A 230,686-nucleotide genomic window follows, 5' to 3' on the forward strand; every position below is an offset into this window, starting at 1 on the left:
GTCGAGGGTGGCCCAGACGACCACGCAGTCGGCGCGTTCGCCCGCGGTGACGAAGATCTTCTCGCCGTTGAGCACGTAGTGGTCGCCGTCGAGGACCGCCGTGGTGCGGATGGCACCGGAGTCGGACCCCGTGTCCGGCTCGGTGATCGCCATCGCGGCCCACTTGCCCTGGTAGCGCGCCAGCTGCTCGTCGTTGGCCACCGAGGCGATGGCCGCGTTGCCCAGCCCCTGGCGCGGCATCGATAGCAGCAGACCGACATCGCCCCAACACATCTCGATGGTGCCGAGCAGCAGCCGCAGGTTCGCCCCGTTCTGGTTGCCCGCGGCGGCGGCCCCACCCCGGCGCACCCCGCCCGCGCCCGCACCCCCGCCGGAGGCCGACAGGCCGTCCAGCAGAGCTGCGAGCATGTCGAGCTCCCTGGGGTAGGTGTGTTCCGCTTGGTCGTACTTGCGCGAGTGCGGCCGGAAGAACTCCGCCGCCGCCTGGTGCGCCTGGTCGACGAGCTGGGCGAACTTCGCCGGGACCTCAAGGTTGATCATTGTGCTCCTCCCTCAGACGAGGACGATTCCCTCGACCAGGCCGACCGCGCGCAGGTCGCGGTACCAGCGCTCCACCGGGTGTTCCTTGACGAAACCGTGCCCGCCCAACAACTGCACGCCGTCGTTGCCGATCCGCATGCCCTTCTCGGCGCACAGCCGACGCGCCAACGCCGCCTCCCGCGCGTACGGCTTGCCCTGCTCGGCGCGCGCGGCGGCCCGGTAGGTCAACAGCCGCATGCCTTCCAGCTCGATCCCGATGTCGGCCACCGTGAACGCGACCCCTTGCCGGTGGCTGATCGGCTCACCGAACGCGACCCGGTCGTTGACGTACGGGATGACGTAGTCCAACACGGCCTGCGCGGTGCCCACAGCCAAGGCGCACCAACCGATCCGCGCCAACCGCACGCACTCGGCATAGGTGCCGCCCAGCAGTGCCTCCGCGGGGACCTTGACCTGGTCGAGGTGCACCTTTCCCAGTCCAGCCGCGCGAAGCCCCATCGCCGGTTCGGACTCCACGGTCAAGCCCGCCGACCCAGACTCCACAATGAACAGTGCGGGACCACGACCGTCCACATCGGCCGCGACAATGAACAGCTCGGCCTGCGCCGCCCGGGGCACTATCGCCTTCACGCCGTCGAGCACGAAGCCGGTGGCGGTTCGATACGCCTTGGTGCGCAAGGAGAACGGGTCGAAGAGCGGGTGCGGCTCCTGGATCGCCAGGGCGGCCGCCGGGACGTTGGAACCGACGAACGAAGGGAGGTAGGTGGCCTGCTGCTGCTCGTCACCCCACAACACCAGCGCGGTGCTGACCGCCGATGGTGCGAGGCACGCCACCGCCAACCCCATGTCACCGTGCGCCATCGCCTCCGCCACGAGCACATTCGTCACAGCCGAGCGCTCATCACCCACACCGCCGAGCGACTCGGGGATCCCCACCAGCCCGACCCCCATGTCGGCGACCGTCGCCAGGACATCCTCCGGAGCCGCGCACCGGGTATCCGCCTCGGCCGCCGCCGGACGCAACCGCTCAGCCGCGAACTCGGCCACGGTGTCGCGGATCATGGCCTGCTCGTCGGTGGGAGTCAGGTCGAACAGGCCGGGGTCGGACGCGGGCTTGGGCCGCTGCGGACTCGCGTTCCGAGCGACCGAGAAGCCCCGGCTCGCGGCGCCAGCAGCCGTGAATCCCGCCTTGGTCGCCTGGTAGACGGCCTGTTCGACGGGTTTGCGCAGCTTGAGCCGGTCGAGCGCGGCCGCGCTGGCCAGCCGGTTCAACACCCGCAACGCCACCCCCATGGCATTGCGCCGATGCCCGTTCCCGCCCGCCATGGCACTCCTCCCGAACCCGTCCGACGTCCCTATCTACTCTAGAGTAGGTAAGGCGGGGCGGTGCGTCCAGAGGTAGTTGCGCACGCCTCAGCGGCGGGACAGCCCCACCCAGCGACCAACGAACACCGAGAGGCCCGCCCCCTCAAGGCCAGGTTCGCCGAATGCTGTCCTCGCGAACCGCGTACGCCGCCGGCCCTCCGCGATCCACCGCACGGATCATGGCCGCACGCGAACGGTGGAAACGGTCAACCATGGCGGAAACAACCAGGCGTTGATTGTCCAGGTAGAACAGCACCGCGCCGAATCTTTCAATAGGTGCGCGTTCGACCTCACGCCCCCTGATGCGCCCGTCTTTGCACAGCGGTGACCAGCCGCGATCCAGACCATAGGCCAGCCAGTCCTCATCCGGCACGTCCTGGGCGTCATTGGGGAAGTGGTCGGTCGCACGGTGAACCACCCAGCCGAGTTCTTGGAGCCCTTCGGCTACGCGGCGCCCCAGGCCGCGATCGAGGAAGAACTCAGGCTGCGCCGTCATATACTCGGCAGATCGCTTCGACTTGTTCGGTGGTCAGGCCGTACTCGTAGGCGACATCGGTGAACGACTCGCCGGCGCGCCAGAGGTCGACGACGGTCTTCACCGGGACCTTCGCGGATCGGACGATCGGGGCTCCCCAGCCGAACCTCGGGTCCAGGACTACCGGGGCGACGTCGGGGTACTGGCGCAGGCGCAGGCTGCTGGCGAACCCGTCCTCGACGTCCCATTCGATGTAGCGCAGGTAGCCCTCGATGACGTCGCGGAACGGGCGTTGGTTGTCACCGGCCCTCGCCAGGTCGTCGTCCGCGTAGTGCACGAACACGTCGACGCCGTCGGTGGTGATCTTGTGGGTGGCCAGCGCGTACGGCGAGTCGATCACCCGCCGCACCTCGGCGGCGGCGTCCTTGATCTTGGGCATGCTCAGGCCCAGGCTCCGCAGGGAGCGCAGCACGTAGGCCTCGACCACGGCCACGAAGGGGACCGATGGCCGCCCGCGCTTCTCCGGGGCGACGTGGTGCACCAGCGGAGCGCCGTTGGCCTTCTCGCTGAGCCAGTGGTAGACGGTCGTGGGCGGGATGACCAGGTGACGGGCCACTTCCCTGGGGGTGAGCATCGGGTCGCGGAACTTGTCGACCATGGACCGCCGCACCCCCGTTCGCCTCTCGAAGCCGACCACGCGCCAGCATAGCCGCAGCCGGGGGTGGCTTCAGCCTTACCGACTGCGGCGCGCCGACGGCGGGGACTAGACGAGGCCCAGTTCGCGGGCGATGAGCATGCGTTGGACTTCGCTGGTGCCTTCGCCGATTTCGAGGATCTTGGCGTCGCGGTAGAAGCGGCCTACGGGGAAGTCGTTCATGAAGCCGTAGCCGCCGTGGATTTGGGTGGCTTCTCGGGAGTTGTCCATGGCGGCGTTGGAGGCGACGAGCTTCGCGATGGCGGCTTCGCGCTTGAAGGGCTGGCCGCGCAGCATTTTGGCGGCCGCGGCGTAGTAGGCGAGGCGGGCGGTGTGGACGCGGGTCTCCATGTCGGCGATCTTGAACTGGATGGCCTGGTACTCGCCGATCTTGCGGCCGAAGGCCTCGCGCTCGCGGACGTACTTGAGCGACTCGTCGACGCAGCCCTGGGCGAGACCGACCGACAGCGCGGCGATCGCGACCCGACCCTCGTCCAAAGTGGACAGGAACTGGGCGTACCCGCGGCCGCGCTCGCCGAGGGTGTTGACCGCGGGCACCCGCGCGTCCGAGAACGCCAGTTCGTGGGTGTCCGAGGCGTTCCAGCCGACCTTGGAGTACTTCTTGGCCACCGTGAAGCCCGGCGTGCCCGACGGCACGATGATCGCCGAGATCTCCTTGCGGCCGTTGTCGCGCACCCCGGTCACCGCGGTGACGGTGACGTGCGAGGTGATGTCGGTGCCGGAGTTGGTGATGAACGCCTTGGAGCCGTTGATCACCCACTCGTCGCCGTCGAGGCGGGCGGTGGTGCGGGTGGCGCCCGCGTCGGAGCCGCCGCCCGGCTCGGTCAGGCCGAACGCGCCCAAGCGCTCACCGGCGGCCAGCGCGGGCAGCCAGCGCTGCTTCTGCTCGTCGCTGCCGAAGCGGTACAGCGGCATGGCGCCGAGGGAGACCCCGGCTTCCAGGGTGATCGCGACCGACGAGTCGACCCTCGCCAGTTCTTCCAGCGCCAGGCACAGCGCGAAGTAGTCGCCGCCCATGCCGCCGTACTCCTCGCCGATGGGCAGGCCGAACAGGCCCATCGCGCCCATCTTGGCGACGATCTCGTACGGGAACTCCTCGCGCTCGTAGAAGTCGCCGATAACCGGGGCGACCTCCTCGCGGGCGAACTCCTGCACGGTCTTGCGCAGCGCCTCGTGCTCCTCGGGAAGGGTCAGGTCGATCACGTCAGTCCTCCGATGGGGTTACCACGGCAAGGGTCTGGTTCAGCGCGACCTGGTTGCCCGCCTGGACCAGCAGTTCGGAGACGACACCGTCGACCTTCGCGGTGATGGTGTGCTCCATCTTCATCGCCTCGACGACCAGCAGCGGCGCACCCGCCACCACCCGGTCCCCTGCCGAGACCTTCACGACCAGCACGGTGCCGGGCATCGGGCTGGTCACCGGACCGCCACCACCCGCCGCGGCAGCCGCACCCTCGAGCGCGGAGTGCTCGGCGACCGCCCAGGTCCGGCCGTCTGCGGCCAGCCACAGCGTGTCGCCGTCCAACGCCCTGGCGTACCGGGAGTTCCGGCCACCGAGGGACACCAGCAGCTCATCGTCCACAAGCGACACCGAAGCGTCCACAACGGACCCGTCGCCGACCTGGACCCGAGCCGAGGAGGGCGATCCGCTCACCAGCACGGTCACGTCGCGGTCGCCGCAGGTCAGCCGGAACGGGGTGGCCGCTGGCCTGCCGACCCGCCACCCGTTGGGCACCGACCACGGGTCCACCACACCCGGTTCTGGCTGCAGCGAAAGGAACTCGTCCAGCGCAGCCGCCGCGAACACCTCGTCCGGCACCGGTTCGGCCTTGGTCAGCTCGTCGAGCCTGCGCTCCACCAACTGCGTGTCCAGCCGCCCCGCGCGCACGTCCGCGTCGGCAAGCAGGGCCCGCAGGAACGCGATGTTCGTGCCGACCCCGAGCACCGCGGTCGACGCCAGCGCCGCGGACAGCCGGTCGATCGCCTGCGCGCGGTCGGCGCCCCAGGTGATCACCTTGGCCAGCATCGGGTCGTAGTCGGACCCGACGACCGACCCGACGAGCAGACCGGAGTCCAGTCGCGCCCAGTCCGCTGTGGACGATCGGACCCCGAGGACCCGGCCACCGGTGGGCAGGAAGCCGGTGGCCGGGTCTTCGGCGTACACGCGGGCCTCGATCGAGTGCCCGCGCAGGACCACGTCGTCCTGTTCCAGCGCCAGCCGCTGGCCCGCGGCAACGCGGATCTGCTGCTCGACCAGGTCTAGGCCGGTGACCTGCTCGGTGACCGGGTGCTCGACCTGCAGCCGGGTGTTCATCTCCATGAAGAAGAACTCGTCCGGCCGGTCGGCGGAGACGATGAACTCGACCGTACCGGCGCCGCTGTAGTCGACCGCCTTGGCCGCCTCCACCGCCGCCGCGCCCATCCGCGCCCGCGTGGCCGGGTCCAGAAGCGGCGACGGCGCCTCTTCGATGATCTTCTGGTGCCGCCGCTGCAGGCTGCACTCGCGCTCACCGAGGTGGATCGCGTGCCCGTGCGAGTCGGCCAGCACCTGGATCTCGATGTGCCGCGGCCGCAGCACGAACCGCTCGATCAGCAGCGTCTCGTCGCCGAAGGAGCCGCGGGCCTCGCGCCGCGCCGACTCGATCGCCGCGCGCAGCCCGTCGGCGGCCTCGACCAGCCGCATGCCCTTGCCACCGCCACCAGCGGACGGCTTGAGCAGCACCGGGAAGCCGATCTCCTCGGCCGCGGCCACCAGGTCGTCGTCCGACATCCCCGGTTCGGTGCGCCCGGGCACGACGGGGACCCCCGCGGCGCTGACGGTCAGCTTCGCCCGGATCTTGTCGCCCATGGCGTCGATCGCCGAAGCGGGCGGCCCGATGAACACCAGACCCGCCGCGGCGCAGGCCCGCGCGAACTCGACGTTCTCCGCGAGGAAGCCGTACCCGGGGTGCACAGCCTCGGCGCCGGTCTCCAGCGCGGCCGCGACGACCTTGTCGATGGCCAGGTAGCTCTCCCGCGCGGCGGCGGGCCCGATGCGCACGGCCACGTCGGCCTCGCGCACGTGCCTGGCGCCCGCGTCGGCGTCGCTGTAGACGGCCACCGAGCGGATGCCCAGGCGGCGCAGGGTGGTGATGACCCGGACGGCGATCTCGCCCCGGTTGGCGATCAGAACGCTGGAGAACATGCTCACATCCGGAAGACGCCGTAGCGGACAGGTTCCAGGGGCGCGTTGGCCGCGGCCGACAGCGCCAGACCGAGCACCTGCCGGGTGTCGGCGGGGTCGATGACCCCGTCGTCCCACAGCCGCGCGGTCGAGTAGTACGGGTTGCCCTGCTCCTCGTACTGGTCGCGGATCGGCGCCTTGAACGACTCCTCGTCCTCGGCCGACCACTCGCCGCCGCCACCCTCGACCTGGTCGCGGCGCACCGTGGACAGCACCGAGGCGGCCTGCTCGCCGCCCATCACGCTGATCCGCGCGTTCGGCCACATCCACAGGAACCGGGGCGAGTACGCGCGGCCGCACATCGAGTAGTTGCCCGCGCCGAACGATCCGCCGATGACCACGGTGAACTTGGGCACCCTGGCGCAGGCGGTCGCGGTGACCATCTTCGCACCGTGCTTGGCGATGCCGCCTGCCTCGTAGTCGCGGCCGACCATGAAACCGGTGATGTTCTGCAGGTACAGCAGCGGGATGGAGCGCTGGTCGCACAGCTCGATGAAGTGCGCGCCCTTCATCGCCGACTCGGCGAACAGCACCCCGTTGTTGGCGACGATCCCGACCGGGTGACCGTGGATCCTGGCGAACCCGGTGACCAGGGTCGAGCCGTACTCCTTCTTGAACTCGCGGAACCGGCTGCCGTCCACGACGCGGGCGATGACCTCGCGCACGTCGTAGGGGGTGCGCGAGTCGGTCGGCACGACGCCGTAGAGGGTCGACGGGTCGACGGCGGGTTCCTCGACCGGGGCGACGTCCCACGGGCGCGGGGCGCGCGGGCCCAGGGTGCTGACGATGGAGCGGACGATGCGCAGCGCGTGCGCGTCGTCGTCAGCGAGGTGGTCGGTGACCCCGGAGACCCGGGAGTGCACGTCGCCGCCGCCGAGATCCTCGGCGCTGACGACCTCCCCGGTCGCGGCCTTCACCAGCGGCGGGCCGCCGAGGAAGATCGTGCCCTGCTCGCGCACGATCACCGCCTCGTCGCTCATCGCCGGGACGTAGGCCCCACCCGCGGTGCACGACCCGAGCACGGCGGCGACCTGCGCGATGCCCTTGGCCGACATGGTGGCCTGGTTGAAGAAGATCCGGCCGAAGTGGTCGCGGTCGGGGAAGACGTCGTCCTGCTTGGGCAGGAAGGCACCGCCGGAGTCGACCAGGTAGACGCAGGGCAGGTTGTTCTGCAGCGCCACCTCCTGGGCCCGCAGGTGCTTCTTGACCGTCATCGGGTAGTACGTCCCACCCTTGACCGTCGCGTCGTTGACCACGACGACGACCTCGCGCCCGGACACCCGCCCGACCCCGGTGATGATCCCGGCGGCAGGCGCGTCGTCGCCGTAGAGCCCGGTCGCGGCCAGCGGCGAGAGCTCGAGGAACGGCGACCCGGGGTCCAGCAGCGAGTCCACCCGGTCCCTCGGCAGCAACTTCCCCCGGCTGACGTGCCGGGCACGGGCCTTCTCCGGCCCGCCGAGCGCCGCTCGGTCCAGCCGGTCCCGCAGGTCCTGCACCAGCTCACCGTGGGACTTGGCGTTGCGCGCGAACGCCTCGTCAGCCGGGTCCACGGCACTGCGCAACCTGGGCGCGTCCATCCCGCTCCTCGACCTAGTTAGTCACCGTTAACCACACCACCGATGTTAGCGCTCGCTAACACGCGCGGTCCAGCGGAGGGCCGCCACCACCGGTGGTCGACCCGTCCATCGTCGGACGGCGAACCCAGGACCACCCGGCGCGGACACGAACGGAGGAGCCCTCTTGACTTGTGCGAATTTCGCACGAAAATGGGCGCATGGGCTGGTCGGAGGTCGGGGAGCGGGTACGGCAATGCCGCCTCGCGGCGAACCTGTCGCAAGACGACCTGGGACGGGCGGTCGGCCTCGAACGCAGCAAGATCGCCAAGGTCGAAGCGGGAGACCGAAGAGTAGACGCCATGGAGTTGGCCCGCCTGGCTGACGCGTTGGGCGTGCCGATGAGCCACTTCCTCACCTCACAGCCGCACGTGCTGTCCCAGCGCACACCGCTGACCGAGGACAGCGGCACGGAGACCGCCCGGCACCGGTACCGCGTCGAAGCGCAGATCTCCTCCTGGCTGCGGGACGTACGCCAGTTGATCGACCTTGGCGTGCTCCAACGGAGCAGGCCACTGTTCTACGGCGCGGCCGCCGCGACGCCGACCGAGGCCAGAGCTGCCGCGCTGTGGACCCGCGACCAACTGGGCTTGGGCGAAGAGCCCATCGACACGGTCATGGCGGTCTGCGAACAAGCCGGACAACTCATGTTGGTCACCGACCTGCCCGGGGACGGCGCATCGCTGATCGATGACGACATCGCGGTCGCGGTGGTCGGCCGCGCCCCTGAGCCGGGCAGGCGTCGAGCGACGGCGGCACACGAACTGGGCCACCTCGTGCTCGGCGACGCCTATTCCGCAGAACTCGGCCTCGCGACCGACCGCGAGCAGATCATCGACGCCTTCGCCGCCGAACTGCTCCTGCCCCGCAGCGTCGTCCGACGCGTGGACGGAGAGCCCCGGCGTGCCACCCTGACGAGGCTGGCGGCCACCTACCGGACGTCGTGGTCGCTAGCGGTCCGCCAAGCGATCTCCGCGGGCATCGCGTCACCAGCGGAGTTCGCAAGACTCTCAGCGGTGGCACCCACCAGAGCGGAACTGCGTGACGCGGTGGGCTGGGCCCCGCAACCGGACCTGGAGCACGTGCTGGTCCCGCCGAGCTTCGCGCACGCGGTGATGACAGCGTGGCAACGGGACATGATCACCTCCGCCCGCGCGGTGGAGCTGATGCACGGTCAGATCACCGAGGACGACCTACCGGCCAGGCCGGTCAGCTGGTCGGATGAGTGAGGCCACGGCGGGTTCGCGGTTGGTGATCGACGCGATGTGCTTGATCCACTTCGCCAGGGCGGACCGGCTGGACGTGCTCCGGGACCTGTTGATCGAGGACGATTGCACGACGACCTACGTCGTGTTGGACGAGCTGAACGATCGCAAGGCAGCACACAGCGAGCTGACGGAAGCGGAACTCGGCTGGCTGGCACCGCACCGCTTGGACTCCATCGCGGAACTCGAGGCGTTCATCCGGTGGTGGAGCGGACCGGTGCGAGCCAGAGGAACCGGGGCGAGGCGAGCGTCTTCGCGGCGGCCGAGATCCACAACCGGATCGCGATCACCGACGACCGGAACGCGACCCGCGTCGCCAGGCACTACGGACTCACCGTCCACGGCACCGTGTGGCTGCTGGCGAGGGCGTGCCGAACGGGGAAGCTGACCGTCTTCGGAGCGAGCGGCGTGGTGGACATGCTGCGCGATACCGGCATGCGCCTCCCGTGCACCGGGCCGGAGTTCGAGGAGTGGTGCCAGGCGCGCGGGCTGCTGCCGCCGACGTGAAACGGGCCGTCCCCCCGGTGGGGGGACGGCCCGCTCGATGAGGTGGGTCAGCCGGTGACGGCGCGCAGCGCTGTGTAGTAGCCGCTGGCCTGGCCTGCGACGTTGGGGTGGTAGGACTCCTCGACCGGCCAGGTGATGCTGTTGAGCCAGCGGGCGCCGGAGGCGCAGATCTCGTGGCCGGAGAACGAGGTGCGGGCGTCGACGTAGCTGAAGCCGAAGGCGGCGGCTCGGCCCGCGGTGACGGTGGACAGCACGTCGGCGGACTGGTTGATCGCGGCGCGCTTGGTCTCGCTGAGCCCGACCACGCAGGAGCCACCGGTCTTGTAGATGCGGGGGTAGCCGAGCACGACGACCTTGGCCGAGGGGGCGCGGTCGCGGATGGCCCGGTAGACGTTGTCGAGGCGGGTGGGCAGGGTCGTGCGGGCGAAGTTCTGCGCGGTCTGGTTGCGGCTCACGCAGGCCGAGTCGGAGCTCAGGTTGCACTCGGTCATGACGTTGGCGAAGCCGGCGTCGTTGCCGCCGATGGACACCGTCACCAGGGCAGTGTCGGCGGTGATCGCGCCGACCTGGCTGTTGAGCACGTCCTGGGTCACCGCGCCGGAGCAGGCGACGAAGGCGAAGGCGGAGGGCCCGTGGGCGTTGGCCCACAGCTGCGGGTAGGCGTTGGCGCTGCGCTTGCAGGAGCCGCTGCTGCCGTAGCTCCCGGCGCCGAGGCCGGAGGAGTAGGAGTCACCGAGGGCGACGTACTTGCCGACCGCGGCCGAGGCGGGGGTCGCGAGACCGATTGCCGCCAGTGCGGCGAGCAGGACCAGGGAGAGGGGCTTGGGGACACGCATGGCACAGCCTCCGGGGCAGGAGGGATTCCCGACAGGACCATCACTACCAGCAACAACGCGAACACGGAACTGCTCGGTAACTTGTTCCCGCTTACCAGTTGGCCCGCCGCGCCCGGTTAGTGGCCGCTAACCCCCTACGCACCCCTGCCATACGATGTAACCGTGTCACCTGCAGCGGAGCCCGTCGCCGACAAGCCGAGCAGGCGGGAGCAGATCCTCGCCGCGGCGGCCGAGCTGTTCGCAAGACACGGGTTCCACGGGGTGGGGATCGACGACATCGGCTCGGCCGTCGGCATCTCCGGCCCGGCGCTCTACCGGCACTTCCGGTCCAAGGACGCCATGCTCGGCGAGATGCTCACCGCGATCAGCGAGGTGCTGCTCGACGGCGGCCAGGCCAGGATCGGCGCCGGGGGCTCGGCGGGGGCGGTGCTGGAGGACCTGGTGCGCTTCCACGTCGACTTCGCGCTGGACAACCCGGCGCTGATCACCGTGCAGGAGCGCAACCTGGGCAACCTGACCGACCCGGACCGGCGCAAGGTGCGCGGGCTGCAGCGCCGCTACGTCGAGCTGTGGGTCGAGGTCATCCGCGGCGCGGTCCCGGCGACCGAGGAGCCCTCCGCGCGGGCCGCGGCGCACGCGGTCTTCGGCTTGATCAACTCCACCCCGCACTCGCGGCACCTGGACAGGGCGCAGATGGCCGACCTGCTCGCTGGCATGGCGCTCGGCGCCCTCGGGCACGGCCCCCGATAAGTCCGGGGTCCCTCCCCGATAACTCGAATAGGTCCAGACCAGTTGCCCGCACGGGCACGGTCGGGTGCACGTGCGGACGCCGCCGCCACAGCCGAACGTCCCGGTCAGCGCACGACGTTCGGCTCCTGTCGCGCACTCTCGCGGGGTGAGTAACCTTCCGATCACCGAGCGAAAAGACCGACGTGGACTAGACCGATGGGACGGGGCGACGTGAGCGTGCCTGGCATGGGCCGGTCGGACGCGACCAGTTGGGTACCGGACGGGATCGACCTGGAACGACCGAGCGCCGCCCGGCTCTACGACTACCTGCTCGGCGGGGCGCACAACTTCGCCCACGACCGGGAGCTGGCGGAGCGGTTCATCAAGGCGCAGCCCAACGCCAGGGAGATCGCCAGGCACAACCGCTCGTTCCTGCGCCGCTCGGTGCTGTTCATGGTCGAGCGCGGCGTGCGCCAGTTCCTCGACCTCGGCTCGGGCATCCCGACCGTGGGCAACGTGCACGAGATCGCCCAGACCGCCGACCCCGGCGCCAAGGTGGTCTACGTGGACTACGAGGAGGTCGCCTACGCGCACAGCACGCTGATGCTGGTCGACAACCCGCTGGCCACCATCGTGCAGGCGGACCTGACCCGCCCCGACGACATCCTCGACGCGCCGCAGACCCGCGAACTGCTCGACTTCGACCAGCCGATCGGGTTGCTGATGGCGGGCGTGTTCCACTTCGTGCCCCCCGGCAAGGACCCGGGGCGGCTGGTCGCGCACTACCGCGACGCCATCCCGGTCGGGTCGTACCTGGCGTTCTCCCAGTTCACCAGGGACCTGATGCCCTCGGAGATGGACCGCATCGTCGAGGTGATGAAGTCGAGCCGGGACCCGATGTACCCGCGCTCGCACGCCGAGATCACCGCGCTGTTCGCCGGGTTCGACCTGGTGGAGCCGGGGATCGTGCCGACAGCGAAGTGGCGGCCGGACCCGGGCTTCGACGACGGCGGTGACCCGGACCGGGCGGGCATCTACGCGGGCGTCGGACGCAAGCACTGACGCCGTGAACCATGTCTGAACCGCCGCCCGACCCGGAAGGCGACCAAGCGGAGCTCGTCGCGCCCTGGTTGCGCGTGGTCGCCGCCACCGCTTACGTCCCGCGGTCGTCCACCGAGGTGCGCGGCCTGCTCACCGCGCTGCTCGACCGCCTCACCACCGCGCTCACCGCCGACCCGCCCGACGTCGCGGCCGGGCTGCGGGTCGGCGAGCTGATGGTCGAGGGCGCCCTGACCGGCGAGACCACGCTGGAGGGCTCGCTCGGGGTGCTCGCCGACGGGTTCGCGGTCGCCGGGTACGGGGCGCGGCCGGTGGCGGCCCTGCTCGGCTACGTCGCCGCCGGGTACGCCGCCGCGCTGCGCAAGCGGACGCTGGCGCAGCAGGAGAACATGAAGCTGGCGCTGCTGACCGCCAAGCAGCGCGCCGAACGCGACCGCAGGGCCACCGAGAACCGGTTCCGCGAGGTGTTCGACGCCTCCGCGGTGGGCATCGCGATCACCGAACTGGACGGGACCTTCGTCGAGACGAACCCGGCGCTGGCCACGATCCTGGGTCGACCGACCGAGGACCTGCGCGGGCGCACCCTGGCCGAGTTCATCGCCGACGACGACGAGCCGCCGCTGGTGGTCGGCGAGGCCGACCGGCGCCGGGTGGTCAGACCCGGCGGCGACACCGCGTGGGTCTACCTGACGACGTCGATGCTGCGCGACGACAGCGGGGTCGCGCGCTACCGGGTGACGATGGTGCAGGACCTGTCCGAGCTGCAGCTGCTGGGCAACCAGCTCAGCCACCAGAGCCTGCACGACGCGCTGACCGGCCTGCCGAACCGGCTGCACTTCGAGTCGCGGTTGGAGGCCATGCACGCGCAGACCCCGCCGCACCGCCCGTTCACCCTGCTCTGCCTGGACCTGGACGCGTTCTCGCTGGTGAACACCACCTACGGGCACGCGACCGGCGACCGGGTGCTGCGGACCACCGCCAACCGGCTCACCGCCGCGGTCGCGGGCAAGGAGGCGCTGGTCGCCAGGATCGGCGGCGACGAGTTCGCGGTGCTCATCGCCCACGACACGCAGGCGCCACCGGTGTCCACCCTGGTCGGCGCGCTGACCGCGGAACTGGCCGAACCGGACTACGACGCGGGCGTCGGCCTCGCGGTCAGCGCCACCGTCGGCGCCGTGCGCTGCACCCCGGCGGAGATGACGAGCGCGGAGATGTTCCGGGCCGCCGACGCCGCCCACCAGCACGCCCGCTCGCTGGGCCGCCACCAGTGGGCCGAGTTCGACGGGCACGCCGACCGGGCGACCCGCAAGGTCGGCACGCTGGCCACCGGGCTGCCCGCGGCCTGGGAGAACGGCGAGCTGCGGGTCGCCTACCAACCGGTGGTGCGGCTGGCCGACCTGGTCCAGGTGCGCGTGCGGGCCCTGGTGCACCTGCCGACCGACCGCGACACCGCCGAACTCGCCGAGTCGACCGGCCTGTCGGTGCCGCTGGGCCCGTGGCTGCTGACGCAGTCGGGCACGCACCTGGACCGGTGGCTGTCGCTGTTCGGCCCGGTCGCCGACGAGGGCGAGGCGGTGCACCGGGTGCTGCTGTCGGCGCTGCAGTCGGCCGACGCGGACCTGTCGGCGACGGTGAACGACGTGCTGAGCGCGACCGGCGCCCCGGCCGGGTCGCTGGAGATCGGCCTGGACACCCGCGCGGTATTGACCTGCCGGGGCGACGCGCAGGACAACCTGCGCACGCTCAGCGACATCGGCGTGGTCACCGCACTGCACGGGTTCACCGGTGGACCGCGCGAGGTCGCGATGGTGGAGCGCTTCAGCGTGCGCACCGTCGTGCTGTCGGACCCGTTCGAGGGCTGGCGACCGGACTGGCTGCCGCGCGAGGCGGTCCCGGTGCGGGCCACGCTGGAGCTGATCGCGGCCCTGCGCTCCGTCGGCGCGTCGGTGGGGGTGCTCGGCGTGCGCGACCACGCGGAGGCCACCTGGTGGGCCGAACAGGGCGTCCGAACGGCCGAGGGCCAGGCGTTCGGCCGTCCGGGTGGCGTCGCGGACGTCACCGGGCGATGACCGCTCGCCGCCAACTGAGCGAATCGAGCACGGGTGATCTCCCCGCGCGAGCGCCCGCTGTTGCAGGATGAGGGACGTGGACGAGTCCGACCCGGCGCGCACGCGGCGCCTCACCGAGGCCGCCGCGGGCGCGTTGGCCGCCATGCGCGCCGGTGAGGACGACGGCGCCCTCGACCGGGTCGCCGCCGCCGTCCGCTCCACCCCCAACAGCCACGTCGACGCCCGCGAGCTCATGCTGATGCTGTTCCACGAGTGCAGCGCCATGGTCTCCGCCCTGGGCTCCGGCGGCACCACCCCCGTCAAGATGCAGGTCTACGACGACGACGGCCACGAAGTCCCCATCGACGAAGCCGACCCTCCCGTCCGAACAGCCGTCCGCACCCTCCTGGCCCAAGTCCACGGCGACACCGACGGGGCGAAGGCGCAGATCGAGATCGCCCTGACCAACGCGGCCCCTGAGGAGATGGCGACGCTGATGGTGCAGGCGCTTCGCTGGACCCTGCGTCTGTCGGACGAGTGCTTGAGCCGAGGGCTACCGGTGCCAGCGTGGGTACGGGAGACCTGACGGGCTTATCGCACGGCGGTCGCGCTCATCCTGGTCGGCGGGTCTCGTGGAATCGGTACCTGTCGCCACGTTTCCCCGCGGAGTTGTCCACAACGGTCTCGCCCATCCACAGGTCAGTCGAGAACCCCTTGACAGGAAGGGGAAAGCAGTAGGCTGGAAGCGGGTGGCCCCCGGGTGGGTGGGAGTCTGCCGTCCGCCAGGGTGGATGTCGACGGGAGCTGTCGACGGGGTGATCGTCGGCGGGTGCTTGTCGCGGGCGCTTGTCGCGGGTGCGCAGGTCGTGGTGGAGTAGCGTCGCCGGGGTGAGAGATCAGCCGTCGCGATGGACGATCCACGAGGAGCGGCTCGTGGACGACACCCGCAGGCTGCACGTGGCGATCGCGCACGTGGAACTGCCGGACGGGGTGCGGTTCGAGCAGTACGTGCTGCGGATGCCCAGGGCGAGCATGACCGTGGTCCTCGACGATGACGGCGACCGGGTGTTGATGATCTACCGGCACCGGTTCATCCCCGACCGCTGGACCTGGGAACTTCCCGGCGGTTACGTCGACCCGGCCGAGGACCCCGCTCGTGCGGCCGCTCGGGAGGTCGAGGAGGAAACCGGCTGGCGACCCCGGTCCATCCGTCTGCTCACCAGCTTCCAACCCTTGGCGGGCACGGCCGACTTCGAAAACCTCGTGTACCTCGCCGAGGGAGCCGTGGACACCGGGAACGCGCCGGACATCAACGAAGCCGCCCGCGTCGAGTGGCTGCCGCTGGCCGAGGTCCGGGACATGATCAGTCGCGGCGAGATCATCGGGGCCGGGGCACAACTCGGGTTGATGTTCGCCTTAGCGAGCGGGTAGCGGGATCGCGGAGGCCCGCATCCGCTTGAACAGGTCGGACACCGTCGCGCTCCTCCGGTACCGGTTGAGCCTGCGACCGACATCGGCCAGGTAGGCGACAGTGCGGACCGATCGCACACTGCCCGCCAGGTCGACCGCAGCCGCCGCTGTCGCGCACGCCTCCTCGACCCGAGCTTGGTCGGCCAACGCCGAAGCCAACACCGACAGGTTGAACAGCCTGCCCCGGTCGTACCCGGCCGACATGCGCAGCGACTCCCGCGCGTACCTCTCGGACTCCACCGGCTGCCCAAGATCGCGGAAGCAGTGGGCGGACTTGGCCGCGAGGTACGCCGAATCGAAATAGGTCAACCAATCCGGCCGGTCCCGTGATTCCGCGGCGGCCAGGGCTCGTTCGGCATGCCCGAGGGCGCCGAGGCAGGCACTCCGATGCCCCTGCAGGGCGTATCCGTGGGCCGTCATGACCGCGGCCTCCGACTCCAGGGCAGCCAAACCGGAGCGTGCCGCGAGGGACTGGGCCGCCAACCCCAGGTCAACCGCGATGACACCTGACCGGAAGAACGCGGCTTGGTGACTCATACCGGCCAACATCTCGGCGGACAGCGCGTCATCGTCAACCTGCTGGCACAGTCGGAGTGCTTGTTTGAGGTGTTTACCGCCGGTGTCAGCATCGCCTGTGTCATAAGCCATCCAGCCGGCGAGTTGATTCAGCTCCGCGACGGCGGCGTGCAAGCTCACGCGAACCGAATCCGTTGCTCGCGCGGTCCGGAGCAGTGGTGCGACCTGGGAGGTCAGGTAGTCGGTCACCGCGGATCGCGCGTGCCCGCCACCAAATCGGTTGTCCAGGCTGCGGAACGTCCGAGTCATGTCGCGGATCATCGTGACCTCCGTCGGAACGACCGACTTCCTGGGGGTGGCTGCCGCGACGGGCGCTGAGAACCACCCGAACCCGGAAGCGGTCAACCCGATGACCTTGAACAACTCTCGTCGACGCACGTCGTCCTCTCTCTCGTAGCCCAAGGCCACGCTAGAGGCAGGCGCACTTGCCGAATATGCACCGAGTGGTTGTTCCGAGAAACGGAACCACAGGTGTTGCTCGGGGATCCGGAGCACCCGCGCCCAGAGTTCGAGCTTGTAGAGGTCGTAGACCGCCGACCTTGCCCTCTCAATCCTGCTCACCTGCCCCTGGGTCATCGACAGCCAGTTGCCGATGCGGCCCTGTGTGAGCACCGGGCGGTGTTCATAGCGGTAGGCGTACAGGACCTGGCCGAAATGCCGCCCGCGGAAGGCGTCCTGGATCGCAGGTCGTCGCCAGAACTCATCCGGCAACTCGGGCGGGGTCATCGCTGTAGCTATACGCCTGCCGCAAGGACTGCACATGGCGGTGCGGTTGTAGCTGGCCAGGCGTGCACCGCAACTGACGCACGACCTGCCCTCGATCTGAGTGCCCACTCAACCACTGTAGCCAGCAAGAGCGGCTACAAGCTGCGGATATGCGTCGCACGCATATCTCAACTCACCTGCTCGTGGAGCCCGGACCGCCGAGTTCCGATGGTGGAAACAGACGTCGAAGGAGCTGGCATGACTGAACACCCCGGACGAACAGGTTCACGGGTCGACGGAGTCCGTCCGATGATTCACGTTCCCTACATCACGAAGTGGAGTACCGAGGTACCGCTCCGCGCCAACCTGATCCGTCAGCACGGTGGCGGGCTGGCCTACACGGACGAGGGAGCCAACGACCGCGACTCACACGGTGCTTTGTGGGTTCGGATGTCCTCCTCACCGGGAGAGGGGCGTCCTGACTTCGGAATCGTCCACACACCCCGGCAGCGCCGTGCGATGCGAGAACTGCTGTGCCAGGTGTGCGGCGGAGGTGCGGACGTGGCAGACGATGGGGTGCTGTGGCTGCTCAAAGATCACCGCGGCGACTGGCCCGGCTGGCCCGACGGCATGGGGGTCACAGAACCACCGGTGTGCTCGACCTGCGTGGATCTGTCAACCCGAGCCTGCCCTGCGCTACGCAGGGGGTACGCGCTAATCCGCGCCAAGACCTGTCCGATCGCCGGTGTTCTCGGGATCAAGCCGAGGGGGCAGAGCGGCCCAGAACTCGTCCCCTTCGGCGACCCGCGCATATCCGGGGTCCTCGCGCTCGAACTGATCCGCGAACTGAGTCAGTGCACAATCCTCAACTAGTAGCCGCGTGACGACACTTGCTAGAGGAGTTCCTTGAGCAGGGCCGACAACTGGCTTGTCTCGGTGAGGAAGCCGTCGTGGCCGGAAGGGGATGTTATTACTCTCAGGCCGTCCGCGGTGGGGATGTGGGTGGCCAGGACTTCTTGCTGCGCCAAGGGGTAGAGGCGGTCGCTGTCCACTCCGGCCACTACGGTGCGGGCGGTTACGCGGGACAGGGCCGCTTCCACGCCGCCTCTGCCTTTGCCCACGTCGTGGCCGTTCATGGCTTCGGTGAGCAGGATGTAGCTGGCGGCGTCGAAGCGGTGGGCGAGTTTCGCGGCGTGGTGGTCCAAATAGGACTCGACAGAGAACCGCCCATCCGGCTGCACATCCCGGCCGAAGCGGGTGGCCAGTTCGGGTTCGCTGCGGTAGGTCACGTGGGCGATGCGGCGGGCAACGCCCAGGCCGTCCCAGGGGCCGGTGGGGGTGTCGTGGTAGTCGCCGCCTTGCCAGCCGGGGTCGGCGCGGATGGCGTGCAGTTGGGGGCTGGCCCAGGCGATCTGCTCGGCCGAGGCGGCGGCGGGGCAGGCGAGCAGCAGCAGCGCGGCGACCCGGTCGGGGGTCGCGACCGCCCACTCCAGGGCGCGCATGCCGCCCATCGACCCGCCGAGCACCGCGGCCCAGCGGGTGATCCCCAGCGCGTCCGCGAGGGCGACCTCGGCGGCCACCTGTTCCCGGATCCCCACCGACGGGAAGCGGCTACCCCAAGCCCGCCCGTCCGGTGCGGTGGACGCGGGCCCGGTCGTCCCCTGGCAGCCGCCCAAGACGTTGGGGCACACCACGAAGTACCGGTCGGTGTCGACCGCGCGGCCGGGGCCGATCAGCCCGTCCCACCACCCCGGCGTGGGGTGGCCGGGACCGGCGGGGCCGACAACGTGGCTGTCGCCGGTCAGCGCGTGCTCCACCAGGACGGCGTTGGACCCGCCCGGCGCGAGTGTTCCCCATGTCTCGTAAGCGATCCGCGCCCCGGGGACGGGCCCTTCCAGCTGGACCCACCGGCGGCCGCCGAGGGGGTCCCCCTCCCGCCACGCACCGGTGGCGGGAGGGGGAGCCGTGCTCACAGTTCGGCCTTGGCGGCCCGGAAGCCCGCCTCCAGGTCGGCCTTGAGGTCCTCGACGTTCTCGATGCCGATCGACAGCCGGACCAGGCCGGGGGTGACCCCGGAGGACAGCTGCTCCTCCTCGACCAGCTGGCTGTGCGTGGTGCTGGCCGGGTGCACGATCAGGCTGCGCACGTCGCCGATGTTGACCAGCTGGCTGAACAGCTCGGTGCCGTCGACGAACTTGCGGCCCGCCTCGACGCCGCCGCGCAGGTCGAACGAGACGATCGCGCCCGCGCCGCGCGGCAGGTACTTCTGCGCCGAGGCGTGGAACGGGCTCGACGGCAGACCGGCGTAGTAGACCTTCTCGACCTCGTCGCGCTGCTCGAGCCACTCGGCGATCGCCTGCGCGTTGGCCACGTGCCGCTCGATGCGCAGCGACAGGGTCTCGATGCCCTGCAGGATCAGGAAAGCGCTGAACGGCGAGATCGCCGCACCGGTGTCGCGCAGGCCCTGGATGCGGGCCTTGGCGGCGTAGGCGCCCGGGCCGAGGGCCTCCCAGTACTTGAGGCCGTGGTAGCTCGGGTCCGGCTCGTTGAAGCCGGGGAAGCGGGCCGGGTCCTTGCCGAAGTCGAAGGTGCCGCCGTCGACGAGCACGCCCGCGATGGTGGTGCCGTGGCCGCCCAGGTACTTGGTGGCGGAGTGGACCACGATGTCGGCGCCGTGCTCGATCGGGCGCAGCAGGTACGGGGTGGGCACGGTGTTGTCCACGACCAGCGGCACGCCGACCTCGTGCGCCACGTCGGCGACGGTGCGGATGTCGAGGACGTTGCTGCCCGGGTTGGCCAGCGTCTCGGCGAAGAACGCCTTGGTGTTGGGCCGCGCCGCCGCGCGCCACTGCTCGGGGTCGTCCTGGTTGTCCACGAAGCTGACCTCGATGCCGAGCTTGGGCAGCGTGTAGTGGAACAGGTTGTACGTGCCGCCGTAGAGCGACGGGCTGGACACGATGTGGTCGCCAGCCTCGGCCAGGTTGAGGATGGCCGCGGTGGTGGCCGCCGAGCCGGAGGCGAAGGCGAGACCGGCGACGCCGCCCTCCAGCGCCGCGACGCGCTGCTCGAGCACGTCCTGGGTCGGGTTCATGATCCGGGTGTAGATGTTGCCCGGCTCGGCGAGGGCGAACAGGTCGGCGCCGTGCTGGCTGTCGCGGAAGACGTAGGAGGTGGTCTGGTAGATCGGGGTCGCCCTGGCACCGGTGGCCGGGTCCGGCGCGGCGCCTGCGTGCACCTGCTTGGTCTCGAACGACCAGGCGGCGGCGGGGTCGGTCATGTGCGGTCTCCTCGGGGTGCTCGTCTGGCGGACAGCCGTACGGAGGAAGCTAGCTGCGCCGACCGGATCACCGGCAGACCGTCCACAGTCTGGAATATCCGAAACGGTTGCCGATTCCACCCGCTCGGGTGAGGATCGGGATCATGCGCGCCGCTGCCCTGGCTCTGACGCTCTTGTTGGTCGGTGCCGCCGCTACTCCTGCGACGGCAACTGCCTATAGGCCAAGCTTCCAGCACTACGTCGCACTCGGCGACTCTTACGCCGCAGGCCCCGGAATCCCGGACCAGAACGGAACTCCGCCCGGTTGTGGACGTTCCTCAGCGAACTACGCGGGCAAGCTGGCCCGGTGGCTGCGCGTCGCCCGCTTCACCGATGTCTCCTGCGGCGGCGCGACCACTGTGCACATGACCCGCCCACAAACGGTGCAAGATGGGCAGAACCCACCGCAGCTGGACGCGTTGAAGCCCGACACCGACCTGGTGACGATCACCATCGGCGGCAACGACATGGGGTTCGGCGAGATCCTGGGCACCTGTGCCCAACTCGGCGCGCAGGACCCGGCTGGCGCGCCGTGCCGCGAGCACTACACCGCGGGCGGTGGTGACGAACTGCTCGACCGGATCGCCCGCGCGGGCACGCTGGTGGACCGGGTGCTGGCGCAGATCCGCGAACGGTCCCCGCGCGCGACCGTCATCGTGGTCGGGTACCTGCGGATCCTGCCGCCGACCAAGGGCTGCTGGCCGCAGGTGCCGTTCGCCGCCGGGGACACCGCGTACTTCGACCGCACCGAGAAGGCGCTCAACCAGGCGCTCGGCGAGCGGGCCAGGGCGGCGGGCGCGCGGTTCGTGAACCCGTACCTGTTCTCGATCACCCACGACGCCTGCCAGCCGGAGCACCGCCGCTGGGTCGAGCCGCTGCGCCCGGCGGCGCCGTCGGTGCCGATGCACCCGAACGAGGCGGGCATGGCCGCCGTGGCCGGGCTGACCTGGCTCTCGGCGGCCACCGTCCGCTGAGGAGTCCACAGTCGACCGGCGCGGGCGGCTACCGTGGCGCCAGGAGGTGGCGCGATGATCACGGTGCTCGGTGTGGTCGACCGGATGGGCCCCACGCTGCTGCGCACCGCGCACGTCCTGGACCCGGCGCCGACGGTGACCGACGTGGTGATCGCCGAGACGGTCAAGCGGACCCAGGTGTCCTCGGGCGACCTGGTGCTCGGCGTCGCGGTCGCCTCGACGGCCGACGCGGTCGAACTGGTCGGCCACTGCGGGGCGCACGGGGCGGCCGCGGTCCTGCTCAAGCCGCCGCACGCCGCGCGCACCGCGGTGCGCGCCGCCGCGCAGAAAGCCGGGACCGCGCTGGTCGAGGTGCACGCGGCGACGGCGTGGGCGCAGTTGGTGTGGCTGCTGCGGTCGGTGCTCGACGCCGCGGCCGACGAGGCGACCGACGCGCTCAACCCCGGGCCGTTCGGCGACCTGTTCCGGCTCGCCGACGCCGCTGCCGCCGTGGTGGACGCGCCGGTGACCGTCGAGGACGCCAACTCGCGGGTGCTGGCCTACTCCGCGCGCCAGGACCGCACCGACTCGGCCAGGGTGTCGACGATCATGGGTCGCCGGGTGCCGGACGACGTGCTGGCCCGGTTCCGCTCCCGCGGCGTGTTCCGCGAGCTGAGCCGGGGCCGGACCGCGATCTTCGTGCCCGCGCAGAAGGACGGCACGCTGCCCCGGCTGATCGTGCCGGTGCGGATGGGCGGCGAGCTGCTGGGGTCGATGTGGGCGGTCGTGCCGGGGCCGGTGTCCGACGAGCGCGCCGCCGCGTTCGCCGACATCGCGCCGGTGGTGGCGCTGCACCTGCTGCGGCGCCGGGCCCGCGAGGACACCGACCGGGGGCGGTCGGCGGAGCTGGTCCGCTCGGTGCTCGACGGCACCGGCAGCGCGCGGCTGGTCGCCGCCGAACTCGACCTTTCCGACGAGCCGCACCGGGTGGTGGCGATCGATGCGCAGTCCGACGACCCCTTGTCCGAGGGCGTGCGGCTGGCGTTACTAGAGCGACTGACCGAGGGCGTAGGGCGGCGTCCGGCGGTCGCGGACCTGCACGGCGTGCTCTACGCGATCGTGCCGGACTGCAGTGGACGCGGCGGGTGGCCCGCGCTGCGGGAGGCCTTGGCGGAGCTCGCGGGCCCTCTTGCGGCCGCAGGCAGCGCGGTGCCGGTGAACGACCTAGCGCGGTCGCGAGCCGAGGCCGACGAGGCGCTGAGCTTGCTGCGCGCGGGCCTGGTCCCCGGGCCCGTGGCCGCGCACGACGAGGTGTGGACCGTGCTCGTGCTGCACCGCACCGCAGTCGTGTCCACCGGAGCGGGGGTCGCCCACGTGGGTCCCTTGGCCTACCTGCGCTCCCGCGAGGACGCCGACTGGTACCTCGACACGCTCTACGAATGGCTGCGCCACCCCGGCGACCCGCGCGCCGCGGCCGCCGCGTTGACCATCCACCCGAACACGCTGCGGTACCGGATGGCCCGCATCACCGCCGCGATCGACGCCGATCTGGGTGACCCGAACACCCGGCTGGCGCTGCTCATCCAGCTCGTCGCGCTCCGCTGGGGATGACCCGACCAGTCGGGGTAGCCCGTCGGTGACTGTGCTGCGGGCACAACGGAGCACGAATACTCTCGGTGTGGCAGAACGATGACAGTCGCTCTGCGCTGCACGACCGTGGTACACGACACCCCAGATGGCCTAGCCACGGACCCGAGAGGACAGCCCGGTGAAGATCGCCGTTCCCCGTGAGATCAAGAACCACGAGTACCGGGTGGCGCTGACCCCCGCCGGGGCGCACGAGCTGACCTCCCGCGGCCACGACGTGTTCGTCGAGGCGGGCGCGGGCCTTGGCTCCGCGATCACCGACGAGGAGTACCTCGCCGCGGGCGCGAAGGTCCTGGCCACCGCGGACGACGTGTGGTCCGAGGGCGAGCTGGTGCTCAAGGTCAAGGAGCCGATCGCGGTCGAGTACCCGCGCCTGCGCGCCGGTCAGACCCTGTTCACCTACCTGCACCTGGCCGCCGACGAGGCGCTGACCAAGGCGCTGCTGGCCGCGGGCACCACCGCGATCGCCTACGAGACCGTGCAGACCGCCAACGGCGCGCTGCCGCTGCTGGCCCCGATGTCCGAGGTGGCGGGTCGGCTGGCCCCGCAGGTCGGCGCGTTCGCGCTGATGAAGCCCTCCGGTGGCCGCGGCGTGCTGCCCGGTGGCGTGCCCGGTGTGCTCCCGGCCAAGGTCGCGGTCATCGGCGGCGGCGTCTCGGGCGTGAACGCGGCCACGATCGCGCTCGGCCTCGGCGCCGAGGTCACCGTGCTCGACACCAACGTCGACCGGCTGCGCCAGCTCGACGCCCAGTTCAACGGCCGGGTCCGCACCCTGACCTCGAACCGCTACGCCGTCGAGCAGGTGGCCAAGGAGTCCGACCTGGTCATCGGCGCGGTGCTGGTGCCGGGTGCCAAGGCCCCGACGCTGATCTCCAACGCGCTGGTCGCGCAGATGAAGCCGGGCTCCGTGCTCGTCGACATCGCAATCGACCAGGGCGGCTGCTTCGAGGACTCCCGCCCGACCACGCACGCCGAGCCCACCTACCCGGTGCACAACTCGATCTTCTACTGCGTGGCGAACATGCCGGGCGCCGTCCCGAACACCTCGACCTACGCGCTGACCAACGTGACGCTGCCCTACGCCGTCGCGCTGGCCAACCAGGGCTGGCACAAGGCCCTCACCGGTGACCGGGCCCTGGCCCTCGGCCTCAACACCCACCAGGGCCACCTGACCAACGCCCCGGTCGCCGAGGCCCACGGTCTCCCCAGCACCCCCCTGGAATCCGTTCTCGCCTAAGACCCCACTGCCGCCCGGCCCCGGTGCCTCGGTGCCGAGCAACACCCCACCGGTCGGCAAGCGAGGCGTACCGGCTCCCTGCAGCAGGCACCAGAGAGCCGGTACGCCGCCCCCAAACACCACCCACCGCAATAACCTGGCCAAAAACCGCCATCTCCTTGCACAAGTAAACATTCCCCACCCCCCAAGAATTTCACCCCCAAGGGTGACCAATTCCCACCAGCAAACCCCCAAATTCCCAGCAACCACCCCGAGCTCAACTCTCGTCGAACCTCAGGGATCCACGCTGGTACCGCCACCAACCGCACCGTCGGGGGTCCGGGGGGCTCGGCCCCCCGGGAGAAATGGCCGACAACCCCGCCCGCGCTCTCTGCGGGCAGGGTTCGCCTGTTGGAGGCGGCCCGCTCAACCAGCCTGGGGGTCACTGGGAGCGGGCCACCGGTTCCTAGTTTATGCGCATTCGGTCTTGGGCGCCGCATCGGGGGTGCGGTGTGTCGTGATTACTTGTCGGAGGGCATTGGGCCCCATCGGGTGAGAATGCTCGCGATGGGGTGAATCGGCCGGTGGCGGCTTGGGTGCCGCCCGGGTTCGGTCGATGTTTGTTCGGTGACTGAGCCTCGGTGGTGTGTCGGGTGCCACGACCCCTTCGGCAGGGACCGGGCGTTGACCGTGCTGGTGGAGGACGACCGGGTGGTGCTGGTGCCGCCGCCGGGGGCGTCCGCTGTGCTCTCCGCCCAGCAGACGCGGTCGCTGGGTCTGGTGCTGGACCAGGCGGCTGGTCGGGCGCTCGACGGCGCGGCGGGCTGATCCGGGCATGTGGCGTGCGGGTGGTGCCGACCGCGAGCGGGGCGGGGACGGCGAGCCCGATGACGGTGTCGACCCGCTGCGGGCCGCGGTGCTGCGCCGGTTGGCGCTGTTGGACGAGGCGGCCGATTCCGCCGACGCGACGACGTTGTTGCCGCTGGCGCGGGCGGAGATCAGCAGGTTGGCCGATGGGTGGCGGCTGCTGCTGACGGTGCACCAGCCCGACGAGGAGGGCCGCTGCGAGGCGTGCCCGGCGGGTCTGCGCGGCAAGCGGTGGCCCTGCCAGGTGTGGCGGATGGCCCACGAGCACCTGATCGGCGAGGGCGTCCCGCACCGGGAGCGCAAGCGGCCGCTGCGCAACCCCTTCGCGAGGCAGGCGCGGTTGGTGCCGCCGGAGTCGCCGTGCGAGGTGACCGCCCGGATACCCGTGGTGAGGGATGGCCACCAGGGCGAACGCCGAGCTGACGCGGGGTGACGATCGGGCCGGACCGGGGTGAACGGTTCGGTCGGGTTCGCCGGTTTTCTTGGCCAGGTCGTCACCGGCCGGGGTGGGCATGGGGCAAGATGTCCGCCACGACGGGGCCGGCGAGCTGGAGGAGCCTGTGCAGGACGGTAGTGGCCGCATCGTGGTGCGTGGCCTGACCAAGAACTTCGGTCAGGTGTCCGCGGTGCAGAACCTGAGCTTCCAGGTGGAGCCGGGGTCGGTGACCGGGTTCCTCGGGCCCAACGGTGCCGGTAAGACGACGACGCTGCGGATGCTGTTGGGGTTGGTGAACCCGACCGCGGGTGAGGCGACCATCAACGGGCAGCCGTTCCACCGGCTGGGAAACCCCGGTCGCGTGGTCGGCGCGGTGCTGGAGGCCCAGGGCTTCCACCCGAAGCGTTCGGCGATCGATCACCTGCGGGTGTACGCCGCGGCGATGGGGCTGCCCGACCAGCGGGCGATCGAGGTGTTGCAGCTGGTCGGCCTAGGCGGCGCCGCAACGCGTAAGGCCGGTGGATTCTCGCTGGGCATGAAGCAGCGCCTAGCGCTGGCGACCGCGCTGTTGGGCGACCCGCAGGTCTTGGTGCTCGACGAGCCCGCCAACGGGTTGGACCCGGAGGGCATCGCGTGGCTGCGGTCGTTCCTGAAGTCCTTCGCCGCGACCGGGCGCACGGTGCTGATCTCGAGCCACCTGCTGGCCGAGGTGGAGCAGACCATCGACCAGGTCGTCATCGTCAGCCGCGGTCAGACCGTCTACTACGGCAGCCTCGACGACCTGAAGCGCTCGCAGCAGAGCCGGGTCCTGGTGCAGCCCGCCGACCCGCAGGCGCTCGCCGCCGCGCTGCAGGAGGCCGGGATCACCGCGGTCACACCGCTGCCGGACGGTCGGCTCGCGGTCGTGGACGCCACCGTGCAGCAGGTCGGTGACATCGCCAGCAAGGCGGGCATCGCGCTGTACGGGGTGCAGGAGGAGCAGGCCGACCTCGAGCAGCTGTTCTTCCGGTTGACCAGCGGCCAGTGGACCGCGCAGCAGGGGTACGCGCCACCCGGGTTCGACAGCGGGCAGCAGGTGTCGGGCTTCGGTTCGCCGCTGCCGCAGGCGACCTACCAGGCCGGTCCGCAGGCGGTGCAGTTCCCGCAGCAGCAGCCGTACCAGCAGGGGTACCCGCAGCAGCCGGGCTACCAGCAGCAGGCGCCGCAGTACGGGGGCTACCAGGCACCGGTGGCGCCGCAAGCGCCGCAGTACCAGCAGCCGTACCAGCAGGCCCCGCAGGCGCCGTACCAGCAGACCTCGCCCTACCAGGCGCCGCAGCCCACGTCGCCCTACCAGGCACCGGTTCCGCCTGCCCCGCAGGCGCCTCCGGTGGCACCCGCGCCCGAGTCGCAGCCGCCGAGCGCGTTGAGCGAGGAGCAGCCGACGCAGGCGGTCGCCGACGCGCCGAAGCCGGTGGAGGTGGCGCCCGCGCCGCCGCCCCCGGACGTGCAGGCACCGACAACACCCGACACACCTGAAGCACCCGGTGGCGAGACTCCCGGCCAGGGCTCGACCGGCGAGGGGGGCAAGGCCTGATGGGCACCCTGATCACAGCGGAGTTCCGCAAGATCCTCACCACCAAGCTGTGGTGGGCACTGCTGATCCCGGCGCTGGCCGTGGCGTTCCTGGCCGCGTGGGGCTGGGCGGCGCTGGCCACCGAGATCGCCGACCAGGTCACCAACGACTCGACCTTCCGCAGCTTCGGCGTGTCCATCGACGAGATCTCCTGGTCGGTGATCGCGCTGACCAGGGCGATGAACCTGGCCTCGATCTTTCCGATGATCTTCGGCGCGATCGGCATCGCCTCGGAGCTGCGGCACCGCACCATCACCACGACCTTCCTGACCGGGCCGACCAGGGCGGCGGTGCTCGGCGCCAAGGCGGTCACCTACGTCATCTGGGGCCTGATCTACGGCGTCGCGGTGGCGCTGCTGGTCAGCGCGGGCACCGCGGTCGGCTCGGGCAGCAGCTACCTGCCCGAGGGCAAGCAGTGGTTCCTGGTGGTGCTCGCGGGGATCATCCAGATCGTGCTGTGGACCCTGATCGGTCTCGGGGTCGGCGCGCTGATGGGCTCGACGACCGGCGCCATCGTGATCCTGCTGGTCTACTCGCTGGTGGTCGGCCCGTTCGGTGAGCTGCTGCTGGCCGGTGGCACCGACACGCCGCACCTGGCAGGCGTGCTGCCCAACGGCTCGGCCAACGGGCTCACCGGGTCGACGGCCTCGGCGTTGCTGGTCGACCAGCTGCAGACCCTCGTGCTCGACCGGGGCGGGGAGATCAGCGCGTCCTCGCACGAGCGGATCGACACGGCGATGCGGGTCGTCGCCGGTGCGCCCGGCGCGTTCTCGCTGTGGGTCAGCGGGCTCATCTTCCTGGGCTGGACCGCGCTGTTCTTCGGTCTCGGCCTGCTGCGCAACGCCCGCCGCGACATCACCTGAGCCACCGCGGGCGCGTGGAGTTGTCCACAACCCGCGGAGTTGTCCACAGGCCGAGGCCGTCCTCCCCGCGGAGGGCGGCCTCGTGCCTACTCTGGCCGGGTGACGACCTCCCCCGGCTGGATCCGCCGACTCAGCGCCGCCTGCTGGCGGCACCGCGCCCTGGTGCTGCTCTCCCTGGCTGCCTCGGTGGTCGGCGTCGGCTTCCAGGCGGTGGGCCCGCTCCTGGTCAAGTACGTGGTCGACGGCGCGGTGGCCGGGCACACCGACGGCCTGGTCGGGTTGGTCGCCGGGCTGGTCGGGCTGGAGGTGCTGACCTTCGCGAGCGCGTTCGCACGGCGCTACCTCGGCGGCAGGCTCGCCCTGGACGTGCAGCACGACCTGCGGCAAGCGGTGTTCGGGGCGGTGCAGCGGCTCGACGGCGGCAAGCAGGACGCGCTGCGCACCGGGCAGGTGGTGTCCCGGTCGATCACCGACCTGCAGCTGGTGCAGGGCCTGCTGATGATGGTGCCGCTGTCGGTGGGCACGGTGGTGTTCGCGCTGCTGGCGCTCGCGGCGATGTTGTGGCTCTCGCCGCTGCTGACCGTGGTCGCGCTGGTGGTGACCCCGGTGGTGGCCGTGGTGGCCGTGCGCAGCAAGTCGCGGCTGTTCCCGGCGACCTGGTCGGCGCAGCAGAGCGCGGCGGACGTGGCGCAGCGGGTCGAGGAAACCGTCACCGGGGTGCGCGTGGTGAAGGGGTTCGGCCAGGAGGCCAAGGAGGTCAGCAGGCTGGAGAAGGCGGCCCGGCGGCTGTTCGCCGAGCGGATGCGCAGCGCCAAGATCACCTCAAGACCGGCGGCGACCCTGGTGGCGATGCCCGCGGCCGGGCAGGTGGCCGTGCTGGCCCTCGGCGGGTACATGGCGCTGCGCGGGCAGGTCACGCTGGGCACCTTCCTGGCGTTCGCCGGGTACGTGGCGAACCTGGTGGGGCCCACCCGGATGCTGGCCAGCCTGCTGGTGAACGCGCAGCTGGCCAGGGCCGGGGTGGAGCGGGTGTACGAGCTGGTCGACTCGCAGCCGGACGTCACCGAGAAGGCGGACGCGGTGGCCGTGCCGCCCGGTCCGGTCGCGGTGGAGCTGGACGACGTGCGGTTCGGGTACACGCGCAGTGAGCCGGTGCTCGACGGGGTGAGCCTGCGGATCTCCCCCGGGGAGACGCTGGCGCTGGTGGGCACGGCCGGGTCGGGCAAGTCGACGGTGTCGCTGCTGCTGCCCCGGTTCTACGACGTGCAGTCCGGGGCGATCCGGGTCGGCGGGGTCGACCTGCGGGACTTGCGGTTGGCGTCGCTGCGGCGCGCGGTCGGGGTGGTGTTCGAGGAGGCGTTCCTGTTCTCGGACACAGTGGGCGCCAACATCGCCTACGGCAGACCGGAGGCCACCACCGCCGACATCGAGGCAGCGGCGCGGGCGGCGCAGGCGCACGAGTTCATCGAGGCCCTGCCCGACGGGTACGACACCGTGGTCGGCGAGCGCGGGTTGACGTTGTCGGGTGGGCAGCGGCAGCGGGTGGCCCTGGCCAGGGCTCTGCTGTCGGACCCGAGGGTGCTGGTGCTCGACGACGCGACCTCGGCCGTGGACACGCTGACCGAGTCGGCCATCCACGAGACGCTGCGCGCGGTGACCGCGGAGCGGACGACGTTGCTGATCGCGCACCGGCGGTCGACCTTGGCGCTGGCAGACCGCATCGCGGTGCTCGACGGCGGCAAGCTGGTCGACGTCGGCACGCACGCGGAGCTGACGGCGCGGTGCGAGCTGTACCGGTCGCTGCTGGCCGGGCCGGGCGAGGCGATCGAGCAGCCCGCCGAGACGGCCGACCTGGTGCCGGGGCCGAACGGGATCACCCCCTCGCTGTGGCCCGAGACGGCTCCGGAGGCCCCTGCGGCGGTTCGGGCGGCGGAGCCCGTGATGCGCCCCGGGGCCGGGCATGGGGGCCGGATGGGCGGTGGGGCCGCCGCCGCGGCGGTGAGCGGCACGCCCGCGACGGAGGAGTTGCTGGCGCAGGTGCGTGCGCTGCCGCCCGCGGTGGAGGTGCCCGACCTGCGCGGTGAGGACCCGACGGCGCCGGACCCGGGTTTCCGGCTGCGCGGGTTGCTGCGGCCAGCGCGGTGGGCGTTGGCCGTGGTGCTGGGGTTGGTCGTGCTGGACTCGATCACGGCGGTGGCGATGCCCGCGCTGTTCCGGCACGGGATCGACGCGGGCGTGCTGACCGGGGCGACCGGGGTGCTGTTCGTGGTCACGGTACTGGCGGCGGGGCTGGTCGTGGTGATGTGGCTGAACACGGCGGTGACCACGGTGCTGACCGCGCGGGTCGGCGAGCGGCTGCTCTACCTCCTGCGGGTGCGCAGCTACGCGCACCTGCAGCGACTCGGGCTGGACTACTACGAGCGCGAGCTAGCCGGTCGGATCATGACCCGGATGACCACGGACGTGGACGCGCTGTCGACGTTCCTGCAGACCGGGCTGACGACGGCGGTAGCCAGCGTGGTGACCGTGGTCGCGGTGACGGTCGCGCTGCTGGTGACAGATCTGTCGCTGGCGCTGGTGGCGCTGGCCGTGCTGCCGGTGCTCGCGGTCGCGACAGCGATCTTCCAGCGGCTGTCCTCGGCGGCCTACACCGAGGCAAGGGAGCAGGTCAGCGCGGTCAACGCGGACATGCAGGAGAACGTGACCGGCTTGCGGGTGGCGCAGGCGTACACCCGCGAGGAGGTGTCGGCGCGCCGGTTCGCCGAGCGCAGCGACGCCTACCGGCGGACCAGGCTGCGGGCGCAGCGCTACATCGCGACGTACTTCCCGTTCGTGACCATGCTGTCCGGGCTGGGTCAGGCCGCTGTGCTGGTGGTGGGCGCGACCCGGGTGGCCGACGGCGACCTGAGCCCGGGGGTGCTGCTGGCGTTCCTGCTGTACCTGGGCCTGTTCTTCGCGCCGGTGCAGCAGCTGTCGTCGGTGTTCGACGGGTACCAGCAGGCCAGGGTCGGGCTGCACCGGATCGGCGACCTGCTGCGCACGCCCACCTCGGTGGTCCCGCCCGCCGACCCGGTGCCGGTGCCGGACCGGCTGGCCGGGGCGGTGGAGCTGCGGGACGTGACCTTCACCTACCCGGGGACCGACGTGCCTGCCGTGTCTGGGGTGTCGCTGCGCGTGCGTCCTGGTGAGACGGTCGCGCTGGTCGGGGCCACCGGGGCCGGGAAGTCCACTCTGGTCAAACTGGTGGCCCGCTTCTACGACCCCACCGACGGCGCCGTCCTGGTCGACGGCGTCGACCTCCGCGGCTACGACCCGTCGGCGTACCGGTCCAGGTTGGGCGTGGTCCCGCAGGAGGCGCACCTGTTCACCGGCGACATCGCCCGCAACGTCGCCTACGGCAGACCGGGCTCGCCGCCACCGATCATCGAATCCGCCACCAGGGACGTCGGTGCGCTCCCGATGGTCGCCACCCTCCCCAGCGGCTTCCGCCACCCCGTCGGCGAACGCGGCCAAGGACTCTCAGCGGGCCAGCGCCAACTCATCGCCCTGGCCCGCGCCGAACTCGTCGCCCCGGACATCCTGCTGCTGGACGAGGCCACCGCCGCCCTGGACCCGGCCACGGAGTCCGCGGTCCTGCGAGCGAGCGAACACATCACCACCCACCGAACCACCTTCGTCGTGGCCCACCGCCTCGCGACCGCCGCCAGAGCCGACCAGATCCTCGTCCTGGCCAACGGCCGCATCGTCGAACAGGGAACCCACGCCGACCTGCTAGCCGCAGGCGGCCACTACGCCCGCCTCTGGGAACTGGGCACCCTCGACCCCCACACCTCCCCCACAGCCGCCCCGATCACCGAACCCGCCCACGGCTCATAGCCACCGGCGGGGCCGCGCCCGACGGGCACGGCCCCGCCGGGAGTCGGGCAGTCCCCACCGATGAGCGGCTGCCCAGGACAACGGCCGAGGACGGCCACACCGCTGCCTTAACGCCAGTCACCCGCTTGCTCGCCAAGGCGCTTCTGCTGCCGCCCCCAAGCGGTCCCGGCACTGCGGCTGATCATGGCCGCACCCAGGTGCCGCTTCCCGCAGAGTCCGCGAACCCCAGCTGAGCCACAGAGCGGCCCAACCAGACCAACGCCCGCTGGCTCGTCAACGCGCCCCCACCGCACTGCCGGGACCGTTCAGCCAGAAGCTGACCACGGCGCCACCCGCCCACACCGAGTCGGCACCCCACGCCCACCCACACCACCAAGCGGCATCCCTCGAACCGACGTCCACAGACTCAGCAACGCACTCCCCTGCACCCGCCCAGGCGGATCACCCCAGAAGCTGACCACGCCGCCACCCACACCACCGAGCGGCACCCCAAGCCGACATCCACAGACTCGGCAACACGCTCCCCTGCACCTGCCCAGTCGGGATGCCCCCGCAGAGCCCGCAAGCCCCAACGGAAGCCCCGAGCGGCCAACCAGACCTGCGCCCGCAGGCACATCACCGCGCCCCCACCGCACGGCCCGGGGCAGTTCCTCCCCATCCGACGGTCACCCCCGTCGAGCCCAACGACGCCAGAGGGCTAGCCGAATGGCAGCACCAGGCGTGCGGTGCGATCGGCTGGTCACCTCGGCAGGGGGGTGCGGCCAATCGGCACCCACGGTGGTCGCGGTCGACCGCCGTTTCGAGGTGGCGAACTGATCGGTCACCGAGAGGTCTGCCGGTCGACTGTTCGCCGGGCACGACCACCGGCGCGTCGAGGTTTTCCCGTGCGGTGGCGGGGAAACCTCCCGGTGCCCGCGCGGGCGGCGGGCGGTGACCGTTCGGCTTCCGCTCCTGGATGTCTGGCGTGTGCCCGGGGACCACTCGGCGACCGTTCGGCGATCACTCAAGGGGGTGATCCGGCACCAAAGAGGGGTCCACACAGCGGGAAGAACTGCCTACCACGGGGGCGACTTACCGCACATGATCGGTTCCTCAAACGATTCAGTAGGCGGCGCCACACATGAGCTGCGCCACGGCCGGTTGGTTGAGTAACCACCGTCCTGACCGGGGGACTAGCCTGACGGGGAGTGTGTTCAGGTCGAGATCGAGATGGATAGAGGCGAGAGTTAGCCGTGTCCAGCAGCAGTCCCGCGTCACAGTTCGGTGCGAACGAGTGGCTCGTCGAGGAGATGTACGAGCAGTTCCTCGCCGACCCCTCGTCGGTAGACCCCGCGTGGCACGACTTCTTCGCGGACTACAAGCCAACACCCCGGGCGGCGACCCAGGGTGCCGCGCAGGCGAAGACCGCGGCCGACGCGGGCACCGCGAAGACCGCGGCGCGACCGGCGCCCAAGGCCGCAGCGCCGACACGGGCGCCTGAGTCGACGAGCACCTCCCCCGCCGCGCAGGCGCCCAAGCAGGCTCCCCCGTCCGGCAACGGCAAGGCACCGGCGGCCGCGACGCCGCCGCCCGCCGCCAAGGCGCCCGCGGCCAAGCCCGCCGCCAGCGGCGAGGAGGAGCGCAAGCCGCTGCGCGGGGCAGCTGCCGCGATCGCGAAGAACATGAACGCGTCGCTGGCGCTGCCGACCGCGACGAGCGTGCGCGCGGTCCCGGCGAAGCTGCTCGCGGACAACCGCATCGTGATCAACAACCACCTGAAGCGGACCAGGGGCGGGAAGGTCTCCTTCACCCACCTCATCGGCTACGCCATGATCCGGGCGCTCGAGGCGTACCCGAACATGAACCGGCACTACGCCGAGGCCGAGGGCAAGCCGCAGGCGGTCACCCCCGCGCACGTCAACCTGGGCCTGGCGATCGACCTGCCGGGCAAGGACGGCAGCCGCAACCTGGTCGTCGCCTCGATCAAGGGCTGCGAGGGGATGTCCTTCCAGCAGTTCTGGCAGGCCTACGAGGACCTGATCCGCAAGGCCCGCGGCGGCACGCTCACCGCGGACGACTTCGCGGGCACCACGATCTCGCTGACCAACCCGGGCGGCATCGGCACCAACCACTCGGTGCCCAGGCTCTCGGTCGGCCAGGGCGCGATCCTGGGCGTCGGCGCGATGGAGTACCCGGCGCCGTTCCAGGGCGCCAGCGACAAGACGCTGATCGAGATGGGCATCAGCAAGATCATCACGCTGACGTCCACCTACGACCACCGGATCATCCAGGGCGCCGAGTCCGGCGAGTTCCTGCGCGAGATCCACCGCCTGCTGCTGGGCGAGGACGGCTTCTACGACGACATCTTCACCTCGCTGCGCATCCCCTACGAGCCGATCCGCTGGACCGCGGACCTGGCCGAGGGCCCGGTCGACAAGACCGCGCGGGTGATCGGCCTGATCGACGCCTACCGCACCCGCGGTCACCTGATGGCCGACACCGACCCGCTGAACTACCGGCAGCGCAAGCACGAGGACCTCGACGTCCGCTCGCACGGGCTGACCCTGTGGGACCTCGACCGCGAGTTCCCGGTCGGCGGGTTCGCGGGCAAGGAGCGGATGAAGCTGCGCGACGTGCTCGGCGTGCTGCGCGACTCCTACTGCCGCACCGTCGGCGTCGAGTACACCTACATCCTCGACCCGGCCGAGCGGCGCTGGATCCAGGAGCGGGTCGAGGTGGCGCACGAGAAGCCCCCGGCCGCGGTGCAGAAGTACGTGCTGAGCAAGCTCAACGCCGCCGAGGCGTTCGAGACCTTCCTGCAGACCAAGTACGTGGGGCAGAAGCGGTTCTCGCTCGAGGGCGGCGAGTCGGTCATCCCGCTGCTGGACACGCTGCTGGACAAGGCCGCCGAGTACGAGCTCGACGAGGTCGTCATCGGCATGCCGCACCGGGGTCGGCTCAACGTGCTGGCCAACATCGTCGGCAAGCCGATCGCGCAGATCTTCCAGGAGTTCGAGGGCAACCTGGACCCGGGCCAGGCGCACGGTTCCGGCGACGTGAAGTACCACCTCGGCGCCGAGGGCAAGTACTTCCGGATGTTCGGCGACGGCGAGACCCGGGTGTCGCTGACCGCCAACCCCTCGCACCTGGAGACCGTCGACCCGGTGCTCGAGGGCATCGTGCGGGCCAAGCAGGACCTGCTGAACAAGGGCGACGCCAGCGGTGTCGGGTTCTCGGTGCTGCCAGTCGCGCTGCACGGTGACGCCGCGTTCGCCGGTCAGGGCGTGGTCGCCGAGACGCTGAACCTGGCGCTGCTGCGCGGGTACCGCACCGGCGGCACCGTGCACGTCGTGATCAACAACCAGGTCGGGTTCACCACCGCACCGGAGCACTCGCGGTCCTCGCAGTACGCGACGGACGTGGCGAAGATGATCCAGGCGCCGGTGTTCCACGTGAACGGCGACGACCCGGAGGCGTGCTACTGGGTGGCGCGGCTGGCGATGGACTACCGGCAGACGTTCAACAAGGATGTCGTGGTCGACCTGGTCTGCTACCGCCGCCGCGGCCACAACGAGGGCGACGACCCCTCGATGACTCAGCCGGGCATGTACGACATCATCGACACCAAGCGCAGCGTGCGTAAGGGCTACACCGAGTCGCTCATCGGCCGCGGGGACATCTCCGTTGAAGAGGCCGAGAAGGCGCTGCGGGACTTCTCCAGCCAGCTCGAGCACGTGTTCAACGAGGTGCGGGAGCTGGAGAAGCACCCGATCTCGCCGAGCCCGTCGGTCGAGCGCGACCAGCAGGTGCCCGCGAAGCTGTCGACCGGCGTGGACCGCTCGGTGCTCGAGCGCATCGCCGACGCGCACGTGAACCTGCCGGACGGCTTCACCGTGCACCCGAGGGTCAAGCCGGTGCTGGAGCGCCGGGAGAAGATGGCCCGCGAGGGCGGCATCGACTGGGCCTACGGCGAACTGCTGGCGTTCGGGTCGCTGACCCTGGAGGGCCGCATGGTGCGGCTGGCCGGTCAGGACTCGCGCCGAGGCACCTTCACCCAGCGGCACGCCGCGGTGATCGACCGCAAGACCGGCCGCGAGTACCTGCCGCTGCAGAACCTGTCCGACGACCAGGGCAAGTTCATGGTCTACGACTCGGCGCTCTCGGAGTACGCGGCGCTGGGCTTCGAGTACGGCTACTCGGTGGCCAACCCGGACGCGCTGGTGCTGTGGGAGGCGCAGTTCGGCGACTTCGTCAACGGCGCCCAGTCGGTGATCGACGAGTACATCTCCTCGTCGGAGGCCAAGTGGGGCCAGGTGTCGGATGTGGTGGTGCTGCTGCCGCACGGGCACGAGGGCCAGGGCCCCGACCACACGTCCGGGCGCATCGAGCGCTGGCTGCAGCTGTGCGCCGAGGGCTCGATGACCGTGTCGGTGCCCTCGACGCCTGCGAACTACTTCCACCTGCTGCGCCGCCACGCCCTCGACGGCGTGCAGCGCCCGCTGGTGGTGTTCACCCCGAAGTCCATGCTGCGCAACAAGGCCGCGGTCTCCCCGGTCGAGGACTTCACCGGCGACACCCGCTTCCAGTCCGTCATCGACGACCCCACGACCCCGGACCCGGCCGCGGTCAAGAAGATCCTGTTCGTCTCCGGCAAGCTCTACTACGAGCTCGCCGCCGAACAGGCCAAGCGCGCACTGACCGACGTCGCGGTCGTGCGGGTCGAGCAGCTGTACCCGGTGCCGCAGCGCAAGATCGGCGCCATCTTCGACCGGTACCCGAACGCGGCGGACATCCGCTGGGTCCAGGAGGAACCGGCCAACCAGGGCTCCTGGCCCTTCTACGGCCTGGCCCTGCCGGAACTGTTCCCCGACCGCGTCACCCGCATCACCCGAGTCTCCCGCCGCCCCATGTCGGCCCCCTCGGCCGGGTCGAGCAAGGTGCACGAGCTCGAACAGCGCTCACTGATCGAAAAGGCCTTCGACTAACCCCAGATCGTCAACGGGGCCGCCGGTTTCCCCCGGCGGCCCCTCTCATTTCCAGAGGACCCCCATGTACTTCACCGACCGCGGCATCGAAGAACTCGAGACCCGCAGGGGCGAAGAAGAAGTAACCCTCGCCTGGCTAGCCGACCGCATGCGCGCCTTCGTCGACAACAACCCGGAGTTCGAAACCGCCACCGAACGCCTAGCCACCTTCCTAGCCCGCGACGACGACGACATCGACGACTAACCGCGGATAATCTCAACCTCCGCCCGCACCCCTTCCAACCCGGATGCAACTATCGGGTCGCAAAGGATCACCTTCTTCAGTGTCGAGATACTCGCCACACACTCAAGATTGACGGTCTTGCTAGAAACTAGCAGGTACTGCAGCGGGAGCGCCTCAGCCCCAGAAAGGTTCGCGTCGCAATCACCTGCCAGTACCAACATAGCCACACGCGGAAATATTCGAAAGAGTTCGCCAAGGCCATCCAAACTTGACGCCGCCACCACCGTCAGACTCTCCACGCTAAGTATAGGCTCAACACCCCCTAGCCCGGAAATGCCGGGCGATGTCAACACTATTCCGAAACGTTTCAAGTCCCGCATAGGCGTGAGATGCGGGATTATTTCAGCACCAAGTACCATAACATTTTGGCGAGTATGCGGCGACTTCAACATAACTTGATTTACATAAGTTTCTGGATCAAAGAGTGAGCTTGCAAAGCACACACCGTAATAGACTTCTTTTCGGGCATCTTGCGCATAAGCAGCCAATATCGGTAGCGCAGCTTGCGAGTCAGTGAGAGCTGCCAGGCGGATTACAAGATCGGCACTCTTGCTAGGAACTTTATTGAGATCTTTCGGCAGAAACCTTAGAACTTTCTCGCCAAGGGCGCCAAGCACCTCCACCTCGTCAAAACTTCGGGGTGGGATCAGGTGGCGCTCGATCGCCGCATCGACCCGCTGCCGAGCTGGAGCGGCGATGTCAGCGACAGTCTCCAGGCAGGCCGCGCCGAGGAGGCGGAGGCGGCGGGCGCGCCTGTCGCCTTGGTCGGCTCGATCGAGTATGCCGTTGATCAACTCATCGGCCTGCTTCGCGGTGGCGTGGCCGCACGCCATCACGATGGTTTCGCGCCAGGTATCCAGGTGTGCCTGCCCGACCAGTGTTTCGATGTGGTGCTGTTGAATCGCTTCATCCGCAGCCAGGTACTCCTGGAACGTTCGGTGGATGAAGTCCACCTTGCCGGGAACTGGTGAGCGCAGCACGCCGCTGCGTTCAACGAGGTCGGTCAGCAGCGCTTCTGGGCTTCCATCGACCTTCGGCATCTCGGGCAGCTTCCGGGTCAGATGCGCGAGTGCCTGCTCATCGCGCATCTCGGCCCGGCTGCCCAGAGTCATCCGCCATGCCAGGTCACGCAGAAGAACCCGCTTCTGGGCGTCGGACAGCAGGCTCGGGATACCGCGTTCAGCGTCACGAAGGTGGAGCAGCATCGACAGCGCGGTCCGGTAGAGGTCCATGCGGTTGCGTGGAAGCTCCGACTTGCGGACCAAGTTGAGGGCGCAGAGCATCGCGCACAGGAGTGGAGTGGCGGCGAGCTCGCGTAGGTGCGGATGCTTCATCTGCCCCTGCAGTCTCCTCTCGGCGCTCCTATCCGACTGGCCTGCCGCCTTGTGCCAGCGTTCGATGAAGTCGTGGACGTTCGCGGGACTCATCGGTTCGAGACTGATCGCGGTGAAGCTGGTCAGCCATCGCCGCTGCGCTGCTGCGGTCCGCGAAGTCACAACGACCCGGGTCTCTGGATAGGTGTCGAGCAGACCCGTCAGCCAGGTCTTGACCCCCCTTCGCCGAGCCGGTGGGACTTCGTCGACTCCGTCGACCAGCAGTAGTGCGCGTCCCGAGGCCAACTGTCGGTGTGCCCATCCACTAGGCATGGCGCCCGCCACCTGCGGAGTGGTGTCGTGGGCGAAGCGCTCTGGTCCCGGCAGGTCTCCAGCGGCGTGCGAGCGGAGTCGGATCACGAAGGGCACTAGGCCGTTCCAGTCGACCAACGAACCCGTCAGCTCGTGTTGAGCAGCGCGGACAGCCAGCCAGTGCACAAGCGTGGTCTTGCCGGACCCCGCTTCGCCCCGCAATAGCACCCTGCGGTGCCCTCCGATGGCCAACTCGACCGGAAGCGCTTGGCTATGCTGGTGGCCGAGGTGCTCCACGAGCTCCTTCGGCACCAGCGGAGCACTCGCGCGACGCGAGTCGCTCAGCGCGCTCAAGCTGAGATAGGCGGCTGTCAGCTTGAGCGCCGGTTGCTTGTCGTCGGGAAGACCGACGAGTTCCAACCGATCGAGCGTGCGCACAAGAGCCGTCAGGTACTCGGCTTCGAACGCCTCATCGCTGCCGTCCGCAGTACGCAAACTGGTCAGCGGAACACGGCTGAGCAGCGCATCGATGGTATCGGCCAGCCCGGTCAGTCGGGCCAGAACTTCGGAGAGCGCCGCAGGTTGGAAGGACGGCAGCGAGTGGAGGACTTGCACCAGATAGCGGCAAGACTGATCCAGTACCAGGTTGTAGACAGGCCAGGCGGCTGGATCCAGGGCCGCGGTGCGCGGTCGATCGGGGAACTGCCGCCGGATGAGCTTGGCCAACTTCTCGGCGTCCGCATCGACCTCGAACAGCACCTCATCGGTGAGGTCGGCGTCATCGAGAACATCAGTCACCGCCAGAATCGCGGCTTCAACCTCGTTGTCGGGGAGATGGCCGAAGCGCGCTTGGACGACGGGCGCCAACTGTTCAGCAGCGTACTGGCCGATGCTGTCCACCAGCCGGGTGACCTTGGAGCGCTGCATCGGTCTCGTCAGCTCGGCATTGACGAGCTGGACCAGCGTCGCTGTCCGAACCTTCTCCTTCTTGCGCCCACTCAGCCAAGTCTTGGCCGCAAGAGTGGCGATGGTTGAACCGAGCTTCAGGGCGGCGGATTCGATGCCGGTGATGGTGGCCTCCGGTGATCAGCGGGGCAGCCACAATACCGGAGGGCCGCGCGGGCGCTGGGGCACCCGCGCGGCTGCGGTCAGGGCGACAGCCAGGTGAGGAGGCCGGGGGCTAGGCCTGCGATGAACAGCACTGCCATGGCTACTGCTACGGCGTAGTTCTCCAGGGGGGTTAGGTCGCGTTCTCCGCCTGCGGCTCGGCGGCGGGTGAAGAGGCCGAGGAAGCCGCGCATTACGGCGATTCCGGTGACCGACAACGCGATGACCACGGCGATCGCGATGGGGGTGGCGGTGGCGTGGGGTAGGTGGTGGGTCGCGGCGAAGCCTGCCAGTAGGGGGAAACCGGCCAGGGAGAGGCCGAAGGCGAGGTAGGCGACGGCCAGTTTGGGGGTGGTGGAGAAGTCGCCGCCTTCGGTGAGGGAGAGGGAGTCTCGGCGGGCGGCCAGGGCTGCGACGGTCATGGACAGGCCTGCGGTGGCCAGGGAAGCGACCAGCCAGGAGCCGCCCGCGATGACCAGGCCGTTGGTGGCGATGAGCAGGTACGCCAGGGTTCGGCGGCCGTCGGTGGCGGCGGCGGCGAAGAGGGCGGCGACCAAGGCGGTCACCGCACCCAGGGTCGTCAAGACCACTGTGGACGGTTCGAGGAGTACGACCGGGGCCGCTTGGTAGGCGACCACGACGCCCATGGGGGTGCGGTCGACGAAGCGGGGGAACCAAGCGTGCGCAGGGAAAGCGGCCATGCGGATGGCCACGCCTGCAGCCAGCGCGACGGTTCCGGCGGGACCCGGTAGCAGGGCGCCGACGATCAGCAGGGCCGCGGCGGGGAACTGGTAGCGCGCGAACAGGCGGTCGCCGGACCACACGAGCCAGGTGGCCAGGGCCAGCAGTAGTGCGTCGACGATGGTGTAGCGGAACGCTAGGAGTCCACATGCGACAGCGAGTAGCCGTGCGGCGAGAACCGGTGCGGCACCGTCGAGTGGGCTCATGGCGGCTACCAGCAGACCCGCGAGACTGATCACGAGGCAGCCCGCAGCTCCGGCTCCCGCGCTGACCTGCCCGGCCAGCGGAGCCTCCGGCAATGCCAAAGCAGCAGCCGACACCGCAACGGCGACCGATGCGACCCAGGTGGCGGTGCGACGAGCCTGGCGCGGATCAACGACCCGCCCGACAACAACCGACCCGACCAACCACACCAGCACAACGGCCAATGGCCCCAGCGCGATCATCGGGTCACCGCCTGGCGGTCGGCCCAGCGTTGTTCGGCTTGGGCGGCTCGGTTGACTGTGCGAACCAGGCCGCCGATCAGGCGGTCTACCAGCAGGGCGTCGACGTAGCCTCGTTCTAGGGCGAATCGGTAGAGCCAGCTTCGGAGCGCGGCTGGTAGGAGCCTGTCGAAGTGCCTGCCGGTTGTGGGGATCGGGCCGCCAAGAGACTGTTCTAGGTGGTGGTGGTCGTGCAGCAGGCTTGGGGAGCGCAGGATCTGGCCGCTGCGCAGGAGGGCGTGGGCGATGAGGTGGACGAGGGCCAGGACGTCCCAACCCAGGCCTACTTCTACCAGGACCACGGCGATCTGGGTCATTGAGGCGTAGGCGAGGCTGCTCTTGATGTCGGTCTGCGCCCGGCCGACCAGGGTCGCGTACAGGGCCGTCACCGCGCCGATGGCGATCACGGCTGGGCCGTCGATCCCGTTGCGCAGCAACAGGTATGGGCCGAGGCTGACAGAGATCGCTCCGTAGCAGATCGCGCTCGACGGGGTCGGGCCCTCCATCGCGCGGGGGAGCCAGCCGCCCAGTGGGAACTGCGCCGATTTGCCGACGACCGCCCACACCAGCAGTAGTGCGACCGCCGTTCGGCTGCCACCGTGGTGTTCGACGACCGCCGCGCCGATGAGGCCGATGTCGCTGACGCGGTAGGTGATGAACGCGCGGAGACTGCCCGCGACCGGGCCGGGGCGGTGGTGGAAGAAGGCGATCAGCAGCGCGGACGCCAGCCCGGCCAGTTCCCAGCCGACGACCAGCAAGTCCAGGGTCGCCGCCAGGACCACGATCTGCACGGCCGCCACGAACAGCGCCAGCAGCAGGTAGAACCGCCGGTACCCGGGGTCGCGGTGCAGGTAGCGCTGCGAGAACGCCCCGATCAGGCAGCCGAGCAGCCCCACCAGGACGACCATCGGCACCGACAGCCAGTCCGCCGTCAGCCGCAGCGGGAACCCGGCGAACCAGGCACCCAGCGCCACCGACCCCGGACCGTCCACAAGGCACACAACGGCGAGCCCGGCGCCCGCGAGCCCCGATACCACCGAGGCCCCGATCACGAGGCCGGACACGACGCCCTCAGTCCACACGCGACCGAACCACAGGGCGACGGCCAGCGCGAGGAACGCCGCCAGCGGAACTCCGACCGCGGCGACGAGGAGCGCGTTCACCTCACTTCCTGTACGGCGGCGAGCACCGGAACCGGCAGCTCGACCCCGGCCAGCACGTGCGCGCACCCCAGGTGATCCCGGCGACCGCTGTACACCTCGGCCGACCGCGACACCACGGGGAACTCCAGGGCCTCGGGCTCGTGCGGCTGGAAAGCGCCGTCCTGGAACAGGAACATCGCCTCGTCCTCGGGGACCCACGCCACGAGCTGGATCCAGCCGTTGCCGACCAACCGCGCCAGCCCCGCGTGCGCCGACAGGATCGCCGACAACCGCTCGGGAGTGGCCTCGACGACCAGCAGCAACCGGACCGGTTCGTGGATCTCGACCATCTGCCAGGGCAAACCGGTCCGCAGGTCGGACGCGTGCCCGTCCATCACGCCCAACAGTCCCGTGATGTTGTGCGGGAGTTTGGTGCCGCAGCCGTAGCGCGCCGGGTCGATGTAGCTGAAGTAGTACTCCAGGTTGATCCCCGCGCACACCGGTCCGACCGCGAGCAGCAGGGAAGTCAGCAAGGCGTCGTCGGTGTCGGAGGCCGGGTCGTAGGACACCAGGAACGCGCGGCGGTCCAGGTAGAGGCCACGGGTCAACGAGCGTCGACCAACCACGCAGACCGCGTTGGTGGCGTGCCCGTACTCCGGTCTCGGCTGGCCGAGGTCGACCGCGTGCGTCTGGGCGTGGGCGAGCGCGTCGTCGAGGGCCAGGTCGTGCGGGGCGGTCTCGAACCGGCGGCAGCGTTCGTGCGCGGCGAGCACACAAGCGCGAGCCAGGGCGTCCTTGGCCCGGTCGAGCGCGGCGATCGAGCGCGCGGGCACGAGGTCCTCGTCGAAGTAGGTCATCGTGTCGTCGCAGGTGTTGTGGTACGAGCCGACGAACCAGATGTCGTCCGGGAGGCCGAGGGCCGCGCGGACGAGCGGGTTGTTGGCCATCGCTGCGAACGCGCGGGCGTTGGGGCCACCGCGGCCGCCGCCGGTCGCGCCGCAGTCGTGCGCGGACTCGTGCGGGTTGTTCATGCTCGACGACCCGTGGCCGACCAGCAGGACGATAGGTGCGGGCGCGGCCAGCACGCCGGTGGTCCGCAGGACGGTCCCGACGATGCCGACCATCTCCTCGACGGTGTACCCGATGTCGAGGCGGGTCTTCGGGTAGCGCCCGTCCAGCCGGTGCGACCAGTTCTGCGCCTGGCGCGGGAACAGGCAGCGCCCGATCAGCGACGCCAGGCTCACAGCGCCGAGCCCGAGGCTGAACAGCCCGCCCCGCGCCAGCGTGCGGCTACCGACGCCCACGTGGTGGCTCCACCCGGCCCTGGCCTTGCGCAGCACGGCGCGGCCAGGGGTGATCGGCCGTTCCACCACGTCGTGGGTCGGCGTCACCACAACAGGACACAGTGGACGGGAGCGGACGTCGTGCACGCCCCGGTAGTTCATCGCGACACCGAAGAAGCCTGCGAATCCGAAGGTCTGCGCGGCGGGCGTGTTCTCCTCCAGGTGCCTGCGCAGCGACTCCTCGCGCTCGTCGATGCAGAATACCGCTTGGAAATCCACCGGCACGGAGTCCGAAGTGGACATCCTCTGATGGGCGGCCAGCCCGTCCAACACGCCGACCCGGTGACGCCGCTCGTAGGCGGCGTGCAGCAGCTTGCGCCGCTGGAGCCCGTCGCAATCCCCGACCAGGGCGATCCACGCGGCCGGGTCCGGGCTCGGGTCGACCCCCATGACCTGCGCGAGGACGAACGCCTCGTAGGCCAGTTCGACGTCTGGTCGAGCGGTGACCTCGACAACCACACCGTGCACCGGGCTCTGCGCGCGGGCGTGCCGCGCCGCGAACAGGTCCAGAGTGAGCTGCACGGCCAGGTAGTCGACCAGCCGGGCCGGTGGTGCCGACACCGGCGCGCGGTCCGGCCGCACCTCGAACTGCCGCATCATCCCAGCCCAGCCGGGCAACGAAAGCAGGGTCGCGAGGATCGCCTCACCCCACGCGGCCTCCGGCACGTCCATCTCGGTCAACGCCCACGCCACCGCGCGATCGGCGTCCCAGGTGGACTGACCACGCAACACCGCGCCCAAGCCCCGCAGGAACCTGTCCGGCGGTCCGCCCGCCTTCGAGTAGAGCTTCCGGAAAGCGGCGAGGAACCCGGAATCGCGGTCGGGCATCGGCCAGTAGGCCACGCCTTGGTCGAGGAATGCCCCGGCGAGTCGGATCAATACCGGGTGCACCAACGAGTCCGTGTCGATCCCGGTCTCCGCGAGCACCCGATCCCGCGGACGGGGAGTCGCCGCGACCGTCGGGACCACCTTCGGCGCGGCCGCCAGCAGTCCGGCCCAGGTCGGCCCGAGATCCCCGGCCTCGGACAACACCCATCGCAGCGCGGGTCCGCGCGGCACGTCGAGAAGGTGCCGCAACCGGTGGACGTGGAACTCGCGCCGGGTCGGCCCACCCACGACAACGGGAACCCCGTCGTCGGCGACTTCAGCGGCCACAACGGCCACCAGGTCCGCCTCGGTGATCCGCTCCCGCACGACGTGGTCGTGCAGCTCCTCCTCCGTCGGGAACGGCTGGGCGCCGAAGAGTTCGCCCGCGCGCACGACCGCGTCGTGGAAGGGGAGTTCCTCGAAGGCGTGCAACGTGTTGTGGTGCACGAACGTCTGGAGTGGACCTTGCTCGGGCAGCAGACCCGCGGCCCGGTCGACGAGGTCACCGATCGGGGTCATGACCGCCGCCTGCGGCGCAGCGACTGCGGGTGCGCGGACACCGGTTCCAGCCCGTCGAGCCCCTCGACCCGCAGCGTGGCGCCCGGCAGTTCCTTGGCCAGCTGGTCGAGCCTGCTCAGGAAGGTGTGGTCGACCACGGCCACCCCCCGCACGTCCACGACGATCTCGCTCGCGCCCTGGCCCTCGCGGACGATGGCGCGGCGCAACGGGAGCAGCGCCGGGAACACCGCGGCACCGGGAACCGCGACCCGCAGCACGTCGCCGTCGCGGGTGACCTGGGGCCTGGGCCGCAGGAACGCGGGCAGCGGGACGCCGCGCACCACGTGCAGCACGATCTTGAGGGCCAGCCCGGAGGCGACGCCGATGAGCAGGTCGGTGGCGAGGGTGACCACCAGGGTGGTCAGGAACAGCAGCAGCTGGTCCCACCCGATCTTGCCGACGTGCGCCACCTCGCGCGGGTTGGCCAGCCGGAACCCGGTGTAGACCAGCATGGCGGCCAGCGCGGCCAGCGGGATGGTCTGCACCAGGTTGGGGATCAGCGCGACGAACAGCAGCAGGATCGCCCCGTGGCAGACGTTGGACCAGCGGGTCTTGGCCCCCGCGTCCAGGTTCGCCCTGCTGCGCACGATCTCGGAGATCATCGGCAGGCCGCCGATGAGCGAGGCGGTGAGGTTGCCCGCGCCGATGGCGAACAGGTCCCGGTTGAGGTCCGACGGGCGCTTGGTCGGGTCCATCGAGTCGACCGCGAGCACGGTGAGGGTGGACTCGATGGTGCCGATGAGCGCGAACATCGCCACGTACTGCAGCGAGGTGCCGCTGAAGACCTGGGAAAAGTCCGGGAAGGTCACCGCGTCGAGCACCGAACCGGGCAGCCGCACCAGGAACTCGGGGCCGAGGTGGTGGGTGGCGTCGGCGAAGCGGTAGTCGTGCGGGCTCGACAGGTGCAGCCACAGGCCGATCGGGATGGCCACCGCGAGCACGACCAGCGGCGCGGGCACGACCTTGCTCCACGCGGCGCGGATGAGCGGCAGCCCGAACAGGATCAGCAGGGCGACCACGCCGATCAGCACGATGAGCGGGTTGGCGTTGGCGATGCTGTGCGGGATCTCGGCGAGCAGCCCGAGCGGGGTCTCGGCCGTGGGCTTCACGCCGAGCACCACGTGCGCCTGCTTGGCGATGATGATGACGCCGATGGCGGCGAGCATGCCGTGCACCACCGAGGGCGACATCGCGACGCCGATCCCGGCGGCGCGGACCGCGGCGAACAGGATCTGGATCAGCGCGGCGACCACCCCGACCGCCAGTGCCCTGCGGTAGCCCGCGACCGCGTCGCCCTGGCCCAGGTCGTGCACGGCGCCGACGGCGATGACGATGAGGCCCGCCGCGGGGCCCTTGATGGTCAGCGGGGCGCCGCCGAGCAGGCCGCCGAGTATCCCGCCGACGATCGCGGTGAGCACACCGGCGATGGGTGGGAAACCGCTGGCCAGGGCGATGCCCAAGCACAGCGGGAGCGCGATGAGCGAGACCAGGAAACCGGACTTGACATCACCTAGCGGAAAGCGGCGTCTGGCCTGGTCCGTGCTGCCGGAAACCGGCGCGGTGGATTGTTCGGACATCGTGAATTCCTCGATTTTCGGGCGCGAGAGGACCGCCTGCGTTGAATTCACAACGCGGCGTTGGGGTGTGTTGGTCAGCGCCCGCGCGGAGGTCCGCGCGCGAGGAGTCGAGCGGTGGCCGGTTCGCCGGAGGGCACCGGCAGGCCGGGGCCCCACGCCGCGGCGACGGCGGCAGGTGGGTGCGCTCCGGTGCCGGGGGTGGCGTCGTCGGCCAGGTCGTGGTGATGCTCGACGGCCGAGAAGACCAGGCCGCGCACCAGGGATTCCTGGTCGGCGCGGACGTGCTCGGCCGGGGTCGAGCGGTGCGGCAGCGCGCAGACCGGGCTGGCGCCGATGCCGACGACGGCACCGAGGAGGGCGGCCAGGACGAGCGGGAAGACGCGCACCGTGCACCCTCCCCCTCGTGGAAATCGAGCCCTTCCGTTACCGGATAAAGGGTTCGATGTTTCACAGAATGGCCTGTCCGTGGCGACAGGCCTTATCGATCATCCCGACCGCCGGGAAGCATCGTCAAGGGTGGAGTATTCGCGTTTAAACACGCTGTGACATACGAGTTGGGCATAGCGGGTGACTATGTCCCTTTTGCGGAAATGCGGTGGCCCCCGGCGCTGGTTGGCCGGGGGCCACCGGTCGCTACCAGGCGTAAGCCTCGGGGGCGGGCTTGTCGCCGTTGGGTCCAGGTGGTGGGAACAGCTCGTCGAGCGCGGCCAGGGTCTCGGCGCTCAACTCGATCTCCAACGCGCGCAGCGAGCCGTCGAGCTGGTCGGCGGTTCGAGGTCCGATGATCGGACCGGTCACCCCTTCGCGGGAGAGCAGCCAGGCCAACCCGAGGTGCGCCGGGTCTTCACCCAGGTCCGCGGCGAGCTTCTCGTACGCCTCGATGGTGTCCTGGTTCTGCTTGAGCGCGTCACCCGAGCGCCCGGACAGGCCGCGGGAGGCGCCGCCCTCGCGCTGCTTGCGCAGGATGCCGCCGAGCAGACCGCCGTGCAGCGGCGACCACGGGATCACGCCGAGGCCGTAGTGCTTGGCGGCGGGCAGCACCTCGAGCTCGATCCAGCGGGTGAGCAGGTTGTAGATCGACTGCTCGCTGACCAGCCCGAGGAAGTGCCGGTCCTTGGCCGCTTCCTGGGCCTGGGCCAGGTGCCACCCGGCGAAGTTCGAGGAGCCGAAGTAGAGCACCTTGCCCTGCTGGCGCAGGACGCTGAACGCCTCCCAGATCTCCTCCCACGGCGTGCGCCGGTCGACGTGGTGCATCTGGTAGAGGTCGATGTAGTCGGTGCCGAGCCGCTTGAGCGAGGCGTCCGCGGCGCGGCGGATGTTGAGCGCCGACAGGAACGTCTCGTTGGGCCAGTCACCCATGCTGCCGTACAACTTGGTGGCCAGCACAGTCTTCTCGCGGCGCCCGCCGCCGGTGGCGAACCACCGGCCGATGATCTGCTCGGTGATCCCCTCCCCCTTCTGCCACCCGTAGACGTTGGCGGTGTCGAAGAAGTTGATGCCGTGCTCGTGCGCCCTGTCCATGATCGAGTGGCTGTCGGCCTCGGTGGTCTCCGGGCCGAAGTTCATCGTGCCCAGCACCAGCCGGGACACCGACAGGCCGCTGCGGCCTAGCTGCGTGTACTCCATGTTTCCCAACCTAGTTCCGTTACCAGCTGTACGCCTCGGGCGCGGGCTTGTCCCCGTTGGGCCCGGGCGGGGGGAAGATCGTGTCCAACTCGGCGAGCAGGTCGCCGTCGAGGTCGACGTCGAACGCGCGCAGTGAGCCTGCCAACTGCTCGGCCGTGCGCGGCCCGATGATCGGCCCGGTGACCCCCTCGCGGGAGAGCAGCCACGCGAGCGCGAGGTCGGCCGGGTTGAGCCCGCGCCGCTCGCACAGCGCCTCGTACGCCTCGACCTGGGGACGGTGCCGCCGCAACAACTCCGGCCCCGCCCACGCGTCGTGCCTGGCCGACTCACCCCTGCTGATCTTGGCGAGCACCCCGCCCAGGATCCCGCTGCTCAGCGGCGACCACGGGATGACCCCGATGCCGTAGTGCTTCGCGGCGGGCAGGACGTCCAGCTCGATGAACCGGTTGGCGAGGTTGTAGAGGGACTGCTCGGCGACAAGCCCGAGGAAGTGGCGGCTCTTGGCCGCCTCCTGCGCCTGGGCCAGGTGCCACCCGGCGAAGTTGGACGAGCCGAAGTAGAGGACTTTCCCTTGCTGCCTCAAGACTTCGAACCCCTCCCAGATCTCCTCCCATGGCGTTTGCCGGTCGACGTGGTGCATCTGGTAGAGGTCGATGTGGTCGGTGCCGAGCCGCCTGAGCGAAGCCTCGGCAGCGTGGCGGACGTTGAGCGCGGACAACCGGCCCTCGTTCGGCCAGTCCCCCGTGCTGCCGTACAACTTGGTGGCCAACACGGTCTTCTCCCGCCGACCGCCCTTGGCCAACCACCGCCCGATGATCTCCTCGGTCAGCCCGTCGCCGCCGTAGGTGTTGGCCGTGTCGAAGAAGTTGATGCCGTGCCCGTGCGCGGCGTCCATGAGCGCGTGGCTGTCGGCCTCGGTGGTGTGCGGGCCGAAGTTCATCGTGCCCAGCACCAGCCGGGACACCGACAGACCGGTTCGCCCGAGGGTGGTGTACTCCATGCCACCCAACCTAACCCCGGACTTGCTCCAGGTCGGGGGTGATTTCCGGATGTGGGATCGTACGGGGTACCAGTCGGCTAGGGAGGCGGGGCGCGTGGAGTTAGGGGCGCTGATCATCGGCTTGGCCTCCGTGGTCGCCGCGGCCGCGTTGGTGTACTTCAGACCCTTCGACCGCCAGAAGATCCCCGAGTCGCCGATCGCCCCCGAGCCGGATCCCTTCGAGCTGTTCGAGCAGGCCTACCGCGACCACGTCCGCCGCGGGCTGCGCTACGTCGACCTCAAGGGGCTGCAGACCCTGGGCCACTCCAGCCTGGAGCTGGACCAGGTCTACGTGGACGTGGGCCTGGTGCACCGAGCCCCGCACCAGGTGGACACCGACGTGCTGGCGGGCATGTCCACCGACGGTGGGAACCGCTTCCGGCTCGACGACTTCCTCGGCGGGCCGGTCCCCCGGGTGGTGGCCGTACTGGGTGGCCCCGGCAGCGGCAAGACGACGCTGCTGCGCAAGACCGCCCGGGACACCCGCGACGACGGGACGCCGATCCTGCTGTTCCTGCGCGACCACCTCCCGGAGATCCTGGCCGAGTCGGGCCTGGTCGAGGTGCTCACCGCGAAGCTGGCCAAGCAGAACCTGGTCGACGAGCACGGGTGGGTCGCGCGCAAGCTGCGCACGGGGCGGTGCGTGGTGATGCTCGACGGGCTCGACGAGGTGGCCAGGGTCGAGGACCGGCGCTCGGTGTCCAAGTGGGTGGAGCTGCAGATCACGGCGTTCCCGAACAACGACTTCGTGCTCACCTCGCGGCCCCGCGGCTTCCTCGACGCGCCCGTCGAGGGGGCGACCGCGTTGCAGGTCCGTCCCTTCACCTCGACGCAGGTGCGCGACTTCATCCGCGGCTGGTACCGGGCCACCACCGGCAGCGCGACCCCCGAGGAGGCCGAGGACCTGCTCGTGCGGCTCGACGACGCGCCCGCGCTGTCCGAGCTGACGGTCAACCCGCTGCTGCTGACGATGATCGCCACCGTGCACCAGTTCCGCGGTGCGCTGCCGGGATCGCGGGCGGACCTCTACAAAGAGATCTGCGAAGTGATGCTGTGGCACCGTCAAGAGGCCAAGAAGCTCGACATCCCCGGCAACAGCAGGCACAAGATGGTGCTGCTGCGCCCGTTGGCGTACCTGATGATGACCAAGGGCGTTCGCCAGCTCGGCCACGACGTCCTGGTGGCCGAGTTCGAGCGGGTGCTGCGCCGGTTGAGCACGCCGGTGGACGCCGAGGAGCACCTGCGGCAGATCGTGTCCGACGGTCTGCTCGTCGAGTGGGAGCGCGAGCAGTTCGCCTTCGCCCACCTGACCTTCCAGGAGTTCCTCGCCGCGGCCCACATCAGGGAGAAGAAGACCCTGGTGGACGAGCTGTGCTACCGGGTGGACGAGGACTGGTGGCGGGAGACGACGCTGCTGTACGTGGCCGGTTCGGACGCCGACCTCGTGATCACCGCCTGCTTGGCCTCCGGCACCGCGACCGCGCTGGGACTCGCGCTGGACTGCGTGTCCGAGGGCACCGAACTCGACGAGGAGTTGCGCACCCAACTCGACGACATCCTGCGTTCGGCGGTGGTGGACGAGGGCCTGCGGGAGAAGGTCCTGCGGGCGATGCTCGTGCGCCACGACCGGTCGGCGGTGCGTGTCGCGAGCGGGGCCCAGGTGTGGCGCGCGCCGGTGCCCGCCAGCCTCTACCGCCTGTTCGACGACTCGAGCGGCATCGCGGGCTGGGGTGACGACCCGGCTCGCGGGATGTCGCGCACCGCCGCGGCGCGGTTCGCCCGCTGGCTCACCGAGACGGGGCTGTCCCACCGGTTCCGGCTGGCCGAGCGGCGGGAGTTGGAGGACCCGGGGGTGCTGCCCAGCGTGCGTCCGCTGGTGGTGTGGGCGGGGGTGCCGGAGCCGGGCGCGCCGCGGATCTGGACCACCGGTGAGCACCCGCACGTGGTGTCGCGCCCTGAGCTGATCCGGGCGACGCGCGACGACTTCACCCCGCAGCGGCTGGTCGCACTGCTCAGCCGGTTCGACTTCGCCGCGAGCGTGCTCTCCGAGCACCTGGCGCGCCTGAGCGAGGAAGCGGGCGGGGAAACGAGCACCGGGAACTGGTTCGTGGTGCTCGAGGGCTGGTTCCACCGGTGGACCGACGGGTGGTCGGCACGGCTGGGTAGCGCGTTCGGCGACACGCTCGAGGAGTCGATCTACCACCCGCCGCAGCAGTTCACCAAGTGGCTGCGCCAGGCGTTCACCGCCCAGGTCCCGCTCGCCGAGTGGCAGCCGGAGCCGATCGGCGACCTGGCCGACCTGCGGTCGCGGCTCAACGCGGTGGAGACGATGTACGGGACGTGGGCCTCGGTGGCGCACGACGACCTCAGCACCACCGTGGCCAAGTGGATCGCCACCGACGTGCTGGCGGGCAACGACCTCACCAGGGTCCGGCTGACGGCGCTCGCGCTGGTCAGGGAGGTGCCCCCGGCCGACAGGCAGGTGCTGTTCCAGCTGGCGGCCGCGGCGACGCTGTCGGACCTGTGGCGGGAGGGGCGGCGGGAACGGACGGAGACGATCATTCTGGCGGCAGACGCACCGGAGAGCCTGAGTGCCAGACCGCCCAGGTGAGGGGGACGCCGGGGCGGTAGGCGAGGTGGGTGGCGGAGGGGGCGTCCAGGAGGTGCAGGTCGGCTCGGGCGCCGGGGCGGAGGGTGCCGACGTCGGTGCGGCGGAGGGCTTGGGCGCCGCCGAGGGTGGCGGCGCGGATGGCTTCGGGGACCGACAGGTGCATCTGCAGCACCGCCGTGGCCACGCAGAACGCCATGGACGAGGTGTAGGACGAGCCGGGGTTGCAGTTGGTGGCCAGGGCGATCGTGGCGCCCGCGTCGAGGAGGCGGCGGGCGGGGGGTAGCGGCTGGCGGGTGGACAGGTCGCAGGCGGGCAGCAGGGTGGCGACGGTGTTCGAGCCCGCCAGTGCGTCCACATCGGACTCTGTCAGGTGGGTGCAGTGGTCAACGCTGGCGGCGTTGAGTTCCACGGCAATGCGGACACCGGGGCCAGGCCCGAGCTGGTTGCCGTGGACGCGCAGGCCCAAGCCGCGGGCGGCGGCGGCGCGGAGTACCTGCCGGGATTGGGCTTCGTCGAACGCGCCGGTCTCGCAGAAGACGTCCGCCCAGCGCACGTAAGGCGCGACCTCGTCGAGCATCTCACCGGAGGCGAGGGCGACGTACTCGTCGGCGTCGGCGCCCGGCGGGACCAGGTGCGCACCCAGGTAGGTCACCTCGTCGACGAGTTCGGCGGCGATGCGGGCGGAGCGGACCTCGTCCTCCACGGTCAGCCCGTACCCCGTCTTGGTCTCGATGCACGTCGTCCCCTGCGCCTGGGCTTCGGCGATGTGCGCGCGCAGCCCGGCCCGCAGCTGATCATCGTCCGCCGCGCGGGTCGCCTCAACCGTGACCGCGATACCGCCTGCGGTGTAAGGCTTCCCGGCCATCCGCGCGCCGAACTCGGCCGTGCGATCACCGGCGAACACCAGGTGCGTGTGGCTGTCGACCCACCCCGGCAACCCGGCCCGCCCACCGGCATCGACCCTCGTGTCCGTCGGGGGCACCTTGCGGGAGTGGCCAACCCACGCCACATGGTCGCCGTCGAGGATCAGGGCCGCGTCGGTCAGCGTGCCCAGTTCGGGGTCGTTGGTGGTCAGTTCACCAAGGTTGGTCACCAGAACGCTCACCGGAGCACCTCCGCCAGCAGTCGACCCACATCGCCCAACACGTGCTCACCCGAGCGGACCACCACTCGGCCACCCACCACCACAGTGTCCACATCGGACGCAGTAGCTGCCAGGACAGCCTGCTCTGGCAACGATCCCGCAGTCCGCACACTGTCCAGCCGCACAGCCACCAGATCGGCGGGCGCGCCCACCTCGATCCGACCGGCCTCCGGCCACCCCAGGCTCGCGTGCGCCGTCATCGCCCGGACCAGCTCCTCGGGGGTGAACCTGCCGCGCTGACCGGTCCGCAGGCGTTCACCGTGCTCCAGCGCGCGCGCTTCGAGGAGCATGTCCACCACCGCGTGCTGATCACTGCCCAGCGACAGCGGCGACCCGGCGTCGGCGAGTTCCCGCGCGGGGCCGATGCCGTCCGCGAGATCGGCTTCCGTTGTCGGGCAGAAGCACGCGCCAGTGCCGGATTCGCCGAGCAAGCGGATGTCTTCCGGGGTCAGGTGAGTCGCGTGCACGGCGGTCAACCGCGGGCCGAGGGCACCGGCTTCCGCCAGGAGCTGGGTGGGCGTCAACCCGTATGCGGCAAGGCAAGCGGTGTTCTCGGCGGGCTGCTCTGACAGGTGTACGTGGACCGGTCCGTCGAACCCCGCGACCACCGGCAACGCGTCTCTCGGCACGGCGCGGACCGAGTGGATCGCGGCACCGATCCTGGCGTGCGCGGAGGGCTTCAGGTCCGCCACCCGGGCCGCCCAGGCGAGCACGTCGCCGTCGGAGAAGCGTTGCTGCTGCGCGGAAACCGGCTCGCCGATGCCGCCTGCGAGGTAGCACGCGTCCAGCAGTGTGATCCGAACACCGGCGTCGCGCGCCGCCTGGATCAGCGCGTCCCCCATGGCGTTGGGGTCGTTGTAGCGGACGCCGCCCGGTGCGTGGTGCAGGTAGTGGAACTCGCCGACACAGGTGATGCCGGACAGCGCCATCTCGGCGTACGCGGCTCGGGCGAGCAAGTAGTAGGAGTCCGGGTCGAGGCGGTCGGCCAGGTCGTACATGCGGTCGCGCCAGGTCCAGAACGTGCCGCCACCGCCGTGGGTGCGACCGCGCAGGGCCCGGTGGAAGGCGTGGGAATGCGCGTTGGCGAACCCCGGGAAAACAACCCCGGGCAGCACTTCGACGTCGCCAGGCGAGTCCACAAGGGACACCGAGGTGAACACGCCGTCGGATACCTCGACCAGCACACCCGACGCCACCCCGTCCGGCAGCCAGGCCGAAGCGCACCAGTAGGCGGTCACCTGGCCAACTCCTCCAGCACCGCCGCCAACGCCACGACGCCCGCGGCGCAGTCGTCCGGCTCGGCGTGCTCCTCCGGCGCGTGGCTCACACCGGTGGGGTTGCGCACGAAGAGCATCGCGGTCGGCACGTGGCCCGCGAGGATCCCGGCGTCGTGCCCCGCTCCTGTCGGCAACGCGGGCACCCCGCCGAGGACGCCGGAAACCGAGTCCCGCAAGGCGGAATCGAACACGACTGTGTCCCCATAGGACTCTTCGGTCACTGTGACCGAGCAGCCCTCTTCAGCCGCAGCCGCGGAGGCCGCGGCGCTGATCTCCTCGACCACCGCCCGAGTGCGCGCGTCGTCCTCAGCCCTGGCGTCGAGCCACAGGTCCACGCTCGACGGGATCACGTTGGTACCACCCGGGTTCGGGACCAGCTTGCCCACTGTGGCACGCGCTCCAGCCGTCGCGGCCTGGCGCGCGGCGAGCACCACCCGAGCGGCGGCGATCATCGGGTCGCGCCGGTCGACCATCAGCGTCGCCCCCGCGTGGTTGCCCTCGCCGCGGACGCTGAACCGCCACCGCCCGTGCGCCAGGATCGAACTCGCCACGCCGACCGCGGCACCCAGGTCGATCAGCCCGCGCCCCTGCTCCACGTGCAGCTCGACGAACACCCCGATCCGGCGCAACGCAGCGGGATCCGGCCCGACCCGCGCCGGGTCGAGCCCGGCCGAGGTCATCGCCTCGGCCACGGTCACACCGTCCGAATCGGACAGTCGCAGTGCGGCTTCAGGGGCGATGGCTCCGGTCAGCAACCGGGACCCGAGGCAGGCAACCCCGAACCGGCCGCCTTCCTCTTCCGCGAACACGACGACCGCGAGCGGCTTCGCCGGGACGAAACCCTTGGCCCGCAGGACGTCCACGGCCTCAAGTGCCGACACCACGCCGAGCGGCCCGTCGAACGCGCCACCGCCGGGCACCGAGTCGAGGTGGCTGCCGGTCACCACGGCCCCGTCCCCCGGCGGACCCCACCACGCCCACAGGTTCCCGTTGCGGTCGCACTCGACGTCGAGCCCGCGCCGGGTCGCCTCCTCGGTGAACCAGGACCGCAACTCCAGCTCCACCCGGTCGAACCCGTGCCGGGAGTAGCCGCCGCGGCGGGGGTCGGCGCCGACCCCCGCGATGTCGGCGAGGCCGGTCACGACCGGGCCATCGGGACGGCGACCCCGCGCTCGGCGGCGACCTCGTCCGCCCGGTCGTACCCGGCGTCGACGTGCCGGATCACGCCCATCGCCGGGTCGTTGGTGAGCACCCGCTCGATCTTCTGGCCCGCCAGCGGCGTCCCGTCGGCCACCGTGACCTGGCCCGCGTGGATGGACCGGCCGATGCCGACCCCGCCGCCGTGGTGGATGGACACCCAACTGGCGCCGGACGCGGTGTTGACCAGCGCGTTGAGCAGCGGCCAGTCGGCGATCGCGTCGGACCCGTCGGCCATCGCCTCGGTCTCGCGGTACGGGGAGGCGACCGAGCCGCAGTCGAGGTGGTCGCGGCCGATCACGACCGGCGCGGACAGCTCACCGGAGGCGACCATCTCGTTGAACCGCACGCCCGCCAGGTGCCGCTCGCCGTAGCCGAGCCAGCAGATGCGCGCCGGAAGCCCTTGGAAGGCAACGCGTTCGCCCGCCAGCCGGATCCACCTGGCGAGGGATTCGTTCTCCGGGAACAGGTCCAGGATCGCCCGGTCGGTCGCGGCGATGTCGGCCGGGTCACCGGAGAGCGCCGCCCAGCGGAACGGGCCCTTGCCCTCGCAGAACAGCGGCCGGATGTAGGCGGGGACGAAACCGGGGAAGTCGAACGCCCGGTCGTACCCGCCCAGCTTCGCCTCGCCGCGGATGGAGTTGCCGTAGTCGAACACCTCGGCGCCCGCGTCGAGGAACCCGACCATGGCCTCCACGTGCTCAGCCATCGAGTCGCGGGAGCGGTCGGTGAACTCGTCTGGCTTCTTCGCCGCGTAGTCGCCCCAATCGGCGAGGTCGACCCCGCGCGGCAGGTACGCCAGCGGGTCGTGCGCGGAGGTCTGGTCGGTCACGATGTCGACCTCGACCCCGCGGCGCAGCAACTCCGGCAGCACCTCGGCCGCGTTGCCGATCACCCCGACCGACACGGCCTCGCCCTCGCGCTTGGCCCGCTCGACCCGCGCCACCGCGTCGTCGAGGTCCAGCGCGAGCTCGTCGAGGTACCGGGTCTCGACCCGGCGCCGCGCACGATCCGGGTCGACCTCGATGACCAGGGCAGCGCCGCCGTTCATCGTCACCGCAAGCGGTTGCGCGCCGCCCATGCCGCCGAGCCCCGCGGTCACGGTGAGCGTGCCGCGCAGGGTCCCGCCGAAGCGCTTGGCGGCGACGGCGGCGAAGGTCTCGTAGGTGCCCTGGAGGATGCCCTGGGTGCCGATGTAGATCCACGACCCCGCGGTCATCTGCCCGTACATCGTGAGCCCAGCGGCCTCCAGGCGGCGGAACTCCGGCCAGGTGGCCCAGTCACCGACCAGGTTGGAGTTCGCGATCAACACCCGCGGCGCCCACTCGTGGGTCCGCATCACCCCGACCGGCTTGCCCGACTGCACCAACAGCGTCTCGTCCTCGGCGAGGGTGGTCAGCTCCCGCGAGATCGCCTCGAAACTGGCCCAGTTGCGCGCCGCCTTGCCGGTACCGCCGTAGACCACCAGGTCATCCGGCCGCTCCGCCACCTCGGCGTCGAGGTTGTTGTGGAACATCCGCAACGCGGCCTCGGTCTGCCAGTTCCGCGCGGTCAGCGCGGTGCCGCGGGCAGCGCGCACGGGCCGGGGTCCGGGGGTGGTCACACGGTCCTCCTCTCAACGACGCCCACCAGGACGCCGGAACGGATTGAGCTAGTGGCGGGAAGGAGGGCGATCACACGCCCCTCCCCTCAACGGCGGCCAACAACGCACCTGAGCGGATCAGCTCCTCCGCGGCCGCGATCTCCGGCGCCAAGTGACGGTCCGGCCCAGGGCCGGGCACGTGCTCGCGCAGCACCGCTACCGCGGCAGCCGTGGCCGGGCCGGGCGTGAGGGGAGCGCGGAAGTCGAGGGCGCGAGCAGCCGTCAGGTATTCCACTGCCAGGACTGTGGTCAGGCCTTCGACGGCTTTGCGTAGTTTGCGGGCGGCTGACCAGCCCAGGGACACGTGGTCTTCCTGCATCGCCGACGACGGGATGGAGTCGACGGAGGCGGGGGAGGCGAGGCGCTTGAGGTCGGCCACGACGGCGGCCTGGGTGTACTGGGCGATCATGTGGCCGGAGTCGACGCCGGGGTCGTGGGCCAGGAAGGGCGGCAGGCCGTGGGAGCGGGCCACGTCGAGCATCCGGTCGGTGCGGCGCTCGGCCATGCTGGCCACGTCGGCGACCGGGATGGCCAGGAAGTCCAGCACGTAGGCGACCGGGGCGCCGTGGAAGTTGCCGTTCGACTCGACCCGGCCGTCGGGCAGCACGACCGGGTTGTCCACGGCGGCCGACAGCTCGCGGGCGGCGACGGTCTCGGCGTGGGTGACGGTGTCGCGGGCGGCGCCGTGCACCTGGGGTGCGCAGCGCAGCGAGTAGGCGTCCTGGACCCTGGTGCAGTCGGGGCCGCGGTGGCTGGCCACGATCGGCGAGTCGGCCAGGAAGGCGGCGATGCGGGCGGCCGACGCGGCCTGACCCGGGTGCGGGCGCAGCGCCTGCAGGTCCGCGGCGAACACCCGGTCGGTGCCCAGCAGCGCCTCCACGCTCATCGCCGCGGTGAGGTCGGCGACGTCGAGCAGGGCACGCAGGTCGGTGATCGCGAGCGCCAACTGGCCGAGCATGCCGTCGGTGCCGTTGATCAGCGCCAGGCCCTCCTTCTCGACCAGCTCCACCGGCTCGATGCCCGCGTCGGCCAGCGCGTCGATCGCCGCGACCAGCTCACCGCGGTAGTGGACCTGGCCCTCCCCCATCAGCGCCAGCGCGACCGCCGAGAGCGGGGCGAGGTCACCGGAGCAGCCGAGCGACCCGTGCTCGTGCACCACCGGGAGGATGCCCGCGTTGAGCACCGCCGCCAGGGTCTCCACAGTGGACTGCCGGACACCGGTACGGCCGGTCGCCAGGGTGCGCAGCCGCAGCAGCATCAGCGCCCGGACCACCTCCGGTTCCACCTCGGCACCGGCCCCCGCGGCGTGCGAGCGGATCAGCGACCGCTGCAGCGCGGCGCGGCGCTCGACCGGGATGTGCCGGACCGCGAGCGCGCCGAACCCGGTGGACACGCCGTAGGTCGGCTCCGTGGCGTCGGCGAGCTTCTCGATGTGCGCCCTGGTCGCGGCGACGCCGTCGAGGGCTCCAGGGGTGAGCACCACGGTGGCGCCGCCGCGGGCGACCGCGACCACGTTCTCGGTGGTCAGCGGACCGCCGTCGAGGGCAACAGGTTCCATGTGGCCATCACAGCGCGATCCCGGCCTCGGCACGACCCGGGATCGGGTGACAGTGTCTGGTACCCCAGACTCAGTACCTGCCGCCGAGCCAGTCGTTGCGCGGCAGCCCGATGGCCACCGTCTCGGCGACCTTGATCAGCCACTGCTCGTAGTCGACCTGCTTGTCGCGCTCGTCGAGGTATTGGACCTTCAGCCAGTGGTCGCCGAAGTCGACCCAGAGCTCCGCGCCCTTCACGTAGTCGCGCTCACCCTTCGCGAAGTACAGGGCGGGCCTACCGCGCACGGTCCTCGGCTTGCCGAACGAGGCGCTCTCGGGTCGGCGGGTGGTCCAGTCGACCTGCAGGTACTTGTCCCAGCCCGCCGCGGGCAGTGCGAGCAGCCGGGCCCCCACCCCGTCCACCTCCCGGCCCACACCGGTGATGGTCGGGCCCAAGACCGGGGGCAGTTCGTCGAACGTGCCCGCGACCACCAGCGGCGGCGTGGTCACCGGCTGGATCGACCGCCCGATCCGCAGCAGGGTGTCCACATCGTTGTTCGCCCCGGCCAGGAAGACGACCACGATGGTGCCCGGGTCGTAGGTGAACCGCAGGCACGTGGTCTGGTCGTCGACGGCGGGACGCCGGATCCTCCCGTACTTGCCACTGATGTCGACCGGCTCGGTCGCGGTGTCGCACCCGAACAGCCACAAGCCTGACGGCACGGTCTGGTCGTACACGCTGATGTTGACGTTGTGCCCGTTGACCTGCGGGTTGTCGGACCACCAACTGCGGGTCACGCCGCGGCCGTCGACCAAGGCGACGCGCTCCTGCTCGGTGATGCCGTCGGGCAGCCAGGTCGGGCCGATTCGCACCGGGATCTCCACGGCTTTCGGCGCGACCATCAGCCTGCCCGGGGGCACCAGCCCGGTGCCATCGGGATCGGCGTCACGCATCAAGAACGGCGCGGCGACCAGCAGGACCAGCACTACGACCGCGGCCGCCGCATAGGCGATGACCGGTCGGCGTTGGCGCGGGCTCAGCACCGCGGCGATGGTGTCGGCGGGTCCGGTGGCACGATCGGCGTGGTCACCGAGTGCCTCGCGGATCAGGGTCTCCAGCTCGTCGGTCTTCACAGCGCCTCCTTCGCGCGTGTCGGGAGGTCGCTGCGCAGCGCGGCGAGGGCCCGGGAGATGTGGCTGCGCGCGGTCGCCTCGGAGCAGCCAAGCTCACCGGCGATCTCGGCAAAGGACTTGTTGGCGTAGTACCGCAGCACCACCGCTGCGCGCTGCTTGCGCGGCAGCCGGGCGATGCCCTGGAACACCAGTTGACGCTGATCGACCGAGTCGGTCTCATCCTCCGATGGCGGGACCACCCCATCGATCACGCCGTGCGGAAGCGACACCGTCCGGACAGCGCGCCTACGCCACGACAGAAACTCATTAGTGACCATCCTGTGCACGTAGGCCGCAGGTGAGGTCAACTGCTCGATCCCGGCCCACCTCTGTCCGGCTCTTAGCAGCACGCTCTGCACGATGTCTTGCGCCGGATGCGGGTCGCACGTAAGAGCGGTCGCGTAGCGCAGTAGGTCACGAGCGTTGTCGCGTACGTAATGCTCGAAGCTGATCAACACCGGCCCACCCCCTTTCGCCCATACAACTCCCGGACAGGGGTGAATGTGGAGTTGGCCTACGGCGCCTTGCCGAGCCATGGCGTGGACGGGGTGGGTCCCACGGATACCGACTCGGCCAGGCGTGTGAGTTCCTCGAGGTGCTCACCGGCCGCCGTGTGGTCGTAAGGCTGGAACAGGACCACCAGCCACCGCCCGCCCAAGTCGAACGACAGCACCTCGCTCGGCTCGTTGTCTCTAGGCGACTCGTCCCGGTACCACCTGCCTTCGCCGCCGCGCAGAGGTACCGCGATGCTGGGGTAGTCGGGCTCGTCGCTTCGGACCTCTATTCGAACCGTGCCTTCGCCGCCGAGCACCGACTCGGCGTACATAGTCGGCTTGTCGGAGCTCTTACCGGTGATGCCGACCTTGCTTTCCGCGGTACTAGGCAGCTCCGGCGATGACAGTGACACCCTCAACGGCTGCTCTGGGATATACCTCAGCGACTCGGCCACCCGGAGCAAGACGGGCCTAGCGGGCGAGACGGCGTAAGAGGTCAAGGTGAGCCTGCTGGACCCGACCCACCACACGAGCATGTGGATGTTGTCGCCGTTGTCGTGCCACTGGCCGTCGTAGCCGGTCACCTGGATCCGCTCGCGGAACCCGTCCGGCCCGGTCGGCTCCCCCGGTGCGAGCCGGTTCACCATGAAGACGATCTTCTGGGAGGTGTTGACCGACGCGGTCGACCAGGTCGACGCCGCCCAACCGCCGTTGGTGGCCGCCGACCGCTCCCGCTCGACCATGTTCGACGGCATCCACGTCGGCTCCCAGGTCAGCCGCTGCGGCTCCGCGGTGACGCTGACCGCGACCGTCGCGGCGGGCTCGACCGTCGGCCGCACGTCCCCGGTCGGCAGCAGCGCGACCGCCACCAGCGCCGCCGCGACGGTGATCCCGACCGGCAGCCACCACCGCTTGCGGGGCCGCCTGGTCAGCACCCGGACCCCGTTGGGCGCCTGCGCTGCCTGGTGCTCCAAGGCCTCGCGCAGCAGGTTCTCGAACTCGTCGGTCCTCACAGCGTCTCCCGCACCCGCTCGACGGCCGCCAGGTCCACCCGCAGCGCCGCCACCGCGCGGGAGATGTGGCTGCGGACCGTCCCGGTCGAGCACCCCAACTCCTCGGCGATCTGCTCGTCGGTGCGGTTGAGGTAGTAGCGCAGCACCACCGCGGCCCGCTGCTTGCGCGGCAACCGGGCGATCCCGCCCAGCAGCACCGCCCGGTCGTCCACCCGGCTGGTGGGGTCCGCCTGCACCGCGCCGAGGGAGTCCATCGTGCTCGGCGGGAGCACCAATTCGCGACAACGCCGCCGCCAGGACAGGAACTCGTTGGTGACCATCCGCGTCACGTACGCCGCGGGCCGCTCGATCTTCCCGATCCGCGACCAGCGCTGCTGGGCCCGCAACACAACCTCCTGCACGATGTCCTGCGCCTGGTGCGGGTCGCAGGTGAGCGTGGTGGCGTAGCGCAACAACCCGTCGAGGCGCTGCGCCAGGAACTCGTCGAAGGTCACGGCAGTCCCCCTCTCGACCCATCAACGCGCGCGGACCGGGATCTGTTGAACCGCCCCCGTAAAGTGGGTGGCCATGGGCGCCAGCAGCGACGTTCCCGCCCTCCGCCGCGGGCTGGCGGTGCTGCGCCTGCTGGCGGGCAAGGCGGGACCGGTCGCCGCGGCGGCCATCGCCAGGGAGCTCGGCCTGCCCCGGTCAACGGTCTACCACCTGCTCGCCGAACTGGTCGACGCCGGTTTCGTCACCCACCTGCCGGAAGACCGCCGCTACGCCCTCGGCGTCGGCGCCTTCGAACTCGGCTCCGCCTACCTGCGCCACGACCCCCTCGAACGCCTCGCCCGCCCGGTCCTGGCCCGGTTGATCCACCGCACCGGCCACACCGCCCACCTGGGCGTCCTGCACGGTCGCGAGGCGCTCTACCTGCTGCGCGAACAACCGCCCCACCCCCACACCGTCGTCACCGATGTCGGCGTCCGCCTCCCGGCCCACCTGCCCGCCTCCGGCCGCGCGATGCTGGCCCACCTGCCACCGGCCCAGGTCAGGGCCCTGTTCCCCACCCGAACCAGCTTCGTCGACCGAACCGGCCGTGGCCCCACCCACCTGCCCGCCCTGCGCGGCCTCCTGACCGCCGAACGCCGCCGGGGCTGGGCCGTCGAAGACGGATACGTAACCCCCGGCTCAGCATCCGTGGCCGCCGCCGTCTTCGACCACGGCGGCCGCCCGATCGCCGCGATCAGCAGCACCTTCCGCCACGAGTGCGCGATCGAATGCGGCCAAACCTGGCCTGACCTGGCCGAAGAAACCCGAGCCGCAGCGGCCGACCTGACCAACCGGATCGGCGGCACCCCGCCCGCGGGCTAGTGGTTCGACCGACCGTCGGTACACCCACTCCGGCAGGAAGTAGCCCCTTTCATCCCGTTTTGCCCGATCTGCCGCCCCCGTCGTGCTATCCACGACAGTGCCGTCTTGGGGGAGTCGACATGACCGTGCAACTGCTCGGGCCGGTACGGGTCGTGGTGAACGGGGATGACGCCGTGCTCGGTGGGGCGAAGCCGAGGACCGTGCTGGCCGCGCTGGCCACCCGGCCGGGCCGGGCCGTGACGGCCGCTCGGCTGGTGGAGTTGGTGTGGGACGGGGACGCGCCGGACTCCGCGGTCGGGCTGGTGCACTCCTACGTCGCCGCCGTGCGCCGGGGGTTGCGGCCGTTGGGGCTGCGCGACGCCCTGGTCACCACCGCGAACGGGTACCTGCTCGCCCCCGACCGGATCGCCGTCGACCTCGACCTCTTCCTGGCCGACCTCAGCTCCGCCCGCGCCGCCGAGCGCGACGGAGCCACCGAGGCCGCGCGGGCGCGCTACGCCACCGCCCTGGGCCGGTGGCGGGGCGAGGCGTTCGACGGGGTGGACGCGGGTTTCGCTCGGGAACTGGCCGCGGGGCTCGCGGAGGACCGGTTCGCCGCCGAGCTCGGGCTCAGCCGCGGGGACCTCGCCACCGGGCGGCTCAGCGAAGCGGTGGCCCGGCTGACCAGGTGCACCGACGAACACCCGTTGCGCGAGGAGCCCCGCGCCCTGCTGATGACCGCGCTGCACCGCGACGGCCGCACGGCCGAGGCGTTGGCCGCCTACCAGCACGGACGGGCCCTGGTGCGCGGCACGCTCGGCGTGGACCCCGGCAGGCGGTTGCGGGAATCGCACCAGGCCATCCTCACCGGTCCCGCCCGGCCGCGGCAGCTCCCGCCCGACATCCCCGGGTTCCTCGGCCGGGACCGGGAAGTGCACACCGCGACCCGGGTCGCCGCGGGCGGCGCGCGGGCGACGATCGTGGTGACCGGACCACCCGGCGCGGGCAAATCCGCTCTCGCCGTGCACATCGCCCACCTGCTCAAGGGTTCCTACCCCGACGGTCACCTGTTCGCCGCGGTGGGCGACACACCCGTCGCCGAGGTACTCGGGCAACTGCTGCGCGCACTTGGCGCGGCCGATCCGCCAACAGATGTAGACGATCGACACGAGCTCTACCGGCGGTTGTGCGCCACCCGCGCCATGGTCGTGGTGCTCGACGACGTGCGGGACGAGCGGACCGCGGTCGACCTGCACCCCGGCGGCGGCCGCCACCTCGTGCTGATCACCAGCCGCGGCGCAACCCCGATGGATGTCCACAACGGACGACCGGCGGTGTTGCAGATCAGTTCCAGACCGGGTTCGTAGCGTGGGCGTCATCCGGCCGGACCCGACCGCGCCGGAACTGGGAGGAACACGATGACCAGCAAGTGCCGAAGAACCGCCGCGCTGCTGTCGATCACCGCGCTCGCGTTCACCGGGGTCGCGGCCACCGCATCGGCCGACACCGGCGCCACCGAGGCGCACCTGACCACGATCGCCAGGGACTACCTGCAGGGCAGGGCGACCACGCTGGTGGACGGCGGCGTGGCGAGACCGGCCGCGCTCACCGACCGCATGGCCGACCGGGCGACCTCGGTGGACGCCTGGGTGTCCGGCGCGCGGGACAACCTCGCCAAGCACGGGGTCCGCTACGGCTCGGCGAAGGTCGACCTGACCGTCGCCAAGTCGGACATCAAGGCGAACACCGCGACACTGCACCTGCACGAGGTCACCACCCTCGCGCCAGCGCGCGGCGCGCAGAACCCGGCGACCTCGTACGCGGTCGACCGCGTGGGGACCTTCCAGCGCACCGACCGCTGGCGGCTCGACGAGCAGAAGCTCGACGCGGCGGCGAACACGTTGGCACCCATCACCGAACGACCGGACGTCGCCCGCACCGGCACGGCCGTCGTCGAGCAGCACGACGCCGCGCCCGGCACGCGTCCGGTGCCTGCCGAGGTCAGCGAGCGCTCGAGCGCGGCACCCGCCGCCAAGCGCGACAGCGTCACCGCGGCGGCGAGCTACTGCTACTCCTGCATGGAGAACTACGCCCGCCAGTACTGGGACCACTACAACGACAACGACTACCGGGCGTTCCCCAACGACTGCACCAACTTCATCTCGCAGATCATGGCGGCGGGCGGCTGGACGCACGTGCCGGGGTGGTACCAGAGCAACGACGCCTGGTGGTACAACTGGCTCAACCAGAGCTACCCCTGGGCGGGCGCGGAGAACTGGTACTGGTTCGCCCGCAACAGCGGCCGGACGGCGCACGTCCAGTACATCAACGACCTGCTGGTCACCGACGTCCTGCAGATGGACTTCCAGGGCACCGGCGAGATCCTCGACCACACGATGCTGGTGACCGGCCGGACCTCGGACAACCTGTTCCTCACCTACCACACGTCCGACCACCTGGACCGCCCGTTCTGGGACATCTACTACCAGTACACCGGCGCCACCTACTACACCCACCGCACGTAACCACCGAGACGCCGGGGGCGCTCGACCACGGTGGAGCGCCCCCAGCGCGGGAAGGACCCCCGATGCGATTCGCCCTCGGCGCCGCTGTCCTGGCGCTGTTCCTGGCTGTCAGCGGGTGCCAGGCCGACGAGCCCGATCCGGTCGCCGCGCAGGACGAGGTGGTCACCGACTACCTCGCCGCACTCGGCTCGGGCGAGGTTGAGCGCGTCCGCGCACTGGCGGTGCGCGGCTCCGACGACCCGACCGAGGCCCAGCGGCGGGTCGAGGCGTTCGGCGGGCCGGTGTCCGACGTGCGGATCACCTGGCGGCGCGGCGAGTTCCCGGACGTCGCGGTCGCCACCATCACCGCGACGAGGGCGGGGCAACCGGTCACCGACCGGATCACGGTGTCCAGGGACGGCGACCGCTGGGGAATCGTGCTCGGCGCGGCGAACCCGGTGAAACCCCCGGCCAACACCGGCACACCACCGCGGTGATCACGCCGTCGCGGTGACCACGTAGTAGTCCAGCAGGCCATCGCGGTAGCAGGTCAACCAGCGCCGCGGCCAGGTGTCTTCGGGGTAGCCGAGTTGGGCTATCCAGTGGTCCAGTCCCGGCCACACGTGCTCGCCGATCGACACCGCGGTCACCTCGCTGAAGCCCGCAGCGGCCACATCATCGAGGAAGAACGGCAACGGGTGCTCGCGATCGACCCCCGAGGCGAACGTTTCGAGCCGCTCGGACACCTGCCCCACCGTCGAGGGATCCGGCACGAGGAACGTGGAGACGACGAAGCTGCCGCCGGGGCGCAGGACCCGGTGGGCGGAGTCGGCGAAGCCGCGCAGGTCGTCCATGTGTTGCGCGGCTTCCAGTGACAGCACGACGTCCGCGCTGGAGTCCGGGAGGGGGAGGTCGTTCGCGGCGCCGAGCACGAAGGTGAGCCGGTCGTCTTGGGGAGCCCGGGAACGGGCCCGCTGCACCTGCGCCGGGTTCAGGTCCACACCGGTGATCGACGCCGGTTCCAGCTCCAGGGCCCAGGTGGCGCCGACACCGAGTCCGGGGCCCACCTCGACGACCCGGTCACCGGGCCCGACGCCCGCGTAGACCTGCCGGTAGAGGTCGAGTTGGCTGCGCACCCGGTCCGCTTCGGTGAGCTCGCCGGTCAGCGGGATGTCCCGCCAGTACCCGAAGTTGATGAACCCGCCCCCGAACACGGGGATCGAGCTCAGGTCGTCCTCGCCGTACATCTTCGCGCGCAGCGCGACCGGGTCCGTCATCCCCCCATCATGGGGGCGGACCCGGCCGCGCCGCGAGCACCCGATCAGATGCCGACCGAGGCCAGCCACTCCTTGGCGACCTTGGCCGCGTCCGGCTTGTCCGGCGCGCTGAGCTTGGTGTTGAGCTCGATCAGGATCTCGGTGGTCAGCTTCGCCGAGATCGCGTTGAGCACCTGCTTGACCGTGTCGTCTGCCTTGCTCTTGTTGATCAGCGGCACCACGTTCTGCGCGGCGAAGTTGTTCTTCGGGTCGTCGAGCACCACGAAGTCGTTGGCCGTGATCGCCGGGTCGGTGGTGAACAGGTCGGCCGCCTGCACGACACCGGACTTGAGCGCCTCGACGGTCAGCGGGCCGCCCGCGTCGAGCGACTTGTACTCCTTGACCTCCAGCTTGTAGAGCTCCGCGAGCCCCGGCAGGCCGTCGACCCGCTTCTGGAACTCCGGCGGACCGCCGACGGTGACCGGGCCGGTCTTGGCCAGGTCCTCGATCGACTTGAGGTTGAGCTTGGTCGCGGTCTCCTTGGTGACCACCACCGCGTCCTTGTCCTCGGCGGCGGACTTCTCCAGCACGGTGAGCGTCTCCGGCAGCGCCTTCTGCAGCGCGGCGTAGACCTCGTCCGGCGCGGTCGCCTCGGCCTTCTTGTCGACGTGGGTGAGCAGGCTGCCGGTGTACTCGGGGATCAGGTCGATCGACCCGTCCTGCAGGCCCGGGTAGTAGGCCTCGCGGCTGCCAATGCCCAGCTTCTTGGTCACCTTGACGCCCTTGGCCTCCAGGGCGCTGGCGTAGATCTCGGCCAGCAGCGAGCTCTCCGGGAAGTTCGCCGAGCCGATGGTGATGGCGCCAGCGGGCGCGGGGGTGCCCGAGGCGGCGCCGCTGCTGGTCGGCTGGCTGGCCAGCGGGTCGGACGAACCCCCGCAGGCCGTCATCGTGAGCGTGGCGGCGACCGCGGTCGCCAGTACGGCGAGAACGCGCTTCATCGAGGGTGTCTCCTCTTTCGTCTTGCCTTCAGCGGACGCGGGCGCGTCCGCGGGAGTTCTTGCGCAGGCCGGGCGAGACCACCAGCCACTGCACGCCTGCCAGCAGCAGCTCCACCACGATCGCCAGCGCGGCGATGAGCAGCGCGCCCCCGGCCATCTGGGGGAACTCGCGCAGGGCGTTGCCGTCGATGACGTACCGGCCGAACCCGCCGAGGGACACCACGGCCGCGATGGTCGCGGTCGCGATGACCTGCAGGGTCGCCGAGCGCAGCGCACCGAAGATCAACGGCAGTGCGTTGGGCAGCTCGACCTTGACCAGCACGTCCCACTCGCTCATGCCCATCCCGCGCGCGGCGTCCACGACGGCCCGGTCGACGTTGCGCACGCCCGCGTACGTGCCCGCGAGCAGCACCGGAATCGCCAGCAGCACCAAGGCGATGGTCACCGCCTCGAAGGCCAGCGTCAGGCCCAGCACGAGCACCAGGAGGATCAGCACGCCGAGCTCGGGCAGCGCCCGGAAGGAGTTCACGATCCCGACGACGACCGTGCCGCCGCGGCCGGTGTGCCCGATGTAGGCGCCGAGCGGGATGGCGATCACGGCGGCGATCAGCACCGCGACGCCGGTCAGCTGCAGGTGTTCGAGCAGCCGCTGCGGGATTCCGGCGATGCCGAGGGTGGTCTTCCAGTTGTTCGGGTCGGTCAGCCACTCGATGACCTGGTCGAAGACGTTCACCCCGCCACCGCCTTCCGGTTCCAGGGGGCCAGCGCGCGCCCGGCCAGCGCCAGCAGCCCGTCGGCGACGAGGGCGAGCAGCACGATCAGCACGACGCCGCCGACGATCTCCTGGTAGTTCGGCGGTGTGGTCTGGAAGCCCTGCAGCAGGAAGAACCCGAGGCCACCGACGCCGATGATCTGGCCGACCGCGACCAGGCTGATGTTGGACACCGCCGCCACCCGCAGACCGGCGACCAGCACCGGTACCGCCAGCGGCAGCTCGACGGCGAAGAACCGGCCCGCGGTGCGGTAGCCCATCGCCGAGGCGGCCTGCAGCACCGAGTCCGGGACAGCGGCCAGCGCGTCGGCGATCGAGCGGACCAGCAGCGCCACCGTGTAGATGGTCAGCGCGGCCTGCACGTTGATCGGGTCGAGCACCTTGGTGCCCAGCAGCAGCGGCATCATCACGAACAGCGCCAGCGACGGGATCGTGTAGAGCAGCGCCGACACCGGGACCAGCACCGCCCTGGCCACCCGCCACCGGTTGGCGACCCAGCCCAGCGGCAGCGACAGCAGGAGCCCGACCACGACCGGGACCAGCGCCAGCTGCACGTGGTCGACGGCGACCGAGAGCATCTCCGGCAGGTGGTCGATGATCCAGTTCACGAGGGCACCCCACCCGAGCGCCGCGCGGCGTCGAGCACCTTGAGCACCGCCTCCGCGGTGACCCCGCCGACCAGCGCGCCCTCGGAGTCGACGGCGATCCCGGTGCCGGACGGGGAGCTGAGCGCGGAGTCGAGCGCGGCGCGCAGCGAGCCTGCCGACGCGGAGTCGGCGACGTAGAGGGAACCGCCCTCGACGAGGTCGGTCGAGCGGACCTCACCTTCCACAGTGGACTTCGCGGACAGCCAGCCGAGCGGCCTTCGCTTGTCGTCCACCACAACCGTCCACCCGGCCACCGCCCGCGCGGGCTCGCCCAGCGCGAGGGTGGGCAGCTCGGCGATCTCGACGCCGTGCGCGGAAAGGAAACCCAGCGCGCGGTAACCGCGGTCGCGGCCGACGAAACCGGCCACGAAGTCGTCCACCGGCTTGGCCAGCAGCGTCGCCGGGGTGTCGTACTGGGCGAGCGCACCGCCCACGCGCAGCACGGCCACCTTGTCGCCGAGCTTGATCGCCTCGTCGATGTCGTGGGTGACGAACACGATCGTCTTGCCGAGCTCGGACTGCAGGCGCAGCAACTCCTCCTGCAGGTCGTCGCGCACCACCGGGTCGACGGCGCTGAACGGCTCGTCCATCAGCAGCACCGGCGGGTCGGCGGCGAGCGCGCGGGCGACCCCCACCCGCTGCTGCTGGCCGCCGGAGAGCTGCGCGGGGTAGCGCCCGGCCAGCTCGCGCGGCAACCCGACGGTGTCGAGCAGCTCCTCGGCGCGGCGGCGGGCGGCGGACTTCTTGGTGCCCAGCAACATCGGGACGGTGGCGACGTTGTCCAGGACGGTGCGGTGCGGGAACAGGCCCGCGTTCTGGATGACGTAGCCGATGCCGCGGCGCAGGGTGGCCGGGCGCTGCGAGCGGATGTCGACGCCGTTGAGCAGGATCGTGCCGGAGGTGGCCTCGACCATCCGGTTGATCATGCGCAGCGAGGTGGTCTTGCCGCAGCCGGACGGGCCGACCAGGACGGTGATCCTGCCGTCGTCGATGGTGAGGTCGAGGTTGTCCACCGCCACCGTGCCGTCGTCGTAGCGCTTGGTCACGGATTGGAACTCGATCACACGGGACCCCTCGGTCGGCACGGCCCCTAGCCAGCCGTGGACCGGTCGACCTTAACTCGAACGGCTGACACGGGCAGGCTGTTTCACGATGTGGCTGCTGACCGGCGGCCGGGTCCCGGCGCTCTTGGCGGTTCTCCTACGCTCATCTGCTTGTGGCCGACTCCGCGTCCAGTTACCTCACCGCCCTGGGCGTGCACGCCCGTCCACTGCGCACCGTGCTCGACCTGCTCTGTTCGGGCTGGCACGGCCTCGACGAGCTGGTCAGGACCACCGCGGTGCCGAGGCGGACGGTGCAGGAGCTGATCTCCGCGCTCGGCGCGGACGCCGAAAACGAGGCGGGCTCATGGCGGGTGGCGCCGTCCAGGGTGGACGACTACCTGGCGTTGACCGCGCCCCGACCGGACCGCCCGGACGGGGAATTGACCGCCACGTACGAGGCGTATCTCACCGATGTGCCCACCCCCTCACGTGCCCTGGACCACGTCCAGGCCGACGCCGCGACCATGCTGCGGCGGGCCCGCTGGCTGGACCAGACCTACGACCTCGCGGGCGCCAGGCTGCTGTGCGTCGGCGACCACGACCTGACCGCGCTGGCGGTGTGCACGCTGCGCCCCGAGCTGTCGGCAACCGTGGTCGACGTCGACGAGCGGCTGCTGGAGTACGTCGACCGCACCGCGCGCGCCCGTGGTCTGGACATCCGCTGCCGCTACGCCGACTTCCGGCTCGCCCTGCCGCCGTCAGTGGTCGGCACAGCGGACCTGGTCTTCACCGATCCGCCGTACACCCCGGAAGGCATGCGGCTGTTCCTGGCCAGGGCCATCGAGTCCCTGCGCGACCCCGAGGGCCGCGCGATCGTGGCCTACGGGTACAGCTCGCGCACGCCCGCGCTGGGGTTGAAGGTCCAGCAGGAGATCCAGCGGCTGGGGCTGGTGTTCGAGGCCGTGCTGCCCGCGTTCAACCGCTACCACGGCGCCCAAGCCGTCGGCAGCGCGAGCGATTTGTACGTGCTGCAGCAGACTTCCCGCTCCTCGCGCCTGGCCGAAGCCGCCGTCCGCGACCTGCTGTCGGGCATCTACACCCACGGCCCGCAATCCATCGAAGCGGCCGCCACCCCCGCCGAAGCCATCGCCGAACTCGTCCGCCTCACCTCCGCCACCCCCACCGCCCCGGCGTGGACGGACCCGGTGCGCGCCAACGGCCCCGTCGCCTACGACCTGACCGCCGACCCCGGCTCCTGGCTGGCCCGAGTCCTCCTGGCCGGTCCCCCCACCGTCCTGGGCGCCCTGGTCCCCAACAACCACCCGGACATCGTCGACCAGCGCTCACAGCAGGCGTTGTCAGACCTGGTGCGCGACAAGTACACCCTGACCTACCACCGAAGCCTGGCCACCGGCCGCCACGCCGTGGTTCTAGCGTCCCCTGTGGACACATCGAGCGTCCGCACCACCCTCCTGTCGCGCGTCCACGGCAAACTGGCCAACATCTGGCGCGAAGCCCTGATCGCCGATTCCAAGGGCACCCTCACCAAACGCGAAGCCCGAGACCGCGTAACCACCCTCCTCCCCACCCCCGACGACGCCGACGAGCGCCTGATCGACCTACCCCTACACCGAATCCGAGCCATCCTCGCCGCAGCCGACTAAGCCGCCGCTACTCCAGACGACCGCACCCCTGTATAGGGGGTATAAACGAGCCTGTGAGCTGGCGAGATGAGCTGAACAGCATCCGAGTCGACCCCGATCCCCTGCGGCGGGCCCGGCGCGCTGGCGAACTCGGCGACGCCTACCGGCAGCGGCAGAACGAGTTGGCCAGGCTGCGCCGGGCCGCGATCGACGAAGCTCGGGCGCTGGGGATGAGCTACACCGAGATCGCCACCGCCTTCGGGGTGAGCAAGGGCCGGATCACCCAGATCCGCACCACCGCGCCGCCACCGGAGCGGGCGTTCTTCGGCGTGGGCCCGGTCGTCGTCGGGGTGCCCTTGCGCCACGGGGTGGACGACCGCGCGCGGAGCTACATCGACGCGGCCGACGCGAGTGCGCAACGTGGCGTGGAGCGGCTGTTGTCCGAGTTGGCGCTCTCGGCGAAGTTCGAGGTGATCAAGGCTGATCGCGCGGAACTGTTCGAGGGTGACGCGGTGGTCGTCTGCGGGCCCAAGTCAGCGCCGATCGGCGCGGCGTTGCTCGCGAGAGACCCCTGGCTGATCATGACCAAGGTCGATGACCGTTGGTGGATAACGGATCGGGAGTCCGGCACCAGGTACGGCTCCCAGCGCAACGACGCGACACCGACCGAGGCCGATCTCGGCTACCTGGCCCGCCACAACATCGACGGCCGAACCGTCGTCCACGTCGCGGGCATCAGCGCGTACGGATCACACGGCGTGGTCCACTACCTCACCCACAACCTCGCTGAACTCTGGGAATCCACGGGGGAAGCGGAGTTCAGCGCGATCATCCGCTGCGAGTACACAGAGGACTCCATCGTGAGCAGCGAGCTCATCGCAGACCCGACGACGTGGTGACGGACACCCACCACTCGTCGGCTCAGGTGCCGCGGGGGATGTGGACCGGGCCGAGTTTCAGGATCTCCCGGAACTCCTTGGCGGGCAACGGTTTTGACAGCAGCCAGCCCTGGTAGGCGTCCACGCCCACGCCGCGGAGCACGTGGAACTGGGTCGCGTTCTCCACGCCCTCGGCCACACAGCTGCGCCCCATCGCGCGGGCCATGTCCACCAACGCGCGCGCCACCGCGAAGTCCGAGGCGTCCGTGGCCACACCGGAGACGAAGCGGCGGTCGATCTTGATGATCTGGGCGGGGAGTTCCTTGAGCCGGGCCAGCGACGAGTAGCCGGTGCCGAAGTCGTCGACGGCGAAGCGGACGCCGCGGTCGACGAGTTCGGCCATCGCTTCCCGGCTGCGCGAGGGCAGGTCGATCAGGCTGGTCTCGACCAGTTCGAGCACCACCCGGTCCCACGCGATCCCGGTCGCCGCCACCGAGGCCGAGACCACGTCGACGAACTCGGGGTCGCCGGGGACCAGGCCCGACAGGTTGACCGCGATGCCGACGCCGCCGCCGAGGATGGCGCCGCAGAGCTGGGGCCATTCGGCGGCCTCGGTGAAGGCGGCGCGCAGGACCCAGCGGTCGAGTTCGCCGAGCAGGTCGCCCTGTTCGGCCACGGGCAGGAAGTCGCCGGGGTAGAGCAGGCCGCGCTCGGGGTGCGGCCAGCGCACCAGCGCCTCGGCCGAGAGCACCGCGCCGTCGGGGCCGACCACCGGCTGGTAGTGCAGCACCAGCTGGTCGTTCATGATCGCCTCGCGGAGCTGGCCCTCGAGCAGCATCTGGCTGTTGGCCGAGGCGATCAGCTTGTCCGAGGCGATGGACACCCGGCCGGTCCCGCGCGCCTTCGCGGCGAACATCGCGGCGTCGGCGTAGCGCAGCAGGTCAGCGCCGCTGGTCTCCGGGCCGCTGGGGACCGCGGCCCCGATGCTGGCCGACACGCGCAACAACTGGTCACGGACCGGGACGGCGGTGCGCAGCAGGCTGGCCACCTGGTTGGCCAGCGCCTCGACCCCGCCCGCCTCCTCCACGTCGGAGCAGATGATCACGTACTCGTCGCCGGACATCCTCGCCACCGTGCAGCTCGGCGGCAGCCCGCGCTCCAACCGCCTGGCCAGCGCGGTGATCAGCTCGTCGCCGACGTCGTGGCCGAGCGAGTCGTTGACCCGCTTGAAGTTGTCCACGTCGCAGAACAGCAGCGCGATCCGCTCGTAGTCCCGGCCGCCGAGCAGCTTGCCGAGCAGTTCCTTGACCGCCGCACGCCCCGGCAGGCCTGTCAGCTCATCGTGTGTCGCCTGGTAGCGCAGTCGCTCGGCCGCGCGGCGACGGTCCGTGACGTCGGCGAACACCACCAGCCAGAACCGCTGCCCGTCGTCGGCGACCGACACCGTGGCGTTGAGCTCGCAGTACACCGGCTTGCCGGTCGCGGTCACCAGCACCCGCTGGCCGCTGTGGAACGAGTGCGACTCCCGGCCCCGCCGCGCCTCCCGGTCGTCGGGGTGGGTCAGCTGCTCGGCGGTCATCCCGCGCAGCCGCTCCAGGTCCAGCCCCAGCAGCGAGCACAGCGCGTCGTTGGCGTCGACCAGCCGCTCGGCGTCGTCGAACAGCGCGATCCCGACCGGCGTGATCGCCACCAGGTCGGTGAACCGCTTGCTGGAGCGCTGCATCCTGGTCTCGGTGGAGCGCTGCTCGGTGACGTCCTGCGCGGTGCCGATCATGACGTTGCGGTCGTTGTCGGTGCCCGCCGCCTCGCCGCGCACCCGGAACACCCGGCGCTTGCCGTCCGGGCGGATCACCCGGTGCTCGCACTCCACCGGCCGCCGGGTGCCTGCCAGCTCCTGCCACCGCTGGTCGACCCAGCCGCGGTCGTCCGGGTGCACCAGCCGCAGGTAGTCCCGGTAGGTGATCTTGGTGCCCGCCTCGACGCCGAAGAGCTCGTAGAGCATCGACGACCACAGGCACTCGCCGCTGACGGTGTGCCACTCCCAGGTGCCCAGCCTGGCCACCCGCTGCGCCTCGCGGAACAGCCGCCCGTCCTGGCTCAGCTGCCGCTCCAGCGCGCGGAACCGGGTGAAGTCCTGCACGGTGCCGTGCACCCGGACCACGCGCCCGCCCGGCTCGAACTCCGGGCGGGCGCGGACCAGGTACGACCGCTTCCCCGTGTCGTCGCGGACCTCCAGCTCCAGCGGCTGCGACGAGCGCCTGGCCCGCAGCGCCGCCTGGAAGTCGTTGAGCACGGGCAGGTCTTCGGGGTGCACCAGCGCGAGCAGGTCGGTCAGCGTCGCGCGGGCGGGCAGCCCGCACAGCCCGCGCAGGCCGTCGGACAGGTAGGCCTCGCCGGTGCTCACGTCCAGCGTCCAACTGCCCATCCGGGCTATCCGCTGGGCCTCCAGCAGCAGGGCGCGTTCGGCCGCCGGGTCGTCGGCGAACCCCACGACGTCCGGTCGGGCCAGGTCGGGTGCGAGCACCCGACCCGCGTCGCTGTCGAACCCGCCGGGTGGCAGCGCGATCCCGGGGAGTCCGGCGCGCACGACATGCTCGGCCACGGCGCGTTCCCTCCACCCTCGAGTAGGCGGGTGGGGCACCTGCCGAGCATCCCGCCGGCTCTCAGGCTACCCCGTCCACCCGCGCCGCCCGTGCCACAGCCGCCGCGACCTCGGGGGCGACCCTCGGGTCCAGCGCGCTCGGCACGATCTTGTCCGGCGCGAGGTCGTCCGCGGCGACCGCGGCGATGGCGTCGGCCGCGGCCAGCTTCATCGCCTCGGTGATCCGCCTGGCACCCGCGTCCAGCGCGCCGCGGAAGATCCCGGGGAAGGCCAGCACGTTGTTGATCTGGTTAGGGAAGTCGCTGCGACCGGTCGCGACGATGGCGGCGTGCCGGGCGGCGACCTCAGGGTGGATCTCCGGGTCCGGGTTCGACAGCGCGAACACGATCGAGTCGTCGGCCATGGTCGCGACCAGTTCCTCGGGCAGGGTGCCCGCGGAGAGCCCGACGAACACATCCGCCCCGCGCAGCGCCTCGACGGGACCGCCGCGCAGCCCGGAGGCGTTGGTGACCTCGGCCAACTCGGCCTTGACCGGGTTCAGGTGCTCGCGGCCGGAGTGGATGATCCCGCGCGAGTCCAGCAGCGTGACTTCACCCGCCCCCGCGGCGATGAGGATCTTCGCGCAGGCCACGCCAGCCGCGCCCGCACCGGCGATGACCACGCGCTGGTCGGCGATGTCCTTGGCCAGCACGGTGTTGGCCCCGCGCAGCGCCGCGAGCAGCACGATCGCGGTGCCGTGCTGGTCGTCGTGCATGACCGGGCAGTCCAGCGCCTCGATCAACCGCTGCTCCAACTCGAAGCAGCGCGGCGCCGAGACGTCCTCCAGGTTGACCGCGCCGAAGGAGGGCCGCAGCCGCACCAGGGTCTCGACGATCTCGTCCACATCGGTCGTGTCCAGCACCAGCGGGATCGAGTCGAGCCCGCCGAAGGTCTTGAACAGCGCCGCCTTGCCCTCCATGACCGGCAGCGACGCGGCCGCGCCGATGTCGCCGAGGCCCAGCACCGCCGTGCCGTCGGAGACCACCACGACCAGGCGCGACGCCCAGGTGTAGCGGTCGGCCATGGCCCTGTCCTCGGCGATCGCGCGGCTCACCTTGGCCACCCCGGGGGTGTAGGCGATCGACAGCGAACGCGGGTCGGCCAGCGGCTTGGTCACCGCGACGCCGAGCTTGCCGCCCTCGTGCGCGGCGAAGATCTCCTCGTCGGTGACGGGGGTGCCGGTCCTCTCGTTCAACGCGGTCATGCGTCCTCCTGGATCTCGCTGCGAGTGCTCGACGCAGGGCTGGCGCGGAGCGGATGGGTGTCGCGGACGCGCGCCAACGGCACACCTGGTGCGCGTGGGGGGTCCGCGGGACGTGTGCGGAGTCGGTGGTTCGGCTGCCTGTGTGCGGCCCGGGGCCGGTACCCCGGGGTGTGGGGACGGCGGCCGCGAGGCGCTGCGGTGGCCACAGTCTGCCAGCACCCGGACACCGGTGTCTGCGGTGGGGATCACATCGTGGGCGGCATTTTCCGCAGGTCAGGGCCGGTTTCCCAAGACGTCCGTCCGGTTTTCTAGGTGCGTGCTAGCGCTGACTAACGTTTTCGCTGCGTGACCAGCGCCTGCTGCGGGGTGGGCGCGGCGGCCGCCTTAGGCTTCAGCCATGCAGGCACGAGAGCTGCGCGTCCCCGACGCCTTCGAGTTCACCCCGCGCACCTTCCCCGACGCGCGCGGCGTGTTCGTCTCCCCGTTCCAGGGCGAGTCGTTCGCCAAGGCCGTGGGCCACCCGTTCACCGTCGCGCAGACCAACCACAGCCGCTCCCGCAAGGGCTCCGTCCGCGGCCTGCACTTCGCCGACGTGCCCCCCGGCCAGGCGAAGTACGTCTACTGCCCGCAGGGCGCCCTGCTGGACTTCGTCGTCGACATCCGGGTCGGCTCGCCCACCTTCGGCGTCTGGGACGTGGTCCGGCTGGACCCGGTCGACTTCCGCGCCGTGTACGTGCCGGAGGGCGTCGGCCACGGCTTCGTCGCACTCGAGGACGACACCGTCATCTCGTACCTGTGCTCCACCGGCTACAACCCGTCCGCCGAGCGCGGGATCAACCCGCTCGACCCGGCGCTCGCGCTGCCCTGGGCCCCCGACCTGGAGCCCCTGATGTCCGACAAGGACGTCGCTGCGCCATCACTGGCCGAGGCCGAAGCCGCGGGACTGCTGCCGAACTACGCCGACTGCGTGGAGTGGTACAGCAAGCTGCGCGCGGGCTAGAGCCGTCCGGGGTTTGGCCACAGCCGGAACCTGACGACCGCGTGCACGTCCGCCGGTCCCAAAGTCCGGGAATCGGTCGACGCGAACGGGTTGTCCCCCTCCACGTGCCACCCCGCCCCATCCCGCCGCACAACCCGCTTCACCGACACCTGCCCCGGCCGCCGCTCCCAAGTCACCACCACGACGTCCCCCGTTCGGGGCACCCCCTTGACCGCCACCACCGTGTCCCCGTCCCGCAACGCGGGCGACATGGAAGGCCCCCGAACCCGCACCCGGCGCACCGGCATCCACCCCATGACCACCTGATCACCTCCACCTGCCCGCAGATGATGCCGGGAGTAGGGTCGACCCCGTCGGAGCATCCTGCCCATGGAGGAACAATGCGACTACTGTCGCGCCTGCTAGCCCCCCGTCTGGAGGCCACCGCCCACTGCGACCTCCCCTGCGGTGTCTACGACCCAGCGCAGGCCCGCATCGAGGCCGAGTCGGTCAAGGCGGTGCAGCAGAAGTACCAGGACAACGAGGACCCCGAGTTCCGCACCCGGGCCATCTTGATCGCCGAGCAGCGAAGCGACCTGGTCAAGCACCACCTGTGGGTCCTGTGGACCGACTACTTCAAGCCCCCGCACTTCGAGAAGTACCCGAACCTGCACGACCTGTTCAACCGCGCCACCAAGGCCGCGGGCGCGAGCGGGACCAAGGGCTCCATGGACCCGGCCACCGGCCAGGCCCTGCTCGACCTGATCGCCGAGATCGACAAGATCTTCTGGGAGACCAAGCAGGCGTGAGGCTCTAGCGCTCTAAACGGCGCCGTTCAACGGGGGGGACCCGTTGGGCGGCGCCGTTTGCCTTGCCAGGTCGACGAGGCGCCCGGGGTACGGTTGTTGTCGCGCATCCGCTGGGGTACTGAGCTGGTTAGATCCGGGGTATGACCGTCTATCTGCTCAGGCACGGGGCTACCGAGTGGTCGGACACCGGGAGGCACACCGGGCGGACGGATGTGCCGCTTACGGGGGTGGGTGAGGAGCGGGCCAGGCAGGTCGGGGGTTTGCCCAAGGACGTCCCCGTCTTGTGCAGCCCGAGGAGTCGGGCGGTCAGGACGGCTGAGTTGGCTGGGCTCACGGTCACTGAAGTCACCGAAGACCTCGCCGAGTGGGACTACGGGGATTACGAGGGGCTCACCACGGCGGAGATCCGGGAGAGTGTGCCGGGGTGGACTGTGTGGACGCATCCTTGCCCCAATGGGGAGACCGCCGAGGAGGTCACCGCGCGGGCACGTAGGGTGCTTGACCGGGTGCAGGATGCGGTGTTGGTGGGGCACGGGCACTTCAGCCGGGTACTGGCCGCGGTCTGGATCGGCCAGGTGGCGGGGTTCGGGGTTCACTTCAGGCATGATCCGGCTACGGTCACGGTGCTCGGCCACGAGCGGGAGTCGCCGCAGATCGTCAGAATTGGAGTCAGCAGTTGAGCATTCGGCGCGTTGCACCGTCCGATGTGGACGCCATTGTCGGACTCGTGTACGAGTTGGCCGAGTACGAGCGGGCCAGGCACGAGTGCCACCTCACCGCCGAGCAGCTCACCGCGGCGTTGTTCGGTGAGCGACCGGCCCTCTACGGTCATGTGGCCGAAGTGGACGGTCAGGTGGTCGGTTGTGCATTGTGGTTCTTGAACTTCTCCACCTGGCGCGGTGTGCACGGGATCTACCTGGAAGACCTCTACGTCACGCCGAGCATGCGGGGGCACGGCTTGGGCAGGGCGTTGCTGCAGACCCTCGCCAAGGAGTGCGTCGACAAGGGGTTCCAGCGGCTCGAGTGGTCGGTGCTGGACTGGAACGAGCCCGCCATCGGCTTCTACAAGTCGCTCGGCGCCATCCCGATGGACGAGTGGACCGTCTACCGGCTCACCGACCAGGCGCTCACAGATCTCGGTACATGATGTGGACCGGCACCCGCCCCAGCGCCGGGTGCCGGAACCCGCCGGGGATGGTCGCGACGATCTCGAAGCCCAGGGACTTCCACAGGGCCACGGCGCCGGTGTTGGTCGAGATCACGGCGTTGAACTGCATGCCCGTGTACCCCGCGGCGCGGGCGTGCGCGAGAACCTCGGTGGCCAAGCGGCGGCCGATACCTTCACCTGCGCGCGAGGGGTCGACCATGAAGCCCGCGTTGGCGATGTGGTCGCCGAGGCCGGGCTGGTTGGGCTTGAGCAGGGCCGTGCCGACAACGTCATCACCGTCGACGGCGACGAAGACCTCGCCTGCCATCCACAGCGCGCGGGCGGCGTCCGAGTCGGTCGCCGGGTCCCACATGTAGGTGGTGCCGGTGGCCACGACCCGGTGCCACAGCGGCCAGATGCGGTCCCACTCGTCCGCCGCGGCCAGCCGGATGATCACTCTTCCCCCTGGGCCCAGCGGTTGGTCGTCGCGTGGAAGAGCATCACCAGGGCCGCCAGGCACAGCACCCCGACCGGCACCCCGTACTCCGGGCGGCCGGACGGGCCCGCGGCGTACCAGGCCACCCCCAGCAGCAGGACCTGGATGACGATCGCCGGGCTGCGGGCCCACGTCTTACCTATGAGCAGGCCGATGCCGCAGGCCAGCACCGCCGCGGCCAGCACCGCGAAGTACGCCGCCTCGCCAAAAACGTTGCCGCCCATCTCCGATTCGCCGGACAGGCCCCTGACCAGCAGCAACACGGTGAACACGAGCGCGGCGACGCCCTGGAGGCCGACGATGGCGCCCGCGGCGCGGACGGTGCGGGGGGCGGCGGAGGACAGTGGCACGACGGCCTTCCCGAGTCGGTGGCTAGCGCACGATGACCCTGCGTGCACACCGCCGATCGTAGGCCACCCGGACGGCCGGTCGTGCCGGGCGAGCGGGACGGGCAAGATCAGCGGTGTCAGCTCCTCGCGGTACGACGGGACAGACGGTCGTCTGGGTGCACCTGCCGAACCCGAGGTCGAGGCAAGGGGAAGGAGCCGCGCCCTCGGCGAACGTGTGTCACCCCTCACCACCTGGCTCGGGCGGCGGGTAATCCCGCCTGCCTCGCTTACCCTCGGGTAATGCGCGCTGTCCTCGTGGTGAACCCGCAGGCGACCGCCACCACCCCGGCGGGTCGGGACGTGCTGGCGCACGCCCTGGCCAGCCAGGTGAAGCTGGAGGTCGTCGAAACCGACTACCGCGGTCACGCCCTCACCGCCGCCGCGCAGGCGGCGGTCGACGGCGCGGACCTCGTGGTCGCGCACGGCGGCGACGGCACCGTCAACGAGGTCGTCAACGGCCTCTTGGCGGCGGGACCCTCCGGAGCCACGCCGATGCTGGGCGTGGTCCCCGGCGGTTCGGCGAACGTGTTCGCCCGCGCGCTCGGCCTGCCGCGCAACCCCGTCGAGGCGACGCACGTGCTGTTGCGGGCGATCGAGGAGGGGCGCAGCCGCCGGGTCGGGCTCGGGTTGGTCGAGTCCGGGTCGTCGCGGCGGTGGTTCACCTTCAACGCGGGCCTGGGCTGGGACGCCGACGTCGTCGCGGACGTGGACCGCAGGCGGGGCAAGCGCGCCAGCCCGTCGCTCTACGCGCGGGTGTCCATCGCCCGCTACGCCCGCCCCAAGCACAACCGCCCGGACCTGACGGTGGAGCTGCCCGGGGAGGACCCGATCACCGGGCTCCGGCTGGCGTTCGTCTCCAACACCGACCCCTGGACCTACCTCGGCGCGCGGCCGATCCACCTCAACCCGGGCTGCGGCTTCGAGACCGGGCTCGGTTTCTTCTCGCTGCGCACCCTGAGCGCGCCCACCGTGCTGCGGCACTTCCGGCAGGCGCTGAGCGACAAGGGTGTGCGGCGTGGGAAGAACCTGGTGCGCCGGGACGACGTGGCGAGGATCGTGGTGAGCGCACCGGAGCCGGTCCGGCTGCAGTGCGACGGCGACCTGATCGGGGAGCGCACGCGAGTGGAGTTCGTGTCCGTCCCTTCCGCACTCGCGGTCGCTGTGGTCTAGACCACAATTCCAGCCGGTCACCGGGCCGCCCGGACGGGTGCGGACACCGCCCCGGACGTACGACCCGAGCGGACCGCGTCGTGATCAAATTGTTGCGCTCCGCACTCGCAGGTCGCTGACCAGCCACTTTCGGGTGAGTTCACTCACCGGGCGGAGAAGAAGTCTTGACATCTCCCCGGTTCGTGAAAGCATTCACAAGCACCCCGACGACCGGATGACGACTAGAGGCGCGCCCACACGCGCCCGAGCGAGGAGCAGTAGAAATGGACTGGCGCCACCGCGCGGCCTGCCGTGACGAGGACCCCGAGCTGTTCTTCCCAGTGGGAACCAGCGGTCCGGCGATCCTGCAGGTCTCCGAGGCGAAGGCCGTTTGCCACCGCTGCCCCGTCGCTTCCAACTGCCTGTCCTGGGCGCTCGAAAGCGGCCAGGATGCTGGCGTTTGGGGCGGTATGAGTGAGGACGAGCGTCGCGCGCTCAAGCGCCGCAACGCCCGTACTCGGGCCCGGAGCAACGTCTAATTGCCTAGAACGACCGAAACGGCCCCCACCGCACACCGCGGCTGGGGGCCGTTTCACGTCACGGGTCACCAATTCATTGGATTGGTGAAAGAGTGGCACATTTCGTCAAAGGGCTAACGGCGGTGGGAAAGCGGTACGCGCAGGACCGCTTCAGTACCGCTTTCCTCGCGGCGGCGCAGCGACAGCGAGCCGCGCAGTTCCGATTCGACCAGGGTGCGCACGATCTGCAGGCCGAGCCCGTTGGTCCGCTCCAGGGAGAAACCGGGTGGCAGGCCGCGGCCGTCGTCGGCGACCAGGACGTCGAGCCAGCGGGCGGAGCGGGTCGCCGTGACGACCACCTCGCCGGAGGAGCCGGGCGGGAAGGCGTGCTCGACGGCGTTCTGGATGAGCTCGGTCAGCACCATCACCAGCGGGGTCGCCGTCTCCGCGGCGACCACACCGAACTGTCCACTCTTGCGCACCTTCACGTGGCTCTCGGCCACCGCGACGTCCCCGACCACCGGGATCACCTTGTCCACCAAGGCGTCCAGGTCGACCCGTTCGTCTACTGACGTAGACAGCGTCTCGTGCACCATCGCGATCGCGGCCACCCGGCGCACCGACTCGGCCAGCGCCTCCTTGGCCTCGGGGCTGCTGGTGCGCCGCGACTGCAGGCGCAGCAACGCGGCCACGGTCTGCAGGTTGTTCTTCACCCGGTGGTGGATCTCGCGGATCGTCGCGTCCTTGGACAGCAGCGCCCGGTCCCTGCGCCGCACCTCGGTCACGTCCCGGCACAGCACCAGCGCGCCAGCCGCCTTGCCGCCCGGCCGCAGCGGCAGCGCCCGGAACAGCACCGCGGCGCCGCGGCGGGACTCGGCCTCGGTGCGCATCCCCGGCTGGCCGTCGAGTGCGGACACGATCCGCTGCGCCACCTCGGTCGCGTCGAACGGGTCGCCGATCAGCGACCGGGTCAGCGGGGCCAGCCGCACGCCGACCAGGTCGGAGGCGTGCCCCATCCGGTGGTACGCCGAGAGCGCGTTGGGGCTGGCGAACACCACCGCCCCCGCGGTGTCGAGCCGGATCAGGCCGTCGCCGACCCGGGGGCTGGTGTGCACGTCCGGTGACGGCTCGGTGGTCGGGAACGTCCCGTCGGCCACCATCTGGCACAGGTCACCGGCGATGCCGAGGTAGGCGATCTCCAGCGCGCTGGGCACCCTGGGCACCGCGAGGTTGGTCTCGCGCGAGAGCGCCGCGATGACCTCGCCGGCGAAGGTGACCGGGATGACCTCCCGGCGCACCGGCACCCCCAGGTACCAGCGGGGGTCCTCCTCGCGGCAGATGCGCCGCTCGGCGATGGCCCGCCGCAGCTGCGGGTGCTCCTGGGCGTTGGTGTGGCTGGCGACGACGTCCTCGGGGTGCGCGGTCGGCCCGGTGGTCGGCCTGGCCTGGGCGACGCAGATGTAGCGGCCCTGCGCCCCCGGCGGCAGCGGCGTGCCGTCCGCGGCGGTCTCGGGCACCCAGAGCAGGAAGTCCGCGAACGACAGGTCCGACAGCAGCTGCCACTCCGCGACCACCGTTTGCAGGTGGTCGACGGCGCCCCCGGACAGACCGGTGTGCTCGGCGAGCAGGTCCGACAGTGTCGACAACGGCTTCGTGCCCCCGGCTACTCGACGACGGCGATCAGGTCGTGCTCCTGGACCACGTCGCCCTCCTTGACCGCGAGCCGGGTGAGCGTCCCGTTCTCCTCGGTGAGCACCGGGATCTCCATCTTCATCGACTCCAGGATGACGACCGTGTCCCCCTCGACCAGTGCGTCACCCTCCCTGGCCACCACGTTGAGCACGTTGGCGACCATCTCGGCGTGGATCTCGTGGGCCATCTGCCCGACTCCCCTTCGGCTGGCGCTGGTGTGTTCCCCGGCGACAATCCAACCACGACCGGGCCCCGCCAGGACGACAACGCGGGCGTGGCAAAATTGTGCACTCAAGCCAAACGCTCGACCGAGGAGGCAGCATGTCGAAGCGCGCACGCAAGCGTCGCGACCGCAAGAGGGGCGGCGCGAACCACGGCAAGCGCCCCAACGCCTGAGCACCAGCTCCCAGCGCGTCGAAGGCCCCGGTACCCATTCGGTACCGGGGCCTGTTCGCGTGGTCGGCGGCCGCGACCGGGCTCAGTCGTCGCGCTGTCCTTCGACCGGGGCACTGGTGCTGACCACCTCGACGTGGCCGCCGCGGTGCTGGATGACGGTCTCCCGGATGGACGCGCGGACCCGCTCGCGGAACTCGTCCGGCGCCTGGTCGCCGCCGCACTTGCGCGCCAGCAGGACCTTGAGCTGCTCGTACAGGCCGTACTGGGCCAGGCACGGGCTGCACTCGTCGAGGTGCTGGCGCAGCGTCTCGCGCCGACCGGGGTCGCACTCGCTGTCGAGGAACAGCCACACCTCGGACAGCACGTCCGAGCAGGGCGTCTTCTCGGCGCTCACGCTCCGGTCACCTCCCGGACGAACCCGCGGTCGCGGGCGACATCGGCGAGCAGGTCGCGCAGCTGGCGCCTACCCCGGTGCAATCGCGACATCACGGTACCGATCGGCGTCCCCATGATCTCCGCGATCTCCTTGTAGGCGAACCCCTCGACGTCGGCGAGGTAGACCGCGAGCCGGAACTCCTCCGGCAGCTGCTGCAGCGCCTGCTTGACGTCGTCGTCGGGCAGCAGGTCCATCGCCTCGGCCTCGGCCGAGCGCAGCCCGCTGGAGGTGTGGCTCTCCGCCTTGGCCAGCTGCCAGTCGGTGATCTCGTCGGTCGGCGCCTGCACCGGCTGCCGCTGCCGCTTGCGGTAGCCGTTGATGTAGGTGTTGGTCAGGATGCGGTAGAGCCACGCCTTGAGGTTGGTCCCGGCGGAGAACGACTCGAACGCGGCGAAGGCCTTGAGGTAGGTCTCCTGAACCAGGTCCTCGGCGTCGGCCGGGTTGCGCGTCATCCGCAGCGCCGCGGCGTAGAGCTGGTCGAGCAGCGGCATGGCGTCGCGCTCGAACCGGTCGGCCCGCACTGCCGGGGTCTCCGGTTCGGTCTGGGCGTCGGTGCGGGGCACCGGGCTCCTTTCGGGGGCTCGCACACCCGTGTTCAGGTGCGCATACGGCACCTTCGAGCTTACGCGGCCGCGTGCCCGCGAGCCGCCTTCCGCGAGCCGCACCCCGGCAACCCGCCGGTCCACCACCGCACCTGTCTGCACACCCGTGTCAACACCGACCGGGCGCGGCCCATTCCCCTACGCTGCTGCCCGTGGCAGGACAGGGAACCCCGGCGACGGCGCTGCTGACCAAGCGCGGGGTCGAGCACAAGGTGCACTCGTACGAGCACGACCCCCGCGAGGCTTTCGGCCTGGAGGCCGCCGCGGCCCTTGGTGTCGAGCCGTCTCGGGTGTTCAAGACCCTGTTGGCCGAGGTCGACGGGGTGTTGACGGTCGGGGTGGTGCCGGTCGACGCGCAGCTGGACCTGAAGGCGCTGGCGGCGGCGGTCGGCGGCAAGAAGGCCAAGATGGCCGAGGTCGCTGTGGCCGAGCGCACAACGGGGTACGTGGCGGGCGGCATCTCCCCACTGGGGCAGCGCAAGCGCTTGCGGACCGTGGTGGACACCTCCGCGACCAGCTACCCGACCATGTTCTGCTCCGGCGGTCGCCGGGGGCTGGAGATCGAACTGACCGCCGCCGACCTGGTCGACCTCGCGGGCGCCGTGGTCGCCGACATCGCGGCCAGGTAGCGGGCGCCTAGACCGGCGGGCCCGTGAAGTGGCCGTCCGTGGCGCAATGCGGCACGGTCGGCCGCTGTCGAGGGGTCCGCGGAGCGCCACCGATCACGGCGTGCTTGGGGTCGGCGACCATCCCACCGCCGCTGACCTGGTCGAACTCGCGGGCGGCGTGGTCGCCGACATCGCGGCCATGTACCGCGCCTAGACCGGCGGGACGATGCCGGTGAAGTGCCAATCGGTGGCGCAATGCGGACAGGGCCGGCCGCTGTCGAGAGTCCGCGGAGCACCACCGATCACGGCGTACTTAGGGCCAGCGATCATCCCGCCGCCGACTTGGTCGACGCCGTGGTCGCCGACATCGCGGCCAGGTAGCGGGCGCCTAGACCGGTGGAACGATGCCCGTGAAGTGGCCGTCCGTGGCGCAATGCGGGCACGGTCGGCCATTGTCGAGGGTGCTAGGAGCGCCACCGATCACGGCGTACTTAGGGCCGGCGACCATCCCACCGCCAACTTGGTCGACGCCGTGGTCGCCGACATCGCGGTCAAATAGCGCCTAGACCGGTGGGACGATGCCGGTGAAGTGGCCGTCGGTGGCGCAATGCGGGCACGGTCGGCCGTTGTCGAGGGTCCGCGGGGCGCCACCGATCACGGCGTGCTTGGGGTCGGCGATCATCCCGCCGCCGCCGCAGTAGTGGCAGATGGTCTGCACCTGGGCGGGCAGGTCGTCGTCGTCCTCGTCGTCGGGGTGGTCGTCGTGGTCGTCGTCGTTCATGCGCACCGCTTCCGTGGGGGCTCTCGCGGGCATCATGCCGAAAGAGGCGCCCCCGCGGGTGCGGGGGCGCCTCTCAGCCTGGTGTGCCGGATCAGCCGGTCGGGAACTCGGCGACCTGGTCGGCCGGGGGCGCGGTGATGTCGACGGCCTTGCCCCAGTCGCTGTAGTCGGCCTGGATCTTGACCTTCTCCGACTTGACCGGGAACTCCATCACGTACCGCACCGGCAGGTCGTCGGCGTTGATCCACACGTCCGCCGGGATGGTCTTGACCCCGGCCTTCTCGATCTCGGCCACGCTCGACGGGTCCATGCCCATCTCGGCGGCCTTGCCCTGCAGCTTGGCCACGTCGACCGACAGCGAGTACCGGGTGGTCTTCTGGCCGTTGACCTCCTCGGCCTTGACCCCGGTGATCTCGCTGACGTCGGCGAGCTGCTCGAGGGTCTTGGTCGGGTCGGTCTGGCGGGCCGACTCCAGGGACTTGCCCAGCATCGCCGCCAGCGGGTTGTCCTTGTCGTTGAGGTCGAGCTTGATCCACGCCTTGCCCGGCTCGAGCTCCTGCGGCGTCTTGATGTAGACGATGGAATCGATCAGCCGCATCGACACCGCGCCGTCGGGGGTGTCGATGGTCATCTGCATACCCGGGGTGGCGCCGAAGGTGTAGTCGCCCTCGCCCTTGAGCTCCTCGCCTGCGGCGGACCCGGTGAAGGTGAAGTGCGCGGACTTGGCGGTGGTCGACTTGGCCTTGACCGCGTCGGTCAGCCCGCGCAGCGTGTCGAACGCGCTCTTGCCCTGCCCGGCCGCCGCGGCGCCCCCGCCATTTGCCTGCTGACCAGCGCTGTTGCACGCGGTGAGCGATAGCGCCGCGGCGACCGTGACGGCCACCAGCAGGCGCGACTTACCCAGAAAACCCATGTGTGGTGCGTTCCCCTCAGAATGTTCGGTGCGCTGCCCCAGTGACGTGGACCCCCTGCCAGGGGGCCACCGCACCGCTCAACCCAACTGGTCGAGCGGTCGCAGAATACGGTGCAGCCACTCCTCGACGACACGTGATATCGCCGATATGTCCTTTCGCAGCGAGTGGTCGCCGGGCATCCGCACGATCTCCCGCAGGTGCGCGGGCTCCGGCTGGCCGAACGGGTCGCTCTCGCCCTGCACCACCAGCGCGGGCACGGCCACCGCGTCCAACTCGGGCTGGCGGGTCTTCTCCGGCTTGCCCGGCGGGTGCACCGGGAACGCCAGGCAGATCACGCCGACCGCCTCCCCCGCCTCCGCCGTGCGACAGGCCACCCGCGCCCCCGAGGAACGCCCGCCGAACAACAGCGGCAACCCGTCGAACCACTGCGTCGACAGGCTCTCGGCGACCGCCAGCCACGCCGTGTCCAGCTGCGCAGCCGGAGCCGGGGCGCGTCGGCCCGCGACCCGGTAGGGCTGCTCGATCAACGCCACGTGCACACCCGCCGCAGTGGCCCCCCTGGTGGCGGCGACCAGGTCGGGCGCGCTGATCCCGCCACCCGCGCCGTGCCCGAGCAACAGCCCAGCCCGCCCCTCGGCGGCGCAGTGCAACTCGGCGACCGCGGGGCCATGCGGGGTGCTGATCTCGGCACGGGTCATGTGACTAGGCCCGTCCGCTGAACAAGTCGGACGCGTCCAGATCGAGAAGAAGCCCCGGCGCGCCCCTCAGCCGCGCAATTCAACTCGGCGACTGCCGGGCCGTAGGTCGTGCTGATCCCGACGCGAGTCATCCGACTAGGTCCCGGATCAGGCGCGACCAGATCAAGCAGGAGCTCCGCAACCACGGGGCCATGCGGGGTGCTGATCTCGGCGCGAGTCATCCGACTAGGCCCGTCCGCTGAACAAGTCGGGTGCGTCCAGGTCCAGGGCCTCGGCCTCCAGCGGGGCGAGCAGCTCCGGGCCGTTGTTGCGGACGCTGTTGACCGCCTGCGCCACCGGGCGGATCTCCAGCCCGTCGACCAGGTCGATCGACGGGGGCGCCAGTAGGCCTGCCACGTCGGTGCTGTCGGGGTCGAGCCAGTTCGCCCAGCTGTCGCGGCCCAGCAGGAGCGGCATCCGGTCGTGGACCTCGGCCAGCGGGCCGACGGCGTCGGTGGTCAGCACGGCGCAGGTGATCAGCACCGGCGCGTCGGGGTCGGCCTTGTCCCGCCAGGTCGTCCACAGTCCGGCCATCGCGAGGCTGCTGCCGTCGCGCGGGGTGGTGAAGAACGGCTGCTTGGACGTCTTGTCGCGGCGCCACTCGAACCAGCCGTCGGCGGGCAGGATGCAGCGCCGCTCGGCGAGGGACTTGCGGAAGGCGGGCTTCTCGGCCGCGGTCTCGGACCTGGCGTTGATCATCTTCGCGCCGCCGGAGGCGTCCTTGGCCCAGGTGGGCACCAGGCCCCACTTCATCACCCGCAGCGTGCGCTCGGTCCGGCTCCGGTCGACGGTGCCGTCGGCCTCGCGCGGGTGCCGCTGCACGACGGTGACCACGCTCTTGGTCGGCGCGACGTTGTAGTCGAGGTCGGGGGCCGCGTCCCCCATCGCGTCAGCGGCGTCGAACTCCGCTGCCAGCGTCGCCGGGTCCTTCGCGGACGCGTACCTGCCGCACACGGCCGACCACCTCCCCTCCCGCGCCCGCAGCGGGGCGCCACCGCCACCCACGGTGTGGGCGAATCGTGACATGCCGGGGCGGCAGTGGCGAGCCGGTCACCCGATGCGGCGGCCGGTGCGGGAGGATTGCGGCATGCCGCAGCCCTGGTCAGCCCCGGTCGCCCCGGGACCCATCAGCGCCACCATCAGCATCCCCGGATCCAAGTCCATCACCAACCGCGCCCTGGTCCTCGCCGCGCTCAGCGGCCGGGCCGCCACCCTGACCGGCGCGCTCACCGGTCGCGACGCCGACATGATGACCGGCGCGCTGCGCGCCCTCGGCGTCCCCGTCGAGGTCAGCGGTACCACGATCACCGTGGGCGCCCACGACGGCTTCCGCGGCCCTGCGGAGATCGATTGCGGCCTCGCGGGCACCGTCATGCGGTTCGTGCCGCCCGCCGCCGTGCTCACCGACGGGGCGATCCGCTTCGACGGCGACCCCCGCGCCAGGGAGCGGCCGATGGGCACCATCCTCGACGCGCTGCGCGGCCTCGGCGCCGTGGTCGAGGGCGACGCGCTGCCGTTCACCCTGGTCGGGACCGGTGGGGTCACCGGCGGCACGGTCACCATCGACGCCTCCGGCTCCTCGCAGTTCGTCTCCGGGCTGCTGCTGTCGGGCGCCCGCTACGACAAGGGGTTGACCGTGCACCACAGCGGCAAACCCGTCCCGTCGATGCCGCACATCGAGATGACCGTGGAGATGCTGCGCGCCGCGGGGGTCGCGGTCGACGACAGCGAGCCCAACACCTGGCGGATCGAGCCGGGCCCCATCGGCACCGTCGACTGGGCTGTGGAGCCGGACCTGTCCAACGCCACGCCGTTCCTGGCCGCCGCGGCCGTCACCGGCGGCGAGGTCACGATCACCGGGTGGCCCGCGGCCACGACCCAGCCGGGCGACGCCATCCGCGAGATCCTGGCGCGGATGGGCGCCGAGGTCACCCTCGCCGACGGCGCGCTCACCGTGCGCGGGCCCGCGAAGCTGTCCGGTGTGGACATCGACCTGCACGACGTCGGGGAGCTCACCCCGACCGTGGCGGCGCTGTGCGCGCTCGCCGAAGGCCCATCGACCCTGCGCGGCATCGCCCACCTGCGCGGCCACGAGACCGACCGGCTCGCCGCGCTCGCGGCCGAGATCACCACCGTCGGCGGCGACGCCAACGAGACCGAGGACGGGCTCGCTATCCGCCCGACCCCGCTGCACGGCGGCCCGTGGCGCGCTTACGCCGACCACCGGATGGCCACCGCCGGTGCGATCGTCGGCCTCATCGTGCCGGGGGTGGAGGTGGACGACATCGCGACCACCGCGAAGACGCTGCCGGACTTCCCCGCCATGTGGACCAGGATGCTGGACGAGGCGCGCTGACGTGGCGGCCCGGCGCGGCGACTGGAGCAGGCTGGACGAGGCCGACGTCCGCGTCCGCCCCGGCAAGGGCAGTCGCCCGCGCAGCAAGCTCCGCCCGGAGCACGCCGACGCGGTCACCGCGATGGTCGTCGGCAAGGACCGCGGCCGGTGGACCTGCGCGGTGGACCGCGACCCCGGCCACCTGGTGGTGGCCATGCGGGCGCGGGAACTGGGCCGCACCCCGATCGTCATCGGCGACCAGGTCGACCTCGTCGGCGACACCACCGGCGACCCGGACACCCTCGCGCGGATCGTCCGGGTCGCCGACCGCACCAGCGTCCTGCGCCGCACCTCCGACGACACCGACGCCTACGAGCGGGTCGTGGTCGCCAACGCCGAGCAGCTGCTGATCGTCTGCGCGCTCGCGGACCCGCCACCGCGCACCGGTTTCATCGACCGGTGCCTGGTTGCGGCGTTCGCGGGCGGGCTGGAACCGTTGCTGTGCCTGACCAAAGCCGACCTCGGCGACCCGGCCAGGCTGATGGCGGCCTACGAGGAGCTGGACCTGCCGGTCGTCGTCAGCCGGTTCGACGTCGACCCGGACGAGGTGCGGTCGCTGCTGGCGGACCGGGTGTCGGCGCTGGTGGGCCACTCGGGGGTGGGCAAGTCCACTTTGGTCAACCGGCTGGTGCCGGACGCGGCGCGGGCCATCGGCGCGGTCAGCGGCGTCGGCAAGGGCCGCCACACCTCGACGTCGGCGGTGGCCCTGCCCCTGCCCGGCGGCGGGTGGGTGGTCGACACGCCCGGTGTCCGCGCGTTCGGCCTGGCCCACATCGAGCCGAACGACATCGTCGCCGCCTTCCCCGAGTTCGTCGCGGCGGCGGAGGAGTGCCCGTCCGGGTGCGGTCACCTCGGGGCGCCCGAGGACCCGGACTGCTACCTCGACACCGTGGTCGAGGAGGGCACGGCTTCCACCGGTCGGCTGGAATCCCTTCGCAGACTGCTGAAGTCCAAGTCCGAGGACTAATCTGCCCCCGTGCAGATCCTCCGTTACGCCGCCTTCACCACCGACCCCGCGGGCGGCAACCCCGCCGGGGTCGTGCTGGACGCCACCGGCCTGACCGACAGCGAGATGCAAGCCGCAGCCGCGCGGGTCAACTACTCCGAGTCGGCCTTCCTGCTCCCCCGCCCCGACGGCGACCTCGACGTCCGCTACTTCAGCCCCCTGGCCGAAGTCCCCTTCTGCGGCCACGCCACCGTCGCCGCCTCCGTGGCCCACGCGGCCGCGAACGGAGCGGGCCCACTGCGGCTGCACACGCGGGCGGGCCTGGTGGAGGTGAGCACGACCGAGTCCGAGGTCGGGGAGATCACCGCGACCCTGGTGAGCGTGACCCCCCGGACGGAGGAGATCTCGGCAGAGGTGCGGACGGCGCTGTTGTCGGCCCTGCGCTGGGACCCCGCAGACCTCGACGTGGTCCTGCCGGTGCGGGCGGCCTACGCGGGGGCGTGGCACCCGGTGGTGGCAGCGGGGACGCGAGCCCGCCTAGCCGAACTGAACTACGACTTCCCCGCGCTGTCGGACCTCATGGCCGAACAGGGCTGGACAACCATCCAACTGATCCACCGCGAGTCGGAGTCAGTGGTGCACTCCCGAAACCCCTTCCCCCCAGGCGGCGTAGTAGAAGACCCCGCCACCGGCGCCGCAGCAGCAGCCCTAGGCGGCTACCTGCGAGAACTGGGCCTCGTTACCCTCCCCGCCGCCCTCACCATCTACCAAGGCGACGACCTAGGCCGCCCCGGCGTAATCACCGTCGGCATCCCCACCGACCCCACAGCCGGAATCCACATCACCGGCCACGCCGTGCCTATCGACTAACACCCAACCCTCTACACAGCCACCCGACTCCGACAGCAGTGCCGACCACTGGACACTCGGACCTTCCGGTGCCAACTGCTCGATGGGGCGGACTTGGTTTGTGTGGGGTGGCGGTGCCCGTAGCGTTGTGCGCTGCAGGGCCATGCTTTTCGGCCCCAGCTTTGCGGTCCTGCCACGGGTAGCGCAGGGGCCCCGCGCAAACCAAGTTCGCCCCATCGAGCACACCCACACCCCACAGACCGTGTCGCGATGCCGAAGGCGAGCCGATCGAGCCCACAACGCGAAAGCGGGGCCAACGCACTCGCGTCGGCCCCGCTCCCCGAACTCACATCACCCCATGTGCGGGTACCGGTGGTCCACCGGCGGCACGAACGTCTCCTTGATCGAACGCGGGCTCACCCACCGCTGCAGGTTGTAGATGCTGCCCGCCTTGTCATTGGTGCCCGACGCCCGTGAGCCGCCGAAGGGCTGCTGCCCGACCACCGCGCCCGTGGGCTTGTCGTTGACGTAGAAGTTGCCCGCCGAGAAGCGCAGGGCCTTGTGGGCCTGCTCCACGGCCGCGCGGTCGGTGGCGAAGACGGCACCGGTGAGGGCGTAGGGGGACGAGGTGTCCACCAGCTCGAGGACCTTGGCGTACTCGGCGTCCTCGTACACGTGCACCGCGAGGATCGGGCCGAAGTACTCGGTGGTGAACACGTCCTGGAGGGGGTCGCTGCCGACGAGGACGGTGGGCTGGACGAAGTAGCCGACCGAGTCGTCGGCGGTGCCGCCGGTGAGTACCTCGATCGAGGAGTTCGCGGCGGCGGCCGAGAGGGCGTCCTTGTGCTTGGCGAACGCGCGGGCGTCGATGACCGCGCCGCCGAAGTGGCTGAAGTCGGTGACGTCGCCGTAGGACAGGGTCTTGGTTACGTCGGCGAGCTGCTCGCGCAGGCCGCCCTCCCACAGGGAGCGGGCGATGTAGGCGCGGGAGGCCGCCGAGCACTTCTGGCCCTGGTACTCGAAGGCGCCGCGGACCAGGCCGATGACCACCGAGGCGATGTCGGCGGACGGGTGGGCCACGACGAAGTCCTTGCCGCCGGTCTCGCCGACGATGCGCGGGTAGGACCGGTAGGTGTCGAGGTTGTCGCCGATGAGCCGCCACAGGTGCTTGAACGTGCGGGTCGAGCCGGTGAAGTGCAGGCCTGCGAAGTCCGGGTCGGTCAGCGCGACCTCGGAGAGCGCCTGGCCGTCGCCGGTGACCAGGTTGATCACGCCGGGCGGCAGGCCAGCGGCCTCGAGCAGGCGCATCGTGTGGTGCGCGGCCAGCTGCTGGGTCGGCGAGGGCTTCCAGACGACCGTGTTGCCCATCAGCGCGGGCGCGGTGGGCAGGTTGCCCGCGATGGCGGTGAAGTTGAACGGGGTGATCGCGGTGACGAACCCGTCCAGCGGCCGGTGGTCGAACCGGTTCCACACCCCGGGGGACGACTGCGGCTGCTCGGTCAGCAGCCTGCTGGCGAAGGCGACGTTGAACCGCCAGAAGTCGATCAGCTCGCAGGCGCTGTCGATCTCGGCCTGCTGGGCCGACTTCGACTGGCCGAGCACGGTGGCGGCGTTGATGGTGTCGCGCCAGGGCCCCGCGAGCAGGTCGGCGGCGCGCAGCAGGACCGCGGCGCGCTCGTCGAAGGGCAGCTCGCGCCACGCGGGCGCGGCGGCCTTGGCGGCGGACACGGCGTCGGCGACGTCGGCGGTGGTGGCCTGCGCGGTGACGCCCAGCACGTGCTGGTGGTCGTGCGGCTGGACGACGTCGATGCGGTCACCGCCCGCCATCCGCTGCTTGCCACCGATGGTCATGGTCAGTTCGGCCTGCTCGGCCTCCAGCTCCGCGATCCTGGCCGCCAGCGCCGCGCGCTGGGGGGTGCCGGGCGCGTAGGAGCCGACCGGCTCGTTCAACGGGTCGGGAACGGACGAAACGGCGTCCATCGTGTGGCTCGCCTCCCTCTGGTGTCTGCTCGGTCGCGGGTGGGCACGCTCGTGGCCCGCGCACTCGCGTACATCCTGTCATGGGATGACCTGCCGGTTACAGCAACTCCAGCAGGAAGGGCAACTCCTGCGGGGCGTACCAGGCCAGCTCGTGGTCCTCGGCGTCGCCGAGCACGAACTCCGCGTCCGGGTCGCCCATGTCGGCGGCGTCCACCGCGGCCACAGCCGCGCGCACCGCCACCACCGCCTCCTCGGTGTCCAGGTGGACCGAGGCGACGACCTTCATCGGCACCGGACCGGCCAGCTTGACCACCGAGTGGTCCAGGTCCGGGCGCAGCTGCGCGCCGTCGACGTCGGCGGCGATGACCGCGCGGCGCATCGGGGTGTCCGGGTCGCTGGTCAGCTCGGCGCCCAGCAGCCGCAGCGAGGCCTTCGCCGCGTCGAGCATCGCCGCGTACTCCAGTTCCTCGTCGCCGCCGGTCGCGTAGGACTCGCGCAGGGCGGGGGTGAGCGCGAACGCGGTACCGGTGATCGCGACCAGTTCCCCGTCCGCGTTCAGCTCCCGCAGCATCGCCACCGTCGCCGGTATGTAGACCCTCAACTCATTCACGCTCTCACGGTCGTCAACAGTTCTTCGACGGACTCTTCCAGCATCCGCGCCAGCACGTCCACGTCGGACATGGCCTTGCGGTCGCCGGTCAGGCCGAAGTACACCCCGCCGTCGTAAGAGGTGACTCCGATTGCCAGGGCCTGGTTGCGGGTGAGCGGCATCGCCGGGACCATCCTGGTCATCCTGGCGGTGCCCAGGTAGAGCGGGACCTGCGGGCCGGGCACGTTGGTGACCACGACGCTGAAGATCCGCTGGGCGAACGAGGCGGCCGCCCGCGCTCCCAGCGAGTGCAGCGTCGGTGGCGCGAACCCGCCGACCCGCAGCAGCGCCGACGCCGCGACCGAGCGACCGGAGTCGTTGTGCGGGCGCAGCGCGTGGCTGATGTGGTGCAGCCGGACGAACGGGCTCGGCTCGCCGACGGGCAGGTCGACCAGCTGCGCGGTGACCTGGTTGCCGAGCATGCCCGGCACGGTTCCGTCCGAGTCGCGCACCGCCAGCGGGACCATCGCCCGGACCGTGCTGGACGCGGTGAGCTGCTGGCCGCGGGAGAGCAGCCAGGAGCGCAGCGCCCCGGAGACGGCGGTCAGCACCACGTCGTTGACGGTGCCGCCGTGGCGGGCGCGCACGTCGCGCAGGTCGTCCAGCCTGGCCTGCGCCACGGCGTAGCGGCGGGCCCTGCCGACCTGTGCGGTGAGCGGACCGGCCGGGGCAGGCCTGGCGGCGATGCCGATCGCCGAGACGACGGTGCCGAGCACGTCCGCGACTTTGTGCGTGGTGGCCAGCGCGTCGCCGACCGCGGCCCGGACGTTCTCGACCAGTTCGCGGGGCCGCTGGACGGTCTCGGCGACGGCGTCGAGGACCAACCGCGCCGGGCCGGGCAGCCTGCGCGGCTCCCACGGCTCGTCGGCGGTGTGGTCGTCGGTGAACGGCTCGGGTTCGAGGATGACCTGGCCGAAGTCGATCGTGCGGATCCCGTCGACCAGCGCCAGGTGCGTCTTGGTGATCAGGGCGGCGTGCCCCTCGGCGAGCCCCTCGACGAGGTAGGCCTCCCAGAGCGGCCGGGTGTGGTCCAGCGGCCGCGCCATGAGGCGGGCGACGAGGTCGTGCAGCTGGTCGTCGCTGCCCGGACGCGGCAGGGCCGACCGGCGCACGTGGTAGTTGACGTCGAAGGTCGGGTCATCGACCCACACGGGTCTGGCGAGGTGCCCCGGTACCGAGGCGACGCGCTGGCGGTACCTGGGTACCAGCGGCAAGCGCTGCTCGATGAGCTTGACCAGGCGCGCGTGGTCGAACCCGGCGCGCGGCTTGCGGAAGACGGCGACCCCACCGACGTGCATCGGCGTCGTCGCGTCCTCTAGGTAGAGGAACGACGCGTCGAGGGCGGACAGGCGGTCGGGCATGGCCCGATACTGGCACAACCCGGCCGGTGCGGGAGGCCGAGCGCGGCGCGTGCGATGCTGCACGCCATGTCCCGAGAGCCCGCCACGTCGTCCCCCAAGGACCGGTTCGTGACCGTCTACGGCCGCAAACCGGTGTTGGAGGCGCTGGCCGACACCCGGCTGACCGTCGACAAGGTGGTGCTGGCCGACAACGCGCACGGCATCGCGGCCCGGGAGATCATCGACGCCGCCCGCGAGCGGGGCGTCCAGGTGCACCGGGCGTCCGCGCAGCGGGTGAAGGTGTTGGCGGGCAACGGCAAGCAGGACCAAGGCGTGCTGGCCGACGTGGTCGCGCCCCGGATGCGCACGCTGACCGACGCGCTCGCGGCCAGGAAGCGCCCGGCGTCGGTGCTGCTGCTGGACGGGATCACCACGCCCGCGAACGTGGGCATGATCCTGCGGACCGCCACCGCGGCCGGGGTCGGCGGGATCGTCGTGCCCAGGCGGGGGGTGGCCGGGCTGGACCCGCTGGTGGTGAAGGCCTCGGCCGGGGTCGCGTTCACCGCCCCGGTCCTGCGCTGCGCGACCGCAGGCGAGGCTGCGGCCGAGCTGCGGGCCGCTGGCTACCCGCTCTACGGGCTGGACGCGGGCGCCAAGCGCACCGTGTTCGACGCCGAACTGCCCGCCCAGGCGGCGTTCGTGCTGGGCAGCGAGACCTCGGGGATCACCGACGAGGTGCGCCCCCGGGTCAACCGGTGGCTGTCGATCCCGATGGCGGGCGGGGTGGAGTCGCTGAACGTGGCGACGGCCGCCGCCGTGCTGTGCTTCGAGCTAGTCCGCCGGTCCCGCTAGGTCGAGCAGGATCGCCAGTTCCTCCACTGTGGACTGGAGGTCGCGGTGGTGCACGCCGACCATGCCGACGCGGACGGCCCCGCGCACGTACTCGGCGACGTCGTCGACGAACACGCACTGGTTCGGCGGGACCCGCAGCGCCGACGCGGCGTGGTGGTAGATCCCCGGGTCCGGCTTGGCGAAGCCGACGGCCCCTGACACGACCACCGCGTCGAACACCTCCGGCAGCCCCGCGGGGACGAAGTCCGCATTGGACAGCAGCGCTGTCTTGAGCCCGTGCGCCCGCACCCGAGCGACGACCTCGGGCATGCCGTCCTCGGTGAACACCCCCGCGTAGTCCACCAGCAGCGCTCTCATGGACCCGATTATCACCGGTTTCGGTGACCGCCGTGCGCGCAAGCCGCCCGAAATGGCTCTGTCCCGGCGAAACCCCCGGATCGAGGGAGCCACCCGGTGCAGCTGGACATCTTGCAGGACTTCGAACCGCCGCTGATCGAGGCCTTTGAGGAGCGGTGGTCCACCCCGCCCGCGTCCAGCGCCCGGGTACGCGCGATCCGTGGCGCACCACGTGAAGCCTCTTGGCGGCTGCTGACCCTCGTATTGGAGACCCTGGAGGGTAAGAGGCAGATTGGGCAGTTGCACGCGATGCTGCCGGGCGATGCCTACGAGGGAATCTTGACGCGAACGCGAGGCAGCGGCAAAGCCCAGTACCGACTGCTGCGGCTACACACGACGACCACCGCGCCGGGAGTGGTGGAGGTGATGTCGACGGTGCGGATCGTGCCTATAGGACGACCGGAGTCTTGGCACGTGAAGGCGTGCATCGGCCGGTGGGAGCAAGAGGCAGGACTGTGGCGCTGCAAGACCCTGCGCTTCATGGGGTTCTAAAAGACGAACCGGGTGGCGGACGGAGTTCCGTCCACCACCCGGCTATAGGACTTCGCGTCAGCGACGGGGGCCCTTGCGACCCTTCTTGGCCGAGTCGCGGGCGGCCTGCCTGCGCTCACGTCGCGTGCCACTCGCACCGTTGTCGGCGTTGCCGCCGTCGGAGTGGGACTCGACGCCACCGTCCTCGGCGGGACCGGTGTAGTTCAACCGCTGCGGGGCAGGTCCCTCGAAACCCTTGCCGCGCAAAGCGGGCGGGAGCTTGTCGCCGGCCGAGGCGGCGGCCGCCTGCTCGGCGCGGACCCGGTCCTGCACCGCCTGCGCCCTGGCCTGGCGGGCCTGCAGCTCCGCCTGGCGGGCCTGGGCGGCCGGGTCGGCGCTGACCGAGGGCAGCGCGGTCGGCTGCGGCGCCAACTGGACCTCGGGCTCGGCGGGCTCGACCGGGACGTTGAAGATGAACCCGACCGACTCCTCCTTCAGCGCGTCGAGCATCGCGCTGAACATCTCGAAGCCCTCCTTCTGGTACTCGATCAGCGGGTCGCGCTGGGCCATCGCCCGCAGACCGATGCCCTCCTTGAGGTAGTCCATCTCGTAGAGGTGCTCGCGCCACTTGCGGTCGAGCACCGAGAGCATCACCCGGCGCTCCACCTCGCGCATCGCGCCCTCGCCGACCTTGCCGTCGATCTCGGCCTCGCGCTCGCCGTAGGCGCGCACGGCGTCGTCGGTGATCGCGTTCAGCAGGAACTCGTGGTCCATGTCCTTGCCGTCGGCCTCGGCCCGGTCGATCAGGTCCTCCCAGTCGACGCCGATCGGGTACAGCTGCTTGAGGGCGGTCCACAGCTTGGCGTGGTCCCAGTCCTCGGAGTAGCCGTCCGCGGTCGCCCCGGTGACGTAGGCGTCGACGACGTCGCTGAGCATCCGCTCGATCTGCTCGCGCAGGTCCTCGCCCTGCAGCACCCGCAGCCGCTCGGCGTAGATCACCTTGCGCTGCTTGTTCATCACCTCGTCGTACTTGAGCACGTTCTTGCGGATCTCGAAGTTCTGCTGCTCGACCTGCGTCTGCGCGCTGCGGATCGCCCTGGTGACGATCTTGGCCTCGATCGGCTGGTCCTCGGGCACGTTCATCGCGGTCATCACGCGCTCGACCATGCCCGCGTTGAACCGGCGCATCAGCTCGTCGCCCAGCGACAGGTAGAACCGGGACTCGCCGGGGTCGCCCTGGCGGCCGGAGCGACCGCGCAGCTGGTTGTCGATGCGCCGCGACTCGTGCCGCTCGGTGCCCAGCACGTAGAGGCCACCGGCCTTCTGCACCTCGATCTTCTCGGCCTTGACCTCCTGCTGCGCCTTCTCCAGCGCGGCGGGCAGCGCGGCGCGCCACTCCTCGGGGGTCTCGATCGGGTCGAGGCCGCGGTCGCGCAGCGCCTCCTCGGCGATGTGCTCGGGGTTGCCGCCGAGCACGATGTCGGTACCGCGACCGGCCATGTTGGTCGCCACGGTGACCGCGCCCTTGTGGCCCGCGCCCGCGATGATCGCGGCTTCCTTCTCGTGGTGCTTGGCGTTGAGGACGCTGTGCGGCACCCCGGCCTTGAGCAGCAGCTTCGACAGGTACTCGGAGCGCTCGACGCTGGTGGTGCCGACCAGCACCGGCTGGCCCTTCTCGTGCCGCTCGGCGATGTCCTCGGCGACCGCGAGGAACTTCGCCTCCTCGGTCTTGTAGATCAGGTCGGCCTGGTCCTTGCGGATCATGTCCCGGTTGGTCGGGATCGGCACGACACCCAGCTTGTAGGTGGTGTGGAACTCGGCCGCCTCGGTCTCGGCGGTACCGGTCATGCCGGAGAGCTTGGTGTAGAGCCGGAAGTAGTTCTGCAGGGTGACGGTGGCCAAGGTCTGGTTCTCGGCCTTGATCTCCACCCCCTCCTTGGCCTCGATGGCCTGGTGCATGCCCTCGTTGTAGCGGCGACCGGCGAGCACGCGGCCGGTGAACTCGTCGACGATGAGGACCTCGCCGTCGCGGACGATGTAGTCCTTGTCGCGCTTGTAGAGCTCCTTGGCCTTCAGCGCGTTGTTGAGGTAGCCGACCAGCGGGGTGTTCGCGGCCTCGTAGAGGTTCTCGATGCCGAGCTGGTCCTCGACGAGCGCGACGCCCTTCTCGGTGACGCCGACGGTCCGCTTGCGCTCGTCGACCTCGTAGTGGGTGTCGCGGCGCAGCATCGGCGAGAGCCTGGCGAACTCCTGGTACCAGCGCGAGGACTGGTCGGCCGGGCCGGAGATGATCAGCGGGGTGCGCGCCTCGTCGATCAGGATCGAGTCGACCTCGTCGACGATGGCGAAGTGGTGCCCGCGCTGGACCATGTCGTCGAGCGACCAGGCCATGTTGTCGCGCAGGTAGTCGAAGCCGAACTCGTTGTTCGTGCCGTGCGTGATGTCGCAGTTGTAGGCCTCGCGGCGCTCGGCCGGGGTCATGTCGGACAGGATCACGCCGACGGTCAGGCCCAGGAAGCGGTGGATGCGGCCCATCCAGTCCGCGTCGCGCTTGGCCAGGTAGTCGTTGGTGGTGATGACGTGCACGCCGTCACCGGCGAGGGCGTTGAGGTAGGCGGCGAGCACGCCGGTGAGCGTCTTGCCCTCACCGGTGCGCATCTCGGCGACCTGCCCGAGGTGCAGCGCGGCACCGCCCATGAGCTGCACGTCGAAGTGCCGCTGGCCCAGCACCCGCTTGGCGCCCTCCCTGGCCACCGCGAACGCCTCCGGCAGCAGCTCGTCGAGCGACTCACCGCCGCGGTAGCGCTCCTGGAACTCCGCGGTCTTGTCGCGCAACTCGTCGTCGGAGAGCGCGACGACCTCGTCCTCCAGCGAGTTGATGTGCGCTGCGATGTTGCGCAGCCGCTTGAGCGTCTTGCCCTCGCCCGCGCGCAGGATCCGGGACAGCACCATCCGAGTCGACCTCGCTAGCTGATAGTCGTGCGCCCGCTACGGACGCTCCTGTTCGTCATCGTAGGCAACCCGCTCCGCGGCGTGCACCGACACCGCACGCGGGGTGCGGCGCAGGGTACCCGGGTGAGGCCCGCCACAGCTCCAACGGCCCACCGGCACCTGAGGTTCCGCGATCGGCGGCAGTGGTGAACTGGGAACGGACCGCGGTCGCGATGACCAGGCGATCTTCCGGCACGCGGACGTGGTGGTGCCCCGGGGGAGCTGGTCCCCCGGGGCACGCGGTGCGTGGGTGCGCGGGGGTCAGACGAGCTTGATCACGCCGTAGTCGAAGGCGTGGCGCCGGTAGACGACGCTGGGGGTACCGGTGTCGGCGTCGGCGAACAGGTAGAAGTCGTGGCCGACCAGTTCCATCTCGTAGAGGGCCTGGTCGACGGTCATCGGCTTGGCCGGGTGCTCCTTCTCGCGCACCACGCGGCCGGGCAGCGCGTCCTCGTCGTCGTCCCAGCGGCCCCTGGGCAGCGGGACACCGCCGTACTCGGCGTCGATGTCGGCGTGCACGTGGCCGTTGGTCGCGCCGTTGCCGTTGGTCGTGTGCTCGGGGGCTTGCAGGACGGCCGTGCCGCCCGCGAGGAGAGCCGCGCCGTTGGTCGCGATCGGCATCGAGGCCGAGACGGCTTGGCCGACCGAGGTGGGTGTGCGGCGCCCGTGGTGCACGCGCCTGCGGTCGTGTTGGCGGCGGAGGCGGTTCTCCAGTTTGCTGACGGCCAGGTCGAGCGCGGCGTAGAAGTCGCCTGCGCAGGCCTCCGCCCGCACAGCGGGACCCTTGCCCTTCCCGGTGATCTCAACCCGCTGGCAGTTCTTCGACTGCCTGCGGTTGGGCTCGTGGAACAGCTCGACGTCGAAGCGGATGACCTTGCGGTCGTAGCGCTCGAGCCTGCTCAGCTTGTCCTCGACGTGTGTCCGGTAGTGCTCCGGAACCTCGACGTTACGGCCCTTAACCACGATGTCCATACACGACCTCCCTCGCTGCTGGCGAGTACTGGTTGCGGTGATTCGGTGCTTGGCGCCGGGGTGATCTGGATTCCAAGTCCAGGACGGGATGTGACCTGGGGCGATGTCGGAACTCGCCCCGCGTGGTCAGCGCTCCACCGGCACCAGGGTCATGGGCTCCTCGCCTCCTCCCTGCCAACCGGGAACGGTGATAGCGCAGCACGTTAGCCCGGGTTTCGGTTGAGCAACAGCCCCCGAGGCGGGCGACATCCGTTCGCGACCGAGCGTGACGTCCAGCGACGACCGCGCGGTCCCGTGCGGCGCAACGCCCGAGCCGCCGCGACCACGCCGGGGACGGGGTTCCCCCGAGCGGCGCACAGCCGAGGACCGAGCAGCGGCGGACCGTGTTCCGTCGGCCGGGCGCACGGCGTGGGCCACCGGACCCAAGACCACTCGCCTGCTCGCCGCCATACCCGGCCAACGCCCCCGAACGGCGTACGGTTCCCGGCTCCCCTTCACTCGATCGGGGGTACCAGAGTGTGGGAGGCCGCTCCCGTCACACGGTCTCCGCGACGGCGAGCACGGCGAGTACCGACAGGCCCGCGCCCCGCAGCACCCGAGCACAGGCAGCGGCGGTCGAACCGGTGGTGACGACGTCGTCGAGCACCAGAACGGGTGCACCCGCCGGTGGTACCCCCGCCCCCGCGACCGACAGGTGCCGAGCCAGGTTCCCCGCCCGAGCCCCCGCGTCCAGCCCGACGGAATCCCGAGCCCCACCGCCCAACCGCAACACCGGAGCCACCCCGGCGGCCACCCCCACCTCCCCCAGCACCTCAGCGACAACCCCGGCCACCCGCCCCATGTGGTGCCCACCCCGCCGCCGCACCTCCCCCCTGCGCGAAGGCGCCGGAACAAGCCACAACGGACTCTCTGGCGGATCACGCGGCGAGGCCCTCGACCGGGCGTCCCCTGGCTTGGGGTGGTCGGGGCACGGGTGGGTGACCAGGGCGGCCCCCACACTCGGGGCGCGTTCGACCAGGGCCGGGAAGGCAGCGGCCAAGGCGAGGCCGAGCGGCACCGCCAGGGGGCGGCGGTTGCGCTCCTTGTAGGCGATGATCGCTCGGCGGGCCGGCCCTCCGTAGGCGGTGAGGGCGAAGACGGGGAGGCCGCGGGTGGCGGTGCGTTCGACGGTTCTGAGGCCGTGGAGGGTTGCCGCGCAGGTGGGACACCAGGGGGTGCCCTGGGTGCCGCATCCGGCGCACGGGTTCGGGATCAGGTAGTCCAGGAACATGCGGCAAGGGTGACCGATCCGCCGCAGCCGTGCGCGAAGTTGTCCACAGGCCAGCAGAAGGCCAGGTCAGCCTGGGAAGAACGGCAGCGAGCCCGGCCCGAGGTTGTACTGGTGGTACTGCCAGACCTTGCCCGCCTCGCCCGTGGTCCACATGCCGGAGCCGTCGGTGACGATGGTGGCCCGGCCGGGGGCTGCGGTGACCGCGGTGACCGGCAGGGTCAGGTTGGTCTTGTTGTAGGTCGTGTACGAGTAGCCGTCGACGGACATGCTGACCACCGGGCGGATGGCCAGGCCGGTCGCGGCGATCACGGTGAGCCGGTCGAGCCAGTCGAGGCCGACGACGTCCTTGACGATGCCCGCCTGCAGGGTGCGGCCGGAGCGCAGCATCACGGCGTCGTTGTTGCGCACGACGGAGGCGACGCGGACTTCGCCGTTGACCACCGCGGCGACCCGAGCGCCGTCGCGGGACAGGCGCAGTTCGGTGATGGTGCCGCCGTTGCGGGTGAACTCCGAGGCGTCGACCGGGTAGTCCTCCCACTTGCCCTCGGCGGTGCGCGCGACCCGGACGACCAGCGTCCCGTCGGCCACCGTCCACACCTCGTTGGGGGTGGCCTCCTCGGAACCCGCGTAGAGCCACGTCGGCCGCGTCAGCGTGCCCGCCGCGGGGAGGCTCACCTCAGGCAGTTCACCGTCAGCCTTACCGACGCGCAGCTTCATCCCGCCGTTGACGCGTTGCACCACCGCGAGCTGCGTCCCGTCCAGTGACTGGGCAGCGCGAACAACGTCGTATGTGCCGTTGCCCGTCGGACCTTCGAGCGGCTTCCCATCGCGCAGCGACACAAGACGGCCATTGACGACGGCAAGGCCGAGCAGGTCCGCCTTAAGAGCGGTCAACGCGTCATAGGCGCCTGGCTCGTTGGAGGTCCAATCCTCGTGCCCAGGTACCAATGGCAACCCCTGGGTGCGGATCCGCAGCGGGCTCGTCGTGACCTCACGCAACGATCTGACGAGTTGGGCCGCGATCCGCTGTCTGTCTTCTAGAGGTTTGTCGAGCTTGCCGAAGTTGATGAGGATGCCCCCGTCGGACTCCTGCAAGACGTTCGTATCGAGCACCAGCCCTTCGAGCTGGTTGCGCACGGCACCCTTAAGCGACTCCGAAGGCCCACCCAGCAACAGGTCGACCACCCGGCCGTAGAGGCTCTGCCGCGGCTCGACCTGCACATAGCGGGGGTCCGGGATCATGACCCGCTGGTCCGGGTCGAAGAACTCCAGGTTGACCCGCCTATAGCTCTTCATGAAGTCGGCCTCGCGGATGAGCACCGTGTTGGGCGGCTCGGCGATGCGCCACTGCCCGTCCTGCCGCTGGATGATGACCCGGTACTCCAAGGACTGGACCTGCGGCACAAACGACCAGTCGCCAAAAAGGCTGCCTATAGAGGTCGCGGTGAGGATCACGACCTGTTCCTTGTTCGGGTCGCGGCCCTCTTGCACAGCCTGCGGAACGGTCTTGAACTCGTCCTGGATGATCGTCGGTACCCCGGTGCCCTTCCAGCCGGGCTTGGCCTCTTCGGTCAGGTAGGTCCGCGCGGCGTCCGGTGTGCCCGCGTTCTTGACGAACTCCTGGACCAGGTTGAACGGGTCGAGCCCCGGGGCGGGCTTACCGATCTGGCGCGGCTGCTCCTCGGTGACGTCGACAACGACCTTGGGCAGCGTCCGGACGGGGATGTTGGCGCAACTGGTGAGCAGGAGCGCGCACAACACGGTGAGGACGAACCGGATCACGGGTAGGCCTCCTCCGGCACCGACAACGGCAGTGGGGCTGGCTGAGTCATCGGGCGGGCGTCGACGGGCGGTAGCGGTAAGGGGCTGTCCTCGTACTCCACGTCCTGCTCGATCGGCAGCGTCAACCGGAAGCAGGCGCCCTCGCCCGGCTCGCCCCACGCGTCAAGGCCGCCGCCGTGCAACCGGGCGTCTTCGAGGCTGATCGCCAGCCCGAGGCCGGTGCCGCCGGTGTGCCGGTTGCGCGACGGGTCGGCGCGCCAGAACCGGTTGAACACCAGGTCGGCCTCGCCGGTGCGCAGCCCGACACCGTGGTCCCGGACCGTCACCGCGACCGCGTTGCCCTCGATCACCATGGTCAGCTCGACCGGCTTGCCCTCGCCGTGGTCGATCGCGTTGGCCAGCAGGTTGCGCAGGATCCGTTCCACCCGGCGGGACTCGACCTCCGCGGTGGCCTCGTCCTCGGGCAGGTTGAGCACGATCTCCGACCCCGCGTTGCGAGCGATCACCCGAACCGACTCCACCGCGCGCCTGACGATGGCCCGCAGGTCGGTGTACTCGGCGACCAGCTCCTCCACGCCCGCGTCGAGGCGGGAGATCTCCAGCAGGTCGCCGAGCAGGGACTCGAACCGGTCGAGCTCGTCGACCAGGAGCTCGGTGGACCTGGCCAGACCCGCGGGGAACTGGGCGCGGGAGGCGTGCAGGACGTCCGCGGCCATCCGGACCGTGGTCAACGGGGTGCGCAGCTCGTGCGAGACGTCAGAGGTGAACCGGCGCTGGAGCTGGCCGAAGTCCTCTAGTTGCCGGATCTGGCGCTCAATGCTGGCGGCCATCTCGTTGTAAGACTCCGCCAACCGCGCCACGTCATCTTCACCGGCGACGACCATGCGCTCGCCCAACTCACCGTCGGCGAACCGTTCAGCGGCTCTAGCCGCGCGCCGCACAGGGAGCACTACCTGGCGCGTGACGAGGTTGGTGATGCCAGCCAGAAGAAGCAGAAGAACCAAGCCACCGACAACGAGCGTGCTTTGCACTACGTCGATGGTCCGCTGCTCGGCAGCGAGGGGATACAGCATGTATAGGCGTAATGCGGCACTCGTAGTGGCCACCGGAACGCCTACGATCAGATACGTGTTTCGCTCGCCATTGCGCTCGACGGTATAGATCTGCGAAACCGTGCGGTTGGGGCTGCTCAGCACGAAGTCGCGCAAGGACTGCGGGACGTTCTCGTACGGCCCGGCGAACTTGACGTCACTGGGCGCGATGTACGGGGCGTCGTTGACCAGCACCGGCTCGAACGCGCCTGCCGGACCCGCCGCCGACTGGTCGGGCGACGAGCTGGTCAGCTTGTTGATGGCGCTGTTGAGCCGGTCGCGGATGGGGTCGGAGTCGCGGGTGCCCGCCAGTTCCCGCTCGGCGATCTGGACCGCGTTCCTGGTCTGGGCGATCGCCGCTTCTTCCTTGGTGCCCAGCAGCCGCTCGGTGATCTGGTTCTGCAGCACCATGCCCAGCACGAAGATCACCGCGGAGCCCAGCGCCAGTGTGCTCACGACCACCCGCAGCTGCAGCGACCGCCGCCACAGGTCGCTGAACGCGCCGGAACGGCGCCTGCCCGCGGCGACCACACCGCGGACGGCGCCGAGCAGCCAGCGCCAGAGGCTGGTCACCGGAGGGGCTCGGTCACGGAGGGCCCGCCTTGTAGCCCACGCCGCGCACGGTCAGCACGACCTCGGGGTGCTCCGGGTCGCGCTCGACCTTGGACCGCAGCCGCTGGACGTGCACGTTCACCAGACGGGTGTCCGCGGCGTGCCGGTAGCCCCAGACCTGCTCGAGCAGCACCTCGCGGGTGAACACCTGGCGCGGCTTGCGGGCCAGCGCGACCAGCAGGTCGAACTCCAGCGGGGTCAGCTGGATGGCCTTGCCGTCGCGGGTCACCTCGTGCCCGGGGACGTCGATGGTCAGGTCGCCGATGCCGAGGGTCTCGGCGGGCTCGGACTCGGTGCGCCGCAGCCTGGCCCGCACCCTGGCCACGAGCTCCTTGGGCTTGAACGGCTTCACCACGTAGTCGTCGGCGCCGGACTCCAGGCCGAGCACGATGTCGACGGTGTCGCTCTTGGCGGTCAACATCACGATCGGCACCCCGGACTCGGCCCGGATCGCCTTGGCCACGTCGATGCCGTTCATGCCGGGGAGCATGAGGTCCAGCAGCACGAGGTCGGGTTTGAGCTCGCGCAGCGCGGGCAGCGCCCGGGAGCCGTCAGCCACCACGGCCGTGTCGAATCCCTCGCCGCGCAGCACGATCGTGAGCATCTCGGCGAGGGCCGGGTCGTCGTCAACCACCAGCACTCGTGCCTTCATGCGCACATCGTCGCACTGTTGCGCGCGCGTTCGCGCAGCACCCGCCATCGAGTATCGTTGAAACTTGAACTGGACCGGTCGACCAGGAGGACCCCTTGGGCATCAGAAGGCTCAACCACGCCGTCCTCTACGTCCGCGACGTCGACCGCAGCGTGGCCTTCTACGGCGAGGTCCTCGGTTTCCGCCCGGTCACCCGCTTCCCCGGAGCCGCGTTCCTGCGCGCCCCGGACTCCGACAACGACCACGACCTGGGCCTGTTCCAGGTAGGCCAAGACGCCCCCGGCCAACTCCCCGGCGGCGTAGGGCTCTACCACCTCGCGTGGTCGGTCCACACCCTCACCGAACTAGCCGGGTTCAAACGCCTACTCACCGAGGTTGGCGCTCTAGTGGGCGCCTCCGACCACGGCGTCTCGAAATCCCTCTACGCGAAGGACCCTGACGGCGTCGAGTTCGAGGTCTCCTGGTTCGTCCCCCGAGACCGGGTGACGGCGGAGATGGAGCAGTCCGGCCCACCCCGCCCGCTGGACATCGACGCCGAGATCGCCGTGTGGGGCACGGAGCTAGTCGGCGCCCTGTAGTTCGAGGTAGGCCCTCGCCTGCCGCAGGAACCGCTCGGGCGTGGTGCTGACGTCGAGGCCGAGGTGCGGGTGCGCCAGCGCGACAACGGCCCTGCACAGCGGCGCCGCACCCGTGGCCTCCAGCCAGAGGAGGAAGTCGCGGGCGAACTCGGCCGACCACGACGGCCCGCACATGACCAGCATGTGCTCGGCCAACACCGCCATGTCCCGGTGCAGCCTCGGCAACGCCTCGATGTCGAACGGGCCGGTTGATCGACTGAGGTAGTACACGAGCTTGCCCAGCACGTAGACCCGGATCTCCTCGTCGTCGGCCGACCCGTCGGCGACGTGCACGCCGTCGAGGAAGGCGACGCCAATGCGCATCCGGTGCGTGGCCGACCGGTCGAAGGTCAACTCGACGGCGAGGAGATCGGTCGACAGCCTGCCGTCCCGCTTGACGACGAGGTCCGTCCCGTCGCGCGCCAGCAAGCGGAGCACCGCGGCGAGCCCCTGCTTGTCGAGCCCAGCCGTCCACAGCCGGACCACGGCCGTCCAGCCGGTGCGGGTCCAGAGGCTCTCGATGTCGACGACGTCGGTCAGCAGGACCCGCAGTAGGACCAGGTTGGCCGAGTAGGCCGCGAGCCGGGCCACGTAGTCGGTGGAATCCGGGCAGTAGCCGGGGTAGCGGCTGGACCGCCGCTGGGCGCGGTGATCGCGGAGCAGGTGGTCGAGGGTCCGCTCGACCCGGCCGCGCTCACCGTCGTCGAGCCGGGCGAGGTGCTCGGCGATGAAGTCGATGACCGGGCGCTGGACGGCCAGCGGTTGGTGCGAGAGCAGGGTGAACAGCAGCTCGTCGTCCGGGTCGTGCACGGCTCGCCTGCCGAATGAGCTGTCGGTCATGTCGCGCAGCAGTTCCACCACGCGGTGCGCGACCAGGTACTCGCCGAAGGTCGCGTGCAGGAACTCGTAGCCGCGCACGCTGCCCCGGGCCGTGGTCGCCTCGGGCGAGTGCACGAAGAAGAACTGGGTCAGCACCTGGCCGCCGGTCGGCGAGCGGTCGTTGAGCGCGGCCAGGTCGGCCGCGAGGTCGGCTTCGGAGACGTACTGCGCGCCCCGGTTGAGCATCCCGATCGCGGCGACGGACAACCGCCACAGCAACTCGTCGACGGTCCCGGACCCGCTGCGCTCGATCTCGCGCTCGGCGAAGCCGGTGAACAGCTTCTCGTAGAGGTCGGCGAGGGACATGCCCGCGTCGAGGGCGGGTGCGTGCGGTTCGGCGTGGTAGATCGCCAGCATCAGCAGGAGCAGCGGCTGCCGGGCGAACTCGGGCAGCGCGAGCGCGGACGCCACCGGCAACGGCCTGGCGTTGAGGCTGTTCCAGACCGACAACCAGGCGGTGACCTGGCTGTCGTCGAACTCCTCGATCTTCACCACCGGGGTGCCGTGGCGGACGGTCACCCGATCGGCCACCAGGGTGCGCGAGGTGACCACGACCGCGACCGGCTGCCCCATCGCGGCCTCGGTGCGCTGGAACTGCTCGACGTCGCGCAGGTAGCCGGTGCGGTCGGCGGCGGTGGTCTGCAGCAGTTCGTCGAGGCCGTCGAGGAGCACGACGCGTACCGCGGCGTCGTCGAGATCGGCCCAGGCCACGCGGTTGTTGGTCGCCTCGTCCAGCGCCTGCGCGACCTGGGCGGCGACCAGCGCACCCGCGTCGATGTGCCGCAGGCGGACCCGGACGACCGTGTAGTCGGCGGCGGGCAGCATGGCGGCGAGCGCGGTCATCAGTACGGACTTGCCCGCGCCGGGGTGACCGAGCAGCAGCAGGGGCCGCGTGTGCGCGTCCGGGCTGGTGAAGTGCCTGGCCAGCATGACGGGGAGGTCGTCGTGCACGGGCAGTGACTTCCACCAGGCCTCGCTGCTGATGGTGGTGTTGGTGCCGTGCACGGTCAGCCGGTAGCGCGGGGTCTGGAAGATCTGCTCGATCGCCGGGAAGACGGCGATGGGGTCGGCCGCGTCGACGACGGGGCGGACCAGTCCGCTGCGGTTGGCCTGGTCGAGCAACGCGCGCGCGTCCTTGACCACCGCGAGCCGCCGCCCCAGCAGGTCGGTCAACCCGGCCAGTCCCCGCGCGAGGTTGGCGTGCGCGACCTGGTCGGCCCAGACCCCGAACTCGGGCACCCCGGCGGCCAAGTCGAGGAAGTGCGATCGGTAGCGGGCCGCGAAGTCGTCCCGGATGTGCCTGGCGACCCGCGTCCAGTCACCCCGGATGCCGTAGACGTCGAGGACCTTGGTGCTCAGCGACGCGGCCCACTCGTCGAGGTCGTCGACGTTGCGCTCGAACGAAGCGGCCGCCGACGGCGTCGGGATCGAGGACGAGTACAGCGCCTCGACCAGCCCCTGCCCCTCCGCGCGGCGGAGGTCGGTGATCTTCGCCTTCTCCTGCTCGGTCGGCGTGACCCCCACGGCGCTCGCCACGGCCTCGCAGAACGCGGCGAGCACGATCGTGGAGTGCGCGGCGACCACGAGGTCTTGGCGGTATAGGCCGCTGGTGCCGGTCACCCTGCCGGTGAACGCGCCCATGACCTCGTGGAGGCGCGTGACGGCTTCGGACTTCTGGTCGACCATGCCCCAGATGGCCTCGAAGGTCTCGCTGACGAAGGCGAGCGGGCCCGCGCCGAGGATCACGCCGCCCAGCAAGCGGTCTACCGCTTTGAGCCACCCGGGGTCGTCGCGGCCGAGGATCTTGAGGGCGCCGCGGAAGGTGATCGGGGGGTCTCGGCGCACGTGATCAACGGTAGCGGAGTCAGGCCAGGAGGGATCCGGCTAGCGCGAACACATCCAGCTCCGCGCTCCCGTCGACGACGTGCCAGGGGGAGAGCCAGTTCGAGGCGGCTAGTTGGTCGTAGACCTCGCCGACGCGGGTTTGCAGGGGGGTGTCGGATTCCCAGGTGTCGCGGGCGCGGGCGTCGACGGTTTCGCGGTGGGTGGCTCGGGAGGCTGCTAGTTGCGCTGAGACGCGTAGAAGCAGTTGGGCGTGCGGTACCGGGAGGCCTAGCCGGTCGATTTCGGTGGCCTTGACCCAAGAGACGAAGTCGCCGGTTGCGGGCTCGTGCAGGCGGGCGGCGCCATAGGCGGCGTTGGACGCTACATAGCGGTCCAGCAGCAGCACATCGAAGGACGCCAGGTCGGACAAGAGGTCTTCCAGGGCTCCGTGGCGGTCCAGCGCATAGAGCACAGCCATGCCGTAGACGGACTCGCCGAGGCCCCCTAGGCGGCCGTGCAGTCCCTCTTGCACCAGGTCCGCCGTCACCGAGAGCCCGTACCTGGGGAACGCGCGGGTCCCCACTGATGCGCCGTGTTCGGCGAAGGCGGCGGTGAGCTTGTCGGCCAGGGTGCGCTTGCCCGCACCGTCGAGGCCTTCGATCACGATCAGGCGTCCCACGCGAGGAACTTAGCGTGGGAATCGACAGCCGTGGACGGCGCCTCCTGGCTCTCCCCTCCGGGTCGGCGCCGTCCACGGTGCCATCCACCCCCCGGGGCGGCTCCTTGGGTTCTGGCTTGCCCCCTGCGCAGGCCAGAACTACACAAGATCGCTCGACCGGGTCGACGTGTTACACCTTTCGGTGAGAGAAGACGCGGGCCCCGGCACGCAGGTTGCGTGCCGGGGCCCGGAAGAACGGGTTACCGCTGGGTAAGGACCTCAGTAGCGGTAGTGCTCCGACTTGAACGGCCCTTCGACGTCGACGTCGATGTACTCCGCCTGCTCCTTGGTGAGCTTGGTGAGCGTGCCGCCCAGCGCCTCCAGGTGGATGCGGGCGACCTTCTCGTCGAGCTTCTTGGCCAGCCGGTAGACCTCGCGGTCGTACTCCTCGTGCTTGGTGAACAGCTCCACCTGGGCGATCACCTGGTTGGAGAAGCTGTTGGACATCACGAAGCTCGGGTGCCCGGTGGCGTTGCCCAGGTTGAGCAGGCGGCCCTCGGACAGCACGATGATCGAGTGCCCGTCCGGGAAGACCCACTCGTCGACCTGCGGCTTGATGTTGATCCGCCGGATCCCCGGGTAGCGGGTCAGGCCCGCGATGTCGAGCTCGTTGTCGAAGTGGCCGACGTTGCCCAGGATGGTCTGGTGCTTCATCTTGGCCATGTGCTCGACGGTCACCACGTCCTTGTTGCCGGTCGTGGTGATGATGATGTCGGCCTCGCCGACGGCCTGGTCGAGGGTGCGCACCTCGTAGCCGTCCATCGCCGCCTGCAGCGCGCAGATCGGGTCGATCTCGGTGACGACCACCCTGGCGCCCTGCCCGCGCAGGCTCTCCGCGGACCCCTTGCCGACGTCGCCGTACCCGCAGATGACCGCGACCTTGCCCGCGATCAGCACGTCGGTGCCGCGGTTGATGCCGTCGACCAGCGAGTGCCGGATGCCGTAGCGGTTGTCGAACTTGCTCTTGGTGACCGAGTCGTTGACGTTGATCGCCGGGAACAGCAGGTCACCGGCGGCGGCGAGCTGGTAGAGCCGCAGCACGCCGGTGGTGGTCTCCTCGGTGACGCCGCGGATGCCCGAGGCCACCTTGGTCCACTTGCCCGAGTCGGCGGCCAGCGAGTTGCGCAGCGTCTCCAGGATGAGACCCCACTCCTCGGGGTCGTCGTCCTCGGTGGCGGGCACGACGCCCGCCTTCTCGTACTGGACCCCCTTGTGCACCAGCAGCGTGGCGTCGCCGCCGTCGTCGAGGATCATGTTCGGCCCCTGGCCGTCTGGCCAGGTCAGCATCTTCTCGGTGGCCCACCAGTACTCCGGCAGGGTCTCCCCCTTCCACGCGTACACCGGGACGCCCTTGGGCTCCTCCGCGGTGCCGTGCGGTCCGACCACGACGGCGGCGGCCGCGTGGTCCTGGGTGGAGAAGATGTTGCAGGAGCACCAGCGGACCTCGGCGCCGAGCGCGACGAGCGTCTCGATCAGCACGGCGGTCTGCACGGTCATGTGCAGCGAACCGGAGATCCTGGCTCCCTTGAGCGGGTACACCTCTGCGTATTCGCGGCGGAGCGCCATGAGGCCGGGCATCTCGTGCTCGGCGAGGCGGATCTCCTTGCGCCCGAACTCGGCGAGCGACAGGTCGGCGACGGCGAAATCGATGCCACCTCGGGTCTGCGCGTAGCTCGCCCCGGTCGCGCTCCGCGTGTCTTCTGCGGTCATCGAGAACATCCTCCAGACTTCTGGTTCCTGTCGAACACTACCGTTGGAGCAGGGGGCACGGGGCGACCAAAAGGAGTGATCCGTGCCGGAGAGTGACCGGGGAGGGACGTGCTGCTAACCGGTTCGGAGACCCGCGTGGTCGAGCTGCGGGTGCACGGCATCATGGGCACCACCCCGGAGAACCTGGTCACGGCGGTGGCCGCGGTCGACGTGGCTGGCGACGGGGTCGGCCGCATCGTGCGCCCGGCCGACCGGCTGATGCGCCCGGCACCCGGCCCGGTGCTGCGCGCCGAGGGCCGCTCGGTACCCAGGGTGGTCGAGGGCTACGTCTGGGGCGCGATGACCTCGGGCGGCATGGCCAAGGCGACGTGGGCGCTGCTGTTCCCGTTCTCGCTGGCGAACATGGCGCACTGGATGCTGCCGCCGATCCCCAGCGGGCACCGCACCGCGCGCCTGCTCGGCGCGCTGAACCGGTCGCTGCTGCGGTTGGCGGCGCTGCTGCTAACCGCGCTGCTGGTGGCGCAGGCGGCGGTGGTGAGCCTGGACCTGGTCGCCGCGCAGTGCCTCGCGCCCGGCACCGGCTGCCTGGACTGGGTGCCGGACTGGGCGCGGTCGACGACCGCGCTGCGGCAGCTGGTCGGTCTTGTCCCCGTGCTGCTGGGGATCCTGGTGCTGCACCGGGTGTCGACGGTGGCGTGGGAGACCCCCGCGGCGCCGAACCCGCCGGACGCGCAGCCGAACCTGCGGGTGGAACTGCCCGGCCGGAACCTGGTTTCGGACCCGGACACCCCCGCGCTGCGGGCGCTGCACCTGGCGGCGGCGTTGGCGTTGGTCGCGCTGCTGCCGCTGGGTGGTCCGTTCTCGCCGCCCCCACCCGGCCTGGCGTTCGGCGTGTGGGCGGCGGCGCTGGTGGTCGTCGGCATCTGTGTCTTGTGCGTCCTCGCCCTGGACGACCCGCGCGGCGCGGAACCGTCGGCGGCCGGTCGACGCCTGCGCACCGCGCTCGGCCGGGTGCCGCGCGCGGTGTTGCTGCTGACCGGTGCCGCGCTGGCGGTGACCGCCGGGGTGATCACCGACCCGCTGCCGACCAGGATGGCCGGTACCGGGCCGACGGTCGAGGCGATCGCGGCCGGGTTGATCGCGGTGATCGTGCTGCTCGGGCTGTTCCTGGTGCCCGCGGCGCTGATCGCCCGGCGGGGCTGGGCGCACCAGGCGCGTGAGCTGCGGCCGTGGGCTGGCGGGTGGATGGCCGCGCCGGTCCTGGCGATCAGCGCCCTGCTCGGCGGCGGTTTCGGCGCGGGCCTGGCGATCTCCCTGCGCAAGCTGGTCGGCTCCGAGTGGATCGACCTGCCGCGCGGCTACGAGCAGGTGACCCTGCTGTGGGGCGCCGCGGCGGCGATCGGGGTCGCGGTGGCCATCCCGATCAGCGCGGTCGCGGCGGTGCGGATGCTGCTGACCCCAGCGCGGTACGCCGAGATCGGCCTCCTGCACGACGGCCGCCCGGCCGACGCGACCGCGGCGACCAGGGCGTGGCGGCTCGCGGGGTGGCAGCGGCGCAACGCGCACCGGATGATCCTGGCGTTGGCCGGGGTGCTCGCCGCGGGCACGGCGATCTCGGTGACGACGCGGATCGCGGACCTGCACCCGCCGCAGTGGATGGAACCGTTCCCCGCCCTCGGGATCCTGACGCTGGGCGCGCTGGTGGTCGGCCTGGTCCGGGCGGTGTACACGGCGGTGCAGGAACCCGAAGCCGGACGCCGGTTGGGCGTGATCGCGGACCTCGCGTCGTTCTGGCCGCGGGAAGCACACCCGACGGTTCCGCCTTGCTACGCCTTGAAGGTCGCGCCGGAGTTGGCAGCGCGCGTGGTGGAGCACTTGAAGGACCCGTCGACTCGCGTAGTGCTAACAGGCCACAGCCAAGGCAGCCTGATCGTGGCAGTCACCGCGGCCCGTCTTATGGAAGTCCTGAACGAACCCGAACGCCAACGCCTCGGCGTAGTGACAGTGGGCTCGCAACTGCAATGGGCGTACCCGCGCGCGTTTCCCGCCGCAGTGCCGCACGCATCTCTCGCGGAACTGGCCCAACGCCTAGGCACTCGCTGGCGCTCTCTATGTAGAGGCACCGACCCCCTCGGCGGCGCAGTGACCACCTGGAACCGCCAAGTCTGCGACAACCAACTACTAGGCACCGGCTTCCGCCCCGACGGCACAGTGGGTCCCCTCCCCGCAGCCACCCCTTCCCCCACCGGCGCCCTAGTCCTCGGCGGCGACCACTGGCTCCCAGACCCCATGCGAGGCCCGTTCCAGGGCAGGCGCTGGGTCGCGGGCACCCTCGGCCACGGCAACTACACCGCCGACCCGGAATGGGACCGCGCCATCGCGATGGCAGCCGGGCTGGACCCGGAAGAGCCCCAGTCAGCCCTGCGCTGGCCACCCCGTTCCCCCTGACCAGCCAGGAAGCCGAGCACTGCCCTCGAAGTAGGCGGTCGTCCAGTGACCGTGGAAGGACAGTTCAGCGCTGCCCACCGTGTAGCCCCTCGCCGTCGGAGACGGCTTCATCGGCTCGTTGTCGAGCGCTGCGGGGGTTCGCGGTCGGCGCCGAGGAGGTTCAGCGACTGCGGCGTTGCCGAGCCTGCGTTGCAGGGTGGCGATGTCCTCGGTTGCGTGGCGTAGCACCGGCGACCACCGGTCATCATCCGGCGGAAATACACCACCAGCATTACCCTTTCGTGACCGATTCACTCGCAAGGAGAGGGGGCCGCGGTGCCTGGTAACGGGCTGTGGCGGACAAAATCCGTCGAGCAGTCGATCGCGGATACCGATGAGCCGGACACCAAGCTGCGCCGGAACCTGTCGACCTGGGACCTGATCGTCTTCGGGGTCGCCGTGGTGATCGGGGCCGGGATCTTCACCCTGACCGCGCGGACAGCCGGTGACCTGGCCGGGCCTTCGGTGTCGATCGCGTTCGTGATCGCGGCGGTGGCGTGCGCGTTGGCCGCCTTGTGCTACGCGGAGTTCGCCTCCACCGTGCCCGTCGCGGGGAGCGCGTACACGTTCTCCTACGCCACTTTCGGCGAGTTCGTCGCCTGGATCATCGGGTGGGACCTGATCCTGGAGTTGGCCGTCGGCGCCGCCGCGGTCGCCAAGGGGTGGTCGGTGTACCTCAACACCGTGCTGGGGTACGTCTTCGGGTTCGACCCGTCGCAGAGCACGGCGACGCTGGTGAAGCTCGGCGGGCTCACCATGGACTGGGGCGCGCTGGTCCTGGTGGTCTTCCTGGCCCTGCTGCTCGCCGTCGGCACCAAGCTGTCGTCGCGGGTCAGCGCGGTCATCACCGGGATCAAGGTGGCGATCGTGCTGTTCGTCATCGTCTTCGGCCTCTTCTACGTGAAAGCGGCCAACTTCTCGCCGTTCGTCCCCGAGTCGCAGCCGCCGCCCGCGGGCAAGAGCGGGATCGAGCAGTCGCTGTTCTCGGTGATCGCGGGCGGCGAGGGCAGCGCGTTCGGGGCGTTCAGCCTGCTGGCCGGTGCCTCGCTGGTGTTCTTCGCGTTCATCGGTTTCGACATCGTCGCGACCACCGCGGAGGAGACCAAAAACCCGCAGCGGTCGGTGCCGCGCGGCATCTTCGGGTCGCTGTCGATCGTGACGCTGCTCTACGTCGCGGTGTCGCTGGTCCTGGTGGGAATGGTGTCCTACCAACAACTCGCGACGACGATCAAGCCGGATGGCAGCGAGGACAAGAAGACCCTCGCCACCGCGTTCTCCCTCAACGGTGTCGACTGGGCCGCGCAACTCATCTCCGTCGGCGCGCTCGCCGGCCTGACCACCGTGGTCATGGTGCTCATGCTCGGCCAGATCCGGATCATCTACGCGATGTCGCGCGACCACCTGCTGCCGCGCCAACTCGCGCACACCGGCGGCAAGCAGACCCCGGTGCGCGCCACCGTCACCGTCGCCGTGCTGGTGGCGGTCGCGGCGACGTTCTTCGAGGCGGACAAGCTCGAGGAAATGGTCAACGTCGGCACCCTGTTCGCGTTCATCCTGGTCTCCGCAGGGGTGATCGTGCTGCGCAAGACCCGGCCGGACCTCAAGCGGTCGTTCCGGGTGCCGTGGGTGCCGCTGGTACCGATCCTGGCGATCATCGCCTGCGTGTGGCTGATGCTGAACCTGACCGTGCTGACCTGGCTGCGGTTCATCGCCTGGATGGTGCTCGGCGTCATCGTGTACTTCGCCTACAGCCGCCGCAAGTCGCTGGTCGGGCGCAGGCAGCGGGACGAACCGTAGGATGCCGCTCCGTGCCCGTACCCGCGCTGCTCTGCGTTGACGTCGGATCGACCTGGACGAAGGGCGCCCTGGTGGCCCCGGACGGCGAATTGCTCGGCACCGCCCAGCACGCGACGACGCCGCCGGAGGTCCTCGACGGGATCGCGGCCGTGACCTCGGCGCTGGGTGCCTCCAGCGCCGAGGTCCTCGCCTGCTCGTCGGCGGGTGGCGGCCTGCGGCTGGCGGTCGTCGGCCAGGAGCGGCTGGTCAGCACCGAGGCGGGCTACCGGGTCGCGCTCTCCGCGGGCGCGAAGGTCGTGCACGTCAGCGCGGGCGAGGTGGAGAGCCTGCGCCCGCTGCGGGCCGACCGCCCGGACGTGGTGCTGCTCGTCGGCGGCACCGACGGCGGTGACGAGGCCGTGCTGCTGCACAACGCGCGCAGGCTCGCGGAGAACCGCATCAGCGTCCCGATCGTCCTCGCGGGCAACGCGCACGCGCGCGACGAGGCGCTGGGCGTGCTCGCCGACCGCACCGTGGTCGCCACCGACAACGTCCTACCGGACGTCGGCGAGCTGAACCCGGGACCGGCACGCGACGCCATCCGCGAGGTCTTCCTCCAGCACGTCATCGGCGGCAAGGGCCTGTCGCGGGGCAAGCGCTTCCGCTCCCTGGTCCGCACCGTCACCCCCGACGCCGTCCTGGTCGGCGTCTCCCGCCTGGCCCACCTGCTGGCCACCGACGACGACCCAGGCGCGGTCCTGGTCGTCGACGTCGGCGGCGCCACCACGGATGTCTACTCCGCAGTGTCCACAGTGGAGGACACCGGGGCGACCGTGGCCCTGCCCGCCGACCGCAGGACCGTCGAGGGCGACATCGGCATGCGCTGGTCGGCACCCGGCATCGTCACCGAATCCCGCGCCGAGCAGCTGATCCCCGACGACACCCTGATGCCAGCCGCCAAACGCCGCGCCACCGACGTCGACTTCGTACCGTCCACTCCGGACGAGTCCGAAGTAGACATCCAGCTGGCCGCCCTGGCCGCCACCATCGCCATCCGCCGCCACCTGCGCCTGGTGGACAACCGACTGGGCCCCCGAGGCGCAGCCCTCCTAATCCTCTCCGGCGGCGTCTTCCGCCACGCGCCCCCCGCCGCGCTGGCCCAGGTCGAACAGACCCTGCGCGCCGACCCGGTCCTACGCCCCATCCTCCGCACAGCCCGCATCACCACCGACCGCGACTACGTCCTCGCCCCCGCAGGCCTGCTCACCGAAGCCGGACACCAAGCCACAGCCACCCGCCTACTCAGCCGACTGAGCCAAGCCTCGACCAACCGCCCACCCGCCTAACCCCCACCGCCCCTTGCCCGCCACGCCCTTTCGCCCACGCTTTTTCGCTCGCGCGCGCCCGAAAAACAGCCCCCACCCTCTCCGGGGGCGGCCCCGATCCCATTCTATCGGGCATGAACTGTGGAGGAAGGGCACGCGAAAAGCTGTGGACAGGCAAGAGGGTTGTGGACAACTCGACCTCTGCCAGCCGGGTCGGAGGTGCCCGACCGACAGGCAGGCCACCGAGAGATCAGGCCTTGACGGAGTCCCGGTACAGGTCTGGCTCCAGGTAGATCAACCGGGCCGAGGGCACGGCGGCCCGCACTCGGGCTTCGGCGTCGTCGATTGCCTGGGCGACGTCTTCCATGGGGAGGCCGGGGCGTAGGGCGATCTTGGCGGCGACCAGCAGTTCTTCCGGGCCCAGGTACTGGGTGCGGAGGTGGATGATCCGCTCGACCTTGCCGGTGGCGAGTTCGTGCTCGATCCTGGTCAGTTCGTCCGCGGTGGCGCCTTCGCCGATCAGCAGGGACTTCATCTCGACGATCAGGATGATGGCGATGATGCCGAGCAGGACGCCGATGGACAGGGTGCCGATGCCGTCCCAGACGGGTTCGCCGGTGGCCAGGGTCATGCCGACGCCGAGGAGGGCGAGGACGAGGCCGAGGAGGGCGCCCGCGTCCTCGAGCAGGACCACCGGCAGTTCCGGGGTGCGGGACTGCCGGATGAAGCCCCACCAGGTGGCGTCGCCCTTGATCTTCTTGGATTCGACGATGGCGGTGTAGAAGGAGTAGGACTCCAGGCCGATGGCGACCACGAGGATGCCGATGGCCACCCACGGCGCGGACAGCGCCTCGGGGTGGCCGATCTTGTGGATGCCCTCGTAGAGCGCGAAGACCGAGCCAAGGGAGAACAGCATCAGGGCGACGATGAACGAGTAGAAGTACCGGTCGCGGCCGAAACCGAACGGGTGCTCCTTGGTCGCGCGCCGCTGGGAGGTCTTCTGCCCGAGCAGCAGCAGGCCCTGGTTGGACGTGTCGGCGACCGAGTGCACCGACTCGGCCAGCATCGACGACGACCCGGTGATCAGGAAGCCGACGAACTTGGCCACGGCGATCCCCGCGTTCGCGCCCAACGCGGCGAGGATGGCCTTGGTGCTGCCTCCTGCGGACACAGTCGCTCCCTGGTGCTAGTCCGTTATGTCGGGTCGATCGGGTGGCAGCCTAGAGCGTGTCGTGCTCCGGTGCCTCGGCGCCCACGGTTGCCAGGAACACCTGGGCGCGCGCGGTGCCGACCGGGGTCAGCGCCAGGTCCGGGTCCGACGCCGGTACCCAGGCCGACTCGCCGCGGCCGAGCAGGCGGCCGCCGACCTCGACCGCGCCGTCGGTGCACACCATGATCCTGGGCCGCGCCGCGGGCACCAGGACCCGGTCGCGTTCGCCCTCGGCCCACTCCACCCTGGACAGTTCGAACTCGGGGGCGTCGGTGCGGTAGGTCCGCAGCCGCCCGGTCTGGTCCCCGGTGGACACCGGCATGTCGCCGCAGCCGAAGTCGAGCACCCGCAGCAGTTCCGGGACGTCGACGTGCTTGGGGGTCAGACCGCCGCGCAGGATGTTGTCGGAGTTGGCGAGGATCTCGACGCCGGTGCCGTGCAGGTAGGCGTGCAGGTTCCCGGCGGGCAGGTAGATGGCCTCACCGGGGCGCAGCACCAGCCGGTTGAGCAGCAGGGCGGCCAGCACGCCCGCGTCACCGGGGTAGCTCTCCCCCAGTTCGAGCACGGTGCGGCACTCCAGGGAGAACTCGCCGTGCGCCTTGATGTGCGCGACGCAGGCGTCGATCAGGTCCGGCATCAGCCGCTCGAGCGCGGGCTGCGGCAGGGTGATCCAGGTGGTGAACAGCGCGCGCAGCCCGTCGGAGGTGGGCTGGCCGACCAGCAGGTCGATGTGCGCGGAGAGCCCCGGCGTGCGCAGCTGCTCCAGCAGCGCGATCGTGCGGACCGGGTCGCGGAAGCCCGCGAGCGCGTGGAACTCGGTGAGCGCGCACAGCAGTTCCGGCTTGGCCGTCGGGTCCGGGTAGTTGCGGTTGGCCGCGTCCCTGGCGATGCCCGCCTTCTCCTCGGCGGCGTACCCCTCGGCGGCTTGGGCCGCCGACGGGTGGGCCTGCATGCTCAGCGGTTCCTCGACCGCGAGGATCTTGAGCAGGAACGGCAGCCGGTTGCCCCAGCGCGACGCGGTGGCGTCACCGAGCTGACCGAGCGGGTCGGCGTCGATCCGCTCGAGCAGCGAGTGCACGGCGCCCTCGCCGTCGACGAACCGGGACGGGTCGCCCGGGTGGGCCCCCATCCACAGCTCTGCCTCGGGGTGCGGCGCGGGGACCGGGTTGCCGAGCAGCTCGGCGATGGTCGTGCGCGAACCCCACGCATACGGGCGCACCGCATTGCGCAGCAGCTCCACCTGACTACTCACTCCTTCGTGCCACCCTGGCGCCGTCTCAGTGCGGCACCGGGCCCCGAACCGGCCATGACGCGTGGACCGCGGCTCACGCGGTCGCGGGAGCGTACCGGCCGGAACCGCCGGTGGTGCCCGCGGCGAGGCCCAGGTAGAGCGCGGCGAGCTCGAACCGCAGCGCCAGCACGGCGGCGCGGGTCGGTTCGTCGGCGGTGATCTCCTCGGCCGGGGCGATGAGGTCCGCGGCGGGCAGGGTCTCGTGCGCCTGCCTGCGCACCGGGTCGCCCGGCTGCGCGCGCACGGCGAGCAGCACGACCCGCGGCGGCAGGGCGGCCGGGCCGTCGAAGGTGTCCGGGTCGGCGAAGATGTCGCGCTCGGAGGTGGCGCGCACGGCCGCGCGGAACAGCGCGGTGCGGCTGTTGGCCTGCGGGAAGCCGACCACGTCGCAGACCAGGTCGGTGTGCGTGCCCAGCACCTGCACCGCGTGCCTGCCGACTGCGGTGGCCACGTGGTCGAGGCCCCACAGCAGCGGGGAGTGCTCGGCCAGGCGCAGCGCCAGGGACTTGGCGGGGTTGACGAACGACTCGTGCTGCGGGTGGTCGCGCTCGGCTTCGCGGTCGAGCTCGTCGGCGAGGCTGTTGGCGTCCACGCGCAGCAGGCCGAGGGTCTTGAGGGCCAGCAGACCGGAGGTGAAGGCGGTCGGGAAGCCGAAGCCGGGCCGCACCGGCAGCCGCGGCGAGATCAGCACCCCGTTGCCCGCGGCGGCCGCGGCGACCGGCCCTTCGCCGGGCCCGGTCAGCACGACGCCCGCGCCCCGGCGGCCCGCGCGGTCGACGTCCTCGGCGAGCTGCACGTCACCGGGGTCGTCGGTGTGCGCGATGACCACGTCCAGCGCGCCGACCCACGGCGGGACGACGTCGGTGATCACCAGCGGTACCGGGCACGCGGGCAGCAGTAGCTCGGCGAGCAGCCGCGACACCGCAGGTCCCAGGCCGGGTCGGGTCATCAGCACGACCGCGCGCGGCCGCACACCTTCAAGCCGGTCGATGCCCGCTTCCACCGACGCCTCGGCGGTGGCCCGCACCTGGGCACCGGCCATGGCGCCCGCGCGCAGCATGCCCTCCGGGTCGGCCTCGCCCAGCCGGGAGAGGTCGTCGAGGAGGCTGTCGTCGGGGACGGCGGTCACTGTGCCGCCGCGGTCGGGCGGTCGGCGGAGGGGTCCTCCGCCTCGTCGAGCAGCAGCACCGGGATGCCGTCGGTGACCGGGTACCGCCTGCCGCACTCGGTGCAGGTCAGCACGTCGGCCTCGGGGTCGTCCGGGGTGCCGACCCGCAACGGGGCGTGGTCCTCGGACGGGCAGGCGAGGATGTCCAACAGCTGCTGGTCCAGTGTGACTGCCATGGTGGTCCTCCTCGTGTCCAGTGTCCCAGGGGGGAGCGGGTCGCCGCAGCTCAAGCCAGGACGATCGCCAGCACCTCGTCGCGGATCGCGGCGACCGCGGTCTCGTCGGCGGCCTCCACGTTGAGCCGCAGCAGCGGTTCGGTGTTGGAGGCGCGCAGGTTGAACCAGCCGCCGCCGGGCAGCCGCACGGTCAGCCCGTCGAGCTCGTCGAGCTCCACCCCGGTGCGCCCGCCGAACTCGGCCCGGATCGCCGCCAGCCGCCCGGCCTGGTCGGTCACCGTGGAGTTGATCTCACCGGAGGCCGCGTAGCGGTTGAACTCCCTGGTCAGCTCGGACAGCGGGCCCGGCTGCTCGCCCAGCGCGGCCAGCACGTGCATGGCCGCGAGCATGCCGGTGTCGGCCTTCCAGAAGTCGCGGAAGTAGTAGTGCGCGGAGTGCTCGCCGCCGAAGATCGCGCCGGTGCGGGCCATCTCCTGCTTGATGAACGAGTGCCCGACCCTGGTGCGCACCGGGGTGCCGCCGTGCTCGGCGACGATCTCGGGCACCGCGTCGGAGGTGATCAGGTTGTGGATCACCGTGCCGCCGGGGTCCTTGGCCAGCTCGCGCACCGCGACCAGGGCGGTGATGGCGCTGGGCGAGACCGGGTCGCCGTTCTCGTCGACGACGAAGCAGCGGTCGGCGTCGCCGTCGAAGGCCAGCCCGGCGTCCGCGCCGACCTCGCGCACCTTCGCCTGCAGGTCCACGATGTTCTTCGGGTCCAGCGGGTTGGCCTCGTGGTTGGGGAAGCTGCCGTCGAGCTCGAAGTACATCGGCACGACGTCGAGCGGCAGACCGGTGAACACGCTGGGCACGGTGTACCCGCCCATGCCGTTGCCCGCGTCCACCACGATCTTGAGCGGCCGGATGCCGGAGAGGTCGACCAGCTCGCGCAGGTAGGCGGCGTACTCGCCGAGCAGGTCCTTGTGCTCGACCGACCCGACCTTCTCGGCGGCCGGGTACTCGGCGCCTGCCTCCACATCGGCCTGGATCTCGGTGAGCCCGGAGTCCTGGCCGACCGGTGCAGCGCCCGCGCGGCAGAGCTTGATGCCGTTGTACTTCGCCGGGTTGTGGCTGGCGGTGAACATCGCGCCGGGCAACTGCAGGCTGCCGGAGGCGAAGTACAGCATGTCGGTGCTGGCCAGACCGATGTTGACCACGTCGACCCCGGTCGAGGCGACCCCGGCGCCGAACGCCTCGGCCAGGCCGGGCGAGGAGTCGCGCATGTCGTACCCGATGACCACGGCGGGTCCACCGACCAGCCGGGCGAACGCGGCGCCGATGGCGCGCACCAGGTCGGTGTCGATCTGCTCGCCCACCACGCCGCGGATGTCGTAGGCCTTGAAGACACCGGACAGGTCGCGCACGGGGTACTCCCAGGGGTCGCGCGGGAGACCTCGGCAGCCGCCCGCTACTACTGGCCAGGAGCCTACCGGCGGCATCGAAAGGCCGACTGTCAGCGTCACCCGACGGTCCGCTAATCGTTGATGGGGTCCGGGAGAACTCTGAGGTGGCCCCGTCGACCCGCGGCGCCAGCGGTCGGGTCGATCGGCTCGACCGGGCGGTCCACGCGGCCCGCTTCGCGCACGGCTTCGGCCAACGCGGTCAGGTCGTCGACCGACGGCTCGGGGAGGGCGAAGGCGCCGTCGTGGCGGACGACCTCCCAGCCGCGCGGGACGGTGAGGCGCAGCGCGTGCTCCTCGCACAGGTCGTAGCTGTGCGGTTCGGAGTACGTCGCCAGCGGTCCGACAACGGCGGTGGACTCGGCGTAAGCGTAGGTCAGCGTGGCTACGGCCGGGTCGACACACCCGGTCCGCGAACACCGCCGCACGCTCCGCACGATCGGTGACCATAGCGCCTTTGCGGGCCTGCGGGCCCCAAGTGCCGCACGACACGCCCCCGACACGCCCAACCGGCCCAGCACGGGACCCGCGTACCCTGCTCAGGGTGGTGACGGCTCGCAGTTCCCGGCGGCGCGGACGGCGCAATCGCGACAGGCACGGCCGCGGGTTGCGCGGGCCGCTGTACCCGTCGACGCTCCCCGCGGCCAGTACCCGCGCGGAGAAGTTCGACGCGTTGGTGCTCGACGCCCTGGAGCCGATCGAGGCCCGGTGGCGCACCGAGTTGACCAAGCTCGACGTGGCCGTCGACGACGTGCCCGAGGTCACCCCGGACACCCCGGACGGGGTGCTCGCCGACAGCGGTGTGCCGCTGGCGCGGCTGGTGCGGGCGGGTGTCGACCGGCGCGGTCAGCCGACCAGGGCGCGGATCGTGCTGTACCGGCGGCCGCTGGAGGCCCGCGCGAAGGACAGCGCGGACCTCGCGGACCTGGTGCACGACGTGCTGGTGGAGCAGGTCGCGGCCTACCTCGGCCTGGACCCGGGTGTGATCGACGGCGAGTCCTGACCCCGGCGGCCGGGGATCGCGGTCAGCAGGGCGAACAGCACCACCGCGGCCTGGATGAGCAGCAACAACCCGCGCAACGTCGTGGGTTGCTCGATGCGCACCTCGGCCGCCCGCGTCGGCACGGTCACCGCGACCGAGCTGCCCCACGCCCGCACGACGGCCACGGGCCTGCCGTCGACGGTGGCCTGCCAGCCGGGCTCCTCCTCGGCGGTGATCACCAGCAGCCTGCCCTCGGCCCCGTCGGACACCCGAACCGCGACCTGGGGCGGGGCGGCGGCGACGGGCACCGCGCCGTCGCTGGGCGGTGTCCCGCCGGTCAGGGCCTGGTGCGCCACATCGGGTGAGAGCAGGTACGCCGAGCCGGAGCGCGGCAGGAGCCGGAACACCGCGGAGCCCGCCGAGGTTTGCGGGGCGTCTGCGACGAGGGTTCCCGCGCGGTCGCGGAACACGTCGGCCTCGGCCATGGGGATCACGACGAACAGGACGCCGGAGGCGGCGGCGCGCAGGACCGCGGTCCGGACCCGGTCGGTGTCGCCGGAGCGCAACTCCCGGTCCAGGCCCGCGAGCCGGGGCCCGGCGGACGGGGTCGGCGCGAGGTCGTCGTCGCCGAACAGGGGCGCGCGGCCGGTGGCCTGGCGGGGTGCGTGGTCGGACAGGACGAGTACGGACCGGTTGGTGTTGGCGAGTTCCGCGGTCAGCGTGGTCGCCAACCGCTCGCCGCCGGTGTCGTCGAGCGGGCCCTGCCGACCGGGGATGATCACGCCGATCGCCAGCACGCCGACCGCGGCCGCTCCCGCGAGGACCGCTGGCCACCGCACGCGCGCCCGGCCGGTGCGAAGTGCCCCCAGCAGTGCCCACACCAGACCCCAGCCGACGATCAACAGCGGTACCCCGGTCCACGCGGGCACAGCGGGTCCACCGCTCAACGGTGTCGCGGGCACCAACCGCACCAACACGACGGTCGCGACTCCCAGCAACGCGAACGCCAGTCCCGGCAGGACGGCGCGGCGGGCACCGGCGGCGATACCGACGAGCACAGCCGCGACGACCACGAAGCCGACGAACGACCACGCCCCGGGCCCACCCGCGTTGAGGCTCGCCAGGTCCACCAGCGAGGCGGCGGGCGCGTCAACGACAGAACCCAGGCCGTGCAGGACGACGCCCGGGTGCTGGATCACCACCGCGGGCCACGGCAGCAGCAACGCCAACGGCATGAGCACCAGAAGGAAGAGAGCCGCTCCGCGCCGGGCACCGCCACCGGGGACGAGGACGAACCCGCCGAGTGCCATGGCGACCAGCGTCAGGTGCGTCAGGGGTGAGAAGGCCCCGATCGCCGCCACCCCGAGTGCCGTTCCCGCTGCCGTCGACAGCCAGGTCCCCTCGCCGACCCGGTAGCGCCCGATCAACGCAGCGATCCCGGAAGCCACCAATGGCAGCAGGATGTGCACTACGACCGCGTCGAGCCTGCCCTGCGCCACAGCGGCAGCAGCGGGCGGCAGCAACGCGTACCCCAGCGCGAGCAGTGCCCGCACCCACCGGCGGACCGGTGCCCTCCTGGTCGCCACATACGCACTTAGGCCCGCCAGCGGGAGATCCGCGAGGAACAACAGCGCTACCACGACCTGCGGACCGCCCACGGGTGCGAAGACCGCTCCCAGCGATCCGAGCACCGCCAGCGCTGTCGGCGCGGGAGCGGCGGTCCCGCCCGCGACTCCGTGCCACGTCGCCAGGTACTCGGACCACACCTGCTCGAGCGAGCCGATCGGCGATAACCGCCCGCCCGCGAGGTCCAGTCCCAGCCTGCCCGCGTTCACCGCGAAGGCGAGCGCGACCAACCCGAGCACCAGCAACAGCGGTGGCGCCAAAGCGATCTGCCGCAACACCCGCCCGCGGTCGACCCGCACCAACACCATCTCCGCGGGCACCGGGGTCGTCCCGTCCCGACGCACCGGCGACGGCCGCGGTCCAGGGCTGGGTCGCAGCCCGCTCGGCTGCTCACCTGCTTCGATGACCAGCGGCACCGCGATCGCCTTCTCCGGTCGGCGCAGTCCCGCCCGCCGCGGCCGACCACCCGCACCGGCGGGCAGGACATCCGGGCTCACCGGCGGCCGGGGCACGGAATCCGGCGGCAGCCACACTGCGGCGGGGTCGTAGTCGCTCGGCAGCCGCCCCAGCGCCGCATCAGCCGCGACCCGCCTGCGGACCATGGTCGACACCGCACCCCGAGTGGCGTTGCGCAACCGGGTGGACCGGCTGGTGAACAAGCCGCGCACGCTGCCGGACCGCTTCCCCCGACGGGCCCGCTCCGCCCGCGCGGCGCGCAACCCGGCACCGCCCCCGAGCAGGTACGCCACGGCCCGCAGTTCCGCGCGCGCGTCGGCCAGCCTGCGTTGCATTGCGAAACCCAAGGCGCGCACCAAACACAGCAGGGTGAGCCTGGGCACACCGACGAGGAACGACAGCGCGGAGCAGTTCACCAAAAACGTCCGCAGCCCGGCCCCGCGAGCCAGGGCGCGCGGGGTGGACCCCAACCGCGGCGACCCGGCGTCGACCCTGCGGCGCCGGGTGGACACCGCACGGGCGTGCCGGATCCGCGAGGTGGGAACGCACAGGACCACGTGCCCGGCCTGGTTCGCCCGCCACCCCAGGTCGATGTCCTCGCCGTAGAGCCGCAGCGCGCGGTCGAACCCGCCCACCTCGTCCCACACCGCGCGGCGCACCAGCATCCCGGCCGACGACACCGCCAACACCTCGGTGGTCTGCTCGAAGGCGGTCTGCTCGAAGGCGGTCCGGTCGGCACCCCTGCCCAGCCGCACCCAGTCCAGTTCGGACGGACCGACGCCGGTCTGCCGGTGCCCGGAGGCGTCGGTGGACAGTCCGGCCTCGACCACCAGCCTCGGGTCCTGCCAGTCCACCACCAGCGGACCGAGCACCCCGGCCGACGGCGACACCTCGGCGGCCAGCAGCAGCGTGGCCAGGCAGTCCGGGTCGGGCGCGCAATCGTCGTGCAGCAACCAGATCCAGCCGCCCGGGTCACCCCAGCGCTCGACGGCGTGCTCGACCGCGGCGTGCACCGCGTCGGCGAAACCGGTCGCCGGGTCCAGGGTCAGCACACCGTCCACGACCTGGTCCGGTCCGCGCGACGCGGCGTCGAGCAGCGCCGCGGTGTCGTCGGTCGACCCGGTGTCCACGGCGATCACGTGCCGGGGCCGGGGGCTGGACCTGCGCAACGCCGAGAGCGCTGGGCGCAACCACTCGGCACCGTCGTGGCAGACCAGGACGGCGAGCACCGGCGCCGTGCGCAGCACGGGACCGCCGCGCGCCAGTGCCGACCGGGACCGAGGGGGCACGGACCGGCACACCTCCCTCGTTCGCGGGCCATTGGCCGCCCACCGTACGACGAGACGTGCTGGACCGTGTGAAGGCGGGCGGCTCAGCCCGCGTTATCGACGGTTCCCACGACCACCTTGAGCCCGGACTCCCCAGTCAGGCCCTCGGCGCGGACGCGCGGTGCTCAGACCGCGCGCTTCTTCAACTTCCGCCGCTCCCGTTCGGACAGACCGCCCCAGATGCCGAACCGCTCGTCGTGCGCCAGGGCGTACTCCAAGCACTCGGAGCGGACCTCACAACCGAGGCAGATCCGCTTGGCCTCTCTGGTCGAGCCGCCCTTCTCGGGGAAGAACGCCTCGGGGTCGGTCTGCGCGCACAGGGCGCGCTCCTGCCACTCCTGCTCCTCGGTCTCGTCGAAGAACCCGGAGAACACCCCGAGGTCCTCTGTCGACCGCTCGCCCCACTCCACGACGCGGCCCCCGTCACCCAATCCCTGCATGATCGCCCGCCTCCTCGCCTTCCGCACTCCCCGGCTGGCGGATGCCATAGGCCGTCCCCGTGGCGAATGACATCGATGTGATTACACCCGTGTCGCAGCGGCGGGTCAAGCGCGGCCCCCGAGCGGGTGATGGGATATGCGCTCCCCGTACCCGATCGTGTACGTGCCGAAACGACGGCGATCGGCGGTCCGGTCGCCCGCCAACCGACCGACATTGCCACACTGGTGTCGTGCAGCGATCAGCGGTCCGCCCGTCACCGGTCTTCCTCGCGCTCCTCGTGCTCACCGTGGGGGGCGCTCTGCTGACCCTGCTGGAGGGCGAGACAGCGCTGCGAGCTGGGGTGTTCCTGCTCGTCATGGGCGGGTGGGCGGTGTCGCTGTGCCTGCACGAGTTCGGCCACGCGATCGTCGCCTTCCGCGGCGGCGACCGCGAGGTGTACTTCAAGGGCTACCTCACCCTCGACCCGCGCCGCTACACCGACCCGGTGCTGAGCCTGCTGCTGCCGCTGCTGTTCCTGGCGATCGGCGGCATCCCGCTGCCGGGCGGGGCGGTGTGGATCAACCACCACGCGCTGCGTTCCCGAGCGGTGGACTCAGCCGTGTCGCTGGCCGGTCCGTTCGCCAACCTGGTGATCGCGATCCTGCTGGCGCTGTCGGTGAACGTGTTCGAGCCCGCGCCGGGGATCGCCTGGGGCCTGTCGTTCCTGGCCCTGCTGCAGCTCGCGGCGTTCGTGCTCAACATCCTGCCGGTGCCCGGCCTGGACGGGTGGGGCGCGATCGAGCCGTACCTGTCCTACGAGGCGCGCCGCTTCGGCGCGAAGGCCAGGCAGTGGGCGCCGCTGATCCTGTTCGCCGTGCTGATCGGCATCCCCGGTGCCAGCGAGGTGTTCTGGGACGCGGTTCAGGCGCTCTACGGCGCGGTCGGCGGCAACGAGGTCTACGCCGTCTACGGCCAGTACGCGTTCTTCTTCTGGCGCTAAACGATCGCTAAAGGCCCCTGTGGGCAGACTAAACGTGAAAACCATCTCTCGGCGGCGGGGCCGACCCGCCGCCGACCAGACTTGCGAGGATCGCCGACCGTGAAGGTAGTGGTAGTCGTCGGCGGGGTCGGGGGAGCCCGGTTCCTGCTCGGCGTGAAGAGGTTCCTGGGGTTGCCACCGGTCGGCGAGCCCGACTCGCCCAGCGGGCACGAGATCACCGCGGTCGTGAACACCGCGGACGACATCTGGCTGCACGGCCTGCGGATCTGCCCCGACCTCGACTCGTGCATGTACACCCTGGGCGGGGGTAGCGACACCGAGCGCGGCTGGGGCCGCACCGGCGAGAGCTGGGTGGTGAAGGAGGAACTGGCCGCCTACGGCGCCGAGCCGGAGTGGTTCGGCCTCGGCGACAAGGACATCGCCACGCACCTGGTGCGGACCAGGATGATGCGCGCGGGCTACGAGCTCTCGGACGTCACCGCGGCGCTGTGCGACCGGTGGAAGCCCGGGGTCCGGTTACTCCCGATGACCGACGACCGCGTGGAGACGCACGTGGTCATCGACGAGCCCGGCACCGGTGAGCGCAAGGCGGTGCACTTCCAGGAGTGGTGGGTCCGCTACCGCGCGGAGCCGAGGGCGCGGTCGATCGTGCCGGTCGGCGCGGACGAGTCGACCCCGGGGCCCGGCGTGGTCGAGGCGATCTCCGAGGCGGACATCGTGCTGCTGGCGCCGTCGAACCCGGTGGTGAGCGTGGGCACGGTGCTGTCGGTGCCCGGCGTGCGCACGGCGCTGCGCAAGACCGAGGCGCCGGTGGTGGGCGTGTCGCCGATCATCGGCGGCAAGCCGGTGCGCGGCATGGCCGACGCCTGCCTCGAGGCGATCGGGCTGGAGAGCTCGGCGGAGGCGGTCGGTCGGCACTACGGGTCGCGGGCCTGCTCGGAGGGCGGCGTGCTGGACGGGTGGCTGGTCGCCGCGGGCGACAAGGCCGACGTGCCCGGGGTCGCGGTTCGGGCGGTTCCGCTGCTGATGTCCGATGTGGACGCCACGGCCGCCATGGTGCGCGCGGCGGTCGAGCTCGGCGGGGTCGAGGTTGGCTGACCACGGCGCGGCGGGGTCGGTGGAGGTCCTGCCGGTGCGCGGGCTGCCCGAGTTCCGCCCAGGCGACGACCTCACCGGCGCGGTGGTCGCCGCGGCGCCGTGGCTGCGCTCCGGCGACGTCGTCGTGGTCACCAGCAAGATCGTGTCCAAAGTGGAGGGCAGGCTGTACCGGGTGCCCACCGACCCCCTCGAGCGGGAGGCCGCGCGGCGGCGGGCGGTGCTGGAGGAGGCCGAGCGGGTCATCGCGGCCAGGGGGCCGACGCTGATCACGGTGAACAAGCGGATCGGCGTGGTGCAGGCGGCCTCCGGGGTGGACGCGTCCAACGTGGCGGGCGACGAGATCGCCCTGCTGCCCGCCGACCCGGACGCCTCGGCGCTGGCGCTGCGCAACGGGCTGCGCGAGCGGCTGGGCGTGGAGGTGGCGGTCGTGGTGACCGACACCATGGGCCGCGCGTGGCGGCTGGGGCAGACCGACGCGGCGATCGGGGTGTCCGGGCTGCGCGCCCTGCACTCCTACGCGGGCGTGGTCGACCCCATGGGCAACGAGCTGGCGGTGACCCAGGTCGCGGTCGCCGACGAGGTGGCAGCGGCGGCGGACCTGGTGAAGGGCAAGCTCGGCGGGGTGCCGGTCGCGGTCGTGCGCGGGCTTGAGATCGGCGACGACAAGTCCACGGCGCGGGACCTGGTGCGCCCGGTCGAGGAGGACATGTTCCGGCTCGGCACGGCCGAGGCGATCACCCGGGGGCGCCGGGAGGCGGTGCTGCTGCGCCGGTCGCTGCGCTCGTTCGCCGACGAGCCGGTGGACGTCGGCGCGATCCGGCGCGCGGTGGCCACGGCGCTGACCGCACCCGCGCCGCACCACACCCGCCCGGTGCGGTTCGTGCGGCTGACCGGGCGGCGGGCGGACCTGCTGGCCGCGATGCGGGCGGCGTGGGAGTCGGACCTGCGCGGCGACGGCCTCGACGACGCCGCGGTGGCCCGCCGGGTCGCCCGGGGTGACCTGCTGGTCGCCGCGCCGGAGGTCGTGCTGCCGTTCCTGGTCCGCGAGGGCGCGCACGCCTATCCCGACGCCCGGCGGGCGGAGGCGGAGCGGACGATGTTCACCGTCGCCGGTGGTGCCGCGGTGCAGGGGCTGCTCGTCGCCCTCGCCGCGGAGGGCCTGGGGTCGTGCTGGGTATCCTCGACGATCTTCTGCCCGGACGTGGTGCGCTCGGTGCTGGGGCTGCCCGCGACCTGGGAACCCCTCGGCGCGGTCGCGGTCGGGCGGCCCCCGCAGGAGCTGACCCCGCGCGAGCCGCGGGACGAGGAGTTGCTGGAACTGTGAGCCCGCACCCCGACGCGGTCGCGACGATGTCGGCCTGGCGGCCCGCCTTCCGCGGCCAGGAGTCGCTGCGCCAGGCCTTCCTGGGGTTCCTGCTGGCCAGGCCGGACGCGTGCCTGCGCTCGTGCGAGCCGGGCCACATCACCGCCTCGGCGCTGGTGTTCGACGCCGAGGGCGAGCACGTGCTGCTGACGCTGCACCCGAGGGTCGGCAGGTGGTTGCAGCTCGGCGGGCACTGCGAGCCCTCGGACCGCACGCTGGCCGGGGCGGCGCTGCGCGAGGCGACCGAGGAGTCGGGGATCGCCGGGCTGCGCATCGACCCGGTGCCGCTGCACGTGGACGTGCACCCGATCACCTGCTCTCTCGGCCTGCCGACCCGGCACTTCGACGTGCGGTTCGCGGTGCGCGCGCCTGCCGGGGCGATCCCGGTGCGCGGGCCGGAGTCGCTGGACCTGCGCTGGTGGCCGGTGGACGCATTACCGGATGGCGGCCGGGAAATCGACCCGATCCTGGCCGTTCTGCGGTGATTTCACCTCATGAGGTGACAATTCGGTGGAGCCTTCGCCGAACCGGGTGAAGAATTGTTTTTATTTTGCCGGACAATCGCGTGTCCGCCCCGGCGCCGACTTTTCCCGGTTGCTAGCTTTTACCCATGACCGAGGAATTCGCCTGGCTGCTGCGCTACGACGACCGCGGCGACGTCCTGCTGGAAGCGGCGCACGCCAAGCGCAGGGCGGGCGAGCCGACCGCGGCCATCGGTTACCTGGACGAGGCCATCGCGCTGGGCGGGGAGGACCGCGGTTTCGCCAGGGTCGCCCTGGCGGACCTGCTGTTCGAACTGGGCCGCTACGACGACGCGGCGACCCAACTGGAGGCGCTGCGCACCGAACTGCCGGTGTACCCGGCGCCGTGCGAACTCGCCGCGGAACTGCACACCACGCGCGGCGACAAGCACGAGGCGCTGCACTGGTATTCGCTGGCCATCGCGAACCTGCCCGCGCACGAGATCGCGGAATTGGACCAGTCCACCGGGGCGTCGTCTTATGCCAACAGCCTGCTGATCGCCCGCAGGCGGGTTCGCCACGCGCTGGGTTACGCGCCGGACGACTGGGACAACTGCGTCATCCCCGCCGACACCGCGATCCGCGGCCGTCACATCCGGCGGTAGTCCTTCGCCGAGAGCCGGGGCCCGAAGCGGGGTTTGGCGAACCCGCTCGCCTCGATGTAGCGGACCGCGCGCTGACGGTGCGGCGCGTAGGGCGCCAGCAGTTCGAGCATCCCCCGGTCGTCGGTCTTGCGGCCGGTCAGCGCGTACCCGACGATCGCCGGGATGTGGTAGTCGCCGACGCTCACCGCGTCCGGGTCGCCCCAGGCCCGTTGCGCGACCTCCGCGGCGGTCCACACGCCGATCCCCGGCACCTTGCGCAGCAGCAACCGGCCCGCCACCCCGCGCAGCACCGCGGCGTTCTCCAGCCGCCCGGCGACCTGGGCCGCGGCGATGATCGCCCGCCGCCGCGCCGAGTCGACGCCCGCCCGGTGCCACTCCCAGTCCGCGATCCCCAGCACCGCGGCCGGGGTCGGCGGGACGAACATCCCGGCGGGCACCGGCCCCGGCGCGGGTTCGCCGAAGCGCACCGCGAGTTCGCGCCAGGACTGCCTCGCCTCCTGCCCGGTCACCTTCTGCTCCAGCACCGCCGCGAGCAGCACGTCCCACACCCGTCCCGTGGCACCCAGCCGGATGCCCGGCAGCCCCCGCTTGGCCTCGGCGACCAGCGGGTGCAACGGCTCGAACCCGGAGTCGTCGTCCTCGGCGCCCAGCAGCGCGGGCAGCCCGTCGAGCAACGTGACCGCGCCAGGCCCCCAGGCAGTGGCCGTGACGTCCTCGGCCGCCCGGGTGAGCAACAGCGTGCCCGGCCCATCGGCGGTGTTGGCCGCCAACCAGGCCCCGGCGGTGTCCTGGCGGAACGCCGGGTCGCTCGAACCGCGCCGCAGCGGCCGCAGGACCTGCGCGAGGTCGAGCGGGTAGTCGGGGCGCCAAACGCGGCTGGTGGACGTCATCACGGGGACCGTACCGGCAGGTTGGTTACAGTTGACGCCACCGTGCTCCAGCCCCTAGCACCGAGGACCCGTGCCAGTGACGCTGTCAGAACTGTTCGTAGTCGTCCCCGCGGGTGGCAGCGGGACCCGCCTGTGGCCGCTGTCGCGCGCGGGCAACCCCAAGTTCCTGCACGCGCTCACCGGGACCGACCGCTCGCTGCTGCAGGCGACCTTCGACCGGCTGACCCCGCTCGCCCCGCCGGAGCGGCTGCTGGTGGTCACCGGCACCGCGCACGCGGCAGGCGTGGCCAGGCAGCTGCCGGACCTGCCCGACCGCAACATCCTGGTCGAGCCGTTCGCCAGGGACTCGTGCGCGGCGATCGCGCTGGCCGCCGCGGTGATCGAGCGGCGCAGCCCCGGCGCGGTGATGGCCTCGTTCGCCGCGGACCACCTGATCACCGACACCGACGAGTTCGCGCGGACGGTCGAGCGGGCGGTGGCCGGTGCCCGCGAGGGCTACCTGATGACGATCGGCATCACGCCGACCCGTCCGGAGACCGGTTACGGCTACCTGCAGCTGAGCGCCCCCGCCGAGCGCGGGGTGATCCAGCCGGTGCTGGAGTTCAAGGAGAAGCCGTCGCTGGAGGTGGCCACCCGGTACGTGGAGTCGGGCGCGTACCTGTGGAACGCCAGCATGTTCGTCTGGCGGACGGACCTGTTCCTGGCCGAGCTGGCCGCGCGCAGGCCGGACGTGGCGGGCCCGATCGCCGCGATCGCGGCGGCGTGGGACACCGACGAGCAGGAGGACGTGCTCGCCGAGCTGTGGCCGACGGTGCCGAAGGTGGCCGTGGAGTACGCGGTGATGGAGCCCGCCGCCGAGGAGGGCAAGGTCGCGACCGTGCCGGGCGACTTCGGCTGGAGCGACATCGGCGACTTCGAGACCGTGGTCCGGTTGCTCGGCACCGACGTCGGCGAGGGCGGCCGCTCGTTCACCTCCGAGGCGGGCGGGAGCCGGGCCGTGGTGGTCGACGGGTCGGATGTGATCGTGGTGCCCAACGGCGGTCGGCTGGTGGCGACCCTGGGCGTGCGGGACCTGATCGTGGTCGACACCGAGGACGCGGTGCTGGTCTGCGACCGGGACCGGGCCCAGGACATCAAGCGGCTCACCGAGATCCTGCGCGAGCGCGGCGACGCCGACTACCTGTGAATCCGACTCGGATTCCACGATGATCGGCCTGGCCCGATGACGCGGCGTGCCGAGCGGGATACTCTGACGGGGCAAGGTCGTGTTTTGCCGTAGGACAAGCAGTGCCGAACACCACTGGCAGCGACGCAGGAGAGGCCGCCACATGGACCCCCGTGACCGGGCCGATGCCATCCTGGCGCGGGCCCGCGCGCGCGGCGCCTACGTCGTCACCCCGGACAGCGCCATCTCCCCGATGGACGCCGCCGCGACCCTGCAGATCCCCAGGGCCGTGGTCGCCGCCATAGACGAGGCCGACCCGGACGTCACCATGGTCTTCCCCGCGGATTCGGACGCCTTCCGCCCCACCGCCGAACTCCCGGCGATAGCGCAGGAAGCCGCCACCCAGTCGGTGGCCGCCCCACCGCGCCCGTACCCCAGGCAGCAGCACCCGCACCCGGCGGACGGCATGGTGCCGACCGTACGGCCGCAACCGCACCCGGGCCGCCCCTCCCTGTCCCAGCGCCTCGACGGCGACCGCTGACCGTCCTGTTCGGACTGTCAGTGCGGCGGTGCGCCACAACCAGGTGCCGCGCGGGCCCGGGTCGACCGAGTTGTTGCGGCGCAACGCCGCTAGCGGGTAGCCAGTCGCAGGCGTAGTGCCAGGCCCGCCTTGATCGCGACGCGGACGCCGAACCGGCGGTCAATGCCACACATAGGTCGGCGCCGACAAGGTGGTGGTAGGAACCAGCCTCGCGGGGCGGCCGCCAGGGTGCGCAGTAGCGGGATCGAGCCTCGTGACACGGCGCCCGGGTGAACGTCAGCGACGATCACGTGCCCGCCCGGCGGCGTCGAGGGCGACTCTCGGCGCCACCCAGGAACCGTGCACCACCGGCTCGTCGATCGCGAAAGCCGTGTTCCCCGAGGCGCTGTAGGTCGACGACCGCCAGCGACGGGTCGGCTCGTGAACCACCAACCCACCTAAACGGCGGCCCAGGCGGGCTATTGCAACGCCGCTAGCGGGTGGCCAACCGCAGGCGCAGTGCCAGGCCCGCCTTGATCGCGATGCGGACGGGGGCCCAGGCCGGGCCGCGGTGGCGGTCGGCGATGTAGCGGTAGGCGCTGTCGTGGTGGGCGGCGAGCATCTTGTCGGAGACCTTGGCCGTGGAGACGCCCTGGATGTGCATGACGGTGGCGGAGGGGACGTAGACGTTCTGCCAGCCCGCTTCGCCGAGGCGCTCGCCGAGGTCGACGTCCTCGAAGTACATGAAGTACCGGGTGTCGAAGCCGTCGACGGAGTCGAAGGCGGTCCGGCGCAGCAGCAGGCAGGACCCGGACAGCCACCCCGCGACCCGCTCGCGCACGTCGGTGGCGGACTGCTTGTAGGCGCGGGTCCACGGGTTGGCGGGCCACACCTTGCCCAGCACGCCGTGCCCGATGCCCTTGCCGAGCGAGGGGACCTCCCGCGCCGACGGGTACACGGTGCCGTCGCGCTCGGTGATCAGCGGGCCGAACGCGCCGCCGCGCGGCCAGCGCTCGGCGGCGGCGAGCAGGTCGTCGAGCGAACCGGGGGCCCACTCCAGGTCCGGGTTGGCCACCACGACCCAGCCGTACTCGGGGCCGAGCGCGGCCACGCCGCGGTTGGCGCCGCCGCCGTAGCCGAGGTTGCCGCCGGTGCGGACCAGGTCGACGTGGTCGTGCGCGGCCGAGGCGGCCTCGGGGGCGCCGTCGACCGAGCCGTTGTCGGCCAGCACGACCCGGACCTCGCGGGTGGTGGCGGCGGCCAGGGTCTGGATGAACCGCTCCAGGGTGTCCCCGGGCGAGTAGGTCACGGTCACCACGGCGATCCGGTCGCCGTAGGCGGTGGGTTCAGCGGTCACGACCCGACATTGTGCCCGACCCGCCCCCGGCGCCGAACCCGCACGCACCCGGTCACCCAGCGCGCTCGCCGCCGCCGACCAGATCTTTCACGAACGGGTGAACTTCCGCCTGCCGCTCGCTCCACTCTGGACATAGCGACCTCCGTTGTGCGCCAACCGGACGCCGTGGGTTGGGGCGATCGGGTGAGGCGGCGGCGGCGCCCGTGCCGACGCCGCGGGCGCGACCCCCCGTTTCCTGCCGTTGAGCACCCATCACGCGCTGCGATGAGGCACGCTATGGCTGGCGGCACCACGCGCGCGAGGAGGCAGGATTGGCTCAGGGCACCCGACCGGTCCGCCGCGCGCGCACGCCCCTCGCGCGCGGGCTCGGCGCCGCGACCGCACGGCAGTCAGGGGGACACCCGCATGCCTAAGCCGATTCGGGTACTGATCGACGGGACACCGCTGCTGGGCAACCGCACCGGCATCGGCCGCTACACCGCCGCACTGGCCGAGGAACTCGCTTCGTCGTCCCATGTGGACATGCGCGCGGTCGCGTTCACGCTGCGCGGCTGGCGCGGGCTGCGCCGGGTCCTGCCGCACGGGGTGCGGGCGCGCGGCATCCCGTCACCCGCGGGCCTGTTGCGCGCGGCGTGGCTGCGGGGGACGTTCCCGCCGGTGGAGCTGTTCGCCGGGCTCACCGATGTGGTGCACGGCACCAACTTCGTGCTCCCGGCCGCGTTCCGCGCCGGTGGCGTGCTGACCGTCCACAACCTCAGCTTCCTGGACTACCCCGAGGAACTCTCGCGTTTCGACACCCGGCTGCCCGAGCTGGTCCGGGTCTCGGCGCACCGCGCGGGGGTCGTGTGCGCCCCGAGCCGGGCGGTGGCCGACCTGGTGGTGTCGCGGCTGGAGGTCCCGGAGGAGAAGGTCCGGGTGACCCCGCTCGGCGTCGACCCGGCGTGGTTCACCGCCCGCCCGCCCAACCCGGACCTGGCCAAGCGGCTGAACCTGCCCAGGGAGTACCTGCTGTACGTGGGCTCCCCCGGCCCGCGCAAAGCCCTCGACTGGCTGATCAAGGCCCACGCGAACACCCCGGCGCTGCCCCCGCTGGTCCTGGTCGGACCCGGCCACACGGCATCGGGCGGCCGGGTCCGCACCACCGGCTACCTGTCCGAAGCAGACCTCCGCAGCGTCGTCGCGGGGGCGTCCGCGCTGACACTGCCCTCGCGCGACGAGGGCTTCGGCCTCCCGGTCATCGAAGCCATGGCCTGCGACGTCCCCGTCGTCTGCACGGACGTCGCCGCCCTGCGGGAAGTCGCGGGCGACCACGCCCACCTGGTCCCCTTCGGCGAGATAGACGCCATGGCGGCGGCGCTGACCGAGGCCCTGGAAAGCCGCCTGACCCCCGGCAAGATCAGCGAACGCCGAGCCCACGCCGCCGCCTACACCTGGCGCCGCTGCGCCGAACTCACCGTCGCCGCCTACCGCGCCGCCGCCGACCGCTGAGGCCGCCATCTCCCGAGTCATATGGAAACGGTGGACCACGAGTCGATTGCGGACTATTCGGAGCAGAGCATCACGGGTCGTGCGACCTGCAACACGCTATCATGGAAGACTGACAGAAGGTCGCGAACCTGCATGGCGGACAAGTTCTCGCTGTCCAAGTGTGCGCGGAGCTTCTTGCAACTGAGGCCGGGCTGGACAATCGCAACGGTGCCCTGAACCAGCGGGCGACTGCGTGCGAGAGACAGGGACTCCGCCCTACCTGCGACACCACAAACTACGAGCAGCTGACTTCTTCGGCCGTGCACGACAGTCGCCTTCGGCTTTGATGCTCCTGTGAGACGCTTGCCAAGCTCGTTCCAGAAGCCGGGATCAGTGACCCAACGACGGCTCTTGATGGCCTGCGCTACGACTTCCTGAAGGTCCATGACACGAACCGACGGCTTCTTACCGCCAGCATACTTCGCGTGCCACAGTCCCACCGATACCGTAGTGCCCTCGATCTCGACGACGATGTAATCCGCGAACTCGCCACCTCCGTCGTTGTGCACGATCCACCGGTGCCGTCCGCGTTTCGGTTGCCCGTTGAGGTAGTTCTCCAACTCCTCGTGGATGGACCGCCCGTCGCCTTTTTCAGCGGCCTTCTTGCGAGTCTCGGCTTCAAGATTCACACCAGTCCAGCCTAGCGTGCTGAACTCCATATTCGGCAGCGATCGGGTCGTCGACCTGCTGTTGACGATGACGGTGCCGTGCACGGTGTCGCCGTTGCCGAAGAAGATCGTGGGTGGACGGTCCGTCAACAAGTCGCTCAAGCTGACAGCTACACCGTAGCCGCGGCCGACCACGAGGTCGTGTCCGATTGCGGTGACTTCTGCTGCCACGTCGAGACTGCCAGCCCAGACGGCACGGCGAGAGTCTCCCGAGCCGGTGAACGCCTGCAGCAGGAGCTCGTCGTGGCCCGACTGGAGCATGTCGGCTTCAAACTCGAGCGTGTCCAAGGGACCGACATCTTCGATCGTCCAACCCATCCCGATCAACGCAGGGTCAAGTTCGACCGCGATGGGCAGCTCGACCGGCCACGCCATAAGTCGTGTTCCACGATTGACCTGAGGGAGCAATTGGCCCGTCTGGGCACCCGGCGGGAACCAGTAGCGCTCAGCGAGGTCGTCGACGAACGCCTCATAGCGCAGCAACGGACTGTACCTGGTCTCCCAGTATTTGCCTTTGGCTGTGGCAACGCCCGCGGTGAAGGTGCCTTCGTCGTCGGCTACTTGGATCATCGCGTGGCCCAGGGAACCGTAGGCAGTGTCGACTTCTCGCAAGCCGCGGTCGACGCCTTTGCCAGCGAACATCCGGTAGCTGGTCGTTCCGGTGGAGCCACCGTAGTTGTTGCGTAGGCCGACGGAAGAGACAGATTGCCTAGTGAAACTGTCGAATGCTGCTTGCAGCTTGCCCGGGTCGGCAAGGTCGCTGCGCTGCCGGATATCGAGGAGGTCGAGGAGATCCCGACTGAGACCGTTGTCTTCGACGTTCACGAAAAGGAGATCGGGACGGTCTGTCCTGGTTGCGTCTCGGCGGGTAATCAGGTGAAGTTGATACCGGGACGCGTCGAGCCCTGGCGCGTTGTGCCACGCCGGACGCTCAACAGATTCAGTGATTACCATAAACGTGGTACAAGCGGAATTGAAGCCCGAGTGGAGGATTAGCTTTCCTCTGAGAGCCTTGCCCTCACGCAGATCCTCGGGAATGACACCATCCTCAAACGCCCGCGGCATTGCGTGGATCCGTGGGCGCAGTTCGCGGATCACGACCCGACGAAGTGGTTGCACCGCATCGAGAGTGAGGTGGGGCGGAGCATCACCGAACTGACGGGCGTACTGACGATTATCACGATGGCTCTGCACTTCGTCATCGATAATGCCAGGCAGAATTACGGCCCAGTCCTGGTCCTCTCCGTACAGTTTGCGGACTACGCCCTGCAACTCGGGGTAGACGTCGATGTCCTTTGCGGTAACGAGGACTGAGGACTGCGGGTATTTGTCGTCTACTCGGGCGAGCCTACCAATCAGTTGTGCGGTCGCGGGCAACGACCGATGCTTATCATGATAAGCGATGAGCCTGAGACTTGGCAGGTCGAAACCCTCGATCAGCATGCCGACTACTGCCACAGCGCGCAGTCGGCCGCATCGAAGGTCTGAAGTGATCTGCCTTTGGCGGGTGCCGGACATTCCTGAGTGAAGCACTTCAATGTTCACACCAGCGGTTCGGTACAGGGCGGCCAGCTGCGTAGCTCGTTGCCTGGAGGCTGCGCGCACCAACAGCGTGCTGGTCGCATGTTCGCCTGTACCGAGGATTCCGACCGTCGCTTCCAGAACAGCTCGATCTGTGTCATCGCGCGATCCCCAGCGAGACTGGTCGAGAATGACCGGCTGGATCGGCTTGAAGATGCGCTCTTCGAGTGCCTGCCGCAAAGGATAGTGGTAAACGTGCTCGCCAGGCAGCCTTTGCCCGTCGAGCCGTCGTGGCGTAGCCGTGAGAAGGACAGACTTCGCTTGGCCAAAGTACTCGAGGATGGCGCGCCAAGTGGGAGCCGTGCTGTGGTGTGCTTCATCAATAATGATCAGATCAAAAAGGTCGACAGGCGGCTGCATGTTGCCGTAGTGAACTGGACTAATGGTACCTGGCGAGGCGACGACGACTTCGTACTGCTCGACATTGACCCAGTCCTGTACGCGAGCCTTGAGTTCGAGAACTCGGGGTGCGCCGCCGCCGTCGATGGCTCCGATGCGCTGCAGAAGGGAGAGATCCACGAAGGCTTCACTGAGCTGTTCCCGCAGCTCGACCGAGGGGACAACGACAAGGACCCGTTTCGCGGACAACAAGAAGGGTGCAGCCAAAGCGATAGCTGATTTCCCAGTACCGGTGGGCAGTGACACCAGGGCGGGAGTCGTCCGAGGCAAGGACCAGTGGGCGAGCAGAGCAGCCAAGGCGCCGCGCTGGGGGCTCCGCCACTGCGGCTTGGCAGCGGATTCGAACAGCGTGAATCGAATGTTCTCGAACGAGAAGAGGTTCGACTGAAGATCCGTCATGGCGACCCTCCTGTTCGATCCGTCGCAGCCTAGAAATCGCGGAGAAACCCGTATCCGAGGCATCGCGCCGAGCAGGACACTTCGTTAACCGACGTAGCCAACTTTCACCCGTTAGAGGTATAGGGCTGATTCGATTGACGGCCCGAGAGTTGCGTAGGGTAGCCGCGCGCTAACGATCGGTGCTGAACCAAGGAGGGATGTCCGCCCCGCCCAGAGTTCTGACAAGTCACCGCCCCACGACCACCATGCCCCGGGCGCGGAACGCGGAGAGTGCCCGTGTAACCGCGAGCCCCCGGCTTAGGCGCGGAAGTCGGCGGCGTGGCGGGAGAAGGCTTCGGAGAGGGCCGCGCGCCAGGGGCGTAGCGGGGTGAGGCCGGAGTCCGTCCAGGCGCGGTTGGAGAGGACGGAGTAGGCGGGGCGTTTGGCGGGGGTGGGGTAGTCCTCTGTGCCGCAGGACTTGACCCGGGTTGGGTCGGCGCCCAGTTCTTCGAAGACGGCTCGGGCGAAGCCTGCCCAAGTGACCTCGCCCGCGCCGGTCGCGTGCAGTACCCGGCTCGCGGGACCCTCCCCCCGCGTGATCCGCGAAGCCAGCTCGACCAGACCGGTCGCCAGGTCGAAAGTCCACGTGGGACTTCCCAATTGATCGTCCACAACAGACAACGTGTCCCGTGCGGATTCCAGCCGCACCATGGTCTTCACGAAGTTCTTGCCCCAAGCCCCGTACACCCACGACGTGCGCACGACCCACGCGTCCGCGCCCGACCCGAGTACCGCGTCCTCACCGGCGAGCTTGGTCAACCCGTAGATCGACCGGGGCCCCGGCGCCGCGTCCACCTCGTACGGCGCCGTGGCGTCGCCGGGGAAGACGTAGTCGGTGGACACGTGCACCAGCGGGACCCCGCGCGACGAGCAGACCGCGGCGAGCACCCGGGGGCCGTCGGCGTTGATCGCGAAGGCGGCCGCCTGGTCGGTTTCGGCCTTGTCCACCGCCGTGTGCGCCGCGGCGTTGACCACGACGACCCGGCGGCCCGCGGCGTGCTCGACGGTGCCTGCGACGGCCTCGATGACCGAGCCCGCGCTGGTGATGTCGAGCTCGGCGGAGCCGGGGGCCACGACGTCGACGCCGTCGAGCGCGGCGAGTTCGCGGCCGAGCTGCCCGGTGCCGCCGGGGACGAGTAGGACAAGGGACACGGTGGTCAGCTCCCGGGTAGCGCGGCGCGGTTCTTCAGCGGTTCCCACCACGCTCTGTTGTCCCGGTACCACGCGACGGTGTCGGCGAGACCGTCCTGGAAGGACACCCGGGGCGCGTAGCCCAGCTCGGTGGCGATCTTGGTGATGTCGACCGAGTAGCGCCGGTCGTGCGCCTTGCGGTCGACCACCGGCCGCACGAACGACTCGTCGGTGCCGGTGGCGGCCAGCAGCAGGTCGGTCAGCTCCCGGTTGGTCAGCTCGGTGCCGCCGCCGATGTTGTAGATCTCCCCGGGGCGGCCGCCGTCGACGACGAGCTGGATGCCGTGGCAGTGGTCGTCGACGTGCAGCCAGTCGCGCACGTTGAGGCCGTCGCCGTAGAGCGGCACCTTCTCGCCGTCCACCAGGTTGGTGGTGAACAGCGGGATGACCTTCTCCGGGAACTGGTAGGGCCCGTAGTTGTTCGAGCAGCGGGTGACGCACACCGGCAGCCCGTGGGTGCGGAAGAACGCCCGCGCCATCAGGTCCGAGGACGCCTTGGACGCCGCATACGGCGAATTGGGCTCCAGCGGGTGGGTCTCGGGCCAGGACCCCACGTCGATCGAGCCGTACACCTCGTCGGTCGAGACGTGCACGAACCGGCCGACCCCGGCGTCGACGGCGGCCTGCAGCAGCGTCTGGGTGCCCAGCACGTTGGTCAGCACGAAGTCGGCCGCGCCGAGGATCGAACGGTCCACGTGGGACTCCGCGGCGAAGTGCACGACCAGGTCGACCCCGGCCATGGTCGCGCGCACCAGGTCGGCGTCGCAGATGTCGCCCTCGACGAAGCGCAGCCGCTCGCTGTCGGCCACCGGGTCGAGGTTGGCCCGGTTACCGGCGTAGGTCAGCTTGTCGAGCACCACGACCTCGGCGTCGGCCAGCGACGGGTACGCCCCGCCCAGCGCCTGCCGCACGTAGTGCGACCCGATGAACCCGGCCCCGCCTGTCACCAGCACCCGCATGTGGTCCCACCGTCCTCACGCTCGCAGGTCTCCCCGCGAGGAGTCTTCCACGTCTCGTCCCCTGTCGGAGTAAACGTCGACGCTCACCGATCCGTGTTACCGGTGACGACGCTGACAGCCGGACCACACGGAGGTGGGTAACCTGGTTCACGTCAGGTCAGACCGGGGAGGAGCGTGCGTGGGCGAGCGTGCGCGTGCGGTGACCGGCGAATCGGTGGGTGCCTTACCCGTGCCGCCGCGTCGGCCGTCGCTGTTCTTGCGGGCGAGCACCGTGCTGGTGCGCGCCCTGGTCACCGTGCTGTCGGTGGCCGTGCTGGCGGCGACGGCGTGGGGGTGGTCGCTGTTTCGCGACCTCGACGACAACGTGGCCACCACCGACGTCATCGAGGTCCAGGCGGGCGACCCGGCCACCGGGGGTTCGACCGCGGAGCGGCTCGACAGCGCCGTCGACATCCTGCTGGTGGGCATCGACAGCCGCACCGACGCGTTCGGCAACCCGCTGCCCAAGGAAGTCCTGGCGATGCTCAACGGCGGCAAGGCCGACGGCGAGCGCAACACCGACACGATGATCCTGGTGCACATCCCCGCCGGTGGCCGCAAGGCCGTGGCGTTCTCCTTCCCGCGCGACTCGTGGGTCGACATCGGCGGCGGGTTCGGCAAGCACAAGCTCAACTCGGCGTTCGTCTACGCCTACAACGACACCCGCAAGACCCTGATCGAGCAGGGCGTCGACGACCCCAAGGAGGTCGAGGCGAAGGCGGTGGTCGCTGGCCGCAAGAACCTCATCGCCGCGATCGAGCGGCTGATCGGCAAGGCGGTCACCATCGACCGCTACGCCGAGGTCAACCTGGCCAGCTTCTACGAGGTCACCAAGGCCGTCGGCGGCGTCGAGGTGTGCCTGAACAACGCGGTCGACGAGCCCAAGTCGGGCGCCCGGTTCCCGGCGGGCCGCCAGACCATCTCCGGCGCGGCCGCGCTGTCGTTCGTGCGGCAGCGCTACCAGCTGCCCAACGGCGACCTGGACCGGATCGTGCGGCAGCAGACGTTCCTGGGCGCGCTGGCCAACAAGGTCCTGTCCGCGGAGATGCTGGCCAACCCGGGCCGCGCCAGGGACCTGATCACCGCCGTGCAGAAGTCGGTGGTGCTCTCGTCGAACTGGAACCTGTCCCGCTTCGCCGCCCAGATGCAGGGCCTGAGCAGCGGGAACATCGAGTTCCGGACCATCCCGAACGAGGGCGACGCCAAGATCGGCGGGGCCGACGTGATCAAGGTCAACCCCGACCACGTCGCGACGACGGTCAAGCAGGTCATCGACCAGTCCGACGGCGTGACGACGCGGCCGAGCACCCCACCGACCTCGTCGTCCGGCAGCCCGGCGGAGACCAACGCGATCCCGCTCGCGCCCACGACGACCACGGGCAAGCCCAGCAGCGGCATCACCGTGGACGTGCGCAACGGCTCCAACACCAAGGGCCTCGCATCCGCCGTCCTCGACCGCCTAGTGGCCCACGGCTTCACCCGCGGCGAGGTCGGCGACGCGGCCATCCAGAGCGGCACCGTGGTCCGGTACGCGACCGGTGAGCTCGCCAAGGCCAACGCTGTGGCCAGCACGCTCACCACCAAGGGGCTGACTCTTACCGAAGACCGTACGCTGCTCTCTGGGCACGTACGGGTGGTTCTAGGTACCTCTTACCCGCCCGGGGAGCAGCAGCTCACGAACGACCCCATGCTTAACCTCGCCCCCACCAGCACCGCGCGTCCTACCTCGACCGCGCCTCTTACCGTGGCACCGCCCAACGTCGAGGCGGGCAGCCTTAAGTGCATCAACTAGTTTGATCTGGTGAGCCTCACCGAAGCCCTCTTGCGCCCTCTTCGCGCGTCCTCGGCGAAACCGCTGGTCACGCACTACGACGACGCAACAGGCAGCCGGGTTGAACTGTCGGTGGCGACCATGGCGAACTGGGCGGCCAAAACCGCCAACTGGCTCGTCGAGGAGTACGACGTCGAGGCGGGCACACCCGTGGCTGTGCGGTTGCCCGCGCACTGGCAGACCGCCGGGGTGTTGCTGGGCGCGTGGTGGGCGGGCGCGCACGTGGTCGCCGAGGGCCCTGCGGCAGTGACGTTCGTCGCACCCGGGGAGACCGCGGACGGGGTGACAGCCGCGGTGTCGCTGGACCCGATGGGGCGGGACCTGGGCGGTTCACGCGACGGGGTGATCGACTTCATCGGCGAGGCCCGCCTGTTCGGCGACGACTACTTCGGCGGGCCGGTACCGGGATCGACGCTCGCGCTGGCCGGGCTGACCGTGGACGAGGTGCTGGCGCGGGCGGCGGGGCTCGAACCGGGGGTCCGGGTGCTGTCCACCCGGGAGTGGACGGTGCCGGACGGGGTGCTCAGCGCCCTGGTCGCCCCGCTGGTCGCCGGTGGGTCGGTGGTGCAGGTCAGCAACCCGGCACGGGTGGACGCCCACCGCACGGCGGAGCGGACGACCCTGGACTTGGCCTGATGCGGTCGTTCGCGGGGAAGGTCGCCGTGGTCACCGGGGCGGCTTCGGGGATCGGGGACGCGTTGGTGACGGCGTTGGTCGCGGAGGGCGCCCAGGTGGCGGCCTCGGACATCGCCGAGGTGGGGGCTCGGGACGGGGTGCGGCCGTACCGGGTGGACGTGGGTGATCGGGATGCGGTGTACGCGCATGCCGAGCAGGTCGCGGGTGACTTCGGGCGGGTTGACCTGGTGGTCAACAACGCTGGGGTGGCGCTGCGCGGGACGGTCGCCCAGATGAGCGACGAGGACCTGCGCTGGGTCATGGACGTCGACTTCTGGGGAGTGGCGCACGGGTCGCGCGCGTTCCTGCCGCACCTGGTGGCCAGCCGCGGGCACCTGGTGAACGTGTCCAGCGTGTTCGGTCTGATCGGGGTGCCGACGCAGAGCGCCTACAACGCGGCCAAGTTCGCCGTCCGCGGCTTCACCGAGGCCCTGCGCCAGGAAATGGCGGGCGTCGTCGGCGTCACCTGCGTGCACCCCGGCGGCGTGCGGACCTCGATCGCCCGCAACGCGCGCACCTCCGACCCGGCCGAGAAAGAGTCCTTCGGACGCTCACTCGACCGGGTGGCGCTGACCTCACCGGACCGCGCGGCCCAGCGCATCCTCGACGGGGTGCGCCGTGACCGCGCCCGGGTCCTGATCGGCCCGGACGCCTACGTCATCGACCTGCTGCCGCGACTGCTGGGCTCCTGGTACCAGCCCCTGGTCCGCCGCGTCTTCAGCCCATCGTCTTCTGACCGTCGAGGCTCTCGCGGATGATGTCCGCGTGCCCCGCGTGCTGCGCGGTCTCGGCGATGATGTGCAGCAGGACGCGCCGCACGGACCTCGTGGCCCCGGCCTCGAACCAGGGCGCCTCCGGCAGCGGGAACGCCTGGTTGAGGTCCGCGGTCCTGACCAGCTCATCGGTCTTGGCGGCCACCTCGGCGTAGTTGGCGAGGTAGGTCTCGAGGGACTCGCCCGGGTTCATCCGGTGCTCGTCCTCCCAGTCCAGCTCAACACTGGCCATCCCAGCCGCGCCACCGACCATGAACCGGTACCAAGCCGCCTCAGTCGAGGCGACGTGCTTGATGAGCCCGCCGATGGTCAGCGCACTGACGGTCGTCCGCTGCGCCGCCTGCTCGTCGGTGAGCCCCTGGGCGGTGTGGCGCAGGAACCCCCGGTGCACGGTGAGGGTCTGCAGCAGATCCGCCCGCTCGGTGTCGAGGTCGGTGGCGGTCGGGGTGGTGGACAGGTCAAGCGGGCTGCTCATGATGCGTCCTTTGAGGTCTCACGCGGTTCGTTGAGGACAACTCTAGGACGACTTGCGGACAGCTTCGGTCCGCAAGCAGGCGCTCATTCGAGTTTCACTTCACGGAGCCGGATGCCTACGCACAGCGACAGTCTCGCGCGCCTTTGCGCCAGCCCAGTAGCGATCCGTGGGAGGAAGCTGCAGTGCGCGTTCCGCCTCGCGAATCAGCCTGTGGATACTTTGTCCGACTTCTTCGCCATCGGCCATAGCCAATAGTGCAACGAGGTTATGACCGATCCTGCGGATAGCAATCTCAAGCTGGAGAGACCGGTCAGAGGATTCACCACCCACCAGTATTTTGTGCTGGGCGCGAACCAACTCGAGGACTTCACCCAAGAGGTCCTCGGATGGCCGCTTCGCCACCGCGCCACGACTAGGAACCGCGCTAATCTCTTGGAGTTTGGCGTCCAACTCAGGCCACCACTTGTCAAACGAGACGTCCAGCTTCTTCAGGGGAGCCGGGCATGCGCTGTTGATCGAGCCAACCAGCTTCCGCATGTCCTCTCGCTCGTAGACGGTCGCCTGGAACTGCAACAGCGGCCCAGTAACCTCCTTGGGCTCAACCCCGAATAGAAACGGCGACACCCGGCTGGTTTCCACGAACTTCGACAGCGCCCCCGCCTCGAAGTTCAACCAGGGCGCCGCCAAGTTGTCCTTCGTCGCACAGATGATCCCGAAGTTGCAGTCCGCCAACTCGGCCGCGATCCCCGCACTCCACCGCGCCCCCTTGTCGATGTCCTCCGACGACAGGTACGGCTCCACGGCCTGGATCACCGACGGGATCCACTCGCGCAGTACCTCGGCCACGTTCCGGCTGATCTCGCCGGACCAGCTGATGAAGACCTTCACACCCCGCTCCGTCGGGACCCGAGCACCCACCGTTACACAACAAAGGGCGGCCCGGTCCACCGACCGGGCCGCCCTCTCCAGAAGATCTAGCTACCCCTTGAGCAGGGACCGCGCCATCACCATGCGCTGGATCTGGTTGGTGCCCTCGTAGATCTGGGTGATCTTCGCGTCGCGCATCATGCGCTCCACCGGGAAGTCGCGCGTGTAGCCCGCTCCGCCGAACAGCTGTACCGCGTCGGTTGTGACCTCCATGGCCGTGTCCGAGGCGAAGGTCTTGGCGGCGCTGGAGGCGAAGGACCCGCCCGGCTCGCCGCGTTCGACCTTGGCAGCGGCGGCGTACACGAGGTGGCGGGCGGCTTCGATCTTCATCGCCATGTCGGCGAGCATGAACTGGACGCCTTGGAACTCGGCGATGGATTTGCCGAATTGCTTGCGGTCCTTGACGTAGGCGACGGCCGCGTCGAGGGCGCCTTGGGCGATTCCCAGTGCCTGCGCGCCGATCGAGTGGCGGGTGTGGTCGAGGGTGCGCAGCGCGAGCCGCAGGCCCTGGCCGGGTTCGCCGATGATGCGGTCGGCGGGGATCTCGCAGTTCTCGAAGTAGATCTCGCGGGTCGGGGAGCCCTTGATGCCGAGCTTGCGCTCTTTGGGCCCGACCACGAAACCGGGGTCGTCCTTGTGCACCATGAACGCCGAGATGCCGTCGGCCGGCTTGGCCGCGTCCGGGTTGGACACCGCCATCACCGTGTACCAGCTGGACTCGCCCGCGTTGGTGATCCAGCACTTGGTGCCGTTGAGCACCCAGCTCGACCCCTCCGAGCGGGCCTTCGTGCGCATCGACGCCGTGTCCGACCCGGCTTCGCGCTCGGACAGCGCGTAGGAGGCCATCTCACCGGCGGCGATCGCGGAGAGCACCTGCTGCTTGAGCCCCTCGGAGCCGCCGAGGATCAGGTTCATCGTGCCCAGCTTGTTGACCGCCGGGATCAGCGAGGACGACCCGCAGACCCTGGCGACCTCCTCGATCACGATGTTGGTCGCCACCGAGTCGGCGCCCTGGCCGTCGTAGGCCTCGGGGATGTGCGGTGCGGCGAACCCGGCCTTGTTCAGCGCGGTCAGCGCCTCGACCGGGAACCGCTCCTGCTCGTCCACCTCGACCGCGTGCGGCGCGATCTCCTTCTCGGCGAGGTCGCGCACGGCCTCGCGCAGCGCGTTGTGCTCGTCGCCGAGCTGGTAGAGCCCGTAGCCCGCGTCCACGTCAGTTACCTCCCGGTACGGCAGCGTCCAGACCCGATGTTAGCGCCCGTTCACTTCGGTGTCCTTGTGTGCTGCGCCGCTAGGCGATGAACGAGCCCGCGACCAGGAAGGTGAACAGCGCGGCCCCGGTCGCCACCGCGGTCACCGCGAACGCGCCGAGGGCCCTGCCGATGCCGTAGCGGTACCCCGGCCTGGTCAGGGTCCACTGCCAGAACATGAGCAGCACGCCGACCAGCGCGTTCGCCGGGTGCGCGATCGCGTCTATGGTGCCGCCGAGCAGGGCGATCGCGAACACCATCAGCACCAGCCAGCCGAGCCCGGTGGTCCACACCACCGCGCGCCACTCGTCGGTGGGCCGCCTGCCGCCGAACCCGGCGACCAGCGCGGCGAGGAGCGCGAGCGCGCCGGTGGCGGCCAGCGGCACCCATTCCAGGCCCGCGGGCAGCGACACCCTGGGCCATTCGTCGGCGAGGCGGTCGATCTCCGCGTTGCTCAGGCCGATACCCGCGGGCAGCCGCGCGGCGGCGCCGTCACCGCTGGGCCCGTAGGCGAAGGTCGCCTCGCACATCCTCGGCTTGCCGCCGTAGCGCGCGGTGCACGAGATCGCCCCGGTTTCGGTCGCCGGGCGCGTCATGGCGACCTCCAGCGGTCGGCCGACGACGTCGACCACGCAGGTCTCGACCAGACCGACCTGCACGCAGGACAACGCGGCCCTCGGCAGCGTCACCCAGTTGTCCTGGCCGTTGTTCACAGCGACGTCGTGGATCTGCTCGTATTCCCGCGTGGGCGCGGTGACCACGAGCACGAGGCAGATCCCGAACAGCACGAGCAGCAGCGCGCCCGGCAGGGCGGACCGGGCGGTGAACCGGGATGTCGTGGTCTCCGGCATGGCTAGTCGACGAACGCGCCCGAGAGCATGAACAGCAGCAGCGCGACGGAGGAAGCCAACGCTGTCGCCGCGAAAGCCCCTAGTGCGCGCCAGATCCCGAGCACGTGGCCCGGTCGGGTGAGGGTCCACTGCCACCACACGAGCACGCCGCCCGCGATGAGCAGGATCGGGTGGATCAGCAGGAACACGTGACCGCGCAAGAGGAAGACCGACCCCACCAGCAGCACCACCCAGCCGATGCCGGTCAGCCAGAGCAGCGGGCGGTGGTCGTTCACCGGCCGCCTGCCGCCGAACCCGGCCACCACCCCGAACCCGACGGCGAGCACGACGACCAAGACCGGACCGGCGTCGGCGATGGTGCCCACTTCCGCCCACCACGGCGCGACTCCGGCGAGATCGTCAGCCGAAACGCCGAGGTCGTCCGAGATCAGCGCGACCGCGCCAACGCCCGTAGACGTGTAGTCGTAGCTCGCCCCGCAGCTCACCGGATAGCCGTCGTACTGGGCGGTGCAGGAGATGTGCCGGTCCGAACCGGTGTAGGTCATCGACGCCCGCAACGGCTTGCCCGCGATGTCCACCGCGCAGGTGGAGGTGTCGCCGACCATTTCGCACGACAGGGCCGAACGCGGGATCGTCGGCCAGTCCGGCTGCCCGTTGTCGATGGAGATGGCGTAGATCTGCCCGTCGTCACCGCGACCGGGCGCGATGGCCGCCAGCAGGGCCAGGACGCCGAACAGGATCACCAGCAGTGCGCCGGGTAGGGCCGCCCGCACGGTGAGCCGGGGCGGGGTGACCGGGGCGATCACGGACATCGGGCTCCTCCTGGAGACCTCGCGCGGCACTGGCTGGCTAGCTGAACTAGTCGATGTACATCGCGGCGAACAGGAACACGAACATCGACACAAAGCAGGCGACCGTCGTCACCAGGAACGCCGTGATCGCGCGGACCCACCCGGTGCGCCACCCCGGTCTGGTCAGCGCCCACTGCCAGAACATCAGCACCGCCGCGACCACCAGCACCGGCTGGACCAGGTCGAACATGGTGGTGTTCACCACCGCGAGGATCCCCACGTGCAGCGCGACCCACCCCACGCCGACGCCCGCGACCCACAGGCGGGGATGCGCGATCGACCGCCTGCTGCTCAACCCAACGACCAGGGCGGCGGCGAGCGGGCACATCAGGAGCACGACCGGCAACGCCAGCGGCAGGCCGTTGTCGAGCCGCCACCACGGCATCGCCTCGGCGGCGATCTGGTCGAACTCGGCGGCGCTGAACCCGAGGTCGTCGGCCAGGTTCGCCCCGGCGGGGAAGATCGGGTAGCGGTTGTAGGAGACCGAACAGCCGCGCGAACGCCCCGCGTACTCGGCGAAGCACTGCACGGACCCGCTCTCGGGCGGGGTGATGGCGACCCGCAGCGGCCGGTCGAGGACGTCGACCGTGCAGACGGTCCGCGCGCCCTCCGGCGCGCAGTCCAGCGACTCACCGGGGATCTCAGCCCGGTCCGGGCCCCGGGTGATCGTCAGTTCGCTGATGCCGTTCGGGTCGGCCAGGATCGGCGCCATCGGCAGCATCGAGGCGTAGGCCAGCAGCAGGAGGACGAGCAGCGCGCCGGGCACGAGGGCCCGCACGGTGAACCTGGGCGCGGCGACCGGGGCGGCCGGGGCGATCGTGGACATCGGGCTCCTCCGGGAGACCTCGCTCGACACTCACCGTGTCGCGCCGCCGACGCCCGCGTTACCGCGCCTCACCCGGTCAGCTCAGCGTCGCCCGCAGCGCCGCGTCCTTCTCCAGCACCAAGTCCCGCAACGACTCCTGGAACGCCGCCACCCGCTGCCGCAGGTCCGCGTCGGCCGCGGCCAGGATCCGCACGGCGAGCAGACCGGCGTTGCGCGCCCCGCCGACCGACATGGTCGCGACCGGGATCCCGGCGGGCATCTGCACGATCGACAGCAGCGAGTCCATGCCGTCGAGGTACTTCAGCGGCACCGGGACGCCGACGACCGGCAGCACGGTGGCCGAGGCGACCATGCCGGGCAGGTGGGCGGCGCCACCGGCCCCCGCGATGATCACCTTCAGGCCGCGGTCGGCGGCGGTGGTGGCGTAGTCGAGCATGCGCTGCGGGGTGCGGTGCGCGGAGATCACGCTGACCTCGTGCGGCACGTCGAACTCGGCCAGCGCCTCGGCGGCCAGCCGCATCACCGGCCAGTCCGAGTCGCTGCCCATGATCACGCCGACTGCGGGGGTGTCGGTCACCTCGTTGCTCCTGTCTGGTGGACCCGGTGGGGCTGGGGCTAGTGGATCTGGTGGCCGTCGAGCCAGACGGCGGTGGCCAGCCAGTGCGCGGCCAGCTTGGCCCTGGCGCGGGTCTCGGCGAGGTCGGTGCCGAGGAAGGTCACGTGCCCGACCTTGCGGCCGGGCCGCTCCTGCTTGCCGTAGAGGTGCACGCGCGCGTCGCGGAAGCGGGCGAACAGGTGGTGCAGCCGCTCGTCGACGCCCATCGCCGGGGTCTCGGCGGCGCCGAGGACGTTGGCCATGACGACGGCGGGCGCGACCGGGTCGGTGGCACCGAGCGGGTAGTCCAGGACGGCGCGGATGTGCTGCTCGAACTGGGAGGTCAGCGCGCCCTCGATGGTCCAGTGACCCGAGTTGTGCGGGCGCATGGCCAGCTCGTTGACCACGACACCGGTCTCGGTCTCGAACAGCTCGACGGCCAGCACGCCGACGACGCCGAGTTCGGTGGCGACCCGCAGCGCGAGCTCCTGGGCGCGGTCGGCGAGGTCGGGGGCCAGGTCGGGTGCGGGGGCCAGCACCTCGACGCAGATGCCGTCGACCTGCACGGTCTCCACCACCGGCCAGCAGGCGCCCTGGCCGAACGGGGAGCGGGCGACCAGCGCGGCGAGCTCGCGGCGCATCACGACCCGCTGCTCGACCAGCAGCGGCGTACCCGCGGCGAGCAGGTCGGGCACGATCTCCGCGGCCTTCGCGGCGTCGTCGAGCATCCAGACGCCGCGGCCGTCGTAGCCACCGCGGGCGGCCTTGAGCACGCACGGCCAGCCCTCGGCGTCACCGAACCCGACCACGTCCTCGACGGAGCCCACCTCGGCGAAGGCCGGGATCGGGAGGCCGAGGTCGGCGAGCTTGCGGCGCATGACCAGCTTGTCCTGGGCGTGCACGAGCGCGTCCGGACCGGGGTGGACCTTGACCCCGTCGGCGACCAAGGCGCGCAGGTGCTCAGTAGGCACGTGCTCGTGGTCGAAGGTGAGCACGTCGACGCCCTTGGCGAACTCGCGCAGAGCAGCCAGGTCGGTGTGGTGGCCGAGCATGACGTTCGGCGAGACCAAGGGCGCGGGCTCGGCGGGGTCGACCGCGAGCACGTGCAACGACTGGCCGAGCGCGACGGCGGCCTGGTGCGCCATGCGCGCCAGCTGTCCACCGCCGACCATCCCGACCACGGGGAAACCGGTACGTGCGTCCACGAACAGGGGACTCTACCTGCGCCTGGCCAGCAGAATCGCGCCGGCCACCAGCGGCACCAGCAGGTAGGCGCTGCCGATCACGTATTCGAGCACCGTCCAGTCGAACTCGACGGCCTTTCCGTTGCGCATGGCCAGGAGCACGCAACTGGCGAAGACGAGGACAACCGCGACGGCCGGTGCCAACTGCTTCCGGCTGGGGTCTCGGTCCGGTAGTCGCGATAGGAGGTAGACGACGAGCGGGACCGCCCACACCCAGTGGTGCGACCAGGAGACGGGGCTCACAAGAAGGCCGAAGAAGGCGGTGACGAGCAGCGCGGGCAACGGGCTAAGACGCCGAATCCACAACGCACACGGCACGGCGATGAGCAGCGCTATAGGCGCGACGACCTTCATGGACCAGTCGGCGTTGTCGGTGAGCCTGAGCACGAGACCGTTGAGCGACTGGTTACCCGCCCAGTAGATCGGCCCGATCCGCTGCGGGTCCTGCACCGCGTGCCACCAGAACTGGGTGAAGTCGTGCCGGATCAGCAGGAACACCAACCCCTGCAACACCAGGAACGTCCCCACCGCCCGCCCGGCGTCCGCCCACCGCTTCTTCAGCAGCAAGTGCCCCACGAACACCAACGGCGTCAACTTCACCGCCGCGGCCGCTCCGATCAGCACACCACCGAACCGGCTCCCCCGAGCCCCCACCACCAGGACGTCGACCACGACCATGGCCATCAGCACGATGTTGATCTGCCCGAGGAAGACCGTCCGCCACACCGGCTCCAACCCCAGCAGCACCACCCCGAGCACCACGGCCGTCCGCGTCGGATCCATCCACTGTGGACGCTCAGGCAGGGCGGCGACGCACACCCGGATGACCACCCCGAGCAACAAGACGGACACCGCCGCCAGAATCCCCCAAGCCACCTGCGTCGGCACCAACGCCAACGGCACGAAAAAGACGGCGGCGGTGGGCGGATACGTGAACGGCAACCGCGCCCAAGACGGCTCCCCGCTCAAGAACATCCGGTCGTACAACGGCTCCCCCTGGAGCAGCGCGACCGCCCCAGACCGGTACACCGCGTTGTCCACACCGAGGTGCCACCCCAGCAACCACCCCACCACACCGGCCACAACACACACCACCGGCACCACAACCGCGCCCAAGAACGGCCGAACGCGCACTACAGACTCGGTCACCCCCACAGCCAACCACGGCCCTCTTACCCCGCCCCCTCACGCCCTCGCCGTCACCCACACGAGCGAATCTCAAGGCGCTGACCTCGCCAGACGCATCACCGCCACCAGGCACGCCAAGCCACGCGCCGCCCCGCCCCGAACACCCCCAAACACGGAAAGGCGGCCATGCCCCGAAGACCCACGCGGCCCTCGCGCGCCCCGCGCTCAGGCCCGGCTGATCTCCCGCAGCAGGCTCACCGCCGCGGGCTCGCCTGCGGGCAGGCGCTGGACGCGGACCTCTGGGGTCGCGTCCGGGCCGAGGTCCGGGTCGACGCCGAGGCGGTCTTTGATCAGGAGGCGGGCGTCGGCGGCGCGTTCGGCGAGGCCGGTTTCGCGTTCGGTGAGGACGACGGCCACCGAGGGGCCGAGGACGGCGACGCTCTCGCCGCCGTCGAAGACGGCGCGCAGGACGTCGCCGACCAGGACCATGGCCATGAGGCGGGACCAGCCGCTGACCTTGGACAGGTCCAGGGTGGCGACCAGCAGCACGTAGCGGTCGGCGGGGCAGGTGCCCTTGCGGCGGCACTCCGCGTAGATCTCGCCGAGGCGCACGCGCAGGTAGTCGGCGTTGGCCTGGCCGGAGAGGGTGTCGGTTATGTCGCCCGCGTGTAGCCGACTCAGCGCGGCGTCGGCCCAGGCGAGCGCGGTGGAGCGCAGCAGGGCCGCCGGGGTGGTGTCCGGGTCGGGGCGGACGTCTTCGGTGGGGGACTCGAGGACGGCGTGCAGCGCGGCGAGGTCCGCGAGGGTCTCGTCGAGGTCCGCGCCCGCGAACGCCCTGGCGCGCGCCAGGTCACCGAGGGCGGACAGGAGGTCACCGCCCGCGAGGACCGCGTTGCACACCTCGTCGACCTCGGGGGCGCCCCAGTCGCTGGGGAAGCGCCAGCCCGCCCGCGTGCTGGCCGCGCGCCACCGGGCGCGCAGCTCCGGCAGCGCGGAGTCAGTACCTTGAGCATCGTCGCGGCGCCACCGCGACCCCGCTTCTTGTACCGCCACAGCTTTGAGTCCCTTCGCCGGTTCCCGAAGGAGGTGACGTGGTTCGGGTGCGGTTGTGACGCGAAACGGGTGAATCGATGGTGCGAAAAACAATCTCGCCCGCCCGAGTGATGCGTGACGTTGCGGTGAGCTTCAGTCACACTTGGTCGCGACGCGGGAGTGGCAGAGGTCGAGGGGAGCACAGTGCCGACGGTTCCGGCCGAGTTCGACGGCCCGAGTGACGCCGAGCTGATCGAAGCGGTGCGGGCCGGGAACCCCGCGGCCTACGGTTCGCTCTACCAGCGGCACGTGGGTGCCGCGCGCAATCTTGCCCGGCAACTGGGCCGCTCGCAGGCTGAAGCCGACGACCTCGTGTCGGAGGCGTTCGCGAAGGTCCTGGAGACGCTGCGGCAGGGCCGCGGCCCTGATTCGGCGTTCCGGGCGTACCTGCTCACGGCGCTGCGGCACACCGCCTACGACAAGACCCGCCGCGACCGGAAGATCGAGTACAGCGACGACGTGTCCCAGGTGAGCGGCATCAACCTGGACTCGGTGTCCGTGCCGTTCTCCGACACCGCGGTCGCCGGGCTCGAGCGCTCCATGGCCGCCCGCGCGTTCAAGAAGCTGCCGGAGCGCTGGCAGGCGGTGCTGTGGCACACCGAGATCGAGGGCCAGTCGCCCGCCGAGGTCGCACCGCTGCTCGGGCTCAGCCCCAACGGCGTGTCCGCGCTGGCCTACCGCGCCCGGGAGGGCCTCAAGCAGGCCTACCTGCAGGTCCACCTCGCCGAGAGCGCCGACCAGCGCTGCCGCGCCACCGCCGAGCGGTTGGGCGCCTGGGTCCGCGGTGGCCTGTCGAAGCGGGAGAAGGCCCAGGTCGAGGCGCACCTGGACGAGTGCGACCGGTGCCGTGCGCTGGCCGCCGAGCTGGCGGACGTCAACAGCGGCCTGCGCCTGTTCATCGCACCGCTGGTGCTCGGCCCGATGGCTGTGGCCGGGTACCTGGGCGCCGCCAAGACCACCGCGGCGGTCACCGCCGGTGTGGCCGCGGGTGCCAGCGGGGGCGGCATCTTGAGCGCGATCACCGGCGCCCCTAGGCAGGCCATGACGGTCGCGGTCTCGGGTGCGGCGTTGGTGGCCGCGGTGGTCGTAGGCCTGGCTGCCACGCCGGGCCCACAGCAGGTCCCGGCGGCCGCAGCGGCGACGAACTCGCCGACCACGGCTCCGCGCCCCACCAGCCCAGCGCCACAGGTACCGCCATCGCCGACGCCCCCTGAACCGGCGACCACAACGCCTGAGCCCACTACGCCCGAACCGACGACCACCGAGCCAACAACCACCGCGCCCACTACGACAACGGCACCGACTACGACAACGGAGCCACCCCCCACCACGACGACGACAGAGCCGCCCCCACCGACGCGCCCCAACCTGACGGCGTCAGGCCCAGGTAGCGCTGTCTCCCTCACCCCGGGCACCGCGACCGACGTCCCCATCACGGTCACCAACTCGGGCGACGGCGTCTCCGAGCCGGTCGTCGCGGTCCTGCCACTCCCAGGTGGCGTCCGGGCGGTCCCAGGCCCCGACAGGCTCACTGCGCCGCCGTTGCTGCGCCTTAATGCGGAAGCCATCACCATCGGCTGTCCGGGGGGCGTAGGCAGGGTCACCTGCACCTCTGAGCGTGGCCTGCAGCCGGGCGAGACCGTCACCCTGGTCTACCGCCTGATCGCCGACGACGCGCAGCTCACCGCGCAGATCGCGGGCACTCTTAGCGCAGGGACGCAGATCGAGGTCCCGTTCACGATCGGCATTGAGGTCACCCCCCTTCCGGACGGCGTGCAGCTCACAGCGGCTCTGGACGACCAAGGGCTGGTTGAGCGGCTAGTGCCGTGGGGACGTGAAGTGCGCGTCGCGGCGTGGGCGACCAACACCGGCCAGAGCACCAAGGCCGTTGCCGTCACCCTGGACCGCAAGGCGCGCATCCTCTCGTCGGATCGCGACGTCGTCTGCACCACGGGCGAGGACTTCCTCAACTGCGTGAGCTCGACCTCCTTGAAGCCCGGCGAGCGGCTGAAGATCGTCGCGGGGACCCAGGTGCACCGCAAGGACGAGCGCGGCAAGCGGACCGTCACCGTGACCGCGCTGCTCGGCACGGCGACCGACAGCAAGACGATCAAGCTCCCCTGGCACCCCATCTGCTGCGAGCACGACCACACCCGGCCGCCCACGACCACCACCACGACGTCGCCGCCGACAACCGCGACCACCCCCACCCAGCCGCCTACGACGACCACCACGAAACCCACGACCGGACCCACGGTCACCACGACGCGGCCAACACCCACAGTGACGACGACAACCACCCAGAAGCCGAAGCCGACGACGACCACGAAGCCGCCGCACAAGCCGCTCATCAGCATCTGCCTGGAAATCGGACTTAGGGGCTGGAAAGGGTTGGACCTGGACTGCTGATCAGTGACGCAGCCGACTCACCGGCCCGGTTGCCGAGTGTGCGCAGATCAGGGCCGATAGACTCCGCCGCCATGGCCTTCGTGGACACGCTGCTGACCCGCCTGCCCAAGCCGGTGCGGTCGCTGCTCATCAAGCACCGCGAGCTGTTGAAGTTCGCGGTCGTCGGCGGCGTGTGCTTCATCGTCACCAACGCGATCAACTACGCGCTGAAGCTCACCGTGCTCAACCGCAACCCGGTGACCGCGCTGATCGTGGCGGTCATCATCGCGACGATCGTGTCGTACATCCTCAACCGGGAGTGGTCCTTCCGGCACCGCGGTGGCCGCGAGCGCCCGCACGAGGCCGCGCTGTTCTTCCTGATCAGCGGGATCGGCGTGGGGCTCAACGCGCTGCCGCTGTGGATGTCGCGGTACCTGTTCGACCTGGCCGTGCCGCACGTGTCGCTGCTGACCCAGGAGATCGCCGACTTCGGCTTCGGCATCATCCTCGGCACCCTGGTCGCGATGGTGTTCCGCTGGTGGGCCTTCAAGAAGTGGGTCTTCCCCGTGGCCGAGGCCCGGGTCCGCAGGCTGCGCCCGGTCGACACCGGCAACGACGAGCGGGCCGCCTAGCGCGGGGAGCGCCCGGTCGGCCAGTTCAGGCCGGGCAGGTCGCCCGCCTTCGGTACGGGCAGGAACACCGTGAACGTCGGTGGCCGAGCCGTGGACAGCTCGAGCCTGCCGCCGTCGGACTCGACGAGGGCGCGCGCCAGAGCCAGCCCCAAGCCGGTGGAGCCGCCGCCGGACACGCCCCGGTCGAAGATGTGGGGCGCGAGCTCGTCCGGAACGCCGTTGCCCGCGTCCGTGACGTCGATGACGACGGTCTCGCCGCCCACCGACTCGCCTGAGCGCGCAGACAGGGCCACTGTGCCGCCGCCGTGGCGTAGTGCGTTGTCCAGAAGGACGCCAATGGCCTCGCGGAGCCGCGCGGGCGTTACTCGTGCCATCAGCCCTGGGGTGATGCGCATCCTCAGAGTGCGTCCCTCGGAGCGCAGCATCTCGCGCCACTCGTTGGCGATCGGCGTGAGCTCGCTCGCGAGGTCTACCGGTTCCGCGTCGACGGCACGTGCCTCGCGCGCGGCCGCGAGCAGCTCGTCGAGCACGTCAGCAAGACGCTCGGCTTGGTCTAGGGCCTCGCTGGCCTCCGCGGCGGCGTCCTGGTCGGGCACCATCGTCAGCGCCTCTAGGCGCAACTGCAGCGCTGTGAGCCTGCTGCGCAACTGGTGCGAGACGTCCCCGACCAAGTCACGTTCTCGTTGGACGAGCTGGGCGAGCGCAGTCGCCGACGCGTCGAGGGCCTCGGCGACCATGTCTAGCTCATAGAGGTCGTAGCGGGCGCGGTCGAGCCGGAAGTCCCCCGCGCCGAGACGGGCCGCGCGGTCGGCCACGTGGCGCAGTGGGCGGGCCAACCGCCGCGCGGTGACGATGGCGACCACCGTGCCCACGGCGACCGTCAGGACGACCACCAGGGCCACGAGCGCGGCGACCTGGGTCTGCCGCGTGCGCATGGGGGCGGCATCGATCTCGAGCCGGACGATGCCCTGCCGCGACATGGGCACCTCTTCGGCGACCACGTCCTCCACCGGCCACGGCCCCCACGTGCGGTCGACCTCGCTGGGGAACTTCACCGTCAACCTGCCGCCGGTCGGCACCGCCAGCCGCACCTTGTCCAGGTTCACCGGCTTGCCGTTGGCGATCTCGTCGTCGAGCGTCGCCGCGATCTGCTGCGCCCGCACCGCCAGGTCCTCCCTGGTCAGGCTCTCCACCACCTGCAACGCGGTGTACCCGAGCGGGATGCCCAGGGCGCACGCGGTGACCGTCACGGCGAGCAGGATGGCCAGGAGGATGCGGCGGCGCACGGGCTACTCGGCGTTGAAGCGGAAACCGACCCCGCGCACGGTCGCGATCCGCCGCTCGGTCGAGCGGGGACCGCCCTCACCGAGCTTGCGGCGCAGCCACGACATGTGCATGTCCAGGGTCTTGCTGGTCTTGAGCTCCGGGTCGCTCCACACCTCGGTGAGGATCTCCTCGCGGGTCACGACCTGGCCCGCGCGCTGGATCAGCACCCGCAGCAGCTCGAACTCCTTGTTCGCGAGGGTGATCTCGGTGCCGTCGACGGTGACCACGCGCGCGGCGAGGTCCATCCGCACGCCGTTGACGTCGATGGCGCCGGGGGCCTGCCTGCGCAGCAGGGCCCGGATCCTGGCCAGCAGCTCGGCGAGCCGGAACGGCTTGGCGACGTAGTCGTCGGCGCCCGCGTCCAGGCCGACGACGAAGTCCACCTCGTCGGCCCTGGCGGTCAGCATCAGCACCGGGATGCCCCGGCCCGCCGCGCGTAACCGCCTGCAGACGTCGAGCCCGTCGATCCCGGGCAGGCCCAGGTCGAGGACGAGCAGGTCGGGGTGGCCGGTGGAGGCCACCTCCAGCGCGGCGTGGCCGTCGCCGACCACCCGCACCTCATAGCCCTCCCGGTGCAAAGCACGCGACAGGGGGTCCGCGATAGCCGCGTCGTCCTCGGCCAGCAACACCACGCTCACGTGCTCCAGGGTAGGCGTGACACGATCGCGCCCGTGTCAAGCGACGACCTGACTTTTGCCCTCCGGTTGGCCGACACGGCCGACGCGATCACCCGCACCCGCTTCCAGGCCGTTGACCTGGTGGTGGAGCGCAAGCCGGACCGCACCCCGGTGACCGACGCCGACACCGCGGTGGAGGACGCGGTGCGCGCGCTGCTCGCGGACACCCACCCCGGGGACGCCGTGGCGGGCGAGGAGCGGGGCGGCGCCGTCGGCGCGGGGCGGACCTGGGTGCTGGACCCGATCGACGGCACGAAGAACTTCCTGCGCGGGGTGCCCGCGTGGGCAACGCTGATCGCGTTGGTCGTCGACGGGGTGCCGCAGGTGGGTGTGGTCAGCGCGCCCGCGTTGGGCAGCAGGTGGTGGGCAGCGCGGGGCCAGGGTGCCTGGGTGAGCTGCGGGGGTGGCGAGCCCCAGCGGATCTCGGTGTCGGGTGTGCGGTCGCTCGAAGACGCCTACCTGTCCACCACGCACCTGGGGTCGTGGGTGGAGTACCACTCGCGGGAGCGCTACTTGGCTCTTGTCGACGCGTGCTGGGAGACGCGGGCGTTCGGCGACTTCTGGCAGCACTGCCTGGTCGCCGAGGGCGCGATCGATCTCGCAGCAGAGGCCATCGTGAACCCCTGGGACGTGGCGCCGCTACAGGTGCTCGTCGAAGAGGCAGGTGGCCGGTTCACCGACCTGTCCGGCGCGAACCGGTACGACGGTGGCTCGGTTCTGACCTCTAACGGCCACCTGCACGATGGGGCTCTAGGCCTTCTCCGTGACCGGTAGGACGCCTATAGCGCCGCGAACCACCTGCGACCAGGCGAGCCTGCCGAACAAGTAATGGCAGGCCACCTGCTCGTTGTTGAAGCTGGCCCAGTCGTACCTGTTGCCCTGCTCGCGCCAGAACACTTCCCAGCTGCCGTGCTCGGGGTGGTGCAGCAGGCACCAGGTGTTGTCGGCCTCTTCCCCGATCGACACGACGTCGGCTGGCATGCCTATAGAGGCGAGCAGGCCGACGATCGATTCGGTGTTCACGGGGTTTCCTCCAACAGACCAAGAGCGACCAACTCCGCGGCGGAGTGGGTGGCGCGGTAGCGCTCACCGCCACCAGGCTGCCCGAACCACGGCGCGGACACCGCCCGCCATACGGGCAGCGGCTGCACTACGCGGTAGCGACGGTAGCCCGCGCTGGCGTGGGCGGGTGGCAGCGACCGGCGAGCGAACCTGGTGCCGTCAGCGCTGAAGACCCGGCCATTGGCGGTGCCGAACCGGTCGAGCACCGTTCCCTCGGGGAGCACAAGAGCCTCTCCTGGCGCTGCGCCGCCTTCGGGATAGAGCTCGCTGGTGGGCCAGGCGTACTCGGTGCGCCGCTGCGAGTTGGGGTCGAACGGGCGGACCAAGAAGCGGCGGTCCCAGTCGCGCTCGTGTATCCCGCCCTGCGGGTCGTAGCTGTGCAGCAGGTCCGGAGCAGTGCGGCCACGGGTTGGCGCGGCGTGCTGGACCGGGGTGGCGCTGTCAGCCAGTTCGGACTTGGGGTGGTCACCGGGCGGGAAGCGCAGTCCTGCGGCGAAGTCCACGTCCGCCGGGGGCGGCGCGAGCTGCCGCATGGGCGCGAGCGACGCAGCGGGCATACGCCCGCCCGGGAACATCTGCGACTGCGAGAGGCTCTGCGCGCCCTTGTCCGCGCGGCCCTTGAACGGGCCGACGACTATAGGCACCACGGCGAAGCCGCCGCCCTCTTCGCGCTTCTCGGCGCTCTTAGCCGGTTGGTCCGGGGCAGCGACGGGCTGGTCTGGCTGCGGCACTGCGCCGGTGAGCTTGCCTTGACCGAGCGGACTGCCCTTGCCGGACTCCCCGGGCTTGCCGGTCTGCAACGCCTCGGCGATCCGGTTGGGCTGGGAGTCGGTCTTGGCGGTGAGGTCGGACAGCTTCGCGGCGATCTGCTGCTTGGAGCCCTCCGGCGCCCTGGTGGGCTCGCCGGACCTGAGCGCGTTCTTCGGTGCGTCGGCTCCCCGGCCGCTCTGGTCGGCGAGCGGTCGACTGGTCGAGTCGCCGACGCGGGCCGCGGTGTTGGCGGCCTTGGCGCCGGTCTGCGACCGCGTGCCCTCGCCGGTCTTGGCCGCCTGCTCAGCGGCTTTGGCGCCAGGCTCGGCGCGGACCGGCTGGGGCTTCTGCTGCTGCGGGGGCGGGGCCAACTGCTTGCCGCCACCGGGTGTCTGCGCGGGCACGCCGAGAACGCCAGGAGTGGCTGGGCGCGGGGTCGCGGAGGGCGCGGACGTGCTCGGGATGTTCCCGACGATGGGCGTGCCACCCAGGTTCACGCCGGTGAGCCTGCCGCCGAGTGGGTTGCCCGACGGCGGGGCCGCGGTCGTGCCACCGGGCTGCACGCCACCGACCGTCGACCCGGCACCGGGAGCGCCACCGGAGGGCTGCCCCACCGGAGCGGAGGTCTGGCTCGGGGCGTCGATGACGGCCGCGGAGGCCGCTTGGACGGCGTCGACGGGCAACCCGACGTGCGGCGGCTGGGTGGGCACCGGCATGGGCGGTGGCACGTTGGTCGGGATCTCCGGCAGCTGCACCGCAGGACCCCCGACCGGCGGCAGCACCGGCTGCGTGTGCGGCGCGGGTGGGGTCTGGATGACCGTGTCGAGCTTCGGCGGGACCACCGGCAGCACGGGGGGCGCCGTCGCGCCGGGCTTGAGGCCCAGGTCCGCGGCGGACGGGGTGGTGATCTTGCCGTTGGCGATCTGGTTGCCCGCGGCGATCACCGGCTTGGTCACCGTGTCGACCAGCGGGACGACGATGTCGCGGATGCCGTGGCCCGCCGCGCCGGTCACGCCGGTCACCACGGTGCTGGCGGCCTGCACGGTCGTGCCGAGCAGCGACACGATCCCGCTCCCGATGGCACCGGGGCCCGCGTTGACCAGGTCGTTGGTGAACGTGACGCTCGAGCCGATCGACGCCACGGTGGTGAGCAGCGAGTTCTGGATGTGCGCGATGTTGGTCGCGATGCCCTTGATCAGCCACGACAGGTTCAGGAGGGCGTTCTCGTTGCCCGCGTCGGCCGCGACCTTGGCGGCGTCCATGTTCTTGGCCAGCGCCACCAGCTTCTCGACGATCTTCGCCTTGGCGGCGGCGATCTCGTTGGCGGCGTGGTTCAACCGCTCCGCCGCTTCCCGGCAGCCCTTGGCGGTGGCGTTGAAGTGGCCGTTGTCGCCCCGCACGAAGCGCGACCAGTAGCGCTCGGCGGCGTCGGCGGCGTCACCGTCGAACGCGGACAAGGCGGAGTGGGCGGCGCTGTCGGCATCGCCTGCCAACGCGGCGATCCGGGTCCCGGCGAGCTCCCAAGCCTTGGCCGTGGCCCGCATCTTGGTCTCATCGCCTTGCGGCCACCGAACCCCCGTGGCAGCGGCGACGCCAGCCAGCTCGCCGGGCAACTGCATCCCCATGAAGTCCCCCTAAGCGTCGAGCACGCCGGTGTTGTGGTCCTCGGTGCGCCTATAGGCGTGGGCTGTTTCGCGGAAGCGGTCGCCGACGTCGTCCAGCTTCCCCGACAGCGCGTTGAGGGCCTTGAGGGTCTGGAGGGCGGGCCCGGCGTGGGTCGCGGAGAACCGCAGGCCGACGGCATCACCGCCCCAGCAGGCCCCCGTCGAGCTGACCAGGTCGGCCAGCTCGCGGTGAATCGACCCCGCTCGCCCGGCCAGTGCGTCGAACTGCCCGGCCCGGTGGGCGAGGCGCTCGCTGTCTGCCTCGAACCTGTCCATCACGGCCTCCCCGCGTCCGGCTCAAGCCAGGCCACGTTCTCGTAGCTCTCTTCGACGACCGGCGGCGTGATCTCGTCGCGGCGCAGGTCTGCTGTGCCCCGCAACAGGGCCTCCGGGTCCGTTCCCGCGGGCAGCACCGGCGCGACCGCGTGCCCGGCCGCGCTCGCGGCAAGGGCGTCCGCGGCGGCGATGGTGCGCACGATCACGGCGGCCAGATCGGCGGGCCGGTACACGCGGTAGGCGTCGTCCCGCAGGTCCAACGCGGTGAGAGCGCCTTGCGCGGACACGGTCGCGGTGACGACGCCGCAGTCGCTGGTCGCGGTCTCCCTGATCGCCGCCAGCGCCCGGTGCACCTCAGCGAGCTGGTCCCGCCCGCGCCGGTAATCGGCGAGGAGATCCTCGACCTGGGCTCGGTGGTCGGTCACCACGACCTCCTCCGCGTCATCGGCAGTCACCGGGCTCGCGTTGGACGCGACACCCCCGGGCCAGGTTCCCACTCGACCCGATGATCACGCCAACCCCACCCGGGGCAGTCGTCACCACGGGTCGCACCGTAACGGTCACTCAGCGCGCTGGGGTCGAGTTGACCCAACTGTGCCCGGTTGTCCTACGCCGCTACCGATCGGCGTTAGGCGTTAAGTCAACCGCGTAGAGCTTGAACCACCCGGGATGGCGCTGGGCGGCCTAGCTGGGCAGCCATCCACACGCTGGTGTCAGCGAGCTTGTCCAAGTCGACGCCGGTCTTGATGCCGAGACCGTCGAGCATCCACACGAGGTCCTCGGTGGCGAGGTTGCCGGTAGCCGACTCGGCGTAAGGGCAGCCACCGAGGCCCCCAGCGGAAGAGTCGACCGTGGTGACACCGAGGCGCAGCGCAGCGAGCGTGTTGGACAGGGCTTGGCCGTAGGTGTCGTGGAAGTGGACCGCGATATCGCCTATAGGCACGCCCGCACCGGAAGCCGCGGCGATGACTGCCTCTACCTGGCCAGGGGTCGCGACGCCAATGGTGTCGCCAAGGGAGAGCTGCCCGCAGCCCATGTCCATCAACCGTTTGCCTACGGCAGCAACCTGGTCGGGGGCTACCGGCCCTTCCCAAGGGTCGCCGAAGCACATAGAGACGTACGCCCGCACATCAAGGCCCTCAGCACGGGCGCGGGTGACCACCGGCTCGAACATGGCGAACTGCTCGTCGAGGGTGCGGTTGAGGTTGCGTTTGGCGAAGGTCTCCGTGGCGCTGCCGAAGATCGCGATATGCCGGACACCCGCGGCGAGCGCGCGATCCAAACCGCGCTCGTTGGGCACCAGGACGGGGTAACTAACGCCTTCGGCTTGGGTAAGACCGGCGAGGAGGTCCTCGGCGTCAGCCAGCTGCGGGACCCACTTGGGGTGCACGAAGCTGGTCGCCTCCAGCACACCCAGGCCCGCTTCGGCCAACCGCGCCAAGAACTCCAGCTTCACGTCGACCGGGACGACAGTGCTCTCGTTCTGCAGCCCGTCGCGCGCGCCGACCTCCCAGATCGTCACCCGCTCCGGCAGGCCACCGGCACCGACCACTGCGGGCAGGCCCACCTCGCGTGCCCCCACGTCAGCGCCGTCCCGGCTCGGGGTGGTCCCCTTCGCGCGGGGCACGACCGAAGTCGTCGTACGGGTTGTCGTTGACCTCGCGGTAGAGCAGCGTGTGCACCTTCTCCACGTTCGGGATGTCGTCGAACTCCAGCGGTTCCTGCGAGCTGGACTCGATGATCAGGGTGCCGCAGCCGACGATCCGGTCCACCAGGCCGTGCTCGAACCGCACGCTGCTGATCCGCGCCAGCGGGATGTCGATACCGGTGCGCTTGATGACGCCCATCCGGAACATCACCCGGTCGGTGGTGACGATGAAGTGCGTGGTCCGCCAGCGCACGAACGGGGCCAGGAAGCCCCAGACGACGACCATCAGGGCGACCGCGCCGATGATGATCCAGGCGATGGTCGCCCAGGACAGGTCCTGGGCCAGGATCGCCAGCCAGATGCCGCCCGCGAGGGTGACCAGGAGCAGCAGGTACGGCAGCAGCAGCATCTTCCAGTGCGGGTGCCGGTGGAGCACGACCTGCTCGCCTTCGCTGAGCACGTCATCGGGGTATGCCACGATGTCCTCCCGATCTTCACTGGTGACGGCGCTACCGTACTCGGCGAGGGACCTCCCGGGCGTCACGGAGTGGTGAACTCGGGAATCAGGCCCCCGGACGCACGTGCACGACGTCTCCCGCGGACAACGTGCGGGCGGTGCCGCCGACGTCCACGACCAAACGCCCGTCCCCGTCGATGTCGGTGGCCAGTGCCTGCAGGCTGGTCCCGTCCGGCAGCTCGACCCGCACCCGTTGGCCCAAGGTCGCGCAGCTAGCGCGGTACTCGGCAAGCAGCCCGGATGTCACCAGGTCGCCCTGGGCTCCGCGCCACGACCGCTCGGCCTCGTCGAACGCCCTAAGAAGAGCGATCGCCACCTCAGTGCGATCCGCTGTACTGCCCTCTTGGGTGAGTGAGGTGGCAGCGAGCCCACCAGGGCCTACTGGAACGTCAGCGGGAAGAGGCGCGACGTTGAGCCCGATACCGAGGACCACTGCCTGACCGCTTACCTCCGCTAGGACGCCCGCGCACTTGGCCGGCTCCGCGCCCGCGAGGAGGTCGTTAGGCCACTTGAGTGAAGCGATGACCCCTAGATGGCGAGCGGTCCGGATAAGGGCGACCCCAGCGACCAGGGCGAGAGATCCGTACCGGGCAACTGGAACACCGGCGGGCCGGAGCAAGACGCTGAGGTAGATACCGGAGGCAGGCGGAGACACCCAGTCGCGAGCACGCCTCCCGCGCCCTGCGGTCTGCTGCTCAGCGAGAAGAACAGTCCGGTCAGCAGCGCTGTCAGCGACGGCCACCAGGTCAGCGTTGGTGGAGCCGGTTGAGTCGACTACGTCCACCGCCGCGTAAGAGCCCAAGGCCGCGCGCAGTGCCTCAACGTCGAGTGCTGCCATGCGCCCAAGGGTAGAGCCGACCCCCTGACCCGGCTGGTCGGAGCGGAACAACCGGGCGGGGGCGGCCAGGTCAACACTGCGATCTCAACCGCACTAGAGGTCAAGAGCTTGTGGTGTGCCCTACGCCTCGCCCCTGCGGGCACCCGTCGGTCGCTAGGCTGCCGGTCCATGAGCAGCGCGACGGAGCCGACGGGCGTGCCCAGCGAAGGCGAGCCGGACATCCACACCACGGCGGGCAAGCTGGCCGACCTCTACCGGCGCTACGACGAGGCCGTGCACGCGGGCTCGGCGCGCGCGGTCGAGAAGCAGCACGCCAAGGGCAAGAAGACCGCCCGCGAGCGGATCGACATGCTGCTCGACCCCGGCAGCTTCGTCGAGCTCGACGAGCTCGCCAGGCACCGGTCGACCAACTTCGGCCTGGAGAAGAACCGCCCCTACGGCGACGGCGTCGTCACCGGCTACGGCACGGTCGACGGCCGCCCGGTGTGCGTGTTCAGCCAGGACGTGACCGTCTTCGGCGGGTCGCTCGGCCAGGTGTACGGGGAGAAGATCGTCAAGGTGATGGACCTGGCGATCAAGACCGGCAGCCCGATCGTCGGCATCAACGAGGGCGGCGGCGCGCGCATCCAGGAGGGCGTGGTCTCCCTCGGCCTCTACGGCGAGATCTTCCGCCGCAACACGCTGGCCTCCGGGGTCATCCCGCAGATCTCGCTGATCATGGGCGCCAACGCGGGCGGGCACGTGTACTCGCCCGCGCTGACCGACTTCATCGTGATGGTCGACCAGACCTCGCAGATGTTCATCACCGGCCCCGACGTGGTCAAGACGGTCACCGGCGAGGAGGTGACGCTGGAGGAGCTCGGCGGCGCGCGCACCCACAACACGAAGTCCGGCGTCGCCCACTACATGGGTGCCGACGAGGACGACGCGATCGCCTACGTCAAGGAACTGCTGTCGTTCCTGCCGTCGAACAACCTGTCCGAGCCCCCGGTCTTCCCCGGCTTCGTGGGTGACGGGTCCGTGGTCGAGGACCTCACCGACGGCGACCGCGAGCTCGACACCCTCATCCCGGACTCGGCGAACCAGCCCTACGACATCCACGAGGTCATCACCCGCGTCGTGGACGACGGCGAGTTCCTCGAGGTGCACCCGCTGTTCGCCCCCAACATCGTCGTCGGCTTCGGCCGGGTCGAGGGCCGCAGCGTCGGCGTGGTCGCCAACCAGCCCACCCAGTTCGCGGGCTGCCTGGACATCGACGCCTCCGAGAAGGCCGCCCGCTTCGTGCGGACCTGCGACGCGTTCAACATCCCGGTCCTGACCTTCGTCGACGTCCCCGGCTTCCTCCCCGGCACCGACCAGGAGTTCGACGGCATCATCCGCCGCGGCGCCAAGCTCATCTACGCCTACGCCGAGGCCACCGTCCCCCTGGTCACGGTCATCACCCGCAAGGCATACGGCGGCGCCTACGACGTCATGGGCTCCAAGCACCTGGGTGCCGACATCAACCTGGCCTGGCCCACAGCCCAGATCGCCGTCATGGGCGCCTCAGGCGCGTCCAACATCCTCCACCGCAAGACGTTGAAGGCCGCCCTGGACGCGGGCGAGGACGTCGACGCACTGCGCGCCAAGCTGGACCGCGAGTACGAGGACACCCTCCTCAACCCCTACGTAGCCGCCGAACGCGGCTACGTCGACTCCGTGATCCCGCCCTCGCACACCCGCGGCTACGTCGCCCGGGCACTGCGCATGCTGGCCGACAAGCGCGAATCCCTACCCCCGAAGAAGCACGGCAACATCCCCCTGTGAACTTGGAGGAGCGCGTGACCACGGAGGAGAACCGCCCTCTACTGCGCGTGGTCCGAGGCAACCCGGACCCGGCAGAACTGGCAGCCCTGACGGTGGTGCTGGCCGCCGCATCCGGGGCGCCCGCCGAGGCACCCACCCCGGCCCCGAGCGCCTGGGCCTCCCCCTCGGCCTTGGTCCGGCGTCCGCTGAACCCGGGCCCGGGAGCCTGGCGGACGTCTGGCTTCCCTCGCTGACCCCCTGTGCCCCGGCATCCGTGCCGGGGCACAGGCAGTGCCCTAAACAGCCAGTTCGGTGGCCGCAGCGCTGGCGGCCTCGATCAACTGGCCCAGGCCGCGCTGGGTCAGCACGAGGTCGAGTTGATCACCGAACCGCAGGTACACGTCATCGTGTCCGTGGATCACGTGGCTGACCTCGGAGTCGACCTTCACCCAGATGTTCACCGTCTGCATCGTGCGCCTTCCGTTCTCGGTGGGCGGCCAGTCGCGCGCCCACCTCGACCCAAGCGGCTCCTGACCGCCCCGCACCACGGCGTTCCTGACGCGGTTCTGTGGCATTGGCGCGCTGGCCAGCACCTTTCCAGCCGTAGATCGGTTACCGTCGGAGAGCGGACAGTGACCGGGAGGGGTTGTGTCGAGCAAGCGCAAGGAACTGGCGGACACCAGGAAGGCCGCAGGGTTGAGCCAGGAGGAACTGGCGAGGCGCCTCGGGGTGGATCGCACAACGGTGACCCGGTGGGAGACGGCGGAGAGCAGCCCGCAACCGTGGATCCGGCCGAAGCTGGCGCGGGCACTCGGCGTCACGCCACGCGGTCTGGATTCACTGCTTAAGGACACAGCGCCCCGCATAGAGGCACCCGGCGGCGAGGGGCCGATCACTGAGGCCTACGTGGACTGGTTGCGCCAGCATGTCCGGCAACTGCTCCTGCTCGACGCCCAGTTCGGGGGCAATGAAGCTAGCGGCCAGGCCGTGCGCCTACTGCGAAGCGCGGTGCGGCGCATAGGGGTCGACTCGTGCCCGCAGCCGTTGTGGCGGGACCTTATGCGGGCCGTGGGTGAGTTGGCTGAGGTTGCTGGGTGGCTGCTCTATGACGCGGATCAGCAGGACGCTAGTCGGCGGTTGAGTTTGGAGGCTCTGCACTACCTGCGGCTGGCGGGCGACAGGGAGCTTGAGCTGCTCACGTTGCAGAACCTCTCTATGCAGGCCGAGTACCTAGGGCGCACTGGTGAGGCCCTGCAGATCTGCGACGCCGTGCTTGATGGCACCTTGTCCGGGCGGGTACGGGGGCTGTTCCTCGGTCGGCAGGCTCATGCGCTGGCCAAGCGCGGGCAGCACAGCGAGGCGGCGCGGAGGCTCAGCGAAGCGCGGGCGACGCTTGAGGACGATGGGCCTGGGTGGGCGTATTGGGTGGATGAGCGGCAGTTCGCGTGGTTCGAGGGGATGCTCGGGATCGAGAGGGGCGACTTCGACCATGCCGCTGGGGTGTTCGCGGAGGCGTTGGCGAGTACGCCGCCGGAGAGGGTGCGGGGGGCGTTCAGCAGGTCGGTGTACCTGTTGGACTGTCTGGTCCGCGCGGGGGACGTCAAAGAGGCCGAGCGTCTAGTGCCTGACGTGGCTGCGCGGGTCGGCGAGGTGGGGTCGGGGCGGACGGTGGCATTGTTGCGCGGTGTGGCTAAGAGGGCCGAGCTTGGTGGGGGTGGGGACCTGGCGGGGTTGGTGCGGGAAAGCGGGCTTTAGGCTTTGCCCCGTGACCCGGCGGTGGGGTCCGGCTGGAGTGGTGATGAGTGGTGGGGTGCGCGGCCCGTGGGTGGCGCTGGCGGCGCTGTGCGCGTGCTTCTTCATGGTCATGCTCGACTCCACCATCGTCACCGTGGCCATCCCGGCGATGCTGGAGGGCCTCGACGCCACGTTGAACCAGGTGATCTGGGTCAACAGCGTCTACCTGCTCGCCAACACCGTTCCGCTGCTGCTGACCGGCAGGCTCGGCGACCGGTTCGGGCCGAAGCGGGTGCTGGTGGTCGGTTTGGTCCTGTTCCTCGGCGCCTCGCTCTGGTGTGGACTGTCCACCTCGGCCGGGTCGTTGATCGCGGCGCGCGCGGTGCAGGGGCTGGGTGCGGCCGCGATGACGCCGCAGACGTTGTCGTTCATCACGGGGTTGTTCCCGCCGGAGCGGCGGGGGGCGCCGATCGCGGTGTGGGGGGCCGTCGCGGGGGTCGCGACGATCACCGGGCCGGTGGTGGGCGGGTTGCTGGTGCAGCACGTGGGCTGGCAGTGGATCTTCCTGCTGAACCTGCCGATCGGCGCGGTCGGCCTGGTGCTCGGCCTGGTGCTGCTGCCGGACTGGCGGCCAGCGGGTCGGGTGCGGTTCGACGTGACCGGGGCCGTGTTGGCCTCCGCCGGGCTCGGGCTCCTCGTCTTCGGCCTGCAGAATGGCCAGCACTACCACTGGGGTCAGATCGTTGGACCTATAGGCGTCCTGCCGGTCATCGGGTTCGGTTTGCTGCTCCTCGGCGGTTTCACGATCTATCAACGGCGTGCGCGCGATCCTCTTCTCCCAAGAGGCCTGTTCGCCAACCCGATCTTCAGTTACGCCAACCTGACCCACGCGGCGCTGGGTTTCGCCACGACCGGCATGTTCCTGCCGCTGGTGATCTACGTGCAGTCGGTGCTCGGCCTGGACCCGGTCGCGTCCAGCCTCCTCTGCGCCCCGATGGCGGTGGCCGCCGGTGGCGCGGCCTGGGTGGCCGGGCGGGCGCGGGTGGCGGGCCGGACGATGATCATGACTGGGCTTGGCGGATTGGCGGCCGGGACGATCGTCCTCGCGCTGCTGGCCGAACCCGACACGGACCCGCTGCTGCTCGTGCCGGGGCTGGTGCTGGCGGGCACCGGTATCGGGCTGGTGTTCTCGCCGCTGACCGCCTCGGCGACCTACGGGATGCCGACCGAGCTGGTGGGCGCCGCCTCGGGCGTGTTCAACACCTCGCGGCAGGTCGGTGGCGTGCTCGGCAGCGCGACGACCGGGCTGTTGCTGCAGGTCGGGCTGGGGTTCGCGGTGCCGGAGGCGGCCAGGCAGTACGCCAAGTTCCTGCCGCCGCGCTACGCCGACGAGTTCGTCGAGCGGATCACCTCGGCCGCGCAGACCGCGAGCCAGTTCGGTGGCGAAGGGCCCGCGGTGCCTGCCGACTGGTCGCCGACGGTGGCGGAGAAGGTGCGCGAACTGGCCACAGACGCGTTCCACCTCGGCTTCACGAATGCGGCGAAAGCGACGCTGGTGTTGCCGGTTGTCGTCCTTATTCTGGGGATGGTGGCGGCGGCGGGCATTCGGCCGCAGCCAACTGGTAACGCGAAAATTTCAGGACTGTCGAGCGAACCGGCCGGACCGTAGCGTCTGCACACATGGCTATACGGCGATCCCTGTTCATCACGGCCGTTGCTGTTGTCGCGAGCCTTGGTGCGGTTACCGTCCCGGCATCTGCGGCGCCCACCGCGCTGCGCAGCGACCCCATCTACTCTTACGCGAACGCCGTGCGCGAGACCGTATGGGTCGACACGGGTCTTACCGCACCGAACGGTTCAAGAGTTCGGGTCGCCACCGACATCATTCGCCCGCGTGAGGCCACCGGCCGCGTTCCGGTAATCATGGACGCGAGCCCCTACTACGCCACCCTCGGGCGCGGCAACGAGAGCCAGAAGAAGGTCTACGACAGCGCGGGCAAGCCTGTTCAGTTCCCGCTGCACTACGACAACTACTTCGTGCCGCGCGGTTACGCCGTCGCGCTCGTGGACCTTTCCGGCACCGCCCGCTCCAACGGCTGCGTCGACATCGGTGGACGCTCCGAGATCACCTCCGCGAAGGCGGTCATCGACTGGCTCAACGGCCGCGCGACCGGCTACACGTCGGCGACCGGCAGCACCACCGCCACCGCGGGCTGGTCGACCGGCGCCGTCGGGATGATCGGCAAGTCGTGGGACGGCACCATCGCCAACGGGGTGGCCGCCACCGGTGTCGACGGCCTCAAGACGATCGTGCCGATCGGCGCGATCAGCTCCTGGTACGACTACTACCGCGCCTCCGGGGCCACCTTCACCAGCGGCAGCCCCGCCGGTCTGGCCCAGGTCGTGGAGAACCCGGGCGGCGCGTCCGGCTGCGGCTCGGTGAAGACCACGCTGACCAACGGCTCACCGGCCAGCGGCGACTACACGTCGATGTACCGCGAGCGGGACTACGTGCTCGGCGCCTCGAAGGTCAAGGCGAGCGTGTTCGTGGTCCACGGGCTCAACGACCTCAACGTGAAGACGATCAACTTCGGCCAGTGGTGGAACGCGCTGCCCGCCTCCGTGGAGCGCAAGATCTGGCTCTCGCAGACCGGCCACGTCGACCCGTTCGACTTCCGGCGCTCGGTGTGGGTCGACACGCTGCACCGCTGGTTCGACCACTACCTGCTCGGCATCGACAACGGCGTCCAGAACGAGCCGAAGTCCACTGTGGAGCAGAGCCCGGACGTCTGGAAGGACGACGCGTCCTGGCCGCTGGCCACCGCGCCGACGACGTTGCGGCTGCGCCCCGGTACGACAGCGGGTGTTGGCACGCTCAGCACGACCGCGCCGCCCGCGGGCAGTGCCGCGAGCCTGACCGACAACCGCACCAGCTCGTACGACTGGATCAACAACCCGACCACGACCTCCTCGGCCAGGGTGCTCTACCGCACCGAGGCGCTGCGCGCGGACGTGCGGATCTCCGGCACCACGCAGATCACCGTCACCGCGACCCCCTCGCAGAGCGCGGCGCGGCTGACGGCGGTCCTGGTCGACTACGGCTCGGCCACGATCCGCAACTACCGCGGCAGCGGCGAGGGCATCCGCACCCTGACCACCCGCTCCTGCTGGGGCGAGAGCGCCACCGGTGACAGCGCCTGCTTCCTCGACACCGCGGCCAACACCACGACCGTCAGCCAGAACATCATCGCCCGCGGCTGGGCCGACCTGGGCCACTACGCGGGCCTGGACTCGCGCCGCACCTTGACGGCGGGGACCCCGTACACGATCACCTTCAACCTGGCCTCCACCGACCAGGTCATCCCCGCCGGGCACCGGCTGGCGCTGGTCATCGGCAGCACGGACAGCTCGTACATCAGCTCGGCGGGCACCAACCCGAAGCTGACCATCGACCTGGCCAAGACCTCCGTCCGCATCCCCCTGGCCGGCTCGATCTGACCCCTCAAGAACCGGCTCCACGACCGGGATAACCTCCCGGTCGTGGAGTTCATCCTTGCGTCCCAGTCCCCTGCCCGGCTCGGCGTTCTCCGGACGGCGGGCATCGACCCCGTCGTGCGGGTCTCGGGTGTTGACGAGGACGCCGTAGCCGACGCGGTGGTGGACCCCACGCCGGAGCGGGTGGTTGCCGCGTTGGCGGAGGCCAAGGCGCGGACGGTCGTCGCGGTGCGGGACAACGCCGTAGTTGTGGGGTGCGATTCGATGCTGCACTTCGACGGGGAGTTGGTCGGCAAGCCCAAGAGCGCGGACGTGGCGCGGGCGCGGTGGGCGAAGTTGGTCGGCGGCACGGGCGAACTGCTCACCGGGCACGCCGTGCTGCGCGTGGTGGACGGTCAGGTCGTCGACACCGCCGTCGGCGTTCAGACCACGACGGTTCGCTTCGGGTCGCCCAGCGAGGCCGAGATCGACGCCTACATCGCCAGCGGGGAGCCGCTGGAGGTGGCGGGCGCGTTCACCCTGGACGGTTTGGGCGGCTGGTTCGTCGAGGGCATCGACGGGGACCCGTCGAGCGTCATCGGGATCAGCCTGCCGTTGACCAGGCGGCTGTTGGCCGCGGTGGGCGTCAGCGTGACCCAGCTGTGGCGTTCCACCAGGTGAGAGTGATTCCGCTCTCCGGGTGAGACGGGAAGTTTTCCACCAACCGGCTGGTTGGATCGCCAGTGATGAGGTACTCGCCAGCGCTGACCGAGCGCCTGCACATCGATCTCCGACGGCAGGCCAGCGCGCTGTGTCGAGGTTAGGAGTCGACCCAACACCTCCCTCCCCATCCCCACTGGAGTTCCGCATGTCCACAGCCGCCCAACCGACCACCCGGCGCACCCTCTACTTCGGACTCGCCGTGCTCGCGGGTCTCGTCATCGGCGCGCTGCTCGGCTTCGTGGCCAAGCAGACCGGCGCCGCCTGGTTGACCACCACCCTCAAGACCACCGGCTCGATCTTCACCAACCTGCTGCAGTTCACCGTGATCCCGCTGGTGTTCACCGCGATCGTGGTCGGCGTCAACAGCCTGCGCGGCCTCGGCGGCGGGCGCACCGCGGCCCGGCTCGGCGGCAAGACCCTGCTGTGGTTCGGGATCACCTCGCTCATCGCCGTGCTGATCGGCATCGTCGTCGGCCTGGTTTCCGGTGTCGGCAAGGGGATCGACGTCACGCCGAGCGAGGCGACCGTGCAGCGGTTGGCCGACCGGGCGCAGGGCGACTGGCTCACGGTCATCAACGGCTTGGTGCCGGAGAACCTGTTCTCCGCCTTCGCCAGCGGCGAAGTTCTGCAGGTCGTGTTCGTCGCCGCGCTCGTCGGGGTGGCGACCTACGCGCTCGGTGAGCGGGCCAAGCCGTTCATCGCGTTCAACCAGGCCGCGTTCGACATCATCCAGAAGGTGCTCGGCTGGATCATCCGGTTGGCGCCGCTGGGGGTGCTCGGCCTGATCGGCACCGCGGTCGCGACCTACGGCAACCAGTTCTTCAAGCCGCTGCTGTCGCTGATCGCCGCCGTGTACGTCGCCGCGCTGCTGGTGCTGTTCGTGGTCTACCCGGTCCTGCTGCGCTTCGTCGGCAAGGTCAGCCCGCGCGTGTTCTTCGCCAAGTCGTGGACCGCGCTGCAGTTCGCGTTCGTCTCCCGCTCCTCCGGCGCCACGCTGCCGCTGAGCAGGCAGACCGCGGTGAACCTGGGCGTGCGGCCCGGGTACGCCGGGTTCGCGGTCCCGCTGGGCACCACGACCAAGATGGACGGCTGCGCCGCGCTGTACCCGGCGATCGCGACGATCTTCATCGCGAACCTGTTCGGCGTCCAGCTCAGTGCCTGGCAGTACGCGGGGATCGTGTTGGTCGCGGTGTTCGGCGCGTTCGCGACGGCGGGCACCACCGGCTGGTTCACCATGCTGACCCTGACGCTGAGCACGATCGGGCTGCCCGCGGAGGTCGTGGCCACCGGCGTGGCGATCGTCTACGGGGTCGACCCGATCCTGGACATGATCCGCACCGCCACCAACGTCGCCGGGCAGATCACCGTGCCGGTCCTGGTGGCAAGGGGCGAGGACCTGATCGACGACGACGTGCTGGCCGCCCCCAGCGCCCCGCCGCTACTCGACGACACCACCGGCGACGGCCCGAACGACGACCGGCCCGCCAAGCACGAGGACCTCGTCCCCGCCTGACCCGCCGCACCGCGCAACGGCCGCTCCCGATGGGGGCGGCCGTTCGGCGTCACGGGCAGTCGCGCAGCATGGCCGCGGTCAGCGCGACGGTCGGGTAACCGGGCAACTGGTCGATCCGCGAGTACAGCCGGGTGCAGCCCAATTCCTGCCCACCGAGCCCGAACACCTGCGCGTACACCGGGCGCCGCGCGCAGTCGGCCCCCGACGCGCAGTCCTGCTGCACCGCGATGACCTCCGGCGAGGTGTCCCCGTCGACGTTGGCCAGGCTCAGGTAGTTCGCCTCGGAGAAGAACGCCCGGCCCAGCGCGCTCCACTTGTCCGAGCGCCCGGCGACGACCTGACCGGCGGTCCCCTTGTCCCCCGACCCGCTCACCAGGCACGCCGACACCGCCCCCGGCGCGCACTGCAGAGACTGGTCGTCCAGGTACACACCCAGGTCGCCCACGGCCATCTCGACCACCTGCTGCCCGCTGGGGCCCTGGATGAACAACCGGCCGGACACCAGCCCGGAGTCGCCCTTGAGGGTGACCAGGGTGCTGCCCAGCGACGCGGTGCCCAGGGTCCGGCACGGCACCCGCCTGCACTCCACGGCGCTGGCCGAGGTGGTCGGCTCGGTGGTCGGACCCGGCGCGGTGTTGGCGGGCGCGGCCCGCACCCGCATCACCGCGGCACCGGTCAACGACGCGGTGAGCACGAGCCCGCAGATCACCATCGCGAGCACCACCGCGGTCGGTGCGCGCCGACCAGCCACAACGCACCTCCCCTGGACCGACAGCGACGTCAGGGGGAGGGTAGCGGGCAAGTGTGGGGTTGCTCTCGGTTCCGGCTACACGGGCTATCCGTAAACTCCCCCCAAGCGGCGACCAACCAAGGAGGAACCGGCGTGTCCGAGTCGGCCAAGGCGCTGAGCAAGGTACTCGTGGCCAACCGGGGCGAGATCGCGGTCCGGGTGATCCGGGCCTGCCGCGACGCGGGTCTGGGCAGTGTCGCCGTGTACGCCGACCCCGATCGCGACCTGCCGTTCGTGCGGCTCGCGGACGAGGCGTTCGCGCTCGGCGGGTCCACCCCCGGCGAGAGCTACCTGGTGATCGAGAAGGTGCTGGACGCGGCGAAGCGCTCCGGCGCGGACGCGGTGCACCCGGGGTACGGCTTCCTGTCCGAGAACGCCGAGTTCGCCCAGGCCGTCATCGACGCCGGACTGACCTGGATCGGGCCGGACCCGCAGGCCATCCGCGACCTCGGCGACAAGGTCACCGCCAGGCACATCGCGCTGCGCGCGGGCGCGCCGCTGGTGCCCGGCACCAAGGAGCCGGTCTCCGGCGCCGAGGAGATCATCGCGTTCGCCTCCGAGTACGGGCTGCCGGTGGCGATCAAGGCCGCGTTCGGCGGTGGCGGCCGCGGCCTGAAGGTCGCCCGCACGCTGGAGGAGATCCCCGAGCTGTTCGACTCCGCGGTGCGCGAGGCCGTCTCGGCGTTCGGCCGCGGCGAGTGCTTCGTCGAGCGCTACCTGGACAAGCCGCGCCACGTCGAGGCGCAGGTGCTCGCCGACAAGCACGGCAACGTGATCGTGGTCGGCACCCGCGACTGCTCGCTGCAGCGGCGGCACCAGAAGCTGGTCGAGGAGGCGCCCGCGCCGTTCCTCACCGACGCGCAGCGCGCGGAGATCCACGCCTCGGCGAAGGCCATCTGCCGCGAGGCGGGCTACAGCGGCGCGGGCACCGTGGAGTACCTGGTCGGCACCGACGGGACGATCTCGTTCCTGGAGGTCAACACCCGGCTGCAGGTCGAGCACCCGGTGTCGGAGGAGACCACCGGGCTCGACCTGGTGCGCGAGCAGTTCCGGATCGCCGCCGGTGAGGCGCTGCGGTTCACCGAGGACCCGACGCCGCGCGGGCACTCCATCGAGTTCCGGATCAACGGCGAGGACGCGGGCCGCGGCTTCCTGCCCGCCCCCGGCACGGTCACCACGTGGCGCGCCCCCGAGGGCCCCGGCGTCCGGGTCGACTCTGGCGTGGAGTCGGGCACCGTCATCGGCGGCCAGTTCGACTCGATGCTGGCCAAGGTCATCGTGACCGGCGCGGACCGCGACGAGGCGCTGGCCAGGTCGCGGCGCGCGCTCGACGAGCTGGTGGTCGAGGGCATGGCGACGGTCGTGCCGTTCCACCGGGTGATCGTGCGCGACCCGGCGTTCATCGGCGACGGGACCGGGTTCAGCGTGCACACCCGCTGGATCGAGACCGAGTTCGACAACCGCATCGAGCCCTTCACCGGTGGCGCCGACGCCGCGGTGGAGGCCGAGGAGCGCCAGAACGTGGTCGTCGAGGTCGGCGGCCGCCGTCTGGAGGTGTCGCTGCCCGCCGGGCTCTCCCTCGGCGGTGGTGGCGCGGCCCCCGCGGCGAAGGCCAAGCCCCGCAAGCGCGCGGGCGGCAAGGCGGGCGCCGCGGTCTCCGGTGACGCGGTGGCGGCGCCGATGCAGGGCACGATCGTGAAGATCGCCGTGGAGGACGGGCAGACCGTCGAGCAGGGCGAGCTGATCGTGGTGCTCGAGGCGATGAAGATGGAGAACCCGGTCACCGCGCACAAGTCGGGCACGGTCACCAGCCTGGGCGTGTCCGCAGGCGAGACGGTCACCACGGGTTCGGTCATCTGCGAGATCAAGGACTGACCGGTTCGCCGGTGCTGAGGTTCGTCTCAGCACCGGCGGGCGGGCGGTTACGTAGCATCGGGGTGTGAACGAGATCCCCCCGTCCGAGCTGCGCATCGGCGACGCCGAGCGGGAGGACGCACTGCGTGCGCTCGGTGACCACATGACAGCGGGCCGCCTCGACATCACCGAGTACGGCGACCGCAGCGCCAAGATCACCACAGCCCGCACGCTCGGCGAACTGACCGCCCTGTTCGCCGACCTACCCGGCCCGAAGCCGGGTGTACCGGTGCCCGCTCCGCCACCCATGCCACCACCGCCCCCACAACCGCTGACCTGGGCGGACCGGCCGCTCAACCAGCGCCTGTTCGCCGCGCTGGTACCCATCTCCGGTGTGGCGGGCGTGGTGCTGTTCCTGTTCGTGCTGCACTTCTGGCCCGTACTGCTGCTCCCCGTGGTCGTCACAGCCATAGGCGGCGCCCTCTTCGGCGAAGAGTGGAAACACGCCCGCAGCCACCGCAACCGCCCCTTCCCCCCACCCCGCCGCCACTACGGCCGCGGCTGGCGCTGACGGTCGCTTGCTCAGGTCGGCACGTCGACCCGGTGGGGGCGCGGTAGCGTGCTGATCGTGGAGCCGGTGGAGATCAATGCGGGTGGGTATTACCTGCGGGCGCTGCGCAACGATGCCCGGTTCGACGACCGGGTGCGGATTGTGGAGGGGTTCAGCGATCCCGAGTTCGTGCGGTGGTTGCCGCACATCCGGGTGGGGGACCTGGCCGGGGCGGGGGACTACATCGCCAGGCGGGAGGCCGATTGGTTGGCCGACCGGCGGTACTCGTGGGCGGTGGCCGACCCGGTGACCGGGGTGATGTTGGGGGAGGTCCTGCTCAAAGAGGTCGACCTCGACGCGGGGACGGCTGAGGCGGGGGTGTGGGCGCACCCGGACTCGCGGGGCAGGGGGGCGACCACCCAGGCGTTGGCCGCGGTGTTGCGGTTCGCGTTCGACGGGTTGGGGCTCAAGGAGATCACGTACCAGCATTCGCGGGGCAACGAAGCCTCCGGGCGGGTGGCGGCGAAGCTGGGGTTCACCACGTTCCGTGACCACGGGTTGGTCGTGGCACCCGACATCGTCGTCCTGGTGGCCCGTAACGCCCCGGGTGCGCCGGTCGTTTGATAGACCGTGGGTGGCACCGCGGCGACGGAACCCAGCCGATCCGGTGCACGTCTACGAAAGCACGGGGGAATGGTCGAAACCGATCGTGACGACTCGATAGAGTTAGTGCACCACGGGTAGTGACGGGGATCCGGCAACAGGTGTGGGAGGCGATGGTGCCACCAGGACACGGCGGGCACGGGGGACAGGGCCACGGGGGTGGTCGTGACCAGCGCACGGACCTGCTCGACATCACCCCGGAGGCGGTGCCCGCGCTGCGGTCGGCCTTCGCCGAGGCCAGGGCGCGGGTAGACCGGCAGCTGGAGCTGGGCGAGACCGGCCTGCGGGTCGAGCCGTGGGCCAAGGACCCGGTGAGCCTGGACGCGGGCGGCTGGGTGAACCGGCTGACCGTGGACAGCGAGCGGGCCGCGTTGGACGCGCTGCGCGCCTACCGCACCCAGCTCGACACCGCGGTGCACACCCTCGACCGGGTGGCGGCGCAGTACCAGCTGCTCGAAGAGGACAACACCGCGACCGTGACGCAGCAGGGCACCGGCGGCTGAGGGGGCGACGAACGATGACCGATCAGTCGACTGGGGCGCGGCGCTGGCGCGGGTACAGCCACAAGGAGCTGTACCTGATGCTGCACGACGGTCCCGGACCGCAGGCGTCGGCGGAGCCGTCGCGGCGCTGGACCGAGTTGACCGCCACGCTCAACGAGGTCGGCCACGACCTCGCGGCGAAGCTGGACGGGTCGGCAGCGGTGTGGGCCGGACGCGCCGCGGGGGCGGCCAAGGACCGGTTGACCACGCTGGTGTCGTGGGCGCGGACCGCTTCTGACGAGTCGGCCGCGATGCGCGAGGCCGTGGAGAACCAGGGCGACTACATCGCCACCGCGCGCGCCGAGATGCCCGCGCCCGAGGGCGAGCAGCCGATCGCGCCCGACCCGGCGTTGGCGCCCGCGGCGCAGATCGCCGCGGTGCAGAACGACGCCGAGCCGGTGGAGGCCGCCCGGTCGGCTGGCGCGCAGAAGGCCTTCGAGGTCATGGCCGCCTACGAGCTCAGCACGAAGACGAACCTGGAGCCGCGGCGCGGTTTCCCGCGCCCGGCGGAGTTGCTCGACCCCAACCAGCGCGACCACCGCTTCCGCGGCGAGGGCATCAGCCAGGGCACCCAGACCTCGTCCACCGGCACCGTGTCCACGCCGCAGCCCGGCGCGCAGGAGCAGTACCGGCCGCCGAACTACCACGCCCCGCACGGCCCCGGCGGTCACTCCGAGGGGCGCGGCTGGAGCAGCGGGCAGGGCATCGGGGTGTCGTCGGCCGCGATCGGCGACGCCCCCGAGGTGGTCCGCAGGCCGGTCGTGGCGCCCGGGATGTTCAGCGGCGCCGCCCCGATGGCGCCGGAGGGCTCGGTCATCGGGCTCGGCTCGTCGGGCACCAGCGGATCCGACGACGAGCGCTCGAACCGGCGCGGAGTCGGCGGCGGCACCCAGTCGCGGGTGCTCGGCGCGGGCGGCAACGGCCTCAGCGGGCCGATGTCGGGTACCGCGATCGGCGCGGACGGGTCCACCTCCGGGGCGACCGGGCAGGGCTTGGCCGCGTCCGGCGCGAACGCCGCGGCGACGCCGATGGCACCGACCGGTGCGGGCGCGGCGGGCGGCGCCCCGATGGGCGGCGGCGACAAGCTGGCCATGCGCAGGATCGGCGCGGAGACGCTCGGGTCGAGCCAGTGGTTCGACAACGCCGAATCCACCAACAACAACTCCACCGGTTCGTCGACGTCGTCGAGCCGCACCCTGGGCGGCCGCAGGCGCGACCTCGCCCGCGAGGACGAGCAGGTCACCGAGTCGGTCACCCTCTACGGCGAGGACCACAACCTCCCGCCCGGCGTGATCGGCGGCTGATCCGGTGACCGCCGTGACGGTCACGGCGCTGGAGTTCGACGTCCTCACCGCGCACCTCGGTGTCGGCCCGGTCCCGCTGGTGCTCGAGGTGCCCTCGCCGGGGCGCACCGACACCGAGCGGGCCGACCTGGTCGACCGCGCCTGGTGCGGGCTCGCCGAACGCGGCCTGGGTCGACCGGGGCGGGTCGACCCGCTGCTGGCGTCGTTGCTGGCGCTGCTTGACCGACCGGAACGCGAGGTCGACGGTCGCTTGTGGACGGACGGCCCGCTGCGGGTGCTGGCCGCCGCCCGCGCCGACGCCGCCGTGCTGGCGACGATGACCGACACCGCGATCACCCTGTCCCCCGCCGACGCGGCGGACCTGCCGAGGTACGCGCTGTCGGTGCTGCCACCGGTCGCCGCCGGTCCCGGTCGGTCGGTGACGGTGCCGACAGCGGACTTCGAGGCGGCCGCGCCCGGTCCGCTGGCGTCGGGGCTGCGGGCGCGCGGGGTGCGGGAGGACGACGCGAGCGCGCTGGCGGAGATGATCACGCCGTTGCGGGCGCACGGGCAGTTCGGGGCGGCGGTGCGGGACCGGTGGGGGCGGCGGCGGCGCGCTGATCGGGTGGTGAGTTATTTCGATACGGCGCGGGGGCGGTATGTGCAGACGCGGGTGATCGCGGATTCCGGGGAGGCTTGGACGACGGTTTCGCCTGCGGATGGGCGGCGGTTGGTGCAGCAGGTGGGGGCGTTGTTCGGCTCGTCGCTTCGCGACAGTGCGGAGTGGTGAACGGCTCGCCTTCGGCATTGCGACCCGGTCCGTGGTGGTGCGGTGTGCTCGATGGGGCGAACTTGTTTTGCGCGGGGCCCCTACGCCAGCCGTGGCAGGACCGCAAAAGCCGGGGCCGAAAAGCATGGCCCTGCAGCGAGGCAAGGCTACGACTGCCGCCACCCCACGCAAAACAAGTCCGCCCCATCGAGCATCTGGCACCGGAGGGTCTGAGTGTCCAGTGGTCGGCAATGCTGTCGGGGTCGGGTGGTTGATTTCGGCGGGCTGGCTCGGGTGGTTGTTTAGAGGATTGGTTCTGCCAGGTGGGGGCGGGGTTCGGGGGCGGTGGAGCGGATGGAATCGGCGGCGGTGTCGTTGGGTTGGGTTTGGGAGGTTCGTTCGGCTTCGACCCTGGCTTGGTAGAGCGCTACTTCCTGGTCGACCTGGGCTTCGGTCCAGTTGAGGGTGGGGGCCATGAGGAGGGCCACTTGGCGGGCGCAGGCCACGCCGCGGTGGGGGTATTCGATGGAGATTCTGGTGCGGCGGGTGAGGACGTCTTCTAGGTGGAGGGCGGCTTCGGCTTCGACGGCGTAGGCGACTTCTACTTGGAGGTAGTCGGGGGCGTTGTCGATGGGTTTGAGGAGTTCGGGGCGGGTGGCGGCGAGGGCGAGGACCTCGTGCAGCAGGGAGCCGTAGCGGTCGAGCAGGTGTCGGACGCGGTAGGGGTGTAGGGACCAGCGGGTGGCGATCAGGTCCGCTTGGTTGACCAGGGCGTGGTAGCCGTCGGCGCCGAGGAGGGGGACGCGATCGGTGATGGAGGGTTGCAGCCTGCCGGGCAGGTCTACGGCGGCGGTGTCGACGGCGTCGGCGGCCATGACGCGGTAGGTGGTGTACTTGCCGCCCGCGATGGCGACCAGGCCGGGGGCGACCCTGGCGACGGCGTGTTCGCGGGAGAGCTTCGAGGTTTCCTCGCTCTCACCGGCCAGCAGCGGCCGCAGGCCCGCGTAGACGCCCTCGATGTCGGCGTGGGTCAGCGGGGTGGCCAGGACCGAGTTGACGTGCTCGAGCAGGTAGTCGATGTCGTGCCGGGTGGCGGCCGGGTGCGCCAGGTCGAGGTTCCACTCGGTGTCGGTGGTGCCGATGATCCAGTGGTTGCGCCACGGGATGACGAACAGCACCGACTTCTCCGTGCGCAGGATCAGCCCGGTCTCGGCGACGACCCGGTCGCGCGGGACCACGATGTGCACGCCCTTGCTGGCCCGGACCCGGAACCGGCCGCGGCTGCCGGAGGCGCGCTGCAGTTCGTCGGTCCACACGCCGGTGCAGTTGATGACCACGTCGGCGCGGACGTCGACCTCGGCGCCGTCCTCGACGTCGCGCACGCGGACGCCGCTGACCCGGTCCGCCTCGCGGTGGAAGCCGATGACCTGGGTCGAGGTGCGCACGACCGCGCCGTAGTGGGCGGCGGTGCGCGCGACGGTGGCGGTGTGGCGGGCGTCGTCGGCTTGGGCGTCGTAGTAGCGGATCGCGCCGATCAGCGAGCTGCGCCGCAGGGCGGGGGCCATCCGAAGTGCGCCCGCGCGGGTGAGGTGCCGCTGGCCGGGGACCGAGCGCGCGCCGCCCATGGTGTCGTAGAGCAGCAGGCCCGCGGCGGTGTACGGGCGTTCCCAGAGCCGGTGGGTGAGCGGGTAGAGGAAGCTGACCGGTTTCACCAGGTGCGGCGCGAGCCGGGTGAGCATCAGCTCCCGCTCGCGCAGGGCCTCGCGGACCAGGCCGAACTCCAACTGCTCCAGGTAGCGCAGTCCGCCGTGGAACAGCTTGCTGGAACGGCTGGACGTGCCGGAGGCGAGGTCGCGCGCCTCGACGAGGGCGACCCGCAGGCCCCGGGTGGCCGCGTCCAGCGCGACACCCGCGCCGACGACACCGGCACCGACCACGACGACGTCGAACGGCTCCGCGCCCAACCGCCGCCAGGCCAGCGCGCGCTCGGCCTGCCCGAGCCTGCCGCCGGGCGTCCGACTGTCCGAAGTGGATGGTGTGGTCGGGTCGGTGGGCTTGCCGCTGGCCATGATCGCCTCCCAGCGCGGGCCGAGGGGTCGTGGGACCAGCACCACGCTACCCGCCCCGGCCCGCTCGCGCGGTCGACCCGTGGACAGTCGAGCGAACCGGGGGTAACGTCCGATCTCACTCAGGGTGGGCACCGCCGCCGCACGACCCGATCCCCAACCCGATCCCCCGACCCCGTCCCCCGACCGGCCGCGCCTACCTCGCCACCGGCAGCGCGAGGGAGTCACCATGAGCTTCTGGCACATCGTCCTGTGGGAACTGCTGGGTACCGCCGCGCTGATCCTGCTCGGCGCGGGCGTGGTCGCCAACACCGTCCTGCGCGGCTCGCTCGGGCACCGGGGCGGCTGGTTGTTGGTCAACGTCGGCTGGGGTTTCGCGGTGTTCGTCGGCGCCAGCATCGCCGCGCCGAGCCAGGCGCACCTGAACCCGGCGGTCACGATCGGCCTGCTCAGCGCGGGCAAGCTCGGGTGGGCCGAGGTCCCCGCCTACCTGCTCGGCCAGTTCGTCGGCGCCTTCATCGGCGCCGTGCTGTGCTGGCTGGTCTACAAGCTGCAGTTCGACGCCCACGACGAGCCCGAGAACACCCTGGGCGTCTTCGCGACCGCGCCGGTGCACCGGAACCTGCCGTGGAACCTGGTGACCGAGGTGATCGCCACGTTCGTCCTGGTGTTCTGGATCCTGACCAGCCCGGGTGTGAAGATCAGCACCGGCGGGCTGCCGCAGTTCGGCAACGCGGCGCTGGGCTACGCGGCGGTGGCGTTCGTGGTGATCAGCATCGGCGCCTCGCTCGGCGGGCCGACCGGCTACGCAATCAACCCCGCCCGCGACCTGGCCCCGCGGCTGGCCTACGCGGTGCTGCCGATCCGCGGCAAGGGCAGCGCGGACTGGGGCTACGCGTGGGTGCCGGTCGTGGGCCCACTGGTCGGCGCGGTCCTCGCGGGCCTGCTCGCCAGAGTCCTGCCAGCGTGACGCTCCCGGTGTGAAACCCAGCGTGAAACGGAGTCCCGATGACCGAGTACGTCGCCGCAGTGGACCAGGGCACCACCTCGACCCGCTGCATGGTGTTCAGCCACGCGGGTGAGGTGGTGTCGGTCGACCAGCGCGAGCACACCCAGGTGCTGCCGCGCGCGGGCTGGGTGGAGCACGACCCGGCGCAGATCTGGGACAACACCCGCGCGGTGGTGGCAGGCGCGTTGGCCAAGGCGGACCTGCACACCACCGACATCGCCGCGGTCGGCATCACCAACCAGCGCGAGACCGCCGTGGTGTGGGACCGCAAGACCGGCGAACCGGTGTACAACGCCATCGTCTGGCAGGACACCAGGACCGACCGGATCGCCACCGCGCTCGGCGACCTCGGCGGCGGGCAGGAGCGGTACCGGGCCAAGACCGGGCTGCCGCTGGCGACCTACTTCTCCGGCCCGAAGGTCCGCTGGATCCTGGACAACGTCGACGGGGCGCGGGCCAGGGCCGAGGCGGGCGACCTGCTCTTCGGGACCATGGACACCTGGCTGCTGTGGAACATGACCGGCGGGGTGGACGGCGGGGTGCACGCCACCGACCCCACCAACGCCTCCCGCACCCTGCTCATGGATCTGTCCACTCTGGACTGGGACGCCGACATCGCCGAGGAGGTGGGCATTCCGCTGTCGATGCTGCCCAGGATCGCCTCCTCGTCCGCCGAGCTGGGCCGGGTGCGCGAGCGCGGCGCGCTGGCCGGGGTGCCGATCGCGGGCGTACTCGGCGACCAGCAGGCGGCGACCTTCGGGCAGGCGTGCCTGTCCCCCGGCGAGGCCAAGAACACCTACGGCACCGGCAACTTCGTGCTGCTCAACACCGGGACGGAACCGGTGATGAGCGAGAACGGCCTGCTCACCACGGTGTGCTACCGGATCGGCGACCAGGCCCCGGTGTACGCGCTCGAGGGCTCGATCGCGGTCACCGGGTCGCTGGTGCAGTGGATCCGCGACAACCTGGGCATGATCGGCTCGGCCGCGGAGATCGAGGAGCACGCCCGCTCGGTCGAGGACAACGGCGGCTGCTACTTCGTGCCCGCGTTCTCCGGCCTGTTCGCCCCGCACTGGCGCTCCGACGCGCGCGGGGCGATCGTCGGCCTGACCCGGTTCATCACCAAGGGCCACCTGGCGCGCGCGGTGCTGGAGGCGACCGCGTTCCAGACCAGGGAGGTCATCGAGGCGATGAACGCCGACTCCGGGGTGCCGCTGACCGCGCTCAAGGTGGACGGCGGGATGGTGGGCAACGAGCTGCTGATGCAGTTCCAGGCCGACCTGCTCGACGTGCCGGTGATCCGGCCGGTGGTGGCCGAGACGACCGCGCTGGGCGCCGCCTACGCCGCGGGGCTCGCGGTCGGCTACTGGGGTGGTCTCGACGACGTGCGCGCCAACTGGGCCAAGGACAAGGAGTGGGTCCCGGCGATGGCCGCCGACGAGCGGGAGCGGCTCTACCGGCAGTGGCACAAGGCGGTGACCCGCACCCTGGACTGGGTGGACGACGACACCGGCACCGAGTGAGTCCACAGAGGACCTACGCGGTGCCGCTGCCCCCGAGCCACCGCGGTACCAGCCTGCTCAGACGACCACCGAGGACACCGCGATCAGCAGCAGGATCCAGGTCGCCAGCGCGATGGCGCCGCAGGTGAGCCCCGCGATCGCCAGACCCTTGTTGTTGGCCTCGCCGCGGTTGGCCTTGGCGATGCCGACCCCGGAGAGCGCGACGCCGATGATGGCCAGGATCAGCCCGACGAACGGCACCCAGACGAAGATGAGACCGAGCAAGCCGGTGACGAAACCGCCGGTGCCGGGCCCGTTCTGCGGCTGCGGGCCGTACTGGGCGACGACGACCTGCTGCGGCACCTGCGCGTACTGCTGCGCGCCGTAGGGCTGCTGCCCCGGGTAGGGCTGCGGCGGCGGGGCGACCGGGAACTGGCCGCTGTTCGGGTCGACGGGGTAACCGGGCTGCTGCGCGGGCGCCTGACCGTACGGGTCTGGTTGTGACATGGCTGGGGTGCCTGCCTCTCGATACGAGGGAACTCGCACCGAAGGTCGCCGCTCATCGGGGGCCCGTTATCCCGCGTGACCGTTCCGTAACGTGTACGGGCGAAATCCGCCGGTACGCGGAAAACGCGCCTGGGCGCGCCGTTCGGGTCACCCCCGCCTCCAGGGGTGACCCGAACGGCGTGGACCCGCCGCGTCAGACCCCGGTTCTGTCCGGGGTCCGCGGTGCGAGGAAAACCGCCAGCAGGCGGGGGATCTGTCCGATCCCGCCGCAGCGCGGGCAGAAGTCCTTGCGGTTGGGGGCGAGTCCTGAGCCCAGGCATTCCGGGCACTCGGTCCGACGCATGGCCAGCCTCCGTACGTAACGGTTGGGTTCCCCAGGGGTACCGGCTCAGTAGGTCTGTCGAAAGAGCGGTGCCGGGGATTCACTCTTTCTCGTGTAAATCCGGTCACCGAGAAGGCAGCGAACCGGACCACAATATGCACGAAAGAGTGAAGTTGCGGCGGGAACCCGGGAACTGGGCGAATTTCAGTCGAGGTCGTCGTGCCGCATGAGCTGGCGGCCCGCCTCGGTGATCGACCCCGACAGCGAGGGGTACACCGAGAAGGTCAGCGCGAGGTCGTCGACGGTCAACTGGTTCTGCACCGCGAGGGCGATCGGCAGGATCAACTCGCTGGCGCTGGGGGCCACGATGACCCCGCCGATCACCACGCCGGTGGCCGGGCGGCAGAACAGCTTCACGAAACCGCGGCGCAGGCCCTCCATCTTCGCCCTGGCGTTGGTGGCCAGCGGCAGCGTGATCGTGCGCGCGGGCACCTCGCCGCTGTCGATGGCCTGCTGGCTGATCCCGACGGTGGCGATCTCGGGGTGGGTGAACACGTTGGCCGCGACGGTCTTGAGCTTGATCGGGGCGACACCCTCGCCGAGCGCGTGCCACATCGCGATCCGGCCCTGCATGGCCGCCACCGAGGCGAGCATCAGCACACCGGTGCAGTCGCCTGCGGCGTACACGCCGGGGATCCCGGTGCGCGACACCCGGTCGACGGTGATGAACCCGCCGGGGCCCGGCTCGACGCCGATCTTGTCGAGCCCGATGTCGGTGGTGTTGGGCACCGAGCCGACGGTCATCAGCGCGTGGCTGGCCCGGACCGTCTCGCCGCCCTTGAGGTGCACGGTGACCCCGGTGTGGTCGCGCTCGATCTTCTCCGCGCGGGCGTGCTTGACCAGGGTGGTGCCGCGCTCGGAGAACACGTCCTCCAGCACAGCGGCGGCGTCGGCGTCCTCGTGCGGCAGGACCCGGTCGCGGCTGGAGATCACGGTGACCTTGACGCCCATCTCGATGAACGCGGAGGCGAACTCGGCGCCGGTGACCCCGGAGCCGACCACGACCAGGTGCTCCGGCAGCTCGGGCAGGTCGTAGATCTGGCGCCAGTCGAACACGCGCACCCCGTCCGGCTCGGCGCCGGGGATCACCCGGGGGGTGGCGCCGGTGGCGATGAGCACGACGTCGGCGGGCAGCACCTCGGTGGTGCCGCCGGACTCCACGGCGACCCGGTGCGCGGCCATGCCGGTGCGGTCGTCGCAGAACCGCGCGGTGCCGGTGACCACCCGCACGCCCTCGCGCTGCACCCGGTTGCGGATGTCGGCGGACTGGGCGAGCGCCAGGCCGCGCACCCGGCCCCTGACCACCGGCAGGTGCACCGTCGAGTCGACGTCGTCGGTGCCGATCCCCAGCTCGTCGGCGTCGCGGAAGGCGACCCTGGCACCGGCCGAGGCGATGAAGGTCTTGGACGGGACGCAGTCGTAGAGCACGCAGGCGCCGCCGAGGCCGTCCCGCTCGACCACGGTCACCTCGGCGCCGTGCTGCGCGGCGACCAGGGCCGCCTCGTACCCGGCAGGCCCGCCGCCCATGATCACGATCCGGGTCACCTGGTCCTCCGTTCACCCGCGCGTGTACCCGCGAACACGGTAGCCGGGGCGGCCCAACCGGGTCGGGGGTGGCCGCGAAAAGGTGATCCCTGGGCGCGGCTGCCTGCTGACACCGCACGGTGTGGCTAGGCTGTCCGGCGTGCCGCTCTATGCCGCTTACGGGTCGAACATGGATCCGGGCCAGATGACGCAGCGTGCCCCGCATTCGCCGATGGCCGGGACGGGGTGGCTCGTCGGGTGGCGGCTGACCTTCGGGGGCGAGGACCTCGGGTGGGAGGGCGCGCTGGCCACCGTCGTCGAGGACCCGGACTCGCAGGTGTTCGTCGTGCTCTACGACGTCACCGACGACGAGAAGAACCTGGATCGCTGGGAGGGCTCCGAGCTGGGGCTGCACTCCAAGATCCGGTTGCGGGTGCAGACCCTGGAGGGCTCCGTGCTCTCCTGGCTCTACGTCCTCGACGCCTACGAGGGCGGCCTGCCCTCGGCCCGCTACCTCGGTGTGGTCGCCGACGCCGCGGAGGCCGCCGGGGCACCCGCCGACTACGTCGAGGACCTGCGGATTAGGCCGTGCAGTGGAATCGGGCCCGCCGCGACCAGCTGAGCACAACTCCGGGGTGTGCCGCACGTCTCCTCCGGTATGGCCGACTCGCGGCCATACCGCTCGCCGACCAGGTGTCGGCCAGTGCGAGGAGAACGGACATGGCACATCGGAGATCCTGGCTCGCCACCCTGACCGCGGCGCTCGCCGCCGTCACCCTGTCAGCGACCCCAGCGGCCGCTGACCCGACACCCACCGCCGCGACCTGCGGCACCACCTGGGGTTCGCTGCCCAAGTCCAGCGCGGGCGCGCCGGACAACGGCTCGCTCACCGGGGTCCGCTCCGGCAGGCACGACTGCTACGACCGGCTCGTGTTCGACATCCGCGGCGCGCACGTGCGCGACTACTCGATCGGCTACGCCGACTCGTTCGAGGACATCGCGGGCAACCCGGTCACCGTGCGCGGCGGCGCGGGGCTGTTCCTCCACGTCGACGCCTCCGCCTACGACCTCGACACCGGGGACCTGCTGTTCGACCCGCCGAACCCGGCGGAGGTGGTCGCCGTCGACGGCTACCGGACCTTCCGGCAGCTGCACTCGCTCGGCGGCCGCGTGCCGTACACGACGTTCGCACTCGGGGTCCGGGCGCGCCTGCCCTTCCGAGCGCTCACGATCGACGACGGCAGCACAACGCGACTGGTCATCGACGTCGCGCACACATGGTGAGAAGAGGGGGAGTTGCGGTGAAACGCTTGTTCTCGATCGTGGCCGCGGTGGCCGTGGCGTGCACACTCGCGGTGTTCGCGCCCGGTGCGGCCACAGCGGACCCGTACTGCGGCATCACGTGGGGCTCCGGGGTCAAGTCCGCGGGCCTCAACGCCGCGGGCTGGCTGCGCGACGTGCGCGGCGGCAGGCACGAGTGCTACGACCGGCTGGTGATCGACCTGGACGCCCCCGGCGGCCACGGCTACCACGTCAGCTACGTCAACGAGATCACCCAGGACGGCAGCGGCGCCGTCATCCCGACCCGGGGCGCGGCGAAGCTGCAGATCGTCGCCCGCGGCCGCGCCTACGACGACAACGGCCAGTCGACCTACCACCCGGCCAACTGGACCGAACTGGTCGACGTCACCGGCTGGTCGACCTTCCGGCAGGTGGTCTTCGCAGGCACGTTCGAAGGCGACTCGACCGTGGGGATCGGGCTGCGGGCCCGGTTGCCGTTCCGGGCGTTCACCCTGCCGCGCGACAACGGCGGCACCCGGATCGTGATCGACGTGGCGCACTTCTGGTGATGTGAACCGAACGGGTGACCGCCCCGGAATCCGGGGCGGTCATCCCTTTGTGGACCGCTGACGATTCGACGCGCCCGTTCGCCACGGAATTGGTCGGATCAGGTGGATGATCGCCGCCCCCGTTCCCCTGCGCCGCCGTTCCGGTGGAAGATGATCTCGCGGCGCCGCACACCGACCAGATATCTCGGCGAAATGGGAGGGTTCGGATGCGGACAATGGCCAGGCGGTGGGCTCGAACAGTGACTGCCATCGGGGGGAGCGCCATTCTGGCGGTGGCCACGGCGACCGCGGCCGGTGCCGCGACAGCCAGGAACGGGGTCTGCGAGACCGGGGAGTTCTGCCTGTACTGGGGCTTCGGCCTGTCGGGATCGGTGTCGGACTTCAGTGGTTCGATCTCGAACTACGGCGCCTCGCAGCCGGGGTGCTACGAGTTCAAGGGGCCAGGCGCGGGTCAGGGTGAATGCGTCAAGAACAATGCGATCTCGGCCTGGAACAGGACGAGCGGGAACCAGATCACGGTGTACTACAACAGCGGCTACGGTGGAATATCAGACACATTCCTGCCCGATGAGCACGGGGACATGATCGAGGCGATGCGCAACCAGAACGCCTCGCACAAGTTCGCGTAATCGCAGGGGTTCCGACCGCCGCACGGGAAAAACCCGGGGGTCCACGTTCCGCACGTGAACCCCCGGGGAGCCGGGGAACCCTCAGGCCAGCGCGGCCAGGGCGGTGTGGGTCATGACGCGGATGCCCGCCAGCAGGGCCCGCTCGTCGAGTTCGAAGGTCGGCTGGTGCAGGTCCCGCATCGGGCCCTCGCCCGGCCACACGCCCAGGCGCATGAAGGAGCCGGGGACGTGTTCGAGGTACCAGCCGAAGTCCTCGCCGCCCGCCGACTGCTTGGTGCCCGCCAGCGCGTCCTCGCCCAGGGCCGCCTCGATCGCGGTGCGCAGGTACTGCGTGCTCTCGCGCTCGTTGATCACCGGCGGCACGCCGCGGCGGTGCTGGAGTTCGTAGCCGACGCCGGTGGGGGCCAGCAGGGACTGCACCAGGCCCTCCACCAGGGGCTCCAGGTCGGCCCAGACGTCGTGGTCGCCGGTGCGCAGGGTGCCGCGCAGGAACCCGTCCTGCGGGACGGCGTTGGGGGCGTCGCCCGCGTGGACGGCACCCCACACGAGCACGGTGCCGGAGCGGGGGTCCACCCGGCGCGACAGCAGCGCGGGCAGGCCGGTGATCACGGTGCCCAGGGCGTGCACCAGGTCGGCGGTCAGGTGCGGGCGGGAGGTGTGCCCGCCTGGCGAGGTGAGGCGCAGTTCGAGCAGGTCGGTGGCCGAGGTGATCGCTCCGACCCGGGTGCCGACCCGACCGACCTCGGTGCGGGGGTCGCAGTGCAGGCCGAAGATGCGCTCCACGCCGTCGAGGCCGCCCGCGTCGATGACCTCGAGCGCGCCGCCGGGCATGACCTCCTCGGCGGGCTGGAAGATCAGCCGGACGCGGCCGGGCAGGGACGGCGCGGAGGCCAGGGCGATGCCGGTGGCCAGCAGGATCGTGGTGTGCGCGTCGTGGCCGCAGGCGTGCGCGGCGCCGGGGGTGGTCGCGGCGTAGGGCAGGCCGGTGGCCTCGGTCATCGGCAGGGCGTCCATGTCCGCGCGCAGCGCCACGCAGCGCTCACCGGTGCCGATGTCGCAGATCAGGCCGGTGCCGCCGGGCAGCAGCTCCGGCTGCAGGCCGAACGACTTGAGCAGGCCCGCGACCAGCTCGGTGGTGGCGAACTCCTGCCGGGACAGCTCCGGGTGGGCGTGGATGTGCCGGAACCAGGCCAGCACGTCGGCGGCGTTGGCGGCGAGCCACTGGTCCAGCCACTCCGGTCCGCGCCCCGCGCCGAGATCTTCCACAGGGGGCATAGTGACCCCACTGGGGGTGATCAGCACGGCGGACTCCGGACCCGACTTGGCCACCCGGGTACCTCGGCCACCCTCGAAGGGCAGGTCGGGCCGCGAATCCAACACAGTCACGCGACCCCTCCGGCGATGGGCTTCTCGGTCGTTGTTGCGGTCTCCATTTGTCTTCGATCCTGCCCTATGGCAGGCGTCACCCAGCGCCGTTCCGGGCGCTGTACGGCCCGCGGTAGCGCGGCTGCGACCAACGGTCAGCCGACCTTCGCCCCGGCTGGTTGTTGATCAAGACGACCGGTGTTCGTACCGGGGTGAACGCCGGTGCTCAGCCCTTCTTGCGCTTGGACCGCACCCGGTTGCCGTAGATCACCAGGCCGAGCAGCACGACCGCGACCACCCCGACGACCAGCTTGTTCTTCGCCTTGTCGGCGTCGGCCTCGGTCTGCGCCGGGGGGATCTCGACCCCGGGTGCGGTGGTTTGTTGGGCGAGCACGGCTGAGCCGGGGACGGGGGCGGCCGAGGCGGTACCCACGGCGGTGCCCAGTGCGAGCAGGACGCCGAGGAGCACCGCGGACAGCAGCCGGGACACGCGGACGGACAAGGGCCGGCCCTCCAGGTCGGGGAGCGAATCGGTCACCAGGTTAGTCGGCCCGGTCACTGTCCGCGAAGGCCGAAAGGATCTTCTCGGCGGCCAGCGTCGCGGTCAGCCGACCGGCGCGCACCTCACCCTCGAGCCCGGGGGTCAGCGCGCGGACGGCCGGGTGGTCGTGCAGCCGGGCGAGCAGGGTGTCGCGGACCATCGCCCAGGTCCAGTCGACCTGCTGCTGCCTGCGCTTCTCGGCGAGCTCGCCGGTGGCCGACAGCGCCAGGTGGTGCTCCTCGACCCGCGCCCACAGCTCGTCGAGGCCCAGGCCCTCCTGGCCGCTGCAGGTCAGCACCGGCGGGGTCCAGGTGGCGGCCGGGTTGCGCAGCAGCCGCAGGGCGCTCGCCAGCTCCCTGGCCGCCTTGCCCGCCTCGGCCGCGTGGTCGCCGTCGGCCTTGTTGACCGCGATGACGTCGGCGAGCTCCAGCACGCCCTTCTTGATCCCCTGCAGCTGGTCGCCGGTCCTGGCGAGGGTGAGGAACAGGAAGCAGTCGACCATGTTGGCCACGGCGGTCTCGGACTGCCCGACGCCGACGGTCTCCACCAGGACCGTGTCGTACCCGGCGGCCTCCATCAACACGATCGTCTCCCGGGTGGCCCTGGCGACGCCGCCGAGGGTGCCCGAGGTCGGCGACGGGCGGATGAACGCGGCCGGGTCGACCGCGAGCCGCGACATGCGGGTCTTGTCGCCGAGGATGCTGCCGCCGGTGCGGGTGGAGGACGGGTCGACGGCCAGGACGGCGACCGTGCGGCCCGCGGCGGTGAGGTTCGTGCCCAGCGCGTCGATGAACGTCGACTTGCCGACGCCGGGCACGCCGGTGATCCCGACCCGGTGCGCGCCGCCCGCGTGCGGCAGCAGCCGGACCAGCAACCGCTGCGCGAGGGCGCGGTGGTCGGCGCGGCGGGACTCGACCAGGGTGATCGCCCGCGACAGGACCGCGCGGTCGCCCGCGCGGACGCCGTCGGTGTAGGTGTCGAGGTCGAGCGGGTCAGCCAAGCTCGTGCCCGTGCCGCTCGGCCAGGGTCCGCAGCAGCTGGGCCGCCGCGGTGGCGATGACGGTGCCGGGCGGGAAGATCGCGGCGGCACCGGCGGCGCGCAGGTCGTCGAAGTCCTGCGGCGGGATGACCCCGCCGACGACGATCATGATGTCGTCGCGGCCGAGCTCGGCCAGCTCGCCGCGCAGCGCGGGCACCAGGGTGAGGTGGCCCGCCGCGAGCGAGTTGACCCCGACGATGTGCACGTCGGCCTCGACGGCCTGGCGGGCGACCTCGCCGGGGGTGGAGAACAGCGGGCCCACGTCGACGTCGAAGCCGAGGTCGGCGAACGCGGTCGCGATGACCTTCTGGCCGCGGTCGTGCCCGTCCTGGCCCATCTTGGCGACCAGGATGCGCGGCCGCCGCCCCTCGGCGTCGGCGAAGGCCTCGACCACGGCGCGGGTCCGCTCGACGGTGTCGCCGTCGCCGGACTTGCCGACCTCGTCGCGGTACACGCCGGAGATCGTACGGATCTGGGCGGAATGCCTGCCCCAGACCTTGCCGAGGGCCTCGGAGATCTCGCCGACGGTCGCCTTGGCGCGCGCGGCGTCGATGGCCAGTTCGAGCAGGTTGCCCTCGCCGGTCGCGGCACGGGTGAGCGCGTCGAGCTTGGCGGTGACGGTGTCGTTGTCGCGTTCTTCGCGCAGCCGCCGCAGCTTCTCCAGCTGCTGCCCGCGCACCCCTGCGTTGTCGACCTTGAGCACGTCGATCTGCTCGTCGTCGGTGAGCCGGTACTTGTTGACGCCGATCACCGGCTGGCGGCCGGAGTCGATGCGCGCCTGGGTGCGGGCGGCCGCCTCCTCGATCCGCAGCTTCGGGATGCCCGCGTCGATCGCCTTGGCCATGCCGCCCGCGGCCTCGACCTCGCTGATGTGCCCCCACGCCTTGGCGGCGAGCTCGTAGGTGAGCCGCTCGACGAACGCGGAGCCGCCCCACGGGTCGATCACCCTGGTGGTGCCGGACTCCTGCTGCAGCAGCAGTTGCGTGTTGCGGGCGATGCGCGCGGAGAAGTCGGTCGGCAGCGCGAGGGCCTCGTCGAGGGCGTTGGTGTGCAACGACTGGGTGTGCCCCTGGGTGGCGGCCATGGCCTCCACGCAGGTGCGGGCGACGTTGTTGTAGACGTCCTGCGCGGTCAGCGACCAGCCGGAGGTCTGGCAGTGCGTGCGCAGGCTCAGCGACTTGTCGTCGGCCGGGTCGAAGCCCTTGACCAGCCGTGCCCACAGCAGCCGGGCCGCCCGAAGCTTGGCGACCTCCATGAAGAAGTTCATCCCGATCGCCCAGAAGAACGACAGCCTCGGCGCGAAGGTGTCGACCGGCAGCCCGGCGTCGCGGCCCGCGCGGATGTACTCGACGCCGTCGGCGAGGGTGTAGGCGAGCTCCAGGTCGGCGGTCGCCCCGGCCTCCTGCATGTGGTAGCCGGAGATGGAGATCGAGTTGTACTTCGGCATGTTCCGCGAGGTGAACGCGAAGATGTCGGAGATGATCCGCATGGACGGGCCGGGCGGGTAGATGTAGGTGTTGCGGACCATGAACTCCTTGAGGATGTCGTTCTGGATGGTCCCGGCGAGCTGCTGCGGCGCGACCCCCTGCTCCTCCGCGGCGACCACGTAGAGCGCCAGTACCGGCAGGACGGCGCCGTTCATGGTCATCGACACGCTCATCTTGTCCAGCGGGATGCCGTCGAAGAGCTGGCGCATGTCGTAGATGGAGTCGATGGCCACGCCCGCCATGCCGACGTCACCGGCGACCCGGGGGTGGTCGGAGTCGTAGCCGCGGTGGGTGGCCAGGTCGAAGGCGACCGAGAGGCCCTTCTGGCCTGCGGCGAGGTTGCGGCGGTAGAAGGCGTTCGACTCCTCGGCGGTGGAGAACCCGGCGTACTGGCGGATGGTCCACGGCTGGTTGACGTACATCGTCGGGTAGGGGCCGCGCAGGTACGGCGGGATTCCCGGGTAGGTGCGCAGGAAGTCCAGGCCCGCGGTGTCCTCGCCGGTGTACACCGGCTTCACCGCGATGCCCTCCGGCGTCTCCCAGGTCAGCGCGTCGGCGTCCTTGCCGGTGTGCTCGCGCAGGGCGGCGCGCCAGTCGTCGCCGGTGGTCGGGGTGGGGTCGCCGAGCTCGACGGCGCCGAAGTCGGGGATGCTCATGCCGGGACTCCCAGGGTCAGCGCGGTCTCGCGCAGCACGGTGAGCGCGTCGCAGCCGGTGAACACGAATCCGTCCACTCCGGACTGGCGGTGTTCTTCTGACTCCTTGCCCGCCAACAAGACCCGCACGGCACCAGCGGCTTTGAGCGCCTCGGCGACCGGCGCGGCGAGTTCGGCGTAGGACTTCTCGGACCCGCAGATCACCGCAACGGTGGCCCCGCTGGCGGTGAAGCGCGCGGCCGCGGTCTCGGCGTCGGCGATCACGCCGCCGTCCGGGGTCTCGATGCCGCCCGCCTGAAACAGGTTGGCGGCGAAGGTGGCGCGGGCGGTGTGCGCGGCGACCGGCCCGAGGGTGGCGAGGAAGACCTTCGGCCTGGCGCCCGTCGCCTCCAGTGTCCTATCGGAACGGTCGCGGAGCTCTTCGTACGCCTCGGCGTAGCGGTGCACCGGCAGGCCGCCGGTCGGGGCGGGCGGGGCCGGGGTGCGGACGGGGGCGCGCTCGGCCAGGTTCGGGAACTCGCTGACCCCGGTGATCGCGTCGGCCCTGGTGGCCAGGTTGCGCTCGCGCTCGGCCCAGGTGGCGGCGAGCTGGTCGGCGACAAGGCCGCTGGTCAACGCGCTCGGCAGACCACCGGCGCGCTCGATCTCGGTGAACCAGGCCCAGGCCGCCTTGGCGAGCTCGTCGGTCAGGCTCTCGACGTACCAGGAACCGCCCGCCGGGTCGATCACACCCGCGAGCCGGGATTCCTCCAGCAGCACCGACTGCGTGTTGCGGGCGATGCGGCGGGCGAAGGCGTCCGGCAGGCCGATGGCCGAGTCGAACGGGAGCACGGTGACCGCGTCCGCGCCGCCGACGCCCGCGCCGAACGCGGCGAGGGTGCTGCGCAGCATGTTCACCCACGGGTCGCGGGCGGTGAGCATCGCGGGCGAGGTGACCGCGTGCTGCCGCTGCCCCACCGGCTTCGCGCCGATGACCTCGACCACCCGCGACCACAACCGGCGCGCGGCGCGGAACTTGGCGATGGTGAGGAACTGGTCGGCGGTCGCGGCGAAGCGGAACTCGAGCTTGGCGACCGCGGTGTCGACGTCGACGTTCACGGTGGTGATCGCGCGCAGGTAGGCCACGGCCGCGGCCAGGGCGGCGCCGAGTTCCTGGGCGTCGGACCCGCCCGCCTGGTGGTAGGGCAAGCCGTCGACCATGACCGAGCGCAGGTTCCCGTAGTGCTTGGTCTCGGCGACGTGCGCGGCGAGGGCGCTCAGGTCGGCCGGTTCGCCGGTGCGGGCCTGGTGGCCGAGCGGGTCGGCGCCGAGGTTGCCGACGACGTCGGAGTGCAGGATGCCCCGGTCGGCGAAGAGGGTGAGCAACTCCTGGCCCGCGGCGTCGTAGTCGGCGCCCGCGTCCAGGGTCACCGGGGCGAGGTCGAGGTAGACGTCCTGCAGCACGTCACCCAATCGGCCCAGCGGGATGCCCGCGTCGCCGACGACCAGCCACAGCGAGGTGACGCCGTTCTCCAGGTCGGCCAGCACGGTCCGCGCGTCGGTCGCCGGGTCGGCGTGCCGCTGCCGCACGTCCCAGCCCGCGGCGCTGTTGCCGTCCGGGCGCGCGCCCCGGGTGAACGGCGGCAAACCCGGGTGACCGACCACCGGGGCCTGGTCATCGGCGGTGTAGAGCGGCTTGACGGTGATGCCGTCGTAGGTGCGCGACGCCAGCAGGTCTTCGACCGGCCGGTCGTGGCCGTCGGGTACGGCGTTGGTGCGCCGCAGGACCCGGTCGACCAGGCCCTGCCAGCGCGCGTGGTCCGCGGCGGGGAACTCACCAGCCAGGACCAAGTCGGAGGCCGTCATGCCCAGTGATGCTACGGAAACCGGCTGTCGGCACCAGGTGGCCGGTATGTGAGCCTGATCGCGGTTACCGGCGGGTAAGAACGAGCTACGTTCGACTTTCACCCGTGGCGCACGGCCGGGTGGGTGACAATGTCGCCCGTGCCCGCCCCCGAACCGCCGCAGCGCCTGGTCGCAGGGCGTTACCGACTGCGCAAGCTGCTGGGCCAGGGGTCGATGGGCACCGTCTGGGAGGCCCACGACGAACTGCTGCGCCGGCCGGTCGCGGTCAAGCAGGTGCGGCTGCCCGCCGACGACACCCCGGTCGAGGAGATCGAGGAGCTGCGCGAGCGGACCCTGCGCGAGGCGCGGGCCATCGCGGTGGTCTCGCACCCCAACGTGATCACCCTGCACGACGTGGCGCTCGAGGACGACGAGCCGTTCGTGGTGATGGAGTTCCTGGTCGCCGCCAGCCTCGCGGAACTGGTGACGGCCAACGGGCCGCTGTCGGTGGAGCAGGCGGCCATCGTCGGGCACGCGGTGGCCGCCGCGCTCTCGGCCGCGCACACCGCAGGCGTGGTGCACCGTGACGTCAAACCGGGCAACGTGCTGGTCAGCCCGGACGGCCAGGTGAAGCTGACCGACTTCGGCATCGCCCGCAACCTGTCCGAGCGGACGCTGACCAGCACCGGGATCATGCTCGGCTCGCCCTGCTACATCGCCCCGGAGATCGCCTCCGGCGGCGCGGTCACCCCCAACGCCGACCTGTGGGGCCTCGGCGCGACCCTGTTCGCCACCGTCGAGGGCCACGCCCCCTACGACGCCGACGCCCCCGCGATGGAGATCGTCGGCCAGGTCGTCAACGGCGACGTGCCCAGGCCGGAGCACGACGGTCCGCTGCGCGAGGTGATCATGGGCCTGATGGTCAAGGACCCCGACGCGCGGATGTCGCTGCGCGAGGTCCGCGAGCGCCTGTACCCGCTGATGCCCGCGCCGGGCAGCCCGGTCTACGAGAGCCTGCGGCTGGACCCGCCCGCCCCCGAGGAAGCGCCGACGGTGGTGACCAGGCCGGTCGCCCCGCTGGACGGGCCCACCGAGACCGGCATACCGCTGGCGTCCACCCCGGGCCCGCTGCCGTTCCAGCGCGGCGGTGCCCGGCGGAGCCCGGCGGTGGCGGTGCTGCTGGGAGCGGTGTCGGTGGCGCTGTTCGCCACCGCGGCGGTCGGCGGTTTCGCGCTGACCCGAGCGGTCGCCGGTCAACCGGTCCTGCCGGTGAGCGCCCCGGTCGCCTCACAACAAGCCGCCGCCCCCCTGCGCGAACTCGTCGTCCGGACCGCCGACGCGGCCACCCTCGCGGGCGAACAGGGCGGCAGCTTCAGCGTGCCGGTGCCGGGCGACTGGGTGAAGTTCGTCGAGCAGCGGACCGCGCGGACACTGCCCAACAGCACCCGGGTGCACTGGGTGTCACCGGACGGCACCTCGGAGATCGTGGTGGAGCGGTTCCCGAACTTCTACCCCAAGCACGAGGTCGAGCAGTACCTCCGCGTCATGTCCAGCCGCACCCCCGGCTTCCGGATCGTCAACAACACCGCCCTCGACGGCGGCGGCTCCCAACTCACCTACCGGACTGTCGACGCGGTAGCCGCGGGCGCCACCGGCAGCGACGTCAACCGGACCACCATCGCCAACATCCTCCCCACCGACAAAGACCTCTGGGTAGTCAGCGTCACCGTCCCCATCGACCAGGAGGACACCGGCCGCCGCGGCCTCTTCGCCCGGATAACCCCAGAATTCCGCGTCCTGGGCCGCGGCTAGCCCGCCGCTGGATCGCCCGGTTCGGGGCCGTGCCGCGGCGACGGCGACCGGATGGCGGCAGAAGCGCACCAGTCGAACCACGGCGCCGCCCGCTCAGCGGCGCCCCGCCAACACGCGGCACTCGCCTGAGCGGCCTGAACTCCCCGCCCTGCGTCGGGTCCCGCCCGCTACCAGGCCGTCGGGGAACGCTGCCCCAGCGGCACCTGGCCACTCGGATCAGCAACCTCCCGCACGACGGCCGATCCTTACCAGAGTGCCGCCAGGTATCTGAAGCCCACCACCATCGCTTGGGCAACCCGGACGTCCGCGCTCTCGACGCCAGCCAGCCCGCCACCGGGCATCGAGGAAGCGCCGCCCCGATGGGGCCTCAGCACGGCGGCACCAAGTCCCTTGAATCGGCGGCCTCCCGCCAGACGACCGATCCTCATCGGCGGCGGCCCTGGGCAACTTGGATCGGCGGCTGGCCGCCCCTCGCCGGAGTGGCGCCAGAGATCCGCAGCCGACTACCGTCGCCTGGGCAACCCCAGAACTCCGCGTCCTAGGCCGCGGCTGGATCGCCGGGTTCGGGGCCTTGCGCGGCGGCGGCCGGATGGCGACAAGCGCGCACCAGTCGTGCCAGTGGCGCCAGGTAACCGCAGGCCTCCACTTCGCCCGAGAAACCCGGGCCCCTGGGCCGCGGCTAGCCCCCCGTCTCGTCGGGGTAGCGCTTGGTGGATTCGGCGGCTTGGGCCAGGCGGCGTAGGGCTAGGAGGGCGGTGTCGCCCAGCACTGTGCCTACTACGACTTTCTCCAGCATGCCGTCGATGCCGGGGTGGTCGGCGATGTAGTCGAGGTCGGCGACGCCGATTTGTTCGGCTATGAGGGCGTAGCGGCGGACCAGGTCGAGGAAGCCGGTGTGGCCCAAGGCTTGCGCGGTCACCAGGGTCGCCGCGAGGGCGCTGGTGGCTGGGTGGTCGTCGGGGGTGCACCAGCCGAGGGCGGTGGTCATGGCGGTGACCTCTTGCTCCGCGGCGGTCTGGATCTCCGGTTCGGCGTTCTCGGGCATCGCGGGCAGCACGGCCTTCTGCACGGTGCCGAGCAGTTTGTCGACGTTGCCCGCCGGGGTGTCGACGGCGCCGAGGACCTCGCGGACCTTGGCCACGGGGAGCCTGCCGACCTCGATCAGGGCGCGGACCAGCCGGAGCCGGTGGACGTGGCCCTCGTCGTAGCGCGCCTGGTTGGGGCTGGTGCGCTCGCCGGGGGGAACCATGCCCTCGCGCAGGTAGTACTTGATGGTCGGCACGGCGACCCCGGTCCGTTTGCTCAGCTCACCGATCCGCACAGCGCTCCTGCCCTCGACAACGCCAGATGGATAGTGTACTTATCGAAAGCAGACAGCACCACTATCCATAACCCGAGGGGCGAGACATGCGGACCTGGTACAGACCCTTAGTGGCCTTCAGCGGCCTGATGGCGCTCACGGCCCTCGCCTCGGTGATCGGGCTGCTCGTGGACGACCGGGAGCTGCTCGGCGCGCCGATCTGGATGAAGCCGCTGAAGTTCAGCCTGTCGTTCGTGGCCTTCGGGCTGTCCTGGGCGTGGCTGCTGTCGCTGCCCGAGCGCAGGCCCCGGTTCCTGCGCGGCACGGCGCTGGTGGTCATCGCCGGGTCGCTGGTCGAGATGGTGATCATCATCGGCCAGGTGGTGCGCGGCAGGCGCAGCCACTTCAACGTCGGCACCCCGTTGGACTCGATGCTGTTCAACATCATGGGCGCCACCGTCGCCGTCCTGTTCATCGGCACCCTGGTGCTCAGCGTCTACATCGCCGCCCGCCGCCTCGCGCCGGGGCCGGAGCTGCTGGCGATCCGGTTCGGCATGGGGATCGCGCTGGTGGGCATGGCCGTCGGCATCCTGATGACCACCGCGTCCAGCGGCGTGGACGGCGTCGTCGGCGCGCACAGCGTCGGCGTGGTCGACGGCGGGCCCGGCATGCCGCTGACCGGCTGGAGCACCACCGGCGGCGACCTGCGGGTGGCGCACTTCATCGGCATGCACGGCCTGCAGCTGCTGCCGCTGCTGGCGCTGGCCATCCGGGGTCGCGCCGAGCGCACCTCGACCAGGATCATCTGGACGGCCAGCCTGGGCTACCTGGCCGTCGTCGTGCTGACCACCTGGCAGGCGCTGCGCGGGCAGCCGCTGTTCGCCCCGGACTGGATCACCGGGACGGCGGTCGGCGTGATCGCCGCCGGCGTGGCGCTCGGCCTGCTGTCCGCGCGCGACAAGGCACCGACCCAGGCACCGACCGAGGAGAGGATCAGCGCGTGAGCACCGTCTTCGACTTCGCGTTCTACGCCGTCGTGCCGTTCTGGGCGCTGATGGTGTTCCTGCCGACCTGGTCGTGGACCCGCAAGATCGTCGAGTCGCCGTGGATCGCGCTGCCCGCGCTGGTGGTGTGGGCGGTGGCCGCGGTGCCGGTGATCGGGGACATGTGGACCGGGGTCACCACGCCGAGCCTGCAGTACTGGCTGGACTTCCTGCGCGACGACAACGCCGTCGCCGCGGTCTGGGCCCAGGTGCTGGCGTGGGACCTGCTGGTCGGCCGCTGGATGTACCTCGACAGCCGGGCGCGCGGTGTGCACCCGCTGCTGATGGGGCCGGTCCTGGTCTTCACCATCCTGCTCTCGCCGGTGGGGCTGCCGCTGTACCTGCTGGTGCGCCTGGGATTCCCAGCACGTGACGGTCGGGTCCGCGTAGGCTCCGGTGCGTGAGCGACTTCGACACTGACCCGCGCCGCTTCGCCGACGAGGCCGCGAAAGCGCTTGCCGAGCGCACCGGGGCGGCCACGCACGACATCGCCCTGGTGCTCGGCTCCGGCTGGCGGCCCGCGGTCGACCAGCTCGGGGCGCCGGAGGCCGAGGTGCCGATGGCGGAGCTGCCCGGGTTCCTCGCCCCGACGGTGCAGGGCCACGGCGGCACCATCCGGTCCATCGTGGTCGGCGACAAGCGGGTGCTGGTGCTGCTTGGCCGCACCCACCTCTACGAGGGCCACGGCGTCGCCAGGGCAGTGCACGGGGTGCGGACCGCGGCGGCGGCCGGGGTCAGGGCGGTCGTGCTGACCAACGCGGCGGGGTGCCTGATGGAGGGTGTCCAGGTCGGACAGCCGGTGGTGATCAGCGACCACCTGAACCTCACCGCCCGCTCCCCCCTGGTCGGCGCCGAGTTCGTCGACCTCACCGACCTGTACTCCCCCCGGCTGCGCGCGGTCGCCAAGGAGATCGACCCGACGCTGCGCGAAGCCGTCTACGCCGGGCTGCCCGGCCCGCACTTCGAGACGCCCGCGGAGATCCACATGCTGCGGGTGCTCGGCGCGGGCCTGGTCGGGATGTCCACGGTGCTGGAGGCGATCGCGGCCCGCGCTGCCGGTGTCGAGGTGTTCGGCCTGTCGCTGGTGACGAACCTGGCCGCCGGGATCACCGGGGAGCCGCTGGACCACATCGAGGTGCTGGAGGCGGGTCGCAAGGCCGCGGAGGGGATGGGCGGGCTGCTGCGCGAGCTGGTCGTGCGCTCGTGACCCGGCTGACCCCGGACCTGCGCGACCGCGCGTTCCGCTGGATCGCCGACGACGTCGACCCGGCCGCGCGCGCGGAGCTGCAGCAGCTCGTGGCACGGGCGATGGGCGGAGTGCCGGAGGCCGTCGACGAGCTGGTGGACCGGATGTCCGGGCCGCTGACGTTCGGCACTGCCGGTCTGCGCGGGCCGGTTCGGGCGGGCCCCAACGGGATGAACCGCGCCGTGGTGGTGCGGACGACGGCTGGGCTGGCCGCGTGGTTGGTGGCCGCCGGTCACGCGGGCGGGGTCGTCGTGGTGGGTCGGGACGCGCGGCACGGCTCAGAGGCGTTCTGCTCGGATGCCGCCGGGGTGCTGGCCGCGGCCGGGTTCGACGTGCGGGTGTTGCCGCACGCGCTGCCCACGCCGGTGCTGGCTTTCGCGACGCGGTCGCTGGGGGCGGTCGCCGGGGTGCAGATCACGGCGTCCCACAACCCTCCTGCTGACAACGGCTACAAGCTCTACGTCGACGGCGGCGCGCAGATCATCCCGCCCGCGGACCGGGAGATCGAGGCGGCGATCGCCGCAGTCGGTCCCGCCGTGTCGGTGCCCGTTTCCGCTTCCTGGACCGAAGCCGACGTACTTCCGTCCTATTTGGACAGCGTGGCCACCCTGCCGAGGGGCACCGCGCGCACGCTCCAGATCGCCGCCACGGCGTTGCACGGGGTCGGCGCGGGACCGCTGGCCCTGGCGCTGCGCGGGGCGGGGTTCACCGAGGTGGCCCTGGTGTCGGAGCAGTCGCTACCGGACCCCGACTTCCCCACCGTCAGCTTCCCGAACCCGGAAGAACCGGGGGCGACGGACCTGCTGCTGACCCGCGCGTCCGAAGTGGACGCCGACATCGCGATCGCGCTGGACCCGGACGCCGACAGGTGCGCGGTGGGGGTGCGTGACGGCTCATGGCGGATGCTGACCGGCGACGAGACGGGCGCGCTGCTGGGCGAGCACATCCTGTCCACGTGCTCGACGCCGAACCCGTTGGTCGCCAACACGATCGTCTCGTCGTCGCTGCTCAAGTCCATCGCCGCCGCGCACGGCGCCCGCTACGCGGCCACGCTCACCGGCTTCAAGTGGCTGATGCGCGCGGGCGAAGGTTTGGTCTACGCCTACGAAGAGGCTCTGGGCCACAGCGTCGACCCGACGCACGTCCGCGACAAGGACGGCATCTCGGCGGCCGTGCTCCTGTGCGACCTGGCGGCGACCATGCGCGCCTCCGGCCGAACCCTGCTCGACGCCCTGGACGACCTCGCCCTGACCCACGGCGTGTACACGACCCGCCAGGTCTCCCTCCGCGTCGCCGACCTGGCCCGGATCCCAGCCCTCATGGCGGCTTTGCGGGCGAACCCGCCCACATCCTTCGCGGGAATCCCGGTCACCGCCGAAGATCTACGCCCCGAGGCCGACGTCCTGCGCTACACCGGCGACGGCGTCCGCGTCCTGGTCCGCCCGTCCGGGACGGAGCCGAAGATCAAGGCATACCTGGAAACCTCCGCCCCGGCGACCACGCGCGAAGACCTCGCCGCCGCACGCACCGTGGCCACCCGGCGACTGGACGCGGTGGCCGAGGAGATCGCCGCGCTGCTCGGAGCCTGATCCGCCGCGCCCGCTCGTCGCCGTCACGGGCTGTGGACTCCATCACCACACCGTCCACCGCGGTCGTTCATGGTGAACCGGTCAAGAAGGACCGGGAATTGGCCTGGGAGCTGGGACCACTGTGGCCGGTGCCGCTCAGCGGGTGGACTGGTTCGGACCAGTAACTGTCCGAACCGGACGGAACACGCAGCGAGGTAACCGGGAAAACGCGAAACGGCGGCCCGATCGTCAGCGATGCGGCGGTCATACGGCGGCTCGTGGAGGAGTGGCCGGTTGAGGAGGTACCTACCCATGACCGCTCGTACCCGGGCGCTCGGAGTCCTCGCCGTGGTGGCGACGACGTTGACCCTGGCCGCGGTGCCCGCCGCCGCGGCGAACCCGATCACTTTCGCCCCGCGAGTGGACTACTCGACCGGCAACCACCCCGAGGCGGTCATCGACGCCGACCTCAACGGGGACGGGAAGCCCGATGTGATCACCGCTGACCGCTACGAGTGGCAGCTGACCGTGCTGCTGGGCACCGGCGCTGGCGCGCTCGGCCCGCGCACCACCGTCTACCCCGGTGACGAGCCGACCGCCCTGGCCACCGCCGACTTCAACGGCGACGGCAAGGCCGACGTCGCGGTCACCACCGCCGGGTCCGTGTCCCTGCTGCTGGGCAACGGCGACGGCACCTTCCAGGCGCGCCGGGCGTTCCCGGTGAGCGCGGGCGCCGAGGGCATCGCCGCTGGCGACCTCAACGGCGACAAGAAGGTCGACGTCGTCATCAGCCGCCCCGAGGGCATCACCGTCCTCTTGGGCAACGGCGACGGCACCCTGGGCGCGGGCACCGACCTGCTCGCGGGCGGCTACTCGCGCGGCGTCGTGCTCGCCGACTTCAACGGTGACGCCAAGACCGACATCGCGATCGGCGGGTTCTTCACCGGCACCGTCACCGTGTTCAAGGGCAACGGCGACGGCACCTTCGGCCTGCCGCTGCCGTTCGTGGCCAGCGTCAACCCGATCGACGTCGCCGCGGGTGACTTCAACCGCGACGGCAAGCTCGACCTGGCGACCGCCGACTACGGCCAGGGCACCGTCTCGGTCCTGCTCGGCAACGGCGACGGCACCTTCGGCCTGCCCACCGCCAAGGCCATCGGCCCGAACCCGTTCGGCGTCGCGGTGGCCGACCTCGACCTCGACGGCGACCCCGACCTGGCGGTCTCGCTCTCCGGCGCGGACAGCGTCACCGTCCTCAACAACGGCAACGGCACGTTCGAGCAGGCCGCGAGCCTGGGCACCGGCACCACGCCCACCGAGGTGCACGCCGTCGACCTCGACAGCGACGCCCGCGCCGACCTGATCACCACCAACCGCTACGCCGACGGCATCTCGGTGCTGCTCAACCGCACCACCAAGCCGGTCCCCCCGGCCAGCGACCTCGCGGTCTCGCTGCAGGCGTCGCCGAAGTTCGGCATCCTGGTGCCCGCCCTGCAGTACGCGATCACGGTCCGCAACGTCGGCCCGCAGGCACTGACCTCCGGCACCGTCTCCGCGACCCTGCCCGCGCCGCTGGTCCCGGTCGCCGGTCCCGGCTGCACCGTCTCCGGTCGCACCGTGACCTGCCAGGTCGGCGCGCTCGCGGTCGGCGCGTCCACGGTGAAGACGTTCTCCGCCCCGCTGGCCCTGTTCACCATCGGCACGTTCAAGGTCACCGCCCAGCGCACCGCGAGCGTCCCCGCCGACCCGAACCCGACCAACGACGTGGCCGCCCCCACCAGTTGCACCACCCTCGGGTTCATCCTGGCGATCTGCGGCCCCACCCCCGGCGGCCTCTGATCGGAAAACATCCGTGGCCGCCGTCCCCCTCCTTTCGGCGGCCACGGAGACGAACGGCGTTCCGCCGCGGTGATGCCCCCACCGCGGCGGAACCCGTTCTTGTGCTTTGTAGGGCCCTACAAACTCCGTGGACTACCCAACTCCCACGTCTCCCGTTACTGAGCCCGGGTTTCCCCCGCGATGGCCCGCATGCCCGCCTCCGGGTACCGGGTCCCTGCGACCGCGTCCACCGGCACCGCGTCCTCGATCCGCTTCAAGTCCTCTTCAGGACGTGCGTTGCCCCAGCATCACCGGGATCTCCGCAGGAGGCTCCTCCTCGCCGAGCAGTCCCGGCAGACCGCTACTCGGCCCGCGCTTCTCCTGCAATGGCCCACATGACCGCCTCCGGTTCCCGCGGCAGCGGCCACCGGCACGGCGCAGTCGACCCGCTTCAAGCCTTCGGGAAGCGCGCCTCAAGCATCGCTGGGCTGTCCGCAAGCGGCTTTCGCTGCGGTGGTGCCCCACCGCAGCGAAAGTCGCCATCCTCACCGGGATAACCCGGCATGCCGCTACTGGGCCCGGGTCTCCCCGGCGATGGCCCGCATACCCGCCTCCGGGTACCGGGTCCCCGCGACAGCATCCACCGGCACCGCGTCCTCGATCCGCTTCAAGTCCTCTTCGGACAGAGCGATCTCCAGCGCCGCCAGGTTCTCCCGCAGGTACGTGCGCCGCTTGGTCCCCGGGATCGGGGCGACGTCCGCGCCGCGGTGGTGGACCCAGGCCAGGGCCAGCTGTCCGGCGGTGACTCCGCGTTCGTCGGCCAGGGCGCGCAGCGCCTCCACAATCGCCAGGTTCTTGCGCAGGTTCTCTTCCTGGAAGCGCGGCTGCATGGCCGCGCGGAAGTCGCCTTCGCCGAAGTCCGCCACTGAGGTGTATCGGCCGGTGAGGAAACCCCGGCCCAGTGGCGAGTACGGCACGATGCCGATCCCGAGTTCGCGGGCGGTCGGCACGATCTCGGCCTCGATGTCGCGCGACCACAGCGACCACTCGCTCTGCAGCGCGGCGATCGGGTGCACCGCCGCCGCTCGGCGCAGGGTCGAGGCGCCCGCTTCGGACAGGCCCAGGTGGCGGACCTTGCCCTCGGCGACCAGTTCGGCCATCGCGCCGACGGTTTCCTCGATCGGGGTGTTCGGGTCGACGCGGTGCTGGTAGTACAGGTCGATGTGGTCGACGCCGAGCCTGCGCAGGGACCCTTCGCAGGCCTGCTTCACGTAGGCGGCATCGCCGCGCACGGTGCGCTGCTGCGGGTTCGCCGGGTCGCGGACGATGGCGAACTTGGTGGCCAGTACGACCTGGTCGCGGCGGTCCTTGATGGCCCGGCCGACCAGCTCCTCGTTGGTGTGCGGGCCGTACATGTCCGAGGTGTCGAGCAGCGTCACGCCGCGCTCGAGCGCCTCGTGGATGGTCGCGACCGACTCCGCGTCGTCGCGGCCCGCGTAGAACTCGCTCATGCCCATGCAGCCGAGGCCCTGGGCGCCGACGGTGAGCGCACCGAGTCGGCGGGTGTCCAACTTGGACGTGTCCACTGTGGATCTCCTTACCTGCCGACGGCGCGCATCATGCCCGGCGCGTACCGGTCACCGGCGAACGCGTCGGCGGGGGCGGCGGCCTCGATGGCGGCGATGTCGGCTTCGGACAGTGCGGTGGTGGCGGCGGCGACGTTCTCCTCGAGGTAGGTCCGCCGCTTGGTGCCGGGAATGGGGACCACGTCGGCGCCCTGGGCCTGCACCCAGGCCAGCGCCAACTGGCCGGGGGTGACGCCGCGGTCGGCCGCGAGCGCGGCGATGGCGGCCACCACGGCCTGGTTTCGGTCGAGGTTGGCGGCGCTGAACCGGGGCAGGCTCGCGCGCATGTCACCCGCGCCGATCTGGTCTGCGGTGAGCTTGCCGGTGAACAGGCCGCGCCCGAGCGGGGAGAACGGCACGATGCCGATGCCCAGCTCGCGGCAGGTCGGCAGGATCTCGGCCTCGATGTCGCGGGTCCACAGCGACCACTCGCTCTGCAGCGCGGCGATCGGGTGCACGGCGTGCGCGCGGCGGATGGTGTCCGCGCCCGCCTCGGACAGTCCCAGGTGGCCGACCTTGCCCGCCGCGACCAGCTCGGCCATGGCACCCACGGTCTCCTCGATCGGGGTGTTCGGGTCGACCCGGTGCTGGTAGTACAGGTCGATGTGGTCGACGCCGAGCCTGCGCAGCGACGCCTCGACCTGCTCGCGGACGTAGGCGGCGTCACCGCGCACGGCCGGGCCGTCCGGGCCGCGGCCCGCGATGCCGAACTTGGTGGCCAGCACGACCTGGTCGCGGCGGTCCTTGATGGCCCGGCCGACCAGCTCCTCGTTGGCGCCGTCGCCGTAGACGTTGGCGGTGTCGAGCAGGGTCACGCCGAGTTCGAGGGCCCGGTGGACGGTGGCGATCGACTCCGCCTCGTCGCCGACGCCGTAGCCCTGGCTCATGCCCATGCAGCCCAGACCCTGCGCGCTGACGGTCAACGCGCCGAGCGCGCGGGTGGGGATGCTCATGCCGAGGCCTCCTGGATGTGCTCGGCGCCGAGGCACCGCTCGTAGTTGTCGATCTTGTAGTCCAGCACCTCGAGGCAGGAGCGCAGCTCGTCGATGCGCGCCCGCACGTCCTGGCGGTGCCGCTCCAGGATGCGTTTGCGCTGGCCGAAGGTGGTGCCGCCCTGGTGGCGGAGCCTGGCGTACTCGCGCATGAGCTTGATCGGCATCCCCGTGGTCCGCAACCGGGTCAGGAAGCCCAACCAGGCCAGGTCCTCATCGGAGTAGGCGCGCCTGCCACCGGAATCGCGCGCCGGTGGGTCGATGAGCTCGATGCGCTCGTAGTAGCGGAGGGTGTCGATCGAGAGCCCACTGCGGTGGGCCGCCTCGGCGATCGCGTACGTCACGCCCCTGACGGTAGAAGCTGGAGTGCGCTCCAGGTCAACCCGGTTCAGCCGGGTTTGGCGTGCTCAGGGCTTCGGCAGCGCCCACTCCCGCAGGTGCGCGGCCATTTTCGGCACTTCGACAGCACCGCGGCCGACCTCGCGGACCACCTCGAGCGCGGCATCGGTCTCGGCGTCGATCCACCAGCCGTTGAGGTCGCACATCGTGACCGCGGCGACCCAGCCCAACCGCCAGTTGCCCTCGGCGAGCGGGCGGGTGCGCACCACCGAGTCCAGCAACGCGGCCGCCTTGAGCCAGAGCGTGTCGTAGGCCTCGACGCCGAGCACCGTGGCCCGCGGCCGGTGCGCAGCGGAGTCGAGCAGCCCGAGGTCGCGCACCACCAGGTCACCCCCGGTCACGGCGGCGGCGAGCACCAACAGGTCACTGGCGTCGAGGTAGGCGGTCACCCGGAGATGATCACACGGGGTCCATCCGGTCGAGCAGGCCGCGGTAGCGCGGCAGCACCCGACCGAGCACCTCGTCGAGCTGCTCCTGCTTGTGCAGCCTGGCCCAGCGGTCGGCCAGCGCCAGGCGCAGCACCTCCTGCTTGGACCGGCCCTCGGCCTCGGCCAGCTCGTCGAGCCTGGCGTTGTCTTCCTCGGTCAACCGCAAGGTCATCGCCATGGTTGACCATGGTATCACCGCGGTACCACCCGTGACGGCGTTATGGAACGCTAGACTCCCCCGGTGCCCAGACCCAGGACGCACGACGAGGCGCTGCGGGTCCGCCTGCTCGACCGCGCGGGTGAACTCATCGCCACCGAAGGTGCCACCGCCCTCAGCCTGCGCCGCCTGGCCGCCGACGCGGGCACCTCCACCACCGCCGTCTACTCCCTCTTCGGCGGCAAACCCGGCCTGGTCCGAGAACTCTACGTCGAGGCCTTCCACCGCCTCGGCACCCGACTGCGCGCGGTCCCCACCACCGGCAGCCCCGCAGAAGACCTGGTCTTGCTGGGAATCGCCTACCGCGAAAGCGCCCTCGCCGACCCCCACCTGTACGGCGTCATGTTCAGCGGCGCCATCCCCGGCTTCGAACCGGACGACGAAGCCACAGCGCACTCCCGCGCCGCCCTGGCACCGCTGCTGGAGGTGATCACAGCAGGCGTGGAAGCAGGCGTCTTCCTCGACTCGGACGGCACCATGGCCGTCGGCTGCTGGGGAATCGTCCACGGCCTGGTGTCACTCGAACTCCTCGGAAACCTCCCCCCGGGCCTAGACGTGGCGGCGGCCTACGAGCGGGCCCTGCGCGCCAACACTTTGGGCTGGACCCGCCGGTAGTGATACGTCGGATGGGCTTTGGTATCACTCGCCGCCTCGACTAGGAGCTAGGTATCACTCCTGCCGCCGCCGGATGCCGCCCTTGACTCCGCAGTCTCCAACTATGCCTTCACAGTCGCGCACGTACTCCCACGACGCACACGCACTGCCTCCACTGATCACCACCGCATGCCTGCACTACCAGTTCGAGGCCATCCACCCGTTCGTCGACGGGAACGGTCAGGTCGGGCGGTTGCTCGCCTTCCTGTTGCTCGTCGAGCCGGATTCCTTCCACTGCCAGCCGCCTTCCGACACCAGTCGGGTGAACCTCATCGCCCCGCCGCCACCTCACCCAGGTGGCGGCTATCCACAACCCCTCCGGCCATCCACAGCATTTCGCGACCCCCCACCGCCTGCGCCACACCGGATAGACTGGCACCGGGGACGCCCCCCTGAGGTGCGGCGGGGGCTGAGGTGCGGCGGGGGCTGAGGTGCGGCGGGGGCTGAGGTGCGGCGGGGGCCGCGGAGTGGGGTCGATCGGGGTCGGGTGGCGTGTCGGCCGCATAGCTGGGTGGTCTAGACCGCGCCGTACTGGCGGTCGCCTGCGTCGCCGAGGCCGGGGACGATGAAGCCGGAGTCGTTGAGGCGTTCGTCGATGCTGGCGGTGACCAGGCGGACCGGGAGGTTGGCCTGAGCCAGGTGCTCGATGCCCTCGGGGGCGGCGAGGGCGCAGATGGCGGTGACGTCGGTGGCGCCGCGGTCGGTGAGCAGGCGGATGGTGTGGACCATGGAGCCGCCGGTGGCCAGCATCGGGTCGAGGACGAAGACCGGGCGGTCGGACAGGTCCTCGGGCAGCGACTCCATGTACGGGGTCGGCTTGAGGGTGTGCTCGTCGCGGGCGAGGCCGACGAAGCCCATCTGGGCGTCGGGGATGAGCTTGTGCGCCTGGTCGGCCATGCCCAGCCCGGCGCGCAGCACCGGCACCAGCAGCGGCGGGTTGGCCAGCCAGAAGCCGTCGGTGCGGGCGACCGGGGTGTGGATGCGCTCGGTGCGCAGCGGCGCGGTCCTGGTGGCCTCGTAGGTCAACATCACGGTCAGCTCGTGCAGCGCGGCGCGGAAGGTCGCGCTGTCGGTGCGCGCGTCGCGCATGACGGTGAGCCTGGCCTTGGCCAGCGGGTGGTCGACGGTGAGCACGTCCATGGCCGGACACGGTAGACCGGTCCGCTTAATCGCTGGTGGCGGCGTGCCCCTATCGGGGGTCGGTGGCGCTACCCTCGTGTCCGTGAGTGAGCAACCTCAACTCCCCGGACCGCAGGAGATGCGCGCGTCCAACACCGACCGGGAGCGATTCGCCAAGGTCCTGCACGACGCCATGGCCGAGGGCAGACTCACCGTCACCGAGCTCGAGGAGCGCCTCGACCAGGTCTACGCCGCGCGGACGTTCGGCGAACTGGAGCCGCTGGTCCGCGACCTGCCCAACCAGCAGCTGGTCGCCTACCAGTCCCCGCTGCCGCAACCGGCCCCCGCCACCCACCCCACCCGGGTCGGCGGCCGCGGCACCTCCTCCAGCGCGATCGCGATCATGTCCGGCTCCGAGCGCAAGGGCCCGTGGACGGTCCCGCCGACCTTCAACGCCGTCGCCCTCATGGGGGGCGTGGAGATCGACCTCACCCAGGCCACGTTCGAGGCGCAGGAAACCACCATCCAGGCCTTCGCCCTCATGGGCGGCATCGAGATCACCGTCCCCCCGGACGTCACCGTCTACGTCACCGGCTCCGGCTTCATGGGCGGCTTCGGCAACTCCGTCCGCACCCAGGGTCCCCCCGGCAGCCCCGTCGTCCGCATCACCGGCATGGCCATCATGGGCGGCGTCGACGTGTCCCCCACGAAGACCCCGAAGAAGAAGCACAAGGACATCGAAGAGGGCTGATCGCCCCTGTGAACAGATCGCTCCGATCAGGGGCGAAGTGTGCGATCGTGTCGCCATGGGTGATGTGGTACCCCTGCTCGATCGACCGGTCTACACCTATCCGCAGGTAGACCGGCTGCTGGCGTTGTCGACCGGCACCGCGGACCGCTGGTTCAACGGCTACGCCCGGCGCGGCGTGGCGCACCCGCCGATGCTCCGCCAGGAGAGTTCGAGATCCCGGTGGGTCACCTGGGGCGAGTTCGTCGAGGCGCGGTTGTTCGCTTCGTACCGCGACATCGACAAGATCCCGACGAGCAGGTTGCGCGCCTACACGGCCGAACTCCGCCGGGTCTTCGACGAGAGGTACCCGCTGGCGCATTCGGCGCCGTACGTCCGCCGCGAGGGGCGGCTGATGCTGTGGGAAGCGCAGCAGACCGCCGAACTCGGCGACGACTTCGCGGTCGAGGTGCGCACCGACCAGATCGTGCTCAGCCCGCTCACCGAGCAGTTCTACGACTCGGCGGACTTCGACGACAGGGGCACCGTCCACCGACTGCGGCCCGACGCCGACTTCCCCGACGTGTACCTCGACCCGCGGCGCCGCGGCGGCGAACCGACCATCGCCGGGCACAACGTCACGGTGGCCACAATCGCGAGCCTGATCCGCGGCGGCGAGCGCATCGGCGACATCGCCCAGTGGTACCGCCTCGACGACGAGCAGGTGCGCCAAGCCATCGGTTACGACGCAGTGCACCTGCGGATCGCATGAACAACGACGGCTGCGAGCCCACCATCGGCGACGTCCGGTACTTCGTCGATGAGAACCTCGCAGGCCTGGGTCTGAGCCTGATGCGGTTGCGAAGAGACATCGCGGTCGGGGGGTGGGGGCCGATAAGGCAGCTGGTCCCCGCCCTCGACGAGGACTGGATCCCGGTGGTCGCGGCCCACGGGTGGACAGTGATCACCAACGACAAGAAGCTCCGGACGCGGCCCAATGAGGCGGCGCTGACCAAGGCGCACCGGCTCCTTCATCTGACCCCGCCGGTCCGGGATGCCCCTCACTGGGAGTTCGCGAGGGTGCTGCTCAGGCACTGGGACACAGTGGAAGCGGTGGCTGGCGAAACCGGCCCGCTCTGGTTGGCGGTGAGCAAGCGAGGGTGCACGCGGAAGGCTTTCGCGCCTGGGCAGGTGGAGAGGATGCCGCCCGCTGATCGCTAGCCGGTGCCCACGCAGCCGTTGAGGAGGGTGCGGAGGGACCAGCGGAACTGCTCCTCTGTGTTCCACGTGGCCACGACCGGCCAGGTTTGGGCTGTCAGGGGGAGTACCTCGGGGTCGATCGTGACCGCTAGGCGGGCTGCGACGATGTCGGCTTCGGGGTGGCCGTTGAGGTCTGCGGCGGTAAGGGTGGCTGAGCCCAGGACGTGGACGATCACGGCGTAGGTGGAGCGGGCGGCTTGGGTTGGGGTTAGGCCTGCCCCTGTGAAGATGGCCAGTAGGCGTTCGCCGACCAGGGCTGAGGTGGGGCCGTCCATGGGGGCGGTGTGCAGCAACGCTGCCGCGCCTCTATGGGTCAAGAGCACACCTCTTAGAGCGCACGCGTAGTCCTCGATCCGGCGGCGCCAGGTGCGGCGGCCGGTGAGCAGGTCTGGGTCTGCCATTGCCAAGAAGCGGTCGACGAGCGCGCGTTCCATGGCGGCTCGGTCCGGCAGGTAGGTGTACAGCGTGTTCGGCCGGACCCCGAGGCGGGCGGCGACTCCTCTGATGGACGGGGCTTCGCCGTCGAAGAGGGCGAGGGCGGCGTCGACTATCTGGTCGGCGGAGAGGCTGCGTTTGGGTCCGGGTCGGGTCTTCTCTTCCACACCGCATCACTGTACAGTGCACAATATTGCACACCGTACAGAGATAGGAACCCCGATGCTCCTCCCCCTCTTGCTCGTCGCGGGCGCGGTCGGCGCCAACGTGGCCTTCATCGGCCTTGGCATGGTCTTCGACTACCCGGACGTCCTCGCGAAGCCGCCACAAGAGGCGCTGGACGCCTTCCACCAGAACCAGGTGGCAGTGTCCGTGCTGTTCTTACTGCTAGCCGCCAGCGCAGCCCTGCTCATCCCCATCTCTAAGAAGATGAACAAGCCCGACCTCATCGCTCTAGGCACAGCAGCGGCTCTAGTGCAGGTCATCGGACTTATGCGATGGCCGCTGATCGTGCCCTTCATCGACGACCCCGGCACGTTCAAGACACTGTCCACTGTGCTCGGTACCGTCATCGGCGAAACCCTCGGCTACGCGCTGACCGCCATCTGGACCGTCCGCGTCGCCCACTACTACGGCCTCAAGTTCCTCGCGTACCCCACCGCAGGCCTTGTCGCGCTCGGTGTCCTGATCCCGTTGGGCGTCCCCGGCACGGACATGGCCAACTTCATCGGGTACGTCCTCTACACGGTCTGGCTCATCGTGCTCGCGATCAGCGTGCGCCCAAGGTCCACCGAGAACCCCCTAGACTCGACCCCATGGGCGGCACGACAGAGTTGACCGACGTCACTCGGGACGAGGCGTCGCTGCGGCGGTTCCTGCACGGCTTGCCCGGTGTCGACGCAGTAGGACTTGAGCAGCGTAGTGCCGGTTTGGCCACGCGCAGCATCAAGAAGGCCAGCAAGCTGTGGGCCATAGACACCGCGATCAGCATGGTCGACCTGACCACGCTGGAGGGCGCGGACACCCCGGGCAAGGTCCGCTCCCTGTGCGCCAAGGCCCGCAGACCCGAAGAGGGCGTTCCCCCGGTCGCCGCGGTCTGCGTCTACCCCGACCTCGTCGCGACCGCGAAGGAGGCGCTGGGCGGCAGCGGCGTCAACATCGCCAGCGTCGCCACGGCCTTCCCGTCCGGCCGCTCCACCCTCAAGGTCAAGCTGATCGACACCGAGTTCGCCGTCGAGTCCGGCGCGACCGAGGTGGACATGGTGATCGACCGGGGCGCGTTCCTCGCGGGCCGCTACGGGCAGGTGTTCGACGAGATCCGCACCATCAAGGCGGCCTGCGGCGAAGCCCACCTGAAGGTCATCCTGGAGACCGGCGAGCTGGCCACCTACGACAACGTGCGCCGCGCGTCCTGGCTGGCCCTGCTGGCGGGCGGCGACTTCATCAAGACCTCCACCGGCAAGGTGTCCCCCGCGGCGACCCTGCCGGTCACCAACCTCATGCTCCAGGCCGTGCGCGACTGGCACGACCGCACCGGCGAGCACCGGGGCGTCAAGCCCGCGGGCGGCATCCGCACCACCAAGGACGCCATCCGCCACCTGGTCGCCGTGCACGAGGTCGCCGGCGCCGACTGGCTCACCCCCCGGCTGTTCCGCTTCGGCGCCTCCAGCCTGCTCAACGACCTGCTGATGCAGCGCCGCACCCAGCTCGACGGCCACTACAGCGGCCCCGACTACGTCACGGTGGACTAGATGAACTGGGAATACGCGCCTGCGCCCGAGTCGCGGGCGATCGCCAACCTCAAGCCGAGCTACCGGATGTTCGTCGACGGCGAGTTCGTCGAGGGGGCCGGTGAGCCGCTCAAGTCGGTCAACCCGGCCACCGAGGAGGTGCTGGCCGAGGTCAGCACCGCGAGCGCGGCCGACGTCGACCGCGCGGTCAAGGCTGCGCGGCGGGCGCACGACAAGACCTGGGGCCGGATGCCCGGTGCCGAGCGGGCTAAGTACATCTTCCGGATCGCCAGGATGGTCGCCGAGCGGGCGCGCGAGCTGGCGGTGCTGGAGTCGCTCGACAACGGCAAGCCGATCAAGGAGTCCCGCGACACCGACGTCCCGACGGCTGCAGCGCACTTCTTCTACCACGCGGGCTGGGCCGACAAGCTGGACTACGCGGGCTACGGCCCCGACCCGCGCTCGCTGGGGGTGGCGGGCCAGGTGATCCCGTGGAACTTCCCGCTGCTGATGGCGGCGTGGAAGATCGCACCGGCGCTGGCCTGCGGGAACACCGTGGTGCTCAAGCCTGCCGAGACGACCCCGCTGACCGCGCTGGTGCTCGCCGAGATCATCCAGCAGGCCGAGTTGCCGCCCGGGGTGGTCAACATCCTGCCCGGCGCCGGGGACGTGGGCGCGGAGCTGGTGAACCACGCAGGCGTGGACAAGGTGGCGTTCACCGGGTCGACCGAGGTCGGCAAGGTCATCCAGGCCGCGCTGGCGGGTACCGGCAAGAAGCTGACCCTGGAGCTGGGCGGCAAGGCGGCCAACATCGTCTTCGACGACGCCCCGCTGGACCAAGCGGTGGAGGGGATCGTCAACGGGATCTTCTTCAACCAGGGCCACGTGTGCTGCGCGGGGTCGCGGTTGCTGGTGCAGGAGTCGATCGCCGAGGAGCTGCTGGCCAAGCTGCACGCCAGGGTCACCACCCTGCGCGTGGGCGATCCGCTGGACAAGAACACCGACGTCGGCGCGATCAACTCCCGCGAGCAGCTGACCAAGATCACCGAGCTGGTGGCGTCCGGGGACCAGGAGGGCGCGCAGCGCTGGACCAGCCCGTGCCCGCTGCCGGACAAGGGCTTCTACTTCGCGCCGACGGTGTTCGCCAATGTCACCCAGTCCATGCGCATCGCCAGGGAAGAGATCTTCGGCCCGGTGCTGTCCGTGCTGACCTTCCGCACCCCCGACGAGGCGCTGGCGAAGGCCAACAACACCCCTTACGGCCTGTCCGCGGGCGTGTGGACCGAGAAGGGCTCACGCATCCTGTGGATGGCCGACCGGCTGCGCGCGGGCGTGGTGTGGGCCAACACGTTCAACCGCTTCGACCCGACCGCGCCGTTCGGCGGCTACCAGGAGTCGGGCTTCGGCCGCGAGGGCGGCCGGGCCGGGCTGGAGGCGTACCTCGATGTCTGACCGCGTGACGGTGTCCAAGACCTACAAGCTCTACCTGGGCGGGGCGTTCCCGCGCTCGGAGTCCGGCCGGACATACCCGGTCATCGACCACAAGGGCCGCTTCCTGGCCAACGCGGCGCAGGCGTCGCGTAAGGACCTGCGCGAGGCCGTAGTGGCCGCGCGCGGGGCGTTTGGCAAGTGGTCCGGGGCGACGGCCTACAACCGGGGCCAGGTGCTCTACCGGGTCGCCGAGGTGCTCGAGGGCAGGCGGGAGCAGTTCGCCGAGGAGGTCGCCGCGGGCGAGGGAGTGCCCGCGCGGCGGGCCCAAGCGCTGGTGGACGCGGCGGTGGACCGCTGGGTCTGGTACGCCGGGTGGACCGACAAGATCGCGACCGTGCTGGGTGCGGCGAACCCGGTCGCCGGGCCGTACTTCTCGTTCTCGGTGCCGGAACCGACCGGGGTGGTCGGGGTGCTCGCGCCGCAGAAGTCCTCCCTGCTGGGGTTGGTGAGCGTGCTGGCCCCGGTGCTGGCCGTCGGCGCGACCGCGGTCGTGGTGACCAGCCAGGACCGGCCGCTGCCCGCGATCACCCTCTCGGAGGTGCTGGCGACCTCGGACGTGCCCGGTGGCGTGGTGAACCTGCTGACCGGGCACACCGCGGAGCTGGCCCCGTGGCTGGCCTCGCACGCCGACGTCAACGCCCTCGACCTCACCGGCGCGCCCGCCGAGCTGCGGACCGACCTGGAGAAGGCGGCCGCGGGCACGGTGAAGCGGGTGCCGAGGGTGCAGGCGACCGAGCCGGACTGGACCGAGCGGCCCGACGTCAAGCGGCTGCGGGCCTGGGTGGAGACCAAAACCGTGTGGCATCCCACGGGGGTCTAGTCCTGGTTGGGATGCCCCTGTCCTGTTTGCCGCGAGCACCCCGCGTGCCATCCCACGGGGGTCTAGTCCTGGTTGGGATGCCCCTGTCCTGTTTGCCGCGAGCACCCCGCGTGCCATCGTGGTACCCGCGATCATTGGTCTGGACCTTTGTCCGGGTGAGCGAGGGGATCGGGACATGCGCGGGAGCACCGTCTTACCCGGCACGCCGTGCAGGCAGCCACGCGCGGGCGAACTGCCCATGCACCGCCTGGAGATCTCCGCGCCGACCGCGCTGCCGTTCGTGGTCGGCACCTTCGAGCAGGTCGGCCCGCTGTCGCAGGCGACGTTCCCGCACCGGCACACGTTCTACGAGATCGTGCACGTCACCGGCGGTACCGGCACCCACGTGCTGGACCTGCAGCGGTTGCCGCTGCGCCCGCCGCACCTGTGCGTGATCACCCCCGGTCAGGTGCACCACTGGGAGGACCTGCGCGACCTGCGCGGGTCGGTGGTCCTGTTCACCGACGACTTCCTGCTCGACCACCCCGCCGACCGCGACCGGCTGCGCAGGCTCGGCGAGCGGCCGTGGACGACGCTGAGCGACGAGGAGGACGCGGGCACCACCCGGCTGCTGGCGGAACTGGCCGCGGAGTTCCAGCATGCCGCCGAGGACAGCCACTCGGTGCTGCGGGCCCTGCTGCACGTGCTGGTCGTGCGCGCGGGCAGGCTCCCGCTGACCCCTGGCGCCGCGCCGCAGGTCCCGCCGAGGGCCGGGTCGGTCGCCGACGAGTTCAGCAGGCTGAGCAGCCGGGTCGACCTGGACCTGTGGTCGGTGCGGGCCTACGCCGAGCACATCGGCGTCACCCCCGGCTACCTCACCGAGGCGGTGAAGGCCGCGACCGGCCGCACCCCGTCGGAGTTGGTCAGGCAGTCGCGCGCCGCGGAGGCCAAACGGCTGCTGGCGCGCACCGACCTGACCGTGCGGCAGGTCGGTGCGCGGATCGGTTTCGCCGACGCGGCGTATTTTTGTCGGTTTTTCCGCCGCGAGGCCGGGGTCAGCCCCGGCGATTTCCGCAGGCGCGGCGAGTCGGCGAATGGAGCAGACGGTGAATGACGAACGTGTGAATGGCCCCAACAGTGGTAACAGGCACCCTGAGATTCACCACGTCCGGCCGAGTGAGTCCATCGTCGCCACCGATTCCCGAACGTAGGTTCGTGTTCATTCCCCGGCGCCCCCCACCAAAAGGAGCTAGGCATGGACGCGCCCCTGCACGGCGACGACGGCACCAACGAGGTACAGCCACCGGCTGACAAGGGCATCAGCCGCAAGGCGGTGCTGCGCGCGGCGCTGGCCGCCGGTGTGGCCGCCCCGATCGCGCTGGTCGGTGTTCCCGCGCTCGCCCGCACCAAGGCCGAAGAGGCCGCGAACGGCACCCTGCTCGAACTGACCCCCGACTGCAGCGACGGCGACGCGCCGACCATCGCGCAGACCGAGGGCCCGTACTTCAAGCCGGGTTCGCCGCAGCGCACCTCGCTGATCGAGCCGGGCTACCCCGGCACCCCGCTGACCGTCACCGGCTACGTGTTCGGCCGCAACTGCCAGCCGCTGGCCAACGTGCTGCTGGACTTCTGGCAGGCCGACAACGGTGGCAACTACGACAACACCACCTACCGCTTCCGCGGCCACCAGTACACCGACGCGACCGGCAAGTACACCCTCACCACGATCGTGCCCGGCCTCTACCCCGGCCGCACCCGGCACATCCACATGAAGGTGCAGAACCCCGGCGGCCGCATCCTCACCACGCAGACGTACTTCCCCGGTGAGCCGCGCAACAACACCGACACCATCTACGACCCGCGGCTGCTGATGAACGTCCGCACCGTGGGCAACGGCAAGGAGGCGTCGTTCGACTTCGTCCTCAACGTCACCGGGCCGACCACCACCACCCGCCCCACCACGACGACCACCCGCCCGACCAACTCGACGACCACCAACCCGACGACCACCACGACCACCGGGTCCCCCGGCGGCACGTGGGCCGCGGGCACCAACTACGCGGCGGGCGCCAAGGTCACCTACGGCGGCGTGAGCTACACCTGCCTGCAGGGCCACCAGGCCCAGCCCGGCTGGGAGCCGCCGAACGTGCCCGCCCTGTGGCGCGTCGGCTAGTCCCGTTCCACCGGCCTCGGTAGCCCTGTGCCGAGGAACCCGTGCCCCGGCGGTCCACACCGCCGGGGCACCGGCACATCTACACCGCTCGGGGCACCGGCACGTCTAGGCCCTGCCGACCAGCGCGACCGCGAACTGGTCGGCCAGCGTGTCGAGTTCGCCCACCATCGCCGCCACGCACCCCACCAGGTACCGCTCGCGGTCGAGCCTGCCGAAGTCGACCCGCCATCCGGCGAAGAGGGCCAACTGCCGGAAAAAGGCTCTTTGAGTCCGGCCATTGCCTTCGCGGAACGGGTGGACGACGTTGATTTCGGCGAAGAAGTAGGTGAACCGCGCCAGGAAGTCCGGCAGTTCCAGACCACCGAGAAACCGCTCCGCGCGGAGCTTGCCGAACAAGTCGTCCAACGCGGGTTCGACGTGCCGCCAGTGCGCGAAAGGGGACCCGCCCCTGGCCAGGTCGACGCGCCGGGGTTGCCCGGCCCACGCGTAGACGTCGCCGAAGAGGTGCCGGTGGAAGGCGCGCAGGTGGTCGGTGTCGTAGCCACCCGGCAGCGGGAAGCGCTTGAGTTCCTCATCGCGCAGGAAGGCCAGGTCGCGCTCGGCTTCAGCGAGGACGGCGGCGTCGGTGAGGTCGTGGATGTTGCGCAGGACCCCGGTGGCGGGGTCGACGTACGGGTCGGTCACGTGCGCGGCCCACTGGGGCGCGGCGGGGATAACACCCGGGGTTCTTCCTTGTGCTTCGGGCTGGGTCAGGCGGTCTTGAGCAGCTGGCGCAACCGCCGTTGCACGGCGTCGTCGGTGGTGATGGCCCCGCTGGCGACCTCGGCGCAGGCCGCGACCGCGCTGTCGGAGACCTCCAGCCCCTCCAGGTGCGCGCTGGCCTTGGCCTCGGCGACCGCGGTGGCCGGGTCGGTGATCATCCTGCCGAAGAAGCGGGCCATCACCGCCTCCGACACCCTGGCCGAGCTCGGCGCCGAGTCCGGCAGGTCGCCCCGCGCCGAGCGCCAGGGCTCCTCTTCGTGGGTCATCGCGCTGAGCTGGTGGCGGTCGAAGCAGCCGTAGCGGTCGACGACGGTGGCGACGAGGTCGGCGTCGGCCGCGCTGAGCCTGCCGCCGTCACCGCCGGGCCAGCCCTCGACCTCCCTGGTCCCCTCGTGCCGGTGGTACACCTCCGGCACCACGGGTCCCGCGGTCCATGCCTCGATGCGGTTGGGGAACAGCGGTTCGCCGGTGCGACCCAGGTGCCAGCCCTGGGTGTAGTAGAGCAGCTTCTGCAGCTTCATCGGCGACTCCGGACCGGTCCGGTCCAGGATGGCGGCCACCACGTCGTGCACAGACGCCACGCCATGCTCCTCAGCTCGGTGTTCGCCTCCCATCATACCGCCTGCGACCCCCGTCACCCCGGGTTGTGGACAACTCCGCCCGCCCGGTCGCGGGGTTGTCCTAACCTGGTCCGGCAGTCAGGGGAGCCGATCGCGTCCGGTGTACGTCCAAGCGGTCGCGGCGGGAGAGGGGAGAGCCATGGGCGGGGAGTCCGACGCGGGCGAGCGGGTGGTGACCTCGGGGTACCGGGGTGAGGAAGACGCCTTCCAGGCCTACACGACCGGGGTCCGGCCGCTGGCCGAGCAGCTGCGCGAGTCGGCGGAGCGCGGCCTGGCCGGGCCGGGTGCCTTCGACGAGCACGCCTTCTCCAAGATCGGCAGCGAGGTCGGCCTGGCGCACGCGCTGCGCACGGCCACCCAGCGCCAGCTCGACGGCGCCCGCGGCCTCGCCGACAGCCTCGGCGGCACCGTGGACGCGGTGCGCAACACCTGGGCGAACCTGGAGGCCACCGAGCAGGACTCGGGGGCGGCGGTGCGCCGCGCGGCGGGTGAGCTCACATGACCGCCTCCGTGCGCGACCTGCTGGAGCCGATGGTCCAGCCCGCCGCGACCGCCCAGCGCCACCTGGCCACCGACGACGACGCCGTCGACCGCCTCGGGCAGGCGCACGGCGCCATGAGCACCACCTTCGCGACCGTCGACGAGGACGCCACCCGCTACGCCGGTTCGCTGCGCGAGGGCTGGACCGGCCAGGGGTCGGCCCGCCACCAGCAGGACGTCCTCGTGCAACAGGCCGCGGGGGCCGAGCTGGGCCAGTACAGCGCCGAGGTGCAGCGGGCGGTGCACGACGCCGCGGCGATCCTCAAGGTCGGCCAGCGGACCAACCAGGCGCAGATCGACGAGTTCAACCGGGTGGCCGCGGGCCTGCTCCAGACTGCGGCCGCGCTGCGGCGCGCGGGCGACCCGGCTGGCGCGCAGCAGAAGCTCACCGAGCTCGCCCAGTACGCCTCCCGGCTCACCGGCGACACCTCGCAGAACCTGGAATCGGTGATGACCCAGCTCTCCGGGGTCGTCACCCAGCTCACCGGCGGCGCTGGCTCGACCTCGGCCGCGAGCGCGCCGGTCACCGCGCCCCCTCCGCCCGCCTCGTACAACCAGCACCAAGGCGGCGGTGGTGGCGGGGGCGGTGGAGGCGGCGGCTACGCGGGAGGTGGCGGCGGCGGGGGCGGCGGGGGCCGGGTCACCAAGCGGCGGTTGCCGGTCGCGATCCCGCCGCAGCCGGGCTCGGGGGTGGCGATCAACCTGCCGGACGGCAGCACGGTCATGGCCCCGAACGAGACCGCGGCCCGCGCCGTGCGCGCCGCGCTGAGCCAGCTGGGCGTCCCGTACGTCTGGGGCGGCACGGCCCCCGGGGTGGGGCTCGACTGCAGCGGCCTGACCCAGTACGCCTACGGCGAGGGCGGGCTGGACATCCCGCGCACCTCACGCGAGCAGGACATCGGCGCCGAGGTGCCCTCCGCGGACCAGTTGCTCCCCGGCGACCTGGTCTGCTGGGAGGGCCACGTCGCGATGTACATCGGCAACGGCCAGATCGTCGAGGCGGGCGACCCGGTGCAGGTGGGTCCACTGCGCACCACCAACTCGGGGATGCCGTTCGTGGGCTTCTACCGCCCGACCGGCTGACAGGAGCCCCGTGGAGATCGACATCGACTACGAGCTGGACGCGGTCAGCAGGCGCGTCCAGCGGACCGAGGAGCAGGCCGGGGCCCGGCTGGACCGGGTCGGCCCGATCACCGGTCAGGCGGGCGACGGCGCCGTCGGCGTCGAGGTCCGGCCGGGCGGGCAGCTCTCCCGGGTCCAGCTGACCCCGGCGGCCCTCGCGGGCGGCGCCGAGCAGCTGGCGGCCCGGATCATGGCGCTGACCGAGCAGGCCACCCGGCGGGCGGGCGCCGCGATGCACCAGGCGCTGGCGCCGGTGCTGGGACCGGACGGGGAGAAGCACCTGGCCTCGCTGGGCTACGAGCCGCTCGACCACGACGCCGAGGACGCCGCCGACACCGTGTTCGACAGCCCGCTCGGCCCGCAGCGCAGGCCCCGCCGATGACCGAGCGCGTGCCGGTCGAGCGCAGCACCCGGCAGCTGATCGACGACGGCCGGGCCCGCCAGGAGGCGATGGCGGGCGTCGACGAGGTGCTGGCCTCGGTCACCGGCACGGCCTACGACGAGTACGGCAGCGTCCGGGTCACCGTGGACGGTCGGGGGAAGCTGCTGGACCTGTGGCTGCGCCAAGACGCCGTCCGGTGGGGACCGCAGCGCCTCGGCGAACTCATCGTCGCGGTGTCGGACGCGGCGCTGGCCCAGGCCACCCAGGCGGGCTACAACAAGCTTGGCCCGATCCTCGGCGACTCGATGACCCACGCGATCGAGGTGCTGTCCGGTCGAGCCGCTCCGGCGCGCCGCGACACGGGCCCCGGCATCACCGCGGAAGAGTTCCAACGCAGACGCGATGAGCGGATGCACGCGCAGCAGGGCGGTCCGCGCGCCGACGAGGACGGTGAAGTCCCGACTGGACAGTGGGCGCCCGGTGCGGGAACCATTGGCGGGCAAGCACATCCGGCACCCGGGGGGACAGCGCCGAGCGCGGCGCGCGGGGCGGACGAGCGGGCGGGTGACGGGCGCGGACCGGCCGGGGCCGACGACGGCTTCGACCCGGACGACCCGCTCGCGTTCGACCTGTCCTCCCTACGTTCCGACCGGTGATCCGCACCCCGTAGGCTGCCGACGCGCCGCGCGGGTGTGCGCGCGCACCGTACGCCGATGGCTGCGCGACCAGGAGGACCTCCAATGGCCCAGGACATCGTCCCGATCGAGCTGGGGCTGCCGCAGGGTGACGTCGTCACGCTGTGGGCACCGCGGTGGCGGGAAGACGGTGAGGAGTGGGAGGCGTTCCTCGGCCACGAGGACGACCTCTACGCCTTCCCCGACGCCGCGCACCTGGCGGCGTTCGTGCGCACCACCAGCGAGCACGACCTGTCCGACCACCCGGCGTGGCACCTGGTGCCCGCGCTGTCGGTGGCCGAGCTGATGCCCGACGAGGACCACCAGTTCGACCTGGTGGGCGTGCCGGAGCTGGTGGCGGAGGAGCCCGACACGTGGACCGTCGGCGAGCTCGCCGACATCGTCGGGATCGTGCGCGCGCTGGCCGACGTGTGCGAGCTCGACGAGGTGCACGAGGTGCTCAACTCCGCCGACGGGTTCTCCGTGCTCGAGCAGGGCACCTTCCCGTTCACCGGCCGCGACGGCGAGCGGCTGTGGACCGACATGGCCGAGACCATCTCCGAGCGCTGGGACGAGGTGCTCGACGCGCTGGACTCGGTGGTGACCGTTCCGGACGTGGACGAGACCGCCCTGGAGAAGAGCGCCGAGGAGCTCGCCGCGTTCCACGCCGAGGCCGCTGAGGCCGAGGCCGCCGACGGCGAGGACATCGAGCCGGTGGACACCGAGGAGACCGAGGCCGAGGCGGCCCCGGTCGGCTTCTGGGGTGAGGTCGGCATCGACCCCATCAAGATCATCACCGGTGGCTCGGAGTACTACACGCTGCGCTGCTACCTCGACGACGAGCCAGTGTTCCTCGGCCGCGAAGGCAAGATCGACGTGGCCACCTCGGCACGCGGGTTGGCCAAGCTGCTGGCCACCACCGACCTCAGCGACAACGACCTGACCGAGGTCTCCACCTGGGACGAGGTCGCGATCAAGGCGACCGACGGCAGCCTCGAGATCACCGTGGACGCGGACAACACCTACGTCCTGGAGGGGCTGGGCGACGACCTCGGCGACGGCGTCGACGCGGTCGACCCGGTGCAGCTGGACCTGGCCGTCGAGCTGCTCAACGACGCGGCCGACTGGGCTGGCGACGAGTCGGTGGCCGCGGCGCTCAACCAGTCCGAGTCGCTGGGCTGGCTGGTCAGCTTCATCCTCGCCCCGGACCCGACCCGCTTGGCGCCGAGCGCGCCGTTCGCCGACGAGGCGGCCAAGTGGAACAAGCTGGTGCAGGACCTGCAGGACCGACTCACCGAGCGCTGATCTCTTCACACGAAGGGGGCCACCCGCGCGGGTGGCCCCCTTCGTCGTCCACACCCGACGGTCAGTCGGTGCCGAGCAGCTTCGCGTACCCGGGCTTGATGGTGTTGTCGATGATGTCCAACCGCTGCTCGAAGTCGATGAACGCCGACTTCATCGCGTTGATGGTGAACCAGCGCAGGTCGGCCCAGCCGTAGCCGAAGGCCTCGACGAGGGCGGCCATCTCGCTGCTGACCGTGCAGCCGCTCATCAGCCGGTTGTCGGTGTTGATCGTGACCCGGAAGCGCAGCTCGGTGAGCAGCCCGATCGGGTGTTCCGCGATCGAGGTCGCCGCGCCGGTCTGCAGGTTCGACGTCGGGCACATCTCCAGCGGGATGCGCCGGTCGCGCACGTAGGCGGCCAGCGGGCCGAGCACGACGCCGTCCGGGGTCACCTCGATGTCGTCGACGATCCGCACGCCGTGCCCGAGCCGCTCGGCGCCGCAGTGCTGGATCGCCTCCCAGATGGACGGCAGCCCGAACGCCTCACCGGCGTGGATGGTGAAGTGCGCGTTCTGCTGGCGCAGGAACTCGAACGCGTCGAGGTTGCGGGTGGGCGGGAAGCCCGCCTCCGGCCCGGCGATGTCGAACCCGACCACCCCGGCGTCGCGGTGCCGCACGGCGAGGTCGGCGATCTCCAGCGACCGCGCGTTCTGCCGCATCGCGCACAGCAGGGTCCCGATCCGGATCACCCGGCCCGCCTCGGCGGCGCGCCGCTCGCCCTCGCGGAAGCCCGCTTGAACGGCGTTCACGATCGTGTCGAGGTCGAGCCCGCGTTCGGTGAACAGCTCCGGCGCATACCGCACCTCGGCGTACACGACTCCATCCGCAGCAAGGTCCTCTGCGCATTCGGCTGCCACCCGAACGAGTGCATCTTCGTGCTGCATGACACCGCAGGTGTGCGCGAAGGTCTCCAGGTACCGCACCAGCGACCCGGAGTCGGCGGCGTCGCGGAACCACTGGCCCAGGACGACCGGGTCGGTCGCGGGCAGCGCGTCGTAGCCGGACGCGGCGGCCAGTTCGATCACCGTAGCGGGGCGCAGACCCCCGTCGAGGTGGTCGTGGAGCAGGACTTTCGGGGCTTGGCGGAGGGTGTCGGCGGTCAGCGGCACCGGCTGGGAGGCGGCCATGGCGATCACGGTACCCAGGCCCGACCCTCCACCCGATCGGGTAGCCGGGTGGTCACGTAAGGTGGGTCCAGCTGTCCGCGTACCGCTGGATGGCCGTCGACCGATCGGGCTAATCCGACGTGTCGAGACCGACGTACGAGCCACGGGTGGTGTATGGACGCGTTCTGGGACTGGCTAGGCTCCCCTGCGTCCGCCCCAACTCCGAGCGCTGGCCCATCTCCCAGCCCCGTCCCCTCTCCCCTCCCCAGGACGAAGGTCACCTCCGTGAACGAAAACAATCCCACGGTGTCGTTCGACCGGATGCGCAACATGCTCACCCGCGCGGCCGAGATCCGAGAGAGCGAACAGCAGCAGATCTTCGACGCGCTCGACGAGATCCACGCCAGGCTGGCCCCGCTGGAGTCGATCGGCTCGGTGCGCAAGCGGCTCTCGGAGATGCCCGACCGCACCGAGGTCGGCGTGCTGGCCGAGCGGCTGGACGAGGCGATGACCAAGCTCGACGCGCAGGACGCGGCGATCGCGGCCATCGGGCGCGCGGTGGAGAGCATCGTGGACAAGCTGGCGACCCCGTTCGCGCAGCTCGACGGCAGGCTCGACGGGGTGGCGGGCCGGTTCGAGGGCGTGGCGGGCCGGATGGACGGCCTCGAGGACAAGCTGGCCAGCATCCACCGGCGCATCGACGAGCTCGACGGGCACCTGGACAAGCAGGACAACCGGCTCGAGCAGCTGCCCGGCTCGGTGCACGGCCCGGTGCGGGAGCGGATCGAGATCCTGGAGACCGCGCTGCGCGGGCGCATCGACGAGGTCGACGAGGGCGTGCACGAGCACCTCGACGGCACCAAGGACGCGCTGGCCAGGGCGGTCGGCGAGCAGTCGGACGCGATCCGGGTGGCGGTCACCGAGTCCGGCACCTCGGTGCGCGGCGCGGTCGACGAGTCGACGAACGCGCTGCACGGCCGGTTCACCGAGACCTCGGATTCCTTGCACGGCAAGCACG

The 230,686-nt window shown here is 70.9% G+C and carries 212 protein-coding genes and 1 pseudogene (2 of these 213 running past the window's edge); 100 read left to right on the plus strand and 113 right to left on the minus strand.

The annotated features are described in order from the left end of the window. The 7 genes from JOD54_RS00965 to JOD54_RS00995 form a co-directional block, all read right to left on the minus strand. Positions 1–540, minus strand: partial view of an acyl-CoA dehydrogenase family protein gene (locus tag JOD54_RS00965; RefSeq protein ID WP_204448731.1) — the 5' end (the start) only. It extends 663 nt beyond the left edge of the window; only the first 540 of its 1,203 coding nucleotides appear in the window; its start codon is at positions 538–540; its stop codon lies beyond the left edge, outside the window. Positions 541–552: 12 nt separating this feature from the next. Beyond that, positions 553–1,833 carry an acyl-CoA dehydrogenase family protein gene (locus JOD54_RS00970; RefSeq protein WP_204455991.1) on the minus strand — a complete coding sequence of 427 codons (1,281 nt, stop codon included), beginning with the start codon at positions 1,831–1,833 and terminating at the stop codon, positions 553–555. A gap of 175 nt (positions 1,834–2,008) precedes the next feature. Next, complete coding sequence (locus JOD54_RS00975; RefSeq protein WP_204448732.1) at positions 2,009–2,401, minus strand: PIN-like domain-containing protein; 393 nt, start codon at positions 2,399–2,401, stop codon at positions 2,009–2,011. Next, entirely contained in the window at positions 2,385–3,038 is a 654-nt protein-coding gene (locus tag JOD54_RS00980; protein WP_204448733.1) for a DUF433 domain-containing protein, read from the minus strand. Before JOD54_RS00980 ends, JOD54_RS00975 begins: the two co-directional genes overlap by 17 nt. A 105-nt stretch (positions 3,039–3,143) precedes the next feature. Beyond that, the gene (locus JOD54_RS00985; RefSeq protein WP_204448734.1) at positions 3,144–4,298 is read right to left on the minus strand and encodes an acyl-CoA dehydrogenase family protein; all 1,155 of its coding nucleotides are present in this window, start codon (positions 4,296–4,298) and stop codon (positions 3,144–3,146) included. A 1-nt stretch (position 4,299) separates the two neighbouring features. Beyond that, positions 4,300–6,279: an acetyl/propionyl/methylcrotonyl-CoA carboxylase subunit alpha gene (locus tag JOD54_RS00990; RefSeq protein ID WP_204448735.1), complete on the minus strand. Its 1,980-nt coding sequence runs from the start codon at positions 6,277–6,279 to the stop codon at positions 4,300–4,302. A gap of 2 nt (positions 6,280–6,281) precedes the next feature. Next, positions 6,282–7,895: a carboxyl transferase domain-containing protein gene (locus tag JOD54_RS00995; RefSeq protein WP_204448736.1), complete on the minus strand. Its 1,614-nt coding sequence runs from the start codon at positions 7,893–7,895 to the stop codon at positions 6,282–6,284. A gap of 197 nt (positions 7,896–8,092) precedes the next feature. Between JOD54_RS00995 and JOD54_RS01000 the strand changes: the two genes are divergently transcribed. Continuing rightward, positions 8,093–9,160, plus strand: a complete 1,068-nt coding sequence (locus JOD54_RS01000; RefSeq protein ID WP_204448737.1) for a helix-turn-helix domain-containing protein — start codon at positions 8,093–8,095, stop codon at positions 9,158–9,160. Between the two features lie 237 nt (positions 9,161–9,397). Next, positions 9,398–9,703: a PIN domain-containing protein gene (locus JOD54_RS01005; RefSeq protein ID WP_204448738.1), complete on the plus strand. Its 306-nt coding sequence runs from the start codon at positions 9,398–9,400 to the stop codon at positions 9,701–9,703. A 47-nt stretch (positions 9,704–9,750) separates the two neighbouring features. On the opposite strand, the gene JOD54_RS01010 is transcribed toward JOD54_RS01005, so the two are convergent. Further along, a complete protein-coding gene (locus tag JOD54_RS01010) occupies positions 9,751–10,539 on the minus strand; it encodes an SGNH/GDSL hydrolase family protein (protein WP_204448739.1) in 789 nt (262 codons plus the stop codon). 162 nt (positions 10,540–10,701) lie between these two features. Between JOD54_RS01010 and JOD54_RS01015 the strand changes: the two genes are divergently transcribed. From JOD54_RS01015 to JOD54_RS01035, 5 genes are all read left to right on the plus strand, one after another. Further along, positions 10,702–11,289 (plus strand): SACE_7040 family transcriptional regulator, encoded by a 588-nt coding sequence (locus JOD54_RS01015; RefSeq protein ID WP_204448740.1) that lies wholly within the window; start codon positions 10,702–10,704, stop codon positions 11,287–11,289. A 195-nt stretch (positions 11,290–11,484) separates the two neighbouring features. Beyond that, positions 11,485–12,330: an SAM-dependent methyltransferase gene (locus tag JOD54_RS01020; protein WP_239573241.1), complete on the plus strand. Its 846-nt coding sequence runs from the start codon at positions 11,485–11,487 to the stop codon at positions 12,328–12,330. Between the two features lie 11 nt (positions 12,331–12,341). Continuing rightward, entirely contained in the window at positions 12,342–14,396 is a 2,055-nt protein-coding gene (locus JOD54_RS01025) for a diguanylate cyclase domain-containing protein (RefSeq protein WP_204448741.1), read from the plus strand. A 67-nt stretch (positions 14,397–14,463) separates the two neighbouring features. Next, positions 14,464–14,961 (plus strand): hypothetical protein, encoded by a 498-nt coding sequence (locus tag JOD54_RS01030; protein WP_204448742.1) that lies wholly within the window; start codon positions 14,464–14,466, stop codon positions 14,959–14,961. 302 nt (positions 14,962–15,263) lie between these two features. Then, positions 15,264–15,806 (plus strand): NUDIX hydrolase, encoded by a 543-nt coding sequence (locus JOD54_RS01035; RefSeq protein ID WP_204448743.1) that lies wholly within the window; start codon positions 15,264–15,266, stop codon positions 15,804–15,806. On the opposite strand, the gene JOD54_RS01040 is transcribed toward JOD54_RS01035, so the two are convergent. After that, the gene (locus JOD54_RS01040; RefSeq protein WP_239573242.1) at positions 15,792–17,147 is read right to left on the minus strand and encodes an NsdA family TPR-like regulatory protein; all 1,356 of its coding nucleotides are present in this window, start codon (positions 17,145–17,147) and stop codon (positions 15,792–15,794) included. The two genes, JOD54_RS01035 and JOD54_RS01040, sit on opposite strands and share 15 nt — an antisense overlap. Positions 17,148–17,687: 540 nt before the next feature. Between JOD54_RS01040 and JOD54_RS01045 the strand changes: the two genes are divergently transcribed. Continuing rightward, positions 17,688–17,999 carry a hypothetical protein gene (locus tag JOD54_RS01045; RefSeq protein WP_204448744.1) on the plus strand — a complete coding sequence of 104 codons (312 nt, stop codon included), beginning with the start codon at positions 17,688–17,690 and terminating at the stop codon, positions 17,997–17,999. Between the two features lie 20 nt (positions 18,000–18,019). Here JOD54_RS01045 and metX read toward each other — a convergent pair whose 3' ends face one another. Continuing rightward, positions 18,020–19,099: a homoserine O-acetyltransferase MetX gene (metX, locus tag JOD54_RS01050; RefSeq protein WP_204448745.1), complete on the minus strand. Its 1,080-nt coding sequence runs from the start codon at positions 19,097–19,099 to the stop codon at positions 18,020–18,022. Beyond that, on the minus strand, positions 19,096–20,403 hold the full coding sequence (locus JOD54_RS01055; RefSeq protein WP_204448746.1) for a bifunctional o-acetylhomoserine/o-acetylserine sulfhydrylase: 1,308 nt from the start codon (positions 20,401–20,403) through the stop codon (positions 19,096–19,098). Before JOD54_RS01055 ends, metX begins: the two co-directional genes overlap by 4 nt. Positions 20,404–20,546: 143 nt before the next feature. On the opposite strand from JOD54_RS01055, the gene JOD54_RS01060 reads away from it, so the two are divergent. The 10 genes from JOD54_RS01060 to JOD54_RS01105 all read left to right on the plus strand — a co-directional run bounded on the left by JOD54_RS01060 (position 20,547) and on the right by JOD54_RS01105 (position 37,123). After that, on the plus strand, positions 20,547–21,416 hold the full coding sequence (locus JOD54_RS01060; protein WP_204448747.1) for an SGNH/GDSL hydrolase family protein: 870 nt from the start codon (positions 20,547–20,549) through the stop codon (positions 21,414–21,416). Between the two features lie 54 nt (positions 21,417–21,470). After that, positions 21,471–23,006: a PucR family transcriptional regulator gene (locus tag JOD54_RS01065; RefSeq protein WP_204448748.1), complete on the plus strand. Its 1,536-nt coding sequence runs from the start codon at positions 21,471–21,473 to the stop codon at positions 23,004–23,006. Between the two features lie 157 nt (positions 23,007–23,163). Beyond that, entirely contained in the window at positions 23,164–24,279 is a 1,116-nt protein-coding gene (gene ald, locus JOD54_RS01070) for an alanine dehydrogenase (protein WP_204448749.1), read from the plus strand. A gap of 606 nt (positions 24,280–24,885) precedes the next feature. Continuing rightward, positions 24,886–25,086 carry a hypothetical protein gene (locus JOD54_RS01075; protein ID WP_092778259.1) on the plus strand — a complete coding sequence of 67 codons (201 nt, stop codon included), beginning with the start codon at positions 24,886–24,888 and terminating at the stop codon, positions 25,084–25,086. 7 nt (positions 25,087–25,093) lie between these two features. Next, positions 25,094–25,558, plus strand: coding sequence for a hypothetical protein (locus JOD54_RS01080; protein WP_239573243.1), 465 nt, complete (start codon positions 25,094–25,096; stop codon positions 25,556–25,558). Between the two features lie 127 nt (positions 25,559–25,685). Further along, on the plus strand, positions 25,686–27,137 hold the full coding sequence (locus JOD54_RS01085; RefSeq protein ID WP_204448750.1) for an ABC transporter ATP-binding protein: 1,452 nt from the start codon (positions 25,686–25,688) through the stop codon (positions 27,135–27,137). Next, entirely contained in the window at positions 27,137–28,039 is a 903-nt protein-coding gene (locus tag JOD54_RS01090) for an ABC-2 transporter permease (protein WP_204448751.1), read from the plus strand. The genes JOD54_RS01085 and JOD54_RS01090 overlap by 1 nt, the downstream gene beginning before the upstream one ends. Before the next feature lie 99 nt (positions 28,040–28,138). Beyond that, positions 28,139–31,915: an ABC transporter ATP-binding protein gene (locus JOD54_RS01095; protein WP_204448752.1), complete on the plus strand. Its 3,777-nt coding sequence runs from the start codon at positions 28,139–28,141 to the stop codon at positions 31,913–31,915. Between the two features lie 1,232 nt (positions 31,916–33,147). Then, complete coding sequence (locus tag JOD54_RS01100; RefSeq protein WP_204448753.1) at positions 33,148–36,879, plus strand: multifunctional oxoglutarate decarboxylase/oxoglutarate dehydrogenase thiamine pyrophosphate-binding subunit/dihydrolipoyllysine-residue succinyltransferase subunit; 3,732 nt, start codon at positions 33,148–33,150, stop codon at positions 36,877–36,879. Between the two features lie 64 nt (positions 36,880–36,943). Continuing rightward, positions 36,944–37,123: a DUF6104 family protein gene (locus JOD54_RS01105; RefSeq protein ID WP_204448754.1), complete on the plus strand. Its 180-nt coding sequence runs from the start codon at positions 36,944–36,946 to the stop codon at positions 37,121–37,123. On the opposite strand, the gene JOD54_RS01110 is transcribed toward JOD54_RS01105, so the two are convergent. From JOD54_RS01110 to JOD54_RS01145, 8 genes are all read right to left on the minus strand, one after another. Next, positions 37,120–39,858 carry an NACHT domain-containing protein gene (locus tag JOD54_RS01110; RefSeq protein WP_372440384.1) on the minus strand — a complete coding sequence of 913 codons (2,739 nt, stop codon included), beginning with the start codon at positions 39,856–39,858 and terminating at the stop codon, positions 37,120–37,122. The two genes, JOD54_RS01105 and JOD54_RS01110, sit on opposite strands and share 4 nt — an antisense overlap. A gap of 77 nt (positions 39,859–39,935) precedes the next feature. Continuing rightward, a complete protein-coding gene (locus JOD54_RS01115; RefSeq protein ID WP_204448756.1) occupies positions 39,936–41,081 on the minus strand; it encodes a hypothetical protein in 1,146 nt (381 codons plus the stop codon). Continuing rightward, a complete protein-coding gene (locus JOD54_RS01120; RefSeq protein ID WP_204448757.1) occupies positions 41,078–42,280 on the minus strand; it encodes a proton-conducting transporter transmembrane domain-containing protein in 1,203 nt (400 codons plus the stop codon). The genes JOD54_RS01115 and JOD54_RS01120 overlap by 4 nt, the downstream gene beginning before the upstream one ends. Further along, positions 42,277–44,988: a YbcC family protein gene (locus tag JOD54_RS01125; protein ID WP_204448758.1), complete on the minus strand. Its 2,712-nt coding sequence runs from the start codon at positions 44,986–44,988 to the stop codon at positions 42,277–42,279. Before JOD54_RS01125 ends, JOD54_RS01120 begins: the two co-directional genes overlap by 4 nt. Continuing rightward, positions 44,985–46,604: a SulP family inorganic anion transporter gene (locus tag JOD54_RS01130; protein WP_204448759.1), complete on the minus strand. Its 1,620-nt coding sequence runs from the start codon at positions 46,602–46,604 to the stop codon at positions 44,985–44,987. Before JOD54_RS01130 ends, JOD54_RS01125 begins: the two co-directional genes overlap by 4 nt. A 74-nt stretch (positions 46,605–46,678) precedes the next feature. Continuing rightward, positions 46,679–46,990 carry a hypothetical protein gene (locus tag JOD54_RS01135; protein WP_204448760.1) on the minus strand — a complete coding sequence of 104 codons (312 nt, stop codon included), beginning with the start codon at positions 46,988–46,990 and terminating at the stop codon, positions 46,679–46,681. A 247-nt stretch (positions 46,991–47,237) separates the two neighbouring features. Then, on the minus strand, positions 47,238–48,230 hold the full coding sequence (locus tag JOD54_RS01140; RefSeq protein WP_204448761.1) for an aldo/keto reductase: 993 nt from the start codon (positions 48,228–48,230) through the stop codon (positions 47,238–47,240). Positions 48,231–48,249: 19 nt separating this feature from the next. Beyond that, entirely contained in the window at positions 48,250–49,230 is a 981-nt protein-coding gene (locus tag JOD54_RS01145) for an aldo/keto reductase (protein ID WP_204448762.1), read from the minus strand. A 94-nt stretch (positions 49,231–49,324) separates the two neighbouring features. Here JOD54_RS01145 and JOD54_RS01150 point away from each other — a divergent pair, with 94 nt between their 5' ends. Further along, positions 49,325–51,880 (plus strand): NACHT domain-containing protein, encoded by a 2,556-nt coding sequence (locus tag JOD54_RS01150; protein ID WP_204448763.1) that lies wholly within the window; start codon positions 49,325–49,327, stop codon positions 51,878–51,880. Here the strand turns inward: JOD54_RS01150 and hutI are convergent. From hutI to JOD54_RS01195, 9 genes are all read right to left on the minus strand, one after another. Continuing rightward, positions 51,828–52,985, minus strand: coding sequence for an imidazolonepropionase (hutI, locus tag JOD54_RS01155; RefSeq protein WP_204448764.1), 1,158 nt, complete (start codon positions 52,983–52,985; stop codon positions 51,828–51,830). The genes JOD54_RS01150 and hutI overlap by 53 nt on opposite strands. After that, positions 52,982–54,262, minus strand: a complete 1,281-nt coding sequence (locus tag JOD54_RS01160) for a formimidoylglutamate deiminase (RefSeq protein WP_204448765.1) — start codon at positions 54,260–54,262, stop codon at positions 52,982–52,984. Before JOD54_RS01160 ends, hutI begins: the two co-directional genes overlap by 4 nt. Next, complete coding sequence (locus JOD54_RS01165; protein ID WP_204448766.1) at positions 54,259–55,443, minus strand: allantoate amidohydrolase; 1,185 nt, start codon at positions 55,441–55,443, stop codon at positions 54,259–54,261. The genes JOD54_RS01160 and JOD54_RS01165 overlap by 4 nt, the downstream gene beginning before the upstream one ends. Further along, the gene (gene hutU, locus JOD54_RS01170; RefSeq protein ID WP_307859773.1) at positions 55,440–57,101 is read right to left on the minus strand and encodes a urocanate hydratase; all 1,662 of its coding nucleotides are present in this window, start codon (positions 57,099–57,101) and stop codon (positions 55,440–55,442) included. The genes JOD54_RS01165 and hutU overlap by 4 nt, the downstream gene beginning before the upstream one ends. A gap of 70 nt (positions 57,102–57,171) precedes the next feature. Continuing rightward, a complete protein-coding gene (gene hutH, locus JOD54_RS01175; protein ID WP_204448767.1) occupies positions 57,172–58,698 on the minus strand; it encodes a histidine ammonia-lyase in 1,527 nt (508 codons plus the stop codon). Between the two features lie 70 nt (positions 58,699–58,768). Continuing rightward, positions 58,769–59,809: a hypothetical protein gene (locus tag JOD54_RS01180; RefSeq protein WP_204448768.1), complete on the minus strand. Its 1,041-nt coding sequence runs from the start codon at positions 59,807–59,809 to the stop codon at positions 58,769–58,771. After that, positions 59,806–60,306, minus strand: coding sequence for a SigE family RNA polymerase sigma factor (locus JOD54_RS01185; RefSeq protein WP_307859774.1), 501 nt, complete (start codon positions 60,304–60,306; stop codon positions 59,806–59,808). Before JOD54_RS01185 ends, JOD54_RS01180 begins: the two co-directional genes overlap by 4 nt. 56 nt (positions 60,307–60,362) lie before the next feature. Beyond that, positions 60,363–61,355 carry a hypothetical protein gene (locus tag JOD54_RS01190; RefSeq protein ID WP_204448770.1) on the minus strand — a complete coding sequence of 331 codons (993 nt, stop codon included), beginning with the start codon at positions 61,353–61,355 and terminating at the stop codon, positions 60,363–60,365. Continuing rightward, complete coding sequence (locus tag JOD54_RS01195) at positions 61,352–61,849, minus strand: SigE family RNA polymerase sigma factor (RefSeq protein ID WP_204448771.1); 498 nt, start codon at positions 61,847–61,849, stop codon at positions 61,352–61,354. The genes JOD54_RS01190 and JOD54_RS01195 overlap by 4 nt, the downstream gene beginning before the upstream one ends. A 73-nt stretch (positions 61,850–61,922) precedes the next feature. Between JOD54_RS01195 and JOD54_RS01200 the strand changes: the two genes are divergently transcribed. The 4 genes from JOD54_RS01200 (at position 61,923) to JOD54_RS01215 (ending at position 65,688) form a co-directional block, all read left to right on the plus strand. Then, complete coding sequence (locus JOD54_RS01200; RefSeq protein WP_204448772.1) at positions 61,923–62,708, plus strand: IclR family transcriptional regulator; 786 nt, start codon at positions 61,923–61,925, stop codon at positions 62,706–62,708. Positions 62,709–62,827: 119 nt separating this feature from the next. After that, a complete protein-coding gene (locus JOD54_RS01205) occupies positions 62,828–64,054 on the plus strand; it encodes an AfsR/SARP family transcriptional regulator (RefSeq protein WP_204448773.1) in 1,227 nt (408 codons plus the stop codon). Positions 64,055–64,105: 51 nt separating this feature from the next. Then, positions 64,106–65,212 carry an amidase domain-containing protein gene (locus JOD54_RS01210; protein ID WP_204448774.1) on the plus strand — a complete coding sequence of 369 codons (1,107 nt, stop codon included), beginning with the start codon at positions 64,106–64,108 and terminating at the stop codon, positions 65,210–65,212. Positions 65,213–65,274: 62 nt separating this feature from the next. Next, positions 65,275–65,688 carry a hypothetical protein gene (locus JOD54_RS01215; RefSeq protein WP_204448775.1) on the plus strand — a complete coding sequence of 138 codons (414 nt, stop codon included), beginning with the start codon at positions 65,275–65,277 and terminating at the stop codon, positions 65,686–65,688. Here the strand turns inward: JOD54_RS01215 and JOD54_RS01220 are convergent, their stop codons facing one another. The 5 genes from JOD54_RS01220 to JOD54_RS01240 are packed head-to-tail and all read right to left on the minus strand — an operon-like array spanning position 65,689 to position 69,928. Continuing rightward, positions 65,689–66,468 carry a class I SAM-dependent methyltransferase gene (locus JOD54_RS01220; protein ID WP_204448776.1) on the minus strand — a complete coding sequence of 260 codons (780 nt, stop codon included), beginning with the start codon at positions 66,466–66,468 and terminating at the stop codon, positions 65,689–65,691. It abuts the gene before it with no gap. Between the two features lie 44 nt (positions 66,469–66,512). Continuing rightward, entirely contained in the window at positions 66,513–67,445 is a 933-nt protein-coding gene (locus tag JOD54_RS01225; protein ID WP_204448777.1) for an ABC transporter substrate-binding protein, read from the minus strand. Between the two features lie 28 nt (positions 67,446–67,473). Next, positions 67,474–68,178 (minus strand): ABC transporter permease, encoded by a 705-nt coding sequence (locus JOD54_RS01230; protein ID WP_204448778.1) that lies wholly within the window; start codon positions 68,176–68,178, stop codon positions 67,474–67,476. Then, positions 68,175–68,825, minus strand: coding sequence for an ABC transporter permease (locus JOD54_RS01235; RefSeq protein WP_307859776.1), 651 nt, complete (start codon positions 68,823–68,825; stop codon positions 68,175–68,177). Before JOD54_RS01235 ends, JOD54_RS01230 begins: the two co-directional genes overlap by 4 nt. Further along, the gene (locus tag JOD54_RS01240; protein WP_204448779.1) at positions 68,822–69,928 is read right to left on the minus strand and encodes an ABC transporter ATP-binding protein; all 1,107 of its coding nucleotides are present in this window, start codon (positions 69,926–69,928) and stop codon (positions 68,822–68,824) included. The genes JOD54_RS01235 and JOD54_RS01240 overlap by 4 nt, the downstream gene beginning before the upstream one ends. A 152-nt stretch (positions 69,929–70,080) precedes the next feature. Here JOD54_RS01240 and JOD54_RS01245 point away from each other — a divergent pair, with 152 nt between their 5' ends. After that, positions 70,081–71,571 carry a bis-aminopropyl spermidine synthase family protein gene (locus tag JOD54_RS01245; protein WP_204448780.1) on the plus strand — a complete coding sequence of 497 codons (1,491 nt, stop codon included), beginning with the start codon at positions 70,081–70,083 and terminating at the stop codon, positions 71,569–71,571. Between the two features lie 53 nt (positions 71,572–71,624). Continuing rightward, positions 71,625–72,449 (plus strand): hypothetical protein, encoded by an 825-nt coding sequence (locus JOD54_RS01250; RefSeq protein ID WP_204448781.1) that lies wholly within the window; start codon positions 71,625–71,627, stop codon positions 72,447–72,449. Between the two features lie 22 nt (positions 72,450–72,471). Here JOD54_RS01250 and JOD54_RS01255 read toward each other — a convergent pair whose 3' ends face one another. Both JOD54_RS01255 and JOD54_RS01260 read right to left on the minus strand, forming a co-directional pair. Next, complete coding sequence (locus JOD54_RS01255) at positions 72,472–75,030, minus strand: sensor domain-containing protein (protein WP_204448782.1); 2,559 nt, start codon at positions 75,028–75,030, stop codon at positions 72,472–72,474. Between the two features lie 61 nt (positions 75,031–75,091). After that, positions 75,092–76,273: an NAD(P)-dependent malic enzyme gene (locus JOD54_RS01260; protein ID WP_204448783.1), complete on the minus strand. Its 1,182-nt coding sequence runs from the start codon at positions 76,271–76,273 to the stop codon at positions 75,092–75,094. A 397-nt stretch (positions 76,274–76,670) separates the two neighbouring features. Between JOD54_RS01260 and JOD54_RS01265 the strand changes: the two genes are divergently transcribed. Beyond that, the gene (locus JOD54_RS01265; RefSeq protein ID WP_204448784.1) at positions 76,671–77,273 is read left to right on the plus strand and encodes a dTDP-4-dehydrorhamnose 3,5-epimerase family protein; all 603 of its coding nucleotides are present in this window, start codon (positions 76,671–76,673) and stop codon (positions 77,271–77,273) included. On the opposite strand, the gene JOD54_RS01270 is transcribed toward JOD54_RS01265, so the two are convergent. Then, positions 77,270–77,569, minus strand: coding sequence for a S24/S26 family peptidase (locus JOD54_RS01270; RefSeq protein ID WP_204455997.1), 300 nt, complete (start codon positions 77,567–77,569; stop codon positions 77,270–77,272). The two genes, JOD54_RS01265 and JOD54_RS01270, sit on opposite strands and share 4 nt — an antisense overlap. 84 nt (positions 77,570–77,653) lie before the next feature. Between JOD54_RS01270 and sodN the strand changes: the two genes are divergently transcribed. The 3 genes from sodN (at position 77,654) to JOD54_RS01285 (ending at position 79,208) form a co-directional block, all read left to right on the plus strand. After that, positions 77,654–78,061 carry a superoxide dismutase, Ni gene (gene sodN, locus JOD54_RS01275; protein ID WP_204448785.1) on the plus strand — a complete coding sequence of 136 codons (408 nt, stop codon included), beginning with the start codon at positions 77,654–77,656 and terminating at the stop codon, positions 78,059–78,061. 140 nt (positions 78,062–78,201) lie between these two features. Continuing rightward, positions 78,202–78,741: a histidine phosphatase family protein gene (locus JOD54_RS01280; RefSeq protein ID WP_204448786.1), complete on the plus strand. Its 540-nt coding sequence runs from the start codon at positions 78,202–78,204 to the stop codon at positions 78,739–78,741. A 2-nt stretch (positions 78,742–78,743) separates the two neighbouring features. Beyond that, positions 78,744–79,208, plus strand: a complete 465-nt coding sequence (locus JOD54_RS01285; RefSeq protein WP_204455998.1) for a GNAT family N-acetyltransferase — start codon at positions 78,744–78,746, stop codon at positions 79,206–79,208. Here JOD54_RS01285 and JOD54_RS01290 read toward each other — a convergent pair. Beyond that, positions 79,189–79,665: a GNAT family N-acetyltransferase gene (locus JOD54_RS01290; protein ID WP_307859778.1), complete on the minus strand. Its 477-nt coding sequence runs from the start codon at positions 79,663–79,665 to the stop codon at positions 79,189–79,191. The genes JOD54_RS01285 and JOD54_RS01290 overlap by 20 nt on opposite strands. After that, complete coding sequence (locus JOD54_RS01295; RefSeq protein WP_204448787.1) at positions 79,662–80,054, minus strand: hypothetical protein; 393 nt, start codon at positions 80,052–80,054, stop codon at positions 79,662–79,664. The genes JOD54_RS01290 and JOD54_RS01295 overlap by 4 nt, the downstream gene beginning before the upstream one ends. A 279-nt stretch (positions 80,055–80,333) precedes the next feature. Here JOD54_RS01295 and JOD54_RS01300 point away from each other — a divergent pair, with 279 nt between their 5' ends. Further along, complete coding sequence (locus tag JOD54_RS01300) at positions 80,334–81,263, plus strand: diacylglycerol/lipid kinase family protein (RefSeq protein WP_204448788.1); 930 nt, start codon at positions 80,334–80,336, stop codon at positions 81,261–81,263. Between the two features lie 263 nt (positions 81,264–81,526). Then, entirely contained in the window at positions 81,527–81,781 is a 255-nt protein-coding gene (locus tag JOD54_RS01305) for a WhiB family transcriptional regulator (protein WP_204448789.1), read from the plus strand. A gap of 113 nt (positions 81,782–81,894) precedes the next feature. Here the strand turns inward: JOD54_RS01305 and JOD54_RS01310 are convergent, their stop codons facing one another. Together JOD54_RS01310 and JOD54_RS01315 are read right to left on the minus strand one after the other, a co-directional pair. Then, positions 81,895–83,406 (minus strand): sensor histidine kinase, encoded by a 1,512-nt coding sequence (locus JOD54_RS01310; protein WP_204448790.1) that lies wholly within the window; start codon positions 83,404–83,406, stop codon positions 81,895–81,897. A 17-nt stretch (positions 83,407–83,423) separates the two neighbouring features. Continuing rightward, positions 83,424–83,639 (minus strand): biotin/lipoyl-binding carrier protein, encoded by a 216-nt coding sequence (locus tag JOD54_RS01315; protein ID WP_204448791.1) that lies wholly within the window; start codon positions 83,637–83,639, stop codon positions 83,424–83,426. 134 nt (positions 83,640–83,773) lie between these two features. Here JOD54_RS01315 and JOD54_RS35905 point away from each other — a divergent pair, with 134 nt between their 5' ends. Further along, positions 83,774–83,848 carry a 50S ribosomal protein bL37 gene (locus tag JOD54_RS35905; protein ID WP_104061284.1) on the plus strand — a complete coding sequence of 25 codons (75 nt, stop codon included), beginning with the start codon at positions 83,774–83,776 and terminating at the stop codon, positions 83,846–83,848. A gap of 82 nt (positions 83,849–83,930) precedes the next feature. Here JOD54_RS35905 and rsrA read toward each other — a convergent pair whose 3' ends face one another. Both rsrA and JOD54_RS01325 read right to left on the minus strand, forming a co-directional pair. Next, positions 83,931–84,242, minus strand: a complete 312-nt coding sequence (rsrA, locus tag JOD54_RS01320; RefSeq protein ID WP_204448792.1) for a mycothiol system anti-sigma-R factor — start codon at positions 84,240–84,242, stop codon at positions 83,931–83,933. Continuing rightward, complete coding sequence (locus JOD54_RS01325) at positions 84,239–84,847, minus strand: sigma-70 family RNA polymerase sigma factor (RefSeq protein WP_204448793.1); 609 nt, start codon at positions 84,845–84,847, stop codon at positions 84,239–84,241. Before JOD54_RS01325 ends, rsrA begins: the two co-directional genes overlap by 4 nt. Positions 84,848–85,038: 191 nt before the next feature. Here JOD54_RS01325 and ybaK point away from each other — a divergent pair, with 191 nt between their 5' ends. Beyond that, complete coding sequence (gene ybaK / locus JOD54_RS01330) at positions 85,039–85,515, plus strand: Cys-tRNA(Pro) deacylase (RefSeq protein ID WP_204448794.1); 477 nt, start codon at positions 85,039–85,041, stop codon at positions 85,513–85,515. A gap of 541 nt (positions 85,516–86,056) precedes the next feature. Here the strand turns inward: ybaK and JOD54_RS01335 are convergent. The 4 genes from JOD54_RS01335 to JOD54_RS01350 all read right to left on the minus strand — a co-directional run bounded on the left by JOD54_RS01335 (position 86,057) and on the right by JOD54_RS01350 (position 88,880). Continuing rightward, on the minus strand, positions 86,057–86,275 hold the full coding sequence (locus tag JOD54_RS01335) for a hypothetical protein (protein ID WP_204448795.1): 219 nt from the start codon (positions 86,273–86,275) through the stop codon (positions 86,057–86,059). 91 nt (positions 86,276–86,366) lie between these two features. Beyond that, a complete protein-coding gene (locus tag JOD54_RS01340) occupies positions 86,367–87,188 on the minus strand; it encodes an SCO4651 family lipoprotein (protein WP_204448796.1) in 822 nt (273 codons plus the stop codon). 78 nt (positions 87,189–87,266) lie between these two features. Continuing rightward, positions 87,267–87,887 carry an alpha/beta hydrolase family protein gene (locus JOD54_RS01345; protein WP_204448797.1) on the minus strand — a complete coding sequence of 207 codons (621 nt, stop codon included), beginning with the start codon at positions 87,885–87,887 and terminating at the stop codon, positions 87,267–87,269. Between the two features lie 225 nt (positions 87,888–88,112). Continuing rightward, positions 88,113–88,880 (minus strand): SOS response-associated peptidase, encoded by a 768-nt coding sequence (locus tag JOD54_RS01350; RefSeq protein WP_204456000.1) that lies wholly within the window; start codon positions 88,878–88,880, stop codon positions 88,113–88,115. A gap of 133 nt (positions 88,881–89,013) precedes the next feature. Between JOD54_RS01350 and aroA the strand changes: the two genes are divergently transcribed. Genes aroA through JOD54_RS01365 form a run of 3 tightly spaced genes read left to right on the plus strand, consistent with a single transcriptional unit; the run spans position 89,014 to position 92,137 of the window. After that, positions 89,014–90,282 carry a 3-phosphoshikimate 1-carboxyvinyltransferase gene (gene aroA, locus JOD54_RS01355; RefSeq protein WP_204448798.1) on the plus strand — a complete coding sequence of 423 codons (1,269 nt, stop codon included), beginning with the start codon at positions 89,014–89,016 and terminating at the stop codon, positions 90,280–90,282. A gap of 1 nt (position 90,283) precedes the next feature. Next, positions 90,284–91,288: a ribosome small subunit-dependent GTPase A gene (gene rsgA / locus JOD54_RS01360; RefSeq protein WP_204448799.1), complete on the plus strand. Its 1,005-nt coding sequence runs from the start codon at positions 90,284–90,286 to the stop codon at positions 91,286–91,288. Positions 91,289–91,297: 9 nt separating this feature from the next. Further along, positions 91,298–92,137 carry a PhzF family phenazine biosynthesis protein gene (locus JOD54_RS01365; RefSeq protein ID WP_204448800.1) on the plus strand — a complete coding sequence of 280 codons (840 nt, stop codon included), beginning with the start codon at positions 91,298–91,300 and terminating at the stop codon, positions 92,135–92,137. Between the two features lie 330 nt (positions 92,138–92,467). Here the strand turns inward: JOD54_RS01365 and pruA are convergent, their stop codons facing one another. The 3 genes from pruA to JOD54_RS01380 all read right to left on the minus strand — a co-directional run bounded on the left by pruA (position 92,468) and on the right by JOD54_RS01380 (position 96,106). Continuing rightward, entirely contained in the window at positions 92,468–94,096 is a 1,629-nt protein-coding gene (gene pruA / locus JOD54_RS01370) for an L-glutamate gamma-semialdehyde dehydrogenase (RefSeq protein ID WP_204448801.1), read from the minus strand. A gap of 97 nt (positions 94,097–94,193) precedes the next feature. Then, a complete protein-coding gene (locus JOD54_RS01375) occupies positions 94,194–94,697 on the minus strand; it encodes a DUF6912 family protein (protein WP_204456001.1) in 504 nt (167 codons plus the stop codon). Positions 94,698–94,702: 5 nt separating this feature from the next. Then, entirely contained in the window at positions 94,703–96,106 is a 1,404-nt protein-coding gene (locus JOD54_RS01380) for a WS/DGAT/MGAT family O-acyltransferase (RefSeq protein WP_204448802.1), read from the minus strand. Positions 96,107–96,172: 66 nt separating this feature from the next. On the opposite strand from JOD54_RS01380, the gene JOD54_RS01385 reads away from it, so the two are divergent. Then, positions 96,173–96,937 (plus strand): TrmH family RNA methyltransferase, encoded by a 765-nt coding sequence (locus tag JOD54_RS01385; RefSeq protein ID WP_204448803.1) that lies wholly within the window; start codon positions 96,173–96,175, stop codon positions 96,935–96,937. Here the strand turns inward: JOD54_RS01385 and JOD54_RS01390 are convergent. Next, complete coding sequence (locus JOD54_RS01390; protein ID WP_204448804.1) at positions 96,917–97,294, minus strand: HAD-IA family hydrolase; 378 nt, start codon at positions 97,292–97,294, stop codon at positions 96,917–96,919. The two genes, JOD54_RS01385 and JOD54_RS01390, sit on opposite strands and share 21 nt — an antisense overlap. Before the next feature lie 96 nt (positions 97,295–97,390). On the opposite strand from JOD54_RS01390, the gene JOD54_RS01395 reads away from it, so the two are divergent. Beyond that, positions 97,391–97,825 (plus strand): Rv3235 family protein, encoded by a 435-nt coding sequence (locus JOD54_RS01395; RefSeq protein ID WP_204448805.1) that lies wholly within the window; start codon positions 97,391–97,393, stop codon positions 97,823–97,825. Between the two features lie 57 nt (positions 97,826–97,882). On the opposite strand, the gene secA is transcribed toward JOD54_RS01395, so the two are convergent. The 6 genes from secA to mtrA form a co-directional block, all read right to left on the minus strand. Continuing rightward, positions 97,883–100,756 carry a preprotein translocase subunit SecA gene (gene secA, locus JOD54_RS01400; RefSeq protein ID WP_204448806.1) on the minus strand — a complete coding sequence of 958 codons (2,874 nt, stop codon included), beginning with the start codon at positions 100,754–100,756 and terminating at the stop codon, positions 97,883–97,885. A gap of 300 nt (positions 100,757–101,056) precedes the next feature. Beyond that, positions 101,057–101,767: a ribosome hibernation-promoting factor, HPF/YfiA family gene (gene hpf / locus JOD54_RS01405; protein ID WP_204448807.1), complete on the minus strand. Its 711-nt coding sequence runs from the start codon at positions 101,765–101,767 to the stop codon at positions 101,057–101,059. 535 nt (positions 101,768–102,302) lie between these two features. Continuing rightward, positions 102,303–103,037: a ComF family protein gene (locus JOD54_RS01410; protein ID WP_204448808.1), complete on the minus strand. Its 735-nt coding sequence runs from the start codon at positions 103,035–103,037 to the stop codon at positions 102,303–102,305. A gap of 66 nt (positions 103,038–103,103) precedes the next feature. Next, positions 103,104–104,819: an LpqB family beta-propeller domain-containing protein gene (locus JOD54_RS01415; protein WP_204448809.1), complete on the minus strand. Its 1,716-nt coding sequence runs from the start codon at positions 104,817–104,819 to the stop codon at positions 103,104–103,106. Then, entirely contained in the window at positions 104,816–106,483 is a 1,668-nt protein-coding gene (mtrB, locus tag JOD54_RS01420; protein WP_204448810.1) for an MtrAB system histidine kinase MtrB, read from the minus strand. The genes JOD54_RS01415 and mtrB overlap by 4 nt, the downstream gene beginning before the upstream one ends. A gap of 13 nt (positions 106,484–106,496) precedes the next feature. After that, the gene (mtrA, locus tag JOD54_RS01425; protein WP_204448811.1) at positions 106,497–107,174 is read right to left on the minus strand and encodes an MtrAB system response regulator MtrA; all 678 of its coding nucleotides are present in this window, start codon (positions 107,172–107,174) and stop codon (positions 106,497–106,499) included. A gap of 95 nt (positions 107,175–107,269) precedes the next feature. On the opposite strand from mtrA, the gene JOD54_RS01430 reads away from it, so the two are divergent. Continuing rightward, complete coding sequence (locus JOD54_RS01430) at positions 107,270–107,752, plus strand: VOC family protein (RefSeq protein WP_204448812.1); 483 nt, start codon at positions 107,270–107,272, stop codon at positions 107,750–107,752. On the opposite strand, the gene JOD54_RS33885 is transcribed toward JOD54_RS01430, so the two are convergent. The 3 genes from JOD54_RS33885 to ahcY all read right to left on the minus strand — a co-directional run bounded on the left by JOD54_RS33885 (position 107,735) and on the right by ahcY (position 112,922). Continuing rightward, positions 107,735–110,515 (minus strand): NACHT domain-containing protein, encoded by a 2,781-nt coding sequence (locus tag JOD54_RS33885; protein ID WP_204448813.1) that lies wholly within the window; start codon positions 110,513–110,515, stop codon positions 107,735–107,737. The genes JOD54_RS01430 and JOD54_RS33885 overlap by 18 nt on opposite strands. 19 nt (positions 110,516–110,534) lie before the next feature. Beyond that, positions 110,535–111,173: a dTMP kinase gene (locus tag JOD54_RS01440; RefSeq protein ID WP_204448814.1), complete on the minus strand. Its 639-nt coding sequence runs from the start codon at positions 111,171–111,173 to the stop codon at positions 110,535–110,537. 258 nt (positions 111,174–111,431) lie between these two features. Continuing rightward, the gene (gene ahcY / locus JOD54_RS01445) at positions 111,432–112,922 is read right to left on the minus strand and encodes an adenosylhomocysteinase (RefSeq protein ID WP_204448815.1); all 1,491 of its coding nucleotides are present in this window, start codon (positions 112,920–112,922) and stop codon (positions 111,432–111,434) included. Between the two features lie 108 nt (positions 112,923–113,030). Here ahcY and JOD54_RS01450 point away from each other — a divergent pair, with 108 nt between their 5' ends. The 3 genes from JOD54_RS01450 (at position 113,031) to JOD54_RS01460 (ending at position 118,531) form a co-directional block, all read left to right on the plus strand. Beyond that, on the plus strand, positions 113,031–115,370 hold the full coding sequence (locus JOD54_RS01450) for a hypothetical protein (RefSeq protein WP_204448816.1): 2,340 nt from the start codon (positions 113,031–113,033) through the stop codon (positions 115,368–115,370). Positions 115,371–115,685: 315 nt separating this feature from the next. Next, entirely contained in the window at positions 115,686–117,206 is a 1,521-nt protein-coding gene (locus tag JOD54_RS01455) for an APC family permease (protein WP_204448817.1), read from the plus strand. A gap of 11 nt (positions 117,207–117,217) precedes the next feature. Then, positions 117,218–118,531, plus strand: a complete 1,314-nt coding sequence (locus JOD54_RS01460) for a glutamate mutase L (protein WP_204448818.1) — start codon at positions 117,218–117,220, stop codon at positions 118,529–118,531. A 229-nt stretch (positions 118,532–118,760) separates the two neighbouring features. Here the strand turns inward: JOD54_RS01460 and JOD54_RS01465 are convergent, their stop codons facing one another. The 6 genes from JOD54_RS01465 to JOD54_RS01490 all read right to left on the minus strand — a co-directional run bounded on the left by JOD54_RS01465 (position 118,761) and on the right by JOD54_RS01490 (position 124,231). Then, positions 118,761–119,681, minus strand: a complete 921-nt coding sequence (locus tag JOD54_RS01465; protein WP_204448819.1) for a cation diffusion facilitator family transporter — start codon at positions 119,679–119,681, stop codon at positions 118,761–118,763. Positions 119,682–119,730: 49 nt separating this feature from the next. Continuing rightward, the gene (manA, locus tag JOD54_RS01470; protein WP_204448820.1) at positions 119,731–120,960 is read right to left on the minus strand and encodes a mannose-6-phosphate isomerase, class I; all 1,230 of its coding nucleotides are present in this window, start codon (positions 120,958–120,960) and stop codon (positions 119,731–119,733) included. Positions 120,961–121,045: 85 nt separating this feature from the next. Continuing rightward, a complete protein-coding gene (locus tag JOD54_RS01475; protein WP_204448821.1) occupies positions 121,046–122,140 on the minus strand; it encodes an SIS domain-containing protein in 1,095 nt (364 codons plus the stop codon). Continuing rightward, a complete protein-coding gene (locus tag JOD54_RS01480) occupies positions 122,137–122,355 on the minus strand; it encodes a Trm112 family protein (protein WP_204448822.1) in 219 nt (72 codons plus the stop codon). The genes JOD54_RS01475 and JOD54_RS01480 overlap by 4 nt, the downstream gene beginning before the upstream one ends. A gap of 50 nt (positions 122,356–122,405) precedes the next feature. Beyond that, positions 122,406–123,758 carry a phosphomannomutase/phosphoglucomutase gene (locus tag JOD54_RS01485; RefSeq protein ID WP_204448823.1) on the minus strand — a complete coding sequence of 451 codons (1,353 nt, stop codon included), beginning with the start codon at positions 123,756–123,758 and terminating at the stop codon, positions 122,406–122,408. Between the two features lie 110 nt (positions 123,759–123,868). Next, positions 123,869–124,231: a DUF3499 domain-containing protein gene (locus tag JOD54_RS01490; protein ID WP_204448824.1), complete on the minus strand. Its 363-nt coding sequence runs from the start codon at positions 124,229–124,231 to the stop codon at positions 123,869–123,871. A gap of 107 nt (positions 124,232–124,338) precedes the next feature. Here JOD54_RS01490 and JOD54_RS01495 point away from each other — a divergent pair, with 107 nt between their 5' ends. Continuing rightward, on the plus strand, positions 124,339–124,797 hold the full coding sequence (locus JOD54_RS01495; RefSeq protein WP_204448825.1) for a metallopeptidase family protein: 459 nt from the start codon (positions 124,339–124,341) through the stop codon (positions 124,795–124,797). On the opposite strand, the gene JOD54_RS01500 is transcribed toward JOD54_RS01495, so the two are convergent. Together JOD54_RS01500 and JOD54_RS01505 are read right to left on the minus strand one after the other, a co-directional pair. Continuing rightward, positions 124,755–128,147 (minus strand): glycosyltransferase, encoded by a 3,393-nt coding sequence (locus tag JOD54_RS01500; RefSeq protein ID WP_307859780.1) that lies wholly within the window; start codon positions 128,145–128,147, stop codon positions 124,755–124,757. The genes JOD54_RS01495 and JOD54_RS01500 overlap by 43 nt on opposite strands. A gap of 164 nt (positions 128,148–128,311) precedes the next feature. Beyond that, positions 128,312–128,626 carry a WhiB family transcriptional regulator gene (locus JOD54_RS01505; protein ID WP_239573246.1) on the minus strand — a complete coding sequence of 105 codons (315 nt, stop codon included), beginning with the start codon at positions 128,624–128,626 and terminating at the stop codon, positions 128,312–128,314. Positions 128,627–128,856: 230 nt separating this feature from the next. Between JOD54_RS01505 and JOD54_RS01510 the strand changes: the two genes are divergently transcribed. The 5 genes from JOD54_RS01510 (at position 128,857) to JOD54_RS01530 (ending at position 133,193) form a co-directional block, all read left to right on the plus strand. Continuing rightward, positions 128,857–129,606: a site-2 protease family protein gene (locus tag JOD54_RS01510; RefSeq protein ID WP_204448827.1), complete on the plus strand. Its 750-nt coding sequence runs from the start codon at positions 128,857–128,859 to the stop codon at positions 129,604–129,606. 99 nt (positions 129,607–129,705) lie between these two features. Further along, positions 129,706–130,704: a 2-phospho-L-lactate transferase gene (cofD, locus tag JOD54_RS01515; protein ID WP_204448828.1), complete on the plus strand. Its 999-nt coding sequence runs from the start codon at positions 129,706–129,708 to the stop codon at positions 130,702–130,704. Then, positions 130,697–132,028: a coenzyme F420-0:L-glutamate ligase gene (locus JOD54_RS01520; protein WP_204448829.1), complete on the plus strand. Its 1,332-nt coding sequence runs from the start codon at positions 130,697–130,699 to the stop codon at positions 132,026–132,028. Before cofD ends, JOD54_RS01520 begins: the two co-directional genes overlap by 8 nt. Then, entirely contained in the window at positions 132,025–132,552 is a 528-nt protein-coding gene (locus JOD54_RS01525; RefSeq protein ID WP_204448830.1) for an NUDIX hydrolase, read from the plus strand. Before JOD54_RS01520 ends, JOD54_RS01525 begins: the two co-directional genes overlap by 4 nt. A gap of 125 nt (positions 132,553–132,677) precedes the next feature. Beyond that, entirely contained in the window at positions 132,678–133,193 is a 516-nt protein-coding gene (locus tag JOD54_RS01530; RefSeq protein ID WP_204448831.1) for a tetratricopeptide repeat protein, read from the plus strand. On the opposite strand, the gene JOD54_RS01535 is transcribed toward JOD54_RS01530, so the two are convergent. After that, positions 133,178–134,083 (minus strand): DNA-3-methyladenine glycosylase family protein, encoded by a 906-nt coding sequence (locus tag JOD54_RS01535; protein ID WP_204448832.1) that lies wholly within the window; start codon positions 134,081–134,083, stop codon positions 133,178–133,180. The two genes, JOD54_RS01530 and JOD54_RS01535, sit on opposite strands and share 16 nt — an antisense overlap. Positions 134,084–134,159: 76 nt before the next feature. Here JOD54_RS01535 and JOD54_RS01540 point away from each other — a divergent pair, with 76 nt between their 5' ends. Both JOD54_RS01540 and JOD54_RS01545 read left to right on the plus strand, forming a co-directional pair. After that, on the plus strand, positions 134,160–135,269 hold the full coding sequence (locus JOD54_RS01540; RefSeq protein WP_204448833.1) for a mannose-1-phosphate guanylyltransferase: 1,110 nt from the start codon (positions 134,160–134,162) through the stop codon (positions 135,267–135,269). 142 nt (positions 135,270–135,411) lie between these two features. Beyond that, entirely contained in the window at positions 135,412–135,789 is a 378-nt protein-coding gene (locus JOD54_RS01545; protein WP_204448834.1) for a hypothetical protein, read from the plus strand. A gap of 472 nt (positions 135,790–136,261) precedes the next feature. Here JOD54_RS01545 and JOD54_RS01550 read toward each other — a convergent pair whose 3' ends face one another. Then, entirely contained in the window at positions 136,262–137,125 is an 864-nt protein-coding gene (locus JOD54_RS01550) for a glycosyltransferase family 2 protein (RefSeq protein WP_204448835.1), read from the minus strand. 405 nt (positions 137,126–137,530) lie between these two features. On the opposite strand from JOD54_RS01550, the gene JOD54_RS01555 reads away from it, so the two are divergent. Next, the gene (locus tag JOD54_RS01555) at positions 137,531–138,613 is read left to right on the plus strand and encodes a glycosyltransferase family 4 protein (RefSeq protein WP_204448836.1); all 1,083 of its coding nucleotides are present in this window, start codon (positions 137,531–137,533) and stop codon (positions 138,611–138,613) included. Positions 138,614–138,666: 53 nt separating this feature from the next. Here JOD54_RS01555 and JOD54_RS01560 read toward each other — a convergent pair whose 3' ends face one another. The 3 genes from JOD54_RS01560 to rfbB form a co-directional block, all read right to left on the minus strand. After that, positions 138,667–141,699 carry a DEAD/DEAH box helicase gene (locus JOD54_RS01560; protein WP_204448837.1) on the minus strand — a complete coding sequence of 1,011 codons (3,033 nt, stop codon included), beginning with the start codon at positions 141,697–141,699 and terminating at the stop codon, positions 138,667–138,669. 297 nt (positions 141,700–141,996) lie between these two features. Next, complete coding sequence (rfbD, locus tag JOD54_RS01565) at positions 141,997–142,938, minus strand: dTDP-4-dehydrorhamnose reductase (protein ID WP_307859781.1); 942 nt, start codon at positions 142,936–142,938, stop codon at positions 141,997–141,999. Beyond that, on the minus strand, positions 142,896–143,888 hold the full coding sequence (gene rfbB / locus JOD54_RS01570; protein ID WP_204448838.1) for a dTDP-glucose 4,6-dehydratase: 993 nt from the start codon (positions 143,886–143,888) through the stop codon (positions 142,896–142,898). Before rfbB ends, rfbD begins: the two co-directional genes overlap by 43 nt. A 178-nt stretch (positions 143,889–144,066) precedes the next feature. On the opposite strand from rfbB, the gene JOD54_RS01575 reads away from it, so the two are divergent. Genes JOD54_RS01575 through JOD54_RS01585 form a run of 3 tightly spaced genes read left to right on the plus strand, consistent with a single transcriptional unit; the run spans position 144,067 to position 147,191 of the window. Beyond that, positions 144,067–145,719 (plus strand): LCP family protein, encoded by a 1,653-nt coding sequence (locus JOD54_RS01575; protein ID WP_307859782.1) that lies wholly within the window; start codon positions 144,067–144,069, stop codon positions 145,717–145,719. 9 nt (positions 145,720–145,728) lie between these two features. Beyond that, complete coding sequence (locus tag JOD54_RS01580; protein WP_204448839.1) at positions 145,729–146,394, plus strand: TIGR03089 family protein; 666 nt, start codon at positions 145,729–145,731, stop codon at positions 146,392–146,394. Further along, a complete protein-coding gene (locus JOD54_RS01585; protein WP_204448840.1) occupies positions 146,394–147,191 on the plus strand; it encodes an SDR family NAD(P)-dependent oxidoreductase in 798 nt (265 codons plus the stop codon). The genes JOD54_RS01580 and JOD54_RS01585 overlap by 1 nt, the downstream gene beginning before the upstream one ends. Here the strand turns inward: JOD54_RS01585 and JOD54_RS01590 are convergent. The 10 genes from JOD54_RS01590 to JOD54_RS01635 all read right to left on the minus strand — a co-directional run bounded on the left by JOD54_RS01590 (position 147,151) and on the right by JOD54_RS01635 (position 156,406). Next, a complete protein-coding gene (locus tag JOD54_RS01590) occupies positions 147,151–147,681 on the minus strand; it encodes a DinB family protein (RefSeq protein WP_204448841.1) in 531 nt (176 codons plus the stop codon). The two genes, JOD54_RS01585 and JOD54_RS01590, sit on opposite strands and share 41 nt — an antisense overlap. Before the next feature lie 99 nt (positions 147,682–147,780). After that, on the minus strand, positions 147,781–148,569 hold the full coding sequence (locus tag JOD54_RS01595; RefSeq protein ID WP_204448842.1) for a toll/interleukin-1 receptor domain-containing protein: 789 nt from the start codon (positions 148,567–148,569) through the stop codon (positions 147,781–147,783). A gap of 90 nt (positions 148,570–148,659) precedes the next feature. Beyond that, positions 148,660–149,820, minus strand: coding sequence for an acyl-CoA dehydrogenase family protein (locus JOD54_RS01600; protein WP_204448843.1), 1,161 nt, complete (start codon positions 149,818–149,820; stop codon positions 148,660–148,662). A gap of 79 nt (positions 149,821–149,899) precedes the next feature. Continuing rightward, the gene (locus tag JOD54_RS01605) at positions 149,900–150,709 is read right to left on the minus strand and encodes a hypothetical protein (RefSeq protein ID WP_204448844.1); all 810 of its coding nucleotides are present in this window, start codon (positions 150,707–150,709) and stop codon (positions 149,900–149,902) included. A gap of 2 nt (positions 150,710–150,711) precedes the next feature. Further along, on the minus strand, positions 150,712–151,521 hold the full coding sequence (locus JOD54_RS01610; protein WP_204448845.1) for a hypothetical protein: 810 nt from the start codon (positions 151,519–151,521) through the stop codon (positions 150,712–150,714). A 46-nt stretch (positions 151,522–151,567) separates the two neighbouring features. Continuing rightward, positions 151,568–152,386 (minus strand): hypothetical protein, encoded by an 819-nt coding sequence (locus JOD54_RS01615; protein WP_204448846.1) that lies wholly within the window; start codon positions 152,384–152,386, stop codon positions 151,568–151,570. A 76-nt stretch (positions 152,387–152,462) separates the two neighbouring features. Then, positions 152,463–152,933: a 5-(carboxyamino)imidazole ribonucleotide mutase gene (gene purE, locus JOD54_RS01620; protein WP_204456005.1), complete on the minus strand. Its 471-nt coding sequence runs from the start codon at positions 152,931–152,933 to the stop codon at positions 152,463–152,465. Between the two features lie 68 nt (positions 152,934–153,001). Further along, positions 153,002–154,186: a 5-(carboxyamino)imidazole ribonucleotide synthase gene (locus JOD54_RS01625; RefSeq protein ID WP_204448847.1), complete on the minus strand. Its 1,185-nt coding sequence runs from the start codon at positions 154,184–154,186 to the stop codon at positions 153,002–153,004. Positions 154,187–154,198: 12 nt separating this feature from the next. Continuing rightward, positions 154,199–155,374, minus strand: a complete 1,176-nt coding sequence (locus JOD54_RS01630; protein WP_204448848.1) for a glycosyltransferase 87 family protein — start codon at positions 155,372–155,374, stop codon at positions 154,199–154,201. 204 nt (positions 155,375–155,578) lie between these two features. Then, positions 155,579–156,406 (minus strand): GGDEF domain-containing protein, encoded by an 828-nt coding sequence (locus tag JOD54_RS01635; RefSeq protein WP_204448849.1) that lies wholly within the window; start codon positions 156,404–156,406, stop codon positions 155,579–155,581. 183 nt (positions 156,407–156,589) lie between these two features. Between JOD54_RS01635 and JOD54_RS01640 the strand changes: the two genes are divergently transcribed. Both JOD54_RS01640 and JOD54_RS01645 read left to right on the plus strand, forming a co-directional pair. After that, a complete protein-coding gene (locus tag JOD54_RS01640; protein WP_204448850.1) occupies positions 156,590–158,854 on the plus strand; it encodes a sigma-70 family RNA polymerase sigma factor in 2,265 nt (754 codons plus the stop codon). A gap of 71 nt (positions 158,855–158,925) precedes the next feature. Continuing rightward, positions 158,926–159,465 (plus strand): GtrA family protein, encoded by a 540-nt coding sequence (locus JOD54_RS01645; RefSeq protein WP_204448851.1) that lies wholly within the window; start codon positions 158,926–158,928, stop codon positions 159,463–159,465. Here the strand turns inward: JOD54_RS01645 and JOD54_RS01650 are convergent. Both JOD54_RS01650 and JOD54_RS01655 read right to left on the minus strand, forming a co-directional pair. Continuing rightward, a complete protein-coding gene (locus tag JOD54_RS01650; protein ID WP_204448852.1) occupies positions 159,462–160,751 on the minus strand; it encodes a sensor histidine kinase in 1,290 nt (429 codons plus the stop codon). The two genes, JOD54_RS01645 and JOD54_RS01650, sit on opposite strands and share 4 nt — an antisense overlap. 3 nt (positions 160,752–160,754) lie before the next feature. Beyond that, a complete protein-coding gene (locus JOD54_RS01655) occupies positions 160,755–161,423 on the minus strand; it encodes a response regulator transcription factor (protein ID WP_092778371.1) in 669 nt (222 codons plus the stop codon). Between the two features lie 39 nt (positions 161,424–161,462). On the opposite strand from JOD54_RS01655, the gene hisN reads away from it, so the two are divergent. Then, positions 161,463–162,242 carry a histidinol-phosphatase gene (gene hisN / locus JOD54_RS01660; RefSeq protein WP_204448853.1) on the plus strand — a complete coding sequence of 260 codons (780 nt, stop codon included), beginning with the start codon at positions 161,463–161,465 and terminating at the stop codon, positions 162,240–162,242. On the opposite strand, the gene JOD54_RS01665 is transcribed toward hisN, so the two are convergent. The 7 genes from JOD54_RS01665 to JOD54_RS01695 all read right to left on the minus strand — a co-directional run bounded on the left by JOD54_RS01665 (position 162,219) and on the right by JOD54_RS01695 (position 168,223). Next, a complete protein-coding gene (locus JOD54_RS01665) occupies positions 162,219–162,491 on the minus strand; it encodes a hypothetical protein (protein ID WP_204448854.1) in 273 nt (90 codons plus the stop codon). The genes hisN and JOD54_RS01665 overlap by 24 nt on opposite strands. Beyond that, entirely contained in the window at positions 162,488–164,905 is a 2,418-nt protein-coding gene (locus JOD54_RS33890; protein WP_239573249.1) for a glycohydrolase toxin TNT-related protein, read from the minus strand. Before JOD54_RS33890 ends, JOD54_RS01665 begins: the two co-directional genes overlap by 4 nt. A 9-nt stretch (positions 164,906–164,914) precedes the next feature. Beyond that, positions 164,915–165,220, minus strand: coding sequence for a WXG100 family type VII secretion target (locus JOD54_RS01675; protein ID WP_204448855.1), 306 nt, complete (start codon positions 165,218–165,220; stop codon positions 164,915–164,917). Next, the gene (locus JOD54_RS01680) at positions 165,220–165,645 is read right to left on the minus strand and encodes a YbaB/EbfC family nucleoid-associated protein (protein WP_307859785.1); all 426 of its coding nucleotides are present in this window, start codon (positions 165,643–165,645) and stop codon (positions 165,220–165,222) included. The genes JOD54_RS01675 and JOD54_RS01680 overlap by 1 nt, the downstream gene beginning before the upstream one ends. Positions 165,646–165,860: 215 nt before the next feature. Beyond that, positions 165,861–166,802 (minus strand): hydroxymethylglutaryl-CoA lyase, encoded by a 942-nt coding sequence (locus JOD54_RS01685; protein ID WP_204448856.1) that lies wholly within the window; start codon positions 166,800–166,802, stop codon positions 165,861–165,863. A gap of 1 nt (position 166,803) precedes the next feature. Further along, positions 166,804–167,346, minus strand: coding sequence for a PH domain-containing protein (locus JOD54_RS01690; protein WP_204448857.1), 543 nt, complete (start codon positions 167,344–167,346; stop codon positions 166,804–166,806). Positions 167,347–167,431: 85 nt separating this feature from the next. Further along, positions 167,432–168,223, minus strand: a complete 792-nt coding sequence (locus tag JOD54_RS01695) for a biotin--[acetyl-CoA-carboxylase] ligase (protein ID WP_204448858.1) — start codon at positions 168,221–168,223, stop codon at positions 167,432–167,434. Positions 168,224–168,391: 168 nt separating this feature from the next. On the opposite strand from JOD54_RS01695, the gene JOD54_RS01700 reads away from it, so the two are divergent. After that, on the plus strand, positions 168,392–170,029 hold the full coding sequence (locus tag JOD54_RS01700; RefSeq protein WP_204448859.1) for an acyl-CoA carboxylase subunit beta: 1,638 nt from the start codon (positions 168,392–168,394) through the stop codon (positions 170,027–170,029). Positions 170,030–170,043: 14 nt separating this feature from the next. Continuing rightward, entirely contained in the window at positions 170,044–170,262 is a 219-nt protein-coding gene (locus JOD54_RS01705; protein ID WP_204448860.1) for an acyl-CoA carboxylase subunit epsilon, read from the plus strand. 42 nt (positions 170,263–170,304) lie between these two features. Here JOD54_RS01705 and JOD54_RS01710 read toward each other — a convergent pair whose 3' ends face one another. Next, positions 170,305–170,469 (minus strand): hypothetical protein, encoded by a 165-nt coding sequence (locus tag JOD54_RS01710; RefSeq protein WP_204448861.1) that lies wholly within the window; start codon positions 170,467–170,469, stop codon positions 170,305–170,307. 187 nt (positions 170,470–170,656) lie between these two features. On the opposite strand from JOD54_RS01710, the gene JOD54_RS01715 reads away from it, so the two are divergent. From JOD54_RS01715 to JOD54_RS01735, 6 genes are all read left to right on the plus strand, one after another. Next, entirely contained in the window at positions 170,657–171,763 is a 1,107-nt protein-coding gene (locus tag JOD54_RS01715) for an NsdA family TPR-like regulatory protein (RefSeq protein ID WP_204448862.1), read from the plus strand. Between the two features lie 43 nt (positions 171,764–171,806). After that, on the plus strand, positions 171,807–173,411 hold the full coding sequence (locus JOD54_RS01720) for a DHA2 family efflux MFS transporter permease subunit (RefSeq protein WP_239573250.1): 1,605 nt from the start codon (positions 171,807–171,809) through the stop codon (positions 173,409–173,411). A gap of 11 nt (positions 173,412–173,422) precedes the next feature. After that, entirely contained in the window at positions 173,423–175,240 is a 1,818-nt protein-coding gene (locus tag JOD54_RS01725; RefSeq protein WP_204448863.1) for a Xaa-Pro dipeptidyl-peptidase, read from the plus strand. Between the two features lie 42 nt (positions 175,241–175,282). Continuing rightward, a complete protein-coding gene (locus JOD54_RS01730; protein WP_204448864.1) occupies positions 175,283–175,897 on the plus strand; it encodes a Maf family protein in 615 nt (204 codons plus the stop codon). A gap of 65 nt (positions 175,898–175,962) precedes the next feature. Continuing rightward, complete coding sequence (locus JOD54_RS35910; RefSeq protein ID WP_372440385.1) at positions 175,963–176,040, plus strand: putative leader peptide; 78 nt, start codon at positions 175,963–175,965, stop codon at positions 176,038–176,040. Between the two features lie 44 nt (positions 176,041–176,084). Continuing rightward, positions 176,085–177,452, plus strand: a complete 1,368-nt coding sequence (locus tag JOD54_RS01735) for a dicarboxylate/amino acid:cation symporter (RefSeq protein ID WP_204448865.1) — start codon at positions 176,085–176,087, stop codon at positions 177,450–177,452. 49 nt (positions 177,453–177,501) lie between these two features. On the opposite strand, the gene JOD54_RS01740 is transcribed toward JOD54_RS01735, so the two are convergent. Next, the gene (locus JOD54_RS01740; protein ID WP_204448866.1) at positions 177,502–178,203 is read right to left on the minus strand and encodes a hypothetical protein; all 702 of its coding nucleotides are present in this window, start codon (positions 178,201–178,203) and stop codon (positions 177,502–177,504) included. A gap of 132 nt (positions 178,204–178,335) precedes the next feature. Here JOD54_RS01740 and JOD54_RS01745 point away from each other — a divergent pair, with 132 nt between their 5' ends. From JOD54_RS01745 to JOD54_RS01770, 6 genes are all read left to right on the plus strand, one after another. Continuing rightward, complete coding sequence (locus JOD54_RS01745; protein WP_204448867.1) at positions 178,336–180,117, plus strand: acetyl/propionyl/methylcrotonyl-CoA carboxylase subunit alpha; 1,782 nt, start codon at positions 178,336–178,338, stop codon at positions 180,115–180,117. Between the two features lie 64 nt (positions 180,118–180,181). Then, on the plus strand, positions 180,182–180,667 hold the full coding sequence (locus JOD54_RS01750; protein ID WP_204448868.1) for a DUF1707 SHOCT-like domain-containing protein: 486 nt from the start codon (positions 180,182–180,184) through the stop codon (positions 180,665–180,667). A gap of 57 nt (positions 180,668–180,724) precedes the next feature. Further along, positions 180,725–181,270: a GNAT family N-acetyltransferase gene (locus JOD54_RS01755; RefSeq protein WP_204448869.1), complete on the plus strand. Its 546-nt coding sequence runs from the start codon at positions 180,725–180,727 to the stop codon at positions 181,268–181,270. A gap of 152 nt (positions 181,271–181,422) precedes the next feature. Continuing rightward, complete coding sequence (locus tag JOD54_RS01760; RefSeq protein ID WP_204448870.1) at positions 181,423–181,812, plus strand: transcriptional regulator; 390 nt, start codon at positions 181,423–181,425, stop codon at positions 181,810–181,812. A gap of 14 nt (positions 181,813–181,826) precedes the next feature. Next, a complete protein-coding gene (locus JOD54_RS01765; RefSeq protein ID WP_204448871.1) occupies positions 181,827–183,155 on the plus strand; it encodes a hypothetical protein in 1,329 nt (442 codons plus the stop codon). Positions 183,156–183,168: 13 nt separating this feature from the next. After that, complete coding sequence (locus JOD54_RS01770) at positions 183,169–183,924, plus strand: ESX secretion-associated protein EspG (protein WP_307859786.1); 756 nt, start codon at positions 183,169–183,171, stop codon at positions 183,922–183,924. Between the two features lie 281 nt (positions 183,925–184,205). Here the strand turns inward: JOD54_RS01770 and JOD54_RS01775 are convergent, their stop codons facing one another. Beyond that, positions 184,206–185,972 carry a glycerol-3-phosphate dehydrogenase/oxidase gene (locus JOD54_RS01775; protein WP_204448873.1) on the minus strand — a complete coding sequence of 589 codons (1,767 nt, stop codon included), beginning with the start codon at positions 185,970–185,972 and terminating at the stop codon, positions 184,206–184,208. Positions 185,973–186,198: 226 nt separating this feature from the next. On the opposite strand from JOD54_RS01775, the gene JOD54_RS01780 reads away from it, so the two are divergent. Further along, positions 186,199–186,939 (plus strand): MIP/aquaporin family protein, encoded by a 741-nt coding sequence (locus tag JOD54_RS01780; protein WP_204448874.1) that lies wholly within the window; start codon positions 186,199–186,201, stop codon positions 186,937–186,939. 38 nt (positions 186,940–186,977) lie between these two features. After that, positions 186,978–188,501, plus strand: a complete 1,524-nt coding sequence (glpK, locus tag JOD54_RS01785; protein WP_204448875.1) for a glycerol kinase GlpK — start codon at positions 186,978–186,980, stop codon at positions 188,499–188,501. A 57-nt stretch (positions 188,502–188,558) separates the two neighbouring features. Here glpK and JOD54_RS01790 read toward each other — a convergent pair whose 3' ends face one another. From JOD54_RS01790 to JOD54_RS01800, 3 genes are all read right to left on the minus strand, one after another. Next, on the minus strand, positions 188,559–188,987 hold the full coding sequence (locus JOD54_RS01790) for a DUF4190 domain-containing protein (RefSeq protein WP_204448876.1): 429 nt from the start codon (positions 188,985–188,987) through the stop codon (positions 188,559–188,561). Between the two features lie 193 nt (positions 188,988–189,180). Next, positions 189,181–189,330, minus strand: a complete 150-nt coding sequence (locus JOD54_RS01795) for a hypothetical protein (protein WP_204448877.1) — start codon at positions 189,328–189,330, stop codon at positions 189,181–189,183. Positions 189,331–189,513: 183 nt separating this feature from the next. Beyond that, positions 189,514–190,914: an NAD(P)H-quinone dehydrogenase gene (locus JOD54_RS01800; protein WP_204448878.1), complete on the minus strand. Its 1,401-nt coding sequence runs from the start codon at positions 190,912–190,914 to the stop codon at positions 189,514–189,516. 139 nt (positions 190,915–191,053) lie between these two features. Between JOD54_RS01800 and JOD54_RS01805 the strand changes: the two genes are divergently transcribed. The 4 genes from JOD54_RS01805 to JOD54_RS01820 all read left to right on the plus strand — a co-directional run bounded on the left by JOD54_RS01805 (position 191,054) and on the right by JOD54_RS01820 (position 193,372). After that, positions 191,054–191,515, plus strand: a complete 462-nt coding sequence (locus tag JOD54_RS01805) for a gamma-glutamylcyclotransferase family protein (RefSeq protein ID WP_204456009.1) — start codon at positions 191,054–191,056, stop codon at positions 191,513–191,515. A gap of 98 nt (positions 191,516–191,613) precedes the next feature. Next, entirely contained in the window at positions 191,614–192,177 is a 564-nt protein-coding gene (locus JOD54_RS01810) for an AMIN-like domain-containing (lipo)protein (RefSeq protein WP_204448879.1), read from the plus strand. A 17-nt stretch (positions 192,178–192,194) separates the two neighbouring features. Beyond that, the gene (locus JOD54_RS01815; protein ID WP_307859787.1) at positions 192,195–192,743 is read left to right on the plus strand and encodes an AMIN-like domain-containing (lipo)protein; all 549 of its coding nucleotides are present in this window, start codon (positions 192,195–192,197) and stop codon (positions 192,741–192,743) included. A gap of 239 nt (positions 192,744–192,982) precedes the next feature. Then, positions 192,983–193,372 (plus strand): peptidase inhibitor family I36 protein, encoded by a 390-nt coding sequence (locus JOD54_RS01820; RefSeq protein ID WP_307859788.1) that lies wholly within the window; start codon positions 192,983–192,985, stop codon positions 193,370–193,372. 81 nt (positions 193,373–193,453) lie between these two features. Here the strand turns inward: JOD54_RS01820 and JOD54_RS01825 are convergent, their stop codons facing one another. The 5 genes from JOD54_RS01825 to JOD54_RS01845 form a co-directional block, all read right to left on the minus strand. Then, positions 193,454–194,758: a M20 family metallopeptidase gene (locus JOD54_RS01825; RefSeq protein WP_204448881.1), complete on the minus strand. Its 1,305-nt coding sequence runs from the start codon at positions 194,756–194,758 to the stop codon at positions 193,454–193,456. A 205-nt stretch (positions 194,759–194,963) separates the two neighbouring features. Further along, entirely contained in the window at positions 194,964–195,275 is a 312-nt protein-coding gene (locus JOD54_RS01830) for a hypothetical protein (RefSeq protein WP_307859789.1), read from the minus strand. A 4-nt stretch (positions 195,276–195,279) separates the two neighbouring features. Further along, positions 195,280–196,278, minus strand: a complete 999-nt coding sequence (gene meaB / locus JOD54_RS01835) for a methylmalonyl Co-A mutase-associated GTPase MeaB (protein ID WP_204448882.1) — start codon at positions 196,276–196,278, stop codon at positions 195,280–195,282. Then, entirely contained in the window at positions 196,271–198,460 is a 2,190-nt protein-coding gene (gene scpA, locus JOD54_RS01840) for a methylmalonyl-CoA mutase (protein ID WP_204448883.1), read from the minus strand. The genes meaB and scpA overlap by 8 nt, the downstream gene beginning before the upstream one ends. After that, positions 198,457–200,304 (minus strand): methylmalonyl-CoA mutase family protein, encoded by a 1,848-nt coding sequence (locus tag JOD54_RS01845; RefSeq protein ID WP_204448884.1) that lies wholly within the window; start codon positions 200,302–200,304, stop codon positions 198,457–198,459. The genes scpA and JOD54_RS01845 overlap by 4 nt, the downstream gene beginning before the upstream one ends. Positions 200,305–200,433: 129 nt before the next feature. Here JOD54_RS01845 and JOD54_RS01850 point away from each other — a divergent pair, with 129 nt between their 5' ends. Next, positions 200,434–202,095: a serine/threonine-protein kinase gene (locus JOD54_RS01850; RefSeq protein WP_204448885.1), complete on the plus strand. Its 1,662-nt coding sequence runs from the start codon at positions 200,434–200,436 to the stop codon at positions 202,093–202,095. 679 nt (positions 202,096–202,774) lie between these two features. On the opposite strand, the gene JOD54_RS01855 is transcribed toward JOD54_RS01850, so the two are convergent. Beyond that, the gene (locus JOD54_RS01855; protein WP_307859791.1) at positions 202,775–203,416 is read right to left on the minus strand and encodes a MerR family transcriptional regulator; all 642 of its coding nucleotides are present in this window, start codon (positions 203,414–203,416) and stop codon (positions 202,775–202,777) included. Between the two features lie 86 nt (positions 203,417–203,502). Between JOD54_RS01855 and JOD54_RS01860 the strand changes: the two genes are divergently transcribed. The 5 genes from JOD54_RS01860 (at position 203,503) to JOD54_RS01880 (ending at position 209,091) form a co-directional block, all read left to right on the plus strand. Beyond that, on the plus strand, positions 203,503–204,399 hold the full coding sequence (locus JOD54_RS01860; protein ID WP_204448886.1) for a hypothetical protein: 897 nt from the start codon (positions 203,503–203,505) through the stop codon (positions 204,397–204,399). After that, positions 204,396–204,842, plus strand: a complete 447-nt coding sequence (locus JOD54_RS01865; RefSeq protein WP_204448887.1) for an ABA4-like family protein — start codon at positions 204,396–204,398, stop codon at positions 204,840–204,842. The genes JOD54_RS01860 and JOD54_RS01865 overlap by 4 nt, the downstream gene beginning before the upstream one ends. Continuing rightward, a complete protein-coding gene (locus tag JOD54_RS01870; RefSeq protein ID WP_204448888.1) occupies positions 204,839–205,645 on the plus strand; it encodes a purine-nucleoside phosphorylase in 807 nt (268 codons plus the stop codon). Before JOD54_RS01865 ends, JOD54_RS01870 begins: the two co-directional genes overlap by 4 nt. After that, positions 205,642–207,273, plus strand: a complete 1,632-nt coding sequence (locus JOD54_RS01875; protein ID WP_204448889.1) for a phospho-sugar mutase — start codon at positions 205,642–205,644, stop codon at positions 207,271–207,273. Before JOD54_RS01870 ends, JOD54_RS01875 begins: the two co-directional genes overlap by 4 nt. 291 nt (positions 207,274–207,564) lie before the next feature. Continuing rightward, positions 207,565–209,091, plus strand: coding sequence for an FG-GAP-like repeat-containing protein (locus tag JOD54_RS01880; RefSeq protein ID WP_204448890.1), 1,527 nt, complete (start codon positions 207,565–207,567; stop codon positions 209,089–209,091). A gap of 548 nt (positions 209,092–209,639) precedes the next feature. Here JOD54_RS01880 and JOD54_RS01885 read toward each other — a convergent pair. From JOD54_RS01885 to JOD54_RS01905, 5 genes are all read right to left on the minus strand, one after another. Beyond that, on the minus strand, positions 209,640–210,587 hold the full coding sequence (locus tag JOD54_RS01885) for an aldo/keto reductase (protein WP_204456013.1): 948 nt from the start codon (positions 210,585–210,587) through the stop codon (positions 209,640–209,642). Between the two features lie 80 nt (positions 210,588–210,667). Beyond that, entirely contained in the window at positions 210,668–211,648 is a 981-nt protein-coding gene (locus JOD54_RS01890; protein WP_204448891.1) for an aldo/keto reductase, read from the minus strand. Next, positions 211,645–212,031 carry a MerR family transcriptional regulator gene (locus JOD54_RS01895; RefSeq protein WP_204448892.1) on the minus strand — a complete coding sequence of 129 codons (387 nt, stop codon included), beginning with the start codon at positions 212,029–212,031 and terminating at the stop codon, positions 211,645–211,647. The genes JOD54_RS01890 and JOD54_RS01895 overlap by 4 nt, the downstream gene beginning before the upstream one ends. Before the next feature lie 63 nt (positions 212,032–212,094). Next, positions 212,095–212,475 carry a type II toxin-antitoxin system death-on-curing family toxin gene (locus JOD54_RS01900; RefSeq protein ID WP_204448893.1) on the minus strand — a complete coding sequence of 127 codons (381 nt, stop codon included), beginning with the start codon at positions 212,473–212,475 and terminating at the stop codon, positions 212,095–212,097. 10 nt (positions 212,476–212,485) lie between these two features. After that, positions 212,486–212,692 carry a ribbon-helix-helix protein, CopG family gene (locus JOD54_RS01905; RefSeq protein ID WP_204448894.1) on the minus strand — a complete coding sequence of 69 codons (207 nt, stop codon included), beginning with the start codon at positions 212,690–212,692 and terminating at the stop codon, positions 212,486–212,488. Positions 212,693–212,755: 63 nt separating this feature from the next. Between JOD54_RS01905 and JOD54_RS01910 the strand changes: the two genes are divergently transcribed. Both JOD54_RS01910 and JOD54_RS34935 read left to right on the plus strand, forming a co-directional pair. Continuing rightward, positions 212,756–213,346 carry a TetR/AcrR family transcriptional regulator gene (locus JOD54_RS01910; protein ID WP_204448895.1) on the plus strand — a complete coding sequence of 197 codons (591 nt, stop codon included), beginning with the start codon at positions 212,756–212,758 and terminating at the stop codon, positions 213,344–213,346. Between the two features lie 103 nt (positions 213,347–213,449). After that, positions 213,450–213,542 (plus strand): annotated as a pseudogene (locus JOD54_RS34935) (hypothetical protein); the annotation flags it as partial. Between the two features lie 359 nt (positions 213,543–213,901). Here JOD54_RS34935 and upp read toward each other — a convergent pair. Continuing rightward, positions 213,902–214,525 (minus strand): uracil phosphoribosyltransferase, encoded by a 624-nt coding sequence (upp, locus tag JOD54_RS01920; RefSeq protein ID WP_204448897.1) that lies wholly within the window; start codon positions 214,523–214,525, stop codon positions 213,902–213,904. An 82-nt stretch (positions 214,526–214,607) separates the two neighbouring features. On the opposite strand from upp, the gene JOD54_RS01925 reads away from it, so the two are divergent. From JOD54_RS01925 to JOD54_RS01935, 3 genes are read left to right on the plus strand one after another with little or no spacing between them, the layout of a single operon-like run. Further along, positions 214,608–215,255, plus strand: coding sequence for a DUF1707 SHOCT-like domain-containing protein (locus tag JOD54_RS01925; RefSeq protein ID WP_204448898.1), 648 nt, complete (start codon positions 214,608–214,610; stop codon positions 215,253–215,255). A gap of 55 nt (positions 215,256–215,310) precedes the next feature. Next, on the plus strand, positions 215,311–216,003 hold the full coding sequence (locus tag JOD54_RS01930) for a DUF433 domain-containing protein (protein ID WP_204448899.1): 693 nt from the start codon (positions 215,311–215,313) through the stop codon (positions 216,001–216,003). Further along, on the plus strand, positions 216,000–216,452 hold the full coding sequence (locus JOD54_RS01935) for a PIN-like domain-containing protein (protein ID WP_204448900.1): 453 nt from the start codon (positions 216,000–216,002) through the stop codon (positions 216,450–216,452). Before JOD54_RS01930 ends, JOD54_RS01935 begins: the two co-directional genes overlap by 4 nt. Here JOD54_RS01935 and JOD54_RS01940 read toward each other — a convergent pair. Further along, the gene (locus tag JOD54_RS01940) at positions 216,449–217,093 is read right to left on the minus strand and encodes a TetR/AcrR family transcriptional regulator (protein WP_204448901.1); all 645 of its coding nucleotides are present in this window, start codon (positions 217,091–217,093) and stop codon (positions 216,449–216,451) included. The two genes, JOD54_RS01935 and JOD54_RS01940, sit on opposite strands and share 4 nt — an antisense overlap. A gap of 55 nt (positions 217,094–217,148) precedes the next feature. Between JOD54_RS01940 and JOD54_RS01945 the strand changes: the two genes are divergently transcribed. The 6 genes from JOD54_RS01945 to JOD54_RS01970 all read left to right on the plus strand — a co-directional run bounded on the left by JOD54_RS01945 (position 217,149) and on the right by JOD54_RS01970 (position 223,119). Then, entirely contained in the window at positions 217,149–217,763 is a 615-nt protein-coding gene (locus JOD54_RS01945) for a DUF4386 domain-containing protein (RefSeq protein ID WP_204448902.1), read from the plus strand. Then, positions 217,742–218,677, plus strand: a complete 936-nt coding sequence (gene deoC / locus JOD54_RS01950; RefSeq protein ID WP_204448903.1) for a deoxyribose-phosphate aldolase — start codon at positions 217,742–217,744, stop codon at positions 218,675–218,677. The genes JOD54_RS01945 and deoC overlap by 22 nt, the downstream gene beginning before the upstream one ends. After that, entirely contained in the window at positions 218,678–220,108 is a 1,431-nt protein-coding gene (locus tag JOD54_RS01955; RefSeq protein ID WP_204448904.1) for an aldehyde dehydrogenase family protein, read from the plus strand. It abuts the gene before it with no gap. Continuing rightward, entirely contained in the window at positions 220,101–220,967 is an 867-nt protein-coding gene (locus tag JOD54_RS01960) for an aldehyde dehydrogenase family protein (RefSeq protein ID WP_204448905.1), read from the plus strand. Before JOD54_RS01955 ends, JOD54_RS01960 begins: the two co-directional genes overlap by 8 nt. A 175-nt stretch (positions 220,968–221,142) precedes the next feature. Beyond that, positions 221,143–222,060, plus strand: a complete 918-nt coding sequence (locus JOD54_RS01965) for a helix-turn-helix transcriptional regulator (RefSeq protein ID WP_239573252.1) — start codon at positions 221,143–221,145, stop codon at positions 222,058–222,060. A 141-nt stretch (positions 222,061–222,201) separates the two neighbouring features. Further along, positions 222,202–223,119, plus strand: coding sequence for a dioxygenase family protein (locus JOD54_RS01970; RefSeq protein ID WP_204448906.1), 918 nt, complete (start codon positions 222,202–222,204; stop codon positions 223,117–223,119). Between the two features lie 105 nt (positions 223,120–223,224). On the opposite strand, the gene JOD54_RS01975 is transcribed toward JOD54_RS01970, so the two are convergent. Both JOD54_RS01975 and JOD54_RS01980 read right to left on the minus strand, forming a co-directional pair. Further along, the gene (locus JOD54_RS01975; RefSeq protein ID WP_204448907.1) at positions 223,225–223,803 is read right to left on the minus strand and encodes a Fic/DOC family protein; all 579 of its coding nucleotides are present in this window, start codon (positions 223,801–223,803) and stop codon (positions 223,225–223,227) included. Positions 223,804–223,868: 65 nt separating this feature from the next. Beyond that, positions 223,869–224,462 (minus strand): type II toxin-antitoxin system antitoxin SocA domain-containing protein, encoded by a 594-nt coding sequence (locus JOD54_RS01980; RefSeq protein ID WP_204448908.1) that lies wholly within the window; start codon positions 224,460–224,462, stop codon positions 223,869–223,871. Between the two features lie 178 nt (positions 224,463–224,640). On the opposite strand from JOD54_RS01980, the gene JOD54_RS01985 reads away from it, so the two are divergent. The 5 genes from JOD54_RS01985 to JOD54_RS02005 all read left to right on the plus strand — a co-directional run bounded on the left by JOD54_RS01985 (position 224,641) and on the right by JOD54_RS02005 (position 228,524). Further along, positions 224,641–225,003 (plus strand): hypothetical protein, encoded by a 363-nt coding sequence (locus JOD54_RS01985; RefSeq protein WP_204448909.1) that lies wholly within the window; start codon positions 224,641–224,643, stop codon positions 225,001–225,003. Continuing rightward, entirely contained in the window at positions 225,000–226,124 is a 1,125-nt protein-coding gene (locus JOD54_RS01990; protein ID WP_239573253.1) for a C40 family peptidase, read from the plus strand. Before JOD54_RS01985 ends, JOD54_RS01990 begins: the two co-directional genes overlap by 4 nt. Positions 226,125–226,134: 10 nt before the next feature. Beyond that, positions 226,135–226,545 carry a YbaB/EbfC family nucleoid-associated protein gene (locus JOD54_RS01995; RefSeq protein WP_204448910.1) on the plus strand — a complete coding sequence of 137 codons (411 nt, stop codon included), beginning with the start codon at positions 226,135–226,137 and terminating at the stop codon, positions 226,543–226,545. After that, positions 226,542–227,201: a YbaB/EbfC family nucleoid-associated protein gene (locus JOD54_RS02000; protein WP_204448911.1), complete on the plus strand. Its 660-nt coding sequence runs from the start codon at positions 226,542–226,544 to the stop codon at positions 227,199–227,201. Before JOD54_RS01995 ends, JOD54_RS02000 begins: the two co-directional genes overlap by 4 nt. An 84-nt stretch (positions 227,202–227,285) precedes the next feature. Beyond that, positions 227,286–228,524 carry a SatS C-terminal domain-containing protein gene (locus tag JOD54_RS02005; protein ID WP_204448912.1) on the plus strand — a complete coding sequence of 413 codons (1,239 nt, stop codon included), beginning with the start codon at positions 227,286–227,288 and terminating at the stop codon, positions 228,522–228,524. A 61-nt stretch (positions 228,525–228,585) separates the two neighbouring features. Here JOD54_RS02005 and JOD54_RS02010 read toward each other — a convergent pair whose 3' ends face one another. After that, positions 228,586–229,689 (minus strand): adenosine deaminase, encoded by a 1,104-nt coding sequence (locus tag JOD54_RS02010; protein WP_204448913.1) that lies wholly within the window; start codon positions 229,687–229,689, stop codon positions 228,586–228,588. 300 nt (positions 229,690–229,989) lie between these two features. Between JOD54_RS02010 and JOD54_RS02015 the strand changes: the two genes are divergently transcribed. Continuing rightward, positions 229,990–230,686 carry the 5' portion of a hypothetical protein gene (locus JOD54_RS02015; protein WP_204456016.1) on the plus strand. The gene runs 557 nt beyond the window's last position, so 697 of the gene's 1,254 nt are visible here — the first part of the coding sequence; it begins with the start codon at positions 229,990–229,992; the stop codon falls past the right edge of the window.

It is taken from the genome of Actinokineospora baliensis, from assembly GCF_016907695.1.
Lineage (GTDB): Bacteria > Actinomycetota > Actinomycetes > Mycobacteriales > Pseudonocardiaceae > Actinokineospora > Actinokineospora baliensis.

Bases quoted from the DNA above. Each gene is read 5' to 3' on its own strand.
- JOD54_RS00970 (WP_204455991.1), bottom strand. From the start codon at position 1,833: ATGGGGGTGGCGTTGCGGGTGTTGAACCGGCTGGCCAGCGCGGCCGCG.
- JOD54_RS00975 (WP_204448732.1), bottom strand. From the start codon at position 2,401: ATGACGGCGCAGCCTGAGTTCTTCCTCGATCGCGGCCTGGGGCGCCGC.
- JOD54_RS00980 (WP_204448733.1), bottom strand. From the start codon at position 3,038: ATGGTCGACAAGTTCCGCGACCCGATGCTCACCCCCAGGGAAGTGGCC.
- JOD54_RS00990 (WP_204448735.1), bottom strand. From the start codon at position 6,279: ATGTTCTCCAGCGTTCTGATCGCCAACCGGGGCGAGATCGCCGTCCGG.
- JOD54_RS00995 (WP_204448736.1), bottom strand. From the start codon at position 7,895: ATGGACGCGCCCAGGTTGCGCAGTGCCGTGGACCCGGCTGACGAGGCG.
- JOD54_RS01000 (WP_204448737.1), top strand. From the start codon at position 8,093: ATGGGCTGGTCGGAGGTCGGGGAGCGGGTACGGCAATGCCGCCTCGCG.
- JOD54_RS01010 (WP_204448739.1), bottom strand. From the start codon at position 10,539: ATGCGTGTCCCCAAGCCCCTCTCCCTGGTCCTGCTCGCCGCACTGGCG.
- JOD54_RS01020 (WP_239573241.1), top strand. From the start codon at position 11,485: ATGGGACGGGGCGACGTGAGCGTGCCTGGCATGGGCCGGTCGGACGCG.
- JOD54_RS01025 (WP_204448741.1), top strand. From the start codon at position 12,342: ATGTCTGAACCGCCGCCCGACCCGGAAGGCGACCAAGCGGAGCTCGTC.
- JOD54_RS01030 (WP_204448742.1), top strand. From the start codon at position 14,464: ATGAGGGACGTGGACGAGTCCGACCCGGCGCGCACGCGGCGCCTCACC.
- JOD54_RS01040 (WP_239573242.1), bottom strand. From the start codon at position 17,147: ATGACCCCGCCCGAGTTGCCGGATGAGTTCTGGCGACGACCTGCGATC.
- JOD54_RS01055 (WP_204448746.1), bottom strand. From the start codon at position 20,403: ATGACCGACCCCGCCGCCGCCTGGTCGTTCGAGACCAAGCAGGTGCAC.
- JOD54_RS01060 (WP_204448747.1), top strand. From the start codon at position 20,547: ATGCGCGCCGCTGCCCTGGCTCTGACGCTCTTGTTGGTCGGTGCCGCC.
- JOD54_RS01065 (WP_204448748.1), top strand. From the start codon at position 21,471: ATGATCACGGTGCTCGGTGTGGTCGACCGGATGGGCCCCACGCTGCTG.
- JOD54_RS01080 (WP_239573243.1), top strand. From the start codon at position 25,094: ATGTGGCGTGCGGGTGGTGCCGACCGCGAGCGGGGCGGGGACGGCGAG.
- JOD54_RS01090 (WP_204448751.1), top strand. From the start codon at position 27,137: ATGGGCACCCTGATCACAGCGGAGTTCCGCAAGATCCTCACCACCAAG.
- JOD54_RS01105 (WP_204448754.1), top strand. From the start codon at position 36,944: ATGTACTTCACCGACCGCGGCATCGAAGAACTCGAGACCCGCAGGGGC.
- JOD54_RS01115 (WP_204448756.1), bottom strand. From the start codon at position 41,081: ATGATCGCGCTGGGGCCATTGGCCGTTGTGCTGGTGTGGTTGGTCGGG.
- JOD54_RS01125 (WP_204448758.1), bottom strand. From the start codon at position 44,988: ATGACCCCGATCGGTGACCTCGTCGACCGGGCCGCGGGTCTGCTGCCC.
- JOD54_RS01130 (WP_204448759.1), bottom strand. From the start codon at position 46,604: ATGTCCGAACAATCCACCGCGCCGGTTTCCGGCAGCACGGACCAGGCC.
- JOD54_RS01140 (WP_204448761.1), bottom strand. From the start codon at position 48,230: ATGGAGTACACGCAGCTAGGCCGCAGCGGCCTGTCGGTGTCCCGGCTG.
- JOD54_RS01145 (WP_204448762.1), bottom strand. From the start codon at position 49,230: ATGGAGTACACCACCCTCGGGCGAACCGGTCTGTCGGTGTCCCGGCTG.
- hutH (WP_204448767.1), bottom strand. From the start codon at position 58,698: ATGGAACCTGTTGCCCTCGACGGCGGTCCGCTGACCACCGAGAACGTG.
- JOD54_RS01200 (WP_204448772.1), top strand. From the start codon at position 61,923: ATGGGCGCCAGCAGCGACGTTCCCGCCCTCCGCCGCGGGCTGGCGGTG.
- JOD54_RS01205 (WP_204448773.1), top strand. From the start codon at position 62,828: ATGACCGTGCAACTGCTCGGGCCGGTACGGGTCGTGGTGAACGGGGAT.
- JOD54_RS01210 (WP_204448774.1), top strand. From the start codon at position 64,106: ATGACCAGCAAGTGCCGAAGAACCGCCGCGCTGCTGTCGATCACCGCG.
- JOD54_RS01215 (WP_204448775.1), top strand. From the start codon at position 65,275: ATGCGATTCGCCCTCGGCGCCGCTGTCCTGGCGCTGTTCCTGGCTGTC.
- JOD54_RS01220 (WP_204448776.1), bottom strand. From the start codon at position 66,468: ATGACGGACCCGGTCGCGCTGCGCGCGAAGATGTACGGCGAGGACGAC.
- JOD54_RS01225 (WP_204448777.1), bottom strand. From the start codon at position 67,445: ATGAAGCGCGTTCTCGCCGTACTGGCGACCGCGGTCGCCGCCACGCTC.
- JOD54_RS01260 (WP_204448783.1), bottom strand. From the start codon at position 76,273: ATGACCGCGTTGAACGAGAGGACCGGCACCCCCGTCACCGACGAGGAG.
- JOD54_RS01265 (WP_204448784.1), top strand. From the start codon at position 76,671: ATGCAGGCACGAGAGCTGCGCGTCCCCGACGCCTTCGAGTTCACCCCG.
- JOD54_RS01270 (WP_204455997.1), bottom strand. From the start codon at position 77,569: ATGGGGTGGATGCCGGTGCGCCGGGTGCGGGTTCGGGGGCCTTCCATG.
- sodN (WP_204448785.1), top strand. From the start codon at position 77,654: ATGCGACTACTGTCGCGCCTGCTAGCCCCCCGTCTGGAGGCCACCGCC.
- JOD54_RS01280 (WP_204448786.1), top strand. From the start codon at position 78,202: ATGACCGTCTATCTGCTCAGGCACGGGGCTACCGAGTGGTCGGACACC.
- JOD54_RS01300 (WP_204448788.1), top strand. From the start codon at position 80,334: ATGCGCGCTGTCCTCGTGGTGAACCCGCAGGCGACCGCCACCACCCCG.
- JOD54_RS01305 (WP_204448789.1), top strand. From the start codon at position 81,527: ATGGACTGGCGCCACCGCGCGGCCTGCCGTGACGAGGACCCCGAGCTG.
- JOD54_RS01315 (WP_204448791.1), bottom strand. From the start codon at position 83,639: ATGGCCCACGAGATCCACGCCGAGATGGTCGCCAACGTGCTCAACGTG.
- JOD54_RS01335 (WP_204448795.1), bottom strand. From the start codon at position 86,275: ATGAACGACGACGACCACGACGACCACCCCGACGACGAGGACGACGAC.
- JOD54_RS01340 (WP_204448796.1), bottom strand. From the start codon at position 87,188: ATGGGTTTTCTGGGTAAGTCGCGCCTGCTGGTGGCCGTCACGGTCGCC.
- JOD54_RS01345 (WP_204448797.1), bottom strand. From the start codon at position 87,887: ATGACCCGTGCCGAGATCAGCACCCCGCATGGCCCCGCGGTCGCCGAG.
- aroA (WP_204448798.1), top strand. From the start codon at position 89,014: ATGCCGCAGCCCTGGTCAGCCCCGGTCGCCCCGGGACCCATCAGCGCC.
- pruA (WP_204448801.1), bottom strand. From the start codon at position 94,096: ATGGACGCCGTTTCGTCCGTTCCCGACCCGTTGAACGAGCCGGTCGGC.
- JOD54_RS01380 (WP_204448802.1), bottom strand. From the start codon at position 96,106: ATGCCCGACCGCCTGTCCGCCCTCGACGCGTCGTTCCTCTACCTAGAG.
- JOD54_RS01385 (WP_204448803.1), top strand. From the start codon at position 96,173: ATGTCCCGAGAGCCCGCCACGTCGTCCCCCAAGGACCGGTTCGTGACC.
- JOD54_RS01390 (WP_204448804.1), bottom strand. From the start codon at position 97,294: ATGAGAGCGCTGCTGGTGGACTACGCGGGGGTGTTCACCGAGGACGGC.
- secA (WP_204448806.1), bottom strand. From the start codon at position 100,756: ATGGTGCTGTCCCGGATCCTGCGCGCGGGCGAGGGCAAGACGCTCAAG.
- hpf (WP_204448807.1), bottom strand. From the start codon at position 101,767: ATGGACATCGTGGTTAAGGGCCGTAACGTCGAGGTTCCGGAGCACTAC.
- JOD54_RS01410 (WP_204448808.1), bottom strand. From the start codon at position 103,037: ATGTTCCTGGACTACCTGATCCCGAACCCGTGCGCCGGATGCGGCACC.
- mtrA (WP_204448811.1), bottom strand. From the start codon at position 107,174: ATGAAGGCACGAGTGCTGGTGGTTGACGACGACCCGGCCCTCGCCGAG.
- ahcY (WP_204448815.1), bottom strand. From the start codon at position 112,922: ATGACCGCAGAAGACACGCGGAGCGCGACCGGGGCGAGCTACGCGCAG.
- JOD54_RS01480 (WP_204448822.1), bottom strand. From the start codon at position 122,355: ATGGCAGTCACACTGGACCAGCAGCTGTTGGACATCCTCGCCTGCCCG.
- JOD54_RS01505 (WP_239573246.1), bottom strand. From the start codon at position 128,626: ATGCAGGGATTGGGTGACGGGGGCCGCGTCGTGGAGTGGGGCGAGCGG.
- JOD54_RS01530 (WP_204448831.1), top strand. From the start codon at position 132,678: ATGACCGAGGAATTCGCCTGGCTGCTGCGCTACGACGACCGCGGCGAC.
- JOD54_RS01535 (WP_204448832.1), bottom strand. From the start codon at position 134,083: ATGACGTCCACCAGCCGCGTTTGGCGCCCCGACTACCCGCTCGACCTC.
- JOD54_RS01545 (WP_204448834.1), top strand. From the start codon at position 135,412: ATGGACCCCCGTGACCGGGCCGATGCCATCCTGGCGCGGGCCCGCGCG.
- JOD54_RS01555 (WP_204448836.1), top strand. From the start codon at position 137,531: ATGCCTAAGCCGATTCGGGTACTGATCGACGGGACACCGCTGCTGGGC.
- JOD54_RS01560 (WP_204448837.1), bottom strand. From the start codon at position 141,699: ATGACGGATCTTCAGTCGAACCTCTTCTCGTTCGAGAACATTCGATTC.
- rfbB (WP_204448838.1), bottom strand. From the start codon at position 143,888: ATGCGGGTGCTGGTGACAGGCGGGGCCGGGTTCATCGGGTCGCACTAC.
- JOD54_RS01585 (WP_204448840.1), top strand. From the start codon at position 146,394: ATGCGGTCGTTCGCGGGGAAGGTCGCCGTGGTCACCGGGGCGGCTTCG.
- JOD54_RS01590 (WP_204448841.1), bottom strand. From the start codon at position 147,681: ATGAGCAGCCCGCTTGACCTGTCCACCACCCCGACCGCCACCGACCTC.
- JOD54_RS01605 (WP_204448844.1), bottom strand. From the start codon at position 150,709: ATGCCGGAGACCACGACATCCCGGTTCACCGCCCGGTCCGCCCTGCCG.
- JOD54_RS01610 (WP_204448845.1), bottom strand. From the start codon at position 151,521: ATGTCCGTGATCGCCCCGGTCACCCCGCCCCGGCTCACCGTGCGGGCG.
- JOD54_RS01615 (WP_204448846.1), bottom strand. From the start codon at position 152,386: ATGTCCACGATCGCCCCGGCCGCCCCGGTCGCCGCGCCCAGGTTCACC.
- purE (WP_204456005.1), bottom strand. From the start codon at position 152,933: ATGGGCAGCGACTCGGACTGGCCGGTGATGCGGCTGGCCGCCGAGGCG.
- JOD54_RS01645 (WP_204448851.1), top strand. From the start codon at position 158,926: ATGGCCTTCGTGGACACGCTGCTGACCCGCCTGCCCAAGCCGGTGCGG.
- JOD54_RS33890 (WP_239573249.1), bottom strand. From the start codon at position 164,905: ATGGGGATGCAGTTGCCCGGCGAGCTGGCTGGCGTCGCCGCTGCCACG.
- JOD54_RS01675 (WP_204448855.1), bottom strand. From the start codon at position 165,220: ATGGACAGGTTCGAGGCAGACAGCGAGCGCCTCGCCCACCGGGCCGGG.
- JOD54_RS01695 (WP_204448858.1), bottom strand. From the start codon at position 168,223: ATGGCAGCACTCGACGTTGAGGCACTGCGCGCGGCCTTGGGCTCTTAC.
- JOD54_RS01700 (WP_204448859.1), top strand. From the start codon at position 168,392: ATGAGCAGCGCGACGGAGCCGACGGGCGTGCCCAGCGAAGGCGAGCCG.
- JOD54_RS01720 (WP_239573250.1), top strand. From the start codon at position 171,807: ATGAGTGGTGGGGTGCGCGGCCCGTGGGTGGCGCTGGCGGCGCTGTGC.
- JOD54_RS01725 (WP_204448863.1), top strand. From the start codon at position 173,423: ATGGCTATACGGCGATCCCTGTTCATCACGGCCGTTGCTGTTGTCGCG.
- JOD54_RS35910 (WP_372440385.1), top strand. From the start codon at position 175,963: ATGAGGTACTCGCCAGCGCTGACCGAGCGCCTGCACATCGATCTCCGA.
- JOD54_RS01735 (WP_204448865.1), top strand. From the start codon at position 176,085: ATGTCCACAGCCGCCCAACCGACCACCCGGCGCACCCTCTACTTCGGA.
- JOD54_RS01760 (WP_204448870.1), top strand. From the start codon at position 181,423: ATGGTGCCACCAGGACACGGCGGGCACGGGGGACAGGGCCACGGGGGT.
- JOD54_RS01765 (WP_204448871.1), top strand. From the start codon at position 181,827: ATGACCGATCAGTCGACTGGGGCGCGGCGCTGGCGCGGGTACAGCCAC.
- JOD54_RS01775 (WP_204448873.1), bottom strand. From the start codon at position 185,972: ATGGCCAGCGGCAAGCCCACCGACCCGACCACACCATCCACTTCGGAC.
- JOD54_RS01780 (WP_204448874.1), top strand. From the start codon at position 186,199: ATGAGCTTCTGGCACATCGTCCTGTGGGAACTGCTGGGTACCGCCGCG.
- glpK (WP_204448875.1), top strand. From the start codon at position 186,978: ATGACCGAGTACGTCGCCGCAGTGGACCAGGGCACCACCTCGACCCGC.
- JOD54_RS01790 (WP_204448876.1), bottom strand. From the start codon at position 188,987: ATGTCACAACCAGACCCGTACGGTCAGGCGCCCGCGCAGCAGCCCGGT.
- JOD54_RS01795 (WP_204448877.1), bottom strand. From the start codon at position 189,330: ATGCGTCGGACCGAGTGCCCGGAATGCCTGGGCTCAGGACTCGCCCCC.
- JOD54_RS01810 (WP_204448879.1), top strand. From the start codon at position 191,614: ATGGCACATCGGAGATCCTGGCTCGCCACCCTGACCGCGGCGCTCGCC.
- scpA (WP_204448883.1), bottom strand. From the start codon at position 198,460: ATGAGCATCCCCGACTTCGGCGCCGTCGAGCTCGGCGACCCCACCCCG.
- JOD54_RS01845 (WP_204448884.1), bottom strand. From the start codon at position 200,304: ATGACGGCCTCCGACTTGGTCCTGGCTGGTGAGTTCCCCGCCGCGGAC.
- JOD54_RS01850 (WP_204448885.1), top strand. From the start codon at position 200,434: ATGTCGCCCGTGCCCGCCCCCGAACCGCCGCAGCGCCTGGTCGCAGGG.
- JOD54_RS01860 (WP_204448886.1), top strand. From the start codon at position 203,503: ATGCGGACCTGGTACAGACCCTTAGTGGCCTTCAGCGGCCTGATGGCG.
- JOD54_RS01880 (WP_204448890.1), top strand. From the start codon at position 207,565: ATGACCGCTCGTACCCGGGCGCTCGGAGTCCTCGCCGTGGTGGCGACG.
- JOD54_RS01885 (WP_204456013.1), bottom strand. From the start codon at position 210,587: ATGGGCATGAGCGAGTTCTACGCGGGCCGCGACGACGCGGAGTCGGTC.
- JOD54_RS01890 (WP_204448891.1), bottom strand. From the start codon at position 211,648: ATGAGCATCCCCACCCGCGCGCTCGGCGCGTTGACCGTCAGCGCGCAG.
- JOD54_RS01905 (WP_204448894.1), bottom strand. From the start codon at position 212,692: ATGGCGATGACCTTGCGGTTGACCGAGGAAGACAACGCCAGGCTCGAC.
- upp (WP_204448897.1), bottom strand. From the start codon at position 214,525: ATGGACGTGCTCACCGTCGACCACCCGCTGGCCAAGGCCAGGCTCACC.
- JOD54_RS01930 (WP_204448899.1), top strand. From the start codon at position 215,311: ATGGGTGATGTGGTACCCCTGCTCGATCGACCGGTCTACACCTATCCG.
- JOD54_RS01935 (WP_204448900.1), top strand. From the start codon at position 216,000: ATGAACAACGACGGCTGCGAGCCCACCATCGGCGACGTCCGGTACTTC.
- JOD54_RS01945 (WP_204448902.1), top strand. From the start codon at position 217,149: ATGCTCCTCCCCCTCTTGCTCGTCGCGGGCGCGGTCGGCGCCAACGTG.
- deoC (WP_204448903.1), top strand. From the start codon at position 217,742: ATGGGCGGCACGACAGAGTTGACCGACGTCACTCGGGACGAGGCGTCG.
- JOD54_RS01955 (WP_204448904.1), top strand. From the start codon at position 218,678: ATGAACTGGGAATACGCGCCTGCGCCCGAGTCGCGGGCGATCGCCAAC.
- JOD54_RS01960 (WP_204448905.1), top strand. From the start codon at position 220,101: ATGTCTGACCGCGTGACGGTGTCCAAGACCTACAAGCTCTACCTGGGC.
- JOD54_RS01965 (WP_239573252.1), top strand. From the start codon at position 221,143: ATGCGCGGGAGCACCGTCTTACCCGGCACGCCGTGCAGGCAGCCACGC.
- JOD54_RS01970 (WP_204448906.1), top strand. From the start codon at position 222,202: ATGGACGCGCCCCTGCACGGCGACGACGGCACCAACGAGGTACAGCCA.
- JOD54_RS01985 (WP_204448909.1), top strand. From the start codon at position 224,641: ATGGGCGGGGAGTCCGACGCGGGCGAGCGGGTGGTGACCTCGGGGTAC.
- JOD54_RS01990 (WP_239573253.1), top strand. From the start codon at position 225,000: ATGACCGCCTCCGTGCGCGACCTGCTGGAGCCGATGGTCCAGCCCGCC.
- JOD54_RS02000 (WP_204448911.1), top strand. From the start codon at position 226,542: ATGACCGAGCGCGTGCCGGTCGAGCGCAGCACCCGGCAGCTGATCGAC.
- JOD54_RS02005 (WP_204448912.1), top strand. From the start codon at position 227,286: ATGGCCCAGGACATCGTCCCGATCGAGCTGGGGCTGCCGCAGGGTGAC.
- JOD54_RS02010 (WP_204448913.1), bottom strand. From the start codon at position 229,689: ATGGCCGCCTCCCAGCCGGTGCCGCTGACCGCCGACACCCTCCGCCAA.